At 69.1% G+C, this 211,852-nt stretch carries 164 protein-coding genes and 4 tRNA genes (1 of these 168 running past the window's edge); 63 read left to right on the top strand and 105 right to left on the bottom strand.

What is annotated here, in order from left to right; translation table 11 throughout:
* Positions 1-252 precede the first annotated feature (252 nt).
* Positions 253-1,089: a DUF4184 family protein gene (locus ACYU7G_RS04325; protein ID WP_461105116.1), complete on the top strand. Its 837-nt coding sequence runs from the start codon at positions 253-255 to the stop codon at positions 1,087-1,089.
* Positions 1,090-1,163: 74 nt separating this feature from the next.
* On the opposite strand, the gene ACYU7G_RS04320 is transcribed toward ACYU7G_RS04325, so the two are convergent.
* On the bottom strand, positions 1,164-1,493 hold the full coding sequence (locus ACYU7G_RS04320) for a hypothetical protein (RefSeq protein WP_461105114.1): 330 nt from the start codon (positions 1,491-1,493) through the stop codon (positions 1,164-1,166).
* 332 nt (positions 1,494-1,825) lie between these two features.
* Entirely contained in the window at positions 1,826-2,329 is a 504-nt protein-coding gene (locus ACYU7G_RS04315) for a hypothetical protein (protein WP_461105112.1), read from the bottom strand.
* A 189-nt stretch (positions 2,330-2,518) separates the two neighbouring features.
* On the opposite strand from ACYU7G_RS04315, the gene ACYU7G_RS04310 reads away from it, so the two are divergent.
* Both ACYU7G_RS04310 and ACYU7G_RS04305 read left to right on the top strand, forming a co-directional pair.
* Positions 2,519-3,667 carry a sensor histidine kinase gene (locus ACYU7G_RS04310; RefSeq protein ID WP_461105110.1) on the top strand — a complete coding sequence of 383 codons (1,149 nt, stop codon included), beginning with the start codon at positions 2,519-2,521 and terminating at the stop codon, positions 3,665-3,667.
* A gap of 8 nt (positions 3,668-3,675) precedes the next feature.
* Positions 3,676-4,335: a response regulator gene (locus tag ACYU7G_RS04305; RefSeq protein ID WP_461105107.1), complete on the top strand. Its 660-nt coding sequence runs from the start codon at positions 3,676-3,678 to the stop codon at positions 4,333-4,335.
* A gap of 235 nt (positions 4,336-4,570) precedes the next feature.
* On the opposite strand, the gene kduI is transcribed toward ACYU7G_RS04305, so the two are convergent.
* From kduI to ACYU7G_RS04265, 8 genes are all read right to left on the bottom strand, one after another.
* Complete coding sequence (gene kduI, locus ACYU7G_RS04300) at positions 4,571-5,386, bottom strand: 5-dehydro-4-deoxy-D-glucuronate isomerase (RefSeq protein WP_461105105.1); 816 nt, start codon at positions 5,384-5,386, stop codon at positions 4,571-4,573.
* 63 nt (positions 5,387-5,449) lie between these two features.
* Positions 5,450-6,217 (bottom strand): 2-dehydro-3-deoxy-D-gluconate 5-dehydrogenase KduD, encoded by a 768-nt coding sequence (kduD, locus tag ACYU7G_RS04295; RefSeq protein ID WP_461105103.1) that lies wholly within the window; start codon positions 6,215-6,217, stop codon positions 5,450-5,452.
* Entirely contained in the window at positions 6,217-7,401 is a 1,185-nt protein-coding gene (locus ACYU7G_RS04290) for a glycoside hydrolase family 88 protein (RefSeq protein ID WP_461105101.1), read from the bottom strand. The genes kduD and ACYU7G_RS04290 overlap by 1 nt, the downstream gene beginning before the upstream one ends.
* A gap of 22 nt (positions 7,402-7,423) precedes the next feature.
* Positions 7,424-8,071 carry a YesL family protein gene (locus ACYU7G_RS04285; RefSeq protein ID WP_461105099.1) on the bottom strand — a complete coding sequence of 216 codons (648 nt, stop codon included), beginning with the start codon at positions 8,069-8,071 and terminating at the stop codon, positions 7,424-7,426.
* Between the two features lie 3 nt (positions 8,072-8,074).
* A complete protein-coding gene (locus ACYU7G_RS04280; RefSeq protein ID WP_461105097.1) occupies positions 8,075-8,911 on the bottom strand; it encodes a carbohydrate ABC transporter permease in 837 nt (278 codons plus the stop codon).
* Positions 8,911-9,828: a carbohydrate ABC transporter permease gene (locus ACYU7G_RS04275; RefSeq protein WP_461105095.1), complete on the bottom strand. Its 918-nt coding sequence runs from the start codon at positions 9,826-9,828 to the stop codon at positions 8,911-8,913. The genes ACYU7G_RS04280 and ACYU7G_RS04275 overlap by 1 nt, the downstream gene beginning before the upstream one ends.
* A 75-nt stretch (positions 9,829-9,903) precedes the next feature.
* Complete coding sequence (locus ACYU7G_RS04270) at positions 9,904-11,262, bottom strand: type 2 periplasmic-binding domain-containing protein (RefSeq protein WP_461105093.1); 1,359 nt, start codon at positions 11,260-11,262, stop codon at positions 9,904-9,906.
* On the bottom strand, positions 11,263-13,221 hold the full coding sequence (locus tag ACYU7G_RS04265; protein ID WP_461105091.1) for a DUF2264 domain-containing protein: 1,959 nt from the start codon (positions 13,219-13,221) through the stop codon (positions 11,263-11,265). It abuts the gene before it with no gap.
* 120 nt (positions 13,222-13,341) lie between these two features.
* Between ACYU7G_RS04265 and ACYU7G_RS04260 the strand changes: the two genes are divergently transcribed.
* Both ACYU7G_RS04260 and ACYU7G_RS04255 read left to right on the top strand, forming a co-directional pair.
* Positions 13,342-15,114 carry a heparinase II/III domain-containing protein gene (locus ACYU7G_RS04260; RefSeq protein WP_461105089.1) on the top strand — a complete coding sequence of 591 codons (1,773 nt, stop codon included), beginning with the start codon at positions 13,342-13,344 and terminating at the stop codon, positions 15,112-15,114.
* The gene (locus ACYU7G_RS04255; protein ID WP_461105087.1) at positions 15,111-16,220 is read left to right on the top strand and encodes a substrate-binding domain-containing protein; all 1,110 of its coding nucleotides are present in this window, start codon (positions 15,111-15,113) and stop codon (positions 16,218-16,220) included. The genes ACYU7G_RS04260 and ACYU7G_RS04255 overlap by 4 nt, the downstream gene beginning before the upstream one ends.
* 195 nt (positions 16,221-16,415) lie before the next feature.
* Here ACYU7G_RS04255 and ACYU7G_RS04250 read toward each other — a convergent pair whose 3' ends face one another.
* Positions 16,416-21,641, bottom strand: coding sequence for an Ig-like domain-containing protein (locus ACYU7G_RS04250; RefSeq protein WP_461105085.1), 5,226 nt, complete (start codon positions 21,639-21,641; stop codon positions 16,416-16,418).
* 336 nt (positions 21,642-21,977) lie between these two features.
* Here ACYU7G_RS04250 and treS point away from each other — a divergent pair, with 336 nt between their 5' ends.
* Together treS and ACYU7G_RS04240 are read left to right on the top strand one after the other, a co-directional pair.
* A complete protein-coding gene (gene treS, locus ACYU7G_RS04245; protein ID WP_461105083.1) occupies positions 21,978-24,197 on the top strand; it encodes a maltose alpha-D-glucosyltransferase in 2,220 nt (739 codons plus the stop codon).
* Between the two features lie 218 nt (positions 24,198-24,415).
* Positions 24,416-25,687 carry an ammonium transporter gene (locus ACYU7G_RS04240; RefSeq protein ID WP_461105081.1) on the top strand — a complete coding sequence of 424 codons (1,272 nt, stop codon included), beginning with the start codon at positions 24,416-24,418 and terminating at the stop codon, positions 25,685-25,687.
* Positions 25,688-25,768: 81 nt separating this feature from the next.
* Here the strand turns inward: ACYU7G_RS04240 and ACYU7G_RS04235 are convergent, their stop codons facing one another.
* From ACYU7G_RS04235 to ACYU7G_RS04215, 5 genes are all read right to left on the bottom strand, one after another.
* The gene (locus ACYU7G_RS04235; RefSeq protein ID WP_461105079.1) at positions 25,769-26,725 is read right to left on the bottom strand and encodes a hypothetical protein; all 957 of its coding nucleotides are present in this window, start codon (positions 26,723-26,725) and stop codon (positions 25,769-25,771) included.
* A gap of 2 nt (positions 26,726-26,727) precedes the next feature.
* Positions 26,728-27,627, bottom strand: a complete 900-nt coding sequence (locus ACYU7G_RS04230) for a carbohydrate ABC transporter permease (RefSeq protein WP_461105077.1) — start codon at positions 27,625-27,627, stop codon at positions 26,728-26,730.
* 1 nt (position 27,628) lies between these two features.
* Positions 27,629-28,582, bottom strand: coding sequence for a carbohydrate ABC transporter permease (locus tag ACYU7G_RS04225; RefSeq protein ID WP_461105075.1), 954 nt, complete (start codon positions 28,580-28,582; stop codon positions 27,629-27,631).
* Positions 28,583-28,630: 48 nt separating this feature from the next.
* Positions 28,631-29,926, bottom strand: coding sequence for a sugar ABC transporter substrate-binding protein (locus ACYU7G_RS04220; RefSeq protein WP_461105073.1), 1,296 nt, complete (start codon positions 29,924-29,926; stop codon positions 28,631-28,633).
* A gap of 158 nt (positions 29,927-30,084) precedes the next feature.
* On the bottom strand, positions 30,085-31,137 hold the full coding sequence (locus tag ACYU7G_RS04215; protein WP_461105071.1) for a LacI family DNA-binding transcriptional regulator: 1,053 nt from the start codon (positions 31,135-31,137) through the stop codon (positions 30,085-30,087).
* 210 nt (positions 31,138-31,347) lie between these two features.
* On the opposite strand from ACYU7G_RS04215, the gene ddaH reads away from it, so the two are divergent.
* The gene (gene ddaH, locus ACYU7G_RS04210; protein ID WP_461105069.1) at positions 31,348-32,238 is read left to right on the top strand and encodes a dimethylargininase; all 891 of its coding nucleotides are present in this window, start codon (positions 31,348-31,350) and stop codon (positions 32,236-32,238) included.
* Entirely contained in the window at positions 32,235-33,452 is a 1,218-nt protein-coding gene (gene rocD / locus ACYU7G_RS04205; RefSeq protein ID WP_461105067.1) for an ornithine--oxo-acid transaminase, read from the top strand. Before ddaH ends, rocD begins: the two co-directional genes overlap by 4 nt.
* A gap of 85 nt (positions 33,453-33,537) precedes the next feature.
* On the opposite strand, the gene ACYU7G_RS04200 is transcribed toward rocD, so the two are convergent.
* Positions 33,538-34,044, bottom strand: a complete 507-nt coding sequence (locus ACYU7G_RS04200) for a VOC family protein (RefSeq protein ID WP_461105065.1) — start codon at positions 34,042-34,044, stop codon at positions 33,538-33,540.
* A 65-nt stretch (positions 34,045-34,109) separates the two neighbouring features.
* On the opposite strand from ACYU7G_RS04200, the gene ACYU7G_RS04195 reads away from it, so the two are divergent.
* Positions 34,110-34,913 carry a helix-turn-helix domain-containing protein gene (locus ACYU7G_RS04195; RefSeq protein ID WP_461105063.1) on the top strand — a complete coding sequence of 268 codons (804 nt, stop codon included), beginning with the start codon at positions 34,110-34,112 and terminating at the stop codon, positions 34,911-34,913.
* A gap of 269 nt (positions 34,914-35,182) precedes the next feature.
* Here ACYU7G_RS04195 and ACYU7G_RS04190 read toward each other — a convergent pair whose 3' ends face one another.
* The 7 genes from ACYU7G_RS04190 to ACYU7G_RS04160 all read right to left on the bottom strand — a co-directional run bounded on the left by ACYU7G_RS04190 (position 35,183) and on the right by ACYU7G_RS04160 (position 41,712).
* Positions 35,183-36,952, bottom strand: a complete 1,770-nt coding sequence (locus ACYU7G_RS04190; RefSeq protein WP_461105061.1) for a glycoside hydrolase family 35 protein — start codon at positions 36,950-36,952, stop codon at positions 35,183-35,185.
* A 103-nt stretch (positions 36,953-37,055) separates the two neighbouring features.
* On the bottom strand, positions 37,056-37,613 hold the full coding sequence (locus tag ACYU7G_RS04185; RefSeq protein WP_461105059.1) for a hypothetical protein: 558 nt from the start codon (positions 37,611-37,613) through the stop codon (positions 37,056-37,058).
* Complete coding sequence (locus ACYU7G_RS04180; protein ID WP_461105057.1) at positions 37,610-38,884, bottom strand: DUF58 domain-containing protein; 1,275 nt, start codon at positions 38,882-38,884, stop codon at positions 37,610-37,612. The genes ACYU7G_RS04185 and ACYU7G_RS04180 overlap by 4 nt, the downstream gene beginning before the upstream one ends.
* Positions 38,884-39,861: an AAA family ATPase gene (locus ACYU7G_RS04175; protein WP_461105055.1), complete on the bottom strand. Its 978-nt coding sequence runs from the start codon at positions 39,859-39,861 to the stop codon at positions 38,884-38,886. The genes ACYU7G_RS04180 and ACYU7G_RS04175 overlap by 1 nt, the downstream gene beginning before the upstream one ends.
* A complete protein-coding gene (locus ACYU7G_RS04170) occupies positions 39,858-40,346 on the bottom strand; it encodes a hypothetical protein (RefSeq protein ID WP_461105053.1) in 489 nt (162 codons plus the stop codon). Before ACYU7G_RS04170 ends, ACYU7G_RS04175 begins: the two co-directional genes overlap by 4 nt.
* Positions 40,336-41,076 (bottom strand): DUF4129 domain-containing protein, encoded by a 741-nt coding sequence (locus ACYU7G_RS04165; protein WP_461105051.1) that lies wholly within the window; start codon positions 41,074-41,076, stop codon positions 40,336-40,338. The genes ACYU7G_RS04170 and ACYU7G_RS04165 overlap by 11 nt, the downstream gene beginning before the upstream one ends.
* A 9-nt stretch (positions 41,077-41,085) precedes the next feature.
* Positions 41,086-41,712 (bottom strand): class I SAM-dependent methyltransferase, encoded by a 627-nt coding sequence (locus ACYU7G_RS04160; RefSeq protein WP_461105049.1) that lies wholly within the window; start codon positions 41,710-41,712, stop codon positions 41,086-41,088.
* Positions 41,713-41,816: 104 nt separating this feature from the next.
* Between ACYU7G_RS04160 and ACYU7G_RS04155 the strand changes: the two genes are divergently transcribed.
* Positions 41,817-43,700 (top strand): phosphoenolpyruvate carboxykinase (GTP), encoded by a 1,884-nt coding sequence (locus ACYU7G_RS04155; RefSeq protein WP_461105047.1) that lies wholly within the window; start codon positions 41,817-41,819, stop codon positions 43,698-43,700.
* Positions 43,701-43,819: 119 nt separating this feature from the next.
* On the opposite strand, the gene ACYU7G_RS04150 is transcribed toward ACYU7G_RS04155, so the two are convergent.
* On the bottom strand, positions 43,820-45,280 hold the full coding sequence (locus ACYU7G_RS04150) for an MFS transporter (RefSeq protein WP_461105045.1): 1,461 nt from the start codon (positions 45,278-45,280) through the stop codon (positions 43,820-43,822).
* A 280-nt stretch (positions 45,281-45,560) separates the two neighbouring features.
* On the opposite strand from ACYU7G_RS04150, the gene ACYU7G_RS04145 reads away from it, so the two are divergent.
* A complete protein-coding gene (locus tag ACYU7G_RS04145; RefSeq protein WP_461105043.1) occupies positions 45,561-46,565 on the top strand; it encodes a Gfo/Idh/MocA family protein in 1,005 nt (334 codons plus the stop codon).
* Positions 46,566-46,576: 11 nt separating this feature from the next.
* Positions 46,577-47,431 carry a sugar phosphate isomerase/epimerase family protein gene (locus ACYU7G_RS04140; RefSeq protein ID WP_461105041.1) on the top strand — a complete coding sequence of 285 codons (855 nt, stop codon included), beginning with the start codon at positions 46,577-46,579 and terminating at the stop codon, positions 47,429-47,431.
* A 127-nt stretch (positions 47,432-47,558) separates the two neighbouring features.
* Here ACYU7G_RS04140 and ACYU7G_RS04135 read toward each other — a convergent pair whose 3' ends face one another.
* From ACYU7G_RS04135 to mptB, 13 genes are all read right to left on the bottom strand, one after another.
* Entirely contained in the window at positions 47,559-48,728 is a 1,170-nt protein-coding gene (locus ACYU7G_RS04135) for a Gfo/Idh/MocA family protein (protein ID WP_461105039.1), read from the bottom strand.
* A gap of 103 nt (positions 48,729-48,831) precedes the next feature.
* On the bottom strand, positions 48,832-49,905 hold the full coding sequence (locus tag ACYU7G_RS04130) for a Gfo/Idh/MocA family protein (protein ID WP_461105037.1): 1,074 nt from the start codon (positions 49,903-49,905) through the stop codon (positions 48,832-48,834).
* A gap of 259 nt (positions 49,906-50,164) precedes the next feature.
* Positions 50,165-50,584 carry a heat shock protein transcriptional repressor HspR gene (locus ACYU7G_RS04125; protein WP_461105035.1) on the bottom strand — a complete coding sequence of 140 codons (420 nt, stop codon included), beginning with the start codon at positions 50,582-50,584 and terminating at the stop codon, positions 50,165-50,167.
* Positions 50,585-50,590: 6 nt separating this feature from the next.
* Entirely contained in the window at positions 50,591-51,745 is a 1,155-nt protein-coding gene (gene dnaJ / locus ACYU7G_RS04120; protein ID WP_461105033.1) for a molecular chaperone DnaJ, read from the bottom strand.
* A 33-nt stretch (positions 51,746-51,778) separates the two neighbouring features.
* The gene (locus ACYU7G_RS04115) at positions 51,779-52,360 is read right to left on the bottom strand and encodes a nucleotide exchange factor GrpE (protein ID WP_461105031.1); all 582 of its coding nucleotides are present in this window, start codon (positions 52,358-52,360) and stop codon (positions 51,779-51,781) included.
* Positions 52,357-54,234 carry a molecular chaperone DnaK gene (gene dnaK, locus ACYU7G_RS04110; RefSeq protein ID WP_461105029.1) on the bottom strand — a complete coding sequence of 626 codons (1,878 nt, stop codon included), beginning with the start codon at positions 54,232-54,234 and terminating at the stop codon, positions 52,357-52,359. The genes ACYU7G_RS04115 and dnaK overlap by 4 nt, the downstream gene beginning before the upstream one ends.
* Positions 54,235-54,387: 153 nt before the next feature.
* Positions 54,388-55,155, bottom strand: a complete 768-nt coding sequence (locus ACYU7G_RS04105; RefSeq protein ID WP_461105027.1) for an ankyrin repeat domain-containing protein — start codon at positions 55,153-55,155, stop codon at positions 54,388-54,390.
* Positions 55,155-55,769: a DUF1707 SHOCT-like domain-containing protein gene (locus ACYU7G_RS04100; RefSeq protein ID WP_461105025.1), complete on the bottom strand. Its 615-nt coding sequence runs from the start codon at positions 55,767-55,769 to the stop codon at positions 55,155-55,157. Before ACYU7G_RS04100 ends, ACYU7G_RS04105 begins: the two co-directional genes overlap by 1 nt.
* Before the next feature lie 10 nt (positions 55,770-55,779).
* Positions 55,780-56,610: an ammonia-dependent NAD(+) synthetase gene (gene nadE / locus ACYU7G_RS04095; protein ID WP_461105023.1), complete on the bottom strand. Its 831-nt coding sequence runs from the start codon at positions 56,608-56,610 to the stop codon at positions 55,780-55,782.
* A 73-nt stretch (positions 56,611-56,683) separates the two neighbouring features.
* Positions 56,684-58,123: a threonine synthase gene (thrC, locus tag ACYU7G_RS04090; RefSeq protein ID WP_461105021.1), complete on the bottom strand. Its 1,440-nt coding sequence runs from the start codon at positions 58,121-58,123 to the stop codon at positions 56,684-56,686.
* A gap of 23 nt (positions 58,124-58,146) precedes the next feature.
* The gene (locus tag ACYU7G_RS04085) at positions 58,147-59,070 is read right to left on the bottom strand and encodes an ABC transporter permease subunit (RefSeq protein WP_461105019.1); all 924 of its coding nucleotides are present in this window, start codon (positions 59,068-59,070) and stop codon (positions 58,147-58,149) included.
* Positions 59,067-60,074: an ABC transporter ATP-binding protein gene (locus tag ACYU7G_RS04080; RefSeq protein WP_461105017.1), complete on the bottom strand. Its 1,008-nt coding sequence runs from the start codon at positions 60,072-60,074 to the stop codon at positions 59,067-59,069. The genes ACYU7G_RS04085 and ACYU7G_RS04080 overlap by 4 nt, the downstream gene beginning before the upstream one ends.
* A 58-nt stretch (positions 60,075-60,132) precedes the next feature.
* Positions 60,133-61,581, bottom strand: coding sequence for a polyprenol phosphomannose-dependent alpha 1,6 mannosyltransferase MptB (gene mptB, locus ACYU7G_RS04075; RefSeq protein WP_461105015.1), 1,449 nt, complete (start codon positions 61,579-61,581; stop codon positions 60,133-60,135).
* A gap of 124 nt (positions 61,582-61,705) precedes the next feature.
* Here mptB and ACYU7G_RS04070 point away from each other — a divergent pair, with 124 nt between their 5' ends.
* The 4 genes from ACYU7G_RS04070 (at position 61,706) to ACYU7G_RS04055 (ending at position 65,852) form a co-directional block, all read left to right on the top strand.
* The gene (locus ACYU7G_RS04070) at positions 61,706-63,112 is read left to right on the top strand and encodes an NAD(P)/FAD-dependent oxidoreductase (protein WP_461105013.1); all 1,407 of its coding nucleotides are present in this window, start codon (positions 61,706-61,708) and stop codon (positions 63,110-63,112) included.
* A gap of 11 nt (positions 63,113-63,123) precedes the next feature.
* On the top strand, positions 63,124-63,609 hold the full coding sequence (locus ACYU7G_RS04065; RefSeq protein ID WP_461105011.1) for a DoxX family protein: 486 nt from the start codon (positions 63,124-63,126) through the stop codon (positions 63,607-63,609).
* Positions 63,610-63,684: 75 nt separating this feature from the next.
* Positions 63,685-64,416: a response regulator transcription factor gene (locus ACYU7G_RS04060; protein ID WP_461105009.1), complete on the top strand. Its 732-nt coding sequence runs from the start codon at positions 63,685-63,687 to the stop codon at positions 64,414-64,416.
* The gene (locus ACYU7G_RS04055; protein ID WP_461105007.1) at positions 64,413-65,852 is read left to right on the top strand and encodes a sensor histidine kinase; all 1,440 of its coding nucleotides are present in this window, start codon (positions 64,413-64,415) and stop codon (positions 65,850-65,852) included. Before ACYU7G_RS04060 ends, ACYU7G_RS04055 begins: the two co-directional genes overlap by 4 nt.
* A gap of 115 nt (positions 65,853-65,967) precedes the next feature.
* On the opposite strand, the gene ACYU7G_RS04050 is transcribed toward ACYU7G_RS04055, so the two are convergent.
* Positions 65,968-71,067, bottom strand: a complete 5,100-nt coding sequence (locus ACYU7G_RS04050; protein WP_461105005.1) for an endo-alpha-N-acetylgalactosaminidase family protein — start codon at positions 71,065-71,067, stop codon at positions 65,968-65,970.
* Between the two features lie 182 nt (positions 71,068-71,249).
* Between ACYU7G_RS04050 and deoC the strand changes: the two genes are divergently transcribed.
* Positions 71,250-71,927 (top strand): deoxyribose-phosphate aldolase, encoded by a 678-nt coding sequence (deoC, locus tag ACYU7G_RS04045; protein ID WP_461105003.1) that lies wholly within the window; start codon positions 71,250-71,252, stop codon positions 71,925-71,927.
* A gap of 12 nt (positions 71,928-71,939) precedes the next feature.
* Here the strand turns inward: deoC and ACYU7G_RS04040 are convergent, their stop codons facing one another.
* Positions 71,940-73,367 carry a threonine/serine exporter family protein gene (locus tag ACYU7G_RS04040; protein WP_461105001.1) on the bottom strand — a complete coding sequence of 476 codons (1,428 nt, stop codon included), beginning with the start codon at positions 73,365-73,367 and terminating at the stop codon, positions 71,940-71,942.
* A gap of 73 nt (positions 73,368-73,440) precedes the next feature.
* On the opposite strand from ACYU7G_RS04040, the gene dcd reads away from it, so the two are divergent.
* Positions 73,441-74,016: a dCTP deaminase gene (gene dcd / locus ACYU7G_RS04035; RefSeq protein ID WP_461104999.1), complete on the top strand. Its 576-nt coding sequence runs from the start codon at positions 73,441-73,443 to the stop codon at positions 74,014-74,016.
* A 9-nt stretch (positions 74,017-74,025) separates the two neighbouring features.
* Here dcd and ACYU7G_RS04030 read toward each other — a convergent pair whose 3' ends face one another.
* Complete coding sequence (locus ACYU7G_RS04030; RefSeq protein ID WP_461104997.1) at positions 74,026-74,316, bottom strand: SLC13 family permease; 291 nt, start codon at positions 74,314-74,316, stop codon at positions 74,026-74,028.
* Between ACYU7G_RS04030 and ACYU7G_RS04025 the strand changes: the two genes are divergently transcribed.
* Complete coding sequence (locus ACYU7G_RS04025) at positions 74,233-74,508, top strand: helix-turn-helix transcriptional regulator (protein ID WP_461105152.1); 276 nt, start codon at positions 74,233-74,235, stop codon at positions 74,506-74,508. The genes ACYU7G_RS04030 and ACYU7G_RS04025 overlap by 84 nt on opposite strands.
* A 4-nt stretch (positions 74,509-74,512) precedes the next feature.
* On the opposite strand, the gene ACYU7G_RS04020 is transcribed toward ACYU7G_RS04025, so the two are convergent.
* The 9 genes from ACYU7G_RS04020 to ACYU7G_RS03980 form a co-directional block, all read right to left on the bottom strand.
* Entirely contained in the window at positions 74,513-75,973 is a 1,461-nt protein-coding gene (locus ACYU7G_RS04020) for an RDD family protein (RefSeq protein WP_461104995.1), read from the bottom strand.
* Positions 75,974-76,042: 69 nt separating this feature from the next.
* Positions 76,043-78,364: a transglutaminase-like domain-containing protein gene (locus ACYU7G_RS04015; RefSeq protein ID WP_461104993.1), complete on the bottom strand. Its 2,322-nt coding sequence runs from the start codon at positions 78,362-78,364 to the stop codon at positions 76,043-76,045.
* Complete coding sequence (locus ACYU7G_RS04010) at positions 78,361-79,605, bottom strand: DUF58 domain-containing protein (RefSeq protein WP_461104991.1); 1,245 nt, start codon at positions 79,603-79,605, stop codon at positions 78,361-78,363. The genes ACYU7G_RS04015 and ACYU7G_RS04010 overlap by 4 nt, the downstream gene beginning before the upstream one ends.
* Positions 79,605-80,570, bottom strand: a complete 966-nt coding sequence (locus tag ACYU7G_RS04005; RefSeq protein ID WP_461104989.1) for an AAA family ATPase — start codon at positions 80,568-80,570, stop codon at positions 79,605-79,607. Before ACYU7G_RS04005 ends, ACYU7G_RS04010 begins: the two co-directional genes overlap by 1 nt.
* A gap of 33 nt (positions 80,571-80,603) precedes the next feature.
* Positions 80,604-86,834, bottom strand: coding sequence for an Ig-like domain-containing protein (locus tag ACYU7G_RS04000; RefSeq protein WP_461104987.1), 6,231 nt, complete (start codon positions 86,832-86,834; stop codon positions 80,604-80,606).
* 8 nt (positions 86,835-86,842) lie between these two features.
* Complete coding sequence (locus tag ACYU7G_RS03995) at positions 86,843-88,414, bottom strand: FHA domain-containing protein (protein ID WP_461104985.1); 1,572 nt, start codon at positions 88,412-88,414, stop codon at positions 86,843-86,845.
* Between the two features lie 103 nt (positions 88,415-88,517).
* Complete coding sequence (locus tag ACYU7G_RS03990; protein ID WP_461104983.1) at positions 88,518-89,636, bottom strand: MalY/PatB family protein; 1,119 nt, start codon at positions 89,634-89,636, stop codon at positions 88,518-88,520.
* A 196-nt stretch (positions 89,637-89,832) separates the two neighbouring features.
* Positions 89,833-90,570: a hypothetical protein gene (locus tag ACYU7G_RS03985; protein ID WP_461104981.1), complete on the bottom strand. Its 738-nt coding sequence runs from the start codon at positions 90,568-90,570 to the stop codon at positions 89,833-89,835.
* On the bottom strand, positions 90,570-91,379 hold the full coding sequence (locus ACYU7G_RS03980) for a hypothetical protein (RefSeq protein ID WP_461104979.1): 810 nt from the start codon (positions 91,377-91,379) through the stop codon (positions 90,570-90,572). The genes ACYU7G_RS03985 and ACYU7G_RS03980 overlap by 1 nt, the downstream gene beginning before the upstream one ends.
* A gap of 270 nt (positions 91,380-91,649) precedes the next feature.
* Here ACYU7G_RS03980 and ileS point away from each other — a divergent pair, with 270 nt between their 5' ends.
* The gene (ileS, locus tag ACYU7G_RS03975) at positions 91,650-94,790 is read left to right on the top strand and encodes an isoleucine--tRNA ligase (protein ID WP_461104977.1); all 3,141 of its coding nucleotides are present in this window, start codon (positions 91,650-91,652) and stop codon (positions 94,788-94,790) included.
* 127 nt (positions 94,791-94,917) lie between these two features.
* On the opposite strand, the gene ACYU7G_RS03970 is transcribed toward ileS, so the two are convergent.
* Positions 94,918-96,567: an FAD-binding protein gene (locus ACYU7G_RS03970; protein WP_461104975.1), complete on the bottom strand. Its 1,650-nt coding sequence runs from the start codon at positions 96,565-96,567 to the stop codon at positions 94,918-94,920.
* Positions 96,568-96,632: 65 nt separating this feature from the next.
* Between ACYU7G_RS03970 and ACYU7G_RS03965 the strand changes: the two genes are divergently transcribed.
* Positions 96,633-97,199: a TetR family transcriptional regulator gene (locus tag ACYU7G_RS03965; protein ID WP_461104973.1), complete on the top strand. Its 567-nt coding sequence runs from the start codon at positions 96,633-96,635 to the stop codon at positions 97,197-97,199.
* Between the two features lie 18 nt (positions 97,200-97,217).
* Here the strand turns inward: ACYU7G_RS03965 and ACYU7G_RS03960 are convergent, their stop codons facing one another.
* Positions 97,218-98,846 carry a hypothetical protein gene (locus ACYU7G_RS03960; RefSeq protein ID WP_461104971.1) on the bottom strand — a complete coding sequence of 543 codons (1,629 nt, stop codon included), beginning with the start codon at positions 98,844-98,846 and terminating at the stop codon, positions 97,218-97,220.
* A gap of 144 nt (positions 98,847-98,990) precedes the next feature.
* Here ACYU7G_RS03960 and ACYU7G_RS03955 point away from each other — a divergent pair, with 144 nt between their 5' ends.
* The gene (locus ACYU7G_RS03955; protein WP_461104969.1) at positions 98,991-100,217 is read left to right on the top strand and encodes a dicarboxylate/amino acid:cation symporter; all 1,227 of its coding nucleotides are present in this window, start codon (positions 98,991-98,993) and stop codon (positions 100,215-100,217) included.
* A 182-nt stretch (positions 100,218-100,399) separates the two neighbouring features.
* Here the strand turns inward: ACYU7G_RS03955 and ACYU7G_RS03950 are convergent, their stop codons facing one another.
* Complete coding sequence (locus ACYU7G_RS03950; RefSeq protein ID WP_461104967.1) at positions 100,400-101,392, bottom strand: Gfo/Idh/MocA family protein; 993 nt, start codon at positions 101,390-101,392, stop codon at positions 100,400-100,402.
* 83 nt (positions 101,393-101,475) lie between these two features.
* Between ACYU7G_RS03950 and ACYU7G_RS03945 the strand changes: the two genes are divergently transcribed.
* The 4 genes from ACYU7G_RS03945 to ACYU7G_RS03930 all read left to right on the top strand — a co-directional run bounded on the left by ACYU7G_RS03945 (position 101,476) and on the right by ACYU7G_RS03930 (position 106,447).
* Positions 101,476-102,750 carry an aspartate kinase gene (locus tag ACYU7G_RS03945; RefSeq protein WP_461104965.1) on the top strand — a complete coding sequence of 425 codons (1,275 nt, stop codon included), beginning with the start codon at positions 101,476-101,478 and terminating at the stop codon, positions 102,748-102,750.
* A gap of 306 nt (positions 102,751-103,056) precedes the next feature.
* Positions 103,057-104,496, top strand: a complete 1,440-nt coding sequence (ngcE, locus tag ACYU7G_RS03940) for an N-acetylglucosamine/diacetylchitobiose ABC transporter substrate-binding protein (protein ID WP_461104963.1) — start codon at positions 103,057-103,059, stop codon at positions 104,494-104,496.
* Positions 104,493-105,539: a carbohydrate ABC transporter permease gene (locus ACYU7G_RS03935; RefSeq protein ID WP_461104961.1), complete on the top strand. Its 1,047-nt coding sequence runs from the start codon at positions 104,493-104,495 to the stop codon at positions 105,537-105,539. The genes ngcE and ACYU7G_RS03935 overlap by 4 nt, the downstream gene beginning before the upstream one ends.
* Positions 105,539-106,447, top strand: a complete 909-nt coding sequence (locus ACYU7G_RS03930) for a carbohydrate ABC transporter permease (RefSeq protein ID WP_461104959.1) — start codon at positions 105,539-105,541, stop codon at positions 106,445-106,447. The genes ACYU7G_RS03935 and ACYU7G_RS03930 overlap by 1 nt, the downstream gene beginning before the upstream one ends.
* A gap of 62 nt (positions 106,448-106,509) precedes the next feature.
* On the opposite strand, the gene ACYU7G_RS03925 is transcribed toward ACYU7G_RS03930, so the two are convergent.
* Positions 106,510-108,102, bottom strand: coding sequence for a helicase HerA-like domain-containing protein (locus ACYU7G_RS03925; RefSeq protein ID WP_461104957.1), 1,593 nt, complete (start codon positions 108,100-108,102; stop codon positions 106,510-106,512).
* 69 nt (positions 108,103-108,171) lie between these two features.
* Here ACYU7G_RS03925 and ACYU7G_RS03920 point away from each other — a divergent pair, with 69 nt between their 5' ends.
* The 3 genes from ACYU7G_RS03920 to gndA are packed head-to-tail and all read left to right on the top strand — an operon-like array spanning position 108,172 to position 110,575.
* Positions 108,172-108,465, top strand: coding sequence for a type II toxin-antitoxin system VapB family antitoxin (locus ACYU7G_RS03920; RefSeq protein ID WP_461104955.1), 294 nt, complete (start codon positions 108,172-108,174; stop codon positions 108,463-108,465).
* Between the two features lie 51 nt (positions 108,466-108,516).
* Positions 108,517-109,059 carry a LytR C-terminal domain-containing protein gene (locus tag ACYU7G_RS03915; protein ID WP_461104953.1) on the top strand — a complete coding sequence of 181 codons (543 nt, stop codon included), beginning with the start codon at positions 108,517-108,519 and terminating at the stop codon, positions 109,057-109,059.
* Between the two features lie 55 nt (positions 109,060-109,114).
* Positions 109,115-110,575 (top strand): NADP-dependent phosphogluconate dehydrogenase, encoded by a 1,461-nt coding sequence (gene gndA / locus ACYU7G_RS03910; RefSeq protein WP_461104951.1) that lies wholly within the window; start codon positions 109,115-109,117, stop codon positions 110,573-110,575.
* 36 nt (positions 110,576-110,611) lie between these two features.
* Here gndA and ACYU7G_RS03905 read toward each other — a convergent pair.
* From ACYU7G_RS03905 to ACYU7G_RS03895, 3 genes are all read right to left on the bottom strand, one after another.
* Positions 110,612-110,699, bottom strand: a tRNA-Ser gene (locus ACYU7G_RS03905).
* Positions 110,700-110,744: 45 nt separating this feature from the next.
* Positions 110,745-111,176, bottom strand: coding sequence for a tRNA adenosine(34) deaminase TadA (gene tadA, locus ACYU7G_RS03900; protein ID WP_461105150.1), 432 nt, complete (start codon positions 111,174-111,176; stop codon positions 110,745-110,747).
* Positions 111,177-111,201: 25 nt separating this feature from the next.
* The gene (locus ACYU7G_RS03895; RefSeq protein WP_461104949.1) at positions 111,202-111,783 is read right to left on the bottom strand and encodes a tRNA adenosine deaminase-associated protein; all 582 of its coding nucleotides are present in this window, start codon (positions 111,781-111,783) and stop codon (positions 111,202-111,204) included.
* Between the two features lie 145 nt (positions 111,784-111,928).
* Between ACYU7G_RS03895 and upp the strand changes: the two genes are divergently transcribed.
* Positions 111,929-112,555 carry a uracil phosphoribosyltransferase gene (gene upp, locus ACYU7G_RS03890; protein WP_461105148.1) on the top strand — a complete coding sequence of 209 codons (627 nt, stop codon included), beginning with the start codon at positions 111,929-111,931 and terminating at the stop codon, positions 112,553-112,555.
* Positions 112,556-112,565: 10 nt separating this feature from the next.
* Here upp and ACYU7G_RS03885 read toward each other — a convergent pair whose 3' ends face one another.
* The 6 genes from ACYU7G_RS03885 to ACYU7G_RS03860 all read right to left on the bottom strand — a co-directional run bounded on the left by ACYU7G_RS03885 (position 112,566) and on the right by ACYU7G_RS03860 (position 123,120).
* Entirely contained in the window at positions 112,566-113,033 is a 468-nt protein-coding gene (locus ACYU7G_RS03885; RefSeq protein ID WP_461104947.1) for a GyrI-like domain-containing protein, read from the bottom strand.
* Positions 113,034-113,400: 367 nt separating this feature from the next.
* Positions 113,401-115,248, bottom strand: a complete 1,848-nt coding sequence (locus tag ACYU7G_RS03880; protein WP_461104945.1) for a hypothetical protein — start codon at positions 115,246-115,248, stop codon at positions 113,401-113,403.
* Complete coding sequence (locus ACYU7G_RS03875; RefSeq protein ID WP_461104943.1) at positions 115,248-118,478, bottom strand: type I restriction endonuclease subunit R; 3,231 nt, start codon at positions 118,476-118,478, stop codon at positions 115,248-115,250. The genes ACYU7G_RS03880 and ACYU7G_RS03875 overlap by 1 nt, the downstream gene beginning before the upstream one ends.
* Positions 118,478-119,653 carry a restriction endonuclease subunit S gene (locus ACYU7G_RS03870; protein ID WP_461104941.1) on the bottom strand — a complete coding sequence of 392 codons (1,176 nt, stop codon included), beginning with the start codon at positions 119,651-119,653 and terminating at the stop codon, positions 118,478-118,480. Before ACYU7G_RS03870 ends, ACYU7G_RS03875 begins: the two co-directional genes overlap by 1 nt.
* On the bottom strand, positions 119,646-121,265 hold the full coding sequence (locus ACYU7G_RS03865) for a class I SAM-dependent DNA methyltransferase (RefSeq protein ID WP_461104939.1): 1,620 nt from the start codon (positions 121,263-121,265) through the stop codon (positions 119,646-119,648). Before ACYU7G_RS03865 ends, ACYU7G_RS03870 begins: the two co-directional genes overlap by 8 nt.
* A 1-nt stretch (position 121,266) precedes the next feature.
* A complete protein-coding gene (locus ACYU7G_RS03860; protein WP_461104937.1) occupies positions 121,267-123,120 on the bottom strand; it encodes a hypothetical protein in 1,854 nt (617 codons plus the stop codon).
* 192 nt (positions 123,121-123,312) lie between these two features.
* Between ACYU7G_RS03860 and ACYU7G_RS03855 the strand changes: the two genes are divergently transcribed.
* From ACYU7G_RS03855 to ACYU7G_RS03845, 3 genes are all read left to right on the top strand, one after another.
* The gene (locus ACYU7G_RS03855) at positions 123,313-124,737 is read left to right on the top strand and encodes a hypothetical protein (RefSeq protein ID WP_461104935.1); all 1,425 of its coding nucleotides are present in this window, start codon (positions 123,313-123,315) and stop codon (positions 124,735-124,737) included.
* A gap of 214 nt (positions 124,738-124,951) precedes the next feature.
* On the top strand, positions 124,952-125,689 hold the full coding sequence (locus tag ACYU7G_RS03850) for an AlbA family DNA-binding domain-containing protein (RefSeq protein WP_461104933.1): 738 nt from the start codon (positions 124,952-124,954) through the stop codon (positions 125,687-125,689).
* Between the two features lie 63 nt (positions 125,690-125,752).
* The gene (locus ACYU7G_RS03845) at positions 125,753-126,352 is read left to right on the top strand and encodes an ATP-binding protein (RefSeq protein WP_461104931.1); all 600 of its coding nucleotides are present in this window, start codon (positions 125,753-125,755) and stop codon (positions 126,350-126,352) included.
* 204 nt (positions 126,353-126,556) lie between these two features.
* Here the strand turns inward: ACYU7G_RS03845 and ACYU7G_RS03840 are convergent, their stop codons facing one another.
* The 4 genes from ACYU7G_RS03840 to ACYU7G_RS03825 form a co-directional block, all read right to left on the bottom strand.
* Positions 126,557-127,453 carry a 1,4-dihydroxy-2-naphthoyl-CoA synthase gene (locus tag ACYU7G_RS03840; protein ID WP_461104929.1) on the bottom strand — a complete coding sequence of 299 codons (897 nt, stop codon included), beginning with the start codon at positions 127,451-127,453 and terminating at the stop codon, positions 126,557-126,559.
* A 9-nt stretch (positions 127,454-127,462) separates the two neighbouring features.
* A complete protein-coding gene (locus ACYU7G_RS03835) occupies positions 127,463-128,191 on the bottom strand; it encodes a glycerophosphodiester phosphodiesterase (RefSeq protein ID WP_461104927.1) in 729 nt (242 codons plus the stop codon).
* 193 nt (positions 128,192-128,384) lie between these two features.
* Positions 128,385-128,457 (bottom strand) — tRNA-Arg (locus ACYU7G_RS03830).
* 131 nt (positions 128,458-128,588) lie between these two features.
* Positions 128,589-128,677, bottom strand: a tRNA-Ser gene (locus ACYU7G_RS03825).
* Positions 128,678-128,784: 107 nt separating this feature from the next.
* Here ACYU7G_RS03825 and ACYU7G_RS03820 point away from each other — a divergent pair.
* Positions 128,785-130,497 (top strand): LCP family protein, encoded by a 1,713-nt coding sequence (locus ACYU7G_RS03820; RefSeq protein ID WP_461104925.1) that lies wholly within the window; start codon positions 128,785-128,787, stop codon positions 130,495-130,497.
* 10 nt (positions 130,498-130,507) lie between these two features.
* Here ACYU7G_RS03820 and ACYU7G_RS03815 read toward each other — a convergent pair whose 3' ends face one another.
* The 3 genes from ACYU7G_RS03815 to ACYU7G_RS03805 form a co-directional block, all read right to left on the bottom strand.
* Positions 130,508-130,960: a hypothetical protein gene (locus ACYU7G_RS03815; RefSeq protein WP_461104923.1), complete on the bottom strand. Its 453-nt coding sequence runs from the start codon at positions 130,958-130,960 to the stop codon at positions 130,508-130,510.
* A gap of 229 nt (positions 130,961-131,189) precedes the next feature.
* Positions 131,190-131,277: transfer RNA gene (locus ACYU7G_RS03810), tRNA-Ser, on the bottom strand.
* Positions 131,278-131,383: 106 nt separating this feature from the next.
* Entirely contained in the window at positions 131,384-133,762 is a 2,379-nt protein-coding gene (locus tag ACYU7G_RS03805; protein WP_461104921.1) for a sodium-translocating pyrophosphatase, read from the bottom strand.
* Positions 133,763-134,033: 271 nt separating this feature from the next.
* Between ACYU7G_RS03805 and ACYU7G_RS03800 the strand changes: the two genes are divergently transcribed.
* From ACYU7G_RS03800 to ACYU7G_RS03785, 4 genes are read left to right on the top strand one after another with little or no spacing between them, the layout of a single operon-like run.
* Positions 134,034-134,846: a pseudouridine synthase gene (locus ACYU7G_RS03800; protein ID WP_461105146.1), complete on the top strand. Its 813-nt coding sequence runs from the start codon at positions 134,034-134,036 to the stop codon at positions 134,844-134,846.
* 18 nt (positions 134,847-134,864) lie between these two features.
* On the top strand, positions 134,865-135,836 hold the full coding sequence (locus tag ACYU7G_RS03795; protein WP_461104919.1) for an NAD(P)H-quinone oxidoreductase: 972 nt from the start codon (positions 134,865-134,867) through the stop codon (positions 135,834-135,836).
* A complete protein-coding gene (locus ACYU7G_RS03790) occupies positions 135,836-138,025 on the top strand; it encodes a M15 family metallopeptidase (RefSeq protein WP_461104917.1) in 2,190 nt (729 codons plus the stop codon). Before ACYU7G_RS03795 ends, ACYU7G_RS03790 begins: the two co-directional genes overlap by 1 nt.
* Before the next feature lies 1 nt (position 138,026).
* Complete coding sequence (locus ACYU7G_RS03785) at positions 138,027-138,998, top strand: MsnO8 family LLM class oxidoreductase (RefSeq protein ID WP_461104915.1); 972 nt, start codon at positions 138,027-138,029, stop codon at positions 138,996-138,998.
* 14 nt (positions 138,999-139,012) lie between these two features.
* Here ACYU7G_RS03785 and ACYU7G_RS03780 read toward each other — a convergent pair whose 3' ends face one another.
* The 5 genes from ACYU7G_RS03780 to ACYU7G_RS03760 are packed head-to-tail and all read right to left on the bottom strand — an operon-like array spanning position 139,013 to position 144,471.
* Positions 139,013-140,491 carry a glycosyltransferase gene (locus ACYU7G_RS03780; RefSeq protein ID WP_461104913.1) on the bottom strand — a complete coding sequence of 493 codons (1,479 nt, stop codon included), beginning with the start codon at positions 140,489-140,491 and terminating at the stop codon, positions 139,013-139,015.
* A 2-nt stretch (positions 140,492-140,493) separates the two neighbouring features.
* Positions 140,494-141,786, bottom strand: coding sequence for a nucleotide sugar dehydrogenase (locus ACYU7G_RS03775; RefSeq protein ID WP_461104911.1), 1,293 nt, complete (start codon positions 141,784-141,786; stop codon positions 140,494-140,496).
* Between the two features lie 13 nt (positions 141,787-141,799).
* Positions 141,800-142,786: a Gfo/Idh/MocA family protein gene (locus ACYU7G_RS03770; RefSeq protein WP_461104909.1), complete on the bottom strand. Its 987-nt coding sequence runs from the start codon at positions 142,784-142,786 to the stop codon at positions 141,800-141,802.
* 3 nt (positions 142,787-142,789) lie between these two features.
* The gene (locus ACYU7G_RS03765) at positions 142,790-143,878 is read right to left on the bottom strand and encodes a DegT/DnrJ/EryC1/StrS family aminotransferase (protein WP_461104907.1); all 1,089 of its coding nucleotides are present in this window, start codon (positions 143,876-143,878) and stop codon (positions 142,790-142,792) included.
* The gene (locus ACYU7G_RS03760; protein ID WP_461104905.1) at positions 143,875-144,471 is read right to left on the bottom strand and encodes an acyltransferase; all 597 of its coding nucleotides are present in this window, start codon (positions 144,469-144,471) and stop codon (positions 143,875-143,877) included. The genes ACYU7G_RS03765 and ACYU7G_RS03760 overlap by 4 nt, the downstream gene beginning before the upstream one ends.
* Positions 144,472-144,652: 181 nt before the next feature.
* Between ACYU7G_RS03760 and ACYU7G_RS03755 the strand changes: the two genes are divergently transcribed.
* A complete protein-coding gene (locus ACYU7G_RS03755; protein WP_461105144.1) occupies positions 144,653-145,231 on the top strand; it encodes a MarC family protein in 579 nt (192 codons plus the stop codon).
* Between the two features lie 129 nt (positions 145,232-145,360).
* Here ACYU7G_RS03755 and ACYU7G_RS03750 read toward each other — a convergent pair whose 3' ends face one another.
* The 5 genes from ACYU7G_RS03750 to ACYU7G_RS03730 all read right to left on the bottom strand — a co-directional run bounded on the left by ACYU7G_RS03750 (position 145,361) and on the right by ACYU7G_RS03730 (position 152,001).
* Positions 145,361-146,380: a glycosyltransferase gene (locus ACYU7G_RS03750; RefSeq protein WP_461104903.1), complete on the bottom strand. Its 1,020-nt coding sequence runs from the start codon at positions 146,378-146,380 to the stop codon at positions 145,361-145,363.
* Positions 146,381-146,442: 62 nt separating this feature from the next.
* Complete coding sequence (locus ACYU7G_RS03745) at positions 146,443-147,321, bottom strand: ABC transporter ATP-binding protein (protein WP_461104901.1); 879 nt, start codon at positions 147,319-147,321, stop codon at positions 146,443-146,445.
* Complete coding sequence (locus ACYU7G_RS03740; protein ID WP_461104899.1) at positions 147,299-148,132, bottom strand: ABC transporter permease; 834 nt, start codon at positions 148,130-148,132, stop codon at positions 147,299-147,301. The genes ACYU7G_RS03745 and ACYU7G_RS03740 overlap by 23 nt, the downstream gene beginning before the upstream one ends.
* A 75-nt stretch (positions 148,133-148,207) precedes the next feature.
* The gene (locus tag ACYU7G_RS03735; protein ID WP_461104897.1) at positions 148,208-149,371 is read right to left on the bottom strand and encodes a glycosyltransferase; all 1,164 of its coding nucleotides are present in this window, start codon (positions 149,369-149,371) and stop codon (positions 148,208-148,210) included.
* 134 nt (positions 149,372-149,505) lie between these two features.
* Positions 149,506-152,001: a glycosyltransferase family 4 protein gene (locus tag ACYU7G_RS03730; RefSeq protein ID WP_461104895.1), complete on the bottom strand. Its 2,496-nt coding sequence runs from the start codon at positions 151,999-152,001 to the stop codon at positions 149,506-149,508.
* Positions 152,002-152,097: 96 nt separating this feature from the next.
* On the opposite strand from ACYU7G_RS03730, the gene argG reads away from it, so the two are divergent.
* From argG to ACYU7G_RS03690, 8 genes are all read left to right on the top strand, one after another.
* The gene (argG, locus tag ACYU7G_RS03725) at positions 152,098-153,528 is read left to right on the top strand and encodes an argininosuccinate synthase (RefSeq protein ID WP_461104893.1); all 1,431 of its coding nucleotides are present in this window, start codon (positions 152,098-152,100) and stop codon (positions 153,526-153,528) included.
* 75 nt (positions 153,529-153,603) lie between these two features.
* Positions 153,604-153,966 (top strand): hypothetical protein, encoded by a 363-nt coding sequence (locus ACYU7G_RS03720; RefSeq protein ID WP_461104891.1) that lies wholly within the window; start codon positions 153,604-153,606, stop codon positions 153,964-153,966.
* Positions 153,963-155,153: a glycosyltransferase gene (locus tag ACYU7G_RS03715; protein ID WP_461104889.1), complete on the top strand. Its 1,191-nt coding sequence runs from the start codon at positions 153,963-153,965 to the stop codon at positions 155,151-155,153. Before ACYU7G_RS03720 ends, ACYU7G_RS03715 begins: the two co-directional genes overlap by 4 nt.
* Entirely contained in the window at positions 155,150-156,211 is a 1,062-nt protein-coding gene (locus tag ACYU7G_RS03710; protein ID WP_461104887.1) for a hypothetical protein, read from the top strand. The genes ACYU7G_RS03715 and ACYU7G_RS03710 overlap by 4 nt, the downstream gene beginning before the upstream one ends.
* 134 nt (positions 156,212-156,345) lie before the next feature.
* Positions 156,346-158,952 (top strand): D-glucuronyl C5-epimerase family protein, encoded by a 2,607-nt coding sequence (locus tag ACYU7G_RS03705; protein WP_461104885.1) that lies wholly within the window; start codon positions 156,346-156,348, stop codon positions 158,950-158,952.
* Positions 158,953-159,081: 129 nt separating this feature from the next.
* Positions 159,082-160,308, top strand: coding sequence for a UDP-N-acetyl-D-mannosamine dehydrogenase (wecC, locus tag ACYU7G_RS03700; RefSeq protein ID WP_461104883.1), 1,227 nt, complete (start codon positions 159,082-159,084; stop codon positions 160,306-160,308).
* Positions 160,309-160,343: 35 nt separating this feature from the next.
* Complete coding sequence (locus ACYU7G_RS03695) at positions 160,344-161,201, top strand: hypothetical protein (RefSeq protein WP_461104881.1); 858 nt, start codon at positions 160,344-160,346, stop codon at positions 161,199-161,201.
* A complete protein-coding gene (locus ACYU7G_RS03690; RefSeq protein WP_461104879.1) occupies positions 161,198-163,342 on the top strand; it encodes a glycosyltransferase in 2,145 nt (714 codons plus the stop codon). The genes ACYU7G_RS03695 and ACYU7G_RS03690 overlap by 4 nt, the downstream gene beginning before the upstream one ends.
* Here ACYU7G_RS03690 and ACYU7G_RS03685 read toward each other — a convergent pair whose 3' ends face one another.
* The 4 genes from ACYU7G_RS03685 to ACYU7G_RS03670 all read right to left on the bottom strand — a co-directional run bounded on the left by ACYU7G_RS03685 (position 163,343) and on the right by ACYU7G_RS03670 (position 168,168).
* The gene (locus tag ACYU7G_RS03685) at positions 163,343-165,403 is read right to left on the bottom strand and encodes a glycosyltransferase (protein ID WP_461104877.1); all 2,061 of its coding nucleotides are present in this window, start codon (positions 165,401-165,403) and stop codon (positions 163,343-163,345) included. It abuts the gene before it with no gap.
* Positions 165,400-166,140, bottom strand: coding sequence for a hypothetical protein (locus ACYU7G_RS03680; protein ID WP_461104875.1), 741 nt, complete (start codon positions 166,138-166,140; stop codon positions 165,400-165,402). Before ACYU7G_RS03680 ends, ACYU7G_RS03685 begins: the two co-directional genes overlap by 4 nt.
* Positions 166,137-167,291 carry a non-hydrolyzing UDP-N-acetylglucosamine 2-epimerase gene (gene wecB / locus ACYU7G_RS03675; protein WP_461104873.1) on the bottom strand — a complete coding sequence of 385 codons (1,155 nt, stop codon included), beginning with the start codon at positions 167,289-167,291 and terminating at the stop codon, positions 166,137-166,139. The genes ACYU7G_RS03680 and wecB overlap by 4 nt, the downstream gene beginning before the upstream one ends.
* 64 nt (positions 167,292-167,355) lie before the next feature.
* Complete coding sequence (locus tag ACYU7G_RS03670; RefSeq protein WP_461104871.1) at positions 167,356-168,168, bottom strand: hypothetical protein; 813 nt, start codon at positions 168,166-168,168, stop codon at positions 167,356-167,358.
* 464 nt (positions 168,169-168,632) lie between these two features.
* Between ACYU7G_RS03670 and ACYU7G_RS03665 the strand changes: the two genes are divergently transcribed.
* The 3 genes from ACYU7G_RS03665 to ACYU7G_RS03655 are packed head-to-tail and all read left to right on the top strand — an operon-like array spanning position 168,633 to position 170,916.
* Positions 168,633-168,932 (top strand): hypothetical protein, encoded by a 300-nt coding sequence (locus ACYU7G_RS03665; RefSeq protein WP_461104869.1) that lies wholly within the window; start codon positions 168,633-168,635, stop codon positions 168,930-168,932.
* Entirely contained in the window at positions 168,932-170,581 is a 1,650-nt protein-coding gene (locus ACYU7G_RS03660; RefSeq protein WP_461104867.1) for a PGAP1-like alpha/beta domain-containing protein, read from the top strand. The genes ACYU7G_RS03665 and ACYU7G_RS03660 overlap by 1 nt, the downstream gene beginning before the upstream one ends.
* Positions 170,578-170,916, top strand: a complete 339-nt coding sequence (locus ACYU7G_RS03655; RefSeq protein ID WP_461104865.1) for a hypothetical protein — start codon at positions 170,578-170,580, stop codon at positions 170,914-170,916. The genes ACYU7G_RS03660 and ACYU7G_RS03655 overlap by 4 nt, the downstream gene beginning before the upstream one ends.
* Here the strand turns inward: ACYU7G_RS03655 and ACYU7G_RS03650 are convergent.
* The 7 genes from ACYU7G_RS03650 to ACYU7G_RS03620 form a co-directional block, all read right to left on the bottom strand.
* Positions 170,882-171,748 (bottom strand): ABC transporter ATP-binding protein, encoded by an 867-nt coding sequence (locus tag ACYU7G_RS03650; RefSeq protein ID WP_461104863.1) that lies wholly within the window; start codon positions 171,746-171,748, stop codon positions 170,882-170,884. The genes ACYU7G_RS03655 and ACYU7G_RS03650 overlap by 35 nt on opposite strands.
* Positions 171,745-172,857 carry an iron chelate uptake ABC transporter family permease subunit gene (locus ACYU7G_RS03645; protein ID WP_461104861.1) on the bottom strand — a complete coding sequence of 371 codons (1,113 nt, stop codon included), beginning with the start codon at positions 172,855-172,857 and terminating at the stop codon, positions 171,745-171,747. Before ACYU7G_RS03645 ends, ACYU7G_RS03650 begins: the two co-directional genes overlap by 4 nt.
* The gene (locus tag ACYU7G_RS03640; RefSeq protein WP_461104860.1) at positions 172,854-173,957 is read right to left on the bottom strand and encodes a FecCD family ABC transporter permease; all 1,104 of its coding nucleotides are present in this window, start codon (positions 173,955-173,957) and stop codon (positions 172,854-172,856) included. The genes ACYU7G_RS03645 and ACYU7G_RS03640 overlap by 4 nt, the downstream gene beginning before the upstream one ends.
* 23 nt (positions 173,958-173,980) lie before the next feature.
* Entirely contained in the window at positions 173,981-175,081 is a 1,101-nt protein-coding gene (locus tag ACYU7G_RS03635) for an ABC transporter substrate-binding protein (RefSeq protein WP_461104858.1), read from the bottom strand.
* A gap of 219 nt (positions 175,082-175,300) precedes the next feature.
* On the bottom strand, positions 175,301-176,002 hold the full coding sequence (locus ACYU7G_RS03630) for a hypothetical protein (RefSeq protein ID WP_461104856.1): 702 nt from the start codon (positions 176,000-176,002) through the stop codon (positions 175,301-175,303).
* A gap of 37 nt (positions 176,003-176,039) precedes the next feature.
* The gene (locus ACYU7G_RS03625) at positions 176,040-176,681 is read right to left on the bottom strand and encodes a hypothetical protein (protein ID WP_461104854.1); all 642 of its coding nucleotides are present in this window, start codon (positions 176,679-176,681) and stop codon (positions 176,040-176,042) included.
* A complete protein-coding gene (locus ACYU7G_RS03620; RefSeq protein ID WP_461104852.1) occupies positions 176,674-177,246 on the bottom strand; it encodes an RNA polymerase sigma factor in 573 nt (190 codons plus the stop codon). The genes ACYU7G_RS03625 and ACYU7G_RS03620 overlap by 8 nt, the downstream gene beginning before the upstream one ends.
* Positions 177,247-177,357: 111 nt before the next feature.
* Here ACYU7G_RS03620 and ACYU7G_RS03615 point away from each other — a divergent pair, with 111 nt between their 5' ends.
* Positions 177,358-177,960 carry a COG4315 family predicted lipoprotein gene (locus tag ACYU7G_RS03615; RefSeq protein ID WP_461104850.1) on the top strand — a complete coding sequence of 201 codons (603 nt, stop codon included), beginning with the start codon at positions 177,358-177,360 and terminating at the stop codon, positions 177,958-177,960.
* A gap of 5 nt (positions 177,961-177,965) precedes the next feature.
* A complete protein-coding gene (locus tag ACYU7G_RS03610) occupies positions 177,966-178,406 on the top strand; it encodes a DUF2231 domain-containing protein (RefSeq protein WP_461104848.1) in 441 nt (146 codons plus the stop codon).
* 158 nt (positions 178,407-178,564) lie between these two features.
* Here the strand turns inward: ACYU7G_RS03610 and ACYU7G_RS03605 are convergent, their stop codons facing one another.
* Entirely contained in the window at positions 178,565-179,431 is an 867-nt protein-coding gene (locus tag ACYU7G_RS03605; RefSeq protein ID WP_461104846.1) for a hypothetical protein, read from the bottom strand.
* A 335-nt stretch (positions 179,432-179,766) separates the two neighbouring features.
* Positions 179,767-180,771: an aldo/keto reductase family protein gene (locus tag ACYU7G_RS03600; protein WP_461104844.1), complete on the bottom strand. Its 1,005-nt coding sequence runs from the start codon at positions 180,769-180,771 to the stop codon at positions 179,767-179,769.
* Positions 180,772-181,172: 401 nt separating this feature from the next.
* Here ACYU7G_RS03600 and ACYU7G_RS03595 point away from each other — a divergent pair, with 401 nt between their 5' ends.
* Complete coding sequence (locus ACYU7G_RS03595) at positions 181,173-181,727, top strand: WhiB family transcriptional regulator (RefSeq protein ID WP_461104842.1); 555 nt, start codon at positions 181,173-181,175, stop codon at positions 181,725-181,727.
* A gap of 66 nt (positions 181,728-181,793) precedes the next feature.
* Here ACYU7G_RS03595 and ACYU7G_RS03590 read toward each other — a convergent pair whose 3' ends face one another.
* The gene (locus ACYU7G_RS03590) at positions 181,794-182,555 is read right to left on the bottom strand and encodes an HAD family hydrolase (protein WP_461105142.1); all 762 of its coding nucleotides are present in this window, start codon (positions 182,553-182,555) and stop codon (positions 181,794-181,796) included.
* A 14-nt stretch (positions 182,556-182,569) separates the two neighbouring features.
* Positions 182,570-183,844 carry a serine--tRNA ligase gene (serS, locus tag ACYU7G_RS03585; RefSeq protein WP_461104840.1) on the bottom strand — a complete coding sequence of 425 codons (1,275 nt, stop codon included), beginning with the start codon at positions 183,842-183,844 and terminating at the stop codon, positions 182,570-182,572.
* 32 nt (positions 183,845-183,876) lie between these two features.
* Between serS and ACYU7G_RS03580 the strand changes: the two genes are divergently transcribed.
* Positions 183,877-185,415 (top strand): bifunctional phosphatase PAP2/diacylglycerol kinase family protein, encoded by a 1,539-nt coding sequence (locus ACYU7G_RS03580; RefSeq protein WP_461104838.1) that lies wholly within the window; start codon positions 183,877-183,879, stop codon positions 185,413-185,415.
* 224 nt (positions 185,416-185,639) lie between these two features.
* On the opposite strand, the gene ACYU7G_RS03575 is transcribed toward ACYU7G_RS03580, so the two are convergent.
* The 6 genes from ACYU7G_RS03575 to pheA form a co-directional block, all read right to left on the bottom strand.
* The gene (locus ACYU7G_RS03575) at positions 185,640-187,424 is read right to left on the bottom strand and encodes an ABC transporter family substrate-binding protein (protein WP_461104836.1); all 1,785 of its coding nucleotides are present in this window, start codon (positions 187,422-187,424) and stop codon (positions 185,640-185,642) included.
* A 199-nt stretch (positions 187,425-187,623) separates the two neighbouring features.
* Positions 187,624-189,531 carry an ABC transporter ATP-binding protein gene (locus tag ACYU7G_RS03570; protein WP_461104834.1) on the bottom strand — a complete coding sequence of 636 codons (1,908 nt, stop codon included), beginning with the start codon at positions 189,529-189,531 and terminating at the stop codon, positions 187,624-187,626.
* Positions 189,528-190,460: an ABC transporter permease gene (locus ACYU7G_RS03565; RefSeq protein WP_461104832.1), complete on the bottom strand. Its 933-nt coding sequence runs from the start codon at positions 190,458-190,460 to the stop codon at positions 189,528-189,530. The genes ACYU7G_RS03570 and ACYU7G_RS03565 overlap by 4 nt, the downstream gene beginning before the upstream one ends.
* A gap of 3 nt (positions 190,461-190,463) precedes the next feature.
* On the bottom strand, positions 190,464-191,447 hold the full coding sequence (locus tag ACYU7G_RS03560; RefSeq protein ID WP_461104830.1) for an ABC transporter permease: 984 nt from the start codon (positions 191,445-191,447) through the stop codon (positions 190,464-190,466).
* A 214-nt stretch (positions 191,448-191,661) separates the two neighbouring features.
* Complete coding sequence (locus ACYU7G_RS03555) at positions 191,662-192,210, bottom strand: MOSC domain-containing protein (RefSeq protein ID WP_461104828.1); 549 nt, start codon at positions 192,208-192,210, stop codon at positions 191,662-191,664.
* Positions 192,211-192,220: 10 nt separating this feature from the next.
* The gene (gene pheA, locus ACYU7G_RS03550; RefSeq protein ID WP_461104826.1) at positions 192,221-193,144 is read right to left on the bottom strand and encodes a prephenate dehydratase; all 924 of its coding nucleotides are present in this window, start codon (positions 193,142-193,144) and stop codon (positions 192,221-192,223) included.
* A gap of 62 nt (positions 193,145-193,206) precedes the next feature.
* Here pheA and ACYU7G_RS03545 point away from each other — a divergent pair, with 62 nt between their 5' ends.
* Positions 193,207-194,493, top strand: a complete 1,287-nt coding sequence (locus tag ACYU7G_RS03545; RefSeq protein WP_461104824.1) for a S8 family serine peptidase — start codon at positions 193,207-193,209, stop codon at positions 194,491-194,493.
* A 184-nt stretch (positions 194,494-194,677) separates the two neighbouring features.
* Here ACYU7G_RS03545 and eccCa read toward each other — a convergent pair whose 3' ends face one another.
* Positions 194,678-198,805 (bottom strand): type VII secretion protein EccCa, encoded by a 4,128-nt coding sequence (eccCa, locus tag ACYU7G_RS03540; protein WP_461104822.1) that lies wholly within the window; start codon positions 198,803-198,805, stop codon positions 194,678-194,680.
* Between the two features lie 393 nt (positions 198,806-199,198).
* On the opposite strand from eccCa, the gene ACYU7G_RS03535 reads away from it, so the two are divergent.
* The 3 genes from ACYU7G_RS03535 to ACYU7G_RS03525 are packed head-to-tail and all read left to right on the top strand — an operon-like array spanning position 199,199 to position 202,960.
* The gene (locus ACYU7G_RS03535; protein ID WP_461104820.1) at positions 199,199-200,203 is read left to right on the top strand and encodes an ABC transporter permease; all 1,005 of its coding nucleotides are present in this window, start codon (positions 199,199-199,201) and stop codon (positions 200,201-200,203) included.
* A gap of 19 nt (positions 200,204-200,222) precedes the next feature.
* Entirely contained in the window at positions 200,223-201,143 is a 921-nt protein-coding gene (locus ACYU7G_RS03530; protein ID WP_461104818.1) for a carbohydrate ABC transporter permease, read from the top strand.
* Positions 201,144-201,181: 38 nt separating this feature from the next.
* Positions 201,182-202,960, top strand: a complete 1,779-nt coding sequence (locus ACYU7G_RS03525; protein ID WP_461104816.1) for an extracellular solute-binding protein — start codon at positions 201,182-201,184, stop codon at positions 202,958-202,960.
* 190 nt (positions 202,961-203,150) lie between these two features.
* On the opposite strand, the gene ACYU7G_RS03520 is transcribed toward ACYU7G_RS03525, so the two are convergent.
* Positions 203,151-203,771 carry a YesL family protein gene (locus ACYU7G_RS03520; protein WP_461104814.1) on the bottom strand — a complete coding sequence of 207 codons (621 nt, stop codon included), beginning with the start codon at positions 203,769-203,771 and terminating at the stop codon, positions 203,151-203,153.
* Entirely contained in the window at positions 203,768-204,772 is a 1,005-nt protein-coding gene (locus tag ACYU7G_RS03515; protein WP_461104812.1) for a LacI family DNA-binding transcriptional regulator, read from the bottom strand. The genes ACYU7G_RS03520 and ACYU7G_RS03515 overlap by 4 nt, the downstream gene beginning before the upstream one ends.
* Before the next feature lie 245 nt (positions 204,773-205,017).
* Here ACYU7G_RS03515 and yicI point away from each other — a divergent pair, with 245 nt between their 5' ends.
* Together yicI and ACYU7G_RS03505 are read left to right on the top strand one after the other, a co-directional pair.
* The gene (gene yicI / locus ACYU7G_RS03510) at positions 205,018-207,294 is read left to right on the top strand and encodes an alpha-xylosidase (protein ID WP_461104810.1); all 2,277 of its coding nucleotides are present in this window, start codon (positions 205,018-205,020) and stop codon (positions 207,292-207,294) included.
* Entirely contained in the window at positions 207,291-209,804 is a 2,514-nt protein-coding gene (locus ACYU7G_RS03505) for a glycoside hydrolase family 3 C-terminal domain-containing protein (protein WP_461104808.1), read from the top strand. The genes yicI and ACYU7G_RS03505 overlap by 4 nt, the downstream gene beginning before the upstream one ends.
* A 38-nt stretch (positions 209,805-209,842) precedes the next feature.
* Here ACYU7G_RS03505 and ACYU7G_RS03500 read toward each other — a convergent pair whose 3' ends face one another.
* A complete protein-coding gene (locus ACYU7G_RS03500) occupies positions 209,843-209,971 on the bottom strand; it encodes a hypothetical protein (RefSeq protein WP_461104806.1) in 129 nt (42 codons plus the stop codon).
* A 318-nt stretch (positions 209,972-210,289) separates the two neighbouring features.
* On the opposite strand from ACYU7G_RS03500, the gene ACYU7G_RS03495 reads away from it, so the two are divergent.
* Entirely contained in the window at positions 210,290-211,330 is a 1,041-nt protein-coding gene (locus tag ACYU7G_RS03495; protein ID WP_461104804.1) for a siderophore ABC transporter substrate-binding protein, read from the top strand.
* A 96-nt stretch (positions 211,331-211,426) separates the two neighbouring features.
* Positions 211,427-211,852 carry the 5' portion of an ABC transporter permease gene (locus tag ACYU7G_RS03490; protein WP_461104802.1) on the top strand. The gene runs 591 nt beyond the window's last position, so only the first 426 of its 1,017 coding nucleotides appear in the window; its start codon is at positions 211,427-211,429; the stop codon falls past the right edge of the window.

Genomic DNA, 211,852 nt, shown 5'->3' with positions numbered 1-211,852 from the left:
CGTGAGATTCCTCCGGCCAGTTGGCTCAAATCGGCAGTTTCGAACGTCCGCAGATCGGCATGTGCGGACGAACCAGCCGTCCTCACCCGTCGGCCAGTGCCAGGGTCGTGACTAGCACTAACCACCGTCACCGCTCCCGCCACGCCATGTTCCGCCCGAGCCACTCCACCAGCGGCCGGTAGGCGCGCCAGTCGGCGACGACGAGGCACCTGGTGCGTCTTGGCCGCAGCGCCGGGGCAGTATGGTCACGACGTGCCCTTCACCCTCGCTCACCCCGCGGCCGTGCTTCCCCTGATGCGGAAGCCCTTCGTCGGCCCCGCCCTCGTGGTGGGAGCCATGACTCCGGACATCCCGTACTTCCTGCGCGCCACCGGTATCCCCGTGAGCGCGCAGTCCTGGTACGAACCGTTCACGAATGCCACGACGTCGCACTCTCTGGCCGGTCTGCCCAGCGTGGCGGCTCTGGGCCTGCTGGCCTACGTGTTCGTGCTGGCAGCCGCCCGGCCCGCTAAGTGGGTCGCGCGCGGCGGCAAGGCAGCACCGACGCCATCAGCAGCCCCGCGCTTCGAGACCAGTTCCCTGCCCGCTCATGTGCTCTGGGTGCTGGTGTCGCTGCTGGTGGGCACGCTGACGCACCTGCTCTGGGACTCGTTCGCGAGCAGCGACGGCTTCCTCGCCGTCCGCTTCGACGCCCTCAACACACCGGTGGTCGCGAACCAGTCGTGGGTTGACCTGCTGCAGTACGGGAGCTCGGTGCTGGGTCTGGCGGTACTGGCGTTCCTGCTCTGGCGCCACCGCCGAGCGCTGGCCGACAGGGCCGACGTGACCGTGCGCGGTGCCTGCCTGCTGCTGGGTGGTCTGGCGGCCGTGGGCCTGCTGGCCGGCTCCATCATCACCTTGGCAACCGCTGATCTCGCCGCCTATGAAGGCACCGCAGCCCTGCTCAGGGCCTTCCTGACCAGGACCCTGATCATTGGGGGTGCGGTGATCGGTTGCCTGGTGCTCCTTGGGACCTCACTCTGGTGGCTCGCCGTGCTGTGGGCGGCACATCGACCAGCAGTACAGCCAGCCAACCCTGACTGGCACTGACCGAGACAGGGTGGCCGGTCCCGTCCCGAGCCGGAGCAGTACATGAACGACGGAGCGTGCTTGAATCGGTCCGTTCAGGCCGGCGGGAACGCGGCGGATGTCCTCATCTGGAGCTGGTCGAGCTCGTGCGCCGCGAGCGGCCCGGGCGCGGAGAGTAGCTTGCGCAGACGACCGGGCCACACGACCCCGACGTCGTTGATGACGAAGGAGCCTCCGAACAACGGCCAGTCGGCGCCCAGGAAGCAGAGCATGCCCTGCACCGGGACAGGGATGTCCTCGAGTACCGCCGTCACGAGGCCCACTTGCTTGGTGACGCCGTCGGCCAGCTTGGTCCTGTCCCTGCCGCCCATGGTCAGCTTCCTCACCAAGGGGCTGAACAGCCCGCCCTCGGTCTTGAGCGCCACCCTGCCCCTGTACTGCTTGGGAGGTGAACAACGAGGGGCCGGTCCGCGAGGACCGGCCCCTCGCCGCATGCTCCCCGCGAGGATCTCCCGGCCACCGCTTGGGTGGGGCAGTCCGGCGGCGCGCCCACGACGTCGGGTGAGTGGCGCACTCGGCACCTGAGACCGAGCCAAGTGCAGCAGCCAAGTGCAGCACCCTAAGAAGGTGGTGCAGTTGGCACCGTCTCCGCGGCCAACTGCACCACCAACCCCCGGCTCGACGAGACGGCGGTCCCGGCCCGCATCCGTCGGACAGGACCCGACGCGAGAGCGGCCCACCACGGCGGACCACCTGTTCAGCGGGGCCGTTCGGAACTGCGCGTGACAGCGCTGAAGCCCCAGGCGACGAATCCCGCGATCACGCCCACGATCACGCCGGTCACGAGACTCGACAAGACAGCGAAGGAGCGCAGCACGACTACCTGGATCGTGGGGTCGAGGCCAGCGAGGTTGCCGCCGAGCCGGGGTGGATTGTCCGCGAACGTGATGCCCCACATCAGCTGGTGTCCCAACGCCAGGAAGACCCCGTAGCAGACACCGATCGCCAGGATGGTGACGAACGGGTTGGGCACCCTCGAGACGAGCGCGACGACGATCCACACCACCGGAGGCAGGAAGACGAACAGCGCGTTGACCACGGTGCCTTCGTGGATGACGCCGAGGTCGTGGAGGACCACCCGAGGCGCCTCGAGCAGCGCCAGTCCGATGATCGCCACCAGCGGCAACCCCAGACGTCGCCGCTTCGAGGCGCTCAAGGGGCGGGCAGATGCGGCGGTGGGCGACGGGTCCTGGGAGATCATGGCTTCGACGCTACGGTCCCCGGCCCGCTCCAGGCATCGGCCCCTGCTCCCGAAGTCGATCGCTTCTCGACGTAGTGTCACTACGTCAGGAGGCGACACCTCGACGCCCCGAGCCGACGATGTGTGGTGCCACCTCGCCCCATACCCTTGGAGGGTGGCGCCAACGTAGGCGAGCGAGAGGAGGAGCTCATGAAGCCCTGGGCCGTCGACGCACTGCTCGCGACCGGCGTCACAGCGGTGCTCGTTACCGTGATCCTGCTGTCGCAGGTCCCGACGGCAGCCTCCCCGAACGTCCTGGCCTACCTCCTCGCAGCGGGGTTCGGGGCCGTGCTGCTCCTGCGCCGGAGAATGCCGGTCCCCGTTCTCCTGCTGAGCGTGCTTGGCACGTTCGGCTACTACATCCTCGACCTCCCGCCGATCGGCGTTGCCCTGCCGGTTGTGGCCGCCCTGTTCTCGGCCGCGGAGGTCGGCCTGACCCGTTGGGCCGTGGGTGCCGGAGCGGTCGTCCTGGCCGTCTCCCTCTACTTCCGCGTCCGCGACGCCCCACCCCACCTCGGGTACGTGCTCGGGTACGACGCGGTGTCCAACATCGCGCTCATCGCAGCCGGCATCGCGCTCGGCTACAGCCTCCGAGCCCGTCGCATCAGGGCGGCCCAGCAGGCCGAGATTGCCCGGTTGACCGATGCGCAGAGGGCACGCGAGGCGGAGTCGCGTGTGCGGGGCGAGCGTGAACGCATCTCCCGCGAGCTGCACGACACCATCGGTCACACGCTCTCGGTCATCTCCCTCCAGGCGGGTGTCGGGACGGAGGCCGTGGGCCGCGACGAGCGTGCAGTGAGCGAGGCCCTCAGCCGCATCCGAACAGCCAGCACGCGGTCCCTGCAGGAGCTTCGAGGCATGGTCCGCATCCTGCGTTCCGGCACGGACCGCGACGAGACGCGGAGCATCGCCTCCCTCGACTCGGTGCAGGACCTGGTGGATGCCGCACGGGGTGCGGGGGTCGACGTCGCCACCGACATCACCGCTTCCCCAGCAGAACTGTCCACGGCGGTGGATGCCGCGGCGTACCGTGTCATCCAGGAGTCGATCACCAACGTCGTGCGGCACGCCGACGCGACGTGCGCCAGGGTGACCGTCGGCATCCACGACGGCCGGCTCCGGATCAGCGTCACCGACAACGGGCGCGGCGCGGAAACGAAGGGGGTTGGTGCGACCAGTGGGTACGGAATGGCGGGAATGAGTGAACGGGTCCGGTTGCTCGGCGGCACGTTGCGGACTCGATCATCGGCCGGCGAGGGGTTCACCGTCGAAGCCAGCATCCCCGCGAGGCTGCCATGATCCGTGTGGTGCTCGTCGATGACCAGGAGCTCGTCCGAACGGGCTTGCGCACACTCGCCGAGCGCGACGGCGACATCGACGTCGTCGCCGAGGCCGACAACGGCCGCGACGGTGTCCGCGTGGTCCGCGAGCACAGGCCGGATGTGGTCCTCATGGACATCCGGATGCCGCAGCTGGACGGGATCGCCGCCACCAGGGCAATCGTGGCCGACGACTCCCTCACGAGTACCCGGGTGGTGGTGCTGACCACCTTCGACGAGGACGAGAACGTGCTGGCCGCCATCCGTGCCGGATCGGCCGGGTACCTGCTCAAGGACATCGCACCCGGCGAGTTGCGGAGCGCGATCCGCACCGTCGCTGCCGGCGATGCCCTGCTCTCGCCAGCCATCACGCGGAAAGTGTTGGGCACCCTGGCAGGAGGCCAGAGCGCCAACACTCGCCCGGAGCTCCTCGACTCCCTCACCGAGCGTGAGCGCGAGGTCCTCACCCGGGTGGGGATGGGTGAGTCGAACGCCGAGATCGGGGCGAGCCTGTACATCAGTCCTGCCACCGCACGCACCTATGTCAGCCGCCTCCTGTCAAAACTCTCCGCCCGTGACAGGTCACAGCTGGTCATCGTCAGCTACGAATCAGGACTCGTCACACCCGGAGACACCAGCTCAACGTGAACGACTCCGGCCTGCTCCTGGCCACTGCCTGAGTGGGGCCAGTCAGGCGGCGCGCCCACGACGTCGGGTGGGTGGCGCACTCGGCACCGGAGACGGAGCCAAGTGCAGCAGCCAAGTGCAGCACCCTAACAAGGTGGCGCACTCGGCACCGGAGACGGAGCCAAGTGCACCACCAACCCCCGCGGGCGACGGCGACTCCGACGACTCAGGGAGACTGGTCAGTGGAACCCAGGGGTCACTCCATCGACGTGACCGGCGCCGGGTCCATGTCGTCGAACTTCTGGTTCTCACCCGCCATCGCCCAGATGAACGAGTACGCCTTCGTGCCAACACCCGAGTGGACGGACCAGCTCGGCGAGATGACCGCCTGCTCGTTGGCGACGACGAGGTGGCGCGTCTCCGTCGGCTCACCCATCAGGTGGATGACGCGGGCGTCGTCGGCGACGTCGAAGTAGAGGTAGGCCTCCATACGACGGTCGTGGGTGTGGGCGGGCATGGTGTTCCACATGCTGCCGGGCGCGAGCGTGGTGACGCCCATCATCACCTGGCACGACTTCACCTCGCCGTTGAACAGCAGCTGCCGCAGGGTGCGCTTGTTGGAGGTCTCCTGCTCCCCCAGCTCCAGGACGTTGCCCTCGTCGGGGCCCACCAGTGTGGTGGGGTAGGCGGTGTGCGCGGGGGCGCTGTAGAGGTAGAAGCGGCCGGGGGCGGCGAAGGTGACCTCCTTCGCACCGCGCCCCACGTAGAGCAGGCCCTTGTGGGCGACGGTGTAGCTCTGTCCGTCGACGGTGACCTCGGCGTCGGCGCCGATGTTGATGATGCCGGCCTCGCGGTTGTCGAAGAGGTGCTCGGTGTGGAGCGCCTCCGGGGTGGGCAACTCGAGGGGACCGTCGGTGGGGACGGCGCCGGCGAGGATGACGCGGTCGTGGTGGCTGTAGACGAACTTCACCTCGCCGTCGGTGAAGAGGTCCTCTACGAGGAATCGCTCGCGCAGCTCGGCGGTGCGCATCCCTGCGACGTGCTCGGGGGCGCAGGCGTAGCGGTTCTCCATGATTTTTCTCCTTGTTCTCCGCCCGGCCGGGTGCCGGGCCTGGTTGGCGTGGTCTCGGGTTGGTCAGCGGGCGAGCCAGCCGCCGTCGACGGCGAGCAGCTCACCGTGGACGTAGGCGGCGGCGCGGGAGGCCAGGAACACGGCGGCGCCGGCCAGGTCGGCCGCCTCGCCCCACCGGCCGGCGGGGATGCGTTCCAGGATGGCGCGCGAGCGTTGGTCGTCGGCGCGCAGGGCGGCGGTGTTGTCGGTTGCGAAGTAGCCGGGCACGATGGCGTTCACGTTGATCCCCAGCGGCGCCCACTCGTTGGACATCGCCCTGGTCAGTCCGGCGACGGCGTGCTTGGAGGCGGCGTAGGAGGCGACGTTGATGCCGCCCTGGTGGCTCAACAGGGAGGCGGTGTTGATGATCTTGCCGCCACCGGCGTCGACCATCACGCGCGCGGCGGCCTGCGCCAGGTAGAACACAGCCTTCTGGTTGACCTGCACGACGTCGTCCCAGTCACTCTCCGGATGCTCCAGCGCCGGGGCGCGACGGATGGTGCCGGCATTGTTCACCAGGATGTCCAGGCCACCCAGCCCGGCTACGGTGCTCTCCACCAGCCCGGCAAGCTCGGCAACCGGGGCCTTCGACAGGTCGCACACCAGGGTGAGTGCCCGGCGGCCGGTGGCCTCCACCAGCTCGGCCGTCTCGGTGGCCCGGGTGCTGGAGCCCACGAGTGCGACGTCGGCGCCGGCCTCCGCGAGCGCCACGGCCATCGCCTGGCCCAGGCCGCGGGTGGCGCCGGTGACCAGCGCCACCTTGCCGTCGAGTCGGAAGTGGTCGAGGATCATCAGGATTCCTTTCTCTCGGCCGGGAGCCAGTACGGCACCCAGTCGGGGTCCAGCTGCCGCAGCAGCGCCTCGGCGTAGAAGTAGTCGCCCCACAGGTTGCCCTCGTCGACGCCCTTGCCGCTGTTCTTGTCGTAAACGCTGTGCAGGAGGAGGCAGTCCTCGGGCCCGGTGCCGTCGGTGGCGTACCCGTCGGCGAGCGAGGTGAGGATCTCCTCCCCTGCCCGACGGTAGTCCACCCGGCCGGTGGCTGCGGCCAGCTCCAGCAGACCACACACCGCGATCGCGGCGGCCGAGGAGTCGCGCTCCTGCCCGTCGGCGGCGGTGAAGGCCAGGTCCCAGTACGGCACCCGGTCCTCGGGCAACCGCGCCAGGAAGTACTCGGCCAGCCGGCCGGCCAACTCCAGCAGCGACTCGTCGCCGGTGTGACGGTAGCCGAGGGTGAAGCCGTAGATGCCCCACGCCTGCCCGCGGGCCCAGCAGGAGTCGTCGCCGTGGCCCTGGGCGGTGCTGCCACGCAGCGGCTCGCCGGTGATGGGATCCCAGTGGAAGGTGTGGTGGGTGGAGTCGTCGGCGCGCACGATGTTTTCCCGCAGCGCGCGGGTGTGGCGCACGGCGGCGTCGCGGAACCGCTGCTCGCCGGTGGCCTCGGTGGCCCAGTACAGCAGCGGCATGTTCATCAGGCTGTCGATGATGGTGCGACCCTGCTGCGCGGGATCGTCCAGATCACCCCACGCCTGGATGATGCCTGCCGATTCGAGGAACCGGGTCATCAGCTCGTCGGCGGCCAGCAGCGCGGCGTCGCGGGCCACCTCGTCGCCGCGTTCGCGCCAGGCGGTCACGCAGGACAGGGTGTAGAGGAACCCCAGGTCATGGGTCTGGACGTCGATGCCGCGGGTGATGCGCTCGACGAAGCTGGGCACGTGCAGGTGCGCGCCGTCGCGCAGTTCGTCGTCGTCGGCGGCCTTCCCCAGCACCCAGAGCATCCCGGGCAGGAACCCGGTGGTCCACTCGGTGTTGCCGCCCTCGGGCTGGCCGTACTGCTCGCGGCGCAGCGGGTACACGCCGTCGGTGGTGGTGTCCTCTGGGTAGGCGAAGGCGAACCGGACGAGGTGGCGGCGCGCTGTCTCGACAGCCGCGTCGAGGGCCTGCTGGGTGCTGGTCCCGGCGCGGGGGATGGTGGACATCAGGTTGGGTCCCTTCGGGGTCTCAGGTGAGGATGGGGCGCAGCGTGAAACGCGTGTTGGCCCACACGAGGTAGAGCAGCGGCGCGGCCACCACGCCGAGGCCGACGGCGGGGCGCTGCGCGGTGATGGCAAGCAGCACCACGAACGCGCCCAGCGACATCAGGGTCAGGTACCAGCGGCGGGCCATCAGGTAGGTGGCGGCGCGGGCGAGTGCGGTCAGCCGCAGCTCGGGACGCTCGGTGAGCGCCACCAACCCGCCCAGCCCGATGCCGGCCACCAGGACGATCCCGATGGCGAACACGGGGATGGCGACGGCGCCCACCGGCTGCCCGAAGGCCCACGCGATGTCCACCGCCAGGATCGTGCACAGCGCGACGGTGGCCCCGCCCAGCAGCCAGCCGCGCAGGGCGTGGCGACGCCAGGCACCGAAGTAGTTGCGGACCACCGCCACGTCCCCGGCGTCGCTGTAGCCGGCGAACACGCTGAACGCGGCGGGCAGGCTGGGTACCGCCAGGACGGCGGCGGCCGCCACCATCGGCCACGTCTGCATCGGATCGGTGGCCAGGAGCAGCACCACCAGCGGGAGGCTGGTGAGCACCATCAGGCAGTTGGTCATCAGCGCCAGGTAGGCGACGCCGGAGACCTTCAGGAACAGGTGGTTCTCAGCCATGGCTCAGCCCTTCAGTCCCGTGGAGGCGATGCCCTCGATGAAGTAGCGCTGCCCCAGCAGGAAGATGATCGCGATCGGCAGCGTGGAGATCACGGCACCGGTCATGATCAGCGCGTAGTCCGCGTCGTACTGGGAAACGAACGTCCGCAGACCCAGCTGGATGGTCCACAGGTCCGGGCTGCGCAGGTAGATCAGCGGACCCAGGTAGTCGTTCCAGGTGGTGACGAACGTCAGCAGCGTGAGGCTGGCGATGGCGGGCACGGACAGCGGCATCATGATGCGGGCGTAGATGCCGTACTCCGAGAGCCCGTCCAGCCGGGCGGCCTCGCTGAGGTCCTCGGGGATGGTCTCGAAGAACTGCTTCATCAGGAACACCCCGAAGGCTCCGAAGGCCTGCAGCGCGATGATGGACCACAACGTGTTGGCCAGACCCATGTCCGAGAGCAGCCGGAACTGCGGGATCATGTAGGACTGCCACGGCACGGCGATGGTTCCGATGTAGGCCAGGAACAGCACGTCGCGGCCCGGGAACCGCACCTTGGAGAAGCCGTAGGCGGCGAAGCTGCCGGTGAGCACCTGCAGGAACGTGACCACCACCGAGAGCAGCAGCGTGTTCCTCAGCCAGGTGGTCATGTCCGACTTGGCGAAGATGTCCACGTAGTGCTGCCACTGCGGCACGTCGGGCCACCACTTGATGGGGACGGTGAAGACCTCGTTGTTGGTCTTGATGGAGCTCATCACCATCCAGTAGAACGGCAGCAGCACACCGATGGCCGCGGCCGCGAGCAGGACGTACACGAGCGCCTTGCCGACGCGTCGCAGGACCAGGTTCTCGGTCATCACTTCTCCTGCCTGCGGTTCCAGAAGTACTGGACCAGCGTGATGGCGATGCAGATGAAGAACAGCACCACGGCCGACGACGACGCGTAGCCGAACTGGTTCTCCTCGAAGCCCTTGCGGTAGATGAACTGGCTGAGCACGAGCGTCGAGTTGCCGGGCCCGCCACCGGTCATGACAAGGATCAGGTCGAACACCTTGAGGCTGCCGATGGTGAGCATCACGGTGACGAAGAACAGGGTGGGCCGCAGCCCGGGGAGGGTGACGTTGCGGAAACGTCCCCAGGCGGAGGCGCCGTCGACCTTGGCCGCTTCGTACAACTGGGCCGGGATCGTCTGAAGTCCCGCGAGCAGCAGGAGCATGTAGTAGCCCATCTCCCGCCACACGCCGACGATGATCACCGCCGGCATCGACCACTGGGCCGATGCAGTCCAGCCGGGCAGGTCGGCCACCCCGAGGAACCTCAGGAACTGGTTGATGGGGCCGTACTGCGGGCTGAAGATCTGGTTCCAGACGACGGCGATGGCCACGATGGAGGTGATGTAGGGGAAGAACGCCGCAGTGCGGAAGAACCCGCGGCCGCGAATGCCGGTGTTCAGCAGCAACGCGAGCCCCAGGGCTGCGGCCAGCGTGAGCGGGATGTGGAAGATGCTGTAGTAGCCGGTGTTGTACAGCGCGGTCCAGAAGCTGGAATCGCGCAGCAGCCGGGCGAAGTTCTCGAGCCCGACGAAAGTGGCTTTGCCGAAGGCGTTCCACTCCGTGAGCGAGTAGTAGAACAGCATCAGAACGGGAACCAGGGTCAGGACCCCGAAACCGATGAAGTTCGGCAGGATGAACGACCATCCCTGCAGGGTGTTGCGGAGCTTCAGCGCTCCTCTTCGTCGCGTGGGTGGGCGCGACGCTTCGACGGCGGTCAACATGCGCCTCTCTCCGGTGCTGGTGTGGGTGGGGAGGTGGTGGGCGCCGGAGGCTGGGGACCTCCGGCGCCGGGGGGATCAGCGGTTGAGGATCTCGTTCTGCGCGCGATTCTCCGCGTTCTCGAGGGCGGCGTCGATGCCCTCGCTCTCGCTGAGGACCGCCGAGTGCAGCTCACCCAGCAGGTTGTTGATCTCGGCCGTGTGCTCCGAGACCGTGTTCTCCGGCATGACGGTGCGGTTCTCGAACGTCCAGCGGGAGAGCTCGTCATCGGCGATGCCCTCGAGCCCGAAGAACACGTCCGTGACCTCGGGGCTCATCACCGACGGGGTGATGCCGATGCCGGCCAGCGCCATGGAGCCCTCCTCGGAGGCGATGTAGGCCAGGAACGCCTTGGCGGTCTCCAGCTTCGCCTCGTCGATGGCGGGGTTGATGCCGATGCCGGTGGGGTCACCGAAGGTGACGGGGGTGTTGTCCTGGCCGGTGGTGCTCTCGTCGAACTGCGGCGCCGGCACGATGCCCCACTCGAAGTCGTCGGCCTCGCCCGAGGCCTGCTGCGCCACCAGGGTGGCGATGTACCAGGAACCCATCGGCAGCATGGCCGCCTTCTGGGTGCCGAACTGGGACTGGTAGCTGAGGCTGTTGGTGGTGACGGTGCCGTAGGCCTCCATCGCGCCGTCGGCCTGCATCTGCAGCGCCCGCTCGTAGTACGGCTTGAGATGGTCGAACTCACCGGTCAGGATGTCGGCACCCTCGCTCTGCGCGTTCGCGAAGCCCTGGATGACCGACTGCCAGCTGTGCGTGTAGGCACCCTTGGTGTCGCCCTCGAGCTTCTCCGAGAGTTCGGTGGCGACGGCGGCGTAGTCGTCCCACGTCCAGGAGGCGTCGGGCAGCGCCACGCCTGCCTCCTCGAACAGGTCGACGTTGTAGTAGAGGAACCACGCGTCCTGGCGGTACGGGATGGCGTAGGTGGCGCCGTCGAGCTCGTAGAAGGAGACCGAGTCGTTGTCCAGGCCGCCCGCGACGTCGGAGACGTCGACGAGCTGCTCGCCGGCGGCGTAGGTGTAGAAGTTGACGAGGTTCTTCAGGATGTAGAGGTCGGGTGCCGTGCCGGCGGCGAGGTCGGTGATCATCTGCGTGTCGTAGTCGTTACCCGCTTGGTACTCGCTCACGGTGACCGTGTAGGCGGGGTTCGTGGCGTTGAACCCGTCGGCCAGGGTCTGGAACTCTGGCGTGGTGTCGAGGCTCCAGCCGGCCAGGGTGAGTTCGCCCTGTGCGCCGGCGTTGCCCGGGTCCGTTGCGTCGGTGGTCTCGACGGCGGCGGTCTCGCCACCGGCGGTGTCGGGATCTGTCGGGGTCTCCTCGCCGGTCCCACAGGCGGTGACCAGAAGTGCCAGCGAGGCCAGCGCTGCCGAGGCGGCGGTGATTCGGCGGTTCATTCATACTCCTTCATGAAGCTGCAGACCCGGCTCCGGGTCTGGCTGGTTTCCTGCCCCGGCCCGGTGGGCGCGGGATTGGTCTGTGGTGAGGCGGGTGGTGGTGCGCTGCCCGTCGGGCCAGGTCACCGTCGCCTCGATTCCGGTGGCCGTCTCCGCGACGTCCACCCGGGGTGCGGTGCCCGCGGGGTCCGCCGAGAGCTCGACGAGCGCCCACGCCCAGCCCTGCAGTGGCAGGTCCAGGACCACCGACGGGGTGGTGGCCTCCGCACCCAGCGGGCTGGCGTCGGCACGGGTGTGGGTGTGGGCCCCGGCGGGCGTATCGGGGGCGAGCACGACGCTGCGGAGCCGGTCCGCGGCGGCGCCGGCCAGCGGCCAGCCACCGATCCGCAGCTGGCGGGCCCGCTCGGGGGCATCGGCCAGGTGCACCAGCCTGATCTCCTGGGCGCCTCGCACGAGCGAGACGACGGTGACCCGCCCCGCAGCTGCCGGGGTGCCGGTGTAGCCGGAGCCGTGGTGGAACTGGACCTCATCGGCCGCCACCCAGTGGGCGTCGGCAACGGAGGCGGCCACCCCGACGGGGCCGGCGTCGGTTTGGTCCACCCGTACGTCGAGCAGTTCCATGCCGGCGCGGTGCGAGGCGTTGCCGTCGGCGTCGAGCACGACGACGGAGTTGTCCAGGGGGTCCAGCCAGCTGGACTCATCGAGCAGCGGTGCGGTGGCGGTGGAGTAGCCCAGCCGCGCGTACAGGGGGCTGTCGGCCACCTGCGCGCCGGCCACGGCGTGGTCCGTGCCGTGGTTGATGACGCGCACCACGCCGTCGGCGACGGTGGAGCTCACGAGCCAGCCCGGTGCGCTGATGGCGGTCACTGCGTCGTCGGTCTCCGCGGGCAGCGGCACCTCGGGGCTGGTCCAAACGGGGTGGCCTGCCGGTAGCGCCAGCCCGAGGAGGCCCTTGGAGGCCCAGTACGGCGAGCCGGGGCCACTGTAGGCCTGTGCGAGGTCCGGCCACTCGCCGAACCAGCCGATGTCCAGCAGGCCGTCACTGTTGGGGACGCCGCCGGTGGCGAAGTGCTCCACGATCCGGGAGGCGGCCCGGCGCAGCTGGCCGGGCGGCAGCGACGGCACCTCGGCCATCGCTCCCACCCAGAACGGTGCCGCGGCGGCGAAGCGGTAGGCCAGGCTGCGGCCCTGCAGCAGGGGCGAGCCGTCGGCACCCACCAGGCGCACGGCGTCGGTGAGGAAGCGCTCCAGGGCGGCGCGGTCCTGCTGGGCGCGAGACTCAGCGAGACCCTCGGCGCCGCGCATCCTGGCCCACAGCGTCGGGTACAGGTGGAGGGCCCAGCCGTTGTAGTGGTCGAACGCGCGCTCCGGGCCGTCGGCCATCCAGCCGTCGGCGCGGACGAAGGTGTCATGGGTGGCCAGGTCCGCCCGCATCTCGGCCAGCTCGTGCGGGCCGTCGACGGAGCGCAGGAATGTCTGCACCACGAGCCGGAACCACACCCAGTTGATCTGCGGGTAGGTGTCGTCGCCGACGGCGGCGGCCAGGTAGCCGATGACGTTGCGCTGCACGGAGGTGTCCAGCCGGTCCCAGATCCACTCGCGGGTCAGGTCCAGCACCAGCGCGATGGAGGCGGCCTCCACCTTGGCCTGCGGGTGCTCCTCCAGGCGCAGCCAGCGCTCGGGAGAGTTGGGGTCCGTGCCGCTGGCCAGGCCCTCGGCGTACCAGTCGGCCAGCCCCAGCGGGTCGGCGCCGGACTCGCCGGCGAGGCGGAACCCTGCCAGCAGGAAGGTGCGTGCGTAGGCTTCCAGGGCGTCGACGTCGGGGCCCAGCCCGCTGCGCTGCCCGGGCAGGTCGAAACGTGCCTTCCCGGAGCTGGCGTGGGGGCGCACCGCGAGGAGGAGCTGGTCGGCAAACGTTGCCAGCCGGGCCCGGTCCCACGAGGTGGAGCGTGACGTCATCGTCATCCTTCTTCTCGAACACTTTTGATCGAATTTGCATCGATGTGCCGCTATCCTAAACAGAATTGATCGTTCATGTCTAGCATGGTGCGAAAGTTGACCACACCGAAGGGAGCAGGAGTGCAAGGAGTCTCATTGCCGGTCCGGGCGGTGCAGCCCAGGTGGCTGGCGCTGCTCCCGGACGAGGGCCGCGACCTCACCTCGCCGTATCCCCCGATCGGGCCCGAGGACTGGCTGCGCTACCACCGCACCGGCGACCGCAGCCACTACGAGGCGCTGGTGGCCGAGCGGCACCGGCTGCTGAGTGCCGCGGTGCTGGCGGCGGGTGCGGGGCAGGAGGCGGGCGTGGCCCGCGCCGTCGAGGGGGTCCTGGCGTTCTGCGGCCAGGCCTCCTGGTGCTGGCCGGCGCACGACGACGCCCCCGCCCGCGGGCAGGAGCTGCCGGATGCGGACCGCCCCTTCCTGGACCTCGGCGCGGGCGAGGTGGCCGCGCAGCTGGCGTGGACCGACCACCTCGTCGGCCCCCTGCTCGAGTCCCACTCCACCGGCCTCCGGCAGCGGATCCGCGACGAGGTGGAGCACCGGGTGCTGCGCCCGTTCCTTGAGCGCGACGACTGGCACTGGCTGGGGCTGGACGGAGACGTCCACAACTGGCTGCCGTGGATCGCGGGCAACGTGCTCACGGCCGCCGTCGCGCTGGTGGAGGGGTCGGAGCGTCGGGCGTCTCTGGTAGCCGCGGCCCGAGACTGCCTGCAGCGCTACGCCGACCAACTGCCACCCGACGGTGCCATCGACGAGGGCTACGGCTACTGGTGGAACGGCGCCTGCCGCACCCTCGAGGCCCTCGAACTGCTGGCGGAGGGAGCGGACTGGGTCAGCCACCCCGCGCTGCGCGCCACCATCTCCTTCCCCGCGGACATGCACCTGGGTTACCACTGGTGGGTGAACGTCGCCGACGGCAGCGCCCGCCCGGAGACCGACCTTGCCTGGCCCGCCCTGTTCCGAGCAGCCCGAGCGGCGGGCAACCGACGGGCCACCGCGCTGGCGCTCTCCCGCCGCACCGGGCGGGCCACCTCGGAGATCCGACGGCTGGGCCGGCTGGTCATGGAACTGGCCGACGAGCAGTGGTGGAGCGCACCGAAGGCCGAGGCCGAGTCGCCCCGCGAGGCCTGGTACCCGTCGGTGGAGCTGCTGGTGGCGCGGCAGCGCGCGGGCAGCCGCACCGGGCTGGCGCTCGCGGCCAAGGGTGGCCACAACGGCGAGCACCACAACCACAACGACGTCGGGAGCTTCGTCGTCGCGCTGGACGGGGTTCCCGTGGTGGTCGACGTGGGCCGCCCCACCTACACCGCCGCCACTTTCTCCGAGCAGCGCTACTCCATCTGGACCATGCAGAGCCTGTGGCACAACGTGCCGGTGCTGCGCGGCAGGCCGCAGTCCCCCGGGAGTGAATTCGCCGCCAGGGACGTCTCGGTCACGCTGGCCGACGACGCCGCCGGGCTCGAGCTGGATCTGGCCGGCGCCTACCCGGAGTGCGGCATCGAGCGCTGGCAACGGCGTCTGCTGCTGGACCGCCGCAGTGGCCGGGTGACGTGCAGCGACGCATGGCGGGCCTCCGGCGAGTCCGCGGAGCGGAGCGCCAACACGCTCGTCGTGGCCGGCGAAGTGGTTGCCGCCAGCCCGACGGAAGTACTTGTCCGACCCGTCGCCGGCACGCGCTGCCTGCGGATCCGATCCGAGGCTCCGATGGAGCTGGAACGACGAGAACTGGACGACGAGATGTTGACGCGCGTCTGGGGTTCGTGCGTCAATCGCATCACAATCGATCTTGAAAACGCCATTATTGGTCAGGCCTCGCTACTCTTCGAGGCTGTCGAGCAGGAGGACTCATGAACCAGCTGGCTGAGAGCCGACGCTCACAGATCCTGGCCGAGCTGCGGCTGCACGGGATGCTGCGCGTCACAGAGCTGTCCGAGATGCTCGGAGTGGCGCCCGTGACCATCCGTCGAGACATCAACCAACTCGCCAAGGACGGGCTGCTGCGGCGCGTCCACGGCGGCGCGGCGGTGGACCGGGAGGAGCCCGACGGCGCCACCGACGAGACCCCGGTGAGGCAGCCCGAGGCGAGTTTCGCCGTCGGCATGCTGGTGCCCTCGCTCGACTACTACTGGCCCGAGATCATCCAGGGCGCCCAGGACGAGGCGGCCGAACGCGGCCTGCGGCTGATGCTGCGGGGCACTTCCTACGACTCCACCGATGACCGGGCACAGGTGGCGCACCTGCTGGACTCCGGCGTCGGCGGCCTGATCCTGGCCCCCGACGTCACCACCGAGTCCACCGCAGACCTGCTCGAGTGGCTGGAGGAGCGCCGCACCCCGTTCGTGCTGGTGGAGCGCGAGGCGTTCCAGCGCGGCAGCCGGGACCCTGTCGAGGCGGTCAACACCGACCATGTGGCCGGCGCCGGCGCCGCGGTCCGCCACCTCGTCGGGATGGGCCACGAGCGCATCGGCCTGGTCACCAGCCTGGGCAGCCCGCACTCCGGCGAGATCCACCGCGGCTGGCAGGAGGCGCTGGCTACCACCGGGCTGGACCAGGACCTGCCCGTGGTCTCCACCAACCGCGACGGTGCACTCGGGTTCGACCCACCCATCAGCGACGTGGTGCGCCAGTGCCTCGACGCCGGATGCACCGCGCTGCTGGTGCATGCGGACAGGGAGGCGATCGCCATCGTGCAGCACTGCCAGAAGCAGGGTGTGCGGGTCCCCGAGGACCTGTCCGTGGTGGCCTACGACGACGAGGTGGCCAGCCTGTTCAGCCCCGCCCTCACCGCGGTTCGGCCGCCGCGCAACAGCATCGGCCGCGCCGTCGTCGGCCTGATCGCCGAACGCCTGCGCGACCCAGACCGCCCCACCCATCGCGTGGTGATCAGCCCGAAGCTGCACGTGCGGCGCACGTCGGTGGCACCGGGTGGCGGGGCTGCGGCGGCCGTCGCCGACTGAGCCCTGATTCGGCGGCCCCAGCGCAACACTGTTGCAGAAGGGTTGGCAGTCGACCCCTAACGCAACACTGTTGCGCAAGGGCCAACCGCTGGCCCATCGAGACGGTCGCCGGGCGACCTCCCCAGGGCAACGGTTCGGCGACGGCAACGAGCCGACCCCAACTGAGGGACCGGCTCGTTGCTGTTCTACCCGGGGTCAGTTCACACGGAACCGCACCAGGTTGTTGAACACCCACTCCTGCGACACCCGGTACGACCAGACGCCGGCGGAGTCCTGGGTACCGACGACCACGCTGGTCAGCGTGTAGCTCCGGCAACCGTTGCGGCCGGTGGTGGCCGTGTCACACTCGGTGCGCCACTGCCGACCATCCGCAGCCGTCCACTCACCCGCGTGGCCCAGCGGGTTGTTCGCCCACTGCGCCCGGGTCATGAACGGCAGGTAGGTGAGGTTGTTGAACACCCAGCCGTTCGACTGCACGAACCGGCCGTCCTGCACGGTCACCGTCGTGGCCCAGATCTCCGTACGGCACCGGATGGTCTGCGAGTACGGTTCGCACTGCGTGTGCCATGAACGCCCGTTGTAGGTGTGGAAGCCGGGGGTGGTGTAGATGTCACGCGGCTGCGGGGCCGGGGTGTTGGTGACGGTGACCGTGGGGTTGGGCGAGGGATCCGGAGTCGGGTCCTCACTCGGCTCCTCGGTCGGGTCCGCGGTGGGCTCCTCCGTCGGCTCCTCCGTGGGATCCTCCGTGGGGTCCTCGGTCGGATCCTCCGTCGGCTCCTCCGTGGGATCCTCCGTGGGATCCTCGGTCGGCTCCTCCGTGGGCTCCTCCGTGGGATCCGGCGTCGGTCCCACATCCGCGTCCTTGACCGCCGCCGCCCAGGACAGCATCGGCGACTGGCTGTTGGTCGCCGTCAGGCGGAGCGTCACCTGGCCGGCCTCGGCCAGCTCGATCTCCTCACTGACCAGTTCGGTCGGGTTGGACGAGTTCAGCGTGACGTTCCCGGCCGAAATGGCCCCGCCGTCGTGGAGCACCTCCACATCAGCGCTGCGGGCATTGCCCGCCCACCAGGAGTGGCTGCCGCCGACGATCGTGTACGAGCCAGCCTCGAGGTCGAAGGTGTACTCCACCAGCGCCCCCACCTGGTTGGCCGTGTACATGCCGGTGGTCGTGGTCTTGTCGTAGGCACCCGCCACGAGCCCCTTGGCCTGGATGTCCGAGGATCCGGACGCGTTGCGCGCAGCGTGACCCCAGGACTGGCCGTCAGCCAGCTGCTGGTCCGGCAGCTCGTTCACCAGGCCGCCGACGACCTCGTCAATGGCCGCCCAGGCGGGAGAGTCGTAGCCGAGCTCACCTGCCTCGGAACCCTGCACGTCGGCGAAGGCGACGGTGCCCTCCGGCACCACCTCAACCCGCGCCGAGACGTCCAGCGGTCCGTGCGCACCGGTCACCTGGACCACCTGCCACGCCGTGGCGAAGTCACCAGCGGAAGCCTCGTCCCACTCGATGGGCAGCTCCATGGTGGACTCGTCATCCAGGGTCGCGGTCAGCGTGTCCGGAAGCTCCGGAACACTGCCGACGAACGTGGCCAGATGCGGTGCCTCCACGGCAACCACCCGCGCCAGGTTCGGGTTGGAAGCCGTCAGCAGGCGATCCACGAGCTGGCGTGCGCCCTCGCCGTCGAGGCGGAACGCGGCGGGATCCGCCACGGCATCCTCGGCGTCGGCGATGAGACGCTGCAGCAGCGCCCAGTCCTCGTCGGTGAAGTCGTCGGTGCGCTCCACCGCCTCGGCGGCCGCCAGCGGGGCGACGATGCTGGCGGCCGGAGCCGCGACAGCCGCAGGTGCGCTCATGACGCCGACGGCGTCGAGGTTGAGCGTGCCCGAGGTCACCTCGAAGCGGACGGTGTGCTCGCCCCACGCCAGGCCGCGCAGCGAGTAGCTCGCCTGGAACCAGTCGGTGGGCTGCGTGGCGGCGTTGCGCACCAGTAGTTCACCGTCGACGTACACGTCGAGGGTGGCGCTGCCGTAGCCGTTGCCGCCGATCAGGTCGATGCCCGAGCCGGTGAACGTGTAGCTGACGCCGGCGCCGGTGGCGAGGCTGTTGGAGCGGGAGCGCATGAACTCGTGCATACCGCCGCCGTTGGCGTGGCGCCACTGGCCGTCGTAGACCAGCTTGGCGTTGGGCACCTCGGCGAGGTCGTGCATCTCCATGTTGTCCATGTGCTCGCCGTAGTACGGCAGGTAGCCGTCGACGTGCTCCACCAGCAGGTTGTCGAACTGGGTGTTGTGGAACCCACTGGCGACGTCGACGAAGCCAGCCAGGTACGGGTTGTCGTCGGTGAAGGAGAACACTTCCACACCATCGATGGAGGCGCTGAGCTCCGGACCGGCGGCGCGGACCGCGAGGCGGTGCCACTGCGTCGAGTCCCAACCGTCGGCGGCCACCGTGCCACTGCCGACTACGGCGCCCCGGCGCAGGAACTGCCATGTGCCGTCCTCGTTCAGGCGCAGCGCGTACGGGGTGGTGTCCAACCCGCCGGAACCGCTGGTGCCGCGGCCGCGGACACCCAGGGCGCCGTAGTTGCCGTCGACGTCGGTGCGCTCGAAACGGACGTCGATGCTCGCCTCGTAGTTGCTCCAGCGGCGGTCACCGATCCCGGTGATGGGGTCGGAGTAGTTCCAGGCACCGGGCACGCCGGTGACCTCCTGGTCCAGCTGCTGGCGCAGCACGAACTCGCCGTCGGCTGCCTCGAAGCCCTCGAAGGATCCCTGGCGGTCCCAGTTGTACAGCGGGGTGAAGCCGGTGACGCCGCCGCGGGAGTCGATGAAGGACTCCGTGGCAGTGCCGAGGCCGCCACCGTCGGCGAGGACCGGGACGGTCTTGCCGTCGTAGTCGAAGTCGTCGGCCCACAGCACGCCGGCGTCGGCGTCGGACTCCAGGACGGTGCGCTCCCCGGCGACGGGCAGCTCGGTGGTCCAGCCGGCGTCGGAGGTGACGTCGAGCGAGGTGACGGTGACGATGGAGAACGGCTCCACCAGCACGGTGTAGGCGCCGTCCTCGGGCGCCACCTCGTCCACCAGCTGCTTGTAGTTGGCGTCGAAGGCCTCGCCCTCGTCGGCGGCCCGGGTCTCCCAGACGGCCAGCTCCTGGCCCGCGTCGAGGTCGAAGCCCACCGGGGTGAGCACGTAGCGGCGCGGGAACTCCGAGTCGTTGACGACGACGGTGGAGAAGTCCGACGCGTCGGGCGCGGCCATCGTCATGTAGTTGGGCTCGCCGTTGCGACCGACGATCGGGTTGGTGCCGGTGGCCGTGGTGAGGCTGGCCTCGGGCATCGCCCGCCAGATGCCGGCGGTGTTGTCCTCGTTCTCCCAGCCGGTGACGGCGAAGTTGCTGAAGTGCTGCAGCACAGCGAGGCCGGCGTCGTAGTGGAGCCAACCGGACCACGGGTCGCGGGCGCTGACCAGTTCCTTGAAGGAGTACTGGCCGCCCTCGTAGAAGGAGCCGATGGCCGGCTGGTAGATGACGTGGGTGCGGTGGGAGTTCACGAAGCCCTTGACGATGGTGTTGGCCATCTCCAGGGAGCTGCCCGTGCCACCGATTCCGGTGCCCGGCGTCGTCGGGTCCGCCACGTTGTTGTTGGGACGGAACGCGGAGTTGCTGAACGTGGCCTGCGCCTCGGAGTTCCAGACCTGCTTGTCGAACTCGGTGGCCAGGCGCTTGAAGTTGCCCTGCGAGTCGTCGTTGGTGTTGTAGTGGAACGCGGCCACATCCACCTTGTCACGCAGGTCCTCGTCGTTGACCATTGCCGGACCGAACGTGCCGGTGCCCACCTCGTCGGAGATGACCAGCTTGATCTGGCGATACAGCTCTGCCTCGCCCTCGCGGAACCCGGCGAGCGACGGGTCGTCGCTGATGTAGCCGGTCTCGTCGTCACGGATGCGGTCATACCACTGCTTGGTGACGTTCAGGTTGGCGCTGTGCTCGTTCACGCCGGGGTTCAGGTAGTCCACCATGTAGCCGTACTCGCGGTGCGCGGCAAGGATGGTGTTCTTGTACCAGCGGTAGGTGTCGTCCTCACCGGTGACCCAGGCCGGGGAGACCCAGCGCAGGATGCTGACCACCAGGTCAGGGTTGTACTTGCGGGCGTCCGCGGCCAGCTGGAAGCCGGGGTGGCGCAGGACGTTCGCCTCCTCCTCGGCGGTGCGCATGGTGGCCGGGTCGGAGCCGGTGGAGTTGTTCCGGTCGTTGCCCATCTCGATCTTGACGTGGTTCATGATGGGGTTCTCGCCACCGAACAGGGTCTGCAGCAACTCGTCGTACTTCTCCGGCTGCTGCGCCTTGTAGTCCATCAGCACGGAGCTGGTGGAGTTGGCGCTGAGCACGCCGAAGCCCTTGAACGTGAGGCCGTTGACGTTGTCCGCGGCGATGTCGGCGGCGTCGATCTCCACCGCGGTGGTTGCCACCACCGGCGGCTCGGGCTCACCGACGATGGCGTCCTCCGCGTCGCCGGCGGCAATTGCGAACCAGCTGAACATCGGGCCCTCGCCGGAGACCTGGCGGTAGGTCAGCGAGATCTCCGTTGCCCCCTCGGGGATGGTGAACACGTCGGTGGCCGTCACCGTGGTGGCGGGCTGGTTGGCAGGCGTGTGGAGCGCGACGGTGTCCATGGTGGCGGACTGCTCCGCACCGTCGAGCGTCCAGGACACAGTGGGTGCGATGCCACGATTGCGGGACTGGCCGGGGTAGAACTCGCGGAAGCCGGTGCTGAGCGTGTAGGTGCCCGGCTCGAGAGCAAGGTTGTGGCCGATCAGCGAGGCATTGGTGCGCACGCCGAGGCTGTACTTGTCGTACTCGCCAAGTGCGTCGAGGTTCGAGTCGCTCGGGTCACCGCCGTCGACCGTGAGCTTGTAGTTGTGGTTTCCCGTGCCGTAGGTGAAGCCCCAGTCGGTCTCGCCTTCCACGAAGCGCTGGTCAGGCTTGTCGTTGTGGAGGTCGGTGAGGCTGCTCACCGCGTTGAACGCGTGGGAGTTGGTCTCAAGGTTGGACCACGCGAAGTTCTGCGAGTCACCGCCATGGCCGGCGTCGACGAAGTACACCAGCGGGAACTCGGCCGGCGGGATCACCTCCACGTGGGCGGTGACACTCTGGCCGTCGGCGGTGCCGGTGACCTCCACGGTCTCCCAGGCGGAGTCGAACGCGTCGGCCTCCAGGCTCCAGGTGACGGGGTGGTCGGCCTCGCCGTCGTTCAGCGTGGCGGGCAGGGAAGTCTCAGCCAACTCGTCGGCGCCGAGGTAGGCAGCTGCCCGGACGGCGGTGGGGAGTTCGGCGGATGCTATGCCGGGGGCGGTCCACAGGGATGCGACGAGCGCGGTGGTGGCCAGTCCGACTGTGATCAGAGATGCAGGGCGCGTGCGTTGCACGGGTCTCCTCCTCATTGAGTGAGCATGTCCTGCAATGATCGCAGGTGATCGATAAGGAGTCAACGTTTCTCTCCGAACTTGTCTAAGTGATCAAAAGTGATCCGTTCGTCGGGCTCCTGAGTGATTGTGGCGCCCTTGGTGGCGCCGGGCTATCCGGGCGACCGTGACAGGCCGCGCCGACGCGCCTCGGGTCACACCCACCTGTGCGCGTCTCGCGGCGTGTCGCCGGAGCTGGTCACCAGCCGCTTTGGGCATCGCCCGGTCTCCTGGCTCATTGCTCGCCGGCCCTACTCAACTGCCGGTGGTTGAGACTCCCCTGCCGGTAGCGTGGGGCAGGTGAGCACGCCAGCAGACAAGTCCCTTCCCGCGGCCGAGGCCGACGAGGTGGAGGAGCTGCCCGAGATCAGCTTCGACCAGCAGCGCTTCGCCGCCCGCCCGGCCAAGCTGCGCCCGCGCGCACGCCGTCGCAGCGCCGACGCGAACCCGATCACCCCGCCGTTCGAGGCGTCGGGCCAGAACACCGCCTACGTGGACTGGCTGGAGGAGCAGTCGATGCTGCACGACGCGTCGCAGGTGGCGCGGCAGCTCGCGGGCAAGCACACCATGTGGGCCCACCCCTACGCGCACCCGGACCCGCGCGCCGCGCTGGCTCAGGCGTCGGTCTGGTACACCGCCTACCCGCTGTCGCACATCACCCAGCCCGGGCAGTCATACCTGGGGGCGCTGGGCGAGGCCGAGTTGTGGGATGCGTTCAAGACGATCGGCATCGACGCCGTCCACACCGGGCCGGTGAAGCTCGCGGGCGGGCTGGACGGCTGGGACCCGACGCCCAGCGTCGACGGCCACTTCGACCGGATCGCCATGGCCATGGACCCCATGTTCGGCACCGAGGAGGAGTTCCGCGAGATGTGCGAGACCGCCGCACGCTCGGGCGGGACCATCATCGACGACATCGTCCCCGGCCACACCGGCAAGGGCGCCGACTTCCGGCTGGCGGAACTGAACTACCGTGACTACCCCGGGATCTACCACATGGTGGACATCCCGGAGGAGGCCTGGCACCTGCTGCCGGACGTTCCGTTGGGCCGCGACTCGGTCAACCTGTCCCCCGACGCGGAGGCTGCGCTCGCCGCGGAGGGTTACATCATCGGCGCCCTGCAGCGCGTCATCTTCTACGAGCCGGGCGTGAAGGAGACCAACTGGTCCGTCACCCCACCCATCCGCGACTACAAGGGAACCCTGCGCCGCTGGGTGTACCTCCACTACTTCAAGGAGGGCCAGCCCACCATCAACTGGCTGGACCCAACCTGCGCCGGCATGCGGCTGGTGATGGGCGACGCCCTGCACTCGCTGCTGGACCTCGGCTCCGGCGGCCTGCGGCTCGACGCCAACGGCTTCCTCGGCGTCGAGCGCACCTTCGACCAGTCCCCCGCCTGGTCCGAGGGCCACCCCCTCTCGCTGGCGGCCAACCAGCTGATCGGATCCCTGGTGCGCAAGGTGGGCGGGTTCACGTTCCAGGAGCTGAACCTCGGCATCGACGACATCCAGCGCACCGGCGCCGTCGGCCCCGACCTCTCCTACGACTTCATCACCCGCCCCGCCGCCCAGGTGGCCGTCTCCACCGGCGACACCGAGTTCCTGCGGCTGGTGCTCCGCGAGGCCCTTGAGGCCGGCGTCGACCAGGCCTCCCTCGTCCATGCCCTGCAGAACCACGACGAGCTCACCTACGAGCTCGTGCACTTCGCCGCCGCCCACCGTGACGACGTCTACACCTTCGGCGGCGAGGAGATGACCGGCACGGACCTGGCCGAGCACATCCGCCAGACCATGCGCGACCGTCTCACTGGCGACGCCGCACCCTACAACTCGGTGTTCACGCAGAACGGGATCGCCTCGACGACGGCCTCCATCGTCGCCGCCACCCTCGGCTTCACCGACCTGGAGGACATCGGCGACTCCGACGCCCGCCGGATCGCGAACGCCCACCTGCTGCTGTGCATGTACAACGCGTGGCAGCCGGGCGTGTTCGCGCTGTCCGGCTGGGACCTCGTCGGCGCGCTGCCGCTGGACCGCTCCGAGGTGAAGTCTCTGATCTCATCCGGCGACACCCGCTGGCTCCACCGCGGCGCCTACGACCTGCTGGGTGACTCCCCCGACGCGAAGCGGTCCGCGGCCGGGATGCCGCGGGCTCGGGCGCTGTACGGGCCGGTGCCCGAGCAGTTGAAGCGCGAGTCGTCGTTCGCGTCGCGCCTGTCCGGGATCCTGAAGGTCCGCAAGCGCAACGGCCTGGACACCGGCACCCTCGTCGACGTGCCCGAGGTGGGCCACAAGTCGCTGCTGGTGATGGTCAACGAACTGGAGATCGGCGCCACCCAGATCACCGCCCTCAACTTCGGGCAGGAGAAGCTGGAGGCCCGCATCCAGTCCGAGCTGCTGCCGTCGGGTCGGGTGTTCGACCTCAGCACGCGCCGCAAGGTGGGCGTGGTGGACGATCTTGGCGGCTTCAACGTGGAGCTGCCGGCGTTCGGCGGCCTTGCGATGATCATCCGCGACTGACTCCGGTCGCGGCGGGGTCAGCCGGGGCGGTTCTCGGACTCGCCATAACTCTCATCCTTGACTGGTTTGAGAGCCTCCACCAGACCCGGGGCGTTTCAAAACCGTAACACCGCGTCACAACCATGCAACCGGTCGGGAGCCTGCTGGTAACGCCGTCACGATGGAGTGGACCCATCAACCGCGCAGAGCGGATCAAACAGAAGCAGAAGGGTCCCGGCATGGAGACGGAAGTTTGGGAATTGGCCTCACCGATATGGGTGATGGTCTCGGCCGCGTTGGTGTTGCTGATGACGCCGGGTCTGGCGTTCTTCTACGGCGGCCTGTCAAGAGCACGATCGGCCATCAACATGATGATGATGAGCTTCGGCGCCATGGGCGTGGTCGCCGTCGTGTGGCTGCTGTGGGGCTACTCGATGAGCGGTGGGGGCACCAGCATCGCCGGCATCTTCGCCGACCCGATCACCGCGTTCGGCCTGGTGGGCCTCAGCGGTGAGGACCTCGTCGGCGTCGGGTTCGCGGCGACGTTCGCGATCATCACGGTGGCACTGATCTCGGGTGCCGTCGCCGACCGCGCACGCTTCAAGGCCTGGCTGGTCTTCGTGCCGCTGTGGGTGACGCTGGTCTACGCACCGCTCGCGTACATGGTGTGGGGTGGCGGCCTGCTCGGCGCCGACGGCGCCATCGGCTCCATCGTGGGCGAGGCCCTCGACTTCGCGGGCGGCCTGGTCGTCCACATGGCCGCCGGCCTGGCAGCCCTGGTGCTGGCGCTGGTCATCGGCAAGCGCTCCGGCTTCTCCCCCAGCCTGCACAAGCCCCACAGCATCCCCTTCGTGATGCTCGGTGCCGCCATCCTCTGGTTCGGCTGGTTCGGCTTCAACGGCGGCGCCGCAGGTTCCGTGGCCGAGGCTGGCCTGATCTGGGTCAACACCCTCGTCGCCCCGGGTGCCGCGATGGTGGGCTGGCTGATCACCGAGCAACTCCGTGACGGTCGAATGACCTCCGTCGGCGGCGCCTCCGGCATCGTCGCGGGCCTGGTCGCCATCACCCCCGCCTGCGCCTTCGTCAGCCCGCTCGGCGCGCTCGCAATCGGACTCGTCGCCGGCGTGATCTGCTGCTTCGCCGTGACCGTGAAGTTCCGCCTCGGCATCGACGACTCGCTGGACGTCGTGGGCCTCCACTTCGTCGCCGGCCTGTGGGGCACCGTCGCGATCGGCCTGCTGGCACTGCCGCAGGACGACGGCCGCGGCGGCCTCCTCCTCGGCGGCGGCGCGGCCCTGATGGGCGCGCAACTGATGGCAGTCCTCGTCACAACGGTCTACACCGTCCTCGTGACCGCCGTCATCGCCTTCGCGATCCACAAGACGATGGGCTTCCGCATCCCGGCGGACGACGAGGTCGGCGGCATCGACGTCGCGGAGCACCAGGAGTCCGCCTACGACTTCGAGACCGCCATGGCCTACACCGGTGAGGGGGCCGACGAGAAGGCCTGACCACCACCGACCGGTCCCGCAAGGGACAGGACAGAGCCCCCGACCTGCGCGCGCAGGTCGGGGGCTCGCTTCATTTCCGTCTCAGGCCGGGCCGGGCGGATCCTGCACGAGCTGCAGCCGTCGGCCCACCCGGACCACGGGCAGCGGGTCCAGGATCTCGCCCTGGAACTCGCCGTCAACCCTGTCGGAGAACCCGACCAGCGCCCACTGACCAGGCGTCGCCTCCACCAGCCGCGCCGCGTACAGGCTGGGGTGGTCGAAGGTGCCCGCGGCGGAGAAGTCCCACGGCCCCAGCAGCGAGTCCCCGGGCGCGAACCACATCCCGCCCGTGGCCTGCTGCTGCCGCTGCTCGCCCTGGTGGGAGTCCCAGCAGCAGAACAGCAGGAACGGTTGGCCGTCCACCACGACGGTCTGCGGCACCTCCATCTGCCCCCAGCCCGCGGGCTCGGACAGCGGCGGCTGCACCTCCCAGCGCTCCAAGTCGGGGCTGGTGGCGTGCCCGATCACCGACCGGGTGGCCGGGTCGCCGACCGCGGCACGGGCTGTGAGGAGCATGTGCCACTGCCCGTCCTCGCCGCGGAACACCCACGGGTCGCGCCACGCCTCGTCGAACCAGTCGCCGCTGGCGAGCTTCTCGTACCAGCGAGGATCGGCCTCGACCACCTGGGACTCGGGGCGACGGTGCCAGGTCACCATGTCCTCGGAGTGGGCCACGCCGACGCGCTGGACCAGGCCGTCCTCGGCGCGGGAGACGCCGGTGTAGAACAGTCGCCAGGTGCCGTCGTCGGCGCGGACGACGGAGCCGGTCCAGGTGGCCCGGTCGTCCCAGGCCGGTGAGTCGGCGGCCACCAGCGCGTCGGGCAGGAGTTCCCAGTGCGTCAGGTCGGTGGAGCGGGCGTGACCGATGGAGGCGCGCAGGTGTCGCCTGTCGGGGTCGAGCAGGGCCCGGGAGGCCCGTAGGAAGAACAGGTGGTGGCTCCCGTCGTCGGCCCTTGCAGGCCAGCTGTCCCAGACCCAGTGGTCAGGAAGTCTCAGCATGTCTATCCCTTCACGCCGCTGGCGGCGATGGAGCTGACGAACGCTCGCTGGAACACGAGGAACATCAGCAGAACTGGCAGTGTGATCAGCGAGGTGTAGGCCATGACCTCACCCCAGGCAGTGTTGAGCTGGAAGAAGTACTGCATGCCCACCATCACGGGGCGCAGCGACTCCTGCTGCACCACCATCAAGGGCCACAGGTAGGCGTTCCAGGCGGGCAGGAACGTGAGGATCGCGACGGTGGCGAACGCCGGGCCCGAAAGTGGTGCGATGATCCGGGCGTAGATCGAGAACCAGCCGGCGCCGTCGATGCGGGCGGCCTCGTCGATGGAGGTTGGGATGGTGGAGAAGTACTGCGTGAACAAGAAGATGGAGAACGCGTTGGCGATGAACGGGATGATCATCACCTCGTAGGTGTTGAGCCACCCGATGTCGTACTTCACCATCCCGTCCTCGATCACGAGGGTGGGCAGCAGGCTGACCCAGTAGACCATCGGCACGGCGATCGTCTCGAACGGGACGATCAGGGTGGCGATGATCACGGTGAGCAGGAGCTTGCGCCCGTTCCAGGACATCCGGGACAGGGCGAAGCCTGCCAGCGAGTTGACCACCAGGCCGAGGCCGACGATCAGCACCGTGACCACCACGGAGTTCAGCAGGAATCGGGCGAACGGAACCCGCTCGAACACATCGGCGTAGTTGTCGAGCGAGATGTCGCCGACGGGCAGGAACGCGTTGATGGAGTCGACGTCGGCGAGGATCTGCGCGTCCGGCTTCAGGCTCGAGACCACCATGAACACCAGCGGGAAGACGAACACCAGCGCGAGCAGGATCATCGGGATGTAGAGCAGCAGCTTGCGGCGCCGCCTGGACCGCGCCATGGAGATGGTTGAGTCGGTCATGTCAGTCCTTGTCCCTTGTGAGGTAGCGCTGGACCATGGCGATGATCAGGACCAGCACGAAGAAGATGAGCGAGATCGCGGCCCCGTATCCGGTCTGCTGCTCGCGGTACCCGCGCCGCACGGCATGGAACACCAGCGTCGTGGTGGAGTCCACGGGGCCGCCCTGGGTCATCACGTCGATCTGCACGAACAGACCGAGCGCGGCGATGGTGATGGTCACGAGGATGAACACCATCGTGGGCCTCAGGCCGGGCCAGGTGACGTTCTTGAACTGTTCCCAGGCGCTGGCACCGTCCATCCGGGCGGCCTCGTAGAGCTCCTCGGGAATGGTCTGCAGGCCGGACAGCCAGATGATCATGTGGAAGCCCACCGCCTGCCAGATGGACAGGACGATGATGGCCGGCAGCGCCGTCGACGGATTGTTGAGCCAGGCGATGCCGTCCCAGGCGCCGAAGGTGATCGTGTCGATGAACGAGTTGATGATGCCGTCCGGCTGGTACATGAAGCGCCACAGGATGGAGACCACGACGATCGAGGTCACCACGGGGATGAAGTAGACGATCCGGAAGAAGGTGGTGCCGCGGAGCTTCTGGTTGACCAGGATGGCCATCACCAGGCCGAGCCCCGCCTGCACGGGTACGACCACGACCGCGAACAGGAAGGTGTTCAGCAGGGAGCGGATGAAGGTCGGGTCACCGACGAAGGCCCGGATGAAGTTGTCCAGCCCGACGAACCGGGGCGGGTTCGGCGAGATCAGGCGGGCGTTGGTGAAGGACAGGCCGAATGCCAGCAGCACCGGCACGATGAGGAACAACAGCAGCAGCAGTGCGGCCGGCGCCACCATGGCGTAGGCCACCGAGTTGCCGTGCCGCTTGCCGCGACGGCGACGCGTCGGCGCTGCCGTCGCCGACGCGACCGCGGGGGCTGCTGGGCCGGCATTGAGCGAAGTGGTCATGATGCCTCCTGTGTGCCCGGCCGGGGCGCGAACGCCCCGGCCGAGGAATCAGAATCCGTAGCCGTCGTTGTTCTCGATGTCGGCGTCGATGTCGGCCACCGCCTGGTCGAGGGTCTCCTTGACGTCGGCGCCGTTCATGATGTCCATGGCCGCCGTCTGGAACGTGGTGGAGATGACCGCGTAGGCGGGGGTCTCGGGGCGGAGCACCGCGAACTGCGTCAGCTCGGTGAACGGGCGCAGGACGCCCTCCTCGCCGAAGTACTCGCTGCCCTCGGTCCCGGTCTCCGTGGCAGGGATCACGATCTGCTTGTCCGCGAAGGCGGACACGTACTCCGGGGCGAAGGAGAACTCGAGGTAGGCGCGGGCCCCGTCGAGCGCGGCACCCGAGCACGACGACGCGATGCCCCACTGCCACGAGCCGCCGCCGATCTTCGGGCCCGCACCGAGGTCCGGCGGGGGCAGGATCAGCAGGTCGTCTCCGACGGCGTCGAGGGAGTCGAGCGCGTTCCAGACTCCGGTGTAGCTGAGGCCCACCTCGTCGCGGTTGAACTCCTCGTTGCCGATCGTGCCGTTGCTGCCCGCAAGACCGTCGGCGAACAGGCCCTGGAACCACTCGCCCCAGGCGACGGCCTCGGGACCGTTGAGGGCGCCGTCGGCGCTCAGGTAGGACTCGCGGTCGATCAGGTCACCGCCGAAGCTCTGCAGCATCGGCGAGTAGGCGTAGGGCCACCACTCGCCGGAGTCCTCGGCGCCGATGTCGAGGGGCGTCTCGTAGCCGGCGGTCTTGAGCGTGCGCAGCGCGGCGTCGAACTCGTCCTTGGTCCAGGGCTCGTCGATGGTGGGGATGCGGATGCCGTTGGCGCTCAGGACCGATTCCCTGGCGAAGATCGCCAGGGCGGCGTCCCAGTAGCCGGCGGAGTAGATCTCGTCGTCCCAGATCCCGACCGCCGTCGGGAGCAGTGAGTCGGTGATCTCGGTGGAGATGCCGAGGGGCTGGATGTAGCCGGCCCACGCCCAGTTCGGGACGATCGGCCCGTCCATGTCGAGCAGGCAGGGCAGGTCACCCGACGCCGCGGCCGCGACGATGGCGTCGTTGTAGGCGCCCTGCGGGAACGACTCCGAGACCACCTCGTAGGCGTCCTGCGACGCGTTGAAGTCGGCGATGATCTGGTTGTAGACCTCGAGTTCCGCCTCGTTCCCGGCGGAGTGGGTCCACAAGGTGATCTCCGCGGGGCCGTCGGAGTCGTCGCCGCTGCCGGTGTCCTCGCCGGCGCGGGCGCAGCCGGTGACGGCGAGCGCGGAGATGGCCGCCAGGGCGGCGAGTGTGCGTCCAGTGTGCTTCATTGCTGTTCCTTCCAGTTCGGCCGCCTCCGTTGGCGGCTGGTTCCGAAGTGGGCCTAATTCGATTTAGGTACCCACAGGATGCGTCCTGCGGATCGTGGTGTCAACCCCCGGATTCGCAGTTTTACCAATTCGTGACCCGGGGTGCGGGGGCGGTGATGTCAGTGCGGCGGTGCGCTCGATTCGCGGACCACCAGTTCACAAGGCAGGCAGCGTCGCGGGGCCACGATCTCCTCGCCGGCCGCGGCCGCCAGCGCCAGGAGGACCGCCTCGTCACCCATCCTGGCGTGCGGCAGGGCGACGGTGGTCAGCGGCGGCACCGAGCGCTCCGCCAGCTTCTCCTCGTCGTCGAAGCCGATGATCGAGACGTCTTCGGGAACCGAGAGTCCCAGCCGGGCGGCCGCCAGCGTCGCGCCGAGCGCGGCCCGGTCGGTGATGGCGAACAGCCCCGTCGGCCGCTGCTCCGGCGGGACGTCCAGGGCTTCGATCGCGGCGCGGTAGCCGTCGTCGATCGCCCAACCGGTCTCCACCACCCCGGCCGCCACGCCCCGCCGCTCGGCGGCGGCCAGGAAGGACTCGAGCCGGATCGGCCCGGACACATTGCCCGGATCCTCGAGGCCGGCGTCGGGGGCCCAGTAGCCGGTGAGCATGGTCACGCGACGGTGCCCCAGGTCCGCGAGGTGATCGAGCGCCACCGCCGCGCCCTGGGCGTCGTCGGGGTAGACGCTGAGCTCGTCGTCGCGCTCGGCCGTGCAGTCGGCCAGCACGAGCGGCAGGTGGGTGGCCGGCAGGTCGTCCAGGATGCGGAACCCCATGCTCGCGTAGATTATGGCGTCCACCTGGCGCCGCTCCAGTTCCCGGATGGCCGACTCCTCGCGGTCCTCGCGCGAGTGCAGGTCCATCACCAGCATGATGTGCCCGTTGGCCTCCGCCCGCTCGGCCGCACCGGCCACGAGCCGACCGCCGAACGGCGAGGAGGCCACGGCGTCGGTGACGAGGCCGATCGAGTGGGTGGTCCGGCTGCGCAGGGAGCGGGCGACGTGGTGCGGCTCGTAGCCGAGCGACGCTGCCGCCTCCAGGATGCGCTTCTTGGTCTCCGCCGAGATGTTGCCGCCGTCCCGCCCGTTCAGCACGAACGAGACCGCAGTCGGCGACACCCCCGCGGCCGCAGCGACGTCCGCGGCTCGCACGCGACGACGCGGTTGGCTCGACATGCAAGCCATGGCACCAGTTGGGCCGGGGCCTGTCAACAAACGCCTCCGATGACGTCGGCCACCCGATCTGAGCGACACCGCCGCGGGTGGGTGGGACAATGGAGGCAGACGTGCACGTGTCGCCTCTTCCTCGTGACCCCTGGGTCGCGGGTCGAACTGCCGCCGGGCCCATGGACAGAGTCCGTCTTCCACACCGCAGTGAGGAGAGAGATGACAGTCCCCCGCACCACCGTTCTGCCGCCAGCGTCGTCCGCGGCCGGCACACGCGTGCAGCAACACCGGCGCTACCTCATGTGCCGCCCCGCCAACTTCACCGTCAGCTACGAGATCAACCCGTGGATGGACCGGGCCGTGCCGGTCGACCGGGCCAGGGCACTTCGACAGTGGGGAGCGCTCCACCAGACCTACGTCACGCTCGGCCACGACGTCGAGCTCATCGAGCCGGTCCCCGGGCTGCACGACATGGTCTACGCGGCCAACGGCGGGTTCACCGTCGACGGCGTGGCGCTGGGCGCACGCTTCGCCGTCAGCCAGCGCCGCGGCGAGGAGCGCCCGTACCTGGACTGGTTCGCCGGCCACGGCTTCGAGGTGCGCGGCTCGGTGGCCGCCCAGGAGGGCGAGGGCGACCTTCTGCTCGTCGGGCCGACGATCCTTGCCGGCCACGGGTTCCGCTCGGACCCCGCCAGCCACTCCGAGGTGGCCGCGGTCTTCGGCCGCGAGGTCGTGTCACTGCGGCTGGTGGACCCCAGGCTCTACCACCTGGACACGGCGGTGTGCGTGCTGGATCCGGTGGAGGGACCGGGCGGCGTGGAGCGCGCCAACATCGCCTACCTGCCGGCGGCGTTCGACCGCCGCAGCCGGGCCGTGCTCGCCGAGCGCTACCCGGATGCGATCGTCGTCCCGGAGACCGCCCGGACGGTGCTCGGGCTGAACGCGGTCAGCGACGGTCGCTTCGTCGTCCTGCCGCCGCGGGCGACGGTCTTCGCCGCCATGCTGCGCGAACGCGGCTACCAACCGGTGGCCGTGGACCTGTCCGAACTGCTGCTCGGCGGCGGCGGCATCAAGTGCTGCACCCTGGAACTGCGAGGAGGGAAGTCATGACCGCCACCGGCCTGGGCACTGATTCGGCACGCATCATCTCAGACGAACGCGAACACGTCGCCCACAACTACAACCCGCTGCCCGTTGTCGTCGCGAGTGCCAGCGGGGCATGGGTCACCGACGTCGAGGGACGGCAGTACCTCGACCTCCTGTCTGCGTACTCGGCGCTGAACTTCGGGCACCGACACCCGGAACTCGTCCGGGCCGCCGTCAGCCAACTGGAGCGCGTCACCCTGACCAGCCGTGCCTTCCACACCGACGTGCTCGGCAGGTTCGCCGTAGCGCTGGCCGAGCTGTGCGGCAAGGAGATGGTGCTGCCGATGAACACAGGCGCCGAAGCCGTCGAGACCGGCATCAAGACCGCCCGCGCGTGGGCGTACCGGGTGAAGGGGGTGCCGGACGGGAAGGCGAACATCGTCGTCGCGGAGGGCAACTTCCACGGCCGCACCACCACAATCGTCGGCTTCAGCGACGACCCGCTGGCCCGGGACGGGTTCGGGCCGTTCACGCCGGGCTTCACGACGGTGCCGTTCGGGGACGCGTCGGCGATCGAGGCGGCCGTCGACGAAGACACCGCCGCCGTGCTGCTGGAACCCATCCAGGGCGAGGCAGGCGTCATCATCCCGCCCGACGGCTACCTGCGGGATGTCCGCGAGCTGTGCACGCGGGAGGGCGTGCTGTTCGTCGCCGACGAGATCCAGTCCGGGCTGGGCCGCACCGGCACGACGTTCGCGTGCGAGCGGGAAGGTGTGGTGCCCGATCTCTACCTGCTGGGCAAGGCGCTGGGCGGCGGGATCGTGCCAGTCTCAGCGGTTGTCGGCGAGCGGGACGTGATGGGCGTGTTCCGTCCCGGCGAGCACGGTTCCACCTTCGGCGGGAATCCCCTCGCCGCGGCGGTCGGCCTGCGCGTGGTGGAGTTGTTGCGCACCGGCGAGTTCCAGCAGCGCGCCACCATCATGGGTGAGCACCTCGGGGAGCTGTTGGCCGGCCTCGTGGGCCGTGGTGTCACCGAAGTGCGGCGGGCCGGGCTCTGGGCCGGCGTCGACGTCGAACCCTCGCTCGGCACCGGGCGCGACGTCGCCATGCGACTGTTGGAGCGCGGTGTCCTGGTGAAGGACACCCACGGGCAGACCATCCGGATCGCGCCGCCGCTGACCATCAGCGCCGAGGACCTGGACTGGGCGGTCGAACAGCTGCGTGCGGTGTTGGGCTGAGGCGACGCGCTGAGGTATGCACCCTTCGAGACGGTCGCGGGGCGACCACCTCAGGGCAACTGTTCCGGCGGGGCGCTGAGGAGCCTCAGCCCTGCGAGGCGGCCCAGTCCGCCACGCGCCGGGCGCTCTCCGCCTCGGAGAGGTCCTCGACGCGCGACATCAGCGACCAGCGGACGCCGAACGGGTCCCGGATGGAGGCGAACCGGTCGCCGGAGACGAAGTCGGAGACGGGCTCACGCACCGTCGCGCCGGCCTCGACGGCGCGGGCGAGGGTGGCGTCGACGTCGGCGAGGTAGACACCCATGGAGTAGCAGTCATCGTCGCCGTCCGGCATGGGCACGAGGCCGAAGTCCGGGTTGGGTTCGCCGAGCTGGAGCTGCCCCTTGCCGAAGTCGAGGACGGCGTGGACCACCATGCCGCCCATCTCCGTGACGTCGACGACGCGGGCGCCGAAGACGTCGCGGTAGAACTCGATGGCGTCCCTGGCCCGCGGTACGGCCAGGAACGGGGTGAGGCTGGTGGAGCCGTGCGGGATGCCGGCGGTGGTGTGTTCCCCGGTGACGCCGGGACGTGCATTCGTTGTGTCGGTCATGCGTGCAACGCTATTTCCGCCAGACTTGGTCCGGCTTGGAGATTCGCGACAACCGGAGGTTACCGATGGACGTGCAGCCAGATGCCCGCGGCATCCTGTACCCGACGCGGCTGCCGAGCTTCCATCGCATCCCGGCCCCGAAGGCGGTGGCCGAGCTGGTGCAGTGGTTCTGGATCCCCCGCTGGCAGCTCGCTCCCGGCCGCACCTCCCGGCAGGAGGTCCTCACCTTCCCAGCCTCCAACCTGACGGTGGAACCGGGGCAGGTGACGGTGTCCGGGCCAACCACCCGGATCTCGCACCGGGACCTGACCGGCACCGGCTGGGCCGTCGGTGCGCTGCTGCGCCCGGCCGGGGTGGCCGCGCTCGGGATCACGCCGTCGGAACTCACGGACTCAGAAACGCAGTTCGAGGCCCCCGACCTCCACGCCGCATTGGCAGCGGCCATGACCGGGCCGGACCACGACGTCGCCCGGGACGACACCGTCGCCGCCTACGTGTCGTGGCTCGGCGAGCGTGCCGGGGAGCCCGACGAGTCGGCCCTGGCCGCGAACCGGCTCGAGGAGACCGTCCGCAACCACCGCGACGTCGTGCGTGTGGAGCAGCTTGCCGAGCGGCTGCACCTGTCTGTGCGCAGCGTCCAGCGGCTCGCCGACCGGTTCATCGGCGTCCCACCCCTCGCGATGATCCGCCGCTTCCGTCTGCAGGAGGCCGCCCAGCTCCTCCGGGAGGACCCGGCCGTAACCATCGCCGACGTCGCCGCCGAACTCGGCTACTCCGACCACGCCCACCTCACATCCGACTTCCGCCGGGTGCTGGGCCTGACGCCCCGGGACTACCGCGCCTCGCAGGAGCCGGGCGGCAGGGGCTGAAGGCTGCCCTTGTCGTGAGTGCTGCCGCTGTCGTGGATGCTGCCCCTGTAAGGGCAGCACCGACACGCAGCGGCAGCATCGACAAGCAAGCGCAGCGTTGAACCAGCGGCTGCCCTTCGAGGCTCGCTGCCGCTCGCACCTCAGGGAGACTGGGTTCGAGCGGCTGCTTCGGAGAACGACGGTCTCGACACGGGCGCGGAGCGCCCTACTCGACCAACGGGGCACGGTCTCGACACGGGCGGGGCGCCCTACTCGAACGACGAGGCCGGTCAGGAGCCGATGAACTCCTCGGTGGGGCCGAAGCTCGGCTCGTCGCGGACCTCGACGGTGGCGCCCAGCTCGTCCATCTCCAGCACCACGATCTCGTTGGCGCCGGCCTTCCACAGGGGGGCGGGCGCGTAGAGGGTCTCCTGCGGGCCGACCTTCCAGTAGCGGCCCAGCAGGAAGCCGTTCAGCCACACCATGCCCTTGCCGCTGCCGGGCAGGGCCAGCCACGCGTCGGCGGGGGTCTCCACCTGAACGGTGGCGCGGGCGACGCCGTCGGTGCCGGGCGTGCCGGTGGCCGGGACGGCGAGGCCGTCGTAGGTGCCGGGGGCGGTCGGGAACAGTGCCTGGTGGCTCCAGCCGTGGACGAGGCGGCGGTTGTTGACGCGGATGCCACCGAGGATGCCCTTGTGCTCGCCGACCAAGGGGCCGTAGTTGATGCGGCCGAGCTCCTCGACGACCACGGTCAACTCACCGCGGCGGGCGCCACCGGGCAGCTGCAGCGAGGTCTCGCCGTCGCGCTGCAGGGTGCCGATGCGCTCGCCGTCGAGGAAGACGACGGCGCGGTCGTGCAGGCCGTCGAGGTCCAGGCTCGCGCCCTCGGGGACGTCGATGGCGGCGCGGTAGACGACGACGCCCTCGGAGACGCCGAGCTGCTCGAAGGTCTGCGGCGCAGGCGTGGTCTCCCCCACGCTCGGTAGGCACTCGGCGAACTCGCGCAGGCCGACCACGGGCGTGAGTGCCACGGTCTGGGCCGGCTGCATCGGGGCGGGGGCGGGCGGATCGGGCAGTTCGCCGTCGTGGAAGGGCGCGAACGACGCCCGCGCGGCCTCGAACTTGGCGCCCAGCGCGCCACCCTCGCCGATGGGCGCGTCGGAGTCGTAGCTGGTGATGGTGGGCTCCAGCTTCTCGCCGTGGTTGGCGCCCGCCCACAGGCCGAAGTTGGTGCCGCCGTGGGCCATGTAGATGCTGACCGACCCGCCGGCCGCGAGGAGTTCGTCGACGGTGCCGATCATGGACTCGGCGGAGCGGACGTGGTGCTGCTCGCCCCAGTGGTCGAACCAGCCACCCCAGAGCTCGCTGCACATCAGCGCGTCCTCCGGGCGGCGCAGCTCGTCGGCCAGCGCCACGCCGGTGCCGAAGGTGAACGTGGGCAGGGCGCCGGCCACGCTGCCGTGGACCTGCATGTCCGTGGTGGTGCCGTCGGCGGTGGTGAGCAGTTCCACGATGCCGCGGGAGCGCAGGGCGTCGCGCTGGTGCTCCATGTAGGCGCGGTCGCTGCCGAAGGAGCCGTACTCGTTCTCCACCTGGACGGCGACGATCGGGCCCCCGTTGACCGCCTGCAGCGGCACCATCCGAGGGATCAGTTGGTCGTACCAGCGCTCGACGGCGGCCAGGTAGACCGGGTCGCTGGCGCGCACGGCCGCGGTGCGGGCGGTCAGCCACGCGGGCAGGCCGCCGTTGGACCACTCGGCGCAGATGTAGGGGCTTGGGCGCAGGTAGACGTCGAGCCCCACCTCACCGGCCAGGGTGACGAACCGCTCTAGGTCCCGCCAGCCCTCGAAGTCGAACTCGCCCTCGGTCTGCTCGTGGAAGTTCCACGCCACGTAGGTGTCGACGGTGTTGGCGCCCATTGCGAGCAGCCTGCGGAGGCGGTCCTCCCACAGGTCGGGGTGGACGCGGAAGTAGTGCAGACCGCCCGCGAGGATCCGGTAGGGGCGGCCGTCTCGCACGAGGCGGCCCTCGCCCCATGTGATTGTGGGGGTTTGGTTCATCGTGACTCCAGGGTCTAGCTCAGTCGCGCGCGGCGGAAACAGGGTCGGACCAGCGCATTCTTGCACTGATCAGACGTTTCAGCCGCACCGCGGCCCCGCTCGCTCAGGCGCGGTGACGGAGCCCGTGGACCACCACGGCAGTGCCCACCAGGCCCAGCAGCCCGAGTCCCACCCAGACCTGTCCTCGGGCCATGACCTCCGCGGGGATGGCGGCCACGGCGAGCACCAGCGCCACCCCGAGCGCGCACGCCGAGAGGTAGCCCAGCCCCCACCCGAGCAGCCGCCGCAACGCCCTGGGCCGCACGGCCGCGTACGACGGCGCGGCCGCGGCCTGCGCGCAGGCCAGGTGCGCCACCGCGAGCAGCCCGGCGAGGCAGGCGCCCTGCCACCACTGCGGCTCGCCGCCGAAGAGCCACCACACCACCACGACGCCGACGGCCAGCAGCGGCGCAGGGGACCCCGGCCGGGCCATCGCCCACAACCCGAGTGCCGCGATCACCAGCAGCAACGGCGTCGCCAGCGGCCCCCCGACCCACGCGGCACACAGCAGCCCGGATCCCAGCAGCCCGCCCAGCGCCAGCAGCCGGACCAGCCACTGGGCCGGGTCCGCGAGCCGGACGGCGTGCACCAGCGTGGCGGTGGTCTCGACCAGTTCCCTCACCTCGCCACCGCCTTGCGCGGGGCGGACCGGGCGGCCTCCATGGACAGCAGCACCTCGGCCAGGCTGGCAGTCCCGCGCCACTGCGTGACGGGGATGCCGAGGGCGCGCAGCCGGGCGAGGGCGTCGTCGCGTTGCATCCGGCGCAGCAGCCAGGCCTCGCCGAGCATGGAGTCCTTGTCGAAGCTGGCGATGTCCTCGAACGCGCCGATGCCGTCGGGCAGGGTGTCCACGCCGATCACCTCAGCGCCGAGCCTGCGCAGCCGCACCAGTTCGTCCTGCACCTCGCGCTCCAGCAGCGGCGAACAGAAGAACACCAGGGTGCCGCTGGTGATGGAGGGCACCTGGTGGACACGGCTCCAGTCGCGTCCGGTGCGGCGGGCGCGGGCCAGCACGTCGCGCACCATCCGGGCTTGCCGGGGCCCGGTCCCGGAGCGGACGGGACCGATCCGGCTGCCCAGGTCATGCACCGCCACGCGGTCCCCGAAGCCCACGTAGTGCTGGGAGATGGCGGCGACGGCGCGCACCGTGAGGTCCAGGCTGGTGGCGGCGTGCCGGTCTGCCGGGGTGATGTCGTAGAGGGTGTCGACGACGACGAGCACGTCTGTGTCGCGCTCGGTGAGCATGGCGTTGACGTGCACCGCGCCGCGCCGCGACGTGACGCGCCAGTTGATGCGGCGCAGCCGGTCACCGGGGCGGAACTCCCGCACCTCCGCGAGGTCGCTGCCGTCGCCACGCTCCCGGGAGCGGTGGGAGCCCACCATCCCGATCGGGTGGGCGACGCCGCTGCCGCCGTCGAGCGTCGCGGCCGCCGGGCGCACCGTGACGGTGAGGCCGTCAGTGGTGGCGTTGGCCGCCCAGGACCCACTGGGGTCGGTGGTCTGGACCAGGGCGGGCGGGACCTCGTAGCGGCCCCAGCGTTCGGGCTCGAAGCCGAACGCGAGCACACCGTCGCCCGGCGCGTCCAGGAGGGTGCCGGTGGCGGGGTCCCAGTCCGCGGACTCCAGTTGCGGCCACTGCACCGCGGCCAGCAGGCCGGGCGCGGTCCCCACCGAAACCCGGACCGAGTCACCCTCAGGGACGACGACGTGGCGCGGCCTCGCGCTGGGCTCCGCTCCGTCGCGGGGCCGGGCGAGCAGCGCCCAGCCGACGTGCACCAGGAACGGGACGGCCAGCACCAGCAGGTCCGGGCGTCCGAACAGCAGCGCGAGCACGCCCAGCACCAGTGCGCACACCTGCGAGCGCACCAGTGCCGGGGTGGCGTGGAACTGCATCAGGGCCGCCCCTGTGGCGCGTCGGGGACCGGCACCGAGTCCAGCACGGCGGCCACCACGCCGCTGGGCGCGACGTCACCCAGCCACAGTTCGGGCCTGATCACGATCCTGTGTGCCAGCGCGGGGACGGCGAGCCGCTTGACGTCCTCGGGCACGACGAAGTCGCGGCCCTCGATGAGAGCCATCGCCCGCGCGCACACCAGCAGCGCGAGCGAGCCGCGCGGCGACGCCCCGACGAGGGTGTCCGGGTGCTCGCGGGTGGCACGCACCACGTCGATGGCGTAGCGGCCGACGGACTCGGCCACGTGCACCTCCTCGACGGCGGCCTGCAGCGCGAGCACCCCGTCGGCGTCGATGACGGCGGCCACGCTCTGGTCCTCGCGCTTGCGGTGGATGCGGCGGGCGAGCACCTCCCACTCCTCGTCGGGGCTCGGGTAGCCGAAGGACAGCCGCAGCAGGAAGCGGTCCAGCTGCGCCTCCGGCAGCGGGTAGGTGCCCTCGTGCTCGATGGGGTTGGCGGTGGCCAGCACGTGGAACGGGCGGGGCAGGGCGAAGGTGCTGCCCTCGACGGTTACCTGGTGCTCCTGCATCGCCTCGAGCAGCGCGGACTGCGTCTTGGGCGGGGTGCGGTTGATCTCGTCGGCGAGCAGCAGGCCGGTGAACACCGGTCCCTCGCGGAAGGCGAACTCAGCCGTCCTCTGCTCGTAGATGAAGGAGCCGGTGAGGTCTGCCGGCAGCAGGTCAGGGGTGAACTGGGCGCGGGTGAACTCCAGCCCGAGCGCCTGCGCCAGCGAACGAGCGGCGAGGGTCTTGCCGAGCCCCGGCATGTCCTCCAGCAGCACGTGCCCGCCGGCGAGGACGCCCGCCAGGACGAGCGCCATCTGGTCCCGCTTGCCGACGAGGGCGCCGTCGACGGCGTCGAGCACGCGGCTCGTGATGGCGCTGGCTTCGGCGGTGGTGAGGGGTTGCGTGGTCACAGTGCGTCGATCTCCTTGAGATGGGTGTGCAGGGCACGTCGGGTCAGGGGGCGGGGGCGGCCGTCGCGGGCGTCGCGCAGGTAGGCGGAGAGTTCGGGACTGAGGCGGTCGGCGGCCCCGTCGACGGATCCGGCGAGCCGGTGTTCCACGATCTCGTTGAGAGTGCGGGCGACGGTGGCGGTCTCGAACTCGGCACCGGGCTGGGCGCGGCCGAGCACGGTGGCGAGGCGGCGGGTGCGGGTGTCGGCCAGGAACGCGGCCGCGCGTTGGGGCGGCTGCGGCCGCTCCCAGCCCGGCCTCGCGGGTGGCTCGGACTGGTCGGCCAGGAACCAGGTGCCGGCGGCCAGCAGCAGGCCGAGTAGCACCGTCGCCACCGGCTCGAAGCCGAGGCCCACCAGGCGGCCGATCACCACCACCAGGACGGCCGCTCCGGCACCCGCGCCCAGCCGCCAGGCCAGACCGCGCCACGGGGAGTCAGCGCGCATCGTCCACCCCCGCCCCGAGTTGGCCGGCGAGTCGTCCCAGGCAGTCGATGGCGCGTTCCCGGTCCGCGTTGCTGAGCACGTGGGTGGAGAACATGGCGCGGCGGTACAGCGCGACGAGCTCTGCCAGGGCGGCGCCGTCGACGCCCGTGCGGCCGAGGATGTCCACCGTGAACTCCTGCGACGTCTGGCTGGCGCCGCGCTCGATCCCGGAGTCCGCCGCGATGGTCTCCAGCCGGTGCCAGCACTCCACGATGGCGTCGTCCACGGCCACCCCGGAGCGCAGCGACGCGATGGTGCGGCCCAGTGAATCGGCCACCTGTTCCTCGTCGATGTCCGGCACTTCGACGGCGCTGCCGGTGGGTGCCGCGGCGCGGCGCAACTCGGGACGACGGACCGCGCGGGCCACCCGCACGACGAACCACACCACCACACCTGCGAGCAGTGCGATCCCGACGGCGACGACGAGCCGGCCGAGCCATTCGGGGATCTCCGGGGCCCACGGGCGCTCCGGCAACTGCTCCTCCATGCCCGGGGGCGCCACCGGGAGTTCCGACTCCGGCGGCAGCGGTGGCGGAGGGGGCATGGTGGGCGACTCGACGAGCACCTCCACCAGCGGTCCCCAGGAGCTGGTGGCACCGAGGGCAGCCAGCGCGAGCACGACGGCAGCCACGAGTGCGACGGCCACGAACCTCGTCGTCGGCCGACCAGTAGTTCGCTCCGGCGCAGGCACCACCCGAGTCTAGGGCCTGACCAGCCCGGTGTTGGTGGCGTGGAGGCGTTCGAGGATCCCGAACAGCTGCCGCTGTGACTCCACCAGCGTGAACCCGTGCTCGGCCAGCTTCGCGGCGGGGCGGCGCGTGAAGTGTTCGCCCTCGCGCGGGATGGTGAAACGCTCCACCAGCCGCTGCAGCCAGCGCAGCGGGGCCACCGTGGAGGAGACGTGGTCCAGCAACAGCAGCCGCCCGCCCGGCCGCAGCACGCGCGCCGCCTCTGCCAGTGCGGCGTCGTCGTCGGGGATGCAGCACAGGGAAAGGGTGCACACGACCGTGTCGAACGAGTCGTCGTCGAAGGGCAACTCGGCGGCGTCACCGACGTGCACCTCCATGTCGAGGCCGACGTCCCGGGCCCGTGAACGCGCCCTGCGGGCCCTCTCCGGCGCCCACTCGATGCCCGTGAGCTCGGTGCCGCTCGGGTAGTGGGGGAAGTTCAGGCCGGTGCCGACGGCCACCTCCAGGACCCTGCCCTGCGCCCGGGAGCACACCCACCCCCGTCCCGCCGCGAGCCAGCGGCGCTCCATGGGTGCGATCATCCTGTCGAACCTCGAAGCCTGCTGGTCCCAGTGTTCCCGGAACTTCTCCTCGGACATGGCGCCTCCCGTCGTCGAGACCCATTGTCCGCCCACCCGGTCCAGCACGCGGGAGGCGTGGCTAAGGTGGCACCAAGCCAGAGTCGCGCCCCGAAGGAGTGGAAGTGACCGAAGCACGACTGACCCATACCCGCACCGACCTGCCCGCCAGCGGCAGGGCCCCCACGCACCCGGGCATCGTCGCCTGGGTGGACGAGGTGGCGGCCCTCACCAGACCCGAGGCCATCCACTACTGCGACGGTTCCGACGAGGAGTGGGACCACCTCGTCGACGTGCTGGTGGCGGCCGGCACCGTGGTCCGCCTGGACCAGGAACGCAGACCCAATTCGCTGTATGCCCGCACCGACCCCGACGACGTGGCCCGCGTGGAGGACCGCACCTTCATCTGCTCGGTGGCCGAGGACGACTGCGGACCCACGAACAACTGGATGGCCCCGGCGCAGATGAAGTCCATCCTGCGTGACCGCTTCGACGGCTGCATGCAGGGCCGCACCATGTACGTGGTGCCGTTCTGCATGGGACACATCGACGCGGAGGACCCCAAGTTCGGGGTGGAGATCACCGACTCCGCCTACGTGGCCCTTTCCATGCGGATCATGACGCGGATGGGGGCCGAGGCGCTCGAGGCGATTGAGGCCAACCGCGCCCCGTTCGTGCCCGCGCTGCACTCGGTGGGGATGCCGCTGACCGAGGGCGTCGTCGACGTGCCGTGGCCGTGCAACGACGAGAAGTGGATCGCCCACTTCCCCGAGGAGCGCGCCATCTGGAGCTTCGGGTCCGGCTACGGCGGCAACTCGTTGCTGGGCAAGAAGTGCTACGCACTGCGGATCGCGTCCGCGATGGCGCGCGACGAGGGCTGGCTGGCCGAGCACATGCTGATCCTGCGGCTGACCAACCCCGCGGGCCGCGTGTTCCACGTGTGCGCCGCGTTCCCCTCGGCCTGCGGCAAGACCAACCTCGCCATGATCACCCCCACCATCCCCGGCTGGAAGGCCGAGACCCTGGGCGACGACATCGCCTGGTTGCGCCCCGGCGACGACGGCAGGCTGTGGGCCGTGAACCCGGAGACGGGCCTGTTCGGCGTCGCACCGGGCACCGGCGAGAGCACCAACCCCAACGCGATGCGGGCCGTCGAGGCCGGCAACTCCGTGTTCACCAACGTCGCCCTCACCCCCGACGGCGACGTCTGGTGGGAGGGCATGACCGACGAGGTGCCCGAGCGGCTGACCGACTGGAAGGGACGCCCCTGGACGCCGAAGGGCCCGGATGGTGGCCGCCCCAGCGAGAAGGCCGCCCACCCCAACAGCCGGTTCTGCACCCCCATCCGCCAGGTGCCGATCCTGGCCCCGGACTACGACGACCCCCGCGGCGTCCCCATCGACGCCATCATCTTCGGCGGCAGGCGGGAGAACACCATCCCCCTCGTCGCGCAGTCGCGCAGTTGGGCGCACGGCGTGTTCTTGGGGGCCGCCTGCTCGTCGGAGACGACGGCCGCCTCCACCGGATCGGTCGGCGTGCTGCGTCGCGACCCCATGGCGATGCTGCCGTTCATCGGCTACCACGTGGCCGACTACCTGCAGCACTGGATCGACGTCGGCAACGCCACCACCCCGGACAAGCTGCCCAAGATCTTCTACGTCAACTGGTTCCGGCGGGACCACGACGGGCACTTCATGTGGCCCGGGTTCGGCGAGAACTCCCGCGTGCTGAAGTGGATCACCGAGCGGATCGAGGGCCGGGTCGGCGCCGTCGACTCCCCCGCCGGTCAGCTCCCACTGCCCGAGGACCTCGACGTCACCGGCCTGGACCTGCCCGCCGACGACCTCGCCGCCGTCATCGGCTACTCCCCCAGCGAGTGGGCCGACGAGTTGCCCCGCGTGCGTCGGTGGCTGCGGTCCCTCGGGAGCAAGCTGCCCACCGAGATGCACGACGAGCTCTGGCTGCTCGCCGAGGCGATGGTGCGCCAGGTCTCACGGCCCGCCGGTTGAGGCGTGGTTCGACGCGCCCTGCTCGCGAAGCGAGCTGCGGGCGGCTCGACCGACGGGGAGCGCGGACGACGAGGGCCGCACCGTAACCGGTGCGGCCCTCGCGGTTCAGCTGGTTGTGGTCACTCGGCGGAGGTGGCCTCCGCCGACTCGGCACGACGGTCGGCGAGGATCCTGACGTTCTCGGCGACCTGCTTCTTCTTCAGCGGGTAGAGGAAGAGCAGCGCGACGGCGACGAGGATGCAGCCGATGCCGGGGACCAGGTTGGCGAGCATGTAGATGCCACCCTGGACGGCCTCGGTCTGGGCCTCGCCGGCGGCAGCGGCCACGGCGTCGAACCCGATCATGCCCAGGGCCACACCGATCAGGCCGCCGGCCAGCGCCTGGCCCACCTTGCGGGCCCAGGAGTAGATTGCGTAGACGGTGCCGTCGTCACGGGTCCCGGTGCGGACCTCCTGGAAGTCGATGACGTCGGTGATGAACGCCCAGATCAGGAAGTTGAACACCTGCACGGCGAACATCGCGATGGCGTAGAACACGATCCAGACGACGGGGTTCTCGATCTGGAGGAAGTACGCCACCACCAGCGCTGCACCGGCTACCAGCATCGCGACGATGCCCACCTCGGCCTTGCCGAACTTCTTGGCGAGCCAGGGCGAGATCACGACGAGGGCCAGCGACGGCAGGATGCCGGCGATGGAGGCGGGCGACTGCATGGCTCCGTTGCCGAAGTAGTTCAGGAACAGGTAGCCGATGATGCCGCCGAGGAACATGAACGTGATCAGCAGGAGCAGCGCGGCGACGATGAGGCCGAGCAGCGCCTTGTTGGTGACGACGGTGCCGAGCATCTTGCCGATGCCCTCACCACCCTCGGCCTTGGACTTGACCACGGAGGGGACGCGCTCGTCGACCAGGGCGTAGCAGACGGCGTAGCAGATGACGGCGAGCACGGAGCAGACCACCGCGGCGATCGTCATGCGGGGGCCGGAGAGGATCGCGACGCCGTCGGCGTTCACGGTGTAGACCACCAGCGGCAGCACGGCCATGATGACGAGGTTCGCGAGGGTGGCGCCGGTGGAGCGGAACACGGACAGCTGGGCGCGGTCGTCGGGGTCACCCGAGATGACCGAGGCCATCGAGCCGTAGGGGATGTTGATGGCGGTGTAGGCGACCGAGCCCCACAGCAGGTAGGTGGCCGTCATCCACACGATCTTGAGCGCGTAGGAGTCGAAGTCAGCTGCGAACGACATGTACATCAGCGCGGAGGCGACGGCCACCGGGATGGCGATGTACTTGATCCAGCGCTTGAACTTGGCCTGGCCGGCCCGCACGGGCAGGCGGTCCACCAGGATGCCCATGCCGACGTCGGTGAAGCCGTCGATGAGCCGGGCGCCCAGCAGCAGGAGTCCCACGTGGGCCGGGTCGACGCCCACCACGTTGGTGAAGAACAGCATGAAGAACGCCGACTGGAGGATGAAGGTGAAGTCGTTGCCGAAGTCACCGAACATGTAGCCGATCTTGTCGCGCATCCCGAAGGGTCGCTTGGTGAGCTTGCCCTGGTACGCCTGTGTTGTCGCGGTCATCCCAATACTCCGATCCGGACAGCGTCTGCGCTGCCCACGATTCTGGTGAGGTTGGGTGCTGGCCAGGCACCCGTTTCCAACATTCTGCATACGAGGAACTCGTTCGGCATTGCGATTTCACTAACTTGCATTCAGCCTCCCTGCCCCGCGTGCAACTCACTGCACCTCCTGTCCCCGCGGGCCCGGACGTGCCAGTCTGGGGAGAAGGTGTCGGCCCGGCAGGGCCACGGCCCGCAACGGTTCGGGCGCGTCCCGGACGCGCGGAATGGAGGGTGGAGACTTGACCAGGTACAGAGCGGCAGTCGTCGGCTGCGGAGACGTCGCGGTGGTGCACTTCGCTGCACTCGCCAACTCGGACCAGGCAGAACTGGTGGCCGTGTGCGACGTGGACCCGACGGCGCTGGCGGCGGCGACGAAGCAGTACGGCGTCAGGGGTTACGCGTCGGTGGAGGAACTCCTCGCAGCAGAGGACCTGGACGTGGTGCACGTGTGTACCCCGCACGACCAGCACGCTCCCGTGGCCATCGCCTGCCTCGAGGCCGGCGTCAACGTGCTCACGGAGAAGCCGCTCGCGGAGTCGCTCGAGGCGGCCGACAGGATCATCGCCGCGGAGGCAGCCAGCTCAGCGAAGCTCGGTGTCTGCCTGCAGAACCGTTACAACGTGCCCATCCAGGTGGCTCGCAAGCGCCTCGAGTCGGGCGAACTCGGCCGGATCGTCGGCGGCGCCGGGACCGTCCTGTGGTTCCGCGCACCCGAGTACTACCGCGCCAAGCCCTGGCGCGGCACCTGGGCCAACAGCGGTGGCGGTCTCCTGATGAACCAGGCCATCCACACCGTCGACCTGCTGCAGTGGCTGATGGGACCGGTGGAGAGCGTCGCCGGCTCCGCACACACCCGCGCCCTCGGCGAGGCCATCGAGGTGGAGGACACCGCGGAGATGATGCTCACGCACGCCGGCGGCACCCGCAGCATCTTCTACGCCACCAATGCCCACACCATCAACGACTCCGTGCTGGTGGAGGTGGTCACGGACAAGGCGGTCCTGCGGATCGGCCCCGAGCTGACCATCACCCACCAGGACGGGCGGGTCGAGACCATCACCCCGGCCCCCGCCGAGGCCGGCGGCCGCGACTACTGGGGCACCTCGCACGAGGACCTGATCCGTGACTTCTACGCGGGCCTGGACAGCGAGGAGCCGTTCTGGATCACCGCCGACGAGGCCCGCCGCAGCCTGGAGATCATCGCCCAGGTGTACGAACAGAGTTTTCCCAACAGAGTGAAGTGAAGGAGAAGCCAATGTCCCGAATCGGTTTGCAGGTCATGACGGTGCGCGAGGAGTTCGCCAAGCTCGGCACCTACGAGACCTTGAAGAAGATCGCCGGGGTCGGTTTCCGCGACCTCGAGATCTCACAGGTCCCCATGACACCGGAGAACGTGGCGGAGATGAAGCGCGCGAAGGAGGACTTCGGCCTGGAGATCTCCTCGATCTCCGCGCCCCTCGACGCCCCCGAGGGCGCCGACTCCCTGAGCGGCACCATGGACAAGATCATCGCCGACAGCCGCGCCCTCGGCGCCGAGTTCGTGCGGATCGGAATGATGGACCTGCAGTCGCTGCGCGCCAAGGACTCCGTCGTCGCCTACGCCCGCCGCGCCAACGAGGCCGCCAAGCAGCTGGCCTCCGAAGGCATCACGCTCTGCTACCACAACCACCACGTCGAGTTCGCCCGCCAGGACGGCCAGCTGGTGCTCGACCTGATCCGCGAGAACGCCCCCGACCTGCGCTTCGAGCTGGACCTGCACTGGGTCCACCGCGGCGGCATGCAGCCGGTGGAGTTCCTCAAGGCCTACGAGGGCGTCGTGGACCTGGTCCACCTCAAGGACTACCGGATCGGGGCGCTCGGCGACGACGCCTACGAGGCCATGGGCAAGGGCGACATCGCCGCGTTCATGCTGCACTTCGGCAACGTCGTCGAGTTCGCCGAGGTGGGCGAGGGCAACCTGGACTTCCCCTCGATGATCACCGTCGCAGAGGCCGTCGGCGCCAAGCACCTGTACGTGGAGCAGGACTCCACCTACGGCCGCGCACCGTTCGAGTCGCTGCAGCTGTCGTATGACAACCTCGTCGCGATGGGCTACCAGGACAAGTTCTGACACCCCGGGCGATGAGCGCAGTGTGGTGATTGTGCGGGCGCACCGTCACAATCACCACACCTTGGCCGGTCGATGAACCGACAATGGGGGGCGACCAGCAGGTCGCCCCCCATTGTCGTGTCCCGGATCAGGCCTCGCGCTGCGGGAACTTGTCCTCCTGCGCGATGCGGGAGTTGAGCTCGCCCAGGTAGCGGTCCTCGGCACCCACCAGCGGAACCTCCTCCCCGGTCCAGGCCGACAGGTGGATCGCGTTGGCCAGCCGCACGCCGTTGATGCCGTCGGCGCCGGGAGCGATCAGCTCCGTGCCGTCGAGAATGTTGGCGGCGAAGTTCACGAGCACACCGGCATGCTGCTCACCCCAGGGGGAGTCGAACTCCTTGGTCTCCTGCGAGTAGAGCGTGCTGGGGTCCAGCTGGCCCATGAACAGCTTCTTGACGTCGTCGAAGGTCATGTCCGCCGAGAGCTCGCGCTCGGGCTTGTTCAGCCGGCTGACGGTGACGGTCTTGCTGTTGTCGACGACGATCTTGCCCTGGTCGAGGAGGATCTCGAACCGGTCGGTGCCGATGAGGTCGTGCGTGGCGGTCACGAACGTGCCGGTGGCTCCCTCGCCGTAGTCCACCAGCGCGGTCACCTCGTCCTCGACGACGATGTCGCGCTGGTACCCGAAGGACGCCTTCGCGTACACCGACTTGGGCGCACCGCAGATCCACTGCCACAGGTCCAGCTGGTGCGGGGCCTGGTTGACGAGCACGCCGCCGCCCTCGCCGCCCCACGTCGCGCGCCAGGCGCTCTGGTCGTAGTAACCCTGCGGGCGCCACCAGGTGGTGATGATCCAGTTGCTGCGACGCAGCGCGCCCAGCTCACCGGAGTCCACCACTTCCTTCACGTACTGGTAGAGGGGGTTGTTGCGCTGGTTGAACATGATCGCGAACGTCAACTCGGGCTTGGTCTCGGCGAACCGGTTCATCCGCTCCACCTGCGACGCGTAGACGCCTGCGGGCTTGTCCACCAGGACGTGCAGGTCCCGCTCCATCGCCTCGATCGCGATGTCCGGGTGGTCGTAGTGGGGCACCGCGATCACGATGGCGTCGACCTCGCCGCTGTCCAGCAGGCCGACGTGGTTCTCGTAGAGCTTCACGTCGGGCAGCAGCTGGGCAGCGGCCTGGCGCTTGTCCTCGTTGTGGTCACTGACTGCGGTTACGGTGATGTTGGGCAGGCGGCCCTCGGCGGCCAGTGAGCCGTAGAAGCCCCCCTGCGCTCCGAACCCGATGATGCCGAGCCGTACTTTCTGGGTCATTTCGTGCGGACCTCCCTTGTCCTAGGTTCCATCGACTCTAGGTCTGGTCAGACGGCCCGGGCCAGCTCTTGCCGGAAGTTGCAGGGGGTTGCCGCCCCGGTGCTCAGGCGGTCAGGACGCGCGCCCCCGCCTGGGCCTTCAGCGCCAGTTCGACGGCCTTGAAGATGTGCTCCTGGGTCATCGCGTTCTCGGTGCGGTTGAGGCAGTCGAGGACCATCTCGCCGAAGAAGGGGTAGCCCACCTTGCCGTTGGCGTTGAAGTAGTGCTCGCCCTCGTCATTGACCATGTAGACGTTGTCGGGACCGTCGTCGGTGGTGACGTTCAGGTACTTGCGCAGCTCGATGTAGCCCTTGGTGCCGAGCAGGAACGAGCGCCCGTCGCCCCACACGGACAGGCCGTCGGGGGTGAGCCAGTCGACGCGGAAGAACCCGGTGGCGCCGTTGTCGCAGACGATGCTGGCCTGGCCGAAGTCGTCCAACTCGGGGTACTCCGGGTTGTTGTAGTTGGCGATGGCCGAGTCCGTGACCTCGGCGTCGTCAGCGCCGGTGAAGTACAGGATCTGCTCGCAGTTGTGGCTGCCGATGTCGGCCAGGATGCCGCCGTAGCGCTCCTTCTCGAAGAACCAGTCCGGCCGCGTCGGGGCGTTGAGTCGGTGCGGGCCCATGTTGAGGACCTGGATGACGCGCCCGATGGCGCCGTCGCGCACCAACTGGCCGGCCATCACGGAGGCCTCCACGTGGAGGCGCTCGGAGTAGTAGACGTTGTACTTCTGCCCGGTGCGCGCCACGGCCTCGCGGACCCGGGCCACCTGGTCCAGCGACGTCATCGGGGTCTTGTCGGTGAAGTAGTCCTTGCCGGCCTCCATCACGCGGATGCCGAGGTCCGCGCGCAGGTTGGGGATGTCCGCGGCCGCGACCAGCTTCACGTCGTCGTCGCCGAGGATCTCCTCCTCACTGGCGGCCACCTGCACGTCGGGGAACTTGGCCTTGAACGCGGCCACCTGCTCGGCGTCGTCATCGTAGACGAACTTCAGCGTGGCGCCGGCGCCCAGCAGCCCGTTGACCATTCCGAAGATGTGGCCGTGGTGGAGCCCTGTCACGGAGAACGTGAACTCCCCCTTCTCAACCACGTGATCGGGGATCGCATCCGGGGCGTAGTTCATTCCATCAGTGCTCATCGGGGTCTCTCTCAGCTCGCACGGTTCGGATGCACGTCACTGTAGTCGGCGAGTTCTGTCCCCGCCCGTGCGCCCTGTGAAGGGGGCCCGGTTTCGACACGGGCTGCTCGCAGAGCTCGCCGGCCCGGCTCAACCGACGGGAACCAGCGACACGGCCGGGTTTCGACACGGCCTGCTCGCAGAACTCGCCGGCCCGGCTCAACCGAAGGGGGCGGCCGGCTCAACCGACGGGGATGGCCGGCTCAACCGACGGGAGGGGTCAGCGGGGCGGAAGGGCGAGGCGGCGGGTGGCGCGGTAGCGGCCGTGGTGGACGTCGCCGGTCGCCTCCGCGGTGAAGATGCGGGCGGCCTCGGGTGAGTTCTGGACGCGGTGGAGCGTCTCGTTCAGACGGGCCACCTGCTGCTGCAGCGTCTCGATGTGCTCCTCGAGCTGCAGGATCCGACGGATGCCCTCAAGGTTGATGCCCTCATCCTGGCTGAGGCGCTGGATGTGGCGCAGCCGGGCGACGTCGCGCAGCGAGTAGCGCCGGCCGCGGCCACGGGCACGGCGGGGCACCACCAGACCCAGGCGGTCGTAGCCGCGCAGGGTCTGGGGGTGCATGTCCGCGAGCGACGCGGCCACCGACACCGGGAACACCGGTGCGTCGTGGTCGAACTGCTGCGGAAGGTTGGCGGTCATGACCGATCAGCTCCCGAAGAGGGCAGCCCGTGGATCTTCCTGCCCCGACTTCTCGGTGTACTCGAGCAGCGCGGCCTTGGCGGCCTCGCTGAGGTGCTCCGGCACCTGGACCTCGATGGTGACCAGCAGGTCACCCATCGTCCCGTCGGACCTGCGGGCGCCCTTGCCGCGCACGCGCATGGTTCGCCCGTTGGGCGTGTTGGGCGGGATCCGCAGTTTCAGGCTGGAGCCGCTGAGGGTGGGGATGGTGATCTCGGCACCCAGGGAGGCCTCGGCGAAGGTGACCGGCACCTCGAGGGTCAGGTTGCTGCCGCTGCGGCCGAAGATCTTGTGCGGGGTGACGTGGACGGTGACGTACAGGTCACCGGCGGCACCGCCGTTCTCGCCGGCGGCGCCCTTGCCCTTGACGCGGATGCGCTGGCCGTCCCCGACGCCGGCGGGGATGCGCACGTTCATGGACTTGGCGGACTTCGCCCGGCCGGATCCGCCGCAGTCGGGGCACGGGTTCTCCACCAGCAGGCCGCGGCCCAGGCAGTCGACGCACGGCTCGCTCATCGAGAACACGCCACCGGAGGCCGCGCTCTGCATGCCCGAGCCCTCACAGCTGGGACAAACCTTGGGCAGGGTGCCGGCCTTCGCCCCGGTGCCGCGGCACGAGGGGCAGGGGCTGTCCGACGGGAACCGCATGGACACCGTCGTGCCCTCGACGGCCTGCTCAAAGGTGAGCTTGACCTCGCCCTCGATGTCCGCGCCGCGCCGCGGTCCGCGGGTGGAGGCCCGACGCTGCGGGCCGTCGTTGTTGAACAGGTTCCCGAACAGGTCCCCGAAGCCGCCCGCGGCCCCGGACCCGGCGTTTCGGAACAGGTCCTCGAATCCCCCGCCACCCGGGGTGGTGCCGGGCCGGCCGAAGCGCAGCCCGCCACCTCCGAACAGGCTGCGTGCCTCGTCGTACTCCTTGCGCTTGGCGGGATCGCTCAGCACGGAGTTCGCCTCGGACGCCTCCTTGAAGCGGGCGACGGCGGCCTTGTCACCCGGGTTGGTGTCCGGGTGGTTGTTGCGGGCGATCTTGCGGAACGCCTTCTTGATCTCGTCGTCGCTCGCGTTCTTGGAGACGCCCAGAATCTTGTAGTAGTCCTTCTCGATCCAGTCCTTGGTACTCACTGGGCGACCTCCTCGAACGTCAAGCTGTTGTGATTATGACGGGTTGGCGACGCCCACCCGGGCGGGGCGGATGACCCGCTCGCCCAGGGCGTAGCCCTGCTGCATCACCTGGGAGACGGTGGTGACGGTGACGCCACCCTCGATCGGGATCTCCATCAGGGCGTCGTGCCGGTTGGGATCGAACTCCTCGCCGACCTCGCCGAAGGACACCAGCCCATACTTGCCGGTGACCTTCTCCAACTCGTCGGCCACGAGCTTGAAGCCCCCGGCCAGGTCGTCGTGGGTGCGGGCCAGCGAGATGCTGTCCAGGACGGGCATGAGGTCCGTGACCACGGCCTCGATCCCGGCCTGCCGGGCGAGGTTGCGGTCACGGTCCACGCGACGCTTGTAGTTCACGTACTCGGCGGACAGGCGCTGCAGGTCCTCGGTGCGCTCGGCGGCCACGGCCTCCCAGTCCGTCGCCTCCTCCCCCGCCTCGGCGGCGGGGGAATCGGCTGCGGCCTCGGCCGTCGCGGCGGGCTGCTCGACGGTGCCCTCGAGCGGCTGCTCGGCAGCGGCCTCGGACTCCTCGTGCGGCAGCGGGCCGACGACTTCCTCGTGGGGGTGGTTGGTCACTTGTTCTCACCCTCGCCGGGGGTCTCCTCGACGATCTCCGCATCCACCACGTCCTCCTGGGAGGCTGCACCGTCGGTGCTCTCGCCGCCCTCGGCGTCGGTGGCCTCGGAGCCCTGGGCACCCTGGGCGGCCTGGGCGGCGGCGTACATCGCCTGGCCCATGGCGGCGGCCTTGGTGTTGAGGTCCTCGATCGCGGCCTTCACCTCGTCGTCGTTGTTCTCGCCCTTGAGGGCTTCCTTGAGCTTGTCGAGGGCCTCGACGACGGGCGCCTTGACGTCGTCGCCGATCTGCTCGGCGTTCTCCTCGAGGAGCTTCTCGGTGCGGAACACCAGCGCGTCCGCCTCGTTGCGCATCTCGACGGCCTCGCGCCGCTTGCGGTCCTCCTCGGCGTGCGCCTCGGCGTCCTTGACCATCTTCTCGATGTCCTCCTTGGCCAGCGCGGAACCGCCGGTCACGGTCATCGATTGCTCCTTGCCGGTGGCGAGGTCCTTGGCGCCGACGTGCACGATGCCGTTGGCGTCGATGTCGAAGGTGACCTCGATCTGCGGGACCGAGCGAGGAGCCGGCAGCAGGCCGGTGAGCTCGAAGTTGCCGAGCGACTTGTTGTCGCGGGCGAAGTCACGCTCGCCCTGGTAGACCTGGATCATCACGGCGGGCTGGTTGTCCTCGGCCGTGGTGAAGACCTCGGAGCGCTTGGTCGGGATGGTGGTGTTGCGCTCGATGATCTTGGTCATCACGCCGCCCTTGGTCTCGATGCCGAGGCTCAGCGGGGTGACGTCGAGCAGCAGCACGTCCTTGACCTCGCCCTTGAGCACGCCGGCCTGGAGCGAAGCGCCCAGTGCGACGACCTCGTCGGGGTTCACGCCCTTGTTGGGCTCCTTGCCGCCCGTGAGCTCCTTGACGAGCTCGGCGACGGCGGGCATGCGGGTGGAGCCACCGACGAGGAGGACCTGGTCGATCTTGTCGACGGAGGTCTTGGCGTCGGAGATGACCGCGTTGAAGGGGGCGCGGCAACGCTCGAGCAGCGACTGGGTCAGGCGCTGGAACTCGGCGCGCGTCAGCTTCTCGTCGAGGTGCAGCGGGCCGGCGGCCGAGGCCGTGATGTAGGGCAGGTTGATGGCGGTCTCGGAGGCCGAGGACAGCTCGATCTTGGCGCGCTCGGCGGCCTCCTGGAGGCGCTGGCGGGCCATCTTGTCCTGCGACAGGTCCACGCCGTGCTTGTTCTTGAACTGGGTGACCAGCCAGTCCACGACGGCCGCGTCCCAGTCGTCGCCACCGAGGCGGTTGTCGCCCTTGGTGGCCTTGACCTCGAAGACGCCGTCGGCGATGTCCAGCAGCGAGACGTCGAAGGTGCCGCCACCGAGGTCGAACACCAGCACGGTCTGCTCGACGTCGCCCTTGTCCAGGCCGTAGGCCAGTGCGGCGGCGGTGGGCTCGTTGATGATGCGGTCCACCGTCAGGCCTGCGATCTCGCCGGCCTCCTTGGTGGCCTGGCGCTCCGCGTCGGAGAAGTAGGCCGGGACCGTGATGACGGCGTTGGTGACCTGCTCACCGAGGTAGGCCTCGGCGTCGCGCTTCAGCTTCTGCAGCACGAAGGCGGAGATCTGCTGGGGACGGTAGTCCTTGTCGTCGATGTCGACCTTCCAGTCAGTGCCCATGTGGCGCTTGACGGAACGGATGGTGCGGTCGACGTTGGTGACGGCCTGTCGCTTGGCGACCTCGCCGACGAGGACCTCCCCGGACTGCGAGAACGCGACCACAGATGGGGTGGTGCGGGCGCCTTCGGCGTTGGGGATGACGGTGGGCTCACCGCCCTCGAGGACTGCGACGACCGAGTTGGTGGTGCCGAGGTCGATGCCTACTGCACGAGCCATGGGTTACTCCTCAATGTGTGCGAAAGTTCTGGATCCCTTGAGCGGGTATGACTCAACCTTGCCACGAGGCAGGGTCGATCACAAGTTGGATTGAGCGGATCAGGCTCAACCCTGAGACGGTTCAGGGATGTGCGGGCGCTGGCCTGCGAGTTCTCACCCGTAGGCCTTGGGGATCACCTCGTAGCCGTGCTCCTCGAGCCAGGCGATCACCGCCTCACGCTCCCCGAGAGCCCGCTCGTTGAGGATCTCCCTGTCGTAGCCGAAGTAGTAGTCCTGGAACGAGCTGCCGGAACTGGTGGTGGCCTCCGGGTCCGCGCCCGCCTCCAGCAGCACCAGGAGTTGGGCACCACGGTTGACGCGGGCGCACGCGTGCAGCGCCCGCCCGCCGTTGCGATCCGCGCCGTCCACGTCGGCGCCGCCGTCGATCAGCAGTTGCATGGCGAGGGCGGAGGAGGTCACGCAGGCCACCGACAACGGGGCCTCCCCGGTGATCGCATTCTGCGCGCTGGGGTCCGCGCCGCCGGCGAGCAGCAGCGGGATCATCCGCTCCCCCACCGCCGTCGGGGTGTCGACGTCGACGGTGTCCTCCAGCGGCGTCTTCCCGGAGACACCATTGAGGTTCGGGTCCGCCCCGACGTCCAGGAGCGCCACCAGGCCGTCGTCGCTCTCGGTCAGGATCGCCCACTGCAGGACGGTGCGCTCGTCCAGGCCCTTCGCGTCAGGGTCCGCGCCCTCGGCGACGAGGCGACGCACCTCGTCCGCGTCCCCGGCCGCCACCGCCTCGGCCAGCGCGACGGCGTCGGCGTCGGTGAAGTGGTCGGCGGCCTCCGGCGGGGGCTCCGGGGCGGGCAGCAACGAGCAGGCGGGGAGCAGCGTCACCCCCAGGACCGCCGTCGCGAGCCGGGCCCGGCGCGCGGCCATCAGCGCGTGGACTTCTGCAGCTTCACGTCGCTGCCCGCCCACCACAGGAAGCCCTTGATGACCAGGGTGCCGTTGGAACCGTCTCCCTTGGCCTGGCTGTCCACGTCGTTGCCGGCCATGATGGCCAACGACTCGTCGATGACGCGCACGCCCTCGGGCACGTAGATGTTGTGGCCGGCCATGATGCAGTGCAGCTCGAGCGTGACCACCACGCCGGGGCCCATGGCCTCACCCAGGTGGATGTCGTCGCCGCCCCACCAGGCGAAGTTGCGGTACAGCGTCGTCCCGGGGGCGATGTCCACGGACTTGCCCGCCATGACGGTCAGCGAGACCGTCTCCGGTGACGACGCGGCCGGCGGCGGGACGTTCGGGCGCACCGTCGGCGCATCGCCGGCGACGGCTGCGGGCAGCAGGTGGGATCCCTCGGGCAGGTCGTCCACAAGGTCTGTCACCTCGTCGAGGTAGCGGATCTGCAGTGCGAGGTCCTGCCGCTCGCCGAGTTCCTCGACGCTCAGCCGACCCGCGGCGTGGGCCTGCTGCAGGACCGTGAGCACGGCGTCGCGCTCCTCGTCACTCGCACGGACACGTTTCCGGGGCACCGGGTGGTCGGACATGGCGAAGAGTCTACTCAGCGGGACGCCACCAGTCGTCGAGGATGGTCACCGGCACGGTCCGCTTGTGGCGGGTGCGCAGCCACTTGGTCTCGATCTTCTCCGCGACGTCGCCGGGCACCTCGCGACCCTCGAGGTAGTCGTCGATGTTGTCGTAGCTGATGCCCAGCTCGTCCTCGTCGGTGCGCAGCGGCTGCCCGTCGAGCAGGTCCGCGGTGGGGACCTTGCGCCACAGCGCCTCGGGGGCGCCGAGGTACTGCAGCAGCTGCCGGTTCTGGCGCTTGTTGAGCCCGAACAGCGGCAGCACGTCCGCGCCGCCGTCGCCGAACTTGGTGAAGAAGCCGACCACGGACTCGGCGCCGTGGTCGGTGCCCAGCACCAGCAGGTTGCGCTCGCCGGCGAGGGCGTACTGGGCCACCATCCGCATCCGGGCCTTGACGTTGCCGCGGTTGAAGTCCGCGATGTCACGGCCGGTGGCGTCCTCGAACGCCTGCTCCATCCCGTTGACGGCGGCTGCGATGTTGAGGGTCACCTCGCTCTGGGCGGCGACGAAGTCCATGGCGGCGACGGCGTCGGCCTCGTCGGCCTGCACGCCGTGCGGCAGCCGCACCCCGACGAAGTCGGCCTCCACGCCGTCGGCCCGCAGCCGATCCACCGCGAGCGAGGCGAGGCGGCCGGCGAGGGTGGAGTCCACGCCGCCGGAGATGCCCAGCACGAAGCCGCCGGTGCCGGTGGCGCGCAGGTACTCGCACAGGAACCCGACACGACGGTGCACCTCCGCCTCGGGGTCGATCTCCGGGCGCACGCCCATCTCCGCGATGATCCGGGACTGTAGTTCACGCATGTGGCCACCCTAGGCCCCCTGCGTTACGTCGGCGTTGCGGAGCGCAAATGCGCCAGCTGGATTTTCTTGTCGGTCAGTCGAGCTCGGCGCGGATCAGCGCCTTGACGGCCTCGGCGTCGTTGGGGACCTCGACGACGTGGCGGGGCAGGTCCTCGATCCCCTCGAAAACCGCGGGGCGGGGCGGCACGATGCCGAGCGCCTCGGTGATGGTGGCGCCGAACTTCACGGGCAGCGCGGTCTCGAGTGCCACCACCGGCCCGTCCAGTTCGCCTGCGGCCAGCAGAGTGCGGGCCACGTGCACGGCGTCGGCGGTGTGGGGGTCGATGAGGGTGCCGTCGGCGGCGTGGGTCTCGCGGATGCGGGCGAGCCGGTCGGCGTGGGTGGAGGAACCTGTGACGAAACCGAAGCGCTCCAACTGCTCGGAGAAGGCCGGCTCACCGGAGAGGTCGAAGGAGCCGCGCTCCCTCAGCTCGGTGCCGAACAGCTCGGCCACGCGGGCGCCGTCGCGACCCAGGAGGTCCGCGACGAAGCGCTCGAAATTGGAGGCCTTGGAGATGTCCATCGACGGCGACGACGTCTCGTGGGTCTCCGCGGAACTGCGCACCCGGTAGTGGCCCGTGCGGAAGAACTCGTCGAGCACGTTGTTCTCGTTGGTGGCCAGCACGAGGCGGTGGATCGGCAGGCCCATCCGGCGGGCGACGTGGCCGGCGGCGATGTTGCCGAAGTTGCCCGACGGGACGGCGAAGCTGACGGGTGCACCGTCGGGCGAGACCTGCAGGAAGGCGGCGAAGTAGTAGACCACCTGCGCCAGCACGCGGCCCCAGTTGATGGAGTTCACCGCCCCGACGTTGTACTGCCGCTTGAAGGCGGCGTCGGCGTTGATCCCCTTGACAATGTCCTGGCAGTCGTCGAAGACGCCCTCGACGGCGATGTTCGTGATGCCCGGATCGTCGATGGAGAACATCTGGGCCTGTTGGAACGGGGTCATCCGGCCCAGCGGGGAGAGCATGAACACCCGCACCGCCGGCTTGCCCATGAGGGCGTACTCGGCGGCCGAGCCGGTGTCGCCGGAGGTGGCCCCGAGGATGGTGATGGTGGCGCCGCGGCGTTCCAGCTCGTACTCGAACAGTTCGCCGAGCAGCTGCATGGCCATGTCCTTGAAGGCTGCGCTGGGCCCGTTGGACAGGTGCGCGAGCCACAGCCCGTCGGGCAATTGGGTCACCGGCACGACGGCCGGGTCGATGAACTTGCCCGGTTCGTAGGCTCGCTCGACGATGCCGCGCAGGTCCGCCGCGGGGATGTCGTCGACGAACAGGGACGCCACCTCGAACGCCAGAGCGGCGTAGCCGTCGGTGCGCAGCAGTTCGCGCCAGCGCGTCAGGGTCTCGGTGTCCACCCGGGGGTAGGACGCGGGCAGGTACAGGCCGCCGTCGGGTGCGAGCCCCTCGAGGAGGATGTCGCAGAACTGGCGGCCCTCGGAGGCGGAGTCGGCCCTGGTGGAGATGTAACGCACGCCCGACAGCCTACCGGGCGGCCTCAGCGCAGCAGGTCGCGCTTCCGGAAGCTGATCGCCCCGATGACCACCGTCGCAGCCACCAGCACGACGCCGTAGGCCAGGGCCTGCCAGAACCCGGCCACCACCACCGGCACCGACTCCTGCAGCACCGGGTCCCAGCGGTAGTACTCGTACTCCTGGTAGAGCAGCGCCATCAGGTTCGGGGTGGGCAGCAGCCACATCCAGTTGGGGAACACGTTGCCCGCACTGGTCATGGCGAACTCCGAGACCATCAGCGCCAGCAGCCCCAGCCCCACGGCCAGCAGCGTCGAGCCCGTCACGAAGGCGAGCGCGGCCGCCAGGGCGGCGACGAGGACCGCCGTGACCAGCATGCGCGCGATCCCCAGCGGGAGATCCGCCGACGCCGTCAGGTCACCCGCGCCCCTGACCATCAGGAACGAGATGGTTCCGATGACGAGGCCCGTGACGACGTAGGCGACGGTCATCGCCACCGCCCCTGTGGTGGCGGCGACGAGTCTGGCGAACATCACCGGCAGCCGGCGGGGCGTGAACGTCAGCTGGGTGGAGATGGACCCGGAGCGGAACTCGCCCCCCACCAGAGCCGCGGCCAGCACCGCTCCGAGCGCGACGAACAGGATCCCGAAGCCGACGACCGAGCGCATGTACGGCTCGTAGTCCATGGGCTGCCGCAGGAAGTCCGTGACGACGGGCTCGGGCCACTGGGCGCACTCCTCGGGGAAGTCCTCACACTGCTGGTCCCGCTCGGCCACGCTCTCCTCGTAGTTGCGCTGGGCGATGGCGTGGTCCTGGGCATCCAGCGGCCGCGTGGACGAACTCGTGGTGACGGCCCCGAGCGCGGCCACCAGCAGCGCCGCCAGCAGCACCAGCCACGTGACCCGGCGGCTCACCAGCCGCAGGAACTCGGCCCTGAGCAGGTCCGTCATGAGGCACCCCGGTTCCGGTCGAAGAGCCTGGGACGCGAGGACGGCCGACCCTGGGTGGCGCTGAGGTGCTCGTCGGCGGTCAGGTCCAGGTAGGCCTGCTCGAGGGTGGCCCGCGCCACGACCAGGTGCCGGGGGTACACGTCGACGGCGGCGAGCGTGCGGGCGACGTCGCGGGGGTCGGCGCGCACGCCGTCGCCCCGGGTCACGTGCAGCCGGCCGCCGACGACGGTGCTGCGGTAGCCGGCCCGACGCAGCGCCTCCGCGGCCACGGCGTTGTTGTCCACCTCGATCTCGACGTTCACCTCGTCGCCGGAGAGGAACTCCGAGAGCTCCCCCTCGGCGATGACCCGGCCACGGCCGATCACGCTCACGGAGTCGGCCACCTGCTCGATCTCGCTGAGGTCGTGGCTGGAGACCAGCACGGTGCGGCCGGCGTCTGCGAGGGCCCGCATGGTGGTGCGGATCTCGTGGATGCCGGCGGGATCGAGTCCGTTGGTGGGCTCGTCGAAGATCAGCAGCTGCGGTTCCTTCAGGAGCGTGGCGGCGATGGCCAGGCGCTGCTTCATGCCCAGTGAGCACTGCTGGAAGCGGGTGTCGCCGCGGCCGCTGAGACCCACCTCGAGCAACACTTCGGTGACCCGGCGACGGTTGACGCCGAGCGACATGGCGAGGATCTCGAGGTTTCGGCGCAGCGTGATCGAGGGGTAGAACTTCGGCGACTCGACGATGGCGCCCACCCTGTCGATCACCTCGGGCAGCTGTTCGGGGACGGCGTGGCCGAAGATCTCCATCTGGCCGCCGTCGGCGTGCACCAGCCCCAGCAGCATGCGCAGGGTGGTGGTCTTGCCGGACCCGTTGGGGCCGAGGAACCCGTGGACGGCACCGACTGGCACGTGCAGATCCAGCCCCGCGACGGCGACCGTGCGGCCGAAGCTCTTGGTCAGGTCCCGCGTCCGCACGGCCCACTGCCCGGGTGCCCGGCTCCAGCGTTGGTCGACGTTCATGGCCCCCAACCTATTCGTGCGCCACCGGGCGGACCATCGGTCCGCGGCCCATTCGGGGTCAGACCGTGGTCTGGGGTGCCGGCAGCACGGGGGTGCGCGATGCCACCAGCCGGCGCCACAGCAGCCAGCACGGCACGGCGAGCATGAACATGGAGAAGTAGGGGGCGGTCAGGTCCTGCAGCGCGGGGATCACCGAGGCGGCGCACACCGCCACCAGCCACAGGTGCTGGGAGCGCAGCCGGGGCGTGGCCAGTGCCACGAAGGGCACCGCCCAGGTCAGGTACCAGGGCTGCGTGGCGGGGCCGAGGACGGCGAAGGCCAGCAGGGAACCGACGGCGATCACCCAGGGCCTGCCCACCTCGTCGGGCGGGCGGGGGCCGTAGCGGATGACCAGCAGCACCACCGCGGCCACGATGAGCGCGCTGGTCAGGGCGGTGAGCACCGTGATGACGGTCTCGTCGGGGAGCAGCTCACGGAAGCGGATGAACGAGGCCACCCAGGACACCGGGGAGTTGCTGGTGGCCTCCAGGGGACTGCCCGCCGTCGGGTTGCGCCAGCCGAGACCCCAGCCGGAGAGGAAGGAGAAGGCCACGAACACGGCCACCGCCATGCCCCCGGCGGCTGCGGCGCGGCGCACGATAGCCCACCAGGTGCGACGGCGCTGCTCCAGGTGCGGCACCGCCGCGGCCCACGCGAGCGCGACGACGGCGACGCCCGCCACCGCACCGGACTGCTTGACCAGCATCGCCACCCCGATGCCCAGCCCGCCGGCCAGCATGCCGCGGTAGCCGCGCCAGGCGGCGTCCTGCGCCACCAGGGCCGCCACCGCCACGAGCGCCACCATGATGGCGTCGTTGTGGATGCCGCCGATCCACTGGATGACCACCAGCGGGTTCAGCAGCCCGGCCCACAGTGCGGTGCCGCGGGAGACCCCGACGCGCGCCGCCAGCTTCGGCAGGCACCAGGCCAGGACCGCCAGGGCCACCAGGTTCGGCAGCCGCATTCCGATGACGCTCCACCACACGTGACCGTCGAACAACCAGGAGATGATCCGGAAGACCTCCAGGGACAGCGGCGGGTACACCGACGTCGTCTCGAACCAGTGCACCCCCACCAGCAGACCGGCATCGCCGGCCTGCCCCGACGGCACGGCGTAGGGATCGAGACCGTTGTTGATCAGCCAGCCCTGCGCGGCGTAGGAGAAGGCATCGCGGCTGTGCAGCGGCGGCGCCAGCAACAGCGGGACGCACCAGATGGCCAGCGTCACCAGGGGGCGACGCCAAGCCGGACCGAGCTGCCACCACGCCACCAGCAGGAGGCAGTGCGCGGGCAGCGTCACCAGTGGGCGCCACCAGCTGGCCCCACTTTCCAGTAGGCCGTTCATGTCCAGGGCGATGGCCAGGGACAGCACCACGATCGCGAACGCTCCCACGGCGGTCCACAACCAGCCACGAGGGGCGCTCGCGGTGCTGGTGCGCAGCCGGCTGACGGCGTCGGGACGTGACAAGGGGTGGACTTTCTTCTGGGACGGCTCGGAACAGCCTACTTGGCTCGGGAGTTACCCTTGGACGGGCGAAACCGCCCATGCGTGACCAATTTCCACAGATCTCTACAGACCAGAAGGATGGCTGATGAACAAGAAGCGACACCAAGTTGTTGTGATCGGTTCTGGGTTCGGCGGCCTGTTCAGCACCAAGGCGCTGAAGCGCGCGGACGTGGACATCACGATGATCGCGCGGACCACGCACCACCTCTTCCAGCCGCTGCTCTACCAGGTGGCCACCGGAATCCTCTCCGAGGGCGAGATCGCCCCCGCCACCCGCGAGGTGCTGCGTCGCCAGAAGAACGCGCAGGTGCTGCTGGGCCTGGTGGAGGACGTCGACCTCGTGAACAAGGTGGTCAAGTGGCGCTTCCACAACCAGTACCACGAGACCCCCTACGACTCGCTCGTCGTCGCCACCGGAGCCGGCCAGTCCTACTTCGGCAACGATCACTTCGCGACGTTCGCCCCCGGCATGAAGACCATCGACGACGCCCTCGAGCTGCGCGCGCGCATCATCAAGGCCTTCGAGGTGGCCGAGTTCACGACCGACCCGGAGGAGCGCCGTCGACTCATGACCTTCGTGGTGGTGGGCGCCGGGCCGACGGGCGTCGAGATGGCCGGCCAGATCCGTGAGCTGGCAGACACCACCATCCGCCGTGACTTCCGCGCCATCGACACCTCGCAGGCCCGCGTCGTGCTCGTCGACGGCGCGGACCAGGTGCTGCCGCCGTTCGGCCCGGAACTGGGCGCGGCCACCAAGAAGAAGCTCGAGAAGCTGGGCGTCGAGGTGCAGTTGAACTCGATCGTCACCGAACTGGACCAGCGCGGCGTCGGCATCAAGCGCAAGGACGGCTCGGTGGAGCGGATCGACTGCTTCTGCAAGGTGTGGGCCGCCGGCGTGAAGGGCGACCCGCTCGGCCAGACCCTCGCGGAGCAGTCCGGGGCCGAACTGGACCGCGCCGGCCGCGTCATCGTGAACAAGGACCTGACGCTGCCGAACCACCCGGACGTGTACGTGGTGGGTGACCTGATGTCGTTCCCCGGCGTGCCGGGCGTGGCCCAGGGCGCCATCCAGTCCGCCCGACATGCGGCCAAGGACATCCGGGCGCGCGTCGAGGGCACCCAGCAGCCCGGCGAGTTCAAGTACTTCGACAAGGGGTCGATGGCCACCATCGCGCGCTTCTCCGCCGTCGTGAAGCTGGGCAACATCCGGCTGACGGGCTTCATCGCGTGGGTGGCGTGGCTGTTCCTCCACCTGTTCTACATCGCGGGCTTCAAGCAGCGCGTCACCACGCTGCTGAGCTGGTTCATCTCCTTCATCAGCAACGGCCGCTCGCAGCGGGTGGTGACCAACCAGCAGATGGTCGGGCGCCTCGCGCTGGAGCGCTTGGGCTCGCACACGTCGGGCAAGCTGATCCAGGGCCGCACCGTCGAGCCGGGGGAAGATGACGACACCGTCCCCTACGATGAGCAGGAGTCGACCCCAGCCGAATAGGAGCCTCCAGCATGCAATCGTTCCTCCGGGTCCTGCGCGACATCGGACTGATGATCACCCGGATCGTCATCGGTGTCGTCCTCGTGGCACGGGGCTGGCACCGCTGGCAGGAGTCGGGGATCGCCGGTGAGGTCTCCATCATGGAACAGGCCGGCATCCCGTATGCGACGACGTTGATCTGGCTGGTGATCGGGTTCGAGATCATCGGCGGCATCCTGCTGGTGTTCGGCCTCGCCACACCGCTGATCGGGCTCGGCATGCTCGTGCTCAACATCGGCATCATCGTGCTGCTGCGCTCCGGTGAGGGCTTCTACGTCCACGAGCACGGCTGGGAGTACAACGCCGTCCAGGCGGTGGTGGGGCTCATCTTCCTGACGCACGGCTCCGGACGCGCCGGGTTGGACCACCTGTTCGTGCAACCGAGGGAACAGCAGGGCGAGGAACTGATCGGCGAGGACACCGCGGACCCGGGCGCCATCCAGACGCGCGACTACTGATCCGCACAGGCGACTCACAGCCAACTCACAGGAAAACCTTGGCCAACCCATGGGTGCAGGGTGCACAGTTGTCACATGGCAACGCCTGAGTCCGAGATCCTGCGCCACCCCGACGGCACGCCCATCCGGGTGCTCACCGTCGACGACGAGCCGAGCCTGATCGAGTTGCTCTCCATGGCGATGCGCTACGAGGGCTGGGAGGTCCACACCGCCCAGACCGGGTCCGACGCCGTGCGCACCGCCCGCGAGACGCAGCCCGATGCCATCGTGCTGGACATGATGCTGCCGGACTTCGACGGGCTCGAGGTGATGCGCCGCATCCGCGCCGAGCGGCCCGACGTGCCCGTGATCTTCCTGACCGCCAAGGACGCGGTCTCGGACCGGATCCACGGCCTCACCGCCGGCGGCGACGACTACGTCACCAAGCCCTTCAGCCTCGAGGAACTCATCGCCAGACTCCGCGGTCTCCTGCGCCGTTCCGGCGCCACCACCGTCGCCAGCAGCACCGAGCTGGTGGTGGGAGACCTGGTGCTCGACGAGGAGTCCCACGAGGTCACCCGCGCCGGAGAGCCGGTCAACCTGACCGCCACCGAGTTCGAGCTGCTGCGCTACCTGATGCGCAACCCCCGCCGCGTGCTGAGCAAGGCCCAGATCCTGGACCGCGTCTGGGACTACGACTTCGGCGGCCAGGCCAACGTCGTCGAGCTCTACATCTCCTACCTGCGCAAGAAGGTCGACGCCGGGCGCGAGCCCATGATCCACACCATGCGCGGCGCCGGGTACGTCCTGAGACCGGCGGCGAAGTGACCGCCCGCGGCACCCTCTCCAGCCAGCTCCGCTCCCGCGTGACGCTGGTGGTCGCGGTGCTCGCGGTGTTCCTCTCAGCCGGGGTGTTGCTGGCGGCCAGCAGCATCCTCTACGGGCAGCTCGACGACCAGCTCGACGCCGCCCAGGAGCGCCAGCAGCGCGCCGTGTCCGGCGGCTACGGGGACCGCGCCCCCGGCATCGACGTGCCCGGCATGAGCCAGGGCACCATCGTCGTGGCGGTGATGCCGAACGGCTCCGTGCGCGGCAACACCATCGGGCAGGGCACCGTCGAACCGCTGACGGTGGACGCCGCCAACGCGCTCCTCGAGGTGGACGACGACGGCCGCAAGCACACCGTGAACGTTCCCGGCATGGGCAAGTACCGGGTGGAGGCACGCAGCTACAACCTGCGGGTGGTGGTGGCGCTGCCGCTGGAGAACGTGCAGCAGAGCCTCGGCTGGCTGGCGCTGTTCGCCGGCGGGCTGGGGCTGGTCTCCGTGGCGGTGGCCGCCGTCGCCACCCGGGCCACCGCCGACGCGGCCACCAAGCCGCTGCGTGCCCTGGGGCAGGCGTCGGTGGAGGTGGCCCGGCTCCCCCTGCACACCGGCGAGGTCAGCGTCCCCACCCGGGTGGCCCCGCCCGCGGACCTGCCTCCCACCCACGAGGTGGCCCAGCTCACCACCGCCTTCAACCACATGCTCGCCAACGTCGAGGGTGCGCTGGCAGCCAGGCAGGCGTCGGAGACCAAGCTGCGGCGCTTCGTCGCCGACGCCTCCCACGAATTGCGCAACCCCCTGGCCGCCATCCGCGGCTACTCCGAGCTGGCGGACCGGACCTCCCAGCAGGACGGCGCCGACGCGGCCCGCGACACCGCGTTCGCCCTCGGCCGGATCAGTTCCGAGTCCACCCGGATGACCAAGCTGGTCAACGACCTGCTGCTGCTCGCGCGCCTCGACGCCGACCTCCCCAGCGAGCCGCGGCCGGTGGACCTGGTGGAGACCGTGCTGAACGCCGTCAGCGATAGCCGCGCCGCCGGCCCCACGCACAGCTGGAAGCTGGAGCTGCCCCCCACCGGCATCCAGGTGCTCGCCGACGCCGACCAGCTGCACCAGGTGGTGGTGAATCTGCTCGCCAACGCCCGCACCCACACGCCCGAGGGCACGACGGTGACCACCAGCGTCGCCATGGCCGACGGCTGGGCGCGCCTCACCGTCGTCGACGACGGCCCCGGCATCCCCGCCGACGTCCTCCCCCGCGTCTTCGAGCGCTTCTCCCGCGCCGACGCCGCCCGCACCCACACCTCGGCCCGCTCCACGGGCCTCGGCCTGGCCATCGTCCAGGCGGTGGTGACGCGCTTCGGCGGCCAGACCATGGTGGAGTCCCAGCCCGGCCGGACCTGCTTCACGGTCCTCCTCCCCGTCGCCCCGGCCACCTGAGCCGTCACCCCCCCGCCATTGGGGCCGGACCGCACCCATCCGCCCAAACGCCAAGCCCTGCAGACAGAGGGGCCGGATCCCGACGGATCCGGCCCCTCTCGTGGTCAGTTGCGCATCAGCGGAACAGGACCATGTTGTTGAACACCCACTTGGTGACCCACTCGTAGGTGTAGCCACCGCCCGGCTGCTCCGTGCCCTGGATCACAGAGGCGCGGATGTAGCTGCGGCACCCGTTGCCACCCGTGGTGGCGGTGTCGCACTCGGTGTACCAGCTGCGGGCCTCGTCCGAGGTCCAGTTGTTGGTGTACCCGAGCGGGTTGTTGGCCCACGCGGAGCGTGCGATCGGCAGGTAGGTGAGGTTGTTGAAGTACCAGCCGTTGGTCTTCACGAACCGACCATTGGTCTCGGTCACCTGGGTGGCCCAGATCTCCGTGGTGCAGCGGAACGTCGTCGAGTACGGCTCGCAGTAGGTGTGCCAGCGACGTCCGTTGTAGTCGTGGAAGCCGGGCGTCGTGTAGATGTACGGCGTGCTGCTCCCCGGCTTCGTGGGCTCCGTCGTCGGCTCCTCGGTGGGATCCGTCGTCGGCTCCTCGGTCGGGCCATCGGTGGGCTCGTCCGTCGGCTCATCGGTCGGCTCGTCCGTCGGCTCGTCCGTCGGCTCCTCGGTGGGCTCCTCGGTCGGCTCCCCACCGTCGCCGCAGGTGACGCGGGCCATGGCCCAGTCGGCGTGGTCGTTGCCGACGCCGTCGCCACCGTCGTTGACACGCAGCGAGAGGGTGCTGACACCGGTGATGTCCACGATCAGCTCGAACGGGTCGTCGGCGTGGGTCAGGACGTCGGTCTCGGTGAGGAGTTCACCGTCGCCGTAGACCTGGAACTGGACCGTGCCGCGGCTGGCCTGGACGTCGTCGACGCCCACGAAGGCCTGGAACACGGTGCACTCGCCCTCGAGGTCGAAGTCGACGCGCGAGTTGGCGTGCGTGCCGATGCCCTTCGGGTAGGTCTCCCCACCGATGCGCAGCGGGCCGCCGTCGCCGGTGCCGGTCTCACCGTTGGACAGGTCCCACTCGATGGGGCCCCAGCCGTTGGTGGGGGTGCCGACGACGCGGTCGCGCATGTCGGACAGGTAGACCTCGCCGCCGGGCAGCGGCGGGACGACGGTGACGCGGGCGGTGTCCGTGGTCGTGGCAGGCGCACCGTCGAAGGTGGCGGTTCCGGTGAACACGATGTCCGCGTCCTCACCGTCGGCCGGGACGCTGACGGTCCAGGTCTGGGTGGAGGACTCGCCGAACGCCAGCGCCGTGGCACCCTCCTCGGTCACCTCGGCGGTCCAGCCCTCGGGGAGCTGCAGCGCGTGGGCGACGTCGGAGACCTCGTCGTTGTATGCCGTGACCGTGGTGGTGACGGTGATGTCGTCACCGGCCTGGGCGGAGCCCGGGGCCTCGATGCCGCCCGCCAGGCAGGCACCGGACTCGGCGGCGCCGATGTCCTCCACCCGGAGGTTGTCGATGGTCAGGTTGTGCTGCGTGTTCGGGCCGGCCAGCTTGTCGATGGCGACGTAGGCCACACCGCACTCGGCGGCGGTGAACTCGGCGGACCAGGTGGCGGTCTCCCGCTGCTCGCCGAGCACCTCGGAGACAGAGTCGACGCTGGAGTTGCCGCCGGCCTGGACCACGTCATGACCGATCCGCACGCGGAACTGGTCCGCGTAGGTGGTCTGGTAGTCGAAGCTGACGCGGTACTGGCGTCCGGTCTCGAACGGGATGGCACCGGGCGAGGTCTTCAGGATCTCACCGGTGTTCTCGTTGTTGGCCATCAGCGACCAGTCGCCGTCGAGCACGTTGTCGTTGAGCTTCTCGCCCTCCTTGACGGTGTTGTCCAGCGCGACGCCCCACCAACCCTTCTGGGAGTAGGGCTCGTGGCGCTCCGCCAGCTGCGTGCGGGCGTCGCCGCCGCGGTTGGTGGCGCCGGTGACGAACGGGAAGTACCCGGTGTCGATGTTCTCGTAGTCCTCGAAGAACACCGTCTCGTCGGTGGGCTCGGTATCGACGGCCGGAGTGAACTCCACGATCCGCAGGTCGTCGACGGAGACGACGGCGTCGCCCTCACCCACGTTGACGGCCAGGGTGACATCGCCACCGGTGGTGGTGAAGGTCACGCGCAGGCGCTGGAAGCCCTGGTCGCGCTTCTCGTCGGAGGCGGTGGAGTTGCGCACCGTCGACGCCGTGATCCGGTTGGTGACCGAACCGTCCTCGCCCTGCGCGTAGCCGGCGGGGGTGACGTCGCCGGTGGCGGCGACGGTGACGGGGCGCTCCTGTCCCTGCGCCACCTCCACCCATGCCCAGGCGCTGTAGGTGCCCGCGGGCAGGTCCAGGGCCTGGCTCAGCGAGGCCTCGCCGGAGCCGAACTCGGCCTGGAAGTTGCCGCGGTCGGTCTTCACGACGCTGACGTCACCGGTGGTGTCGTAGGCGTCGAGGGTGCCGGAGAAGAAGCCCGGGTCCGAGATGTTGCTGGCCTCGCCCCAGTTGGGCTCGACCGGTGCGGGCACCTCGGAGGTCGGGTACAGCACGTACGCGACGCCGTCGGTGGCCTCGAGCGAGATGGCGCCGTCGACGACGGGCACCTCCCCCACCTCGACGCGGCCGGTGTCGGTCAGCTCGAACAGCGTCAGCGAGGTCTGCGAGGACCAGGCCTCGGTCAGCTCCCACTGCGTGGTGCCGCCGCCGATGTTGTAGTGGTAGAGGCGGTCCGCGCCACCGTCGCTCCAGGGCAGCAGGTAGGCGCCCTGGTCGAACACCGTGGCTCCGTCGAAGGTGATGGTGCGGTCGGTGGGGATGGTGTGGCCGTCGATGCTCTCGACGTCGGAGGTGACGACGGTGCCGTTGGCGAACCGGATCTCACCATCTGCCCACTTGACGATGTCGGAGCGCTGCAGGAACTTCACCGGCAGGTTGCGCTCCCACACGTTGGCGATGAACTCGTTGTAGTTGACGTGTCCGGTCCAGCCCTCGAAGTCGACGACGTTGGAGTTGCCCAGCAGCGGGTCCGGGTTCCAGGTGTCGCGCTTGGAGTTGTAGACGAAGCGGATGACGTCGGAGTTGATGCCCTTGTTGCCGGAGCCGCCGTAGTTCTCGTCCTGCGACCAGTGCGACCACACCGAGCCGAGCTCGAGCTTGTCGGACCACTCGGAGGCGACCACCCAGCCCTGCTCCTGCAGCTCCTGGCCGAGGCGCTGGGACTCCCAGCCGTCGGGGTAGTAGACGTCCAGGTAGAGCCAGTTCAGGTTCTCCGGGCGCTCGTCCCAGAACTCCTGGAAGCGGTCCAGCACCTTGCCGGTGGCCAGGTCCTTCTGGGAGTTGATGTAGTACGACTGGTTCATCCAGCCCCACGCCTTCTGCGGGGGCATGTTGAGCAGCTCCTCGGAGAACGCGTGCGCCTCGGAGTAGGACTCGGTGACGTTGACGTGGACGCCGTAGCTGGTGTTGAACTCGACGCTCTCGTCGGCCAGCACCTCGAGGTCCTCGAGGCCGCCGGCGCGGGTGTTGTAGTGCCCGGCGTAGTCGGGGTGCGCCGAGTCGTGGCCCTCGGCCTGGTAGCCCTTGAGCAGCGCCTTCTGGCCCAGGTTGTCTGTGGCCAGGGAGATGCGCTTGGTGTCGTCGAGGGTGCGCAGGAACGGGTGGGTGGCCTGGGAGACGATGTTGAACGGGATGCGGGAGATGACCTCGTTCTTCACCTCCTCGGAGCCGTTGCCGAAGGTGAGGATCTCACGCAGGGCGATGCCGCCGTCCTGCCAGTCGACGACGGAGTCGGCGTTGCGGTCGCCCGTGAGGCGCACCTCGACGAAGGGGTTGTCCTCGTAGCCGATGACGTCCTCGTAGTCCTGCACGGCCTGGGAGCGCCAGGTCCAGGTGCCGGCCTGGACGACGCCGTGCTTGGTGACGCCGTCGTCGCTGAGCTTGATCTGGCGCAGGAAGCGGTTGTTGTCACCGGCCACGCGGCCGGCGGTGCTGCTGGGGCCACGGTTGTCCTCGACGGCGTTGGTGTCGAAGGCTGCGGCGAGGGTGGAGGTGTTCGCGAACACCATCCAGGAGCCCTGCACCTCGCCTGCCGCAGTGGCGGCGACGTTGACGAAGAAGTCGTCGTTGCGGTTGCGGTCGACGCCCATGCGGCCCGCGGTGAGCTGGGCGGCGGCGTCGGCCGAGCCGACGGTCACGAGGTCATGTCCGGGGATCCGGATCCGCTGCACCACCTTCTCGGGGTCGGCGAGGTTGGCCAGCTCGAGGCGGAAGGTGCCGTCCGTGACGGAGGCGACGGCGTCGAAGGAGACGCCCTCGATGTCGGGCAGGGTGATGGTGTAGGTGGCGGTGGCGCCGTCGACGACGGGGGCGGCCACGTCGACTGCCTGCTCCACCTCGTTGACCAGCAGGCTGGTGAGCGCGTCACCGACGCGGCCGGCGAGCTGCTCGCCGCCGAGGCGGTAATCGACCACCTGGGGGAAGTCGGGGTGGAGGCGGACGCTGAGGTCACCGTCGGTGATCTCGACGGCGCCCTCTGGGACGACGACCTCGATGGGCTGGGCCTCACCCGGGTCGGTGGGTTCGGTGTCGTCCCACGTCGCGGTGTCCACGTTCAGCTCGGCGAGGGAGCCCACCCGCTCGACGCGCGAGGTGTCCTCACCGGCGACGTGGCCGCCCCAGGTGGAGAGGTAGACGATCTTCAGGCAGTCCGCCGTCACCGGCTCGTCGAGGGTGATGCTCCGCTCGATCGCGTTGCTGGCGACGTCACCGGGGAAGGAGCCCTCAGCCAGGAGCGTGTCGAAGCTGGCGGTGGTGCAGTCACCCGTGGCGGCATAGAGCTCGTATTCATGCACCCGGCCGGAGCCATTGGAGGACTGGCGCGGGAGGAGACGCACCCGGCCCACCTCGGAGGTGGCGCCCAGGTCGACGGTCAGATGGTGCGGAGGGTCGATGACGGTCGGGTCCCACTCGGTGTGCCAGTAGGACTCGGCGTCACCGTCGAGGATGAGTTCCGCGGCGCCGTTGGCCCCCTCCCCGGTGTCCTCGGCGGAGTTCGTGTCGACGATCTCCATCTGGTCCTGACTGATCGGCGTGTAGATCCAGTCGGCACTCGCCTGGCCGGCGGGCAGGACGAATCCACCCAGGGCCAGTGCGGTGATGGCGCCGACGGCCACCCCACGGTTGGTTCTTACGGACATCCCTGTCCCCTCTCACGGTTCTCACGACTCGGCAACGAGCGCATGCGCACTTCCCCCTGAACCAAGCACACTAGGGAGGTCTGATGTCAGCGCCAACAATCACCCTCGTTTCGCTCGCCGGCGCTGAGTGAAACCACTCGCTGTAGGCTCGGCGGCAGACCAACCACGGAGGAACCGCAGACATGGAAATCACACGCGAGGCGCTGGCCCGGATGATCGACCACACCCTCCTCAAGACCGACGCCACAGCGGCGCAGGTCTCGGAGCTGATCGCGGAGGCGCGCGAGCTCGGGACCTACAGCATCTGCGTCTCGCCCTCGATGCTGCCCATCACCGAGGACCTCGGCGCCGTGAAGGTGGCCACCGTCTGCGGCTTCCCCTCCGGCAATCACACCCCGGCCGCCAAGGCCGCTGAGGCCGCCGAGTCCACCAAGCTCGGCGCCGACGAGGTGGACATGGTGATCAACATCGGCCTGCTGAAGGCGGGCAAGCCGGAACTGGTCGTGGAGGAGATCCAGGCCGTCCGCGCCGCCACGGGTGGTGTCCTGAAGGTCATCATCGAGTCCGCCGCCCTCACCGACGACGAGATCGTGGAGGCCTGCCGGGCGGCCGAGACCGCCGGAGCCGACTACGTGAAGACCTCCACCGGCTTCCACCCCGCCGGTGGGGCGACGGTGCACGCGGTCGAGCTGATGGCCGCCACCGTCGAGGGTCGGCTGGGGGTGAAGGCCTCGGGCGGCATCCGCGACTGGGACGCGGCCCAGGCGATGGTGGCCGCCGGCGCGACGCGGCTGGGGCTCTCGGGCAGCCGCGCGGTGCTCGACGGCGCCCCGGCCGGCGAGGGCGACGGCGGCTACTGAGGCCGGAAGGGGCTAGTTCCCAGTCGCCTCGGTGTTGGTGGTCTGCCGGTTCGAGCGGTTCAGCGCCCGCAGCGTCGCGATCCGGAACAGGCGTGCCGTGGGCAGGCCGAGCGGACGGGCGATCTGCGCCCCGAAGCTGGAACCGGCCGCCAGCGCGAGTCCGATCATCGCGGCCTGCGCGAGACTGATCTGGGCCTGCACCGAGATGGGCCCGTCGAAGGAACTCGTCAGTTCGTACAGTCCCCTGTAGAGGGCCGAGCCGGGCATCATCGCCACCACCCCCGTCGTCACCAGCGCGATCAACGGCACCCGCGCCTGGCCGGTCACCACCTGGGCGAGGAAACCCACCACCAGCGCCCCCAGCGCTGCCGCCCCGGGGGCGTTGCCGATCCACTCCAGGCTGTACTGGTAGACGCCGAATCCGACGGCGGCCAGACCCGCCGCGTACGGGAACGCCCGCAGCCCGAGCTGGAAGCCGAATCCCACCCCGATGGCGATGGCGCACGCCCACACCACCTGGATGGCCGACGGGCTCGCGTAGCCGCCGGTGGGAGCGATGTAGCCGGCGACGCCGAGCTTGAAACCCGCCCAGAGCATCACGCTGACCCCGACGACGATGCCGCTGGTCTGCAGCACCGCGTCGAACGCGCGGGCCGTGGCGGTGATGAGGTTCCCGTCCATCGCGTCCCTGGCCGCCGCCACCACGCCGACACCGGCCAGCAGCGAGACGATGCCGGAGGCCACTATCAGCGACGGCGAGACCGACTCGAACCACCCGACCTGGAGGGAGCGCACGTGCATGATGCCGATGGCCATGGCGGTCGGGACCGCGGCGCCGACGGCCTGGATGAAGAAGACCGACAGCTGCGTGCGGGCCAACCACAGCTGGACCAGGAACAGCAGGGCGTTCGCGAGCGCGGCGAGCCCGATCTCCTGGACACGTCCGCCCAGGATGGCTGCGACGCCGGCGCCGAGCAGCGCCTGGCCGAGGCAGATCACCCAGCCCCGGTAGGGCCGGATGTTGTCGTAGAGGGCGTCGAGTTTGTCCCTGGCGGCGTCGAGTTCGAGCTGGCGCGCGCCGATCTCGTCGATGAGGTGCATCAGGCGTGCCAGGGTGGTGTAGTTCGTGTTGCGCTTGCGCACCCCGCGGAACCCGGTGATGGGCTCCGCCCGGCCGCGGCGGTGGTAGCTGATGGTCACCGAGGTCCACGTCACGTCCACGTCGGCCGTGAGTCCGTAGGCTGTGGTGACGGTGAGCGCATAGGAGGTGGCCTCCGACGTCTCGGCCCCCGCCTGCACCGCCAGTTCCGCCACCCGCAGCGCGAGGTCCACCACCGCAGCCGCGTGCAGGTGGTCCACCTGCGACGGCGGTGACGGATTCCGGTTCGGTGTGTCCTGGCGCACCCATCGGCGCAGCCCGTCGCGGACCCTTTGCGTCATTCCGGCACCATCCACGCGTCCCAAACTAGCGGCCTCTTGGCCGGGGCGTCGCAGCACCACTAGGCTCGGGCCCATGCTTCTCAGCGACAGGGACATCCTCAAAGCCGTGGACCAGGGGGAGATCACCTTGGATCCGTGGGATCCGGCAATGGTCCAGCCCGCCAGCATCGACGTGCGCCTGGACAAGTACTTCCGCGTGTTCGAGAACCACCGCTACCCCCACATCGACCCCTCGCAGGAGCAGCCGGACCTGACCCGCATGATCGAGGTCGCCGCCGGTGAACCCTTCGTGCTGCACCCGGGCGAGTTCGCGCTGGCCTCCACCTTCGAAACCATCACGCTCGGCCACGGAATGGCCGCCCGGTTGGAGGGCAAGTCCTCGCTCGGGCGCCTGGGGCTGCTGACGCACTCCACCGCAGGGTTCATCGACCCGGGATTCAGCGGCCACGTGACGCTCGAGCTGTCCAACACCGCCACGCTGCCGGTGGTGCTGTGGCCGGGGATGAAGATCGGCCAGTTCTGCTTCTTCCAGCTCAGCTCCGCCGCGGAGAACCCGTACGGCTCGGAGAAGTACGGCTCCCGCTACCAGGGCCAGCGCGGCCCCACCCCGTCGCGGTCCCACCTCAACTTCCACCGCACCGAGGTCTGAGCCCGTCCCCTAGAAGGGCCAGATCAGCGGCACCAGGAAGATGCCGATCGCGCCGTAGGCCGCCAGCAGTGGCAGGCCCAGCTTCCAGTAGTCCCCGAACCGGTACCCGGCGGCCTCCATCACGACGAGGTTCGCCGGCGTGGCGACCGGGGTCAGCAGCGCGGCGGCCGCGAACACCATCACCGCCAGCAGGATCGGCGTGGGCGAGATCTCCATCTGGGCCGCGGCCGCCAGGCCGACGGGAACGACGATGAAGGCCGTGGCCATGTTGCTGATCAGCTGCCCCATCACCGCGGTCACAAGGAACAGTCCAGCCTGCCCACGCTGCGCTCCAACGAGGAGATCGTGTCGGCCCTCAACATCTCGGTGAACACCGTCAAGCAGCACCTGAAGTCCATCCACCGCAAGCTGCACGTGGGCTCCCGGCGCGACGCGGTGCGACTGGCCAGACGGCTGGGGTTGCTGCCGGGGAACGGGACCGGCCGGGAGTGAGCGCCTAGGACTGCTGCGGACGGCGCAGCACCGTGAACCAGCGGTTGCCGTAGGAGACCTGCTGGCCCTCCCGGACCCGCACCTGGGTGCCCACCGGGCAGGGTTCCAGTTCACCGTTGCCGGTGACCAGCGCGGTGCCGTTGGTGGAGCCGCGGTCGACCACGTAGACCCCGCGTGGGTCCGTGGCGATCAGGACGTGGGTGCGGGAGATCATCCGGCCGTCGCCGCCCGCGGGGACGAGGTGGACGTCGGGGTCCCCCTGCGTCTTCTGGGGGTTGCGGCCCAGCAGCAGGGTGACGCCCAGCTCCACCTCACGGCCGTCGTCGAGTCGCACGTACCAGCCCTCGTCGCCGGAGCGGGCACCGTCGTCGGCGCCCACCGGCTTCGCGATGCGGGTGCCGTCGTCGTCCTCCTCCACGCCGCCGAAGTCACGCTGGCGCACCCGGGGCGCGTCCGAGGAGCCGGTCTGGCGCGGCGGCTCGATGACCGAGGTGGGGGTGGGCAGCGGGATCCAGCCCTGGTTGACCCGTGCGGGCGGTGTGGGCTGGTGCGGCGGCACCGGCGGCTGCTGGGTGGGGCCCTGCGCAGGCGGGCGCTGCTGCCCCTGCTGCGGCACTGCGGGGCCGGACTGCTGGGGCTGGGCGGGCGCCTGCTGCGGGGGCTGCGCGGCTCCGGGCTGCGGTGTCGGTTGCCCCCACGGGGAGCCCTGCGGGCCCGGCTGGGCCGACTGCTGCCCCCAGGGCTGCTGCTGTGGCGCGGCGGGCTGCCGGTAGTCCCCCGGGGAGGGCTGCGTGGGCGGGATGGAGGTGCCGGAGTTGGGGTTGACGTCGATGATCGGCTCGGTCTCGAGCCGCGGCATCCAGGCCGGCGGCGCCGAACCGGACTCGGGGGCGTAGCCGCCCCAGCTCTCGCGCTGCTCACCACTGGTGCCCGGGGCGAAGGCGCTGGACAGGTGCGGCGGCAGGCCGACGGTGCTGGTGGTCGTGCCCTTGCGGGCGGCGGGCTTGCGCTCGGTCTTCTCGGAGGCCTTCGGCTGGACCAGGACTGCCCTGACGGCCATGTCGTGCCAGCCCTGGCGGCGTTCATGGATGACGAGGAACACCAGCAGCGCGATGCCGCCGATGACGGTGGCCATCAGCGCCGCGAAGATGAGCTGGCGCAGGAAGAAGCGCCACCAGCCGATCGGTTCACCGTCGCCCATGCCCACCAGCTTGAGGCCCATGGCGCGGGCGCCGATGCCGGCGCCGCGAGAGCCGTAGCCCCACCACTGGAACAGGCCGTAGCCGCCGGCCAGCACGACGCCGGCGATGCTGCCCACGAGCATGACGGTCGGGGACTCGGCGAAGGTCATGAGCGCCTGCATCCCGCCGCCCACCACGATCAGCGGCAGGGCGTCGATGACAGCGGCCAGGAACCGTCGCCCGATCCCGGCCACCTCGACTCCTCGCGGGATGAACCGACTCACACCTTCCCCCTCAACTCAACCATTTCCTCCGACAGACTAGCGTCCACCCGGTGCCCGCAGCATCCGGGATCATTTCTCCTTGAACCTGCGGAACGACTTCGTGGAGAACTTCGAAGCCACCCACCTGGGCCAGGCGACGGACCTGCGCATGCCCCTGTCCACCTTCTTGGTGGACTCCCAGAACTCCTTCACCGTCTGCTCGCTGGGCTCGCCGGGCGCGAACACCAGCCAGTCGGCCTCCGTCGAGACGCCGATCGGATCCGCCTTGCGAGCGGTCTTCGGAAAGTCCTCGACGAGTTGCTGCGCCTGCTCGGAGCGCGTGGCCGACGTCGACGGCGAGCGGCCCAGGTCCCGGGCACGGTCCACCAGTTCGGACCAGGCGCCGGCCACCCGGTTGGCCATCTCCGGGGCGTTGCGTCGCCGGGAGCGACGACGCAGCTTCAGCCCCAGGATCAGCGCGATCGGGACGACGATGGTGACCAGGGGGATGCCGGTCAGGGCGACCCAGACACCGATCTGTCCCCAGTCGATGGTCTCCTCCTGCACCGGCGGCTCGCCCTGGCCGACGGGGAGCTCCTCGTCGGGCAGTGGCGGTTCGGGGTCCTCCGGTGGGGGCGGCGGGTTCTCGATGTGCGGCTTGGGCTTGGGCGGCTGGGGAGCGTCGTCGTTCTCCAGGACCCGATCCCGCGGGGGCGTCGGGTCGAACACCACCCAGCCGTACTCGTCGAGGTACACCTCGGTCCAGGCGCCCACGTCGGCGCCGGTGATGACCGGCGAGTTGCCGGCCCGGTAGCCGTAGATGACGCGTGCGGGGATCCCGAGTTCGCGCGCCATCAGGGCCATCGTCGTGGCGTACTGCTCGTCGTCGCCGACCATCTCCTCCGGGCTGGCGATGAGCGTGAGCAGGCGGGACGCGGAGTGCCCGGACAGGGACAGGACCTCCTCGGCCTGGCCGTGGCTGAAGTAGCCGAGACCCAGGTTCGTCTCCAGCGCCAACGCCTGTTCACCGGCAGTGCCCAGTCCGTCGCCCCACTCGTGGGCCAGGTTGCGCAGTTCGTCCGGCACGCCCTCCACCACGGGGAGCCTGACCCTGCCTGCCGCGGCGGCCCTGATCTGCTCGTCGCTGGGGCGGTCGGGGCGGATGAAGGACAGCGAGTACTGGTCCCCGTCGGTGACACCGACAGGGGTCACGCCCGTGCCCGAGCTGCGGTTGTAGAAGAAGTTCTCCGCCAGGGCGACCGAGCGCTCACCGGTGAAGCTGATCTGCGTGGTCCGGCCGACGGTGGGGACCCACACCCCGTCGTAGGCGCGGATCCGGACCCCGGCGTGGCCGGCGGTGCCGGGCGTGTCGTCGGCGATCCACTGCCCGACGCGGGTGAAGGTGGTGGCCTCCACGGCGTCGTCGGAGGTGGTGGCCACCCGGAAGCTGAGGCCGTCGTAGGAGTCCATGGTGGCGATCCGCAGGATGTCGCCCTGCACCAGGCCGCTCACCTCGAACAGGGTGGTGTCCTCGTACTTGGTGACGTTGCCGCGGAACGCCTGCAGCGGTGAGGCGAACTGCTCGAGCTCGATGGGCGGCTGGACGGCCTGCCGCACGGTGGTGCGGGCCGCCTCGGGCTGCAGCACGGGCAGCGCCAGCCAGGTCAGGCCACCGGCCGCGAGCAGGGTGGCGAGGGCCAGGACCAGCCGCACGGGCCGCAGCCGCTGCGAGCGGCCCGTGAGGGACTCGCGCTGGTGCGCGCGGCGGTAGCTCGTCCAGACCAGCACCACCACCAGGAACACGGCGCCGATGAGGACGGGCCGGTAGACGACGCCGGCGCCGAGGGCCGCCGCGGCCAGGTAGCCGACGGCGGCGGGCAGCCAGGCCAGTGCCGGGAAGCGGGTGCGCAGGGAGATGCCCATGCCGACGATTCCGATGAGCAGCGCGATGATCCCGGCCGGGGCGAACAGGTTGGCGGTCTCACCGATGGGCGCCTGGAGCGTCAGCAGGTCCCGCCACGACGTGACCGGTGCCAGCAGGAGCCCGCGCAGCGAACGGAGGGTGGGCACCACCATCGCGATGCCCGCCGACGGCATGACGAAGAACGTTCCGAGCAGGAACCATGCGCCGACGCCGGCTGCGGCGGTGACGCCGACGCGCCAGTTCCGCCAGGCGGCCAGCAGGGCGATCCCCATCCCGGTGAGGCCGAAGCCGCCTATGGTGACCGCCAGCCAGGGCGACTGGTACAGGGAACGCAGCACCGCTGCGACCAGGGCGAGCAGGACGAGCAGGCCGAGGGCGTCGACGAGGACCCACTTGGCGCGCTCGGGAGCTTGGAGGGACTCCCATGGGCTGCGTGCCGGCGCCGCTGCGGAGCGGCGGGGCGCGGTGGTGGTGGCGGTGCTGGTCATTCCATCGCCCTTCGCAGCGCGCGGGGAAGCTCCTCGAGGGCCCCCACCTGGAGCACCGTGACGTTGCCAGCGGTCCGGACGCGCAGTCCGGCCCCTTGGTCCACGCGAATTCCGATGACCCGAGTGTCCACCTCGAACAGCGCACAGGCGCGGCGCAGCGTGGTCATGCTGGACGAGGACCCGGTCACGACCATGGCGATGGAGGCGGCCGGTTCCCGGCGGCGGGTGGTGTGGACCAGGTCCGCGATCCCGCCGCGGGCGCCGAGTTCGATGGTGCAGAGCTCGTCGAGGGCGCGGGTGGGGGTGAGCGCCACCAGCGTCTCGGTGGAGGTGAGCATCGCGAGCGGGCTCTCGCCCAGCAGGGCGGCGACAGCGATCGAGCCGGCCACGGAGACGCCGAGCTCGAACTCGTCGTCCTCGAGCCAAGAGGACCGTCCGGTGTCCAGCGCGACGACCACGCGCGACATCCGGGACTCCTCGAACTGGCGCACCATCAGTTCACCGGCACGCGCCGTCGAGCGCCAGTGGACGTGGCGCCTGTCGTCGCCCGGAGCGTAGGGGCGCAGGGCGTGGAAGTTCATGTCCGCCGCGGAGATGTGGGCCGAGGCGTGGCCCTCGAGGTCGTGCACGAAGCCCGTCTGCCGCCCGGGCAGGGAGACGGTGCGCGGGTGCACGAACAGTTCCATCGTGCCCGTCCAGCGGGTCTCGCGGCCGGTGAGCGCGAACGGGTCGCCCTGCACGGACTGCGCCGGGCCGATCGGGACGACGCCGCGGCGGTCGGTGGGGACGTGGAACGGTTCGGTCATCACCTGGCCCGGGCGCAGGCCGGGCACGGAGAAGCTCGCGGCCCGCTCCCCCACCGGCAGGTCCAGTCGGGACCCGAGGTGGCGCCGCTGCGCCTGGTTCAGTACCTGGAGCACGCCCCCCGCCGGAGTGCCCACCACCACGGAATGCTCGTCCAGGTGGAGCCGGACGGCGAAGTTGGGCGTGCCGATGGTGAACAGCAGGCACAGCAGCACGACGGCGATGGCCGCCACCCCGGCCACCTTGAACTCGGTCCACCCGAGGAGCAGCCCCGCAACCAGCGAGACGATGCCGCCGAACAGCGTCACCCAGCCGGCGGTCCGCATGCCCGTGACACGGTTCAGCGCCCGGTAGGCGCCGCGGACACGATCGAGCGACGGGGGCTCGACCGCCTCGGGCGCCTCCCAGCGGTCGGATGCGAGTGCAGGTGCGGCCATCAGGCGGTCTTGCGCTCCGTCGGGGGCGGCACGGACCCGATGACGTCGGCCATGACGTCGACGGCCTGGACCCCGTTGAACTCGGCCTCCGGGTCCAGGATGATGCGGTGAGCCAGGCACGGGATGGCGAGCATCTTCACGTCGTCGGGGACGACGAAGTGCCGGCCCTGCGACGCCGCCCAAACACGCGTGGTTCGCACCAGCGCCAGCGCGCCACGGATGGACACGCCGAGCCGCACGTCGGTGGCGTGGCGGGTGGCCTCGGTGAGGCGGGCGATGTAGTCGAACACCGAGGACTCGATGTGGACCGAAGCCGCCAGCTGGCTCATCTCGGCCACCTGTGAGGTGGGGATGATCGACGGCAGCGCGGTGGAGCGCGGCCGCGAGCCACCCGTCGCGAGGATCCGCATGGTGGCGTCGTGGTCCGGGTAGCCGAGGGTGGTCTTCATCAGGAAGCGGTCCAGCTGCGCCTCCGGGAGGCGGTAGGTGCCGGCCTGCTCGATGGGGTTCTGGGTGGCGATCACCATGAACGGCTGACCGACGTTGTAGGAGATGCCGTCGACGGTGACGCGGCTCTCCTCCATGACCTCCAGCAGCGCGGACTGCGTCTTCGGGGAGGCGCGGTTGATCTCGTCGGCCAGGACGATGGAGGCGAAGATCGGGCCTTGGTGGAACTCGAACTCGCCTGTCTTCTGGTCGTAGATCGTGACGCCCGTGACGTCGGAGGGCAGCAGGTCCGGGGTGAACTGGATGCGGCTGTTGGTGCCCTGCACCGTCTGCGCGATGGCCCGCGCGAGGGTGGTCTTGCCCGTGCCCGGGTAGTCCTCGAGCAGTAGGTGGCCCTCCGCCAGCATGCACGTCACCGCCAAGCGAACCGCCTCGGTCTTGCCGAGGATGACGCGCTCGATGTTGTTGACGATGCTGCCGAAGGTCTCGCCGAACCAACGGGCTTGTTCTGGGTTCACGTCTGTTTCTACTTTCCGAAGGGGGGATGGGGATCAGCCGTGCAGCCGGTACGTGTCGGCCCCGTTGCTGAAGTTGGAGTTGCTGCAGACCACCTCGACGACGCGGGTGTCCGCCCACGGCCCGGGATCCGGGTTCTCGGGGTCCGGGGTCTCGGGCTCCTTGGGCATCTCGACCGAGTAGTGCGGGGTGGTCCAGGTCCTCGTGATGCCGTCGTTGAAGGTGGCGGTGCAGCTCAGCGCACCGTGGACGTGCTCCAGGTTGAAGGTCAGCCTCTTGGTGCTGTTGTCCCAGCTGCCGTCCATCGGCTTCGGGACGGTGAGCGTGGTGGCGGCCTCCATGCTGCTGTCGCGGTTGTAGCGGGTGCCGAAGGCGACCTCCGTGGTGGCGCTGTCGTCAACGGCGTCGTACTCGATGATGAAGTCGTGGGACGTGGTCCAGTCCCCCGGTGCACAGCCCGCCCTCCAGTAGCTGCCCACGGCACACTTGTAGTGGAAGCCGCTCGGGTCCCAGCCGCCGGTGGCCTCGAGGGACTGTGGCTCGTTGAACGAGATGTAGTAGCCGGGCTCGTGGCCCCTGCCGCCTTCCCAGCCGCGGTTCCGCAGCGAGCCGGCGTTGAGCGTCGGGTGGATGGGCTTGGTGGACTTCGGCATCACGTTGGTCTCGCGGGCGGGTTCGGAGGCCTTGTCGCCGACGATGACCACCCTCACCTCCGCGTCGTAGAACCGTCCGTTGGTCAGCCCCGTGACCAGACCAGTGCGGGGGTAGGCGTTCCAACTGCCGCCGTTGAGGCGGTACTCGACCCGGGGGCTCGCCTCGGGACGGCCGTTGAAGTTGTTGCCCACGTACATCTGGATCGCCCCATCCTGCGGGATGGTGCGGAAGCTGGTGATCTTGGGCAGTTCGAAGGCCGTCTGCCAGTTGGGGGTCACGGCCGCCGCGCCGTGTCCGGCCTTGTTCCTGGCCGTCACCTGGAACTTGTAGGGCACCTGCCCGAGGCCCTCCATCAGCACCGTCTGGGTGGCGGAGCCGTTGACGGGCACCACCTTGGCGAAGTCCGTGCGCGGCCCGGACTGGCCGATGGGGGTCACCAGGAACTCGGTGATGGGGTCACCGTTGGGCTCGATCCCGGCCGCGGCCCAGGCCACCTCGAACGCACCGCCGAGGGGGTTCTGGGTGGCGGTGGCGACGATCGACGGTGGGGCGCTCGGCGGAGCTGCAGGCCAGTTCACGGCAGACATCTCCGAGTACGGCGACTCGCCGGCCTTGTTGCCGGCCAGGATCTTGAACCGGTAGCGGGTGCCGTTGGTGAGTCCCGTCCACGTGTAAGAGGTGGGCGACGCGGGCAGGGCCCGCTGGTCGATCTGGGTGCCGGCCTCGTCCAACAGGGCGAGGTTGTAGCGGTCCACGGGGCTACCCGGGTTGGACGGGTTCTCCCACGTCGGCGGCTTCCACTCCACCACCAGCTGCTGGTCGCCGAAGCTGACGATCGGGGCGGCGGGCGCGTTGGGCTTCACGTCGGGCGTGTAGGGGGCCGACAGCGGCGACGGCTCGGACGGGCCGGCCTGGTTCGTCTCCACCACCTGGAACTGGTACGGCTGCCCGTTGGGCAGGCCCGTGACCGTGCACGTGGTGCTCGGGCACTGGGTGCTGGCGACGGTGGCGCCCGAGGCGTTGACCGCGACGACGTTGCGGCTCATGATCTCGAACCCGTTCGAGGAACCGGGGGTGTAGGTGAAGGTCACCTGGCCGTTGCCCGCGACGCCGTCGCGTGGCGCACCGGGGCGGCTCGGGACGTCCTTGACCGTGACCCGGATGGTGCCGTCGACGCGGCGGTTGGGGTCCCGGGTGGCGTCCTCGATCGTGTAGCTGGCGGTCAGGGTGCCGACGAACCCGTCCGCCGGGCGGATGATCACCGCATCCCCGTCGGTGCTGGCCGTGCCGGCGCCGTTGATCACCTTCGCGCTGCCCGGCACCAGGGTGAGGCTCTGGTCCGTCAGCAGGTTGGACTTGTCGTTGAGCAGCACCGCGACGGGGAACTCGGAACCGGCGATGGCCTCGTCGACGACGTCGGTCACGGCGGTGGCGAGCGGCCGGGTGGAGGAGGTCACCTCCAGCTGGATGGTGAACGGGGTGCGGGCGTTGCTGGCGTCGATCACCTCGGCGCTGATGGTGCGTCGGGTTCCGGGCGGGGTGTCCACGGCCGTGCTGGCGTAGAGCTTGCTGCCGTCGCCGGAGACGCTCCACTCGATGCTCTGGTCGCCCTCGCTGTGGGAGAAGTTGTCGAAGTAGAAGCTGTCGCCGTCCGGATCGCGGAACAGCGGCATCAGGTCGATTCGCGCGTCGCCCTCACCGGGGCCGACGAGCAGGTGCGGCTGGCTGCCGATCAGCTCCGGGGAGGACTTGGCCGTCTCGATCTGGTCCGGTCCCCCGTCCGGGCGATTGGGTGCGGGCAGCACCTTCACCGGGACCGAGATGTAGGCACGCTTGGCGGTCTTGTCGCCCTCGGCCACGACGTCGGCCACCTCGAAGACCACCGAGGCGGGACCCTCGTAGGTCAGTTCGGGGGTGTACTCGATGCGCTGGGCTCCCGGGAGGGCCCTGCCGTGGGTCGCGGAGACGCTGTCCACACCCGTGAGACGCACGGTGCGGCCGGCGGTGCCCGCCACCAGGCTGTTGATGTCGATGGGGCTCGGCTGTCCGGCCACGGCCTCCAGCACGTAGTCCGGGTCACGCAGGACCGGCACCGAGTCGTTGCGGCCGGGCAGCAGGATCAGGCCGATGTCCGAGTTGCCCTCGGCGTCGGTGACCACGTAGCGGATCTGCTGCATCCGGTCCGTCACGGGGGCGGTGACCAGCTTCCCGTCCTCGCTGGGACGGGGGGCCTCGTCCTCGGGGAGGCCATCGTCGGGCACGGAGATGGTCAGCTCCTCGCGGGGGCCGTCCGGGTCGAAGTCGTTGGCGAGGGCGTCCACCTCCACCCAGTCCTTGCCGATGACGGCGGACACCGAGACCAGGTCGTCACGGGTCTCGGGCGGCAGCAGCGGGGCCTCGGGGTCCACCACGACGGTGATGTCGCCGGAGCCGCTGGCGCCGCGGCTGTCCTCGATGTAGTACTTGCCGACGTAGGTGCCCGGCTCCTGCGGCGCGAGAAACGTGATCTCACGGTCCTCGACCACCTCGACGTCGGGGATGCCATCGATCTCCACCGGGTCGGAGGCCGTGTAGCCGATGCTGTCGCCGTCGACGTCGACGTCGTTGCGCAGCGCGGGGATCTGGACGTGCCGGCCCGGGCGGGTGCGGATCTCGTCGGGGACGCCGGTGGGGGCGCTGTTGTCGGGGCCGGCGGGGGCGACGCCCACCCGGATCTCGCCGATGCCGATGGCGCCGTAGGCGTCGATGACCTGGTACTCGAAGACGTCGGTGCCCTCGGACCCGGGGAACGCCTCGTAGCTCATCCAGCCGTCACCGGTGGCGAGCACGCGTCCCAGCTGGGGGCCGGAGCCGAGGCCCACCAGGCGCACTGCGTCACCGTTGGGGTCGATGCCCTCCAGGGGGATCGCGAGCCGGGACGTGGTCCCGGCCAGGACCCGTTCCACCACCTGGCGCGGGACGGGTGCCTCGTTCTGGGCGTCCTCGCTCACGATGGTGACGCGCAGCTGGGTGGAGGCGATGGCGCCGTCGGCGTCCTTGATCTGGTAGGTGATGTTGGTGTTGGCCGCCTGCGCACCTGCGGGCACGGAGACGTTGATGAACTCGCCGTCGATCCAGGCCCTGTCGTCGAGCGGGTTCTCGACCAGCTCGTCCAACCTCAGGTCCAACCCGATGGGCGAGGAGTCGTTGGAGAGCACGTTCACGGCCTGCGTGCTGCCGGCCCGGACGCGGATCTCGTCGCGTTCCGCGAGGGGCTGCACGCTGCCCGTGGTGGGGGTGGGGATGACGACGATGGTGCCCAGCACGGAGTGCTTGCCGTCGCTGAGGCGGTAGTTGAGCGTCACCGGCTCGTCCGGCGTGTGCTGGGCCGTGATGGTAACCAGGTGCCGGCGCTCCAGCACCACCTGCAGGCCGGGGTGCTGGCTGACCGACTGCACCACCAGGACGTCACCGTCCTCGTCGGTGTCGTTCAGGACCGGGTCCACCACGACGCTGCCGCCGGGAGGGAGCAGCGCGACGTCGAGGGCTGCCACGGGCGCGTGGTCCGTGGTCTCGGCACGTACGTCGATGCGGACCAGACCCAAGGCGATCGGGCCGTTGGAGACCTTGTAGGTGACGTAGTAGGTGCCCGGGGTGTCCGCGCTGAACGTGAACCAGCCCTCGCGGTAGTTGGGTTTGGTGACGCAACCGCAGTCGTCGGCGACCTCGATCTCGGTGAGGGCGAGGTTGGCGCCGACGTCGTTGGCGAGCGGGTCGATGGTGACGGTCTTGCCGGCGGTGGCGGTCTCGAAGTCGCCGTAGGCGATCGGGGCGACGGTGTCGTCGGTGACCACCACGATCATCTCGCCGTCGGAGGTGACGTAGCCGTCGGAGACGCGCACGTTGACCGTCTTGGTGCCGGTGGTCTTGCCGATGTCGAGGAACGTGACCTGGCCGTCGGGGGTGAAGCTCACCTCGTCCTCCGCCTCGGGCGGCAGCCAGGCGTCCACGAGGATCAGCGAGTCGCCCTCCGGGTCCCGCCAGTCCAGCAGGACGCGCTTGGTGACGGTCTGGCCGAGCTGGATGGTGATGGGCTGCGCCAGCGAGTGCTTGAACGGTGCGTTGTTCTCGAGGTTCGGGTCCGCGGGCAGCACCCGCACGGTCACGTTGGCGGAGTCCTTGCCACCACGGCCGTCGTCGACGGTGTAGCTGAACGTGAGCGTGCCGGTGGTCTCCGAGTCCACGGTGATCTGGAGGCCGGAGCCGCCGCGCACCGTCTGCAGGGTGGCGCCGGTGAGTTCCGGGGGTGCGGTGACGGTGAGGACGTCGCCGTCGGGGTCGGTGTCGTTGTCCAGCACCGTGAGGACGGTGGAGCGACCGGCGCGCGCGGCGAGGGTGTCGTCCTGCGCGATGGGGGCCTGGTTCGGCTGGGACCGGTCCGGCGGGATGATCGTCTCGGTCTCCTGGACGTCCTCGACCTCCTCGTCCTGGGGCGGCACCACCCGCTCCCAGTCGGTGATCCGGAGCATGTCCTTGTCCACCATCCAGATGGTGCCGTTGGTGGCGTCGTTCAGCGCCACCGTGGTGCGGTTCACGATGAACGACAGGGCCGCGTTGCCACCCAGGCCCGGGATCTCCCTGACCTGTGGCTCGGCGCCGCGGCACTGCTTCACGAACTGCTCGCCGAAGGCCGCGTAGACGCACTCCCCCACGTGCACGGGCTGCACGGGCGCCCCGTCGAGTTGCCCACTGAGGGAACGGGGGCCGTCGGGGGTGAGGGCGATGAGCCCGGCCTGCGTCGCGTAGATCGCGTCCGCGTTGCCCTGGCCGCCCAAGGCGTCCGGCGCGGCGGGGACCAGTTCGGCGGAAGAGGCCCCGGAGACCTCGAACACGTCGTCGGTGCCCTCCACCCAGATGCGGCCCGACTGGCGGTCAAGCACCACGGCCTTGTCGCCGACGGCGCTGAGGGCGACGGAGCCGACGTCGCCGCTGAGGGTGAACGGCAGCCGTGTCTCGACGACGTCCTCCGCGCCGGCCCGGCGGAGCAGGACCGAGCGGTCCACGTCGAGGCCGATGACGTTGCCGGAGGCGGTGAGGGTGGCGGCGCCGAACTCGCCCACCTCGAGGTCTGCCTTCTGCTTCTGGAAGTCGTAGGCGAGGATCGTCTCCGGATTGCCGTACCAGATGCGCCCGTTGTCGCTGTTGACCACCAGCAGCGTGCCGCCGGCGAGCTGCACGTCCGCGTCGCTGGGCAGCTGGACCGGGGACTCCATCCGGTTGCGGGCCGGGTTGTAGCGCACCAGCGTGGAGGAGCGGAGGCCGTGCACGAGGACGAGGTCCTCGTCCTGGAGGATGGCGAACTCCGAGTCACCGACCGCTGTGGCGGCTGCAAGCTCGTCGATCTGGGCGTTGACGATGCCGATCAGTCCGGTGTCCTGCTTGGCGGCGTAGACGGTGCCCTCGTCGAGGTGGACGTCGGCCTGCACCAGGCCGGGGCTGAGGAATGCGAGCACCCCCAGCGCCACCACCAGCAGGCCCACCGTGATGGCCTGCCAGGAACGTCGCACGAAGCGCCCGACGAGTCGGGCGCTCCTGGACAGTTGCTTCTCGGACTGCTCGCGTTGCCTTGCCATTGATCAGGTCAGCCCCGTGGTGGTTCGATCCGCAGGGACACCCCATCACCGAGGTCGAGGACGGTGCCCAGCTCCACCTGGACCGTGTCGCCGTTGGCGAGCACGAACGGCTGCTCCCCTACCGGCATGACGGTGGTGCCGTTGGTGGAGTGCAGGTCCGTGACCACGACGCTCCAGTCCCGCGGGGTGACCAGGACGTGGTTGCGGGAGATGTCGCTGCTGGGGCTGGGCACGCGCATCAGGTAGGAGCCGGCCGGGGCCTTGCTGGCGTCCGGGGAGCGACCCACGAGGACACCGGCGACGATGTCTGCGAACTCGCCCTTGTTGCTGTGCACGCCCGCCAGTGCCGGACGCCGGATCAGGCGGGCGTTCGACGAGTCCACGGGCGCCTTGCAGAGCCTGCAGTGCCGGGTTCCCGGGGCGTTGGCGTGGCCGTTGGCGCAGGGCACGGCCAGCACCTGCGGGTCCGGGAGCGAGTCCGCCTCGGCGGCGGGCTTGTGGGTGGCGGCCAGACCGGTGGAGAAGATGGTGCCGCCGTCGTCCTCGGGCTCGGTCTGCGTGAAGCCGCCGGGCACCACCACTGGTCCGCCGGAGGGGGCCGACGGCGTCGGGGCCGGGGCCGCGGGGACCGCTGCCGCCTGGGCGGAGGGCACACCGTAAGGGGCCGGCGCCGAGGGCGCTCCCACCGGTTCCGGTGCGGGCGGCGCCACGTCGACGGACTCTTGCGTGGCGGGGTCGATGGGGACGTCCATCACCTGGGTGTCGAAGGCCAGCTGGCCGGTACCGATCGCGTCGGCGTCGGCGTCGGCCGAGGACGCTGATTCCGACTCGCTGACGGGTTCCGGGGCGACGTCCGGTTCCACAGCGGACTCGGCGGGCTCCACCGGGGTGGGTTCGGTCAGGGACTCCGACTCCGTCGACGGCGCGGGGGCCTCGGGCGCCTCGGCGGGCTCGACCGCGGGCTGGGGCGCCGGCTCGGGGGCGGGTGCCGCGACGGGTGCGGCGGGCGCCACGTCCTCCACCTCGGGGGCGGAGCGGCGCGGGCGGGGTCGGACCCCGAGCACGGGGACCTTCGGGAGGACGCCGAGCTGCTCGTGGCTGGGGAAGCGGATCTGCTCGTCGGCGTGGGTGGTCAGGTAGACGGCCGAAGCGGAGGCGGCACCCACCACCAACGGCAACTGCAGCACCTCGTCCTGGTCCACCGGCTCCATGTCGATGCGGAGGTGGCGCGCGGCACCGAGGTTCTCCTCGCGCCAGGTGACGGTCTGCTCGCCGTCGACGGCGACCTCACCGGTGTCGGTGTCGGTCACCTTGATGCGGCCCCTGGCGATGCCGTGGAGGCCGTTGGCGTCCCAGAAGAACGCGCCGAAGTCGGGCATCGAGTCCAGGCCGTAGGAGTTGAGCAGCGCCAGCAGCCCGTCCACGGAACGGGCATCCGCGATGTCGGCCCACAGGCTGTTGACCAGACCCGACATCCGGGCGGGGGCCGGCAGCATCACGACGAGCATGGTGGGGCCTGAGAGCACCAGCCAACTGCCCGGCGTGTAGGTGACGCGCCAAGCGGCCATCGGCAAAGTCATTGGTCCTCCCGGGTGCGACTGTTGCGGAGCTTATGTAGAAAAGGTTACGAGATGAGGTGGTCAGTCACCAGCGCGGGCCCCCTGCACGCACCCGCCAGGGGCGTCAGAGGCTGGCCGCCATGCGCCTGACGCCCTCGGAGATCAACTCCGGGGAGGTGGCGACGTTCATGCGCACGAACTGGCCCGATGCAGCATCGAAGTCCGTCCCGAAATTGAACCTCACCCTACCAACCGTGTGGAAATGCCTGCCCGCGTGCTCCAGCCCGAGCGCGCTGCAGTCGAGCCAGGCGAGGTAGGTCCCCTCGGACGGCTCGTAGGAGACCTGTGGGAGGTGCCGCTCGAGTTCCGCGCGCAGGTGCAGCTTGTTCTGCGCGATCTCCCGGCTGGCCTGCTGCAGCCAGTCGCGGCCACCGTCGAGGGCCGCGCTGTGCGCTTCGATGGCCACGTGGCTGGCGGACTCCGCCACGTGCCCCGGGAGCCCGCGCAGGACGTCGTGGGCCTGGGAACCGGCCACCAGCAACGCGGCCTTGAGTCCCGCCAAGTTCCAGGACTTCGAGGCTGAGGTCACCACGAAGGCACGCCCCGCCCCGGGGATGGTGGTGAACGGGATGTGCTCGGGACCGGCCAGCGGTGCGTGGATCTCGTCGGAGATCACGGTCACGCCGTGGTGGGCGGCCAGGGCCGCGACGGCCTCCAGCTCCGCCCTGGTGTGGACGGTGCCGTTCGGGTTGTGCGGTGAGCACAGCAGGTAGGCGGTGGGCCGCTCGGCTGCGAAGACCTCGGCGAGAACGTCCAGGTCCAGCCGGCCGGCCGCAGTCATGGGCACCTCGACGAGGCGTCGGCCCGTCTCGCGCACCACGGCCCGGAACGGCGGGTAGATCGGCGGGTTGATGACGACGGCGTCGCCCGGCTCGGTCACGGCGAGGGTGAGCTCCCGCATGCCGGACATCACGTCACCGGCCAGCGCCACGTCTTCAGAGGGGCCCAGCCGCCATCCCCACATCCAGTCCGCGAAGTCCGCGAACGCCTCCTGGTAGACAGGCAACTCGGGGTAGCCGAAGTCCCCGTCGGCGATCAGTTGCTGGAGTCGCTCGGTCACGGCGGGAGCGGGGTCCACGTCCATCTCCGCGACGAACATCGGAAGTACGTCCGGCTCCCAGCGCGCCCACTTGATGCTCTTGCGCCTGCGCAGTCGTTCCAGTTCCACGGAGAAGATCGCCATGGCTCCCATACTGCCCGAGGCAGCGGGCGGTACCCCACCCCGTCCGGGCCGCTGGGAGCGAACAGACCCTGCTCCCACCCGGGCTGGGACCAACCTTCACCCCGAGGCCCCGGCACCTGAGTGGGGTCGTTTCGCGCGTACACGCACAAAGTCACCCCAATCAGCGGGGCCCGGCCGAGGGCGCCGCCTCGGCCACCTACTTCTCGGCGGTCAGCCTGGCCATCATCGCGGCCTGCTCCTGGGCGGTCACGCCGGGGCCGTCCCAGGTCAGTGGGAGCCGCTGCAGCCCGACCTCCTCCAGCAGGAAGCGGGGCAGCTGGGAGGCGAACTTGGTCAGGAACCGCAGGTAGGCGTCCACGTGCTCGGGACGGCGGGAGCCGGAGGTGGAGACCAACAGGCAGCCGTTCTCGAACCAGCAGTCGGCGTACTGCGGGACCTCGCCGCTCATCAGCCAGCCCATCATCCTGGGGTGGATGACGTCGTGGGCGAACCGGGCGGAGTCGGAACGGACGTTCCACTCCCGGTTGAACTGCGCGTTCTCGAACTTCAGGTCACTGCCGAAGGTCCGCGTGGCCCAGTTCTCCCGGGAGATGCTGAAGCGGGGGAAGCGCCCGTTGAGTTGCAACACGTCGACGTGGAAGGAGTGAGTGGTCCGGTTCTTCCCCGAGCCCGTCGTGTACTGGTACTCGAAGCCCTGGACCGGCAGCCCGTCGAAGCGGCCGTGGTAGCCGAAGAAGGCCTTGCGGCTCGAGCCCCGGTTGAACGGCCCACCCCGGAACGCCCCCACCATCTGCGGCCACTTCTCCACGAAGGCCCAGTTGCGGGCGCGGGCCCAGTTGTTCCACAGCTTCTTGCGGCGGTTGTGGTGAATGATGCCGAAGACCATGGCCCCGACGAACACCACCGTGAACAGGATGGGCATGAGCAGATCCATCAGCGGTACCTCCAGTTCTCGGGCTGCGCGGCTCGCTGCTCGGCGTCGCGGCGCTGCCAGTTGACCATCCGGCGTTGTTGTTCGGCCATGCTGACCCGCGGGCCGGACAGGTCGGTGCGGACAGGGTCCCCGCCCACCTCGCGCAGCAGGAAGCTCGGGAGCAGTCCGGCGAAGCGCGTCATCATCCGCAACTGCGCGTCCACCTGGAGGGGGCCCGGGTCCCCGAGCGTCGAGACCATCAGCGCGTCCCGCTCGAACCAGAGCTGCTGGAACGGCGGCACCGGACCCATCAGCAACTGCATGGTGCGGGGGTGCACGACGTCGTGCGCGAACCGCGCGGACGGGCTGTCCACGCGCCAGCGCTGGTTGAAGTCAGCGTTCTCGAACTCGACGTCGTTGCCGAGGTTGAACATCCCCTCGCGCGAGAGCGTGAACGGCGGGAAGTCAGCGCCGGGGAAGCGGGTGCCGGTGACGAGTTGGACGATGGTGGTCGAGGAGTCCCCCGACTTGACGGTGTAGCGGTAGCGGAAGCCGAAAACCTCGATGTTGTCGAAGCGGCCCCAGAACCCGCGGTCTGCGGTGCGGTTGCGGCCGCGGCCGAACGGCGGCCGCTGGAACTGGTGGGCCATCTGCGGCCACTGCGGCGCGTACCCCCACTGCCTGGCGTGCGCCCAACTGGCCCACACCCGGTCCCGCTCGCGGGCCCGCTTGCCCATGTGCTTGGTCAGGGCCACCGCACCGGCCACGACGCCAGCCACGGGCGCCACCGCCAACAGCGGGGCCAGCAGGGGCAGGATCAGCGGCAACACCCCTCCAGCGTAAGGGCCACCCGTGCCACCCGGCAGCTGGCACCGGGTTGGCGCAGCCTTGACAGGTCACGCATACTTGGACTCGTCGCAAGGCGTTGATGGGGCCATCACCCCGGAGCCGTCGGAAGAACAGCCCCCTGGCCCACTAGAACCGACAGCGGCGAGAAGCAAGCGGGACGCAGCCCTCGGGCGTCGTCCAAGGAGGGTGGTACCGCGGGCCCCGGCTCGTCCCTTCACCGATCACCGATCGATCAAGATGAAGAGGACCACATGACCACCCGTGGCTACAACGCCATTCCGGCCTCCGTCGACTTCCCCGCCATGGAGCACGAGATCCTGCGCGCCTGGGAGGAGGAGGGCACCTTCGAGGCGTCCCTCGCAGCCTCCACCGGCGGACCGCGCTGGACCTTCTACGAGGGCCCACCCACCGCCAACGGCATGCCCGGCACGCACCACATCGAGGCCCGGGTGTTCAAGGACGTGTTCCCCCGCTTCAAGACGATGCAGGGCTACCACGTGGAGCGCAAGGCCGGCTGGGACTGCCACGGCCTGCCCGTGGAGCTCGCCGTCGAGAAGGAGCTCGGCTTCTCCGGCAAGCCGGACATCGAGGCCTACGGCATCGAGGCCTTCAACGCGAAGTGCCGCACCTCCGTGCTGCGCCACGTCGACGCGTTCGCCGAGCTCACCACGCGCATGGGCTACTGGGTGAACTTGGACGAGGCCTACGTCACCATGACCCCGGAGTACATCGACTCGGAGTGGTGGGCACTGCAGCAGATCTTCGACAAGGGCCTGCTGGAGGAGGACTACCGCGTCGCCCCCTACTGCCCGCGCTGCGGCACCACCCTGTCCGACCACGAACTGGCACAGGGCTACGAGGACGTGCACGACCCGTCGGTCTACGTCCGCTTTCCCCTCACCGGCGGCCCCCTCGCGGGCGACGTCGACATGCTGGTGTGGACGACGACGCCGTGGACACTGGTCTCGAACACCGCCGTCGCGGCGCACCCCGAGGTGACCTATGTCGTCGGTTCCAAGGAGGGCGAGAAGTCGCTGTTGGTGGCCGAACCGCTGTTCGACAAGGTGCTGGGCGAGGGGTGGAGCCGCGGGCAGTCGTTCACCGGGCGCGAGATGGAGCGTTGGACCTACCAGCGACCCTTCGAGCTGGTGTCGTTCCCCGAGGGCGAGGAGGCACACCTCGTGGTGCTGGCCGACTACGTCACCACTGAGGACGGCTCCGGCCTCGTGCACCAGGCACCGGCCTTCGGTGAGGACGACATGGCGGTCTGCCGCGCCTACGGGCTGCCGTTCGTGAACCCCATCGAGCCCGATGGAACCTTCGCCGCCGAGGTCCCGCTGGTGGGCGGGCAGTTCTTCAAGAACGCCGACGAGACCCTCGTGGCGGACCTCGTCGCCCGCGGGCTGATGTTCCGCAAGCTGGACTACCTGCACAGCTACCCGCACTGCTGGCGCTGCCACACCGCACTGCTCTACTACGCCCAGCCGTCGTGGTACATCCGCACCACCCGCATCAAGGACCAGTTGCTGCGGGAGAACGAGGCCACCAACTGGCACCCCGAGAGCATCAAGCACGGCCGCTTCGGCGACTGGCTGGACAACAACGTGGACTGGGCGCTGTCCCGCTCCCGCTACTGGGGCACCCCGCTGCCCATCTGGCGCAACGTCGAGGACCCCAAGGACCTGATCTGCGTCGGCTCCATGGCCGAGCTCGGTGAGCTCACCGGGCGCGACCTGTCCGAGCTCGACCCCCACCGTCCCTTCATCGACGACGTCGTGATCGAGCGCGACGGCGCCACCTACCGTCGCGTCCCCGAGGTGATCGACGCGTGGTTCGACTCCGGCGCCATGCCGTTCGCGCAGTTCGGCTACCCGCACGTGCCCGGTTCCGTGGAGAAGTTCGAGCAGAGCTACCCGGCGGACTTCATCTGCGAGGCCATCGACCAGACCCGCGGCTGGTTCTACTCGCTGATGGCGGTGGGCACGCTGGTGTTCGACAAGTCCTCGTACAAGGACGTGGTCTGCCTGGGCCACATCCTCGCCGAGGACGGCCGCAAGATGAGCAAGCACTTGGGCAACATCCTCGCCCCCATCCCGCTGATGGACGAGCACGGTGCCGACGCGGTGCGCTGGTTCATGGCGTGCGCCGGGTCCCCGTGGTCCGCCCGCCGGGTGGGTCACACCACCATCCAGGAGACGGTCCGCAAGGTCCTGCTCACCTACTGGAACACCGTCGCATTCCACACGCTGTACGCCAACGCGGGTGACTGGACGCCGACGGGGGCCGCGCCCGCCGTCGCCGAGCGGCACGTGCTGGACCGCTGGCTCGCGTCCGAGACGCAGACCCTCGTCGGCGGGGTGACCGCGGCGCTGGAGGCGTTCGACACGCAGCAGGCCGGCAACCTCGTCGCGGGCTTCGTCGACGAGTTGTCCAACTGGTACGTGCGCCGCTCGCGCCGTCGCTTCTGGAACGCCGAGCCATCGGCGCTGTGGACGCTGCACGAGACCCTCGAGGTGCTGACCCGCCTGATGGCCCCGATCATGCCGTTCGTGACCGAGCGCGTGTGGAAGGACCTGTTCGCGGTGACCGCGCCGGAGGGTCCGCAGTCGGTGCACCTGGCCTCCTGGCCCACCGCCGACGAGTCCCTGGTGGACGCTGGGCTGTCCGCCTCGATGGCCGTCACCCGACGCCTCGTGGAGTTGGGCCGCTCCGCCCGGGCCGAGTCCAAGGTGAAGATCCGCCAGCCGCTGAGCCGGATGCTGGTCCCCACCGACGCCCTCGCGAAGCTCACCCCTGAACTGGTGGACGAGATCCGCGCCGAGCTGAACATCGGCGCCGTGGAGACGTTCGCCGCGGCCGGCGACCTGGTGGACTTCTCCGCCAAGGGCAACTTCCGCAACCTCGGCAAGCGGTTCGCAAAACAGACTCCGCAGGTGGCTGCCGCCATCGCCGCCACCGACGCCGCCCGCCTGGCCTCCGAGCTGCGGGAGGGTGGCCAGACCTCGGTGGAGTTCGAGGGCGAGACCGTCGCTTTGTCCGCCGACGACGTGATCATCTCCGAGCGCCCGCGCGAGGGTTGGTCCGTGGTCAACGAGCAGGGTGAGACCGTGGCCCTGGACCTGGAACTGACGCCCGAGCTGGTGCGCGCCGGCCTCGTGCGCGAGGTGATCCGGACCGTCCAGGAGGCGCGCAAGAACGCCGGCCTGGACGTCTCCGACCGCATCAACCTGGTGCTGTCCGCGGGTCCCGAACTCGCCGTCGCGGTGGCGGAGGGGTCGCAGGCCATCCAGGACGAGGTGCTGGCCCTGAGCCTGCGGCTGGCCGACGACCTGCCCGACGCCACCCACACCGACGCCGACCTCGGGCTGAGCGTGCAGATCACGAAGGCCTGACCTGGCGGGACCGTGACCACGATCCGCGACACGCCGCGTCCGGGCTCTGCAGAGCCTGATCGCGGCGTGTCGCGGACGCCTGTCACGCCCCCGGTTCATAGGCGCAACGTCCCGTGGACCGGCGTCCTCAGATGACGGCGCGGTCCTTGTTCCGGGCCATGTCCCTGCCTGCCCGCATGCCGAACACGGCGGCGGGGCCGATGGTGGAGCCGGGGCCCGGGTAGGTGCGGCCCATGACCGAGGCGGAGTTGTTGCCGGCGGAGTAGAGGCCCTCGATCACGGAGCCGTCCTCCCGCAGCGCGCGGCCGTCGGCGTCCGTCACAACGCCGCCCTTGGTGCCTAGGTCCCCGATGACGAGCCGGTAGGCCGTGAACGGTCCCTTCTCGATCGGCCCGAGGTTGGGGTTGGGGCGGACGGTCGGGTCGCTGTAGTAGCGGTCGTATGCGGAGTTGCCCCGCCCGAAGTCGCCGTCGACACCCGAGCGTGCGAAGCCGTTGAACCGCTCGACGGTGCGCTCGAGGCGAGTCTCGTCGACGCCCATCTTTCGGGCGAGTTCGGCCAGGGTGTCTGCCTTGGCGAGGATACCCGCCTCCTCCATCTTCTTGTTGGCACGCGGGTCCAGCGCGTAGGTGCGCAGGTAGCGGCGGGCGTGCCGGGCGTCGGCCACCATCCAGTAAGCACCGTCCTTGTCGTGGGCCAGCATGTGGTGGCCCAGGTCCACGTAGGACTCGGACTCGTTGGCGAACCGCTCGCCCTGCGAGTCGACGATGATCGAGTACGGGAACGAGCGTTCGCCGACGATGAACGAGGGCGCCCCGTCCGGCAGCGCCTCGATGGAGGCTCCCCACCAGGCGTCGTCCATCAGTTCCAGCGCGGCCCCGGCCTCCTGGGCGATGGCGATTGCGCCGCCCAGGTTCCCCGGCGCACCGGAGGGTGCGCCGTCGATGCCGTGGTGGCGTCTGCGCCACTCCTCGTTGTGGTCGAAGCCGCCGGCCGCGAGCATCACACCGCTCGTGGCGCCGATGGTGACGGGCTTGCCGCCACGTGTGGTGCGGACGCCGACGACGCGGTCGCCGTCGAACACGAGGCCCTCCAACGGGGAGTTCAGCCAGAGGTCGGCGCCCAACTTCTGCACCACGACGTCGAGGAACGACGCGGCCCAGGCGGCACCGATCCCCGCGAGCTTCTTCCCGCTCACGATGCTCCCGAGCGCGCGGAACACGAACTGGGCGCCGCGCATGAAGCCCGACGGGGTCACCCACGCCCGGCCGAGCAGCCAGACGTCGTCGGTCTTGGCGGGCAGCGCCACCGGGGCCTGGCAGGTGTCCCACCACTTCCCGACCCGCTTCACGTTGAACGGCTTCACCTCAAGCGCGCGGCCGATCTTGCCGCCGGGCAGTTCCGGGTAGTAGTCGGCGTACTCGGGCGCCCGGGTGAACTCGACGCCGTATCTGGTGGCGGTCTCCACGAAGTCCGCCACACCGTCGACGAAGGCCTCCTTCCGCTCACGGCTGGTGGCGCGCCCCTCGTCGCCGATGGTGGCCTCCATGTACTCGAGCGCCTCCTCGCGGGAGTCCCCCACACCGTCGCGGCGCATCAGCGGGTTGTCCGGCAGCCACATGCCGCCGCCCGACATCGAGGTGTTGCCGCCCCACTTGGCGGTGCTCTCGAGCATCAGCACCTTGAGTCCCTTGTCGGCCGCGCCCAGGGCCGTGGCGAAGCCGGCCGCCCCGGTACCCGCGACCACGACGTCGTAGGTCTGGTTGAAGTTCGTCATCTGGTAGCTCCTCTTCTTTGACGGAACCTAACAGGACAATGTTGTCCGGTTCCTATGATGCCACTGTGAACCAACGCATGAGCAACCGGGGTCCAGCCGCCGCAGCCGAGAACCGGGCCGCCCTCCTCGAGGCCGCCCGCCGCCTGCTCGCCGAGCGCGGCTACGGCGTCCCGTTGAGCGCCATCGCGAGGGCGGCCGGCGTCAGCCAGGGTGTGCTCTACCGGCACTTCCCCAACCGCGTGGACCTGGCCCTGGCCGCGTTCGAGGAGAACTTCAAGGACCTCGCGCGGCTCGCGGCCGAGGACCGCGACGACGCTTTCACACGCCTGTTCGACCGGCTGGCGCAGCTCACCGTCGAGGCGCTCGGGTTCATCGAACTGGTGGTGGGCGCCCGGGATGCGCTGGTCGGCTACGACGGTGAACGCCGCCTGGAGCAACTGGTCGCGGATCCCTTGGCGCGCGCGAAGAGGGCAGGGCTGGTCAGCAACGACGTCACCCCCGCCGACGTCGAACTTGGCGTCCAGATGGTCTACGGCGCAGCGGTCACCGCGACGACGGAGGCAGCACGGCGGGACTCAGTCGCCCGCGTCCGAGCAATCCTGGACCGTCACTGGGCAGCAGTTCCCCGATGACTGCCGTGGACTCGCGATTCACTGGTGGTAGACCATGTTGTTGAAGACCCATTCCTTGGTGGTGACGAAGCGCCACCCACCCGAGGTGCGCTGAGCCTTGGTCACGTGGGCGGTGATGTAGGTGCGGCAAGTGTCCCTCCCGACGGACGGGTCGTCGCAGACGGTCTTCCAGTCCCGGATGACGCCCCCGTCCGCACTCGACCAGGACAGGCTGGATCCCAGCTTGGTACCAACCCAGCTGTGCGGCTGCAGCATTGGCAGGTAGGTGAGGTTGTTGAACACCCAGCCGTTGCGTTGGGTCCAACGGCCGTTCTCCTTCACAACCTGGGTGGCCCAGATTTCGGTACGGCAGCGCTGGCTGTGCGAGTACTTTTCGCAGGTGGTGCGCCACTGCCGCCCGTTCACGGTGCGCTCACCGGGGGTGGTGTAGAGGTTCATCTGCACCTTGGCTGTGCCCGTCCTCGCCCAGGTCCTGGTCTCGTGCCCGGGTTGACTGATGCGCCCCCGCACGCCGATTCGGTATCCGATGTCGGCCACGGTGTATCGGTAGTCCCAGCCGGTCGCTCCGGGGATCGGCGTCTCTCGACCCGAATCGTCCACGCGCACCCACTGCACGGTCTCGGTGAAACCGCCGCCGACGTCGTTGCGGTAGACCTCCGTGGGCCAGCCGACCACCGCCTTGCCTTGGGCCCACTCGCGGCCCGAGAAGTAGGCTGGCCGCCGCAAGAGCACGGTTCGGGGCGCGCTGGAGGCCGTCACCGAGGAGACTCCCACACGGCTCCGGGTCACCCTGACCACCAGAGACTTCCCCACCCAACTCTCCTTGGGGGTGACCTGTCTCGACCAGTTCACCATCGTCTCCACCACTCGCCCGTCCAGCAGGAACTCATAGGTGGCGGTTTCGTCGCAGCAGTCCCAACCCTCCTCGTCGAACATCAGCCACTCCCCCACCCGCGGGGCAGCGGAGAGGGTGATGTTTCCCTTCTTGATCGCTGCAGGGAGGACTTCGTGCCACGAGTTCCTGTCCGAGTACCTCACGCTCGTTGCCCAGCCGGCCTTGGCGGCCGTGACCTCGACGTTGACATTGTTCAGGTGCAGGTGCGCATCGGTCAGTTCCAGAGTCGCACTCGTGGCGCCCGGGATGGGAGTGAAGTGGCTGAACCACTGGTAGGTGATGGTGACGCCCTCCTGTGGGTAAAGCACGTTGGGGTCGGCGGTGAGGGTCTGCCCCACGAGGAGTTCACCGGCGGGCAGGCCGCCCGAGACCACCGGCTGGTTCGCGAGGATGGTGCCCTGCCCGACGGCGAACTCCTCCGAGGCCATCGAAACGGTGGCTCCGTCGGGCGTGGTCACCGCGACTCTGACCCCGATCCGGGCGCCGAGGTACTCCTCCCGGAGGAAGAACCTGTCGAGCCACGGCGATGGCTCCGACTGGTCGAACGGATGGGTGCTAGGTGTAGGCACACCATCGACAAGCCACTCGAAGACTGCCTCCCCCTCCAGGTCGGCGACGACGGCAGTCACCCAGCTCCCTGCTGCGTGGCTTCCTGTGATCGTCACTCCCGGCTCGTCAGCACTCGCCATCGGGATGGGCAGGAAGGGAAGCAGGAGGGCGGCCAGCACCGCGAGGACCCGAACCGTACGCATGGGCAATCCTTTGGTAGGGGGCACCTGCGCCCACTATTCGTTGCGGAGAGCGTCGCAGCAAATCTGGCGGGAGTCAATGCTGTCCCCGGCCTGCTCACGAGTGCTTGAATGACCCCAGTCCGTCAACGAGCCCGAGGAGTCCCCATGGCCAGGCTGCCGAAGTTCACCCTGCTGGTGTGGGTGGTGGTGGCGATCACGCTGGGCATCGCCCTGGGTTCCTTCATGCCGGAGTTCGTGGTGCGGTTGTTCATCACGTTCAACGGCCTGTTCGGCAACTTCCTGGGCTTCATCATCCCGCTGCTGATCGTGGGGCTGATCACGCCGGCCATCGACGAACTCGGCAAGGGTGCGGGCAAGTGGTTGGCGGTGACGGCGGGCATCGCGTACCTGTCCACCATCCTCGCCGGGCTGCTGAGTTGGGGCACGAGCATGATCGCCTGGCCCAGTCTGCTGGCCGGCAAGGACATCTCCGAACTGGCGGACCCGGAGTCGGGGCTGGCGACGGCGTACTTCACCGTCGAGATGCCACCCATGTTCGAGGTGATGACGGCGCTCGTGTTCGCGTTCGTCGTCGGCATCGCGCTCACGGCTTTCGACGCCCCGGCACTGCACCAGGTGTTCGCCGACTTCCGCGAGGTCATCAACGTCGTCATCAGCAAGGTGATCGTGCCACTGCTGCCGCTCTACATCTTCGGGATCTTCCTCAACATGACCTTCGCGGGCCAGATCTGGGAGGTGATCACGGCCTTCTTCTGGGTGGTCGTCGTCGTGTTCGCGCTCACGGTGGCCTACATCGTGTTCCAGTACGCCGTCGCGGGCGCCATCGTCCGGAAGAACCCGTTCGCCATGATCCGCGCCATGCTCCCGGCCTACGCGACGGCGCTGGGCACCTCGTCGTCGGCGGCCACCATCCCGGTGACGCTCCGCTCGGCCATCAAGGCCGGGGTGTCGGAGAACATCGCCGCGTTCGTGATCCCACTGTGCGCCACCATCCACCTGGCCGGATCCACCATCAAGATCACCGGGTTCGCACTCGCGATCATGTTCATGTTCGGCATGGAGGTGAACGCGGGGGTGTTCCTAGGCCTGATCTTCCTGCTGGGCATCGCGATGGTGGCCGCGCCCGGCGTCCCCGGCGGCGCCATCGTGACGGCTGCGGGCCTGCTCCAGTCGCAGCTCGGCTTCAGCCCCGAGCAGGTGGGGCTCATGATCGCCACCTACATCGCCATCGACTCCGTCGGGACCGCCGCCAACGTGACGGGCGACGGCGCGATCGCGGCCATCGTCGACAAGCTCGCCGGCCATCCCGGCCACCGCGACCTCGGGCTGCACCTGCCGGAGACTCTCGACGCGGAGCCGGACCCGGCCTGAGCGTCGCCGCCGAGAACGACCCGACCCGCCGACAGAATCGGCCGGAAGGGGCACCGGCAACCTCTGCGCCGATTTTCGTCGGCGTGTCGGGTCAAGGAGAGGCGTCGGCGACGCGGACGGCAGGGCGACGACGATGGCCACGCCGACGCGGACGGGCCACATCCGCCGTCGGTCGGGTCAGGTCAGACCGGGACCTCGGCCTCGGACTGCTCGATGCCCAACTGCCCCAAGCAGTCCTCCAGCATGCGCATCACCTCGACGGTGTCATTGAGCGGCATCACGACGGACTCGGTGTCGCCGGCCAGGATCCGCTCGGTCACCTCGGCGATCTCGTGCGCGTAGCCGCGGCCCGTCATGTTGGCCTCGATGACGCGCGGCAGGACACCGGTGCGGTGCACGGACAGGGTGGTGGGGTGGTGGAACCTGGGCTCCACCTCGATCCACCCCTTGGTCCCGTAGATCTCCATGCGGCCGGGACCGTGGCCGTCGAAGCCGCAGCTCAGTGACGCCAGGCCCCCACCGACGTGCTCAATGCTGATGGCGGCGGCCATGTCGACACCGTTGGGAGCGAACCGGCCGACGCAGTGCACCTTGCGCCCGGCACCGAGGAAGGCCTGCGCGAAGCTGACCACGTACACGCCAAGGTCCAGCATGGCGCCGCCCCCGGCAGCGGGGTCGAACAGGCGGTGGGAGGGGTCGAAGGTGCGATAGGCCGAGAGGTCTCCCTGCACGCCCAGCACGTCGCCGATCCTGCCCCAGGCGACCACCTCGCGCGCAGCGGCGACGGCGGGCAGGAACCGGGTCCACATGGCCTCCATGCAGAACACGCCCTTCGCGCGGGCGGCGGCGACCACCTCACGGGTGCCGGCCAGGGTGGCAGTGAACGACTTCTCCACCAGCAGCGCCTTGCCCCGCTCGATGGCGGCGAGTGCGACGTCGTGGTGGTGCGGGTGGGTGTTGGCGAGGTAGACGACGTCGATGGACTCGTCATCCAGGAGTTCGGAGTAGGAACCGTAGGCCCGCTCGACGCCGTGCTTGGCCGCGAACTGCTTCGCACGTTCGAGGTCGCGCGATGCGATGGCAGCCAGTTCCGCGTTCGGGACGAAGCCGAAGTCGGAGGCCATCACATCGGCGATCCACCCCGCACCGACGAAACCCCAACGGATGGTATCCATGGCGCACAGGCTACCTTCGCGTGGACCGCGTCTCGGCAACTTCGACAACAGTGACTACTCTTGTCCCGGCAGGAAGGAAGTGCATGGCACGCATCGTTCAGAAGTACGGCGGCTCGTCCGTCGCAGACGCCGACTCCATCAAGAGGGTGGCCCGCCGGGTGGCAAGGACCCGCAGCGAGGGCCACGAGGTGATCATCGTCATCTCCGCGATGGGTGACACCACCGACGAGTTGATGGACCTCGCCCTGCAGGTCTCGCCGCGCCCCAAGTCGCGGGAGTTGGACATGCTGCTCACCACGGGCGAGCGCCAGAGCGCCGCACTGCTGGCGATGGCGCTGTCCGACCTGGGCGTCGACGCGGTCTCCTACACGGGTTCCCAGGCCGGCGTCCTCACCACACCGATCCACGGCAACGCCCGCATCATCGACATCACGCCGGGCCGCGTCGAGGCCGCCGTCCAGGAGGGCAACGTCGCGATCGTCGCCGGCTTCCAGGGCGTGGCGCAGTCCACCAAGGACGTCACCACGCTGGGACGCGGCGCCTCCGACACCACCGCCGTCGCCCTCGCAGCCGCCCTCGGCGCGGACCACTGCGAGATCTACAGCGACGTCGACGGCGTGTTCACCGCGGACCCGCGGATCGTCCCCGCCGCGCAGCCGATCACCGAGATCAGCTACGAGGAAATGATGGAGATGGCGGCATCCGGCGCCAAGATCCTCCACCTGCGCTGCGTCGAGTACGCGCGCCGCGAGAACGTGAAGGTCCACGTCCGCTCATCATTCACAGACAAGCCGGGAACCTGGGTCAAGGCCCTGGAAGAGGTTCAGAAGGGACCGAACATGGAAGAAGCCATCATCACCGGCGTCGCGCACGACCGCGGCGAGGCGAAGATCACGATCGCCGGCGTCCCGGACCGGGTGGGCGAGGCGGCCCTGATCTTCTCCACCATCGCCGAGCACGACATCAACATCGACATGATCGTGCAGAACATCTCGCGGCTGTCCGACGTGAAGACCGACATCTCCTTCACGCTGCCCATGACCGACGGCGGCCGCGCCATCGAGGCGCTGGAGGCCATCAAGGACCAGGTGGGCTTCGACGAACTGCTCTACGACGACCAGATCGGCAAGGTCTCCATCGTCGGCGTCGGCATGCGCTCCCACCCCGGCGTCACGGCCACGTTCTTCCGGGCCCTCGCCGGCCAGGACGTGAACCTGCAGATGATCTCAACCTCGGAGATCCGGATCTCCGTCGTGGTGGGTGCCGACGACGTCGACGACGCGGTTCTCGCGGCCCACTCCGCCTTCGGGCTGGACGCCGACGAGCAGGCAGTGGTGCACGCCGGCACAGGCCGCTAGGAGAACCCCGGACCAGCCACCCTCGCCGCGATCTCGGGTGAGCGAGCACAGCCCTCCCGATCATGCCCTGTGAGCGTTTCACAGGGCATGATCGTTTCTTGAACACTGCGCGACAAGCACTTTCGTCGGCGGAATGACCACTTTGAGTGTTCAATGCGTAACGATTACGTCTACTTGGGACTGCCGGCTGTCACTTCCCTCCACGGCTGCCGTATATTCGCTCACAGTTCAGCGGGGCGCGGTAGCCCCACACACGCTGGGCCTCGCTGGTGAGGCCAGCGCAGTAACTAGAGAAGGAGAACTTCCATGAGCTACTCCCTGCAACGTCGTGGCTTCCTGAAGGGTGCACTGGCCGCTGGCGCGCTGGTCCCCCTGGCAGCCTGCGCAGGTGGCGGCGATCCCGAGGAGACGCCCACTGGCGAGGGCACCCCCGAGGAGACCACCGGTCAGGAGACCACGGGCGGGGAGACCGCGCCCGCGGACGACAACAACCCCTTCGGCCTGGAGATCCCCTCCGAGATCGAGGCCATCATCTTCAACGGCGGCTACGGCATCGAGTACGCCGAGTTCGCAGCCGGCGTCGTCGAGAAGACCCACGAGGGCGTGACCGTCAGCGTCGCCCCCACCACCCAGGTGGCCCAGGAACTCCAGCCGCGCTTCACCGGCGGCAACCCGCCGGACGTCATCGACAACGCCGGTGCGGGCAAGATCGGCCTCGGCGCGATCATCGACCAGCTCGAGGACCTCAACGAGGTGGTCGACGCCCCGAACCTCGAGGGCACCACCATCCGTGACACCCTCTACGCGGGCGTGCTCGACGCCGGCACCGTCGACGGCAAGCTGGCCGAGCTCAACTACGTCCTGACCGTCTACGGCATGTGGTATTCCGCCTCCCTGTTCGAGGAGAACGGCTGGACCCCACCGAAGACTTGGGACGAGGCTCTCGAACTGGGCGCCAAGGCCAAGGAGGCCGGCAAGTACCTGTTCCTGTGGGGCAACGAGGCATCCAACTACTACGGCGAGATGGCCATCACGTCGGCCATCAAGGAGGGTGGCGACGAGGTCCGCATCGCCCTCGACAGCCTGGCGGAGGGCTGCTGGAGCCTGCCCGCGGTCCAGAGCGTGTTCACCAAGCTCAAGGAGATCATCGACGCCGGCTACTTCAAGCCCGGTGGCTCGGGCACGCAGTTCACCGCTGCCCAGTCCCAGTGGTCCAACGCCCAGGAGGCGCTCCTGTACCCGTCGGGCGCCTGGATCGAGAACGAGATGAAGGACCAGACGGCGGAGAACTTCCAGATGACCGGCTCCCCGGTGCCGACCGTCACCTCCTCCTCCGCCCTGCCGTTCGAGGCCATCCACTCGGCCGCGGCCGAGGCCTACATCGTTCCCTCGCAGGGTGCGAACGTTGCCGGTGGCAAGGAGTTCATGCGCGCCATGCTCTCGCAGGAGGCCGCGGCGAACTTCGCCGAGACCATCTTGTCCCCGACCATCGTGAAGGACACCATCCCCGAGGACGCCTTCGGCTCAACGGCGCTGGCCTCCCAGATCACCATGCTCGGTGACGCGGGCGACAACACCTTCACGTGGCGCTTCGACAACTACTACGGCATGGGCCGTGACCACGTCTCCGCCTGGAACACCTTCCTCGACGGCGGCATGGACGTGGCCACGTTCACCAAGACCCTGCAGGACCTGACCGATGCTGTTCGCAACGACGATGCGATCGACAAGTACGAAGTCTCGTGACCTCTGAACCAACGGCTGCAGTGGGCGGCGGGGAGACACTCCCCGCCGCCCCTACGGTGGATCCCCAACTCCCCGAGCCACCCTCGAAGCTGAAGCGGCGTCGTCGGCCGTTGTCGTTCGACAAGATCAGCTTCATGGTGGTCTTCCTCGGGCTTCCCCTCCTCATCTACCTCGGCCTCGTGATCTACCCGTTCATCCAGGCGGTGCACTACTCGTTCACGAACTGGCGCGGCTTCGAGCCGATCTCCCAGGCCGAGTACGTCTGGTTCGACAACTACAAGTTCCTGCTCGGCGACGACCGCTTCATGACGGCGCTCGGCAACAACATCATCCTCGCGATCTTCCTGCCGCTGATCACCATCGTGCTCTCGCTGATCCTCGCCATCGTCATCACGATGGGCGGACCCTCGCACGGCAACATCCGAGGGATCAAGGGCGCTGCGTTCTACCGCGTCGTGTCCTTCTTCCCCTACGTCATCCCCGGCATCGTCATCGGCTTCATGTGGCGGCTGCTGCTGGACCCGAGCTCCGGCTTCGTCAACGGCCTCCTGACCTTCATCGGCTTCGACAGCTTCGAGAACTTCGCCTGGCTCGGCAACGAGACCACCGCGATGCCCGTGTCGATCTTCGTGATCATCTGGGGCTTCGTCGGCTTCTACATGCTGCTGTTCATCGCCGCCATCAAGGCCATCCCGGCCGAGATCTACGAGGCGGTGCGCATCGACGGCGCCAACCGGTTCACCACTGCGGTGCGGGTCACCATCCCCCTCATTCGCGGCAACATCCAGACGGCCTACATCTACATGGGCATCATCGCGCTGGACGCCTTCATCTACATGTCCGCGCTGAACCCCTTCGGTGGCCCGAACTACTCGACGCTCGTGATGAGCCAGGAGCTCTTCCAGACCGCCTTCGGTGGCACGAACATGTGGGGTAGGGCTTCGGCCATGGGCGTGGTGCTGGCAGTCGTGACCCTGGTGTACTCCGCGATCATCTTCACCATCAACCGCGTGACCGGTGGAAAGGACACGGTGAGCTTCTGATGAGCACCGAAACTCTCCCCGAGAGCCGCACGATCAAGAGCACCACGGGTGACAAGGTCTTCGCCACCTTCGCCCACATCATCCTGATCGTCTGGGCCGTCCTCGTGGTCGGACCGCTGATCTGGACGTTCATGACGTCGTTCAAGACGTCCTCGGAGATCTTCGAGTCCGCGCTCAAGCTCCCCGAGGAGCTGCTGAGCGGGCGCATCTTCGAGAACTACATCAACGCGTGGAACGCCGGAAACTTCGGGACGTACTTCTTCAACACGATCATCGTGGTGGGCATCGCGATGTTCCTGGTGATGCTGCTGGGCGCCATGTGCGCCTACGTCCTGGCGCGGCACTCCTTCCCCGGAAGCAACCTCATCTACTACCTGATGCTGGCGGGACTGACGTTCCCGATCTTCCTGGCGATCGTGCCGCTGTACAAGGTCCTGCAGTCCATCCCCCTGCCGTGGAACCCGAGCCAGTCCATGCTCGGCACCCACGCCGGCCTGATCCTCACCTACGTGGCGTTCGCGCTGCCGTTCACGGTCTTCTTCCTGTACGCGTTCTTCAAGACGCTGCCGAACGAGATCGCCGAGGCGGCCGCCGTGGACGGTGCCGGTGAGTGGACGACGTTCTTCCGGATCATGCTGCCGATGGCGAAGCCGGGCATCGCCTCCGTGGCGATCTTCAACTTCCTCGGCCTGTGGAACCAGTACCTCCTCCCGGTGGCGCTGAACACCTCCGAACCGAAGTACGTCCTCTCGCAGGGCATCGCCCGGTTCGCCTCCCAGATGGGCTACTCCACCGACTTCGGCGCCCTGTTCGCCGCAGTCATCATCACGGTGGTGCCGGTCCTGATCATCTACATGCTCTTCCAGCGCCAGCTGCAGGGCTCGGTGTCCCAGGGCACCATGAAGTAGACCACCGACGCACAGTTCGGGGGCCGCGCAGTTCGCGCGGCCCCCGAACTTGCTTCTGTGGACTACTTGCGGCGGCCGGTGCCGAACAGGCCGCGCGCGATCTCGCGTGCCGCGGTGCGCATGAACTGCTTGAACGCCGAAGACTTGGTCACCTGCTCCACGAAGCTGGGTTCGGGCTTGCTGCGCCGCGACGACGAGGAGCCCGAGCGCGACGAGGACTCGGCCTGCTTGCGCCGGGCCTCGGCCTCCTTCTGCTCGGCCTCGGCACGGGCCTGCTCCTCCGCCGCGCGGGCGCCCTCCTCCACCTTCCTGATCAGGATCTCGTGGGCCGACTCGCGGTCGATGGCCTGGCCGTAGCGGGCCATCAGCTGCGACTGCGCGACGCCTGCCCGCAGGGCCTCGAGGTCAGTCGGCCCCATCATCGACTCGGGGGCCCAGATCCGGGTCCGGGCGACGGGGGTGGGGGCCCCGTCGGGGTCCATCACGGTGACGACCGCTTCGCCGGTCCCGAGCTGTTGCAGCACCTCCTCCAGGTCGTAGCCGGACTTGGGATAGGTGGAGACGGTGGCCTTCAGCGCCTTGGCCGCGTTGGGGGTGTGGGCCCGCAACTGGTGCTGGACCCGGCTGCCCAGCTGGGCCAGCACGTCGCCGGGGACGTCCTTCGGGGTCTGGGTCACGAAGAACACGCCGACGCCCTTGGAGCGGATCAGCCGCACCGTCTGCGTGATGGAGTCCAGGAACGCGTCGGAGGCGTCCTTGAACAGCAGGTGCGCCTCGTCGAAGAAGAACACCAGCTTGGGGCGTTCGACGTCGCCCACCTCCGGCAGGTCCTGGTAGAGGTCGGCCAGGAGCCACATCAGGAACGTGGAGAACAGGTCGGGCCGGCCCGCGAGGTCCGGCAACTCCAGCAGGGAGACGACGCCGCGGCCGTCGGGGGCCTGCCGGAGGAGCTCCTTCGGGTCGAACTCCGGCTCGCCGAAGAACACGTCCCCGCCCTGCTGGGACAGCGTGAGCAGGTTGCGCAGGATCACGCCGGCGGTGGCGGTGGAGACGCCGCCGATGCCCTTCAGCTCCGGCTTGCCCTCGTCGGAGGTCAGGTACTTGAGCAGCTCCGTCAGGTCCTTCAGGTCCAGCAGGGGCAGGCCGTTGCTGTCGGCGTAGTAGAACACCAGACCCAGCGACGACTCCTGCACCTCGTTCAGGCCCAGCACCTTGGACAGCAGGATGGGGCCGAACGACGTCACGGTGGCGCGCAGCGGCACCCCGATCCCCTGCCCGCCGAGCGCGTAGAACTCGCACGGGAACGCCCTCCCCTCCCAGGGCTGCCCGTTCGCGGCCGTGCGGGCCAACAGCTTCTCGCCGCCGGCTCCCGGGGTGGCCATACCGGAGAGGTCACCCTTGATGTCGGCCAGGAACACCGGCACGCCGGCACTGCTCAGCGCCTCCGCCATCACCTGCAGGGTCACCGTCTTGCCGGTTCCGGTGGCACCGGCGACGAGGCCGTGCCGGTTGAACATGGACACCGGGATCCGCACAGGTGCATCCACGACGGGACCGTCGGCCTCCAGCACACCTAGCTGGATCGCCTCCTCCTCGAACGCGTAGCCTGCCTTGACGGTGTTGATCACTTCTTCGTGTGTTGTGGGCTCTGTCACGCCCCAAAGCCTGCCACAAGCACGCGTCGCCGCCCCCGGATAGCGGGGATCACGGCTAGAGTGTGGGGGGTGATCTTCAAACGAGTGGGCGAGGGGCGCCCGTACCAGGACCATGGCTACAGCCAGAAGCAGTGGGCCGCCATCGCCCCGCACCAGGTCCGGCTCGACGAACTGACCACCACCAAGCGCACCCTGGACCTGGAGACCCTCCTCGAGGAGGACTCCACGTTCTACGGGGACCTGTTCGCCCACGTCGTCGCCTTCGAGGGCGAGCTGTACCTCGAGGACGGGCTGCACCGTGCGTTGCGGGCCGCGTTGCAGCAGCGCCAGACCCTCCATGCGCGCGTGCTGGAGCTGGGCTAGTAGATTTGACTCCTGACATGACCAACGACGAGCAGAGTTGAGCCCGAAGACGTGCGCATTTTCAGACTTATCGCCACCCCCGTGCTGTTGCTGGGGTTGCTCGCCTTCCTCGTGTGGGGCGCGTTCTGGGGCTGGCGGAACCTGACCGCGCCGCTGCCCACGCCCGAGCCCACGCCCTGCGTCGTGGTGACCCAGGAGCTCGTGACGGTCGAGGACATCTCCGTGCGCGTCTACAACGGCGGCTTCACCAGCGGACTCGCCCGACGCCAGGCCTCACGCCTGGAGGAGGCCGGGTTCAAGGTGATCCGGGTGGGCAACACCGACGAGCGGGTCTCGGGCACCACCATCCGCGGCAACGAGGCGAACGCACCCGCCAAGCGTCTGGTCATGTCCTACTTCAAGGACGCCACCTTCGAGAACGACGACAGGGTGGACGGCACCGTCGACGTGTTGCTTGGTTCGGACTTCGCGGGCGAGGGCGAGGAGCCCTACTTCCAGGTCTCCTCCGGCGACGACGGCACCGTCTGCGTCCCGCCGACCCCGGAGCCCACCGACTCACCGTCACCCACCGCCGCGGCCACGACGGAGCCCTGAGCCGGATCCTCCGCTCCCGGCCATGGCAGGCCACGAGCGCGCAACAATGGGAGCCATGAGCTTCCAGACACCGGAACCAGCCAGCGCGGACATCGGAATCGTGGGGATCGGGGTTATGGGCACCTCGCTCGCGAGGAACCTGGCCCGCCACGGCCACGCCGTCGCCGCCTACGACCTCTCCGACGAGCACGTCTCGAAGCTGGTCACCAACTACGGCTCGGAGGGCACCTTCGTGCCCGCGGCCACCCTCCCCGAGTTCGTCTCGGCACTCAGGTCACCGCGCGTGGCCATCATCCTCGTGCCGGCCGGCAACCCCACGGACTCGACGGTGGCCAGCCTCGAGGAGGTGATGGAGCCGGGCGACATCATCATCGACAGCGGCAACACGCTGTTCACCGACACCCAGGAGCGCGCCGCCGCCCTGGCCGACACCGGCATCCACTTCGTCGGCATGGGCATCTCCGGAGGTGAGGAGGGAGCCCTCACCGGGCCTTCGATGATGCCGGGCGGCAGCAGGGAGTCCTACGAGCGGATCGGACCGATGCTGGAGTCGATCGCAGCCCAGGTGGACGGCGAACCGTGCTGCACCCACATCGGCCCCGACGGCGCAGGCCACTTCGTGAAGACCGTCCACAACGGCATCGAGTACGCCGACATGCAGCTGATCGCCGAGGCGTACGACCTGATGCGCCGCGGCCTCGGCATGGAGGTGCTGGAGATCCGCGACGTGTTCGCGTCCTGGAAGCAGACCGAGCTGGACTCCTACCTGATCGACATCACCACCGACATCCTCGGTCACACGGACGCGGAGACCGGCAAGCCCTTCGTCGACATCATCTCGGACCGGGCGGCGCAGAAGGGCACCGGCGCCTGGACGGTGAAGGCCGCGCTCGACGTCGGCATCCCCGTGCCGGCCATCGCGGAGGCCACGTTCGCCCGCTCCCTGTCCGGCGCCGAGTGCGAGCGCGTGACCATCAGCCAACTCGACGTCGACCCAGCGGTGGTGCCCATCAGCGGTGACCGTGCCGAACTCGTCGACGCCATCCGCGACGCGCTGCTCGCCTCGAAGATCTCCGCCTACGCGCAGGGCTTCGACGAGATCCAGCAGGCCAGCACCGACGAGAAGTGGAACATCGACAACGCTGCGCTCGCCCGGATCTGGCGGGGCGGGTGCATCATCCGGGCGGGGTTCCTGAACTACATCTCCGACGCCTACGTCGCGGAGCCTGACCTGCCGTCGCTGTTGGGCGACTCCTGGTTCAGCGAGCGCATCGCCCGCTGCCTGCCCGCCTGGCGCCGTGTGGTTGCACTGTCGGCCACCTCCGGCATCCCCGCGCCCGCGTTCGGCTCCTCGCTGGCCTGGTACGACGGCCTGCGCTCCGAGCGGCTCCCCACCGCCCTCGTGCAGTCCCAGCGCGACTACTTCGGCTCCCACACCTACGGCCGCGTCGACAAGCCGGGCCGGTTCCACACCCGCTGGGAGCTCGACCCGCGCGTCGAGGAGCAGTGGGACTGAAAAAGAACTCCCGGCCTTGTCAGGCCGGGAGTCCGGTGGCGGTGACGGAGGGATTTGAACCCTCGGTGGTTTTACCCACACTCGCTTTCGAGGCGAGCACTTTCGGCCGCTCAGACACGTCACCGTGGACTACTTTACCGGCTGGTGGCGTGAGGCTCCAATTCCAGCCTCAGCGGCGATCGCCGAAGAAGTCCAGCAGTAGGGCCGCGCACTCGTCGGCGAGCACCCCGCTGGTGACCTGTGGGCGGTGGTTGAGCCTCGGGTCCCGCACCACGTCCCACAGGGACGCGACGGCGCCGGCCTTCTCGTCGAAGGCACCGAAGACGACGTGCCCGACGCGGGAGGTGACGATGGCGCCGGCGCACATGGTGCAGGGCTCGAGCGTCACCACCAGGGTGCAGTCCCCCAGGCGCCACTCCCCCAGCGCCTCGGCGGCGCGGCGGATGGCCACCACCTCGGCGTGCGCCGTCGGGTCACCCGTCAGTTCGCGCTCGTTGCCCGCCGATGCCAGGAGGGCGCCGTCGGGCCCGAGGACCACGGCCCCGATCGGGACGTCGCCGTGGGTCAGGGCCTGCCGGGCCTGTTCGATCGCGAGCCGCATCGGGTCCGCCCAGCGACTGGCCACCTCAGGCGTCGAAGGCCTCGACGGCGCGGTTGAACTCCTCGGAGATCTTCAGCTTGTGCGCGATCTGCGCGAGGAGCTCGTCGGAGTCCTCGTCGTAGTCGGTGGCGATGGCCTCGAGCTCGAAGGCGCCCAAACCGCTGGCCGAGAACATCTCCAGGTCACCCACGGGGGCCGAGTCGTCGTCGTCATCCGGGACGTCCTCACCCAGGTAGTCGAGGACGTCGCGGGCGATGGGCCAGTCGTTGCCGGCCGACGCGTCGCTGAGCAGCACCTCGACGGAACGCCCCCGCACCCGGCAGATGACGAAGAACTCACCCGCGACAGAGACGAAGCCGTCGGCCCCGGAGTCGCCGGGCAGGCGCGTCAGCTCCCGGATCAGCTCGTCGAGGTCGTTGGCGAGCTCGAAGTCCAGCGGGACCACCTGCGGCTCGCCGTCCTCACGGTAGGCGGCCACGACGAGGTCGACGTCGTCCTCCGAGGCGTCCTCGAGGTCGTCGTCCTCGTAGTCGTCCGAATCCTCCTCGTCCGACTCCTCGTCGTCCTTGAGGTCGAACGGCTCTGCGTCTTCGTCGAACACGTCCACGTCGCTCTCCCTTTGTTGCGGTGCAGCCTGATGCGGTGCACCCCCATGATTCCAGACAACACCCCACAAGTCAGCCCCGGGTTGCCCATCCCGGTCAGCGCCACCCGTTGTGATGTGCCAGAGTTGGGCTGTGGAGATTCGCGTCATCAAGCACCCGCTCGTAGATCACAAGCTCACCAAGCTGCGTGACAGGACCACGGAGCAGCCCACCTTCCGGCGGCTCGTGGAGGAATTGGTGACCCTGCTCGCCTACGAGGCGACGCGTGGCGTGCGCGTCGAGGACGTCGAGATCACCACCCCCGTGGCCCCCACCGTCGGCACCCGCCTGATGGATCCGGCGCCCCTCATCGTCCCCATCCTGCGTGCGGGTCTCGGGATGCTCGACGGCATGCTCCGCGTCGTTCCCACCGCCGAGGTGGGCTTCCTGGGCATGATCCGCGACGAGGTGACCCTCCAGCCCGCCACCTACGCCGAACGGCTCCCGCAGGACCTCTCAGGGCGCCAGTGCTACGTGCTGGACCCGATGCTGGCCACCGGCGGCTCGCTCGGTGAGGCCGTGAAGTTCCTGGTCGAGCGCGGTGCGGACGACATCACCTGCATCTGCCTGCTGGCCGCCCCCGAGGGCATCGAGAACTTCAAGCAGCTGCTGGCCCACCTCGACGTGCCGTGCACGCTGGTGGTCTCCGCGGTGGACGAGAAGCTCGACGAGCGCGGCTACATCGTCCCGGGTCTCGGCGACGCCGGCGACCGCCTCTACGGCCTGGCCGACTGAGGCCGAGGGGTCAGTCCAGGGACCAGAACAGGTCCGTGCGCAAGGTGGCGGGATCAGCGTCTGTCGGGTCGTCGGTGTAGACCTCGAAGACCGTCTGGCCGGCGGTGCGGCCCTGGTCCTTGACCCACCTGCCCAAGGCCTCCCAGGAGGCGCCCAGGCCGTCGTAGCCGCCGACGTGGGTGATGGTCGCGTACTCGCCTGCGGGGAGCTCCCCCGGTGCCACGTCCCCCGAGGGCTCGACCACGCCGTCGGTGGTGAAACCGATCTCGATGTCGACGGCACCTTCGTTCATCGCCCCGTACAACCCGAAGGCGGCCCCGTGTGACAGCCCCTGCTCGGCGAGAGCTGCTGCGAGGGCGGGGTAGGCGCGGTCGTAGAGCGCCGGCAGGTTCTCCATCCGCTCCCGGGCCCGCACGACGGCGGTGGCTTCGGCCTCCCGGTTGATGATGCGTGGGCTCTGCTCGGTGGTGTCCGTCATTGGTCCTCCTGGATGTCCCCGCCCACGCTAGTACCGGACCCGTTCACACGCACCAGTGATTCCCGGATCCCCTTCGCGCCACCGTCCCGGCGCCCGTGTCGCAGGAGATTTGCGCGACGGGCGGTGGACCGCGTGTTCACAGGGTGTCCGTGCAGGATTCCTGGAGCAGAAGGCACCGCCCGCATCGCCATTCTGACCACCCCTTGCCGCAATCCGGCGCACAGCCAACCTGGCAGTGACGCCAGCCACACAACCAAGCCCCACAGACACGTCAGCATCAGCCCTCGGCGACTCCGAACACCCACCCCGTGACGATTGGTCGATCGAGGCTGACCCCCCGGGCCAGCTGACTCCCCTCCCGATCGGATCAGTTCGTCTTGGTGTTAGTCAGATGGACGCCGATGTAGCCGATGTACGCCTTTTTCGTCTTGGCGATGTCGACCGCGTAGTACATCCGCGGTGCGTTCTGGTCACGATGGGTTGGGGCAAAGTGGGTCGCCATGAAGATCTCCCCCGATGGCTCGAATGCGACGGGCACCGGGAAGGTCCTCTCGCGCCGCATCCTCGCGTTGTTCTGCACAGTGTCGCTCTCACCTGCCTTGTGCCGCTGAGTCGGGCACTTCCGCCCGCGCACCTCTGACGAGTTCAGGTACATGTGAAGGTTGCCATTGAAGCCATGTTCGACGCACTCGATCATGTAATCCCGCAAGACAAGCACATGCTCCCAAAACGACGACGCGTATGTCCCACTCGGGTCCGCAGCATCGATCTGGTCCGCGCGATCGATCGCCTTCTCGACGTCGGTCAACTCGACGTACTTTATGATGTCCCCGAAATTCGCCTCGTCCGTCAGGCGTTCGACGATCTCAACGACACTGAGCGGGTCGGTCTCCCACGGCATTACTGGTTCGTCGACGTAGGTGAACTGGTCAGTACGCTCCGCACGCCACCGTTCCAGAGAGCGAGTCTTCTTCTCGGCCGCGCGGCGACTGTCCTCAGCGAGCGCGCGCTCGAGCTGCTCGGCTTCCAACTGCCGGCGCAGCTCGACGACTTGATCTTCAAGCCGTTCACGCTCGGATTGCAGCTTCTCGGCAGACTTGACCGATGCCTGAACCACCGTCTCCTGTTGATCGAACTTGTCGGCGATCCCTTGGAGCGCAGCGTCATCGACGACATTCCGACCAGCGATTCGACTGACGAGGCCCCTGAGTTTGTCAAGCCAAGAAGGCTGGAAAGTGTCCCGGGTCGGGGTCGCGGGGACCTCCTCGACGGGTTGAACGGGCGCTACGTCTTCGAGTCTGACCGTCTCCGGCTTGATCTGCTCACGTTGGAGGACGCGGATTGTCCGCGTCAGCTCAGCCGGCAGTCCCGCTTCGAGCAGGTTGACGCGAGGCGTTGTCGCAACGGCCCGGATCAGCCGCTCGGTGAACTTCAAGTTCGGCTTCAAGCCTTCACTCATCGTCTTCGCCGTCAGGATCCGGTGTCGACGAGCGTCGGCCCAATCGCCGAGTTCGACCCGCGGAACGAAAGTCCGGACTGCGCCCGTTGGAATCGAGTGGGTGGAACCCAGCTGCGCATTCAATGCCTCGGTGGCGTCCGAATCCAGCACGAAGAATGAGGCACACCCGATTGCATCGCGGGTCAGGGAACCGATCGCCTCAGCCCACCTTTGTGTTGAGACCCCAGGAACTGGGGCTGCGACGACGATGGACAATTCTCGGTGTTCGTCCTGGATGAACTCGATCAGTTCCTCCACACCGTCAGCTCTCACAGTGCGCGGATCACTCAGGACGGGAACCGGCCCGTCGAATGCGTTCACTGCCTGCAGCGTATTCCGGACGACCCGCGGCGTTGCCGGTTGAACTGGCGAGCCGTCTGGGCGCTCGCCCTCGCTCTCGAACCAGAGCACCTGCTTCAAGCGACGCGAGTTCGGGGCGGACGTCGCATAAAGCCGGGTCGTCCATGTCCCGTGTTCGTTGATCTCGACATACTCCAACAGGAGACGGACGAGTCCTTCTCCGCGCTGCTCCACGACAGTCAAGTGGGAATCCGGACCAAGCCGGAAGGTTCCCGGGCCGTCCCAGTCGGCCGTCTCAACGCTCTTGCGCGAGTCACGGACCATCTCCACAAGCCAGCTCCGGAACTGTTCCTTAGCGACTCTGATCGCATCCTCGCGATCGTCGAGACGCACAATCGAGCGGTACCCGACAGTCATCACGAACCTCCCTTAGCAACGTTGGACATGCCCGAAGCGAAGCTCGGCGCCATGCTTTCCATCTGGTCGATTACGAGGCGGATCGCCTCAGGCTGCTTGTCCGGCGGGTACTTGTACTTCACGAGCAGCCGCTTGATCGACGAACGGAGCTTGGCCTTGACGTCGTCGCGGACAGTCCAGTCAGTCTTGACGTCGCGCCGCATAACGCCGACGAGTTCCCGAGCGATCTCGGCCAGGATGTCCTCGCCCTGGAGTTCGACAGCGGACTCGTTGGCTGAGACCGCGTCGTAGAACGCCAACTCATCGGAGTTGAGCGGCGGCGTGAAGTGCGCGCCGCGGTTACCCTCAGCCGCGACTTCCTTAGCCAGCTCGATCAGCTCCGCGATGACCTCGGCCGAGGTCAACTGCTGGTTGGTGTACTTGTTCATCAACTCGCGGAGCTTCTGTGAAAACGCGCGGTGCCGCACGAGGTTCCGGCTCGTCGCCTTCGTGCTCTCCTCGGTCAGTAGATCGCGCAACGCCTCGATAGCAAGGTGCGGGTTCTCGGCCTGCAGGGTCTTGGCGACGAACTCCGGCCCGAGCTGGGACAGCGATGGCTTGGGCATCCCGGCCGCTTCGTAGATATCGATGACGTCGCCCGTCTCGGTCGAGGTGGCGACGAGGCTCGACAGCAGGCGTTGGATCTCCTCGGGGACCGGCCGGCCCTGTGCCTGCCGCTCCTGGGCATCGAACTTGCCCATCCAGACCCGCACTTCCTCATAGAACTTCGCCGTCGGGCGGAGATCTTCGAGGGTCTGCGAGCCAGCAGCCAGCGCCCATGCGCGAGCCAGCTGATTCGCAAACTTCCGGAACCGATCGACGAGCGCCGTGTCACCCTCGCCGGGTTGGTTGCCGGGCGTCGCGGGCGAGCGCAGGTAGTTGGTCAGGCCAACAGCCGCCTTAACCCAGCTGCGGGTATCCCCTTGGAGTTGCTTGCGCCACAGGTATCCAGCGCATACCTCGTCCAGAGTGGCGATCAGTTGGCGTGCGAGCACGGCCGCTTCGTCGATGTTGCGGCCGACCGGCTTCTTCGCCTGGTCGGTCTCGGTGTACTCGGCGAGCGCCTTGCTCAGGTTCTCGACCAGGGGCGCGTACGCAACCAGCAGGCCGTCTGGCTTCCCGCGGAAGGTGCGGTTTACGCGCGCGAGCGTCTGCATCAGGAGCGCACCCTTGAGCGGGCGGTCGAGGTAGAGGGTGTGGAGCGGCGGTGCGTCGAAGCCGGTGAGCATCATGTCCTTGACAATCACGATCTGGAGGGGATCCTCAGCGTCCTTGAGCCGCTTCTGGATGACCTTGTTCAGGGCCTCCCGCCGAACATGCTTGGCTACGACGCCCTTGTCGGACGCGGAGCCGGAATAGACGACCTTGACGACGCCCTTGTCGACAGCGTCGTCGTGCCATTCGGGCCGGAACTTGATGATCTCCTCGTAGAGGTTCGCACAGATCTCACGCGTCGCGCCAACGATGAACGCCTTGCCGGGCGACTCGATGAACGACAACATCGCTGCCGACCGCTTCTCCCAGTGGTCGACGATGTCCTTCGCCAGAGCCTCCAATCGCGTCGGTGCGCCGTACATCGCGTTGATGACAGCCACCGACTTCTCGACCCGCTCGCGCTCCACCTCGTCGAGGCCGGTGACAGCCTCGTCCGCCGCCGCGTCAAGCTCGTCCTCGTTCACCTCGCGGGCAAGCTTCACCGCGACAAGGCGGGGCTCGAAGTAGACGGGCACTGTTGCACCGTCCGCCACGGCGCGTGTGAGGTCGTAGGTGTCAATGACGCGCCCGAAGACCTCTTGTGTGTCCCGCTCCGCGGTCGAGAGAGGCGTGCCCGTGAAGGCGATGAAGGCTGCATTGGGGAGAGCGTCGCGAATGTGTCGCGCGAAGCCGTCGAGGTCGTCGTAGTGACTGCGGTGAGCCTCGTCGACCATCACGATGATGTTGCGGCGATCGGTGAGCAGTGGGTGGTCGAGGCCAGACTCGCGCTCCTTGGCTGAAAGACCAAACTTCTGCAGCGTCGTGAAGTAGATGCCGCCAGTCACCCGATTGGTGAGCTCCTCGCGCAGCTGCCTGCGTGTGGTCACGTTGATGGGGCTCTCAGCCAGAAGCTGCGAGCGGTTGAATGCCTCGAACAACTGACTGTCAAGCTCGGTGCGGTCGGTAACGACCACGAGTGTCGGGTTCTTCAGCTTCGGCTGGCGAGAGACAGCGTGGGCGTAGAGCTCCATCTCCATCGACTTGCCCGAGCCCTGCGTATGCCATACGACGCCGGCCTTGCCGTTCGACTCGAGAGCGTCGACCGTGGAGCCGACCGCCTTCGTCACGGCAAAGTACTGGTGTGGCTTGGCGATCCGCTTGGCATAGCCATCGGCGCCCTCGTCGAAGGCGACGAAGTCTCGCTGGAGTTGCAGGAAGCGTTCCTGATTGAAGATGCCCGGAACCAGGTCGAACATCTCGACGGTCACTGGCAGCCAGACTTCATCGGGGTCGACACCAGGCTCGACGAGGTCAGCCGGGTCCAGACGTCCGAGGGGCCTCCCGTCATCGTCGACGTTCCACGGCGAGTAGTGGTTCAGAGGCGTGAACGGCGTACCGTATCGAGCGTGAATTCCGTCTGAGACAACGGTGAGCACGACGAAGCGGAACGCCATGGGAAACTCGCGAAGGTACGTGGCCAACTGCGCGTGAGCCGACGCGATGTCCGCCGCCTCAGCGCCTGCCCGCTTGAGCTCAGCGATGACGACCGGCAGGCCGTTCACGTACAGCACAATGTCGAAGCGACGCACCACGTCCGCGGAGCGAATCGTGACCTGGTTCACCGCGAGGAACTCGTTGTCATCGACGCTGTGGCTGATGAACCTGATGGTCGGGTTCTGCTCGACACCATTGGAGTCAACGTAGGTAACGCCACGATAACCGTCAACCAGAATCTGGTGCAGACGGAAGTTCTCCGCAAGCGGGTCCTGCGACTTCGGCGCGCGGATCTCGGCGAGTGCTTGGATCAGATACTCTCCCGGAACGGTCGGGTTCAGCTTCCGCAGCGCGGCCAGCGTCCGGCCCGGCAAGACAATGTCGTCCCACGAGTCACGGCCATCATCGGTGCCGGGCGCGACATCCTTGCCCTGCCTCGGCAGCCAACCGTGGAAGGAAAGTTCGTCGAGCATCTGCTCTTCCCACTCAGCTTCGCTAACCATCACAGCACCCCTTCCAGAGTCTTCTCCGCGTCCTTGACGCGGACCTTGTGGGACATCAGCAGCGGCGACAGTTCATCGCGTGTCTCGACGAGTCTGAGATTCTCGACCTCTGCGGCGAGCGCCGCCTCCCACAGGCCAGTCATCAGCCCGTCCAACCGCTTGACGCCCGCATCACTCGGAATTCGCACCGGCTCGTCGAGGTGACGGCGCTGGATGTGGCCCATCGTCGTTGCCTTGTCAGCCGCGATGGCCTTGAACTCATTGAGCTTGGCGTGCACAGCTTGATTGACCAGCCACATCGGCCGTGTCTCAGCAGGAATCACCTTGAAGATGTGCTGATTTACGATGGCCTCCGGGCGGTACCAGCGCGCAGCGGTCAGGGACCCGGACCAGGCGAACAGCAGGTCCCCGGGTCGTGCAGTGTTGTCATCCGGAACCTCGATGTCGTTCCGGACGGTGGACCGGCCGATACCGGAGTTGAGTTCCGCGATCCGGACCACGACGCGCCCCGTCCCTGTGGCATCCTTCGTGAAAGCCTTGCCGTTGACGAACCGAGCAAGGGAAGACAGCGGTACCACTGCACCATCAGCGGACGCCGACTGGAAGTGGGCGCGACTGAGATCGTCGGCGGCGCGAATCGCCTCCACGTTGGTGGCGATCTTGTCATCGAGCGCACCGAGCACCTCTGCGATTGCCTGCTGAGACCTCATTGGGAGATTCGGAATCGTCAGGCGGCCAAGGATCCCCAGGTTGATGTGCGGTACACCTGTTGAGATGGCGTGGTCGCTGATCTGCTTCAAGAACTCGGGCCGCCGGCACGCGAAGTAGACAAAGCGCGGGTCGGCGATCTCGGAGTTGACCCGAAGCCTCATCTGGCTCTGCGAGACGACGTACTCGTCGAACTCGCCCTCAGGGACCATCGCGACCTGCCCAAGCGTGCCCCGCTGAGTGAACACCAGATCGCCAGACTTCGCAGTGTTGCGCGCAAGGTCCGCGGCAAACTTCTCGGGAGTGACATATGCGAACTCGCCTCCGACGAACCTCCCCGCCATGTTGCTGCCACGAATGACCGGAACACCTGTGGTCACATAGTCCGATCCCACCAGGCTGGAGCCGAACGGCCCACCCACCAGGCCCCGATCGACGGCGACATCGGAAAGCGCGAGCTCAGGCATCGACCCGCTCCAACTGCTTGCGCACGGCAGCGGCAGCCTGCTCGGTCGCGTCGAAGGCTTCGAGCAGCTCCTTCGTCAGCCGTTCGATCTTGACGTCAGTCTCCTCGCCATCACCATCGGACTCAGCAGTGCCGACATACCGGCCAGGAGTCAATGCGTAGTTAGCTTGCTTGATCTCGGCCAGCGTCACCGACTTGCAGAACCCCGGGACGTCGGCGTACTCAGACGTAGCGGAATTCGTCCCCCTCCACGCGTGGAAGGTGTCGCTGATCTTCTTGATGTCGTCCTCGTCATCGAGGTCGCGCGCGGCACGGTCGACCATGTACCCGAGCTCGCGGGCGTCGATGAAGAGCACCTGACCCGTCCTGTCGACCGAGCCCTGCTTGCCCTTGGTCTTGTCCTTGGCAAAGAACCACAAGCACACTGGGATACCGGTGCTGCGGAAGAGCTGAGTCGGGAGGGCGACCATGCACGAGACCAGATCGGCCTCTACAATCTGAGCGCGGATATCACCCTCACCGTTGGCGTTGGACGACATTGACCCGTTCGCCATGACGACACCGGCCTTGCCGCCCGGGGCGAGCTTGGACAGGATGTGCTGGATCCAGGCATAGTTCGCGTTGTTCGCTGGGGGGACGCCATATTTCCAGCGCGGGTCTTCGACGTTGCGCGCCCAGTCCTTGATGTTGAAGGGCGGGTTTGCCATCACGAAATCCATCTGGAGGTCGGCGTGCTGGTCTCGGGCGAACGTGTCACCCCAGCGGGCGCCGAGGCCCTTGTTCTCGATGCCGTGGATGGCGAGGTTCATCTTGGCGAGGCGCCAGGTCTCCTCGATGGACTCCTGGCCGAAGACCGCGATGTCCTTGGGGTCGCCGTCGTGCCCATGGATAAACTTCTCGGTCTGCACGAACATTCCTCCCGAACCGCAGCAAGGGTCGTAGACGCGCCCACGGTTCGGCTCCAACACCTCGACGATGACCTTGACGACCGACGGCGGCGTGAAGAACTCCCCACCCCGCTTACCTTCCGCACGGGCGAAGGCGCCGACGAAGTACTCGTACACCTCGCCCATAAGATCGCGGGCACGATGCTCGCCCTGACGGCTGAAGCGTGCATTGTTGAACAGGTCGACGAGCTCGCCGAGACGGCGCTGGTCGATGTTGTCGCGGTTGTAGATGCGTGGCAGGGTGCCGACGAGCGTCGGGTTCTCCTGCATCACCGCGTCCATGGCGGTGTCGATGAGCGATCCGATCGTCTTGGCTGCCTCCTCACCGATGGCCGGCCTGCCCTTGGCGTTCTCGGACAGGTACGCCCAACGGGCCTCCTCCGGAACGACGAAGACGCCATAGCCCTGGTACTCCTCCGGGTCGTCGATCAGGTCGCCGATCTGCTCGTCGTCGTAACCCTCGGCGAGCAGATCCGATCGGATGGCCTCGCGGCGCTCGTCGTAGGCGTCAGAGACATACTTGAGGAAGACAAGCCCGAGGATGACGTCCTTGTACTGACTCGCCGACAGCGACCCGCGGAGCTTGTCCGCGGCCTTCCAAAGCGTGTCCTTGAGCTCCTTCATCGTGGAAGGTGTTTTGGTGTCGGTCTTCTTGCGCGGGGGCATGTCAGCCTGCCTTCTTCTCGGTGTTGGGCTCGTCGAGGGTTACTGCCCCTGCGGCGACGCCCTGAATCAAACTAGTGACGAGGTCGGCCGCTGCCGCCTCGTGCTTGCGGATCTCAGCGAAGTACTCCGCGACATCGCCCAGCGCGGACTCAACGCGCTTCACCTGCGCTGCCGGAAACCTGGGGATCTGCCAGGTCTTCCATTCGGAGTTGCCACGAAGACGATTGATCGCGGCGGCGAGTGCTCGCGAGCCGATCCCAGCGCGGGCTGAGTCGGGTCGGAGGATCCGGCTCGGGGACGCGACGATCGCACCACCGGTCTCATCGACAACGGCCTTCGGCGGGTTTGTGGAGAACACGACGTCCCCCGGCTCGGTGTGAACAGCGGAGCGATAGCGGGCAGCTTCTACCAGGCGGTCGATCCAACGGGGGTCGCCGCCGTCCGCGGTGATAACCCGAACCGAACCTGCGGGGTCGAGATCCTCGTCCGAAATCCGTGCGCCGCTCTGGCGGATGATGACCCCTGCGTCGACCAGCTCACCGAGGGAGCGGGTTGAGCTCGGCCCCGTGGTGCTGGCCCTGGCTTGAGGGAGGTCGAAGCCGGCGACGGGCTCCTGAGTTACCAGCGTCGAACGGACCAATCGTTCGTGCGCCGACGCCGCTTCCAGCGCGGTCGCGGGTTGCGCTCCGATACCGAGCGGAACGACGGTGTCGCCGGTCCACACAGCGGCGTACGGCAATGCACGGCCATACCGATACGAGCGCGCACCTGTCTGCTCCAGCGCACCGAGCACGTCAGCAGCGAGCTCAGATCCATCGACCAGCGAGCCCGACAGATCACCGACGACTGCAGCCGTGGCCGCCGAGGCGCCCCGAAGAACCCACAGACCCAAGTTCTTCCGGTGAGCGTCGCGCCACAGACCGCGGGGCAGCTTGAAGGAAGCGACCAGAGCACAGCCGTGGTCCTCCGATCCGGTCCGGAGGGTGTCCTTCCGCGCGTCATACAAGTCCCCGCGGAGCCGATCACATAGGGCAGATGCAGGGCCGACTATGACGGCGATCTGGCCGGAGTCAAGGCCGACCGCGATCTCGTCGGCGGCGTCCAGAGTCGCTCGGTCCTCGAGGCCAGTCAACGCAATCACCTTGACCAGTGGCCCAGCCCCAGATTCGACCTGGCGTCCCTCGATCGCGTGGAGCCGCAGCGCTGCGCGATCGCTGTGATGACCTGCGGCCTCGAATCCAGTGGCCACGGAACGGGCCTGCGGGTCGAGCCGGAGTTCGATTGCGACGCCATCAGGCCCAAGGAATGTGCGGCACACATCGGCAATCTGCTGAAGGAGGGAGACAGCGGTGGCCGTCAGACCGCGACCACCCTGAGCAGCACGGGTCATGTACAAACGGTCGAGTGCGTCCGATGGGCCGTACGACGCCTCATGCAGGGCGTCGACATAATCTGCAAGATCATCGGCGGTCGAAAGCCGGATCACTTCGTCCAGCATGAAGGCGTCCTCGGGGTCAGCCTCTCGTGCCAACGCGATGCGCTGATCGGCTCCCAGAGGAGCGAGGTCCTGCCCGATGCTTGCCCGCAGCGCGAGCAGCACGACCGCGTCCTCAACGTCGAGGCCAACAGGAACGGCCACAGCCGGAGCGTCGAGCCGTGCGCTCACGTTGAGACCTCTACCAGTCGCCTCCAACCAGTCGAGCACTTCGTCGCGGTCGAAGTGCTCGACGGCAGCCAGGACCGACTTCGGGGAAGGGAACGGGGTGCTGGTAGGCCGCGAGCGCCAGTTGGTGACTGCCTGACGGGTGACACTTGCGATGCGGGCGATGTCAGACATCGTGACGAGCGATTCCATCTTTCTCCTCCTTCCTGTGTGGCTCCCCGGTTGAACCGGATGAAGATTAGGCTAGACCCTCACAGATAATTCTGCCCTTGTCAGTCGTTTAGTCCCCTAAACAACCGGTTGGTAGACCTCCCGCGTTCCGGGCGCGAACAATCGGAAGTGAGGTCGCCGTCCAGGTGGCCCAGAAACCCTGGAGGTACGGATATGCACAACGACACGAACGGGGCCCGCTTCGATTCGGCTGGCTCGACGGTGATCATCGATTCGGTCGCGATTTCGGAAGCCGACGTCGTAAACGAAGCTCGGCATTGGGTTACCGGCGAGCGCGGGCAGCGCTGTGACGATCCTGCTCAACTCGCCCACGCTGACGTGACGAAGTTCGCGACCGAGGCGTTGGTCCTCGGCGCCAAGGCCCTCAGTCTGACCGCACTGACGTCCGAGACGCGCGCTCTCGAGCGGATGCTCAGGGAAGTCGGCGACAAGACGTCGGACGCCACCCGTCGCGCGGCCGAAGCGACGGCCGACGCCACCAAGTCGGCGACCGAAACCGTCGCGAAGGCCGCCGAAGACGCGAAGAAGGCCATGGCCGAGGCTGACGAGACCACCCGCAAGCACCTCGCCGATGCTGTCGCGTCGACCAAGAAGGACCTGCTTGACGAGACGCATCGCCTGTTCGGCGGCGAGAACCCGGAACTGCTGGAGCGCCTCCAGCCGGTGCTCGTCAGGTTCGCGGTCACCTTGGAGAAGCAGGTGCAGGCGAGCACCTCCGAGTTGCTCGCGAAGGCCACGAAGCAGCTCGACCCGAGCGATCCGGCCTCCCCGATGGCCAAGCATGCGGCAACGCTCGCTCAGCAGCAGGCACAGTTCGCCAAGCAGATCGAGAAGAGCCAGGGGGAACTCGCGGCCAAGGTCGATGACCTGAGCACTGCCTTGAAGGTTCAGGACGCAAAGGCGTCCCTCGCGAAAGTGACTCCGATCAAGGGCGCCTCCTTCGAGGGCCGTCTCCACAGCATCATGAGCAGCATCGCCGCCGGCTTGGGGGACGAATACACGGATACGACCACAACCACTGGTCTCGTGCCCCGCAGCAAGAAGGGAGATGGCCTGCTCAGGGTAGCTGGCCAGGACGCACGGGTCGTCATCGAGATGACTGACTCCTCCCGAGCCAACTGGGGCGAGTACTTCGCGGAGGCGGAGCGGAACCGCGGCGCTGCGGCATCCTTGGGAATCGTCCGGACGGCCGACCAGAACGGCGGACACGCGATCCGCGTGCTCGGTCAGCGACGGGTCGTCATCGCGTTCGACCCCGAAACCGACGACGCCGAGGTCCTGCGTACCGTCACCTTGCTCCTGCGAACGGTCTCTATCGCAGCCTCTGTGCGCACCGGTGCGGCTGAGATCGACACCGCCGAGGAGAACATCGCTGAGGCCGTCGCCCATCTGGACAAGATCGACAGCATCAAGAAGGCCGCTGGCACCATCCAGAAGAGCGCCGTCAAGATCGAAACCGAGTGCACGTCGATTACGACCAGCATCCGCCGGCTTCTCGACCAGGCGCTCGTCTCGCTCGCTGGGCACCAGGATGGCGGGACGAACGAGTTGACCGTCGCGGTCGATGGCGCCGCGTGATCACCCTGATGGTGGGGTGGCATCGATCGCCCCGCCGCCAAGGCTTCAGCGCGTCCATCAGCGCCTGTTCGCGCTCTATCACCGTCACCGAAAGCGGTCGGTCCTCCGAGGACGCAGCGTCGTGAGGGATGATTGAGTCATGGACTGGAATAGCCCCGATGATCTCCGTGCTCTCGTGCAGCGCCTTGTTCGGCTTCCATCCGAGAACGAATGGGTGGAGTTCAAGGTCAGCAACGGAGACCCCCAGGCAATCGGCGAGTACGTCTCGTGCGTAGCCAACTCGGCGGCGCTGGCCGGTCAGGAGACTGGATACCTGGTGTGGGGAATCGCCGATGAGAGCCACGCCATCGTGGGCACCACCTTCCGGCCCGAACGGGCCAAGAAGGGCAACGAGGACCTCTACCCGTGGATACTGCGGCTGCTCACCCCACAGGCTGACTTCTCGTTCCACTCAGTCGATGTCGACGACAAGCCGGTCGTCATCCTGCGCGTTGCAGCAGCGTCGAAGCTACCGGTCAAGTTCCAGAACATCGAGTACATCCGAGTTGGCTCCTACAAGAAGAACCTGAGCCAGTACCCAGACCACCAGAGGCGTCTCTGGAAAGCGCTTGAGGCGTACAGCTTCGAGGACGGGACTGCGGCGGGTGACTTGGCAGTCGAGGAGGTCGTGCAGTTGCTCGACTACCCTGCCTACTTCAGCCTCCACAAGACGCCACTGCCCGAGAGCAGATCCGCCATCATTGAAGCACTCGAGGCAGCCCACCTCATTCGGCACACCGTCGAGGGACAGTGGCAGATCACCAACGGCGGTGCGTTGCTTTACGCCAAGGATCTGCGCGACTTTCCCAAACTGGCGCGCAAGGCTGCACGAGTTGTCCACTACGAGGGCACCTCGCGGAACAAGACAAAAAAGGAACAGGTCGGGCAACGCGGCTACGCCGCAGGGTTCTAGGGACTCATCTCCTACATTGCGGACCAGCTGCCCAACAGCGAAGTCATCCAAGACGGCCTCCGCATGGACGAGCTCCAGTTCCCGCGCATCGCCATCCGCGAGTTGGTCGCCAACGCGCTGATCCACCAAGACCTCACCATCACGGGAGCGGGCCCAATGATCGAGATCTTCGATGACCGGATGGAAGTCACCAACCCGGGCCTTCCACTTCTGGATCCGCTTCGGTTCATCGACCTCGCACCCAGATCACGCAATGAGTCCCTCGGGTCAGCGGTGCGACAGGTCGGCATAGCCGAAGAACGTGGCAGCGGTTGGGACAGAATCGCCTTTGAGATTGAGTTCCACCAGCTTCCAGCAGCGAAAGTCGAGGTCAAGGACGAACAAACACGAGTCACCCTGTTCGCCCCGAAGCCGCTGACCAAGATGGATCGGCCCGACCGCATCTTGGCGGTCTACCAGCATGCCTGTCTGCGCTACGTGAGCAACGAATCGACCAACAACGCCAGCGTCCGAGAACGGTTCGGCATCCCGGAACGGAACAAGGCGCTCGCCTCCCGGATCATCAAGGACGCCATCATCGAACGCCTGATCGTGGCCTACGACGCGTCGGCCGGACCTCGGTCCATCCGGTACGTGCCGTATTGGGCAGACCCCGAGCGCTGATTGTTGATGGAAACCTGCATCAGCCCCACCACAACTCCCAGAAGCGGCCTCTGACCTGCGGGAACAGGCACTCGTCTTTGTTGACGGAAGCGTGCATGGGTGCCCTGCGAGCAGCACTCTTGCCGGTCATCACCTCCGCAGCAGCAACCTCGGTGGCACCGAAACCGGACCAGCACCTCAAGCACCTGTTTGCTGATCAGGAACTCAGTAGTAGTACGGGAAATTCGACCAGTCCGGGCGGCGCTTCTCAAGGAAGGAGTCGCGGCCCTCGACGGCCTCGTCGCCCATGTAGGCCAGCCGCGTGGTCTCCCCGGCGAAGACCTGCTGGCCCACGAGACCGTCGTCGATCAGGTTGAACGAGTACTTCAGCATCCGCTGCGCCGTCGGGGACTTGCCGCAGATCTTGGCGGCCCACTCCAGCCCGACGTCCTCCAGTTCGGCGTGCGGGACCACCTTGTTCACCATGCCCATCCGGTGGGCGTCCTCGGCGTCGTGGACGTCACCGAGGAAGAAGATCTCACGGGCGAACTTCTGTCCCACCTGGCGGGCCAGGTAGGCGGACCCGAAACCGCCGTCGAAGGAGCCGACGTCGGCGTCGGTCTGCTTGAACCTGGCATGCTCGGCCGAGGCGAGCGTGAGGTCGGAGACGACGTGCAGGGAGTGCCCGCCGCCGGCCGCCCAGCCGTTCACCAATGAGATGACCACCTTCGGCATGAACCGGATGATGCGCTGGGCCTCGAGGATGTGCAGCCGGCCCAGCTTGGCCTTGTCGACGGTGGCCGCGGACTCGCCGTCGGCGTACTGGTAGCCGGCCCGGCCGCGGATGCGCTGGTCACCGCCGGAGCAGAACGCCCAGCCACCGTCCTTGGCGGACGGCCCGTTGCCGGTGATGAGGACGCAGCCCACGTCGGAGGAGGTGCGGGCGTGCTCGAGCGCCTGGCAGAACTCGTCGACGGTGTGGGGGCGGAACGCGTTGCGCACCTCGGGACGGTCGAACGCGATCCGCACCGCCGGCACGTGCTTGGCCCGGTGGTAGGTGATGTCGGTGAAGTCGAAGCCGTCGACGACGTCCCACAGCTCTGGGCGGAAGGGGTTGCTCATACCCGCAGGCTATCGAGTCCTGCGGCTGGCGCGGCGGGCGCGGTCCGGAAGGTTGGTGATGATGGCGTCCACGCCGATGCGGGTGAGGTGCTCCACGTCCTGGTCCTCGTCGGCGGTCCAGGCGTTGACCCGGATGCCCGCCTCGTGGCACAGCCACATGAAGTCGGGCTGGTCGAGCACCTTGTGGTACGGGTGGATGGCGCCGGCGCCGAAGTACTGCGCGTAACGCCACGGGTCGAACACCTGGGCGGTGTAGAGCAGTCCCAGGTTGGCAGCTGGCACCTTGCCGCGCAGGTTGGCGAGCCTGACGTGGTTGAAGGAGCTGATCACCACCCGGTCCAGGAGGTCCAGTTCCTGCACCAGCTCCAGGACCTCGGTCTCCATCCCTGGGTAGGGCTCGACGCCGTTCTTGAGCTCGATGTTGATGCCTACCCCTGCGGCGCCGAGCAGTTCCAGCGTCTCGCGCAAGGTGGGGATGCGGGTGTTGCGGAAGCCGACGAAGCCGTTGGAGAAGTCGCAGCGGCGCAGCTCCTCGAAGGTGAGGTCAACCACCTTGCCGACGCCGTTGGAGGTGCGGGAAATCTGTTCGTCGTGCACCACCACCAGCACGCCGTCGGAAGAACGCTGGACGTCGAACTCCACGCCGTCCACGCCGTGCTCGAGCGCGAGCTCGAACGACGGGAGCGTGTTCTCCGGCGCGTAGGCCGGTGCGCCCCTGTGGCCCCAGATCTCAGTCATTGCACTCCCTCTCGGCAGGAATCCTAGTCGTTGTGCGCGTGGAGCGTTCAGCACCGCAGACGGAGCCGTCCGTTCCACCCGGGTGGCGGCGTCTCGTGGTTGGAGCGCCAGCACCGGAGACGGAGCCGTCCGCTCCACCGGGATGCGCGAAGCAAACAAAACGCCCCCGGTCCTGGTGGACCGGGGGCCTCTGCGCGCTCGGAGGGACTCGAACCCCCAACCTTCTGATCCGTAGTCAGATGCTCTATCCGTTGAGCCACGAGCGCAGTGCCGTGCAGGCGATTGCCAACTATACGGCTCATTTCCCAGCGAGGCAAAACGACTGCCCCGAAGGGTGACGACCCGGGTCCGCGGAACGATCCCGGGCCGCCATGGTGCTTGCAAGAACACCGATCGGCGGAGGTGGCGGGATTTGAACCCGCGATGGGTTTTACCCCAAACCCGCTTAGCAGGCGGGCGCCATAGACCTGACTAGGCGACACCTCCACGTCCGCCCAAGGTTAGCCGAGCGCACAGTTCAGCGCCAAAACGCGGGTTGGGCGCGTTTCACCCCACGATCTACACTTGTGCACCGGAAGGGGGACCACCCACTGATGACCGAAGACAAGCCGTCGCGCCCACGCCGGGCGCTGCCGCCCACTGACGACGAGCTCCGATCCGACGTCGGCGACATCTACGGATCCGTTTTCCGGCCGGCCAACGCCCCCCAGCCCGCCCAGCAGCCGCCCGAGCCGCAGCGCTCCGCCCCTGAGCGGGAGCCCGAACGCGACGACTCCCCCACCGTCGTGCGCGAGGCACGGCCGGACAAGGAGTCTTCACTGCGCCGCAGCCTCGGCCTGACCGCCCTGAGCACGGTCCTGCCGGGCGCCGGCCTCCTAGGAGCGGAGTCCGGCGCCGCCAAGGCCGTCGGCGCCATCGTGCCGCTCGCGTTCCTGGGCACCATCGCCACCATCGGCTGGTCCGCCTTCAGCAACCTCGGCAACTTCGCCGGGTTCGCCGTCGACCCGTCACAGCTGCGCCGCATCTCCCTGGTCCTGGTCGCCGTCGGGCTGGTGTGGGTGGCGCTGATCGCGGGCACCCACCTCCTGACCCGCCCCAAGGGCCTCGGGACCTCGAAGCGCACCACCGGCGCCGTCGTCGTCACCGTCCTCAGCCTGGTAATCTCCGCGCCCGTCGCGGTGGCGGCCCGCTACTCCTTCGATCAGCAGAAGCTGGTGGAGACCGTCTTCGCCGACGAGGCGGAGGTCACCAGTTCCAGCCGCCCCAGCATCGACGCCGAGGAGGAGAACCCCTGGGAGGGGCATCCGCGGCTCAACATCATGCTGCTGGGCGCCGACGGCGCGAAGGCCCGCAGCGACGAGAACGGCATCCGCACGGACACCATCATGGTGGCCTCCATCGACACCACCACGGGCGCCACCGACATCATCCAGATCCCCCGCAACGTGCAGTACACGCCGTTCCCGGAGGGCTCCGAACTCGAGGAGTTGTTCCCGCGCGGGTTCCGCGGCGAGGGCGACCCGGCCGAGTGGTTCATCAACGCACTGTGGCACACCGTCGAGGACAGCCCCTGGTACTCCGACGTCCTCGAGGGCCAGACGTACCGCGGCGCGGAAGCCCTCAAGCAGGGCGTGGAGGGCATCACCGGCCTGAAGGTGGACTACTTCGTCCTCCTCGACATCGACGGCGTGCAGCGCCTGATCAACGCCATGGGAGGCGTGACGGTCAACATCAACGACCGGCTCCCCATCGGCGGCGACAGCTCCGGCCGCAAGCCCACCGGCTACCTGGAGCCCGGCCCCAGCCAGCACCTCAACGGCTACGAGGCCATGTGGTACGCCCGCAGCCGCCTCGACTCCAGCGACTACGACCGGATGGCGCGCCAGTCGTGCCTGGTCAACGCCATCATCCAGCAGGCCAACCCCGCGACGATGCTGACCTCCTACGAGGCCATCGCCGCCGCCGGGGCCGAGATGGTGATGACGGACATCCCGCAGCAGGTGCTGCAGCCGCTGGTGGAGCTCTCGCTGGTGGTCAAGGACGCCGAGATCGAGCGGCTGGTGTTCTCCCCGGGCAAGAACGGCTACGACTTCGCCAACCCCGACTTCGAGGAGATGCGCGACGCGGTGGCCGAGGCCATCGCCGACGAGCCTGCCCCCACCACCGCGGCCCCTACGAGCACGGCGGTGACCACGCCCAGTGACGAGCCGACCGAGCCGGAGCAGTCCGAGTCCCCGACGGCGAAGCCGACCTTCGTCGACGGCAGCCAGTCGGTCACCGACGCCTGCGCCTACAACCCGAAGTGACCGACGGGCCTCAGGCGAAGTTGGTGTAGCCCTTGGCGGCGTCGAGCCGCTTGGTCATGTCCTCCAGCAGTTCGTCCACGAGGCCTGCGTTGCCGGGCGCGAACAGCATCCGGTGCACCTCGTCGGGTCCGTTGTGGATGGTGACCTGGCGTCCGTCGTCGGACTGTGTGACACGGGTGACGCTCTCCCACCGGCCACCCTGGCGGCCGGCAGCGCCGACGAGGGTGTAGTCGTCGTCGGTGAAGGTGATCGCCACCCTGCCGCGGCCCATCGCCGCCAGCCCCGCCAGGAACAGCACGATGCCGGCGACGAGCACGAGGATGCTGACCGCGAGCACCACCGAATGCCACGCGTTGACGAGGGTCAGCACCACGAAGCCGGCGCCGAGGATCGCAGCGATCGCGGCGATGAAGAACGCCCTGAACGGGGGGCGCGGCCTGATGACGTAATGGGAGTCGTCCATGACGACACACTACCGACCCCCGTCACCCGAGCCGGACGCGGCTCGCCCATCCGCGCTTCGACCCGACACGCCGTCGATTTCGGGCGGGAAGGGAGCGGGCCACCTCGTCGCCGAAATCTGTCGGCGTGTCGGGTCAGGGCGGGGGCACACGGCCGGGCGGACAGGCACGGGCGGCGCGGCACGCTTCGGGGCAGGGCGGGTGCGGAACGGCCCGCAGCGGGGGCCGCGGTGGCGGCGAGGGTGGGATTCGAACCCACGGAGCGTTGCCACTCGGCCGCTTTCAAGGCGGCTGCACTAGTCCACTATGCGACCTCGCCACTGCCCGGAGACAGCCACCCCATGCTAGCGGGTGGCACCCGGATTGGCCCACGTCGAACCGGAGGCGGCTGATCCCCCTGCACGGCGACGGCGTGGTCCCGGGCGCTAGTCGGTCCCGTTGACCATCTCCTTGGCCGGACGAGGGTGCGGGGTCTGGTGCTGCCGGTCCCACTCGGGGTTGCCGGGCAGGCCGTCGAGCCCGGGGTTGGGCTCGGCGGTGCCCTTCAGGGCGGTGCCACGCTTGGAGGCGATCACCACGGCGCCGATGCCGATGACGGCGGCGACGAGGGCGATGGCGTAGCGCCAGGCGCTGGGGGTGGAGTTCAGGTCGGACATGGCCACGGCCGCGGGGGCGATCAGCACCGCCACCAGGTTCATCACCTTGATCAGGGGGTTGATGGCGGGACCGGCGGTGTCCTTGAAGGGGTCGCCGACGGTGTCGCCGATGACGGTGGCGGCGTGGGCGTCGGAGCCCTTGCCGCCGTGGTGGCCGTCCTCGACGAGCTTCTTGGCGTTGTCCCACGCGCCACCCGAGTTGGCAAGGAACACCGCCATCAGCGTGCCGCAGGCGATGGCACCGGCGAGGTAGCCGGCCAGCGCGGGGGCGCCCAGGCCGAAGCCGACGGCGACGGGCGCGGTGACGGCGAGCAGGCCGGGCGTGACCAGTTCGCGCAGCGAGTCCCGGGTGCAGATGTCGACCACCTTGCCGTACTCGGGGCGCCCGGTGCCCTCCATGATCCCGGGGATCTCCCGGAACTGGCGGCGCACCTCGAACACGACGGCACCGGCCGCGCGTCCCACGGCCTGGATGGTGAGTCCCGAGAACAGGAAGATCACCGCGGCGCCGATGATCAGGCCCACGAGGACGTTGGGCGAGAACACCACGGACTGGAGTTCGAAGTTCCGGAACGCCTCCGACTCGGTGAGTGCCTTGCCGATGGCGTCGGTGAAGGACCCGAACAGCGCCGTCGCAGCAAGTACGGCGGTGGCGATCGCGATGCCCTTGGTGATGGCCTTGGTGGTGTTGCCGACGGCGTCCAGTTCGGTCAGGATCTGGGCGCCCTCACCGTCGACGTCCCCGGACATCTCCGCGATGCCCTGGGCGTTGTCGCTGACCGGCCCGAAGGTGTCCATCGCGACGATCACGCCCACCGTGGTGAGCAGGCCGCAGCCGGCCAGCGCGATCGCGAACAGCCCCACCACACCGCCGCCGCCCAGCGTGAAGGCGCCGAGGACGGCGAAGGCGATGATCACGGCGGTGAACACGCTGGACTCGAGGCCCAGCGAGATGCCGGACAGGATAACCGTGGCCGGTCCGGTGACCGAGGTGTTCCCGACGTCCTGGACGGGCTTGTCCTCGGTGCCGGTGTAGAAGCCGGTAAGGGCAAGGATGATCGCGGCCAGCGCGATGCCGATGGCCACTGCGCCGATGGCGACGATCCGCGGGTCCGAGATGTTCGCGACGTGGTCCACGCCCATCTCGGCGAACGTCGAGGGCAGGTAGGTGAACGACGCCACCGCGGACAGCGCCAGCGAGATGGCGGCGGACAGGTAGAAGGCCCGGTTGATGGTGCGCAGCCCGTTCTCCCCGGCCTTGGGGCGGGTCAGGTAGACACCGACGACGGCGGTGATGACACCGATGGCGGGGATGATCAGCGGGAACACCAGGCCGTACTCGCCGAAGGCTGCGCGCCCCAGGATCAGGGACGCGACGATGGTGACGGCGTAGGACTCGAACAGGTCCGCGGCCATCCCGGCGCAGTCGCCGACGTTGTCTCCCACGTTGTCGGCGATGGTGGCGGCGTTGCGGGGGTCGTCCTCGGGGATGTTCTGCTCCACCTTGCCCACCAGGTCCGCACCGACGTCGGCGGCCTTGGTGAAGATGCCGCCACCCACGCGCATGAACATGGCCAACATCGCGGCGCCGAACCCGAAGCCCTCCAGGATTGTGGGGGCGTCGCCCTTGAACACCAGCACCACCAGCGCCGCCCCGAGCAGGCCGAAGCCGATGGTGGCCATGCCGACCGCGGCACCGGTGCGGAACGCGATCCGCATCGCCGGGTCCCGGCCCTCGGTGGCGGCGGCCGACGCCACACGGACGTTGGCGCGCGTCGCCAGCCACATGCCGAGCCAGCCGATCAGCACGGAGAACCCGGCGCCGACGACGAACGCCAGCGAGCGGGCGATCCGCAGCATCCAGGGGTCACCGTCGCCGTGGGCGGGCAGCGCCAGCAGGGCCAGGAAGGCGATGCCGGCGAACCAGCCGAGCGTGCGGAACTGGCGTCGGAGGAAGGCGGAGGCCCCTTCCTGCACGGCCTGGGCGATGGCCCGCATGTTGGCCGTGCCCTCCCCCGCCCTGAGCACCTCGGCACGGAACCTGAGCGACATCGCGATGGCCACCACGGCCAGGGCCGCGATCACTACGACGATTGCCAGGTTGCCGGAACTCAGCCCGACTTCCAGCGGGACGGGACCTTGCGTCATGGGGAAGAACCTCCAGAAACGTGTCAGCTGCCCAAGCAGCGGCACCGGACGACGTCGTCCGCGCTGTGAGAGCCTAACAGCCCACAGGGGTCCCCGGCACGAGTCGTGACATGACCGTGACCAGCGGCGGGGCCGTGTTGGCGCAGGCTCGGGGATGGGTTTGAATGGCTGCATGCCCCCGAAGTCCCCGCTCCCGCCCCGGCACGGCCTGCAGGCCGCGTGGGTGCGCACCCCGGACCGGGACCCCGCCAACGCCCTCCCTTGGCCGACGATGCGGGACTTCCTGCGGGACAAGCTCGGCCCCGCCCGTGACGACGTCGACGGCATGCTGGAGCGCGGCGCGTTCGTCGACGACCGTGGACGGCCATGGACCGGGCGCGAGGTCTACCGACCCCACACCTTCGTGTGGTTCCACCGGGAACTGCGCGACGAGGCGGAGGTGCCGGGTGAGATCGAGGTGATCCACCGCGACGAGCGGATCGTCGTGGTGGACAAGCCACACTTCCTGTCCACCATCCCGCGGGGCCGGCACGTCACCCAGAGCGTCGTGGTGAAGGCGCGCGTCGCCCTGGACCTGCCCGAGCTGTCACCCGCCCACAGGCTGGACCGTGGCACCGCGGGCGTGCTGCTGCTCACCACCGAACAGAAGTGGCGCTCCCGCTACCAGGACGTGTTCCGACGGCGGGAGGCCACGAAGGTGTACCACGCCGTCGCCGGGTACCGGCCGGACCTGGAGTTCCCACGCACCGTCACCTCGCACCTGGTCAAGCGCGTCGGCACGATGCAGGCCGAGACGCTGGACCTGCCGCCCAACTCGCGCACCGACATCAGCCTGCTGGAGGTGCGTGGCGAGCACGCGCTCTACGAGGTGCGGCCGGTGACCGGGAAGACCCACCAGATCCGGATGCACTTCAACTCGCTCGGCATCCCGTTGCTGGGGGATCCGCTGTACCCGGAGGTCTCCGACGTCGCCATCGACGACTTCTCCACGCCGCTGCGACTGCTGGCCCAGTCCCTGGAGTTCATCGATCCGCTGGACGGCCTGAAGCGGCACTTCAGGTCCGCCCGGGAGCTGACATGGTGATGTGACAGAGTGTCTGGCATGCGCGCCGTCCTCGTTGCCGAACCCGGTGGGCCCGAGACCCTCGAGGTAGGTGAACTCGCCCGCCCGGAGCCGCGTGACGACGAGGTCTTGGTCCGCACCGTCGCCTCCGGGGTGAACCGCGCTGACATCCTGCAGCGTCGCGGGCACTACCCGCCCCCGAAGGGCACCACGGAGGTGCTTGGACTGGAGGCATCCGGCGTCGTGGAGGCCGTCGGCTCCGCCGTCACGGACTGGCGCCCGGGCGACGAGGTGGTGGCCCTGCTGGCCGGCGGCGGCTACGCCGAGTACTTCGTGGCCCCCGCGGGCCAGCTCGTGGCGCCACCGAAGGGGGTAGACCTGGTCACCGCCGGGGGGCTGCTCGAGGTGGCGGCGACGGTGGTCTCCAACATGGACGTCGCCGGCCTCAGCGCCGGGGAGACGCTGCTGGTCCACGGTGGCGCCGGCGGGATCGGCACCTTCGCCGTCCAGTACGGCAAGGCCCTGGGCTGCACAGTCGTCACCACCGCCGGCAGCGAACACAAGCTCGAACACTGCCGCAGCCACGGCGCCGACGTCGCCATCGACTACAACACCGACTGGGTCGAGGGCCTGAAGGCCGAGACCGGCGGCCGCGGCGCGGACGTGGTGCTGGACATCATGGGCGCCAAGTACCTGGAGGCCAACACCCGGGCGCTGGCCCGCGGTGGCCGGTTGGTGGTCATCGGGCTGCAGGGCGGCGTCAAGGGCACCCTGGACCTGGGGATGCTGCTCGCGAAGTCGGGCACCGTGCACGCCACGTCGTTGCGCTTCCGCCCACCCGCGGAGAAGGCAGGAATCTGCCGCCGCGTGGCACAGACTGTTTGGCCCCTCATCGAGGAGGGCCGCATCCGCACCTCGCCCGAGACGCGGATCCCATTCGAAGAGGCCCGAAGAGCCCACGAACTGCTCGACGGCGGGGAGAACGTCGGCAAGATTGTGCTGGTGCACTGATGAACAGGACAACCCGCAAGTTCGCCGTGGCGCTGGCCGCGGCCCTGACCGCCACCCTGGCCGTGGTGCTGGGCCCACCGGCGCCCGCCGCCGCCGAGGTGGACGTCTACACCACCCCCGGCGAACACCTGGTGAACGGGCGCCGCTGGAAGACCGAGTGCCAGCAGTACTCCACCACCGTCGAGCGCTGCCGCACCGAGATCTGGGCCACCACGACGACGTGGAACGGTCGCGCATTCGTCAACACCTTGGGCTGGGCCTTCAACAACCTGACCTACAAGCCCAGCCCGCGCGCCAACTGGGTGGGCAACCCGCTGGCCACCCCCGGTGAGCACATGATCGATGGGCGCCGCTGGAAGACGGAGTGCGACACCGCATGGACCGGTCACGGCGGCTGCCGCTCCATGATCTGGGCGACGACGCCCGTCCACCAGGGCTCCGGCTACAAGATGGCCAACAAGTGGGTCTTCAACAACATGGTGGACTTCACCCGCCCGGCACCGGCGCCGACGAAGCCCTCCGGCCCCAACGTTCCCGCCGGCGCCACCGTCGCCGTCGCCGCCGCCAAGCACCCCGGGCACCCCAGTTCCGCGCTCTACCGCCACGTCGCCCCGATCGCGGTCAGCGGCAGCACGTCGGGTGCCCCCGCGGGCGCTGTGGTGACCGTGCAGCTGCGGGACCACGCCGGCAAGGTCTGGGACACCGCCTATGCGAAGACGAACTCCGACGGCGCCTACGCCGCCGAGATCGACGCCGCCTTCTCCGGCTACGCGGAGATCCGCGCCACCCTGGACAACGGCAGGCACGGCTCCGTGGAGACCACCATCCGCGTGCCGAGCGTGACCATCTCCGGTCCCGGCGAGATCGACCCCCTGTCCACGCCGAAGGTGACCGGGGCCGTGGTGCCGGCCGTGGCGGGCATCGTCGTGACGCCGCAGGTCTGGGCCAACGGCACCTGGACGGGTATCGGCCCGGTAACGACTGACGCGAACGGCAAGTTCAGCGCCACCTACGACTTCAACGTCGGCAAGCTCGGCGCCATCAGCGTCCGCGCCCAGGCCGCCACCGCGGCCGGCGGGCTCTGGCGCTCGGACAAGGCCGTCACGGTCACCCGGATGGCCTGGTCCAACACCGCCATCACGGCCACCACCCCCGCCGAGATCAACCACACCTACCGTCTGGGCTGCCCCGTGGGCGCTTCCGGCCTCAGTACCATCCGCACCAACCACTACGGCCTCGACGGCCTCGTCCACCGCGGCGAGATCATCGTGCGCAAGGACCTCGCAGCCGACGTGGCGAAGGTGCTCGAGCGCTCGCTGGCCAAGCGGTTCCCCATCGGCCAGATGGTGAACCCGAACCACTGGAAGGGCGACGACAAGGCGATGATGGCCGCCAACAACACCTCGGCCTTCAACTGCCGCGCCGTGGTGGGCAACCCGAGCGCCCAGTCGCCGCACTCCTACGGCATCGCCGTGGACATCAACCCCTGGCAGAACCCCTACCGCGACCCCACCGGCAAGTGGTGGCCCTCCACCGCCCACGTGAAGCGCACGCCGGTGGTGGCCGGGCAGCTGACCACCTCCGCCGAGCCCGTCGTCGCGTTCAAGTCCCTCGGCTGGTCCTGGTTCAGCGGCTGGGACTGGCACCACTTCGAGTACCGCGGCGCCCGCAAGACCGCCACCACGACGGCCACGTCGGAGCTGAGCCCGATGTCGGTGGGCACGGAGCCCTCCGCCACCACCGCCGGCACCCTCACCGCCGATGACCTCGAACAGCCCAGCGGCTGGGACGGCGCCGTCACCGACGGCTCGGTGGAGGAGGGCTGGAGCGGCAACGGCACCTTCGCCCACGAGGTGGACCCGCAGCGCAAGTCCGTGGACCTGTTCGCACTGGGTTGCGTCGCGCAGCCGGACATCGAGGCCCCCACCGCGGTCCTGGAGGGGACGCTGGAGGACGACGGCAGGCCCGGCGTGACCCTGGCGATGGAGTTCTCCTCCGACGCCGCGGCAGCCACCTGGCTGGAGACCTGGCAGGAGGCGAACCGCGGCTGCACCGACGTGACGGTGGCCACCGACGACGGCGGCTCCTGGGCGGCCCAGCGCCAACTGTCCGACGGTCTGTGGACCGAGACCGCCACCGTGGAGGGGGACGTGGTCAACGTCACCATGCTGAACACCCAGCCCTCCTGAGATGTCTCTCCCCGTCTCGATCCTGGACCGCGCCAACGCCCGCGAGGGGCAGTCCGACGGCGAGGTGCTGGCCGGGGTGGTCACCCGGGCGCAGCGGGCCGAGGCCCTCGGCTTCCACCGGTTCTGGGTGGCGGAGCACCACGGCGTGCCCGGGATCTTCGGATCCGCACCGACGGTGCTGATGGCCGCGCTGGCCGCCCGGACCGAGCGCATCCGGATCGGGACCGGCGGAGTCATGCTGCCCGCGCACCAGCCCCTGGTGGTGGCCGAGCAGGTGGCCACGCTCGAGGCGCTGTTCCCCGGCCGCATCGACGTCGGTCTGGGCCGCTCGCTGGGCTTCACCGCCGCGGTCAGGAAGTCACTGCGTCAGGACGCCGACGCGGCGGAGCGCTTCCTCGAGGACGTCCGGGAGCTCCAGGGGTTCCTCGGGGGAACGGCCCCGATCACCGCCCAGCCGCAGAACCACGCACGCACTCCCCTGTTCGTGCTGGCCAACAACAAGGGGCTCGAGCTCGCCGCCAGGGCCGGGCTCGGCGTCGTGCTGGGTGGGCCCGCCGTCCTGGAGGCCGGCGGCGGCGAGCACCCGGGCATCGCGACGTATCGGCGGGAGTTCCGCCCATCGCCCTGGGCCGCTGCGCCACACGTGGTGGTGGCGGTCAACCTCGCCGTCGCCGAAACGACGGCGGCTGCCCGCGAACTACTGGTCCCCGAGTCCTGGGCGCTGGTGGAGTCCCGCACCAAGGGCGAGTTCCCGCCGTTGGTCAGTGCGGCCCGGGTACACGCCGTCGAGAAGAGCGAGCGCCTCGCCGAAGGGATCGCCGCAGCCGTGCACGGCACCCCGGGAGAGGTGCGTCAGCGTCTGGAGACGATCCTTGCGGCCACCGGCGCCGACGAACTGCTCGCCACGGGCGGGATGTTCGACGCCGAGGCGCAACTGCGCTCCGACGAGCTGCTCATGGCAGCCCTCGGCTGAGCGACGGCGACGCCTCAGGCGGGGGTGACGTCGGTGGCGCCGAAGGGCCCCTCGGGCTTGGCGGGCACGAAGTTGGTCAGGCGGCCGAAGGCGGCCAGCAGACCCGGCTCGTTGCTCTGCCATGAGTACTTCTGCGCCAGCTCGTGCAGGTGCTCCTGCGGGACTGGGTTGGCCAGTGCGTGGTTGATCTTCTCGCCGAGGTCCTTGGGATCCTCGGAGGTGAACACCTCGCCCATGCCGTTGAAGCGGACGAACTCGGCCATGGTCTTGGCGTCGGAGGAGACCATCGGCAGTTCGGCGTGGAGGTACTCGAAGAGCTTGTTGGGCAGCGTCCGGTCGTGGTTCGGGGAGCCGCCCGGCAGGGGGTGGACCGCCAGGTCCGCGCCGTGCAGGTAGTAACTGAGGTTGGCCTGGTTGACGGGATCCAGGTAATGGATCCGGTCCCGGACCCCGAGTTCCTCGGCCATCGGGTCCAGCGTCTTCTGCATGTTGTGCGGCAGCGGCATCGTGACGATGGCCAGGTGCACCGCCTCGTCGACGTACGCCATGGACTGGACCAGCGTCTCCATGCCACGGGCCCAGCTCATGATGCCGGCGTAGACCGCCAGGGGGGTGTCCTCGGGCAGACCGGCGGCCTCGCGGACGGTGACGTCGCCCACCATCGGCTGGAAGACGCTCATGTTCACGTAGGTCTCGGGCAGCTCGTCGAGCTTGTACTTGTCCTTGAGGAGATCGGCGTGGGACTCCGTGACGGTCATCACGTAGTCCACCTTCTTCATGAACTCGCGTTCGGTCCCCAGCAGCGCCTGGTGGGCGGCGGGGTTGCCGATCTCCTTGGCGGGCAGCCCGGCGAAGTCCTCGCGGACGTCGTAGGACAGCTTCACGTCGACGCCGGCCTCGCGCAGCGCCTTGGCCGCCTCCCACGCCGCGGGCAGCACCAAGGGGTTGTGGGCGTGCAGCACGTCAGGACGCAGCTCGATGAGGAGGTCCTTGAGCGTGTACACGAGGTTGTGCGCCACGGGCAGGTTCTGGGGCAGGTCCAAGCCGATGAACGGGTCGTCGGAGCCCTGCAGCTTCGCGCGCACGGCCTTCGCCGCCGTCACGAGCCGGTCCTTCAGGCTGATTGCGCCGGAGACGGCGAGCTTGCCGTTGGTGACCACCCACTTGGCGGCGGACTTCGCGGAGGCCTTGTCGGCGCCCTTGATCCTGCTGGCGTGCACCTCGCGCTGGCGGCGCAGGCGGGCCGCGCGGGTGGCGTTCGGGTTCTCCTTCTTGGAGACCCGGGACTCGGCGGGCCACGGGGTCAGCGGCACCCGGATCACCCGGATGGTGCGTCCCAGCAGGAACTCCCCCGCCTCGCCGTCGATCGGTTCGGTGGAGATGATGATGGGCTCGAACCCGCCCCGCTGCAGCGTGGTGGCGATCCGCTTGATGCGGGAGTCGAAGTCGACGGGAGCGTGCCGGAACAGGACGATGCGGGGCTTGCGTGCCACTGTCAGTTCCCCTTTCCGAGGGTGATCAGGGTGGTGTCGGCGAAGCGGGCGGCGTCGAGCACCCGACGGCCGTCCACGACGACGTCGACGCCGGGCAGGTCGTCGGCCCCGAGCTCGCGGTACATCGCGTGGTCCGTCTGGAGGATGGCGACGTCGACGGGCTCACCGAGGCGGTGCGGCAGGAAGCCCATGCGCTTGAGCTCGGTGTCGGTGTACATCGGGTCGTGGACCGTGACCCGGGCGCCACGGTCCTGCAGGGCGCGCACGACGGGGAACACCCCGGACAGGGCCGTCTCCTTGACGCCGCCGCGGTAGGCGGCGCCCAGCACCACCACGCGTCGACCCGCAAGGGCCCCGGCAGCCTTCTCGGCGAGTTCGACGGCGTAGCCGGGCATGCCCGCGTTCGCCTCGCGGGCGGCAGTGACGATGGTGGCGTCCGGGTCCGTCCACAGGTACAGCTTCGGGTAGACCGGGATGCAGTGGCCGCCGACGGCGATGCCGGGGCGGTGGATGTGGCTGTACGGCTGCGAGTTGGAGGCCTCGATCACCTGGAACACGTCGATGCCGTTGTCGACGGCGAAGCGCGCGAACTGGTTCGCGAGTCCGATGTTGACGTCGCGGTAGGTGGTCTCCGCGAGCTTCGCCATCTCCGCGGCCTCTGCGGTGCCGAGGTCCCACACGCCGTTGGGGCGCGGCAGGTCTTCGCGCTCGTCGAATTGCAGCACGGACTCGTAGAACTCGCGCGCCCGCTCCGCACCGCCGGGCGAGACCTCGCCGACGAGCTTCGGGTACTTGCGCAGGTCCGCGAACACACGGCCGGTGAGCACGCGTTCCGGGGAGAACACGACGTGGAAGTCCTTGCCCTCCACGAGACCCGAGCCCTTCTCCAGCATCGGGGTCCAACGGTTGCGGGTGGTGCCCACGGGCAGGGTGGTCTCGTAGCTGACCAGCGTGCCCGGCTTCAGGCCCGCCGCGACGGCCGCGGTGGCCGCGTCCATCGCGGCGAAGTCCGGCGCGCCGTCGTGGTTTACGAACAGGGGCACGACGAGGACGACGGCCTCGGAGGCGGCGACGGCCTCCGTCGTGTCGGTGACGGCGCGCAGGCGCCCCTCGTCGACGGCGGCGCGCAGCTTCTCGGCCAGTTGCGCCTCCCCCGGGAAGGGCTCGTTGCCGGCGTTGACCATGTCCACGACGCCCTGGTTGACGTCGGAACCGATGACCTCGTGGCCCGAGTCGGCGAACTGCACGGCCAGGGGAAGGCCGATCTTGCCGAGTGCGACGACTGCGATCTTCAACTGGTGCCCCGGCTCAGAGTTCGACCGTGCGGCCGGTGGCGGCCGACTCGATGACGGCCTCGGCGACGCGGACCGTGTTCAGACCCTGTTCCAGCGTCACGATGTCAGCCGCCTTGCCGAGGACGGCGTCGCGGAAGTTCTCGTGCTCGGTGCGCAGCGGCTCGGGCTTGCTGAAGGCGTACTTGATGACGTCGCCCTCGCTGACGCCCTTGAACTGCGCCAGGTCCTCCCACGTGTTCTCGACGGTGCCGTTGGCGAAGTACGTCAGATCAGCGGTGAGGGTGTCGGCGATGAACGTGCCGGTCTCTCCGGTGATGACGGTCAGTCGCTCCTTGAGCGGCGACAGCCAGTTCACCAGGTGGTTCGCGACGATGCCGCCGTCCAGCTGGCCGGTGATGGCGATCAGGTCCTCGTACTCGCGGCCGGAGAGGTTGTTGGCCTCGGCGGCGACGTGCTTGTAGGTGGACTGCACCACCCAGGCCGTGAGGTCGATGTCGTGGGTGGCGAGGTCCTTGACGACGCCCACGTCGGCGATGCGCGCCGGGAAGGGGCCCTGACGGCGGGTGGCCACCTGGATCACGCGGCCGAGCTGGCCGTCGGCGATCCGCTTGCGGGCCTGCTGCAGCGCCGGGTTGTAGCGCTCGATGTGGCCGACGGCTCCCACCAGCCCGGCCTTGGAGAACGCCTCCACCAGTTGGAGCGAGGAGTCCACGTCGCGTGCGAGGGGCTTCTCGATGATGGCGTGGATGCCGGCCGCGGCCAGCTTGAGGCCCGTCTCCAGGTGGAACGCCGTCGGCGTGGCGATCATGCAGTAGTCGGGCTTGAGCTCGATCAGTTCGTCGACCGTGGCGAACACGGGACGGCCGCCGGAGACGCCGAACTTGTCACCACCCGGGTCTGCGATGCCGACCAGGTCCACCCCGTCGAGGGAGCCGAGGACGCGCGCGTGGTGGCGCCCCATCATGCCGATGCCGATCAGGCCTGCCTTGAGGTTCGCCATGGGTCAGGCACCTGCCTTCGCGAGGGTGTTGACGGCTTCGACGATGCGCTCCAGGTCCTGCTGGGACACCGACGGGTGCACCGGCAGCGACAGGCACTCCTTCGCGGCACGCTCGGTCTCGGGCAGCTCCACGGCCACCTGGAACGGCTTCAGGCGGTGGTTCGGGACGGGATAGAACATGCCCGAGCCCACCTGGTACTGCTCCTTCAACGCGGCCGCCAGCCCGTCGCGGTCCTCCGGGACGCGGACGGTGTACTGGTGGTAGACGTGCACCGCCCCCTCGGCCACCGGCGGCGGGGTGACACCTTCGAGGTTGGCCGACAGGAACGCGGCGTTGGACTGCCGCTGGGCCGTCCAGCCGTCGACCTTGGTCAGCTGCACGCGGCCGATGGCGGCGTGGATGTCGGTCATGCGGTTGTTCAGGCCGACGACCTCGTTGTGGTACTGCTGCAGCATCCCCTGGTTGCGGTAGAGACGCAGGTTCCGCTCGATGGTCTCGTCGGCGGCAGAGACCATGCCGCCCTCGCCCGAGGTCATGTTCTTGGTGGGGTACAGCGAGAACATCGCGAACTCACCGAAAGCACCGACGGGGGTGCCGTTCAGCGACGCACCGTGCGCCTGCGCGGCGTCCTCGAACAGCTTGAGGCCGTGCTTGTCCGCGATGGCGCGCAGCTCCGCCATCTTGGCCGGGTGCCCGTAGAGGTGCACCGGCATGATCGCCTTGGTGCGCTCGGTGATGGAGGCCTCCACCGAGGCCGGGTCCAGGGTGAAGTCATCGGCGGCGATGTCGGCGAACACCGGGGTGGCACCGGTCAGGGCCACCGAGTTCGCCGTCGCGGCGAACGTGAACGACGGCACGATGACCTCGTCGCCCGCGCCGATGCCGTTGGCCAGCAGCCCCAGGTGCAGCCCGGAGGTGCCGGAGTTCACGGCCACGCAGGCACGGCCCAGACCGAAGTGCGCGGAGAACTCCTCCTCGAACGCCTTGACCTCGGGGCCCTGCGCGAGCATGCCGGAACGCATGACACGATCGACTGCCTCCCGCTCCTCGTCGCCGATGATCGGCTTGGCCGGGGGGATGAAATCAGTCACTGCTGGACCTCCGAAAGTGTGTCGTTTGCTTCGGTGTACTTGGCGCCGGTCTGGGGGCAGACCCACTCACCCGGGGCCCCGCCCGCCTCGAGTGGGACACCGGCGCGTCCCACCCAGCGGATGCGCCTGGCCGGGACACCGGCCACGAGCGCGAAATCAGGAACGTCCTTCGTGACGACGGCGCCGGCGGCCACCATGGCCCAGCGGCCGATGGTGACTGGGGCGATGCACACGGCTCGGGCGCCGATGGAGGAGCCCTCGCGGCAGGTGACGCCCACCGGTTCCCAGTCGTCGCCGCGCTTCAGGTTCCCCTCGGGATCCACCGAGCGCGGGAAGTAGTCGTTGGTGAACACGGCGGCGGGACCGACGAACACGCCGTCCTCGAGCACTGCCGGCTCGTAGACGAGGGCGTAGTTCTGCAGCTTGCAGTTCTTGCCCATCTGGACCCCGGTGCCGACGTAGGCGCCGCGACCGACGATGCAGTTCTCCCCCAGGACTGCGCCCTCACGCACCTGGGCGAGGTGCCAGACGGAGGATCCCTCGCCGATGGTTGCCTCGGGTGAGACGTCGGCGCTGTCTTGGATTCGCACCATGTATTGGTCCCTTCAGATTGCTACGGGTGCGAGCATACCGCCCAGTGGTCTGCAGCAGCATCCGGGGCCGCCGCACGCTCCGGAGTCGCTGGGAACTGAGGCGCAGGAGCATCCGCGGCGGGGTTCCGAGGACTAGGATCGTTGCAGCCGGGACGGAGAGGGGAGGACTGCCTTGGACCTGATGGTCTCCGCCGCGTTCACGTTCCTGCTGGTGATGGATCCGCTGGGCAACGTGCCGCTGTTCCTGTCCGCGCTGCGCCGCACGGACCCCAAGCGCGTGCAGTGGGTGATCCTGCGCGAGTGCCTGATTGCGCTCGCGATCATGGTGGTGTTCCTCTTCGCCGGGAGTTCGCTGCTGCACCTGATGGGCGTCGACGACTCCGCCCTGAAGGCGGCCGGCGGCATCATCCTGCTGCTGATCGCCATCCGGATGGTGTTCCCCACCCCGGACGCCAACCGGATGGAACTGACCCACGACGAGCCGTTCATCGTGCCGCTCGCGGTCCCCTACGTGGCTGGTCCGTCGCTGCTCGCGGTGATCGTGGTCCTGGTCAGCGCACAGCCGGCCGAATGGCCCTGGTTCCTCGGCGGCATGGTCATCGCCTGGGTGATCACCACGGTGGTTCTGTACTTCTCCGGCTTCCTGCGCAAGGTCCTCGGGCGGCGCGCACTCGACGCCGTCGAGCGTCTGATGGGCATGATCCTCGTGATCCTCGCCGTCCAGATGACGTTCGAGGGGGTCAAGGAGTTCTTCCTCTGACCCGATCGTCAGGGGGTCGCCCGGCCAGCAGGTGACAGGAAGTCGCGACACGCCGGTCGGCCATCCCATCCGTGCACAGAAACCGATTGCTCGCGAGCCCTGGTCACCAAGCCCCACGAGCCGGACAGGTCAGAGCGACAGGATGCGGGCGGCGGCCTCGTCGTAGGTGTTGCGACGCGCCCGCGCCACCTCCCCCGCCTCCCGGGCCGCCTCGCGCAGCTGGGTGCGGAACGCGGGCTCGGCGGCGAATCGGCGCAGGGCCGTCGTCGTCTCCTCGACGGAGTCCACCACCACGCCGGCACCGGTGCGGTGCAGCAGTTCGGCCACCCGCGGCAGCGGCGTGGCCACCGTCGGCAGGCCGCAGGCCAGGTACTCGTAGATCTTCGACGGCATCGCCTCGGCGAACGCGGGCGTGTTGGCAAGCAGGCAGAAGCCGATGTCCGCGCCGTCGGCGATCTCCCAGGAGGTCCTGGGCTCTTGGCGGCCGTGGGCGACGACGTGGACGCAGTCGGGCTCGGCGAGCCGGGCCTCGAACCAGTCCCGGTCTGCCGCGGCGACGGGGCCGACGACGTCGAGCCGCCACGGCTCGGCGTCCCCGGAGGTGGCGGCGACGGCCTCCACCATGGTCCGCAGGCCGCGGGAGGTGCGGTTGTCCCCGATGTAGACGGCGCGCCAGGGCGCGTCGTCCGAGGGCTCCCCCAGTTCCGGCAGGAGCGTGAAGTCCGGCTCGTTGCGCATCACGAACCGGTCCCGGGCGGTGCGGGGCGGAACGTGCTCGTCGGCCACCAGCACCAGGTCTGCGCGCTGGATGAGTCGGTTGAGGAGGTGGACCGCCCCCTGCAGCACCTTGAGCAACGGCCCGGGCACCCAGCTGCGGTCCTTCAGCAGGGCGGCGTAGTCCTCGTGGACGTCCGCCACCCAGCGACGACGGCGCAGCCGAGCCGCCAGCCAGGCGGACAGCGAGGTGTCGGGGTCGATGGTGACGAGCACGTCGGCGCGTGCCCGGAACGGCCACGTCAGCGCCCGGCCGAGCCGGCTCAACTTGCCGGCGCGGGGGGCGGCGAACACGCGGCAACCCGCGGGCGCGAGCGAGGCGTCGCCGAGGCCGTGGACCTCCACCTCCGCCCCGGCGCGCAGCAGCGCCGCCACCGTCCGGTGCAGCCGTGCGTCGGCGACGTCGTGGCCGGTGGTGACGATGGCGACCGACGCGCTCAGAAGTCCTCCATGATGATCTTGTCGTCGCCCACCTTGAGGAACTCCAGGTAGCGCTCGCAGGTCTCCTTGGGATCGCCGCGGTGGATGAGCTTGCCCTTGTGGAGCCAGATCACCTCGTCGGAGAGTTCCTGGATGGTGGCGAGGGCGTGGGAGACGAGCAGCATGGTGCCGGCCGAGTCCATCAGCGAGGCCATCTTCTGGCCCGCCTTCTCCTTGAACTTGGCGTCGCCCGCGCTCAGGGCCTCGTCGATGATGAGGATGTCCGGGTGCATGTGCACGGCCACGGAGAACGCCAGCCGCGAGAACATGCCGGAGGAGTAGGTGCGCATCGGCATGTCGATGAAGTCACCCAGGTCCGCGAAGCCCGCGATCTCGTCGAACTTGTCGGTGACCTCGGCCCGCGTCAAGCCGGCGGCCATGCCGCCGAGCACCACGTTCTCGCGGCCGGTCAGGGCCGTGTTGAAACCGACGCCGAGCGCCAGCAGGGTGCTGACCTTGCCCCGGATCTCGATGCGGCCCTTGGTGGGCGGCAGGATGCCCGCCACCGCACGCATCAGCGTGGACTTGCCGGCGCCGTTGGCACCGATGATGCCGGTGCACTGGCCCTGCGGCACGTCGAAGGTGACACCCTTGAGGGCCTGCACCTCGCGGTAGTTGACCTTCTCCCCGCGGGCTCCCTTGACGAGGAAGTTCTTCAGGGAGTTCTTGCGCTCCAGGTTCACCTTGTAGGTGATGTGGAGGTCGTCGATGACAACCGCCTGGCCGCTGTGGTCGGTGTCCTGTGGGGGCGCGACGGAGGCGTCGGCCTCGGGCTCGGGCGCTCCCGGGTCCCGCTCCAGGTACTGGTTGGCTTCAGAGGCGGACAGCGAAATCACGCTCCCTAGAGATGAAGTAGAGGACCCCGACCACGAAGATGCCCACGGCCCAGGCCGACCCGATCAGGAGGTACTCCACCTGCGGGGCGTTGCCGCCGAGGATGTCGCCCCAGATGCCGAGGATCGAGAACAGCGGGTTCACGTTGGCGAACTGGCCGATGGCCGGCCCCACCCTGTCGAGGAACATCTCGGCGGTGAACAGCACCGGGGACAGGTACATCCAGATCCGGATGAAGTACGGCAGGAACTGCGCGGTATCGCGGAAGTAGACGTGCCACGTCGCGATGATGGAGCCGAGACCCACCGAGAACAGCGCGATCAGCAGCACGACGAACGGGATCCACAGCATGTGCCAGGTCCAGGCCCTGCCCGAGAGGGCGTGGATCACGAGGTAGACCAGCATCGTCGGCACGAACCGGCGCAGCGCCAGGTAGACGTTCGAGACGATCAGCAACTGCTTGGGGAAGTTCATGTTCAGGATCAGGGTGCCCGCGTTCGTGACCGACGTGGCGCACGACTGCACCGCACCCGACATCAGGAAGTAGAGGAACAGTCCTCCTGCGATGCCGGCGAAGGTGTCCATGCCGCCCGAGCCGCCGCGTCCGCTGATCACCATGATCAGAAGGAAGTACACCGCGGCCAGCAGCAGTGGGTTGATGATCAACCAGGCCTGCCCCAGCACGGTGTTGGTGTTGCCGGCGCGCATGTTGGTGTCGCTCAGCTCGCGCGCGAAGTCCAGCCGCTTGACCACCTCGCTGAAGTACTCGCGCAGGTTGGGCAGTCCCGCCTTGTGCGGCGTGTACACGCGCACGGCGGGCCCCTGCCCGGTCTTAGTCCTAGCCAATTTCTCGCCTCCCGAACCAGGAAGGGTGTGACCTGTTCACACCTACTCCTTCCCCGTCATCCGGATGATTTCGTCGTAGACCGTCAGCAGGCGGTCGGCGTCGGCATCCCAGCTCAGCGCAGGGCGTGCCGCTCTGACATTACTCACCAGTTTCCGATATCCACCCACCGCTTCGGAAATCGCGCGTACCAGCGAGTCGGGGTTCCCGGGTTCGTAGAGGGTCCCGAGGCCGTGCTCGCGGACCATCCGCCCGAGCTCCCCGACGTCGGTGGCAACCAGCGGGATTCCGAGGCTGACTGCGTGGAAGAGCTTGTTCGGCATCGCCAGTCGGTGGTTGAGCCACTTGTCGGAATGGGTAACGAGTGAAATCCCGCCGGCGACCAGCGTCTCCGAGGCCTCGGGCAGCGGCTTCGCGGGCAGCACCTCGACGTCGCCCCGGTCGAAGGTGCCGAGCCAGGTCTCGTCCGCGGGTCCCATCACGGTGATCGGAATGTCGACATAGCGGCTTGCGGTGGCGATGACCTCCAACTCGCGGAAGGCAGCGACGCGGCCCGCGTAGACGAGGGCCTTCGGCTCCTCCAGCGGCTCCGGGAGTTCCGCCGCCCGCGGGAAGCTGTTGTGGACGACGGTGACGTTGTCCCACCCGTACAGTTCGCGCAATGCGTCGGCGACGCCGTCGCCCACGGTGATGACCGCAGCGGCCCGGCCACCCCACTCGGCCTCCTCGCGCCGCTCGCGCCGGTCTGCCAGCGGCGTCGGGCGGTACTCCCGCGGCAGGCCGGGCCAGAATTCGTGCGAGTCGTAGACGAACGGGACGCCCCTCTCGGCGGCGAGGGTGTCAGCGGCGCGCAGGGCGGTGAAGTCGTGGGCGTGGACGACGTCGAACTCCCGGCCCCGCGCGTCGGCGATGGCGCCGTCGGCCCAGCGCCCGAACGAGGAACGGCGGTGCTGCGGCAGCAGGCCCCAGCGGGCGAACCGCACCGGCGCGGACAGCTTGCGTCCCTTCAGCGACGGCTGGCCCTCGGCTCGGAACACCGAGGACGTGCCGACACTGGAGACCGTGATGCCCTCACCTGCGTCGAAGCCCTCGGGGACCGAGCGGCCGATGACGTGGACGCTGTGGCCGGCGCCGACGAGGGTCCGCGCCTCCCGCAGCACGCGGGTGTCCGTGGCCACCGACGTGGCCACCAGCATCAGGATGCGCATGGAAGGCCACCCTGCCTTGCCCAGATTCCCTGAGGTACGAGCTTGCGAGCCTCGAAGGGGCTGGCGCTGGAGCCCTTCGAGGCTCGCCGCCGCTCGCACCTCAGGGAAACTGAGTGGGTCTGAGGCATGGACACTCAGAGTTCCATGAACTCGGCCAGCACCTTGGCGCTGTGGGTGCCGTCGTGCCAGATCTCGGCGTACTCGCGTCCCTTGCGGGAGAGTTCTGCGGCACCCTCGGGATCGGCCAGGACTCCCTCGAGCACTTCGCGGAGGTTCTGGGAGGTGGCCTCGACGATCGGGACGGCCCCGGGCAGCCGGTCACGGACGCGTTCGGCGACGTGCCCGATCACCACCTTGCCGCCGGCCATGGCCTCGACGGCTGTGATGCCGTAGTCGCCCAGGCGGACCTGGTCGATGACGATGTCGGCGCTCATCATGCGGTTGTGCATCTGCTCGCGGGTGAGGCCCTCGTCGCGGAGGTAGCGGATCCGCCCCTCGGCCTGCAGCTCCAAGCAGGTCTGGTCCACGGCGTCGGAGCCCTTCATCTTGTTCTTCGACGGCACGTGGAAGACCTTCGGGGCGCCGGATCCCGCCAGCGGGACGACGTCGCTGGACCACCACTGGGTGTCGACGACGATGGGCAGCCAGGCGGCGTCGGGCAGGTAGTCGCGCAGGTCCATCGTCGTGACGAACACGGGGCCGTCGAAGGCCAGCACGTGGGGCGTGATGGCCTCCACCTGGCGCTGCAGCGTGGCGGTGAGCTCGTCGGTGGGGTCCTGGAACGGCGAGTCGGGTTCCAGCGCGGCGTGCTTGGCGGGGTTGCGGATGTCCGAGCCGTGGAAGACCAGGCCCTGACGGATGCCCTGCTCGCGGAAGTAGTCGATCTCGTCGTGGAAGAACTTGCCGAACCTGGCCCCCACCATGGCGCGGGCGCTCTCGGTGAGGACGTGGGTCACCCGGTTCTCCAGCTTGCGGGACAGCGTCCGCTGCCAGTGCGGGGCCACCCACTGGTGGTAGGTGATGGTCTCGTCGACGGGGAACTTCAGCGGCCCCTCGCGGAACAGCCAGGCGGATTCGGCCATGGCGCGCGGGTGCTCCCGCATCAGGGAGGTGGCCCACAGCTGCGGCTGGCCGCCCGTGTTCGCGCAACCGATCCGGATGCGGGGCCGCGGCTCGAAGATCTCCGAGTCGGCCAGGGAGGCGCGCTGGCGCAGCATGTCGCGCCGGATCGCCGAGAGCTGGTCGTGCAGCCCGGCCGGGCGCAGGCCCTCCTTGGCGCGGGGCGAGGTGACGGACAGGCAGATCTCCTGGACGGTACCGGCGAACTCCTCGAAGGTGTGCTCGGCCACCAACTCGTCGGTGATCCTGGCGCGGTAGGAGTCCAGGTTTCCGAGCACCTTGCGCGTGGCCTCGACGATGGAGGCGGGGTTGGAGTGCTCGAAGACCTCGCCGATGCCCAGGCGGTTGATGCGCTCGGTGAGCCACTCCATGTTGGAGGTCAGGATGGGCAGCCGCGCCTGGACGGACTCGAAGTACTTGTTGGGGGCGGCCCAGTTGTGGTTGCCGACGGGCAGGAACGGGAAGATCGCCGCCGTCGCCGACGAGAGGTACTCGGCCACCTCGTGGGTGGGCGCGAACGGCACGAAGTGGACGCGGTCCCGGACGCCCAGGTCCTCGGCCTGCTTCTCCAACTCGATCACGTAGGAGCTGCTGCGGCGGGCGCCGATGGCCAGGTGGACGCCGTCCAGCTCCGGCAGCGCGGAGATCACGTCGTGGACGCCGCGGTGGTAGGACAGCCCGCCCGCGTAGACCAGCAGCGGGGCCTCCTCGTCGATCTCGAGGAAGTCCCGGATGGTCATCGGCTTCTCCACCGGCGGCAGTTGGCCGATCGGGGCGTTGGGGACCAGCGCCGGCTCCACGGGGAGGTCGTACTTCTCCTGCAGGAAGCGGGCGATGGGCTCACACACGGTGAACGTGGCGTCCAGCTGTCCGATGTACTCGCTCTCCAGCGCGGGGAAGCCCTCGGTGATGTTGGGGTCCTCGCTGGCGAGGCCGTAGACGTACTCGCGGGCGTCGTAGACGACGGCGGTGCGGTGCCCGCGGGAGCGGTGCACGGCGGCCACCTCGGTGGCCAGCGGCAGCAGGTGCACGTCGGTGACGATGACGTCGGGCTGCAGCTCGATCAGCTGGTTCTTCATGGCCGCGGTCATCACAGGCACCTGCGGCAGCGCCTTCTCCCAGAACTTGAGGGTGTCGTCCTCCTCCACCTTGGTGGGGGCCACCTTCTCCTTGAGCGCCTTCGCCTTGCGGCCGAGCGCGTCGGTGGCCGAGTCGACGCGGGCGACGACCTTGAGCACCTTCTGCGGCGGGCGGCGGCGCATGGTCAGGTGGAACGCCTTGCGCACCGCGCGATAGGTGAACGTGAGCGGCTTCTTCACCGCGGCCGGGGCGGCCGGCGTGCAGAGGATGTAGGGCATGCCCGCGATGGTCCCCGTCGGCGGGATGCCGCCGCCGAAGCCCACCATCGTCACCTTGTATCCGGCGGCGACCAGCGCCAGCCCGTTGCGGTGCGCGCGGGCGTCGATCTCGATGTTGTTGGGCAGGGCGATGACTGCATGCGGCTGCTGCATGTCTCTCCTCACTCGGCATGGTTCCCGCGGGGTCGGGATGGCGTGACAAGAGATCATCGTAGCCGCCGGAGGAACACCGCCCGCCCAACCACTAGAGTGGCCCCCGTGTCCAAAGTTCTGACCTCACTCCCAGTCGGCGAACGCGTCGGCATCGCCTTCTCCGGTGGCCTCGACACGTCGGTGGCCGTGGCCTGGATGCGCGAGGCCGGTGCGGTACCGTGCACCTACACCGCAGACATCGGCCAGTACGACGAGCCGGACATCGGCTCCGTGCCCGAACGCGCGCTGATCTACGGTGCGGAGCTGTCCCGCCTGGTGGACTGCCGCGTCGCGCTCGTCGAGGAGGGCCTGTCCGCGCTCGCGTGCGGCGCCTTCCACATCCGCTCGGCCGGCCGCGCCTACTTCAACACCACCCCCATCGGGCGTGCCGTCACCGGCACGATGCTGGTGCGCGCCATGGCCGAGGACGACGTGTCCATCTGGGGAGACGGCTCCACCTACAAGGGCAACGACATCGAGCGGTTCTACCGCTACGGCCTGATGGCCAACCCGGACCTGCGCATCTACAAGCCGTGGCTGGACAACGACTTCGTCACCCAGTTGGGCGGCCGCGACGAGATGAGCGTGTGGCTAACCGAGCGCGACCTCCCCTACCGGGACTCCAAGGAGAAGGCCTACTCCACCGACGCCAACATCTGGGGCGCCACCCACGAGGCCAAGACCCTCGAGGGGCTGGACGTCTCGCTGGAGACCGTCGAGCCCATCATGGGCGCCAAGTACTGGGACCCGGCCGTCAGCATCGACACCGAGGACGTCACCGTCTCCTTCGAGCAGGGCCGCCCCGTCGCCATCAACGGCAAGCGTCTCGACGCCGTCGAGCTCGTGCTGGAGGCCAACGCCATCGGCGGCCGCCACGGGCTGGGCATGAGCGACCAGATCGAGAACCGCATCATCGAGGCCAAGTCCCGCGGCATCTACGAGGCACCGGGCATGGCACTGCTGTGGATCGCCTACGAGCGGCTCCTGTCCGCCATCCACAACGAGGACACCCTCGCCAACTACCGTTCCGAGGGCCTTCGCCTCGGCCGCCTGCTGTACGAGGGCCGTTGGCTGGACCCGCAGTCGCTGATGCTGCGCGAGTCGCTGCAGCGCTGGGTGGCCTCCGCCGTCACCGGCGACGTGACGCTGCGCCTGCGCCGCGGCGATGACTACACCATCATGGACACCCGCGGCCCCGCCCTCAGCTACCAGGCGGAGAAGCTGTCCATGGAGCGCGTCGAGGACCAGGCCTTCAGCCCCATCGACCGCATCGGCCAGCTCACCATGCGCAACCTGGACATCGCGGACTCCCGCGAGAAGCTCGAGCTCTACGCCCAGCAGGGCACGCTGCTGGCCGGGCACGCCGAGCTGATCGGCAAGATCGAGCCCGGGCGCGCCCAGGCGATCGCCGAGCTCGGTTCGCCCGACGTGGACGACGACGTCGAGGCCGCCACCCTGCGCTCGGCGATGGACACCGGAACCGACTGATCCGCACGTGGCAGGTGGGGAGGTTGTTCCTCCCCACCACTACGCCGTCTGCTGCGGTTGGCTAGAGTGCCAGACGTGGAGGAACAGACGCAGCGTGGCAGTTCGGACCATCTGGCCGCACTGACGGCCACGGAGTTGACCGTGGCCAGGGAACAGCTGGCCCAGGCCGGACGGGTCATCGAGGAGTTACGGGCCGACGCCATCGCGCTCGCCACCCGGGTGGACGAGGCGCGCTCGGAGGCCGAGGCGCTGCGCGTGGAGGCCGAGACCGCCCGGCAGGAAGCGGCCGCGGAGTCCGACGAGGTGGACCGCCTCAGGGCACAGGTCACCCAGTTCGAGGCACACGTCGCCCGCCTCAAGCAGCAGATCCAGGCGCCCGGCAAGCTGATGGTGAAGAAGGCGCTGCGCCGCGGGCAGTTCAAGCCGGACGCCTCATGACGGAGCACCACCCCTCCCTCCCCGACGACGTGCAGGACCACCTCAGGACGCGGCACGACTTCGTGGTGCTGGCCGTCACCTACCCGTACCGCTGGCGGACCGGTTCCGAGTTCGTCCGGCGCCGGGTTGAGGCCTACGCCGCAGCCGGCCTGAACGGCATCGTCGTCGACTACTCCCCCCTGAACGTGGCCGCCCCAGAGGTGGTGGCCGACGCGGCGGCCCCCGTCGTGGCGATCCGCCCCTCCGACCTCCCGCAGGCCCTCGACGCGCTCGCGGCCTCGGGCTCACGGGTACTGGCCCACTCGCCCACCCCGGTGGCCATCGAAGAACTGCGGGCGCGGGTCCCGGGCGAGCGGCTGGCCACCTGGTTCCACGGCTACGAGGTGCGGGACTACCGCCGCCTGCACGGCAACAGCACCACGATGGAGATGATGGCGATCCGCCACATCCGCGACGCCCAGAACGCGGATCGGTTCCGCGCCGCAGGCCCCCTCTTCGCCGACGAGGCGATCACGAAGGTGTTCGTCTCCCGGACCCAACAGCGCTACTCCGAGTTCGACGTCGGCACAGCCGCCAGGAACGTCGAGGTCATCCCCAACGTCATCGACACCGATGTCTACCGGGCGCGTGTCCGCCAACCGGAGGAGGCCCGCAGGATCCTCCTGCTGCGGAGCTTCGCCACCCACAACTACGGCAGCGACATCGCCGTTCGCGCCATCGACATCTGCTCCCAGCGCGACGGCTTCCAGGACCTCGAGTTCACCGTCCGCGGCTACGGGACCCTGTTCGCCGACACGGTCCGGCCGCTGCGGCGGCTGGACAACGTCATTGTCGAGGAAGGGTTCTCCAGCCCGGCCCAGATGGCCTCCCTCTACGACACGCACGGCATCTCCCTCGTCCCGACCCGCTACGACACGCAGGGTGTGATGCTCGGTGAGGCGATGGCCAGCGGCGCGGTCACCATCACCAACCCCGTGGCCGCCGTGCCCGAGTTCACCGACACCACCTGCAGCCTGCTGCCCCGCGGCAACGACCCCTGGGCGTTCGCCGACGCACTGTGGAGCTTGGTGGAAGCGCCCGACCGGCTGCCCGACCTGTCCCGCGCCGCCGCCGAGCGTGCCGCCGCCCAGTGCGGGCCGACGGCGACGACTCAGCGGGAACTCGAACTGCTCGGGAGGCTGTCATGACGCTCCACACGCCGGTTGTCGTCACTGACGACGAGGCCGTCGCCGCCGCTGCCCGTGACCGCCACTGGCCGGTGGTCCGTCGGGTGGACGCCGCCCTCCGCCTGACGGGGGTGCGCCAGCAGGCACCGTTGCCGGAGGACCGCATGGACATCGCGTCGGGATCCCTCTCTGGCGCGAGTGCGGCCGGTTGGAAGTTCGTGCTGGACTGGATCGCCAAGCACGTCCACAAGCCGCTGCTCGTCACCGCTCCCGACTCGTGGGCCGCGGACCTGGCGCGCTGGGCCGGCGCGTCCCGGAACTGGCCCACCAGGTTCGCCGACCGCCTCGACGACCTCCCCTCGCAGGCCCTCCTCGAGGAGCCCCGTCACCCCGCACCGTCCACCTCGCCCCGCACCCCCGGGACGGTCCGCGCCCTGGTGGTGGCCCACGACCCGTCGTCCCAGCGGGCGAGGTTCTGGCTGGAGGCGTCACGCTCCTCGGAGTCGGTGGCGGTGGACCTCGTCGCCCCCGTCGCGTGCGACGGGGCCACCCGCGTCCACGTGGTGCCGGACTTCGGAGCCGCGAACCTGGCACCCGGCACGGGAGCCATCGATCCCGTCGCGGCGCTGGCGCTCGAGCGGGCGGCGGAGAGCCCCTACGACCCGCTCCTGACCGAGGCGGGCAGCTGGCAACTGGCCCTGGAGCGCTGGTTCGAGGGGAGGGACGACCACTACGACGTCGTCGTCATCACCGGCCCACCGATGGCGCCGTTCGGGTTCGCGGCCTGGGCCCAGCGGGTCTGGTACGCCAGGACTGTGCTGGACCACTCGAGCATGCGGGCCGACGCCCCGGACCCGGCGGTGCGTGAGCAGCAGGAGTACTGGGAGCGCGGCTGGAACCTGGCCGCCACCGTCGTCACCGGACCGGACGGAGGGGTCGCGCGACGTGTGGTCGCCTCGGGTCCCGGGGCGCGCGTCGAAGTGATCGACTCGCATCGAACCGCGCTCGACCTGCTCCTCGCCCTGGCGGACCACGGCAGGCCGGATGCGTCACCGTCCGGACCTGAAGCCGAGGATTAGGGTTCGCGCTCTCGAATCGCCGCGGAACCGTCCCCTAACCTGGCGTGCGAGCGGGCGCAGGTAGTATCGCGCAGGTAGTCCAACGGCATCCGGGCACTCCGGGCCCCGACATCAACTGGCGGTCTTCCCACACCATGAACACACGTCGCGCAAAACTGCTCCCACTCCTGTTCGCAGCCGTGCTCGGCCTGATAGGCGGCTTCGTGGCACAGCCCGTGCCCGCCTCGGCCGAGGTGCACCCGTACACCACCCCCGGCCAGAGATGGTTCAACGACCGGCTCTGGAACACCGTGTGCAACCAGTACTCCACCACCGTCACCAGGTGCCGGGCGGAGATCATGGCCACCCAGGCCCGGGTGGTGGACGGCAAGTACCAACTGGTCAACGAGTTCGTCTTCAACAACCTGACCTACCTGCCCTCCAACGGCGCCAACTGGCGGGACAAGAACACCGGCGAGATCAACCCCCTCGCCCGGGACGGCCAGTTCACCGGGACTGACGGCCGGCTCTGGAAGACCGAGTGCGCCACGGAGTGGACCGGGCAGAACGGCTGCCGTTCCTTCACCTACGCCACCGTCGTCAACGCCACCAAGGGCGCGGACGGCGCCTGGGTGTTCACCCCGGAGAACAAGTGGGTGTTCAACAACGTCGTGCAGTTCGTGCCCGGCACCAGGCCCATCCCGCGCCAGTACGACAACCCGTGCGACGCTCCCCCGCCGGCCGGCTTCACGTTCACCCGGGAGGGCCGTCCGCACGTCATCAAGCCCGGCTACGAGCCCGCGGACCACTACAACCCCATCTCGCTGGCGAACTTCATCAAGGTCTCCCTGCGCTCCACCACGCTTTCCGACGCCGACCGGCTGTGCTTCGCGCTCCTCGGCGCCGAGCACCTGATCGACGGCGGCAAGGAGCGCACCTACCAGGGCCGCAAGAGCCTGTGGTTCCCCTACCCGTTCGGCTTCAGCGCCAACCCCAGCCTCGAGCCGCTGGGCACCGGCTGGTACTCCGGCCTCGGGCAGGCCGGCGCCATGACGGCCTTCATGGAACTCGCCGACTTCACCGGCAACTCCAAGTGGTACGACTACGCCGAGCAGATCTTCGAGTCCTATTTCATCCCGTTCGACCAGGGTGGCTTCACCAACCGTGACGGCAAGGGATTCCTGTGGTTCGAGGAGTACCCCACCGAGCCCATCCCCACCACCGTCTACAACGGGCACTTCCAGAACGTGCTGGGCCTGTACTCGTGGGCCACCCACACCGGCAGCAGGAGCACCGGGGACCAGCGCGCCTGGAACCTCTACGACGAGGCCATCGCCGCCCTGCGCGTCGAGGTCCCGAAGATGCGGATCCCGATCGACGGCGGAACCATGTCCTCCTACGACATGGTCCGCGGCTACCCGGCCGCCCCGTTGCGCGCCGTCGCAGTGGAGCCGACCCCCGAGCCGACGCCGACCCCGACCGCATCCCCGACCCCCTCGGTCTCGCCCTCACCGGAGCCGTCCTCGACCCCCACTGCGGAGCCGACCCAGGAACCGACCGGCGAACCCACGCAGGAGCCGACGGGCGCAACCACCGGGGAACCCACGCAGCAACCGACCGGCGAACCGACCGAGGATCCCACCCAGGAACCGACCGCGACTGACCCCGAGGAGACCCCGGCGGGTGCGGGGGTTCGTTCGCTGGCAGGAACCAAGATCACAGACACGCTGCTCAATGGCAAGAAGCTCGGCAACAACCTGCCGATCGGTACGCAGGCGAACCTCTCGGGCAACCTCCTGCTGAACCACAACTTCGCCGACTCCAACAAGGACGGCACCCCGGACAGCTGGACCGTGATCAACCGCAACACCAGCGCGATCCGCTTCGACGGACGCTGGATGGGTATCCGGCCGCAGGGTGCCGGCAAGGGCTGGGCAGGCGTCGAGCAGGTCATCGACGTGAGCCCGGCGATCGCCGGCAAGACCCTCTCGCTGTCGTTCGAGTCCAGGCTCCAGATCACGGCGGGCCAGTCCGGCACCGGCGGCAAGGTGCCCGTCTACTCGATCTGCCCGGGACCCAACAACACCACTGTGAGCACCCTGATCCACGAGAACGCCAAGAACCGCACGAAGGACGCGGCCTGGTCGAGCACGTCGTTCAAGGCTCCGGCCGTCGGCTGCAAGATGCGGATCCAGTTCCTCACCTACAGCTACGCGGTGACCAACACCACCGCCTGGTACACCAACGCGGCCCTCCGGATCGCGGAGAACCAGGGCCAAACACTCACTCCGTCCTACGACATGTCGGTGCGCACCACGCCCGAGAACGTCCTCAAGCTGAAGGGCACCGGTGCCGTCGAGGTCCAGGCCTACGACGGTGGCCGCTGGCACGCCATCGACCGGGTCAACCTGTCCGCAGCAGGTGCGAGCGTCACCATCCCCGAGCAGTACACGGGCCGCAACGTGAACATCAACTACCACGACGGCCACATCTCCGAGTTGCAGCGCATCGCCTGCCACTCCGGGGTCCGGCTCTTCGACACCATCGCCGAGGAACTCAGCCACACCGCCACCAAGCCCTACGACGCCGGGCTGTTCGACCGCACGGTCAACGGAAGGCGCAGCTGCGCCCCCGAGACCATGGTCCTGGCGATGGGCGAGGAGGTCATCGAGGTGGCTGCGGAGGTGGAGCCGATGGAGGTCACTCCGGCGGCCGTGCCGATGTCCATGGAACACGATGAGGAAGCCCCCGAGGACCGCTGAGGCCCCACCCGCGTGGCGAGCCACGTTGGGTGATGCCGTGGGCGGGCGTTAGGCTGGATCGAATCAGTCGGCGCCGCACGGCATCACCCTGCGCGGACCCGCCCGACACCCAACTTGCAGGAGAACAGTGTGACGAACCCGGATGTATGTGTTGTCGGTCTGGGATACATCGGTCTGCCGACGGCCGCGATCTTCGCCCACAAGGGTTTGAAGGTCCACGGCGTGGACGTGAACCCCAGGACCGTCGAGGCCATCGCCTCGGGACGCGTCCCCTTCGTGGAGCCAGACCTGGGCGGCTACGTGGAGCGGGGCGTGGCCGAGGGAAGGCTGACCGCCTCGGTGGACCCGGTTCCCGCCAGCACCTACATCATCGCCGTCCCCACCCCGTTCAACCCGGACCGCAGCGCTGACCTCAGCTACATCGAGGCGGCAACCAGGGCCGTCGCCAAGCACCTCACCGGCGACGAGCTGCTCATCCTCGAGTCCACCTCCCCGCCCGGGGCCACGCAGCACATGGCCGACGTGGTGGCCGAGGAACGTCCGGACCTGACCGGCTCCTCGCTCAAGTTCGCCCACTGTCCCGAGCGTGTGCTCCCCGGCCGCGTGATGGTGGAGCTGGTGGAGAACGACCGCATCGTGGGCGGCATCACTCCGGAGGCGGCGGAAGCCGCGAAGGAGCTCTACGAGGTCTTCTGCAAGGGCGAGATCCTGCTGACCGACGCCACGACTGCCGAGATGGCCAAGCTGGTGGAGAACAGCTTCCGCGACGTGAACATCGCCTTCGCCAACGAGCTGTCGGTGATCTGCGACGAGTTGGGCATCGACGTCTGGGAGCTCATCGAGCTCGCCAACCACCACCCCCGCGTCAACATCCTGCAGCCCGGCCCGGGCGTCGGCGGCCACTGCATCGCCGTGGACCCGTGGTTCATCGTGGCGGCCGTGCCCGAGAAGTCCAGGCTGATCAGGATGGCCCGCGACGTCAACGACGGCAAGCCCCACTGGGTGATGGACCAGGTCCGCGCCGCCACCGAGGGTGCCGCCGCCCCCGTGGTGGCGATGCTCGGCCTGGCCTTCAAGCCGAACATCGACGACCTGCGCGAGTCCCCGGCGCTGGCGATCGTGCGTGACTACGCCGCGGACCACCCCGAGTCCCGCGTCCTGGCCGTCGAGCCGCACGTCGAGGAACTGCCGGCCAAGCTCGCCAACCTCAACAACGTCACCCTCACCCCCACCGAGCAGGCCATCGAGGAGGCCGACGTGATCGTGGTACTGGTGGACCACGACGCGTTCCGCGGCATCCCCGCGGACCGGCTCGAGGGCAAGCGCGTGGTGGACACCAAGGGCCTCTGGCGCTGACCCTCCCCCGAGGCCGGCGAGAAAGGTCGCGATCCATGAGACGAGTCACTCCCGTGGTGGCCGCCACCATGCTGCTGGTGCTGGCCGCGGCCGCGCTGGGAGGCGTCCAACTGCTCCTGCTGGACCTGCCACTGGCGGGTCTGGCCGTGTGCCTCGTCGGCGTGGCCGTCGTGGTCCTCACCTGGAAGCTGCAGGTCACCGCGAGCACGGCCAAGGACGTCCAGCGACGCCTCAAGTTGCTGGCCCACCAGCTGGACCGGCCCGTCCCGGCACCCCCGAAGCCCGCACCGGCGCCGCCGGCCGAGCCCGTCCGCACCGTTGCTGAAAAGCTGACCGAGGTGGGGACGTTCACCGCCGAGCGCAGCGTGGCGACCGACAGCACGGGGCGGGTGGCCGCAGCCACCACCACTGACGCGGACGCGCCCTTCCGGCTGTTCGCGGCGACGAACGGGATGGGCGCCCCCGAGGTCTCCCCCGTCACCCGCAACGCGATCGCCCTCGTGGGATCGGACGCGCTCGCCGCCCACCTGGCCGCGCACGGCACCGTCCACCGACTCCACCCCAGCATGAGCGCCGCCGAACTCGAGTACTCCCGCCCCACGTCGCTGGTGATCGAGGAGGACTCCCTCGCGTCGGGCCCCTGGGCCGGGGCCCTCGACCCGCACGGGGCGAGCCTGCTGCTCGAACTGCGCGTCGCGATGGCCTGGATGCGTCGCAACACCGGCTCCATCTACGTGCTCCCGGCCACCGGGATCAGAGGCGTCGCGGCCGACGCCCTGCGCGCGGACACCAACGTCATCGACGAGGCCCTCGTCGAGGCGCAGGGCCCCGACCCCGCACCCTCCCTCCTGACCGGGCTCCACGCCTACCGGCTGCAGGGTGACGCCTCGTGAGCGAACGCCAGGTCGTCCTCTACGGCGACGTGAACCTCAACATCATCGACGGCTCGGCCATCTGGCTGGTCTCCCTCGCGGAGACCCTCGCACTGACCAACTCCACCGTCCACGTGGTGTTGAAGGCACAGGTCTCCACGGACAGGTTGCTGACCCGGATCTCGGACCACCCCAGGATCGTCGTCCACCCGGCGGTCCCCACCGGGGGCATGGCGGCGATGTCACTCGACGACGCCGCGGCGAGGCTCGAGGACGTCATCACCGCCACCGGGGCCCGGATCCTGGTGGTGCGCGGCAGCGCCATGGCCGAACGGGCCACCCGCTCGAGCCTGCTGTCCGAGCGACTGTGGAGCTACGTCACCGACTTCCCCTTCCCCGCCACGCTGATGCCGGCCGAGCAGCTCGCCCGCCTGCGCCGGATCGCAGCCGGGTCCCAGCGGCTGTTCCTCCAGACCGAGGACACCCGCTCCTACGTGGAGGCCATCGTCCCCGAGGCTGCCGGCAAGTGCCTCCTGATGAACCCGACGGTGCCCGACGACTACTTCGTGGCCCCCCGCACCGACGACGTCGGCGAGGAACTGCGCCTGGTCTACTCGGGCAAGCTCCACCCGGAGTGGCGCACCTTGGACATGACGGCCCTGCCGGCGCTGCTCGGCGAGCGCGACTGCCCCGCCTCCCTGACCGTGCTCGGCGACAAGGTCCAGTCAGCCGATCCCGAGTGGATCACGGATATGCAGGAAACACTCGAGGCACCACCGGTGGGCGTCACGTGGCGCGGTGGCGTGCCCCGCGAGGAGGCACTGAAAGCCGTCGCCGCGCACGATGTCGGGCTCAGCTGGCGTTCCACGGCCATGGACTCAAGCCTGGAGCTGTCCACCAAGGTGCTCGAGTACGCCGCCGCCGGGACCCCACCGCTGCTGAACCGGACCGCCGCGCACGAGCGGCTGTTCGGATCCGACTACCCGCTGTTCGTCTCCGACGACGCCACCGACGTCACCGAGGTGCTGGTCCGTGCGCGCGAGCTGGTCCCCGGCCTGCGCGGGCGGGTGCAGGAGGCCGTCAGGAGCTACTCCAGCACGGCGACCGCCGAACGCTTCGAGGCGTACTTCGCGCGCAGCGAGCCCGAGCTCGACACCCACCCGCTGCGGGCGGCCCCCGTCCGAGTGGTGATCGCCAGCCACGACCTGAAGTTCACCGGCGAGCTGGTGGCCAGCCTGACGGCCCGCGCCGACGTCGAACTGCGCTTCGACCAGTGGGCCACCCTAGACGACCACGACGAGGAGCTGTCCCGGGAACTGCTGGCCTGGGCGGACGTGGTCCTGTGCGAGTGGGCCGGCCCCGTGGCCGTCTGGTACTCGCAGCGCAAGCGGCCGGGGCAGCGCCTGCTGGTCCGCCTGCACCGCTTCGAGCTGACCGCCCCCTGGATCACCGACGTCGACATCGACGCGGTGGACGCGGTCATCACGGTTTCCGAGTACTACCGGCAGCTGACCCACGAGACGCTGGGATGGCCGGAGGACAAGGTGCACTGCATCTCCAACGTCGTCGACCTCCCCGACTTCGACCGTCCGAAGGTGCCGGGGGCGGAGTTCGCGCTGGGGCTGGTGGGGATCGTCCCCTTCCGCAAGCGGCCGGACCGTGCCCTCGACCTGCTGGAACGACTGCTCGATCACGACCGCCGGTACCGCCTCCACGTCAAGGGTCGCCCACCGTGGGAGTACCCCTGGACGTGGCGGGACTGGACCGAACGGGACCCCTACCTCGACTTCTACGACCGCGTCGGCAGCACGCCCGGCCTGGCCGAGCGCGTCGTGTTCGAGCCGTTCGGGGCGGACATCGCCAACTGGATGCGCCGCATCGGCTGGGTACTGTCCCCATCCACCGACGAGAGCTTCCACCTGGCGCCCGCCGAGGGCATGGCTTCGGGGGCGGTTCCCCTGTTCTGGCCACGGCCCGGGGTGGAGACGATCTTCGGCCCAGACCACGTGTTCCCCGACGTGGACGCGATGGCGGAGTTCGTCATCTCGCTCAACGCGGACCCGGGGCTGAAGCTCTCACACCAGCGCGCCGTGCGGGAGTTCGCGCGGCGGTTCGACCCGCGAGCGGTCGAGAGGCAGTGGCTGGAGCTGCTGCTGGGCTGATCAGCCCAGCCGGGCGACGATCTGCGCGACGGTTGCGGCGATCGAGTCCTCGTCGTCGGCCACCGACTCGAAGTCGAAGTCCAGCTCCGACATCGGCGAGCCGGGCTCGACGAGGGCCCAGATGGGGCGCCCAGAACCGCGGTAGTCGCTGACCTTGGACGGCAGGTACGGGTTGACGCTCATGGCATCCCCGACCACCGTGTCAGCCACCAACAGTACGTCCAGCCGGGTGGTCATGTTGAGGAACTCGAAGTACGGCAGGTAGGGCGCGACGGTGACGTTGGCGGAGCTCGGCCGCGACGCGAGGGACTTGTCCGTCCCGGCCACGTCCCCGGTGAACACGTGCAGGTGGATGCGCGCCCGCAGCGACTCGTCCAGCGCGTCGAGGGCCTCCAGCACCGGCCCGAGGCCCCGGTTGGGGTAGAAGTTTCCGAAGTAGCCGATGTTGACCACACCGTCGGGCAGTTCTCCCTGGCTCCGGTGGGAGGTGTAGGCGGTTGGGCGGGGCTGCGGGTGAGGGGAAATCAGGGCCTTGCCCTCGACCAGACGCGAAAGGTCCGGGTCGTCCCAGCGCTCCAGCATGACCCGCATCTGGTTGGAGTTGGTGAACAGCAGTTCGTCGGCCAGGACCATGGCCACGGCCTCGACGAGGGCGAACGTGGAGGGGATCGTGAGGCCGCCGAAGCCACGGGCGGCCAGGGCAGCCCTGAGCTCGGTGGTGACCACGTCGTCGACGACCGGTGAGGGCCGCTCCCCGCCGTCGGTGCTGAACCTCATGGGATCGGAGAACTCGGCCGTCCACTCGACGCTCCAGTGGCGGAGCTTGAACAGGGCCGCGGCGGCGTGGGAGCCGGCCCACAGGGCCCGCGAGTACACCCGTCGGTACCCCTTGCGCCGGTGCTCCCGCTCCGCCACCAGCAACGCGTCGACGGCGAAGATGGACAGCGCCGCACCGGAGGCGAAGCTCACCGGGCAGGACAACTCATGGTGGGTGTCCACGACGGCCGCACTCAGTTGCGGCAGTTGGTAGTCCTTGTTGCGGACCCGCCCCATGTCGTTGGAGATCACGTCGGTGACCCGCCCGCGCTCCACCAGCCTCTTCGCGGCGACGACGGCGCTGGTGTCGCTGGCCGGCGCGAACGCGTAGAGGAACGCCAGGTCCTCCGCGATGCCCAGGTTGAACACGCCGTCGGGGAAACGCTTGAACTTGGCGTCGTGGACGGCCGTCAGCGCCTTCCCACGGCCCTCCGGGTTTGCGGCCACCCACCGCTTCACGGACTGCGCCTGGGAGCGCATCAGGTACTGCCTGGTGGAGTCGGCCTTGCCGCCCTCGGGCAGGTCGAGGTCGTCCAGGTGCTTGATGCAGGCCAGGCGCTGGGTGACCATGAAGTCGAACGACTCGGTCTGCCTGGACACGGAGCCGGGCCGCACCTGGCGCACGTAGTGGGCGTCGTCGCCGTAGACGAAGATCGCCTCCAGGTCCTCGCCCAGATAGCCGGCGAAGTAGACGAGGTCCTCCCCGCTGCGCAGCCCCGTGTCGTAGGAGTGGCGGAGCGCGACGGTGCGCGGGACCAGTTTGCAGGCGTTGAAGGAGAGCACCCAGGGCAGTGTGTCGAGAGGCGCCACCTGGCCCGCGTAGGCCTTCGTGTTGTTTCCGTAGCGGCTCGTCTCGTACTCGCCCGTTTCCTGGTCCTGGTCGATGAGCGGGAGGACCACGACGCGGTCGGGCGCCACCTCCTCGAGGCCGAGCCGGACGAACTCGGGCTGGAGCCAGTCGTCGTCGTCGAGGAACGTGAGGTACTGGCCCCGTGCCGCGCTCACGCCGTGGTTGCGTGCCCGGCCGGCCCCGGTGACGTCCAGGAACTCGACCCGCAATTGCAGTTGCGGGTGTTGGCCGCGCACCTCCTCGACGAGGGCCGCGTACCCGTCGGCGGGTCCGTTGACCACGACGACCGCTTCGAAGCGTCCGGGGTCGGCCGTCTGAGCTGCCAGGGACGCCAGCGCCGTCCCCAACCGTTCCGGACCCTTGAAGGTCGGGATGACGATGGAGAGTTCGGTCATCGGCGCAGTCGCCTCCTGAGGTTCCAGTACTTGATGGTGGTCCTGCCGAGCAGCGAACGGGAGAGGTTGCGGTAGCGGGTCCTGAGGTTGGCCAGTTCGGCCCCGCGCGCGTGGTGGTTCGCCTCCAGTGCCGCCAACTGACCCGAGAGGGTGGCGATCCGTGCATTCAGCTCTGCTCGCTCGGCATCTGCCGGGCGCGGCGCCGAGCCCCGTGCCGCGTCGGCGTGCAACAGGTCACGCTGGCTGCGGATCAACGGTTCCACACCGGTCCGCAGACCCGTCAGGAGCGGCCCTACACCGACGTCACCCGCGATCGGACGCCTGAACCCGGTGACGAACCGGCCGCGGCGGGTCGCCACCCGGTCCACGGACATCGCCGGGAGGTCGACCTCGGCCAACGTCTCCAGGACCACGAGGCAGTGCTGGGTGGAGATGATGGTCAGGTCCTCGATCTCCTCGCCCCCCAGGAACCGTTCAGCCGCGGCGATCCAGCTCTCGGGGCGGGTGTCGACGACGGTCACCCCACCCCACTCCACGTCGAGGGCGTCGAGGTCCGTGAGGGAGTCGACCACGGCCGCACCACCGGAGAACATGTGCTCCCCGAAGGTCCGGCGGTGGTACTCGTCCACCACGAACGCACGCCGGGCGCTGCCGCCCGGCACCGTGGCCGGCTCCACAGCGCTGAGCAGTCCGGCACGGGTCAGGTAGGGGGACAGTTCCGCGGGTTCTTCGCTCATCTCTCCTGCTCGACTCCGAACTCGGGCTGCCGGGCCCCCACCCCGAGCAGTTCGGCGATGGCGGCGACGCAGCGCTCGGCCGCACGTCCGTCGCCGTAGGGGTTAACAGCTCGGCTCATGCCGGCGTAGGCGTCCTGGTCCTCGATCAGTCGGGCGGTCTCCTCCACGATCCGCTCCTTGTCGGTGCCGATCAGCTTCACGGTCCCGGCGTCGACGGCCTCGGGGCGCTCCGTGTTCTCCCGCAGGACGAGGACTGGCTTGCCGAAGCTCGGGGCCTCCTCCTGGACACCGCCGGAATCCGTCAGGATCACGTCCGCCCAGCGCTGGGCGTGGACGAACTCCGGATAGTCGAGCGGCTCGGTCACCACGACGTTGTCCAGACCCGCGACACGGGGCAGGACCGCTTCTCGGACGCGGGGGTTCTTGTGCGCCGGGAACACGAACAGGTGCCCCGGGAAGCGTTGCGCGAGTTCGGCCACGGCCTGGCCGATGTGTTCCATCGGCTCTCCCCAGTTCTCCCGGCGGTGCGTGGTCAGCAGCACCATGGGCCGCTTCGCGGCCTTCGCCTCCGCCAGTCGGGGGTCCTTGAACTCGACCTCGTGCCGGGCCGTCCACTCCAACGCGTCAATGACGGTGTTGCCGGTCACGGTGATGATGGACGGGTCGAACGCCTCCCGCAGCAGGTTGTCCCGCGATGCGGCGGTCGGTGCGAGGTGAAGTGCCGTCACCTGTCCCGCGAGCAGTCGGTTGCCCTCCTCGGGGAACGGGGAGTTGATGTCCCCGGAGCGCAGCCCGGCCTCCAGGTGCACCACGGGAATCTGCGAGTAGAAGCAGGTGATGGCTGCCATCGCCACGGTGCTGGTGTCACCCTGCACCACCACGACGTCGGGGGCGAGATCCGCGAGCGCCTGCGGCAGTCGGTCCAGGATCCGCGAGGCCAGTTCGGTCAGGGACTGCCCCGGGTTGAACACGTTGAGGTCCAGGTCCGGGGTGATGCCGAACCACTCGTTGACCTGGTCCAGCATCTCGCGGTGCTGCCCGGTGGACACGACCACCGGCTCGAGAACGTCCGACGCCTCGAGAGCCTTGATCAGCGGAGCCATCTTCACCGCCTCGGGACGGGTGCCGTAGATGACCATGACGCGTCTCATGTTTGGTGTCTCCTCCTCATTGCTGCCCCGGGAATGCAGCCTAGCCGGTGATGCCTCCACAAGCTCAGGCCGGGGGCTCGACGGCGCGCTGCAACAAGTTCACGACAGTCGTCAGCTCCTCGTAGTCGCGCTGTTCGTACTCACCCAGCAGCGTCGGAGCGGTGATGGCATCCACCAACGGGGCGAACTCGTCATCCCTGCCCAGGGATCCCGCGGGGAACACCTTGAGGTAGAAGTCCAGGGACAGGTCCATCGCCACTTCCACTGCCTCGGAGGGAATGGGTGACTTGTAGATGGCCTGCACCTGCTCGATCCCGAGGTGCTTGATCATGAACATCGAGATGAAGTCCTCGGTGAAACTCTTCCCCCATGTGTACCAGGGTCCCGCCTTCGGCAGGTCCGGCCACGTCTCCAAGCCCTGGGAGGCCTGGTAGGCCCACAAGGACAGGATCTTGCGGGTGTACTTGCCCTCCTTCAGGTTCGCGAGGGACTTGAGGGAGTCGACCACCAAGTCGGGATAGTGCTTGACCACGAGGCCGGCAGTACCGATCTCGCTGAGTCCCTGCACGGGACTGTAGGGCGTGATCCCCAGGTACTGCTGGACCAGCGTGGCATGAGTTCCTTGTCCGGGCTGCGCATTGATCAACTGCTGCGCGGCAGCGCCGAAGATGCTGCCCATGGCGAGGTAATCAGTCCCGAAGACGTCGTGCAGGAGAATCGCAGCCGAGTACATGAACTCCCAGTGGAAGCGGTTGAATCCCTCGTCCACGAGATTGGTCTCGACGATGTGGGTATCGAAGCGCTCGAAGAACGGCCGCTCGCGGGCGAACTTGCCACCGAAGTCGAAGGAGTACAGCTTGCGTTCGGGGGGCATCATCAACAAGGCCGTCAGGGAATCGAAGCCTCCCGAAAATCCAAGGACCGCAGTGGTTCCCCGCTGGCGCTCGGGGCCAGCCCCCTCCTCCAGGTGAACCGAGGCCCCCGTGAGCTCCTCGATCGTCTGGCGACAGTCAGCAGGCGCCGCGATCCCTTCAAGGGTGATGTGCTCGAACTTCCTGCCGCACAGCATCCCGAGGGCGAGTGCTACAAGATCATCGGCCGGTTGATGAGCAACTCCAAGATCGAACCGGAGTTCGTGTGAGGCTCCGCCAACCTCCGCAGCAATCTCCACCAGCCCCGTCTTGCTACGTCGAACATTCGAGAACCTGATATCTGCCACGCTCTCCTCGATCCTGTTCCTGCGTCGATGCTGACGCTGTGATCAGGATAGTCAATCCGAGAGATCTCCCGGCGTCACCGAACGCAGATGGAATGACCCGGGCCCTCACTAGGGTTCGACCCATGAACTACAGCGTCGTGATCGAGCAGTTGCTCGACCACAGCCGAGAGGTTGCCGCAGCGGGCAACGAGGCTGCCTCGACGCTGGCCGCGGTCCGTCTGGACGCGGCGCAGACCGCCATGCCCGGTGGTCTGGGAGCGGCGGCTTCGGGCGCTCTGCAGGGCCGGTTCACCGCGGCCGGGGGCGAGCTGACCGACGCCCTCACTCGCTACGCGGACGCGGCGAGGTCGGCCGCGGAGCAGTACCAGCTGCAGGAGGAGCGTTCCACCAAAGCCATCGCCGAGTTCTTCGGGCAGCAGTGATGGCCGCTTGGGGCGACGCACTGCGCTGGGACGACGGTGCCCTTGCTGCGGCCGCCGGCACGCAGCGGACTCAGTCGGCGGCGCTGGTGTCCTCGATGCATCAGGTGGCCGCTTCCGATCCCGACTCCTGGAGCGGCGCAGCCTCCGCTGCGGCGAGGGCCCGCAGGGGCGTGCTGGTGGAGCAGGGTTCAGGTCTCGGGGAACAGCTCTCCGCGGCCGCGGAGGCGTACGCGGAGACTGCTGGGGCGGTGCGTTCACTGCGCTCCGGCATGTCCGCGGCCACCGCCTACGCCCAATCCCGTCGCTTCGGGATCACCGACGGCGGCGCCGTCGTCAGCCACGCCTCGGGCTGGTCGCAGCTGGACCCGCGACGTCCGTTCTGGCGGGTGCAGGTCTGGACCTCGGTGCAGACCCTGGTGTTCCGCATCAACGCCGTCGACGTGCGGTTCGCCGCACGGCTGGCGGTGCTCGCGGTCAAGGGCCGGCTGAGCACCTGGGGCACCGGCCTCGGCGACGCGCTGTTGTCCGGGGCGCAGTTCGCGGGCGACAAGATCGACGACGGTCTGGACTGGGCCAGCGACCGGTGGGAGGACCTCGGCGAACTGGCCGACGACGTCCGCGAGACCGCCGGTGACCACCTGGCCGCGTTCGGGGCCGGGATGGACCGCTTCCTCGACGCGGCGGGCGAGCGCCCCCGCTGGCTGGACGACCTCCTGACCGACGGCGAACTCCCCTCGGTCTCCGAGGTGCTGGCCACCGGCGCCTACCTCACCGGCCTCGGCGGCGGGGCGCTCGCCAACCTCGTCACCGGTGAGGACCACCACTTCTTCGACGACGGCACCCCATTCGTCGGTGACCCCCGCCACGTCAACGCCCTCGACGGCCGTCGGCTGGAGGACCCCTCGGACCTGATGCGCGACATGTGGGACGTCTACTCCACCCGCGACGAGCCGGGCGCCGAGCGTCCGAGCGTGCAGGTCACCGTCGTCGAGAACCCCGGGCAGCCGCCGCGCTACATCGTGGCCATCCCGGGCACCACCGAGTCGCTGGACACCTGGGACGGCTGGACCGGCCACCCCGGCGGCACCGACTGGGCGGCCAACCTGAAGGGCGTCGGCTACGGGACCACGTCGTCGACCCAGGCCATCATGGCCGCCATCGACGAGGTCACCGGCGCGCAGCCCGGCGGCGCGAGGCCGGAGATCATCCTCACCGGGCACTCGCAGGGCGGGATCATCGCGGCGAACCTCGCCTCCGACCCGTCGTTCGCCGGGCGCTACGACATCGGCGGCATCATGACGGCGGGCTCCCCCATCCAGTCCGCCCCCATCCCCCACGACATTCCCGTGATCAACTTCGACAACTCCTACGACCCGGTTCCCAAGCTGGACCTGGGCGGCGCGGGCGGCGTGGACCAACCCAACGTCGTGGACGTCGACCTCAGCAACGGCGAGGGCGAGTCCGGCCTGTTCGACTGGCACGGCCAGGAGACCTACGACACGAAGATCCGCGACATCATGGCTCCCGGCACCTCGCAGTGGCTCGAGGACGAGACCCCCGTGCACGACTTCAACGACACGATCCGTCGGTTCTACCCGGAGGGCTCCGGCACGATCCGCACGTACCAGGTGGAGGTGGGGCGCCAGTGAGCGACGAGTTCGCCGAACGGCTCCGGACGGCGGTGGCAACGATCGAGGGCACCGAACGGGTGGAGGCAACATTCCGCATCGGCGGTCCCGTCGGAGCCCAGTCCGTGGTCAACATCCACACCCCCACCACCGAGCAGACCGTGGTCACCGCCATCCTCGAACAGGCCATGGTGCGCTGCGCCCGCGTGCTCACCGACGCCCCCACGGGCAGGGGCAACCTCTACCTGTACTGCTACGACGCCGAGGGCATGCGCCACACCATGTCCGAGGTGGCCGAGGACCTCTCCGTGGCCATCAGCTTCAGCCGGCTGATCCTCCGCGTGCAAGGGGCGTGAACTGCACGGCCTGCCGGTCGGCGACGCTGCGGGGCATCACGACGGGGTGGCCGAGCAGCGGGTCGGGCGTCACGTCGGCATCCAGCCCGAACACCTCTGACAGCACGTCCGGCACCAGCACCTCGCCGGGTGTTCCCTGGGCGGCGATCCGACCGTCGCGGACGGCCACCACATGGTCCGCCACCCGGGCGGCGAGGTTCAGTTCGTGCAGCACCATCACGACGGTGGCGCGGCGCGACGGCTCGCGCGGGTCCGGCAGGCTGCGGACCAGGTCCATCAGGTCCAGCTGGTGCGCCAGGTCCAGGTAGGACGTGGGCTCGTCGAGCAGCATGACGGGCGCGCTCTGGGCCAGCACGAGAGCGAGCCAGGCCCGCTGCCGCTGGCCACCCGACAGCTCGGTCAGGCGGCGTTCGGCGAACTCGAGCATCCCGGTGCGCTCCAGGGCGCCGGCCACGGCGTCGGTGTCGTCGGCTCGCCGCCCACCGAAGAGCCGCCGGTACGGGTGCCTGCCCCGGTCCACGAGCTGCTCCACCGTCATCCCCTCGGGCGCGATCGGGGACTGCGGCAGCAGCGCCACCGTGCGCGCGAACTCCCGGGGTGACCAGCCCGCGGTGTCGCGGCCGAGCACGGACATGGAGCCGGTGCGCAGCGGCAGTTGTCTGGTGAGGCCGCGCAGCAGCGTGGTCTTGCCGCTGCCGTTGGCGCCTATCAGGACGGTGGTGGCCCCGTGGGGCACCTCCAGGTCCAGGTCCTCGACGACGAGGGTGTCGTCGTAGCCGATGCAGACGCCGCGCAGGCAGATGGCGGGTCCGGGCGAGGTGGTCGGGATCATGTGTTCCCCCTCCTGGAGTTGGTGAGCAGGAGCCAGAGCATCAGAGGCGCCCCGGCGGCGCCGGTCAGGACACCGGTGGGCAGCGTGACCGCCAGCATCTCGGCTCCCACGAAGTCGGCCAGCACGACGAGGCACGCCCCGCACAGCGCAGTGGCGGGCAGCGAGAACCGGCCGCGGGTGAGACCCAGTGCGATGGGGCTGGACATCAGGGCCACGAACGCGAGCGGCCCGGTGGCGGCCGTGGCGACGGCGGCGAGCGCCGCGCCGGTGAGGAGCGCCCCGAGCACCATCCGGCCGGGCCGGGAGCCGAGGCCGTGGGCGAGGTCCGCCCCGAGGTCGACGGGCGCCATGGACCAGTGGATCCAGCCGGCCACCGGGAGCAGCACCAGCAGGCACACCCCCAGCATGCCGATCCGCTCCCAGCTGGCGGCATTGAGGGAGCCGGCGGTCCAGATGGCGGCGGTCTGGAGGTCGTGCAGGGAGAGGCTGAGCATGGCGCCGGCGACGACTGCCTGCGCCAGCGCGGCGACCGCGATGCCGGCCACGATGAACCGGTCCCCTCCGATGCCGCGGGAGCGGGTCCCGCGCGGGCCTCCGGTGGAGAACCACAGCACCACGGCGGTGGCGGCGAGGCCGCCGAGGAGCGCGGCCGCGGCCATCTGCACGCCCCGGAGCTGCCCGAAGGCGAGCGCCGCGACGGCGAACGCGGCGGCACCGTGCGTCATGCCGAGCACGTCGGGGCTGGCCAGCGGGTTGCGCAGGCTGCGGCGGAACATGCCGCCCGCGGCTCCGAGTCCGAGCCCGGCCAGGGCCCCGATGACGGCCCGCGGCAGCTTCTCCTCCAGCACGATGAAGCTGGCGCCGGGGATGTCCGCGCCACCGAGGATGGCGAAGAAGTCGGCGATGGTGACGGTGTAGTGGCCCAACAGGACCCGGATGGCCATCAGCGCCAGCAGCAGCACCGCCACCACCGCCACCACCAGCCCCACCCGCAGCCCGGCGCGGCGTCGCAGGCGGACCACGACGTCGCGGGCCTCGGCCCCGACCGGCGCTGCGGCGTGGAAGTCGCCGTCGGGGGCGGGTGCGTGCAGGACGCGGATGGCGGTCACACGAACCGCCTCCGCCGCAGCAGGACCAACAGGAGCGGGGCGCCGAGGACCACGGTGCTGACGCCGACATGGATCTCCTGCGGGGCGATCACGAGGCGGCCGAGCAGGTCCGCGGCCACCACCAGGACGGCGCCCCACAGGGCCGCCGCGACGGTGAGCTCACGGTGGTTGGCGGGCGCGAACCGCCGCAGGGCGTGCGGCACCATCAGCCCGACGAAACCGACGGGCCCCGCGAGCGCGGTGGCCGTCGCGGACAGCACGATGACGGCGGCGAACAGCGACATCCGGACGCGTTGGGGATTGGCACCGAGCCCGTGGGCGAGGTCGTCGCCGAGCGCCAGGGCGTCGAGGCCGGGCGCGAGGACGACCACCGCGAGGATCGCGGCCAGCGCCACGGGGGCGAGCCAGAGGGCGTCGGAGAGTTCGGCCCGGGCGACGGAGCCGACGTTCCAGAACCGGAACCGCTCGAGGACGGCCGGTGAGCTGATCAGCAGTGCGGTGGTGCCCGCCATGGCACCGGCGGTGACGGCGGCGCCGGCGAGGATGAGGGCGAGCGGGTCGGGGCTGCTGAGGGTCACTCGTCGCAGCGAGAACCCGCCGAGGTTCTGCGACGCGGAGGCCACCACGTAGACGACGACGGCCGCGACGAGGGTCCCCACCACCGAGGACCCCAGCACCGAGGCGAGGCCCCCGGTCAGACCGAGCGCGAGCCCGACGGCCACCGCCAGCGAGGCGCCCGCGGTCAGGCCCAGCAGGGCCGGGTCGCCCAGCGGGTTGCGGGTGGCGCCCTGGATGGCGACGCCGGAGACGGCGAGGCTGGCGCCGACGACGACGGCGGTGACGGTGCGCGGGACGCGGGACGCCACGGCCGCGGCGTCGATGTCACCCTGGAGCGCTTCAGTACTCCCCGTGACCAGCGCCCAGAGCGCGTCGACGGTGGTCCCCAGATCAACGCTGCGGGCCCCGAGCGCGACGGCCAGCAGGCACACCACGACCAGCACGGTCAGGGGCAGCGCGAGCGAGAGCACCCAGCCGGAGGCGCGCCGGGGTCCCGGGACCTGTGGCGGTCCCGGGATCCGGTGCGTGGTGGTCGCTGTCATCGCCAGTCCCCGAGGGGTCGGGCTCACTGCCCGGCGCCCTCCACGGCCTCGGCGATCTCGGGCAGCACGTTCTCGAGCGCCCACGGGATGGACAGGGGGGAGGCGGCGGACACGGACAGCACCAAGTGGTTGTCGGTCTGGATCACGAGGGCGTCGTTGGCGACGGCGGGGATGGCCCCCAGCAGGGGATCGGCCTTGATGGCCTCCCCCACGGAGTCGTCCATGGCCCAGGTGACCAGGACGTCGGAGACCAGTTCGTCGGCGCGCTCCGGGGACCAGGTGATGTAGAAGCCGTCCTCGTCGGAGGAGTTCTCGGTGACCACCGGGGCCTGCGCCATGCCGAGGGCGTTGAGGAAGCGCGGGCGGTTGTCGACGTCGGTGTAGAGGTAGATCTGCTCGGCGGCGGCCGGGTCCACGGAGCCGTAGAGATAGGTCTTGCCCTGGATCCCCGGGTACTGCTCGGCGGTCTGCGCAACCGCGGCCTCGACCTCGGCGATCACGTCGGCGGCCACGTCGTCGAGCCCGAGGGCCTCGCCGATGATCCGGGTGGAGTCCTGCCAGGAAGTCCCGAAGGCGAGGGCACCCTCGGGCGGTGCGATGACCGGGGCGATCTTGCTGAGCTTGTCGTAGTCCTCCTGCGTGATGCCGGAGAAGGCCGCGATGATCAGGTCCGGGGTGGCCGCGGCGATCCCGGTGAAGTTGAGGCCGTCGGCCTCGGAGTAGGTGGTGGGCAGTTCGGCGCCCAGTTCGGCGAGCTTGGCGTCCATCCAGTCGGTGGAGCCGTTACTGTTGGCGCCGTACTCGACGGCCGCCATCGCGACGGGCACCACCCCGAGTGCGAGGGCCACGTCCTGGTTCACCCAGCTGACGGAGGCGACGCGCTCCGGCTTGGCGTCGATGACCGTCTCGCCGTACTGGTGGGTGATGGTGCGCGGGAACGCCCCGGCGCCTTCGCCACCCTCCTCCGCCGCGGTGGTCTCGGTCCCCGCTGTGGTCTCCTCGGGGGTGTCCGGCTCCGGCGTGCCCTGGTCCGTGGTCGGGCCGGTGGAACAGGCGGCGAGGGCACCGGTGAGCGTGACCGCGGAGGTGCTGAGCAGGAGTCGGCGGGAGATCTGGTGGTTCAAAAGCTGTTCCTTCAATATCGTTGGGTCACCGAAGTGGCGGCGCGGAAAAGGTCCCACCCCGATACGCGCCGCCACTGCCGGTCCGAGCTGTGGCCTTGCCCGGGCAGCCGAACCCGTGGATCCGGTGCGAGCATTAAGCAGCAGATGAGTTGCTTAATTCACGGTAAGGCTAACCTTACTGAACTGGCGTGCGCAAGAGGCGTTCCAGAATCCGAACAGCTACTGGGCCAGCAGGCGGGCGACGGTGTCCGCGAGCCCTGCCGCGACGTCGCCCGGAGCCACCCGGTGGAGTTCGTGGCTGCGGGCGCGCAGCCGGTGGAGGGCGCCGTCGGCCACGTACCAGGCGACGTCCTCGCTCGCCCCGGTGGCGGCGTCGACGGCGAAGACGAACACGCTGCTCCCGGCGGCATCCGCCTCGACGAGCGCCTCCGGCGTGGGCTCCAGCCGCTCCGGTTCCGTCCCGGCGCCCGCGGCGTCGGCACGCATTGCCCCCTCGGGCGGGAGCACGCGCCGCAGCAGCGGCCACACCGACGCCAGCGGCGCCCAGGCCACCTCGGCCTGGGGGTTGACGACGTCGATGCTGCGACCCTGCCCCACCGTGGCCCGCACCGTCACCGCCACGGCGCACTCCTGCTCCGGGCAGGCGTAGAGGTTGGTGAGGAAGGCGACGTCGCCGTGGCGCGCCACCAGCGTGAGTGCCACCTTGGCCCGGGCCTGCGCGTCGATCGCCCGCTCCCAGTCCGGCGCCAGCGCCGAGGCCTCGTCGAGGACCCCGGCGGCCCGCCACTGCAGTAGCAGTTCGTCCCCGGCCCCGGCGGCATCCCCGGCGGCGAGGTGCTCGACGGCGGCCTGCCACGCGGGCATCGCGATCCGCCCGACATGGAGGTGGTCCGCGGTGGCAACCATTGTGGGTTCGGGCATGGCTGGCAGCCTAGCCACGCACCGGGGCATCCCGGCCTCAGAAGTCCGCGCGCGCCCAGACCTGGTCCGGCCCCGACCCCAGCTCGACGCCTACGGGGGGTTCGCCCTCCACGGGCACCATCCACACGCCCGCGCCGCGGGAGCTGCCGTAGCCGTCGCCCAGGGTCCAGGACCCGCCGTGGGTGCGGCCGCCGGCGGCGTCGACGAGGACGCAGTCGTAGCTGGCGCCCGGCCGACCGGAGGAGATGCTGAGCATCACGTAGGGGCGGCCGCTGAGGTCGGTCAGGGCCGCGGTGCCCACCACGTCCCCGCCGCCGGTGACGAGCGTCGAGACGGCGTCGGCCCGCGGCGCGGTGGCCGGGGGCCCGTCGCGGGTCAGCAGCAGCGTGCCACCCACCCCGGCAGCCAGTCCGAGCACCACCGCGGCGGCGGCGGCCAGCAACGTGGCCCGACGGCTCCGGGCGCGCGGGGCACGGGCTGCGAGGACCCTGCCCGAGAACCCGGCCGGCGGGGCCACCGACGGCGCAGCCGCCAGCATGCTGCGCACCCCCGCGTCGAGCTCGCGATAGCGCTCGTGGCACTCCGGGCAGTCGGCCAGGTGCGCGGTCTCCGTGCCGTCGCCGGCTCCGAGGGCGACGTCCAGCAGTTCCTCGTCGTCGAGGTGTCGCTCGTCAGTCATGTTCTGCCTCCATCGCCTGCCGCAGCCGGAGCAGTCCGGTGCGGATCCTGGTCTTGGCGGTGCCCAGCGGGATCCGCTCCCGCGCGGCCACCTCCTTGGCCGTGAGGCCTCCGATCACTGCCAGCACCACGGCCCTGGCCTGTTCCTCCGGAAGGGACCGGAGCCGGTCCCGGGCCGCGAGCGTCTCCACCCGGCCCGCCGTCCCGTCGGGCAGTCCGCCGGCGAGGGTCCGTGCCACCAGCAGGTCCAGGTCCGCGCCGTCGACGGGGATGCTGCGGCGGGCGCGCAGGGCGTCGATCCCGAGGTTGCGGGTGATGGTCAACAGCCACGCGAGCACCGAGCCGCGCCTGGCGTCGAAGGTGGACGCGGCGCGCCAGGCGCGCAGGAAGGCCTCCTGTGCGATGTCCTCCGCGAGCGCGCGGTCGTGGGTGATGGAGACCGCCAGCCCGAAGACCCGTGCCTGGAACCGGCGCACGAACGCCACGGCGGCCGACTCGTCGTCGACCGCCATCCCGGCGACCAGCGCCGCGTCGCCCGCCCTGTCGGTCAGCGGAAACAGGTTCACGTCGCGTGGTACGTCCGTGCGGGCCGAAAGGATTGCGCCGGAGCGCCATCCCTGGAGCCTTTTCCTGCGTACCACCCTGTGACCACCTCTCGAGGTCAGGAGGAGACCATGGTGTCACTTGCAGGAACGCTCTGCGCCGCCGGCGCGACACTGACCGTCCTGGTGCTCGTCGGTTGCACCGGCGCCACCGAGTCCGGGACCCCACCGGCCACCGAGCCGGCACCACCCGCCACCACCGCCGCCGAGACCATGGAGGAGAGCCCGGCCGCAACCGATCCCGCGGAGTCACCGGCCGAGACCGATTCCGCCACGGACCCGGCCGAGACCGATCCCGGCACGGAGCCGGCCAGCCCCATGGGTGGCGTACTCGCGCTGACCATGGCCGAGTCCGACCTGGGCGAGATCCTCGTCGACGGCGACGGGATGACCCTCTACCTGTTCACCAACGACACCCGCGGCTCCGGAGCCAGCACCTGCGAGGGGCAGTGCCTCGTGAACTGGCCACCGCTGGTGGGGGTCCCGACGGCGGGCGAAGGCGTCGACGACTCCAAGCTGGGCTCGTTCACCAAGCCCGACGGCACCGTCCAGGCCACGTACAACGGCTGGCCGCTGTACTACTGGGTCCAGGACACCGAGCCCGGCCAGACCACCGGACAAGGTGTGCAGGGCGTGTGGTTCGTGCTGGACCGCGACGGCGAAGCAGTGGGTGGGTGATCCGGATGGAAGTATTCGGCCTGCCCCTCCACCCCCTCGTCGTGCACGCCGCCGTCGTCCTCGTGCCCCTGGCCGCGATCGGCGCCCTGGTGGTTGCGTTCTGGCCGGCTGCGCGGGAGCGGCAGGGGTGGCTGCTCGTCGGACTCGCCGTCGTCGCCGCGCTCGCCGCCCTGGGCGCCCGGATCTCCGGGCAGGACTTCATCGACTCCATGGGTGGCGGCACCCCTGCCGCCCAGGCCCACAGCCGGTGGGGCATGCTCGCGCCCTTCCCCGCCATCGCCCTGGCCGTCACCGTCCCGGTGCTGGTGTGGCTGGACCGGCGGCCGAAGCGGTCGCGTGCCCTCTGGCTGGTGACCGTGGCCGTCAGCATGCTCGCCGCGCTGGCGTCGCTGGTGCTGATCGGCCTGACCGGCCACTCCGGCGCCACCGCGGTCTGGGCCCCCTGACCGGGGCTCCCGAAAGGGTGGTGACCAGCTCCGCCGACACGCCGCGTGGCCTGCACTGCAGGCCAGTCCCGCGGCGTGTCACCGGCTCTGGTCACCACGGCCTCGGAGCACCGGCAGCGCGCCGGTGGCGGTCAAGGGCGAACGCTCCCCGACGGCCGTCACGCGGACAGCCGGTGCCGCTTCCAGACGACACTCCGGAGGAACTCGATGGTCTCCGCCTCGAAGTCGCGGATCTGGCTGGGGATGAATGCGTAGCTCCGCCAACCGTGCGCCAGGAAGGTGTTCAGGCGCGAGGCGTCCTGCTCCATCGCTTCCCGAGAGCTGTGGTGCTCGACACTGTTCACTTCGAACGCAATCTTGGCAGCATGGATGCTCGCATCCGGCACGAACTTGGATCCGCCGAGCCAGACGGCCTGGTTCCCCTGCCATCCCTGGATGCCTGCCTTGCGGAGCAACCGGTGGAAGTCCACCTCCGCCGGCGACCATGGGTTGCCGCTGAGGTCGAGGGCCACGGCACGCGCCGCCCGCCTGCTGCGCAGTGTCCACCCCTCTGCGGCATCCAGGATCTTCCCAGGAGTCGTGACACCCAGACGCAGGGCCTCAGTGCCGGGACGTAGCTGTCCCTCGAGTCCGGCCGTGAGCGCGGTGGCCTCCGGCCCGGTGACCTGGATTCCGTCCTTCCACTCGAGCAGGTCCGAATCCGGTTGGCCGGCGATGAATCGCAGTGGTCCACGATCGTCGATCCGATCCTTCACGTGGACGCTGACGGTGGTGAGCGGGATCTCAGTGTCGAAAGTGATGCTCGCCGCGGCGCATCCCGCGATCACCGCATTCGGGTTCCAGAGGTTGACGGCCCGGATCCACGCACGCGGGTCCTCGGCCAACTCCCTTACCATCGCGATTCCCGGCAGCGCCTGCACCAGCCTCCCCGACTTCAGGTTTCGCCAGAAGCTGGTTCGGAGGCTGCGATGGTCCTTCATCCGAACCACGCCCCGGGCGGCTGCCATCACCTCTGCTGTACTCACCCGCCCATCCCAACGGTGGGAGCGGCCGCGGAGCCACCGTAACGGACGATCTGCCAACACCAACCACGCAAGTGGCAACACCGATAGGGAGCGTGACAACACCGCACGGTCCGTTGACAACACTCGCGCCCCCGATCATCCTCAAGGACGGCCACGGCCGCGGTGTCGGCCGAGTCTCATCTGCGGGGGCCTGGAGCGCTTGGTGACCACCTCCACCGACACGCCGCTTGACCTGCGCTGGAGGCCAGTCCCTCGGCGTGTCGTCGGCTCTCGTCACCACCGCCCCGGGGCACCCGGGCGTGACCCCGGCCCGGAGGTCCGACCCGGGCCGGAATTCAGCTCAGCCGGCCCTCCGGGACGGTGGTCTTGGCCGGGTCGCGCTCCACGAGGTCACCCAGGACTCCGTCGATGCGCGCCAGCACGTCCGCGTCCAGCGTCGTGCCGCTGACCTCGGCGCTGGGCGCGATCTGCTCCGGCCGCGACGCCCCGATGATGGCGGTGGCGACGTTGGGGTTGGACAGCACCCAGGCGACGGCCAGCTGCGCCATGGTGAGGCCCAGGTCGTCCGCGATCGGCTTCAGGCCCTGGACGGCGGTGAGGACGTCGTCGCGCATCCAACGGGAGATCATGTTCTGGCCGCCCTTGGAGTCAGTGGCGCGGCTGCCCTCGGGGACCGGCTGTCCCGGGAGGTACTTGCCGGTCAGGACGCCCTGCGCCACCGGGGACCAGACCACCTGCGAGATGCCCAGTTCCTCCGACGCCGGGACCACCTCGCCCTCGATGACGCGCCACAGCATGGAGTACTGCGGCTGGTTGCTGATGAGCTGGATGCCCAGGTCTGCGGCCAGGGCGTGGCCGGCGCGCAACTGGTCCGCGGTCCACTCGCTGACGCCGATGTAGAGCGCCTTGCCCTGGCGCACGACGTCGGCGAAGGCCTGCATCGTCTCCTCGAGCGGGGTCTCGACGTCGAAGCGGTGGGCCTGGTAGACGTCGACGTAGTCGGTCTGCAGGCGGGTGAGGGACCCGTTGATGCTGTCGCGGATGTGCTTGCGGGACAGGCCGGTGTCGTTGGGGCCCTTGGGGCCGGTCGGGAAGTAGACCTTGGTCATGATCTCCAGCGACTCGCGGCGCTGCCCCTTCAGGGCCTCGCCCAGCACCACCTCGGCGGCGGTGTTGGCGTAGGTGTCCGCGGTGTCGAAGGTGGTGATGCCGGCGTCGAGCGCGGCCCGCACGCAGGCGTGGGCCCGCTCGTTCTCGACCTGCGAGGCATGCGTGAGCCAGTTGCCGTAGGTGACTGCGCTGATCTTGAACCCCGAGTTGCCGAGCTTGCGGTACTCCATGTGAGTCTCCTCTTCGATGACAGATTTCGTTGCCTCGTCGAATCTACTAGCCAGGACCAGCCCGACGGGTGGGTACCCAGGGGCCGGGAACCGGGTGAGTACCCGGCGGCGGACATGACTCGGAGAAATACCCGACATCAAGGACCATCGATGACCCCCTGACTAGGTACTGTGGCCCGAAGGTGAACGCAAGGTGAACATCTGCCCTTGTCGGGAGCCAGTCTGCGACACACCCTCCAATGAGTACCCGTACCTAAATCCATGGGTAATGAGTACCCAATCAAGACGGGTAGTTGCCCCCACGATTTCGTCTGCCCATCGCATCCGACTTCCGTCACTCTGGATATAGACAGTCCAATCAGGCCCTCGAAGGAAGCTCGGGGGATGGAAGGGAGCCTCTAGTGACAGTCGACACGGACCAGCAGACCACCGCGTGCGTTGAGTTCAGCAACATCTACCTGCACCCGCTTCTGGACGAGACCCAGAGCGTCAGCAGCCAGGCCAACCGGCGCGAGCAGGCGATGCTGCGCACCCAGGCCGAGAAGATGTGCGCCGAGTGCCCCCTGCAGGCCCAGTGCCTCACCGACGCCGTCACCAAGTTCGACGTGACGGGCTTCGTCGCCGGCACCACCAAGCGCCAGCGCCAGGAGATCCGCGCCCGACTCGGGGTCAGCCTCGACGACGACGACTTCGACTCCTACGCAGGCGTGACCTCCGGCCGCCAGTTCGACCGCGCCGAGATCCACCGCCTCCGCATGGCCAACCCCACCGAGCCACTGAGCGCCATCGCCGCCCGCGTCGGCTGCTCCGTCTCGACGGTGAAGCGCCACCTCCGCCGCATCGAGCGCGAGGGCCTTCCCGTCCGCCAGAGCGACACCCGCACCGTGACCCCCCAAGAGGTCATGGAAGTTGCGGCCGACGTCGTGCACGGCAGCCGCCGGAGCGCCGCTGCCTGACCCCAGACCCCCGCAGAACGACAGACCCCCGAGCCGGATGGGCTCGGGGGTCCGTTTCGTCCGGGGTCAGAACCAGCGGCTGAGTTCGGCCAGGGTGCCGCCGTCGTCGAAGCGACCCGTGACGTGGTCGGCCACGGCCTGCGTCTCCTCGGCGGCGTCCCCCATGGCGACGCCGCGGCCCGCCCACGTGAGCATCTCGTGGTCGTTGCGGCCGTCACCGATGGCCAGCACCTCGGCCGGGGCGATTCCGAGTTCGTCCACCACGCGCTGCAGGCCGTGGGCCTTGTCCACCCCTTCCGGGGCGATGTCGAGCCAGGCGGACCAGCCGATGAAGTAGGAGACCTCGTGGAGGCCGAGGTCGCCCACCTGGGCGAGGAAGTCCTCGTCGGTGCTGTCGGGGTCCCGGATCACGATGCGCGATACGGGGCGCGACGACAACTCCGCCAGCGGTTCCACCACCACCTCGCCCTGCAACTCCCCCTCCGGGAACTCCTGGCTGACCCGCCAGTGCAGGCCGTCCTGGACCGCGATGCGCGCCTTGGGCACGCGCTGGGCCACCTTTGCGAGCGTGGGCGCCGGGTCGAAGCGCTCCTCGAACACGATCTCCAGCGGCGGGCTGTGCACCACCATCGCACCGTTGGAGACGACGGAGAACTGCGGCGGCAGGCCGATGTGTTCGGCGATGGGCTCCGTCGCCAGCCAGGAGCGTCCCGTGGACAGCACGACGGGGACCCCGCCGTCGGCGATGGCGCGCACGGCGGCGCGCAGGTCCTCGGGCATGCGTCCGGTGGCGTCGACGAGGGTGCCGTCGATGTCCAGGGCCACCAGTTTGGGCGTGAAGCTCATGCGGCGACGGTGAGGAACTCGAGCCCTCCGAGGTAGGGGCGCAGCGCCTCCGGGACCCGGACCGAGCCGTCGGCCTGCTGGTGGTTCTCAAGCAGCATGATGATCATCCGGGTCATCGCGGACAGGGTGCCGTTCAGCGTCGCCACCGGCTCGGTGCCGTTCTCGCCGCGGTAGCGGATGCCGAGGCGGCGGGCCTGGAACTGGGTGCAGTTCGAGGTGGAGGTGATCTCGCGGTAGCGCTGCTGGGTGGGCAGCCAGGCGTAGCAGTCGTACTTGCGGGCGGCGGACAGGCCGAGGTCGCCCGAGGCGACGTCGAGCACCTGGAACGGGACCTCGAGGGCGCTGATGAACTCCTTCTCGAACCCGAGCAGCTTCTGGTGCCACTCCTCGGCGTCCTCGGGGCGGCAGTGGACGAACATCTCCACCTTGTCGAACCAGTGGACGCGGAAGATGCCGCGGGTGTCGCGGCCGTGCGAGCCGGCCTCGCGCCGGAAGCAGGGGCTGAACGCGGCGTACTGGCGCGGCAGGGTGTCCGCCTCCAGGATCTCGTCCGAGTGGTAGGCGGCCAGGGCTACCTCGGAGGTCCCCACCAGGTAGAGGTCGTCGTCGGGCAGGTGGTAGACGTCCTGCGCGGCCTGGCCGAGGAAGCCGGTGCCGGCCATCGCCGACGGCTTCACCAGCGCCGGCGGGATCATCTGCGTGAAGCCCCACTCCGTCGCCTTCGCCATGGCGAGGTTCAGCAGCGCGAACTCCAGCTGGGCGCCCACCCCGGTGAGCACGTAGAACCGCGAGCCCGAGATCTTGGTGCCGCGCTCCATGTCGATGGCGCCGAGCAGCTCGCCGATCTCCAGGTGGTCGCGCGGCTCGAAGCCCTCCGCCGCGAAGTCCCTGGGCGTGCCGACGGTCTCGATGATGGTGCCCTCGTCCTCACCGCCGCGCGGGACGCCGTCGAGGACGATGTTGCCCACCTGCGCCATGAGCTCGTCGAAGCGCTCACCGGCTGCATCGGAGGCCGCCTGCGCGGTCTTGACGTCCGCTGCCAGTTGCTTGGTGCGCACCAGCAGCTCCGCCTTCTCCTCGCCCTGCGCCCTCGCCACCGACTTGCCGAGCTCCTTCTGCTGGGCGCGCAGCGACTCGTAGGCGGCGATCCCGGAGCGGCGCGCCTCGTCGGCGGAGAGCAGTTCGTCGACGATCTCGACGGACTCGCCGCGCGCTTCCTGCGAGCGACGGACGAGGTCAGGGTTGTTGCGCAGCCACTTCGGATCGATCATGCGGCTTAGCCTACTCAGTGCGAGAATCAAGCATGAACAACTGGCACCGGGCGCGGTTCACGATTGGCTTCGCCGCTGCCTTCGCCGTGGCGTTCATCGCGTGGACCGCGCTGCTGCCGAACCTCGGCTCCCTGGACTCGCTGTGGCCGTGGGAACCGCCGCCGCCACAGCACTGGCTGGGTCAGATCGGCTCAGCCGTGTCGATCTTCACGACCCCCGTGCTGGTCTTCACCGTCATGCTCGGCCTGGCCTTCTGGGCCGCGCGACGCCGGCTCACGGGCCTGGCCGCCGCCCTGGCGCTGTGCGTCGCACTGACGTTCGGTGCGACAGCGCTGGCCAAGGAACTCGTGGCACGCCAGCGCCCCGAGTCACCGTATGACCACATGATCACCCAGCAGGGGTGGTCGTACCCGTCGGGGCACCTGGCCGCGGTCACGGCAGCCGCGATCCTCGTCGTGGTGGTGGTGACCGTCGCTCGCCGTAGTCCGGCGACGGTGCTGGCCGCGCGCATCTGCGGGCCGCTGGCCGTTGCGGTCCTGGCCGCGGACCGGGTGCTGATGGGCGCGCACCACGTCAGCGACGTCGTCGGCGGCGCCCTGCTGGGCGGCCTGACCGCATCGCTGGCGTGCCTCGTCTGCGGTGTCCAACAACCTCGCGGTGCACTCGCCGACGGCACTGGCCGCCGCGCCGTCGTCATCTTCAACCCCACCAAGGTGATAGACCAGACCATCTTCAAGGACCTGGTGGAGCGACGTCTCTCGGAGCGCGGCTGGGAGCCGCCCGTGTGGCTGTCCACCACCGTCGACGACTCCGGCCGCGCGATGGCGCGGGAGGCGCTCGCAGGTGAACCGGACCTGATCCTCGTGGCCGGCGGCGACGGCACCGTGCGGATCGTGTGCGGGGCCCTGGCCGGCACCGACGCGGTCCTGGCAATCCTCCCGTCGGGCACCGGGAACCTGCTGGCCGGGAACATGGGCATCCCCAGCGACCTGGACCGCGCCCTGGACATCGCGTTGGACGGCCGCAACGGAGAGATCGACGTGTTGTGCGTGCGCACGTCCGGCCGCGAGGACGACCATGCCGTCGTGATGTGCGGGGTCGGTGCCGACGCGGCGGTGCTGAACGACACCGACGAGGAGCTCAAGAAGCAGATCGGCGTGGGCGCCTACGTGGCCGCCGCCCTCAACCACATCAAGGTGAACCCGATGGCCACGACGGTCACCATCGACGACGGCGACCCCATCCGCGCCGACGCCTCACTGACGATGGTGTGCAACGTCTCCGACCTGCAGGCCGGGCTCACCCTCGTTCCCGAGGCGAGCGCCAACGACGGCATCCTCGACGTGCTCGTCGCCTCCCCAACCACCCGCCTCGAGCTGACGCAGATGGCCTCGGCGGTGATCACCCGGACCCGTGAACCCGAATCCCTGGTGCGCGCCACCGGCCGGCGGGTGCGCATCCAGCTGGAGACCGAGCAGCTCTACCAGCTCGACGGCGACGTCATCGGCACCGCGAGCGTCCTCGACTTCGAGGTCCTGCCCGGGGCGCTCAGCCTGCGGCTGCCGCGCTGACCCGTCGGCTGCGCTGGGCGTCGGGTGCCCGCGGGGGCGCCCTTCGAGGCTCGCTGCCGCTCGCACCTCAGGGCAACTCGGGGGGTGGGAAACCTCAGGGCAACCGGAGATGAGGAACCTCAGGGCAACTGGGGTGGGGAACTTCGGGGCATGGAAGAACGAGAAGCGGGGCCGGTGGTCGAAACCACCGGCCCCGCTTCCGGGTTCAGTCCGAGGAACTAGCCTCAGGCCTCCCAACCAACGTTCTCAACCGGCTGGACGCCGAAGAGATCCAGGCCCACGTAGGGCTCGGGGGTCAGGTTGGCCAGACCCTCCTTGGCCGTCGAGATCGACGGGCCGTTGTACAGCGGGATGATGCCCCAGGTCTCGGCGAAGATCTCCGCCTCCATCTCCATCGCCTTGGCGGTCTGCTCCTCGGCGGTGGGCAGGGTCTCCAGCTCGTTGTGGATGCGCTCGTCGATCTCCGGGGTTCCGGTGCCCGAGAGGTTCAGGCCGGAGTCCGAGCAGTACAGCTGGCAGAACCAGGCGGCACCGAACGGGTCGGAGGAGGTGAAGCGCAGGCCGACGACGTCCCAGTTCTTCGTGGTGTAGTCGTTCGAGAAGTCGGACGATGCACGCACGTCGATCTGGACGTCGATGCCGATGGCCTTCTGCTGGGCCTGGAGGGCCTTCGCGAGGGCTTCCTGCGTCGGGTCGTCGGAGAAGATCGGGTAGACGACCGACAGCTTCTCGCCGTCCTTCTCACGGATGCCGTCGTCACCGAGGGTCCAGCCGGCCTCGTCGAGGAGGGCGTTGGCGCCCTCGACGTCGTAGGACAGGCCGGCGTTCTCCAGCGAGTTGCTGAAGCCGGGCTGGAACGAGAACAGCGTGAACGAACCGGCCGGGGGCTCGGTGTAGTCGAGGCCGTTCCAGGCGATCTGCTTCTGCTGCTCGACGTTGATGCCCATGAAGAAGGCCTTGCGGACGTTGATGTCGGCGAACTGCGGCTTGTCGGCGTCCACCTGGATCAGGGTGTTGGCGGTCTGCTGGGCGCGGTAGGTGACGACGCCCTCCATGTCCGCCACCTGGGCCAGGCGGTCCTTGGTGCCGGTGCCGACGATGTCGATCTCACCGTTGAGGAACGCGTTGATCGAGGCGGATGCCTCCATGCCGCGGAAGGTGACCTCGTCGAGCATCGGCTCGTCGCCCCACCACTTGTCGTTCGGCTCGAAGGAGACGAAGTCGGTGTTCGGGTCGAACTCCTTGACCTTGTACGGGCCGGCGCCCCACTCGGGGTGCAGCTCGTCGATGTAGCCCTCGTTGAAGATCTCGGGGGTGTTCACGGCGGGGTGCAGGATGCCGGTCAGGAACGGCATCTGCGGCCATGCGAACTCACCGTCGAAGGTGACGATGGCGGTCTTCGGGGTGTCACCCTGCTCGACGGAGGCGATGGCCTTGTAGCCGTCGGTGGCGTTCGGGTTGAAGCCCTCGTCGTTGGAGCGGTTCGCCTTCCAGGTGGCGTCGATGGCGGTCCAGTCCATCGGGGTGCCGTCGTTCCACGTGGCCTCTTCGGTGAACGTGAAGGTCAGCACGGTGTTGCCGTCGACGATCTCGTTGGTCCACTCGTCGAGGTAGGCGTCGTGCTTGTAGGGGGTGCCGTCGGGCTCCTGCAGGAGGACCTGCGGCTGGTACCACGCAGCGATGCGTGCGGTGTCGGCCGAACCGTCGGAGTTGAACGGGTTCAGCTGGGCCGGGACCTCGTTGATCGGGAAGTTGACCACGCCGCCCTGCGCGAGAGCCTCGCGGGGCTGCGGGTTGTAGTCGGCAGCGGCAACGCTTTCGCCTTCGCCCTCGCCTTCACCCTCGCCCTCGTCGGTGGCGCCGTCGGTGGGGGTCTCCTCGGTGGAGGTGGCGGTCTCTTCGGGCTCGCCAGTGGTCTCGTCAGTGGGTTCGTCGCTACCGCAGGCACTCAGTGCCAGAACTGCGGCGGCGCTGAGGGCAACGGCCCTCAGCAGCTTTGGCTGCTTCATTTTGCTCCTTTCGCCTTTCGGCGCATGTCATGACCGGGAGCATAGTTCGCAACCTGTCCACATCTCGAACTATTTGGGGGCATCGAGGAAAACTGTTATCGGACGGTGATCGTAGGCGTGGATTTCTGCCCCATTGTGGCCCCTGAATAGGGGCGACGCCCGCCCCGGGATCGGGACGGGCGCCGCTCGCAGACGTGACTCAGATGTTGTCCGGGTCGAAAATGATCCGTTCCCGGCCGCGCTCGATGTCCGGGTCCGGCACCGGAATGGCGGACAGCAGCGACTGGGTGTAGGGGTGCTTCGGGTTGTCGAAGACCTCGTCGACGTCGCCGTGCTCCACGAAGTCGCCCTTGTACATGACGGCCACCCGGTCCGCGATGTGCCGCACCACGGAGAGGTCGTGGGCCACGAAGAGGTAGGACACGCCCAGCTTGACCTTCAGCTCGTCCAGCAGGTTGATGACACCGGCCTGGATGGACACGTCGAGTGCGGAGACGGGCTCGTCGAGCGCGATCAGCTTCGGGTTGGTGGACAGCGCCCGAGCGATGCCGATGCGCTGCCGCTGGCCGCCGGAGAACGCCTGCGGGAACCGGTCGCTGTGGGCCGGGTCGAGGCCGACGAGGTCCATCAGTTCGTCGACGCGACGGTTGGCCTCGGCGCGGTTGGTCCCGATGGCGTGCATCGGCTCCGCGATGATGTCGGCGACGGTCATGCGCGGGTCGAGGGCCCCCATCGGGTCCTGGAACACGATCTGGATGTCACGGCGCAGGAGGCGCTCCTGCTTGCCGCCCCTGAGCTCGTTGACGCTGGTGCCGGCGATGATGATGTCGCCGTCGGCCTGCTTCTCGAAGTCCATGATCTGCAGCAGCGTGGTGGTCTTGCCACTGCCGGACTCGCCCACGATGGCCATGGTCTCGCCCTCGCGTACGTCGAAGCTGACGCCCTTGACGGCGTGCACCTCGCCCACCTTGCGCTTCAGGAACGCGCCCTTGAGCAGCGGGAACGTCTTGGTGAGGTTCTTCACCTCGAGCACCACGGGGCGTTCCTCGCGGGGGGTGCGGGTGAGTTCGCTCTCCAACCGCTCCGGGATCGGGTAGACCGTCCCGTCGCCGATGCGGCCGCCGTCGGAGATCTCGTTCGCGCGGATGCACGCGGCCAGGTGGGTCCCGGCGCCACCGGTGGCCACCGGCAGGAGCGCCGGCTCCGCGGCGCGACACTCGGGCAGCGCGATCGGGCAGCGGTCCGCGAACGGGCACTCGTCCGGCAGGCCGATCAGCAGCGGCGGGTTGCCCTGGATCGGGATCAGCGGCTCCTTCTCCTTCTTGTCCACGCGCGGGATGGCGCCGAGGAGTCCGATGGAGTAGGGCATGCGGGTCTTGTGGAACAGTTCGTGGGCCGGAGCCATCTCGACGGGCTTGCCGGCGTACATCACCAGGACGTCGTCGGCGGTGCGGGCCACCACCCCCATGTCGTGGGTGATCATGATCATGGCGGCGCCGGTCTCGTCCTGCGCCTTCTGCGCCACGTCGAGGACCTGCGCCTGGATGGTGACGTCGAGGGCCGTGGTGGGCTCGTCGGCGATGATCAGCTTCGGGTTGTTCGCCATCGCGATGGCGATCACGACACGCTGGCGCATGCCGCCGGAGAACTCGTGCGGGAAGGACTTCATCCGCTTCTCGGGGTGCGGGATGCCGACGGCCTGCAGCAGTTCCACCGAACGAGCCCAGGACTCCTGCTTGCTCATCTTGCGGTGCACGGTGAGCGTCTCGATGAGCTGGTCGCCGATGGTGAACACCGGGGTCAGCGAGGTCAACGGGTCCTGGAAGATCATCGACATGCCGTTGCCGCGGATGGCGGAGAGCTGCTTGTCGGACTTGCCGAGCAGTTCCATCCCGTCGTAGACGATGGATCCGGTGATCTTGGCGTTGTCGTCGAGCAGGCCCATGATGGCCAGCGACGTGACGGACTTGCCGGAGCCGGACTCACCGACGATGCCGAGGGTCTTGCCCTCCTCGAGGTCGAAGGTGACGCCGCGCACGGCGTCGACCCGGCCGGCCTCACTCGGGAAGCTGACCTTCAGGTCCTTGACGGACAGGACGGGGCTCATGCACGGCCTCCTGCGGCAGAGGTGGGATCGAGGGCGTCACGCAGGCCGTCGGCGACCAGCGCCATGGAGACGGTCAGCAGGGTCAGCGCGGCAGCCGGGAAGTAGAACAGCCACGGGGCACTCGTGATGGTGTTCGCACCCGAGCCGATCAGGGCACCCAGCGAGACGTCGGGGATCTTCACGCCGAACCCGAGGAACGACAGGCCGGTCTCGGTCATGACCGCGGAGACGATGCCGAGGGTGAAGTTGATCACCAGCAGCGAGCCGATGTTCGGCAGCAGGTGGCGCAGCACGATGCGGAAGCCGCGCACGCCCATGTAACGGGCGGCATGGACGTACTCGCGTTCACGCAGGGACAGTGCCATGGTCCAGATGACTCGGGCCGGGAAGAACCAGCCGACGAAGATCATCAGGAAGGCGATCACGCGCCAGTCGCCGCCGGAGTCGTTGGAGATCATCGCGAGGATCAGGAAGCTGGGGACCACCATCAGGAAGTGGATCACGAGCAGGATGAGCCGCTCGGTCCAGCCGCCGAAGTAGGCCGCCGCCGTGCCGATGATCGCGGAGAGGGCCGTCACGCCGACGGAGACCACCACGGCGATCATGAGCGAGCGCTGCAGGCCGATGGCGACCTGGGCGAAGTTGTCGTTGCCCGAGGCGTTGGTGCCGAACCAGTGCTCCGACGAGGGGCCGGTGGACAGGTTCAGGAAGTCCATCTCGACGTGGTCGTAGGGGGTCATCATCGGGCCGACGATCGCGAACAGCACGAGCAGCACGAAGATGAAGATGCCGCCCACGGCGGGCTTGTTGCGCAGGAAGCGGCGCGTGTACAGCGTCCACTTGGACAGGCGCTTGCGGGAGCCGGGCTCGTTGCCAGGCTCGAACTCGAGGGCTTCCTCGTGGACCTGGGGGTCGATCATGTCGGACATGTGTCAGCTCACCCTCACTCGGGGGTCCAGGACGACGACGGCGATGTCGGCCAGCAGCGCGCCGATCGCGGTCAGGAAGGCGCCGAATGCCGCGATGGCGACGGTGCCGTGGATGTCGTTGTTGGAGATGGTCTCGATGAAGTAGCGGCCCATTCCGTTCCACGCGAAGATCGTCTCGGTCAGCACCGCACCGGTGAAGACCGTGGGGATGGTGAAGGCCACCTGGGTGGCCACCGGGATCAGCGAGGTCCGCAGCGCATGCCGGCGGATGGCCTGCTGCTTGGTGAGGCCCTTGGCGCGGGCGGTGCGGACGTAGTCGGCCTTGATGTTGTCCAGCAGCAGGGAGCGCTGCAGGAAGTGGATGCCGGAGTAGCCGATCAGCACCAGCGCCAGCGTCGGCAACGTCAGGTGCTGCAGGACGTCGATGACCTTCGGGAAGAACCCCTCCACCCCTCTGGAACTGGATCCGGTGACGTAGAAGATCCGCATGCCGACGGCGTCGTTCAGGGCGATGGCCAGCAGCACGATGCCGAGTGCCGCCACCACGATGTTGATGTTCATGGTCACGATCGACGTGGCCTGGCCGATGCGGTCCGCCAGGCGGTACTGGCGCGAGGCCGTGTAGACGCCGAGCGCGATGCCGAGGACGGTGGTGATGATCGTGGCACCCAGCACCAGCTCGGCACTGATCCACATCCGGAAGGCCACCTGCTCGTTGACCACCTGGCCGACGGGGCTCACCCCCCAGTCCCAGCGGGTCACGATGGCGGTGATCCAGTTCCACCAGCGCTCCCAGATCGGCACGGTGTCACTGAGGTTGCGGGGCAGGAGCTGCTGCACGATCTGCTGCTCGCTCAGCGGGGGCCGACGGCCGACGTAGTTGCTGCGCGGATCCAGGTAGCCCCATGCGAGGAAGTAGGTGAGGTTGGTTGCGACGACGATCATCAGCAACCAGCCGAGGAATCGGCGGACCAGATACTTGACCAAGGGTTCGGTTCTTTCTCTTCTACTTCAGGCGGCTTGGTTTCGCCGACGCAACAACGAGTCGGGCATTGGCGTTGCGGGCCACAACACCAGGACCCAGTTTGCCGCGAGGGCGGCCCTTTCGCGGGCATTCAGCGCCAACGGTGGGGTCCCAAGCATCCTCGGGAGCCTACACCGACGTTCACTCCCAACGAAATTCCTTGCTGAAAACTTGCGCCTACGGACCCCGGTAGACGTCGATGATGGTCGGCGCGTCGCCGGGGCGGTGCTCCATCACGATGGGGTCGCCCGCCTGGATGCGGCCCTTGTCGAGGACCCTCAAGTAAGGCCCCAGCCGGCGCGCGTCGGAGAACCGCTTCACCCAGCCGCGGGCGTCGTCGCCACCCACCCAACGGGCGAAGGTCTGGCAGGGCGTGCGGGGCATCGTGACCTCCACGCGCACCTGTTCCCCGATCCGCCAGACCTCCCCGACCCGGGCGGCGTTGACGTCGATGCCCTCGGTTCGCAGGTTCTCCCCGAAGAACCCCGGTGCGAGCTCGCGCCCCAGCCGGGCCTCCCAGTACTCGGCGTCCTCCTGCGCGTAGGCGTAGAGCGCCTTGTCCAGGCCGCCGTGGTGCTTGCGGTCTGCCTGCACGTCGGCGTAGAGGCCGTACGGGCCCACCTTGACGGGTCCGTCGACCGGGCCCTTGTCGATGGCCGTCACCCCCACCAAGCCCGGGTCGGGCAGGAGCTGGCGGACGACGCACACGGACAGCAGGCGGGACATGCCCGCCATGCTAGTCAGCCCGCGAAGCGGTCCCGTCCTCGAGGGAGGCCAGCCAGGCGGAGGCCTCGGCGAAGGACTTGTCGTCGAAGCCGCGGGGCAGGCTGGGCTCCTGCTTGTCCGCGCGGGGGTAACTGCCCAGGAAGATGACCTCGCGGCAGATCCGGTGCAGCCCCATCAGGGTCTCGGCCATCCGCTTGTCGTGCAGGTGGCCCTCCGCGTCGATGTTGAAGCAGTAGCTGCCCAGGAACGTCTTGGTGGGCCGGGACTCGATCCGGGTCAGGTTCACGCCGCGGCCGGCGAACTGCTCGAGGATCTCAAGCAGCGCACCGGAGTGGTCCTCGCGCATGTAGGCCACCAGCGTCGTCTTGTCCGCGCCGGTGCGCGCGGGCAGCGGGCCGGGCTGGGCGACGTGCACGAACCGGGTGACGGCGCCGGGGTTGTCCTCGATGCCGTGGACCAGTTCGCTCAACCCGTACATCTCGCCGGCGACGCGGGCGCAGACGGCGGCGTCGTGCCGGGAGTGCGGGTCGGAGACCTCCTTGGCGGCGCCGGCGGTGGAGCCGGCCTCCACGACGGTGGCCTCGGGCAGCATCAGCGCGAGCCAGTCGCGGCACTGGGCGGCGGCGTGCCCGTGCGTGAGGACGTTGCGGACGTCGTCGAGCTTGGTCCCCTCCCGGACGTAGAGTCCGAACTCCACCGGGATCACCACCTCGCCGACGATCCGCAGCGGGGCGCCGTTGCCGAGCTTGTCCAGCGTCGCGGTGACGCCGCCCTCCACGGAGTTCTCGATCGGGACCACGGCTCCGGCCACCTGTCCCTCGCGGACCGCATCAAGCGCCTCCGGGACGCTGGCGAAGGGCATGGCCTCCTCGTCGGTGATGGTGAGCAACGCCTGATGTGTGAAGGTCCCCGCGGGGCCGAAGTATCCGAGCACTCCCCCACGATATGGCACACGCTGATGGGGGCACTGGACCGTGGCCGGATATTCTGGCGTGCGTGAAGCGAGTCCTGGGAAGAATCGTCGCCGCCACCATGGCCGGCGTGGTGCTCGCATCCCAGTTGGTGGGCAACGCGGCCGCCAAGCCGGAGCTGTCGCCCTTCCGCTCCGAGGAGTGCCGCTCCTACGCCCCGACCAACGACGCCCAGGTGACCCAGGCCTGGCACCTGGAGCGGCTGAACATGACCGAGGCCTGGGAGATCGCCACCGGAAAGGGCATCACCGTCGCCGTCATCGACACCGGGATGTCCCCGCAGGGCAGTCCCTTCTTCGACGGCTCACGCGTGCGGACCTACGACTACCTCGGCGGCCTGTCCACGAAGGACACCGAAGCCGGCGGCGCCGACTGCGACCACGGCACCAAGGTGGCCTCCCTGATCGCCGCCGGCCGCTCCGGCGGGCAGCCCTACGACGTGCGCACCGACTTCTCCGGGGTCGCCCCCGACGCAAGCATCATCTCCTACCGGGTGCTTTCCACCTCGGGTGGCGAGTCCTCCACCGACGGTGAGAACGACAAGCTCGACGCCACCATCGAGGCCGTCCGCAACGCCATCGCGGAGGACGTCGACATCATCAACCTGTCCCAGGCCGCGGGCGGGGCGGACCCGCTGATCCCCGAGTACCGGGCGGCCGTGGCGGAGGCGCTGGCGGCGGGCATCGTCGTCGTGGCCGCCGCCGGGAACGCGGACCAGGGCATCAGCGGCGCCCCCTACCCCGCATCGTTCGACGGCGTGATCTCCGTGGGAATGGTGGACCGCACGGACGCGCCGCACCCGATGAGCTACCCGTGGCAGACCGTCTCCGTGGGCGCCCCCGGGGCGGACCTGATGGCGCTGCTGCCCTCCCAGCCGCGGCAGAACGCGCCCTACTCGAACCAGGCCTACGAGAGCGGCATCGTCGGCACCTCGTTCGCCGCCCCCATCGTGAGCGGCGTCGTCGCGCTGCTGCTGGAGGCCTACCCGGACCTGACCCCGGAACAGGTGAAGCAGCGGCTGCAGGTGACCGCCGACCCGCCGCCGAACGCCATCCCCGACAGCCGGATCGGCTACGGCATCGTCAACCCGATGCGCGCCCTGACCGGGGTGGCCCGCCCCCAAGAGCCCAACCCCGGCGCCGACGCCTCCACCAACACCAACGTCACGCTGCCCGACCCTCCGAAGCCCGACATGGTGCCGGCCTACATCGGCGTCGGCATCGGCGTGGGCGCACTGCTGGTCACGGGCCTGGGGCTCGTGGTCGCGTTCACCGTGCCTGCCGCCGTGAAGCGCAACCGCGCCACCCGCTGACCACCGCGGGGCCGACACCGACCGCGCCGCTGCCCCCCATCGTCGCCCCGACTGCAAACGCCCGCCTTATCCGTTGACGCCCGTCGTACTGGGCGGGCGTCAACGGATAGGGCGGGCGTTTCGTGAGATTGAGGCCCGACCTCGCCCGGCGGCGTCCCCGTGCCCCAGCGCGACGGCGCGGCCGTCACTCAGCGGCGGCGCTGGCGGGCTCCGGCGAGGGGTTGTTCGGGGACTCGCGGTCGTAGATCGCGGTCTGGATCAGTCCCTTGAACGTGCGGGTGATCAGCGTGCCGCGACCGGGCGGCATCGGCGAGGGCTTCACGTCGGACCAGAGCGCACCCTCGTCCTTGGTGCCGCTCATGATCAGGCCGGGGTTCACCGACTCCTTCATCTTGGTGATCAGCGGGTCGCCGAAGGCGGCACGTCCGGCGCCACCCATGCCCCGGGCGAGGATGATGTGCAGGCCGATGTCGCCGGCCTGGTTGATCAGGTCACCGAACGGGGCCATGGGGTTGCCGGACTGGGTGGCCACCAGCTCGTAGTCGTCGACGATCACGAACATCTCGGAGCCGGTCCACCAGGAGCGGTCACGCAGCTGCTGCTGCGTCACGTCGGGCCCCGGGAGGCGGGCGCGGACGGCCTCGGCGGCCTGCTGCAGCATGGGCGCGGCAGCAGAGGCGGACGGGTAGTAGCCGATGAGGTGCTCGGACTCGATCTCCCCCAGCAGCGAGCGTCGGTAGTCGACGATGATGATCTTGGCTTCCTTTGGCGTGTAGCGCTGGGTGATGCCGTGGACGATGGTGCGCAGCAGGTTGGACTTGCCGCACTCGGGCGCACCGAAGATCGCCAGGTGCGGCTCGTTCATCGGGTCCAGCACCACCGGAGCGAGCTCCAGCTCGTCGATGCCGTACGGGATGGTGCGGTCGCCGTTGTTGCTGATCTCCGGCAGCGCCTCGCGCAGGCTGAGCTGCTCGGGCAGCATCCGGACCTCGGCCGCCCGCGGGCCCTTCCACGCGGCGTTGACCGCGTTGATGAAGCCGCGCTGACCGGCGGAGACGTCGGTGGCGTCCTCCACGCCATCGATCCGGGGCAGCGCGACGAGCGTGTGCAGCCCACCGTGGGTGATGCCGCGGCCGGGCCGTCCCGTCGGGATGATGGCCTGGATCTTGCGGTCGATCTCCGAGTCGAAGGCGTCACCGAGCTTGAGCTCGATCTTGCTCTGTAGCGCGTCCTTCGTGGCGGCCCGGATCTCCGACAGCTTGGCGGCGGCCACCCAGATGTGGATGCCGAAGCCCAGCCCGCCGTTGGCGAGGGCCTGGACCTGGGGCTCGATGGCCTCGAACTCGGTCTTCAGGGTGGCCCAGCCGTCGATGACCAGGAACACGTCGGAGGGGAACCGGTCCGCGGGGATGGAGCCGTCGCGGCGGCCCCGTCGGTAGGTGGTCATCGAGTCGATGCCCAGTTCGGCGAACTGCAGCTCGCGGGCGGATCGCAGCGAGGTGATCTCGGCGACGGTGCGGCGCACGCGGTCGACGTCGAGGCGGCCGGTGACGGAACCGATGTGGGCGAGGTTGCGCATGGACGTGAGGCCACCGCCACCGAAGTCCAGGATGTAGAAGCCCACCTCCTGCGGGGTGTGGGTAAGCGCGAGTCCCGCGACTCCGGCTCGCAGCGCCATCGACTTGCCTGACTGGGGGCCGCCGGAGACGGCAAGGTTTCCGCCGGACCCGGAGAAGTCGATCCACCAGGGGTCGCGACGCTGCTGGCGCGGCTTGTCGATGAGGCCGACGGGCGCCCGGAGCGCACCGTGGATGGCCCTGTTCTCGACGGTGAGGCCCCGGCCCTCCAGCTCCACGAGCTCCCCGCCGAGGAGCTGGTCCATCGTCGGCGGGTCGTCCAGCGGGGGCAGCCACACCTTGTGGGAGGGCCAGCCGTGGCCCTTCAGCCGGCCGACCGCGATGGACAGGAGGGTCTCCTCCTCTTCCTCGTCATCCTCGTCCGAGGTGGGTGCGGGCTCGGCCCGGGTCTCCTCCGCGGTGGCCTCCGAGGCGGTGAAGACCTCCTCCTCGGGCTCGGGTTCCTTCACAGGCACGACGTAGTCGGCTGTGAACTCGAGGACGGGAGGCACCCAGCCCTTGGACTCCACGGGCAGGCCGAGGCCGTCCAGGCCCGGGTCACCCGAGTCGGCCGCGGGGCCGCTGGGGCTGCCGTGCCAGGGGCCGGATACGTAGGCCGCCTTGAAACGGGTCATGCCGGTGGTGTCGAACTTGAGGTAGCCGTTGCCGGGCGGCGTCGGCAGCTCGTAGGCGTCGGGAACACCGATCACGGTGCGGGACTCGGCCGGCGAGAAGGTGCGCAGCGCGATCCGGTAGGACAGGAACGTGTCCAAGCCGCGCAGCTTGTTCTCCTCGAGCCTCTGGGAGGCCAGCAGCTGGTGCACCGCGATGGATCGGCCCACGCGGCCGATCTGCACGAACAGGTCGATGAACTCCGGCCGCGCGGCAAGCAGCTCGGAGAACTCGTCGACGACGATGAAGAGACTGGGCATCGGCGGAATGTCGGCCCCGGCCTGGCGGGCGTTCTCGTAGTCCTCGCGGTTCTTGAAGTTGCCGGCGGAGCGCAGCACCTCCATGCGGCGGTCCAGCTCGCCGCCGATGGCGTCGGCCATGCGGTCCACGAGGCTGAGCTCGCCTTCGAGGTTGGTGATCACCGCGGACACGTGCGGCAGGCCGTCGAGGCCCAGGAACGTCGCACCGCCCTTGAAGTCGACCAGGATGAAGTTGAGTTGCTCGGTGGAGTGCGTCATCGCCAGGCCGAGCACGAGCGTGCGCAGGAACTCCGACTTGCCCGAGCCGGTGGCGCCGATGCAGATGCCGTGGGGGCCCATGCCGCCCTGGGCGGACTCCTTGATGTCCAGCTCCACGGGGCGACCGTCGTCGGCGGTGCCGAACGGGATCCGCAGGTGCTGGCGCAGTGGGCGCGGCCGCCAGGCGTGGCGGACGTCGAGGGTCAACGGGTCGCCGACGCCGAGCATGGCCGGGTAGTCCTTCGGCGGCTCGAACACGACGGCCTGGGTCTCGCCCTCCTCCTCGACACCACCGGCCGTGACCGGCATCCGGTAGGGGGCCATCGCCCGGGCCAGCATCTCGACGTAGACGGGCGTGACCTGGTCCGGGTGCCCGAACGGGGTGACGGCGTGGGGGGTCTTGCTGGTGCGGCGGTGCAGGGTGATCCTGTCCCCGCGCACCTCGAACACCGCGACGCCCTGCTCCAGCCGCTTGGGGAGCTCGGTCTCGCCGGTCACCTCCACCGTGATGGCCTTGGTGGCCGGGGTGGCGAACTGGTGCGCGTTGACCCCCTCGACGCCGTCGGAGACCACCACCATCAGCGAGGGGACGACGTCGGAGGCCTGGGCGGACACGGCCATCGGGGACAGGTCCGCCGCGCCGGTCGCGAACATCCGCAGCGAGCCGACGCCGTCGGTCTCGGTGGGGTGCTGCAGGTGCGGCAGCCACTTCACCCAGCTCCACGCGTCCTGGTGCGCCTTCGCGGAGGCCACCATCAGGGAGACGTCGGTGGGCGCGTGCCAGGTGACCAACTGGGCCACCATGCTGAACGCGAGCCGACGGCAGGCCTCCTCGTCGCCCACCAGCCGGATGCCGCGGAAGCCGCGCAGGTCAACGGCCAGCGGCACCGACTGGATGACGCGGTGGGTGCGGATGAAGCGGCGCAACGCACCGGTGGTCAGCGGTTCGAGGTCCTCGATCGGCTGCGACTCGGGCGGTGTGATCCGCTTGGCGGACTGCTGGGTGCCGACGGAGAGGCGGACCGAGCCGAAGTCCTCCGCGTCGGTGCGGCGCTCCCACATCCGCACCCCCCCGACGACGGTCCAGAGGCTGTCCGGGTCCGGGTGCCGGTAGGCGACGCTGGAACGCTGCTCCGAGGCGGTCTTGGCGAAGTTGCGCCGCGTCTGGGAGAGGTAACGGAAGTAGTCACGACGGTTGGCGTCCAGCTGGCCCGCCTGCTCGTCGTTGCCCCGGCCCATCTGGGACATCATCATGCCCATCATGGACACCGCGTAGAGGCCGGAGATGATGCCGCCCAGCGGGCCGCGGCCGGTCATGCCGCCACCCATGAACATCAGGCCCATGGCGAGGCCGCCTGCCACCATCGGCAGCATCCGCAGCACCGTCCCGAACGGCTTCGACGCCGTCGGCGGCGGGATCTCCGGGGGCGATTCGAGCAGCAGGTCACCGCGCGGCATCGCCGGTGGCGTGACGCGCTTGGGGCGGTTGAAAGTGATGACACCCATCGCTGAAGCAGGTCCCCTTGGTAGCTCGGAATCCGTCGCAAGCGAGACTAACCCACCAGCGGTTCCCGCGGCTCCGGCTGTTCTCGGTAACAATCCGGACACAACTTGCCGGAGGTCGTCGAACCTGCGCGACCCCCTGTCAGGATGGGGTCACCCCACAACACGCCCCCAGCGCCCGCCACAACTGCCCCCGCCGCGCAAGATCGCGCTCTCTCACATCGCGGATCCCTATTGACACAGGGAGCAACAATTGTCTAGTCTCGCAATCGAAGCGATTCGACAACCGGGCGACGAGGCCGGGACCACGAAGGAGTGCAGCATGAATCGAGCCCGCCACCCGTTGGGACCCGACGCCGCCATGCCCGCACCCGGAAGCGCCCTCGGATGACCTCCATGACCCAGCGCACCGACGCCGCGGACCCCCTCGACCCGGCCCTCGCGGCGGTCGAGGGATCCGCCAAGAAGAAGCGCGGCCGCAAGCGACAGGCCTCCCCCGGCCGGCGCAAGCAGTCGTTCCTGCTGTTCCTGTGCATCGTGCCTTTCCTCGTGCTCGTGTTCCTGTTCTCCTACTTCCCCCTCTACGGCTGGATCTACGCACTCTTCGACTACCGGCCCGCCCTCGGCCTGGGCGGCAGCGAGTTCGTCGGGCTGCAGTGGTTCCAGATGCTCGTCGGCTCCGAGACGCAGCTCAGGCAGATCCTGCAGGTGATGGCCAACACCCTGGGCATGAGCTTCCTGGGGATCGCGACGTCGATCCTGCCGCTCGCCTTCGCCGTGTTCCTCAATGAGGTCCGCGCGCAGTGGTTCCGCAACCTGGTCCAGACGCTCACCACGCTGCCCAACTTCATCTCTTGGGTGCTGGTCTACATGATCGCCTTCGCGCTGTTCACCACCAGCGGCCTGGTCAACACGGTGCTGCTGGACGCCGGCATGATCACCGCGCCACTGAAGTTCCTGGACACCGACTCCCACATCTGGTTGACCATGGTGGCCTGGAGTGTGTGGAAGGGCCTCGGTTGGGGCGCCATCATCTACCTCGCCTCCATCTCGGGCATCGACCCGTCGATGTACGAGTCGGCCCGCATCGACGGCGCCGGCCGCTTCCAGACCATGTGGTACATCACGGTCCCGCAGCTCATGCCCACCTACCTGGTGCTGCTGATGCTGTCCATCGCCAACATCCTCAACAACGGCATGGAGCAGTACTACGTGTTCCAGAACGCGTTCAACAAGACCTACATCCAGGTGCTGGACCTCTACGTCTACAACATCGGCATCACGGGCAACAGCCTCTCGCTGGCGACGGCGATCAGCATGCTCAAGAGCATCATCTCGGTGGCGCTGCTCCTGACAGTCAACGCCATCGCCAAGCGCGTCCGCGGCGAATCCCTCGTCTGAGACCGGAAGGAGACCACCCATGCCAAGGACCCGAGCGGCCAACCTCGAGCGCACCGCGGGCGACGTCCCGTTCAAGATCGTCAACTACCTGGTCTTCGCGCTGTTCGCCCTGATCTGCGCGTACCCGTTCTACTACCTGATCATCAACTCGGTCAGCGCCAACGACGTCGCGGCGCTCGGCAAGGTGCGGCTGTTCCCGCAGGGCTTCCACCTGTCCAACTACGCGCAGGCGCTCAACCTGCCCGGGCTCCCGCTGGCCGCCGTGGTCAGCGTGGCGCGCACCGTGATCGGCACCGTCGCGACGGTGCTGGCGTCGGCCTTCCTGGGCTTCATGTTCACCCAGGAGCACATGTGGAAGCGCAAGTTCTGGTACCGAGTGGTCATCATCACGATGTACTTCAACGCGGGCCTGATCCCGGTGTTCATCATCATCAAGAACCTCGGCCTCACCAACAACTTCTGGGTCTACGTGCTGCCGTTCATCGTGCAGCCGTTCAACATCATCCTGGTCAAGACCTACATCGAGTCGATGCCCAAGTCGCTGCAGGAGGCCGCCGAGGTCGACGGCGCCAGCGTGCTGCAGATCTTCTTCCGGATCATCCTTCCCAACACCACCCCGATCCTGGCCACCGTCGCGATCTTCTCGGCCGTGGCGCAGTGGAACTCGTTCCAGGACACGCTGCTCTACATCACGGACCAGAGCCTGTACACGCTGCAGTACCTGCTCTACATGTTCATCAACCAGGCCAGCAGCCTGGCGCAGGCAGCACAGGATGCGGGCGGCAACCTCGGCGCCATCGCGTCGGCCGCCACCACACAGACCCCGACATCCATCCGGATGACGGTCTCGGTGATCGTCGTGGCTCCGATCATCTTCATCTACCCGCTCTTCCAGAGGTTCTTCGTGAAGGGCATCATGCTGGGCGCCGTCAAGGGCTGACGTTGCGCTCCGCGATCCACCACCAGAAAGGGAAAACAATGAAGTTCACCAAGACAGTGGCGCGCGTGGTCGCACCACTGCTGTCACTGGCCCTGCTCGGGGCCTGTACCCCCGGCGAGGCCGACGACGGTCCCGAGGGCGGCGGCGAGGACAGCACCGCGGCCACCACCGGCGAGTTCCCGACGGAGTGGTCCGAGGAGATCACCATCGACGTCTTCGGCAGCCTGTCCAACTACATGGGCGTGCAGGAGGGCTGGTTCGGGGACCTCGTCAAGGAAAAGTTCAACATGAAGCTCAACATCATCGCCCCCAACGTGGCGGGCGGTGGTGACACCCTCTACAACACGCGGGTGGCGGCCGGTGAACTCGGTGACCTGATCGTCATCGACCAGGGCCAGCAGCTCGAGGAACTGGTCCAGGGCGGCCTCGTCGCCGACATGTCGGACTACCTCCCCGCGATGACCAACCTCGGGCAGTTCGACAAGGCCATCGAGCACACCAACTCCGGCTTCGACGGCCTCTACGGCTTGCCCACCGGGCTGTCGTCGCTGCTGCCGACCGAGTCCTCCGAGGGGCTCGAGCCCACGTTCGGCGCCTACGTGCGCTGGGACATGTACGCCGACGCCGGCTACCCCGAGATCTCCACCCTCGAGGACCTGCTGCCGGCCCTCCAGCAGATGCAGGAGGCCAACCCCACGGCTGAGAACGGCCAGAAGGTCTACGCCTTCTCCCTGTTCTCCGACTGGGACGGCAACATGATGGTGACCGCGAAGCAGCCGGCCACCTTCTACGGCTACGACGAGATGGGCTTCGTGCTCGCCAAGGCCGACGGCTCGGACTACCAGAGCATCATCGACGACGACTCGGAGTACGTCCGCGCGCTGCGCCTCTACTTCGACGCGAACCAGTTGGGCCTGGTGGACCCGGAGTCCACCACCCAGAACTACGACACGCTGTTCTCCAAGTTCCAGAACGGCCAGGTGCTGTTCTCCTGGTGGCCATGGCTCGGGCAGTCCGCGTTCAACACCGAGGAGCACATGGACGCCGGCAAGGGCTTCATGATGGCCCCGATCGAGGACCAGGAGATCTTCTCCTACGGCGCCTCGGCCTTCGGCGCCAAGCAGGTGTTCGCCGTCGGCTCCAAGGCGGAGGACCCGGAGCGCATCGCGGCCTTCGTCGACTGGCTGTACTCCCCCGAGGGTGTCTACAGCAACAAGGTGGGCGTCGCGGCGGCCCCCGGCCCGCAGGGCATGACCTGGGACCTGAACGCCGACGGCGAGCCGGAGCTGAACGAATTCGGCCGCGAAGCGCTGCTGCAGGGTGGCGGCACGGTTCCCGAGGAGTGGGGCGGCGGTGACTTCAACGACGGCGTCTCCGCACTGAACACGGAGGCCGTCCTGGCCACCGACACGGACCCGAACACGGGGCTGCAGTACAGCTATGTGTTCTGGCCCAGCTACCAGGAGTCCATCTCCAACCCACTCACCGACGACTGGTCCGAGCAGATGGGCGGTGCCACCAACTCGATGGAGTTCCTGGAGGCCAACGACCAACTCCTCGTGGCCCCCGGCGCCAGCTTCGTCACCCCGACCGACAGCTCCGAGATCGAGACCCTGCGCAACCAGGTGAAGGCCACCATCATCGAGTTCTCATGGCGCATGGTCTTCGCCTCCGACGAGGCCGAGTTCGAGTCGCTGCTGGACCAGATGCAGGAGACCGCGAACGGTCTCGGATACGAGCAGGTGCTCGAGGTGGACATGACCAATGCCGAGGCCCAGAACGAAGCCCGGATCGAGGTGGCGAAGCTCTTCGGCTGACGCCGCACTCACGCAACCCTCTGGACAGGGGCCGGCGCCTTCGGGCGTCGGCCCCTTCGCCGTCCCCGCCACGACCCGACCCGCCGACCCGATCACGAGGAAGGGGCACCGGTGCCCCTTGCGCCGATTTCGCTCGGCGTGTCGGGTCAGGTGGTACGCCGGTGGGGCGAGGCGGCGCGGCTGGCCCACCTCAGGCGACGGTGGCGTCCTCGCCGTGGCGGCGGAAGGCGCTTCGGAACATGAAGGCGCTGGCGTAGGCGCCGACGGAGAAGCCGATGGTGGCGACGATGAACAGGAAGCTGGGGAAGATCACCATCAGGCACGCGGTGGTGACGGGCAGCAGGAGGATCCCCAGCGTCAGGGCCGGCTCGACGACGGGGAACAGCAGGGCGTTCTTCACGGTCTGGCGGTAGCGGTTCCGGAAGGAGGCGACCAGCGCCATGCCGTAGAGGATGGCGGCGACGAGGTAGGCAACGGCCAGGAACGACAGGATGGCGGCGGCCCAGGAGAACCAACTGTCGAAGTTGCTCCAGAACAGGCCGCTGAAGGCCAGCAGGACAGCCGGCACCAGCAGGGTGCAGAAGACGGCGGTGGCGGGCGCGAGGTTTCGCCACAGCGCCACGAAGAAGTCCTTCAGCAGGTTGCCGCGCTCCTCGTCGGCGTAGCGGAAGGTGACCTCGTACAGCGCACTGGTGGCCACGCCGATGGTGACCAGCGGCAGGCAGCAGACCAGGTAGACGACGTTCAGGACGACGAACGTGATGAGGGTGGAGATGCCCTGGATGGTGCGGCCACCCGGGTCGATCCTCACTCGGCCGGCTCGCGCACGTTGTCCGGGTGGATGCTGAGCCGTGGCGGGATCAGCCGGACCGGTTCGGGGGACTCGCCGGCCAGCATGGCGCACACCACGTCCGCGGCCGCAGTGCCCAACTCCGCCGCCGGGATGTCGATGACGTCGACGGCGGCGCGCAGCGAGCGGGCGACGTCGGCGGGGCAGAGCGCCACCACCTCGACGTCGCGACCCACGCGCTGCCCGCGCTCGGCGAGCCGGGCAAGGAGATGCGGGAGAGCCTGCTCGTTGTGGATGACCAGGGCGGTGGGCGCGGCGGCGTCGTTGAACAGGTCGTCGACGGTGCCGGCGGCGGTGGGGGTGGCCGGGCAGGGGTGGACGCTGCCCTGGACGCCGATCTCGGCGCAGCCGTCGTTGAAGCCGCGCACGAGCCGGTCCGCGTAGGAGGTGTGGCGTTCCATGACCTCCTGCGGGGAGCCGATGAGTGCGATCCGACGATGCCCGCGGTCTGCGAGGTGGGAGACGGCGAGCCGCCCGGCCGCCTCGAAGTCGAGGTCCACGCAGGGGATCCCGCCCGGCGACGACGGCAGCCCGATCAGCGCGCTGGGCTGGCGCAGGCCGCCCAGGGTGGCCAGGCGGGGGTCGTCGGACTCGATGTCCATGGCGATCAGGGCGTCCACCATGGAACCACCCGCGGCCCGCTCGAGGCCGGAGGTGTCGTCGCTGGTGAGCAGCAGGACGTCGTAGCCGTGCTTCCGGGCGCCGGTGACCACGCCGGTGACGACCTCCATGACGACGTGCACGTCCACCCCCGTGCGCAGGGGCGCCTGCAGCCCGATCACGTTGGTGGCGCGCGAGGCCAGCGCCCGGGCGCCGGCGTGCGGGCTGTAGCCGAGGCTGCGGATGGCGCTCTCCACCCGAGACTTGGTGGCCGGGGAGATGGTGCGCTTGCCGCTCATCACGTAGGAGACCGTCGAGATGGACACTCCGGCAGCATCGGCCACGTCTGCGATGGTCACCATTGCCGCACCGCCCCTTCCCCTTCTGAAACGTCGTGGGAACCAAGTCCACCATATTTTGCCTTTGCATCACACAAATGCATGGACATCGGCTCAGAACCTAGTATAGGCTCAATTTGTTGAAGCGCTTCGAATGACATTGGAGTTCATACGGTCGGGCCCCCGGCCACCCCCGCGAGAAGGCGGGAGGTGACCGTTCGGCACGGCGCGCGCGACAGCCGAGACACACCCAGGAAGGCACCACCGACGTGAAGTTCACCGACGGCTACTGGCTCACGCGCCCCGAGTTCACACCGCTGTACGCGGTGGAGGTGGACGACATCCGCCGACAGGGCTCCGAGATGACGGTCCACGCCCCCACCCGCGCCATCCGGGACCGCGGGGACACGCTGAACCGGCCGATGCTCACCTACACGTTCTCCGCACCCCTGCCCGGCGTCGTCCGGGTCCGACTCCAGCACCACGTCGGGCGCACCGAGCGCGGGCCACGCTTCGCCACCGCCTCCCGCGAGGGCTTCGCACCCGAGATCCGCATCGACGACGAGGCCGGGGTGCTGGAGGCCGGCGGGCTCAGCGTGCGCGTGTACCGCGGGGAGGGCTGGCGCGTGGACTTCGAGCAGGACGGCCGGCTGCTCACGTCGTCGCAGCCGCGTTCGGCCGGCCACATGACCTCGGCCACCTCCACCTTCGTGCACCAGCAGCTGTCCCTCGAGCCGGGCGAGCGCGTCTACGGCCTGGGCGAGCGGTTCGGCGCGTTCGTCAAGAACGGCCAGGTGGTGGAGAGCTGGAACGCCGACGGCGGCACCTCCAGCGAGCAGGCCTACAAGTCCATCCCCCTCTACCTGACCAGCCGTGGCTACGGCGTCTTCGTCGACCACCCCGGCCACGTCTCCTTCGAGGTGGGCTCCGAGGTGAACTCGCGCGTGCAGTTCTCCGTCGAGGGCGAGACGCTGGACTACTACGTCATCGCGGGCCCCACACCGAAGGACGTGCTGCGCCGCTACACGGAACTGACCGGCCGCCCCGCACGCGTGCCGGCGTGGTCCTTCGGGCTGTGGCTGACGACGTCGTTCACCGCCGACTACGACGAGCAGACGGTGGCCGGCTTCGTCGACGGCATGGCAGAGCGGGACCTGCCGCTGAGCGTGTTCCACTACGACTGCTTCTGGATGCGCGAGTACCAGTGGTGCGACTTCGAGTGGGACGAGCGCACCTTCCCGGACCCCGACGGGCAGATCGGGCGCCTGCATGATCGCGGCACCCGGGTCTCGGTGTGGATCAACCCCTACATCGCGCAGCGCTCCAAGCTGTTCGCCGAGGCCGCCGAGGCCGGCTACCTGCTGCGCACCACCGACGGCGACGTCTGGCAGTGGGACCTGTGGCAGGCCGGGATGGGGCTGGTGGACTTCACCAACCCCGACGCCACCGCCTGGTACCTGGGCAAACTCGAGAAGCTGCTGGACCAGGGCGTCGACTCGTTCAAGACCGACTTCGGCGAGCGGATCCCGACGCAGGGCATCGTCTGGCACGACGGTTCGGACCCCGAGCGGATGCACAACTTCTACCCGCAGCTCTACAACGAGGCCGTGTTCCGGCTGTTGGAGCGGCGCCGCGGCGAGGGCCAGGCGGTGCTGTTCGCCCGCTCGGCCACCGCCGGCGGCCAGCAGTTCCCGATCCACTGGGGCGGTGACTGCGACTCCACCTTCGCCTCCATGGCCGAGTCCCTGCGCGGCGGGCTGTCCCTGGCCATGTCAGGTTTCGGCTACTGGAGCCATGACATCGGCGGCTTCGAGGGCACCCCGGACGCCACCTTGTTCAAGCGCTGGACCGCCTTCGGGATGCTGAGTTCCCACTCGCGCCTGCACGGCTCGGGCTCCGTCCGGGTGCCGTGGGCCTTCGACGAGGAGGCCGTGGCGGTCACCCGCAAGTTCACCCACCTCAAGATGCGGCTGATGCCGTACCTGGCGCGGATCGCGGAGGAGGCCCACACCGACGGCACGCCGATGATGCGACCGATGGTGCTGGAGTTCCCCTCCGACCGCGGCGGCTTCGAAGCCGACTGCCAGTACATGCTGGGCGACTCGCTGCTGGTGGCACCCGTGCTGACCGCCGCCGGTGAGGTGGAGTACTACGTGCCCGAGGGCACCTGGACCTCACTGCTGGACGGGTCCAGCGTCGTCGGTCCCCGCTGGGTGACCGAGGAGCACGCCATCGACTCGCTGCCCCTCCTGGTTCGCCCCGGCACGGTGCTGCCCGTCGGCGCCGTGCACGACCGCCCGGACTACGACTGGGCCGACGGCGTCACCCTCACCTGCTTCGAGCTGCCCGACGGCTTCGCCACCGACGTGGTTGTCCCCGGCACCGACGGCGCACCGTCGACCACCTTCCACGTCACCCGCGACGGCAGCACAGTCTCGGCCCGCAGCGACGACGCCCGCACACCCTGGGCGCTGCGCGTGGGTGACTGGGCCGCGCAGGCCGAGAACGCCACCACCATCAGCATCGGACTCCCGGAGGACCAGTGACCAACGCCGAGCACACGCCGCTGTTCCGGCAGCCGGACCAGCCCCTCGCCGCGCGCGCCGCGGACCTCCTGGGGCGGTTGACCGACGACGAGAAGCTGGCGATGCTGCACCAGGTCTCCCCCGCGATCGAGCGGCTCGGGGTGGGCGCGTTCCGCACCGGCTGCGAGGCACTCCACGGCGTCGGCTGGCTGGGCACGGCAACGGTGTTCCCGCAGGCCGTTGGCCTGGCGGCGACGTGGGACACCGCCCTGGTCGAGGCCGCCGGCGAAGTGGCCGGCACGGAGGTCAGGGCCAAGCGCGCCGAGAACCCGGAAGTCAGCCTGAACGTGTGGGCGCCGGTGGTCAACACGCTGCGGCACCCCGGCTGGGGCCGAAACGAGGAGGGCTACTCCGAGGACCCGCACGTGACGGGCCTGTTCGGCGCCGCGTTCGCGCGTGGCCTTCGCGGCGGGCACGAGCGCGTCTGGCGGACCGTGCCCACGCTGAAGCACTTCCTCGGCTACAACAACGAGACCGACCGCTCAGTCACGAACTCCAACCTGTCCAACCGCACCCTCCACGAGGAGGAGCTCCCGGCATTCCGAGCGGCGATCGAGGAGGGCGCGGCCGGGGCGATGATGCTGTCCTACAACCTGGTCAACGGCTCCCCCGCCCACGTGCAGCCGGAACTCGTCGCGGAGGCCCGCCGCTGGAGCGACGAGTCCATCGCCGTCGTCTCCGATGCCGGCGCCCCCAGCATGCTGGTCAGCGCGCAGCACTTCCGTGACGACACGATTGCCGGCGCGGCGGCCATGGTCCGGGCCGGGCTGGACTCGTTCACCGACGACGACGCCGACTCGGGCCCCACCATCGCCAACCTGCGCGGCACCCTCGAGGCCGGCCTTCTCGATTGGGCCGACATCGACACCGCGGTACTGCGCTTGCTGGAACTGCGGCTGCGCACCGGCGAGTTCGACGGCGACGCGGACCCGTATGCGGGCATCACGGCCGAGGACGTGGACCGCCCGGCGGCCAGGAAACTGGCCCGCGAGATCGCCGGGGCGGCCGTGGTGGTGCTGCGCAACGACGAGGCCCTGCTCCCGCTGGCCGCGCCCTCGCGGGTCCTGGTGGCGGGGCCGCTCGCGGACCTCGTCCTGACCGACTGGTACTCCGGCACCCCGCCGTACGCGGTCGGCATCGCCGCCGGACTCCGGGAGCGCTACCCGGACGCGACGGTGGAGGTGGTGACCGGCGCTGACGTAGTGGCCCTGCGTGCCACGTCCACCGGGGGGTACCTCGGCGCCACCCCCGACGGCGCCCGAGTCACCGCCCGCGCCTCCGAACCCGAGGACCGTTTCGAGGTGACTGACTGGGGCGACGGTGTGGTCACGCTGCGCTCGGCCACCAGTGGTCGCCTGCTCTCCGGCGGGCACTGGCCGGTGCGCGCCGACGCCGAACGCGTCGGTGGTTGGGTGGTGCAGGAGACGTTCCGACGGCACGTCCACGCGGACGGCACCGTCTCGTTCCTGCACCTCGGGTCCGGCCGCTGGCTACGAGTGATGGTGAACGGCGTGCTGGCCGCCGACGGGGTGGAACTGCGCCACGCCGAGCGCTTCCGCGTCCGCACCCTCTCCTCCGGGACGGCGGAACTGGCCCGGGCCGCAGCCGCGGCGGACGTCGTCGTGGTGGCCGTGGGCAACGACCCCCACCTGCTGGGACGCGAGACCGAGGACCGGCCGCACCTGTACCTGCCAGAGTCCATGGCCGAGCTGTGGCGCACTGTGCACGGGGCCAACCCCACCGCCGTGCTCGCCATCGTCTCGAGCTACCCGTACGTGCTGCCGGACGGCGTCGCCGACGCGCCCACCGTCGTGTGGAGCAGCCACGGCGGGCAGGAACTCGGACACGGACTGGCGGACGTGCTCTCCGGCGACTGGGAGCCGCGCGGACGGTTGGCGCAGTCCTGGCCCGCGCACCCGGGCCAGGCCGGGGACCTGCTGGACTACGACACCCTCACCCAGCAGGCCACCTACCGGCACCAGCCCGAGCCGTACGCGTTCGCCTTCGGGCATGGCTGCACGTACGGCGAGGTCAGCTACGACGTCGTCGAACTCGCCGGCGCGGCACCCACGGCACCCGTACCCACCCTGCGGCACGCTGCATTCACCGCCCGCGTCGACGAGGCGACGGTGACCGCGACGGTGCGCGTGAGCAACACCGGCGGGCGGGCGGCCGAGGAACTGGTGCAGCTCTACGCACTACCACCCGCACGGCCGGGCGCACCCCGTCGCCTGCTGGTGGCCTTCGAGCGCGTCCGGCTGGAACCGCGCGAGTCCCGTGCCGTGGAACTGGCGTTCCCGGTGACGCGGCTGTCGGTCTGGGACGAGTCCGCACGCGTCCCGGGCGCCCCCGACGGCGACCTGTACGCGGGTGCCCTGGTGGTGCACCCGGGCGACTACGTCCTGGCCGCCGGCCCCGACGCCGACCACCTCCTGGTGCGCTCGACACTGACGATCACCCCCGCCGGTTGAGGAGCGAGCGAAGCGAGCGTCTCGAAACCACTCTGTCCTCAGGGCATCGGGCAGGGCGCGCCCTCGCAGCACGGCCGGATGAAACCGCAGCCGTCGCAGCGCTCGTGGGAGGTCTCCCAGCGCAGCATCCGTCCGCAGTTGGGGCACGGTTCGGTCAGGTCTGCCATGGGCCGATCCTACCCAGCGACGCCGCGCTGCCAGACGCTACCGTTCCCGCTCGACGCTACCCGCGTCTCTCAACGCCCACCCCTGTGGCGGTAGCGAGTAGCGGGACGGGTAGCACCGAGCGGGAAGGGTAGCGCCCAGCGGCTCCCGCAGCAGGCCCAGGAACCCTTCGACGCACCGTCGCGTCTCGGATGGCGATTACAGTACGCAGACTTTGCGAATTGTTGAACGTGTGCCCTAGCCTGTAGTCGAAGCTTGGTAAGGCTTCCCTAACCACGTTCACGGCCCAGTTCCCCCGGGCCGACGACCAGAAGGACAAGATGGCTAACATCCGCACCGGAATCGCTGCCCTCGCCACCGTCGCCGCACTGGCGCTGGGCGCGTGCAGCACGGCCGCCGACGCCGATCCCGCAGACACCCAGGCCCCGGCGGAGGAGACCACCGCCGCCGAGGAGACCACGGCTGCCGAGGAGACGGGCGCGGCCGAGGCCGGCACCGTCGAGATCGAGGACAACAACGGCACGCTGACCGTCACCGTCCCGCCGACCTCCGTCGTCGCACTCGACAACCGCACCTTCGAGACCCTCGCCGACTGGGGCGTCGAGCTGTCCGCAGCGGCCCGCTCGCTGATGCCGTCGACCAACCCCTACGTCGACGACGAGACCATCCCGGACATCGGCAGCCACCGCGAGCCCAACCTGGAGCTCATCGTCGCCGCCGAGCCGGACCTGGTCATCAACGGCCAGCGCTTCTCGCAGTACTTCGACGACATCGCCACCCTCGCCCCCGACGCGGTCCAGGTGAACCTCGACCCGCGCGACGGCGAGCCCTTCGACACCGAACTGAAGCGCCAGATCACCGTCCTGGGCCAGATCTTCGGCAAGGAGGCTGAGGCCGAGGCGCTGACCGGCGAGTTCGACGCCTCCATCGAGGCCGTCAAGGCCGCCTACACCGAGGGCGAGACGGTCATGGCCGTCAACGTCTCCGGCGGCAACATCGGCTACATCGCCCCGAGCCTGGGACGCGCCATCGGCCCCCTGTTCGACATCTTCGGCTTCACCCCGGCCCTGCAGGTCGAGGGTGCCTCCGACGACCACCAGGGTGACGACATCTCCGTCGAGGCGATCGCCGACTCCAACCCCGACTGGATCCTGGTCATGGACCGTGACGCAGCCGTGTCCGCCGACGACGCGGAGTACGTCCCGGCCGCCCAGGTGATCGAGGAGTCCGCCGCCCTGCAGAACGTGACCGCGGTCAAGGAGGGCAACATCATCTACATGCCCGCCGACACCTACACCAACGAGGGCATCCAGACCTACACCGAGTTCTTCAACACGATCGCCGAGGCGTTCTCCGCGTAAGGATCTGGAACTGCACAGCAATCGCGTGACCGGGAGGGAGTGGGGATTCGTCCCCACTCCCCCTCGTCGCGTTCCGACCCCCACCGGGATGCCCAGATGACAACACCCACCCCGACGGCGACGCGCCCGTACCGGCCCGTGCCCGCACCGCCCTCCAAGGGCCGGCTCTTCGACTGGAAGCTGCTCCTCGGCATCCTCGGCGTCGCCCTCCTGCTGGTGATCTCCCTGTTCACCGGCGTCTACGACATCTTCGGCGCCGACGACGGCAACGAGATGTTCGCCATCACCCGCATCCCCCGCACCATCGGCCTCGTCCTGGCCGGAGCCGCCATGAGCATGTGCGGCCTCGTGATGCAGCTGCTCACCCAGAACCGGTTCGTCGAACCCACCACCACCGGCACGACGGAGTGGGCCGGCCTCGGGCTGCTGGCCACCATGATCGTGTGGCCCAACTCCCCGCTGATCGTGCGGATGGCCGTCGCCATCGTGTTCGCGTTCGTCGGCACCATGGTGTTCTTCGCG

This window comes from Tessaracoccus terricola (assembly GCF_054776555.1).
Note: the sequence above shows the minus strand (reverse complement) of the source record. Positions and strands in the feature narration are given on the sequence as shown.

Bases quoted from the DNA above. Each gene is read 5' to 3' on its own strand.
- ACYU7G_RS04315 (WP_461105112.1), bottom strand. From the start codon at position 2,329: ATGATCTCCCAGGACCCGTCGCCCACCGCCGCATCTGCCCGCCCCTTG.
- ACYU7G_RS04310 (WP_461105110.1), top strand. From the start codon at position 2,519: ATGAAGCCCTGGGCCGTCGACGCACTGCTCGCGACCGGCGTCACAGCG.
- kduI (WP_461105105.1), bottom strand. From the start codon at position 5,386: ATGGAGAACCGCTACGCCTGCGCCCCCGAGCACGTCGCAGGGATGCGC.
- kduD (WP_461105103.1), bottom strand. From the start codon at position 6,217: ATGATCCTCGACCACTTCCGACTCGACGGCAAGGTGGCGCTGGTCACC.
- ACYU7G_RS04290 (WP_461105101.1), bottom strand. From the start codon at position 7,401: ATGTCCACCATCCCCCGCGCCGGGACCAGCACCCAGCAGGCCCTCGAC.
- ACYU7G_RS04285 (WP_461105099.1), bottom strand. From the start codon at position 8,071: ATGGCTGAGAACCACCTGTTCCTGAAGGTCTCCGGCGTCGCCTACCTG.
- ACYU7G_RS04280 (WP_461105097.1), bottom strand. From the start codon at position 8,911: ATGACCGAGAACCTGGTCCTGCGACGCGTCGGCAAGGCGCTCGTGTAC.
- ACYU7G_RS04275 (WP_461105095.1), bottom strand. From the start codon at position 9,828: ATGTTGACCGCCGTCGAAGCGTCGCGCCCACCCACGCGACGAAGAGGA.
- ACYU7G_RS04270 (WP_461105093.1), bottom strand. From the start codon at position 11,262: ATGAACCGCCGAATCACCGCCGCCTCGGCAGCGCTGGCCTCGCTGGCA.
- ACYU7G_RS04265 (WP_461105091.1), bottom strand. From the start codon at position 13,221: ATGACGTCACGCTCCACCTCGTGGGACCGGGCCCGGCTGGCAACGTTT.
- ACYU7G_RS04255 (WP_461105087.1), top strand. From the start codon at position 15,111: ATGAACCAGCTGGCTGAGAGCCGACGCTCACAGATCCTGGCCGAGCTG.
- ACYU7G_RS04240 (WP_461105081.1), top strand. From the start codon at position 24,416: ATGGAGACGGAAGTTTGGGAATTGGCCTCACCGATATGGGTGATGGTC.
- ACYU7G_RS04235 (WP_461105079.1), bottom strand. From the start codon at position 26,725: ATGCTGAGACTTCCTGACCACTGGGTCTGGGACAGCTGGCCTGCAAGG.
- ACYU7G_RS04230 (WP_461105077.1), bottom strand. From the start codon at position 27,627: ATGACCGACTCAACCATCTCCATGGCGCGGTCCAGGCGGCGCCGCAAG.
- ACYU7G_RS04225 (WP_461105075.1), bottom strand. From the start codon at position 28,582: ATGACCACTTCGCTCAATGCCGGCCCAGCAGCCCCCGCGGTCGCGTCG.
- ACYU7G_RS04220 (WP_461105073.1), bottom strand. From the start codon at position 29,926: ATGAAGCACACTGGACGCACACTCGCCGCCCTGGCGGCCATCTCCGCG.
- ACYU7G_RS04215 (WP_461105071.1), bottom strand. From the start codon at position 31,137: ATGTCGAGCCAACCGCGTCGTCGCGTGCGAGCCGCGGACGTCGCTGCG.
- ddaH (WP_461105069.1), top strand. From the start codon at position 31,348: ATGACAGTCCCCCGCACCACCGTTCTGCCGCCAGCGTCGTCCGCGGCC.
- rocD (WP_461105067.1), top strand. From the start codon at position 32,235: ATGACCGCCACCGGCCTGGGCACTGATTCGGCACGCATCATCTCAGAC.
- ACYU7G_RS04200 (WP_461105065.1), bottom strand. From the start codon at position 34,044: ATGACCGACACAACGAATGCACGTCCCGGCGTCACCGGGGAACACACC.
- ACYU7G_RS04195 (WP_461105063.1), top strand. From the start codon at position 34,110: ATGGACGTGCAGCCAGATGCCCGCGGCATCCTGTACCCGACGCGGCTG.
- ACYU7G_RS04190 (WP_461105061.1), bottom strand. From the start codon at position 36,952: ATGAACCAAACCCCCACAATCACATGGGGCGAGGGCCGCCTCGTGCGA.
- ACYU7G_RS04180 (WP_461105057.1), bottom strand. From the start codon at position 38,884: ATGCAGTTCCACGCCACCCCGGCACTGGTGCGCTCGCAGGTGTGCGCA.
- ACYU7G_RS04170 (WP_461105053.1), bottom strand. From the start codon at position 40,346: ATGCGCGCTGACTCCCCGTGGCGCGGTCTGGCCTGGCGGCTGGGCGCG.
- ACYU7G_RS04160 (WP_461105049.1), bottom strand. From the start codon at position 41,712: ATGTCCGAGGAGAAGTTCCGGGAACACTGGGACCAGCAGGCTTCGAGG.
- ACYU7G_RS04150 (WP_461105045.1), bottom strand. From the start codon at position 45,280: ATGACCGCGACAACACAGGCGTACCAGGGCAAGCTCACCAAGCGACCC.
- ACYU7G_RS04140 (WP_461105041.1), top strand. From the start codon at position 46,577: ATGTCCCGAATCGGTTTGCAGGTCATGACGGTGCGCGAGGAGTTCGCC.
- ACYU7G_RS04135 (WP_461105039.1), bottom strand. From the start codon at position 48,728: ATGACCCAGAAAGTACGGCTCGGCATCATCGGGTTCGGAGCGCAGGGG.
- ACYU7G_RS04130 (WP_461105037.1), bottom strand. From the start codon at position 49,905: ATGAGCACTGATGGAATGAACTACGCCCCGGATGCGATCCCCGATCAC.
- ACYU7G_RS04125 (WP_461105035.1), bottom strand. From the start codon at position 50,584: ATGACCGCCAACCTTCCGCAGCAGTTCGACCACGACGCACCGGTGTTC.
- dnaK (WP_461105029.1), bottom strand. From the start codon at position 54,234: ATGGCTCGTGCAGTAGGCATCGACCTCGGCACCACCAACTCGGTCGTC.
- ACYU7G_RS04105 (WP_461105027.1), bottom strand. From the start codon at position 55,155: ATGGCCGCGCGCCGGGCCCGGCTCGCGACGGCGGTCCTGGGGGTGACG.
- ACYU7G_RS04100 (WP_461105025.1), bottom strand. From the start codon at position 55,769: ATGTCCGACCACCCGGTGCCCCGGAAACGTGTCCGTGCGAGTGACGAG.
- nadE (WP_461105023.1), bottom strand. From the start codon at position 56,610: ATGCGTGAACTACAGTCCCGGATCATCGCGGAGATGGGCGTGCGCCCG.
- ACYU7G_RS04085 (WP_461105019.1), bottom strand. From the start codon at position 59,070: ATGACGGACCTGCTCAGGGCCGAGTTCCTGCGGCTGGTGAGCCGCCGG.
- ACYU7G_RS04080 (WP_461105017.1), bottom strand. From the start codon at position 60,074: ATGAACGTCGACCAACGCTGGAGCCGGGCACCCGGGCAGTGGGCCGTG.
- ACYU7G_RS04070 (WP_461105013.1), top strand. From the start codon at position 61,706: ATGAACAAGAAGCGACACCAAGTTGTTGTGATCGGTTCTGGGTTCGGC.
- ACYU7G_RS04065 (WP_461105011.1), top strand. From the start codon at position 63,124: ATGCAATCGTTCCTCCGGGTCCTGCGCGACATCGGACTGATGATCACC.
- ACYU7G_RS04060 (WP_461105009.1), top strand. From the start codon at position 63,685: ATGGCAACGCCTGAGTCCGAGATCCTGCGCCACCCCGACGGCACGCCC.
- ACYU7G_RS04050 (WP_461105005.1), bottom strand. From the start codon at position 71,067: ATGTCCGTAAGAACCAACCGTGGGGTGGCCGTCGGCGCCATCACCGCA.
- deoC (WP_461105003.1), top strand. From the start codon at position 71,250: ATGGAAATCACACGCGAGGCGCTGGCCCGGATGATCGACCACACCCTC.
- ACYU7G_RS04040 (WP_461105001.1), bottom strand. From the start codon at position 73,367: ATGACGCAAAGGGTCCGCGACGGGCTGCGCCGATGGGTGCGCCAGGAC.
- dcd (WP_461104999.1), top strand. From the start codon at position 73,441: ATGCTTCTCAGCGACAGGGACATCCTCAAAGCCGTGGACCAGGGGGAG.
- ACYU7G_RS04015 (WP_461104993.1), bottom strand. From the start codon at position 78,364: ATGACCAGCACCGCCACCACCACCGCGCCCCGCCGCTCCGCAGCGGCG.
- ACYU7G_RS04010 (WP_461104991.1), bottom strand. From the start codon at position 79,605: ATGGCCGCACCTGCACTCGCATCCGACCGCTGGGAGGCGCCCGAGGCG.
- ACYU7G_RS04000 (WP_461104987.1), bottom strand. From the start codon at position 86,834: ATGGCAAGGCAACGCGAGCAGTCCGAGAAGCAACTGTCCAGGAGCGCC.
- ACYU7G_RS03995 (WP_461104985.1), bottom strand. From the start codon at position 88,414: ATGACTTTGCCGATGGCCGCTTGGCGCGTCACCTACACGCCGGGCAGT.
- ACYU7G_RS03990 (WP_461104983.1), bottom strand. From the start codon at position 89,636: ATGGCGATCTTCTCCGTGGAACTGGAACGACTGCGCAGGCGCAAGAGC.
- ACYU7G_RS03985 (WP_461104981.1), bottom strand. From the start codon at position 90,570: ATGGATCTGCTCATGCCCATCCTGTTCACGGTGGTGTTCGTCGGGGCC.
- ileS (WP_461104977.1), top strand. From the start codon at position 91,650: ATGACCACCCGTGGCTACAACGCCATTCCGGCCTCCGTCGACTTCCCC.
- ACYU7G_RS03970 (WP_461104975.1), bottom strand. From the start codon at position 96,567: ATGACGAACTTCAACCAGACCTACGACGTCGTGGTCGCGGGTACCGGG.
- ACYU7G_RS03960 (WP_461104971.1), bottom strand. From the start codon at position 98,846: ATGCGTACGGTTCGGGTCCTCGCGGTGCTGGCCGCCCTCCTGCTTCCC.
- ACYU7G_RS03955 (WP_461104969.1), top strand. From the start codon at position 98,991: ATGGCCAGGCTGCCGAAGTTCACCCTGCTGGTGTGGGTGGTGGTGGCG.
- ACYU7G_RS03950 (WP_461104967.1), bottom strand. From the start codon at position 101,392: ATGGATACCATCCGTTGGGGTTTCGTCGGTGCGGGGTGGATCGCCGAT.
- ACYU7G_RS03945 (WP_461104965.1), top strand. From the start codon at position 101,476: ATGGCACGCATCGTTCAGAAGTACGGCGGCTCGTCCGTCGCAGACGCC.
- ngcE (WP_461104963.1), top strand. From the start codon at position 103,057: ATGAGCTACTCCCTGCAACGTCGTGGCTTCCTGAAGGGTGCACTGGCC.
- ACYU7G_RS03930 (WP_461104959.1), top strand. From the start codon at position 105,539: ATGAGCACCGAAACTCTCCCCGAGAGCCGCACGATCAAGAGCACCACG.
- gndA (WP_461104951.1), top strand. From the start codon at position 109,115: ATGAGCTTCCAGACACCGGAACCAGCCAGCGCGGACATCGGAATCGTG.
- tadA (WP_461105150.1), bottom strand. From the start codon at position 111,176: ATGCGGCTCGCGATCGAACAGGCCCGGCAGGCCCTGACCCACGGCGAC.
- ACYU7G_RS03885 (WP_461104947.1), bottom strand. From the start codon at position 113,033: ATGACGGACACCACCGAGCAGAGCCCACGCATCATCAACCGGGAGGCC.
- ACYU7G_RS03880 (WP_461104945.1), bottom strand. From the start codon at position 115,248: ATGACTGTCGGGTACCGCTCGATTGTGCGTCTCGACGATCGCGAGGAT.
- ACYU7G_RS03875 (WP_461104943.1), bottom strand. From the start codon at position 118,478: ATGGTTAGCGAAGCTGAGTGGGAAGAGCAGATGCTCGACGAACTTTCC.
- ACYU7G_RS03870 (WP_461104941.1), bottom strand. From the start codon at position 119,653: ATGCCTGAGCTCGCGCTTTCCGATGTCGCCGTCGATCGGGGCCTGGTG.
- ACYU7G_RS03865 (WP_461104939.1), bottom strand. From the start codon at position 121,265: ATGCCCCCGCGCAAGAAGACCGACACCAAAACACCTTCCACGATGAAG.
- ACYU7G_RS03860 (WP_461104937.1), bottom strand. From the start codon at position 123,120: ATGGAATCGCTCGTCACGATGTCTGACATCGCCCGCATCGCAAGTGTC.
- ACYU7G_RS03855 (WP_461104935.1), top strand. From the start codon at position 123,313: ATGCACAACGACACGAACGGGGCCCGCTTCGATTCGGCTGGCTCGACG.
- ACYU7G_RS03845 (WP_461104931.1), top strand. From the start codon at position 125,753: ATGGACGAGCTCCAGTTCCCGCGCATCGCCATCCGCGAGTTGGTCGCC.
- ACYU7G_RS03840 (WP_461104929.1), bottom strand. From the start codon at position 127,453: ATGAGCAACCCCTTCCGCCCAGAGCTGTGGGACGTCGTCGACGGCTTC.
- ACYU7G_RS03835 (WP_461104927.1), bottom strand. From the start codon at position 128,191: ATGACTGAGATCTGGGGCCACAGGGGCGCACCGGCCTACGCGCCGGAG.
- ACYU7G_RS03820 (WP_461104925.1), top strand. From the start codon at position 128,785: ATGACCGAAGACAAGCCGTCGCGCCCACGCCGGGCGCTGCCGCCCACT.
- ACYU7G_RS03815 (WP_461104923.1), bottom strand. From the start codon at position 130,960: ATGGACGACTCCCATTACGTCATCAGGCCGCGCCCCCCGTTCAGGGCG.
- ACYU7G_RS03805 (WP_461104921.1), bottom strand. From the start codon at position 133,762: ATGACGCAAGGTCCCGTCCCGCTGGAAGTCGGGCTGAGTTCCGGCAAC.
- ACYU7G_RS03800 (WP_461105146.1), top strand. From the start codon at position 134,034: ATGCGGGACTTCCTGCGGGACAAGCTCGGCCCCGCCCGTGACGACGTC.
- ACYU7G_RS03795 (WP_461104919.1), top strand. From the start codon at position 134,865: ATGCGCGCCGTCCTCGTTGCCGAACCCGGTGGGCCCGAGACCCTCGAG.
- ACYU7G_RS03790 (WP_461104917.1), top strand. From the start codon at position 135,836: ATGAACAGGACAACCCGCAAGTTCGCCGTGGCGCTGGCCGCGGCCCTG.
- ACYU7G_RS03785 (WP_461104915.1), top strand. From the start codon at position 138,027: ATGTCTCTCCCCGTCTCGATCCTGGACCGCGCCAACGCCCGCGAGGGG.
- ACYU7G_RS03770 (WP_461104909.1), bottom strand. From the start codon at position 142,786: ATGGCGAACCTCAAGGCAGGCCTGATCGGCATCGGCATGATGGGGCGC.
- ACYU7G_RS03760 (WP_461104905.1), bottom strand. From the start codon at position 144,471: ATGGTGCGAATCCAAGACAGCGCCGACGTCTCACCCGAGGCAACCATC.
- ACYU7G_RS03755 (WP_461105144.1), top strand. From the start codon at position 144,653: ATGGTCTCCGCCGCGTTCACGTTCCTGCTGGTGATGGATCCGCTGGGC.
- ACYU7G_RS03735 (WP_461104897.1), bottom strand. From the start codon at position 149,371: ATGCGCATCCTGATGCTGGTGGCCACGTCGGTGGCCACGGACACCCGC.
- ACYU7G_RS03730 (WP_461104895.1), bottom strand. From the start codon at position 152,001: ATGCAGCAGCCGCATGCAGTCATCGCCCTGCCCAACAACATCGAGATC.
- ACYU7G_RS03715 (WP_461104889.1), top strand. From the start codon at position 153,963: ATGACGGAGCACCACCCCTCCCTCCCCGACGACGTGCAGGACCACCTC.
- ACYU7G_RS03710 (WP_461104887.1), top strand. From the start codon at position 155,150: ATGACGCTCCACACGCCGGTTGTCGTCACTGACGACGAGGCCGTCGCC.
- ACYU7G_RS03705 (WP_461104885.1), top strand. From the start codon at position 156,346: ATGAACACACGTCGCGCAAAACTGCTCCCACTCCTGTTCGCAGCCGTG.
- ACYU7G_RS03695 (WP_461104881.1), top strand. From the start codon at position 160,344: ATGAGACGAGTCACTCCCGTGGTGGCCGCCACCATGCTGCTGGTGCTG.
- ACYU7G_RS03685 (WP_461104877.1), bottom strand. From the start codon at position 165,403: ATGACCGAACTCTCCATCGTCATCCCGACCTTCAAGGGTCCGGAACGG.
- ACYU7G_RS03680 (WP_461104875.1), bottom strand. From the start codon at position 166,140: ATGAGCGAAGAACCCGCGGAACTGTCCCCCTACCTGACCCGTGCCGGA.
- wecB (WP_461104873.1), bottom strand. From the start codon at position 167,291: ATGAGACGCGTCATGGTCATCTACGGCACCCGTCCCGAGGCGGTGAAG.
- ACYU7G_RS03670 (WP_461104871.1), bottom strand. From the start codon at position 168,168: ATGATGCCCCCCGAACGCAAGCTGTACTCCTTCGACTTCGGTGGCAAG.
- ACYU7G_RS03665 (WP_461104869.1), top strand. From the start codon at position 168,633: ATGAACTACAGCGTCGTGATCGAGCAGTTGCTCGACCACAGCCGAGAG.
- ACYU7G_RS03660 (WP_461104867.1), top strand. From the start codon at position 168,932: ATGGCCGCTTGGGGCGACGCACTGCGCTGGGACGACGGTGCCCTTGCT.
- ACYU7G_RS03650 (WP_461104863.1), bottom strand. From the start codon at position 171,748: ATGATCCCGACCACCTCGCCCGGACCCGCCATCTGCCTGCGCGGCGTC.
- ACYU7G_RS03640 (WP_461104860.1), bottom strand. From the start codon at position 173,957: ATGACAGCGACCACCACGCACCGGATCCCGGGACCGCCACAGGTCCCG.
- ACYU7G_RS03630 (WP_461104856.1), bottom strand. From the start codon at position 176,002: ATGCCCGAACCCACAATGGTTGCCACCGCGGACCACCTCCATGTCGGG.
- ACYU7G_RS03625 (WP_461104854.1), bottom strand. From the start codon at position 176,681: ATGACTGACGAGCGACACCTCGACGACGAGGAACTGCTGGACGTCGCC.
- ACYU7G_RS03610 (WP_461104848.1), top strand. From the start codon at position 177,966: ATGGAAGTATTCGGCCTGCCCCTCCACCCCCTCGTCGTGCACGCCGCC.
- ACYU7G_RS03600 (WP_461104844.1), bottom strand. From the start codon at position 180,771: ATGGAGTACCGCAAGCTCGGCAACTCGGGGTTCAAGATCAGCGCAGTC.
- serS (WP_461104840.1), bottom strand. From the start codon at position 183,844: ATGATCGATCCGAAGTGGCTGCGCAACAACCCTGACCTCGTCCGTCGC.
- ACYU7G_RS03580 (WP_461104838.1), top strand. From the start codon at position 183,877: ATGAACAACTGGCACCGGGCGCGGTTCACGATTGGCTTCGCCGCTGCC.
- ACYU7G_RS03575 (WP_461104836.1), bottom strand. From the start codon at position 187,424: ATGAAGCAGCCAAAGCTGCTGAGGGCCGTTGCCCTCAGCGCCGCCGCA.
- ACYU7G_RS03570 (WP_461104834.1), bottom strand. From the start codon at position 189,531: ATGAGCCCCGTCCTGTCCGTCAAGGACCTGAAGGTCAGCTTCCCGAGT.
- ACYU7G_RS03565 (WP_461104832.1), bottom strand. From the start codon at position 190,460: ATGTCCGACATGATCGACCCCCAGGTCCACGAGGAAGCCCTCGAGTTC.
- ACYU7G_RS03555 (WP_461104828.1), bottom strand. From the start codon at position 192,210: ATGTCCCGCCTGCTGTCCGTGTGCGTCGTCCGCCAGCTCCTGCCCGAC.
- eccCa (WP_461104822.1), bottom strand. From the start codon at position 198,805: ATGGGTGTCATCACTTTCAACCGCCCCAAGCGCGTCACGCCACCGGCG.
- ACYU7G_RS03535 (WP_461104820.1), top strand. From the start codon at position 199,199: ATGACCCAGCGCACCGACGCCGCGGACCCCCTCGACCCGGCCCTCGCG.
- ACYU7G_RS03530 (WP_461104818.1), top strand. From the start codon at position 200,223: ATGCCAAGGACCCGAGCGGCCAACCTCGAGCGCACCGCGGGCGACGTC.
- ACYU7G_RS03525 (WP_461104816.1), top strand. From the start codon at position 201,182: ATGAAGTTCACCAAGACAGTGGCGCGCGTGGTCGCACCACTGCTGTCA.
- ACYU7G_RS03515 (WP_461104812.1), bottom strand. From the start codon at position 204,772: ATGGTGACCATCGCAGACGTGGCCGATGCTGCCGGAGTGTCCATCTCG.
- ACYU7G_RS03500 (WP_461104806.1), bottom strand. From the start codon at position 209,971: ATGGCAGACCTGACCGAACCGTGCCCCAACTGCGGACGGATGCTGCGC.
- ACYU7G_RS03495 (WP_461104804.1), top strand. From the start codon at position 210,290: ATGGCTAACATCCGCACCGGAATCGCTGCCCTCGCCACCGTCGCCGCA.